Here is a 228,473-nt window from a genome sequence, read left to right as displayed (position 1 = left end):
GCTCGCCTCCGGCGACGTCAACAAGGTGGCCGAGGTGGTGCGCGACCTGTGGCGTCGTGACCAGGAACGCGGTTTGTCCGCCGGCGAGAAGCGCATGCTCGCCAAGGCTCGGCAGATTCTGGTAGGCGAGTTGGCGCTCGCTGAGAGCACCGACGACGCCAAGGCCGAGACCATCCTGGACGAGGTTCTGGCCGCCGCGTCCTGAAGAGCACCGTCGTCGCAATAGTTCCGGCCGCAGGGTCGGGTGAGCGGCTGGCTGCCGGGATTCCCAAGGCGTTCTATCAGCTCGACGGGCGCACCTTGCTCGAACGGGCCGTCGGCGGCATCCTGGATTCCGGTGTCGTCGACAACGTGGTGGTAGCCGTACCCGCCGGCCGTGTCGACGATGCGAAGCGTGTCCTCGGCGACACGGCGATTGTGGTGACCGGTGGCGCCAACCGCACCGAATCGGTCGCGCAGGCGCTCCAGGCTGTGCCGGAAAACCCGGAGTTTGTGCTGGTCCACGATGCCGCGCGGGCGTTGACCCCACCGGGGTTGATCGTGCGGGTTGTCGACGCCCTGCGGGCCGGCAATGGTGCCGTGGTGCCCGCGCTGCCGGTCTCTGACACCATCAAAGCCGTGGATGCCAACGGGGCGGTCCTCGGCACACCTGAGCGAGCCGGACTGCGCGCAGTGCAAACGCCGCAGGGGTTCGCAAGAGATCTGCTCGAGCGGGCCTATCGGCACGCAACCGGGGCTGACTTCACCGATGACGCGTCCCTGATAGAGCACGTCGGCGGCCAGGTCCAGCTGGTTGAGGGCGACCCGCTGGCGTTCAAGATCACCACCCGGCTCGATCTATTGCTGGCCCAAGCGATCGTGCGGCAGTGAACGAACTGCCACGCGTCGGTTTGGGTACGGACGTGCACCCGATTGAGCCAGGACGGCCGTGCTGGCTGGTGGGGCTGCTATTTCCCGATGCCGACGGCTGCGCCGGACATTCCGACGGCGATGTCGCGGCGCACGCGCTGTGCGATGCGCTGCTCTCGGCGGCAGGGTTGGGCGATATCGGTGGCGTGTTCGGGGTTGACGACCCGCGCTGGAAGGGTGTCACCGGGGCCGACATGCTGCGCCATGTTGCCGAGCTGCTGTCGCAGCAGGGCTTCCGGGTCGGTAACGCTGCCGTGCAGGTGATCGGCAACCGGCCGAAGATCGGCCCGCGTCGCGCCGAGGCGCAATCCGTGCTGTCGGGCCTGGTGGGGGCGCCGGTTGCGGTGTCCGCCACCACCACCGACGGACTGGGCCTCACCGGCCGCGGGGAGGGCGTCGCCGCCATCGCGACGGCGCTGGTGGTGCGGGTCACCTGACCCGTCGTTCGCGGCCCGAGCGGTCGCGGGCCGCGCCAATTGGCCAGGTAAGCTGGCACGTCGTGACCTTGCGGCTACGCGACACGGCGTCTGGGACGGTGCGTGACTTCGTCCCGCTGCGCGACGGGCACGTCTCCATCTACCAGTGCGGCGCCACCCCGGACGCGCTACCGCACATCGGGCACCTGCGCAGCGGGGTGGCCTTTGACATTCTGCGCCGCTGGTTGCTGGCCCGCGGCTACACCGTGGCTTTCATCCGCAACGTCACCGACATCGAAGACAAGATCCTGACCAAGGCCGCAGCGGCGGGCCGGCCGTGGTGGGAGTGGGTCGCCACCCACGAGCGGGCATTCACCGCGGCCTACGACGCCCTGGATGTGCTGCCGCCGTCGGCCGAACCACGCGCCACCGGTCACATCACCCAGATGATCGAATTGATGCAACGCCTGATCGAAACTGGTCACGCGTACACCGGCTGCGGCGACGTGTACTTCGATGTGCTCAGCTACCCGGATTACGGTCAGCTGTCCGGGCACCGGATCGACGATGTCCACCAGGGCGAGGGGGTGGCCACCGGCAAGCGCGATCAGCGCGATTTCACCCTGTGGAAAGCCGAAAAGCCGGGCGAGCCGTCGTGGCCGTCGCCGTGGGGCCGCGGACGTCCGGGCTGGCACATCGAATGTTCGGCGATGGCCCGTACCTACCTTGGACCGGAATTCGATATCCATTGCGGCGGAATGGATTTGATCTTCCCACACCACGAGAACGAGATTGCGCAGAGCCGCGCCGCCGGCGACGGATTCGCCCGCATCTGGCTGCACAACGGCTGGGTGACGATGGGTGGGGAGAAGATGAGCAAGTCGCTGGGGAACGTCGTTTCCATACCGGCGATGTTGCAACGGGTGCGCCCGGCCGAACTGCGCTACTACCTGGGCAGCGCGCACTACCGCTCGATGCTGGAGTACTCCGAGGCCGCTCTGCGCGACGCGGTCAACGCCTACGTCGGGGTCGAGGACTTTCTGCATCGGGTGCGCAACCGCGCCGGGGCCGTCGTGCCCGGCGAATGGACCCCCCGGTTCGCCGAGGCGCTCGACGACGATTTGTCGGTTCCGACCGCGCTGGCCGAGGTGCATCAGATGCGCGCGGAGGGCAACCGTGCCCTTGATGCCGGCGACCACGAGGGCGCCTTGAAAAGTGCCAGCGGAATTCGGGCGATGATGGGCATTTTGGGCTGCGACCCGCTTGACGAACGCTGGGAATCGCGCGACGAGACGTCGGCCGCGCTGGCCGCCGTCGACGTGCTGGTGCAAAACGAATTGGAAAACCGGCAAAAAGCCCGCGAGCAGCGCAATTGGGAGCTGGCCGACGAGATCCGGGACCGGCTCAACCAGGCTGGCATCGAGGTCACCGACACCGCCGACGGGCCGCAGTGGTCGCTGCGGTCGGACGGCAAGTAGATGGCCGGTAACTCCCGCCGCCGGGGGGCCGTGCGCAAATCCGGCACCAAGAAGGGACCCACCGTCGGCTCGGGTGGACAGCGCCGGCGCGCGCTGGAGGGCCGAGGTCCCACGCCGCCCGCGCACCTGCGGCCCAACCACCCCGCCGCCAAGCGGGCGGCTGCGCAGGCGCGTCGGCCGGCCCGTCGGACCGACGAAACCGAGACGGTGCTTGGCCGCAACCCGGTGCTGGAATGCCTGCGCGCAGGTGTTCCGGCTACCGCGCTGTACGTCGCCCTGGGCACCGAGGCCGACGAACGGCTCACCGAATCTGTCTCCCGTGCGGGGGATTTGGGCATCGCCATCCTCGAAGTGCCGCGCAGCGACCTGGACCGGATGACCGCCAACCACCTGCACCAGGGCATCGCGCTGCAGGTGCCGCCGTATGGTTACGCCCATCCCGACGACCTGGTGGCAACAGCGCTGGAGACACCGCCGGCGCTGCTCGTCGCGTTGGACAACATCTCCGATCCCCGCAACCTCGGCGCGATCGTGCGTTCGGTGGCGGCGTTCGGCGGTCATGGCGTGCTGATTCCGCAGCGTCGTTCCGCCTCGGTGACGGCGGTGGCCTGGCGCACCAGCGCTGGTGCCGCGGCCCGGATCCCCGTTGCCCGGGCCACCAATCTCACCAGGGCACTTAAGGATTGGGGCGATCGCGGGCTGCGGGTGATCGGGTTGGACGCCGATGGAGATACGCCGCTCGACGAGCTGGACGGGACTGACCCGCTGGTTCTGGTCGTCGGTTCGGAAGGCAAGGGGCTGTCCCGGTTGGTGCGGCAGAACTGCGACGAGGTGGTGTCCATCCCGATGGCCGGTCATACCGAGTCGCTGAACGCCTCGGTGGCAGCCGGGGTGGTGCTTGCCGAGATCGCACGCCAGCGACGGGGCTGACTTCATTGGGCGGGCAGACGCAAAAGCTCGCGACACGCCGCGCGTGCGCGAGCTTTTGCGTCTGCTCGCGGGCGTTGGGTGCGCTGCTGCTCGGTGTCGCGTTGCTCCATTGGCTGGGGACGGCGCACGCCCAGTCGCCCGACTTCGACGTGCAGGCGCATGCGGGCGGGCGCGGCGAAGCTACCGGGGAATCGCTGCGAGCCTTCGCCAAGGCGATCCAAATCGGTGTCAACACATTGGAATTCGACATCAACATCACGAAGGATGACCAACCTGTGGTGTGGCACGACCCGGCGATCGATCCCCGGCAGTGCTCCGACACCGGGCCAGCGTCCCCAGGCGATGCGGCATACCCCTACGTCGGCAAGCTCATACACGAGCTCACCCTCGCACAGATCCGCACCCTCGACTGCGGCCGGCCCAGCGGTGAGTTTCCGCAGGCGGAAGTGGTTCGGCACAACAAGATAGCGACCTTGCCCGAAGTCTTCGAGGCCACCGGTTACGCTGACGTCCGCTACAACATCGAGACCAAGGTGGCCGCCGACCGTCCGGAGGTCTCGGCTGACCCGCAGGAGTTCGTCGATGCGGTACTGGCCGCGGCCAGGACGGCGGGCAAGGTCGACCGGATCGAAATTGAGAGCTTCGACTGGCGGACGCTGGCGATAGTACATCAGGCCGCGCCGTCGATTCCCTTGGTGGCGTTGTGGAATGAGGAAACCTGGACACCTGGTTCGCCGTGGCTGGCCGGTATCAACCCCGCCGTGGCCGGCGATCCGATGATCGGCGCGATGATGGTGGGTGCAACTTGGCTGTCGCCCAGGTACACGCTGGTCGACAAGGCGTTCGTCGATAGGGCACACACGTTGGGGCTCAAGGTGATTCCGTGGACGGTCAACAACGCCGATGTCATGCGCGAGTTGATCGCCGACGGCGTCGACGGCCTGATCACCGACTATCCGGCGCTGCTGCGCAGCTTGCTTTAGGACCGCGAGCAGACGCAAACTCGCGTTAAATGGCGCATTTTAGGGCGATTTTGCGTCTGCTCGCGGTTACGAGCCGAGCAGTTGCACCCCGGTCCATAACGCCAACACTGCCGCAACCAAAGCGGTAGGCACGGTGCACAGCCCCAGCAACGTGTACTCGCCGACGCCTGCCTCGACGTCATGCTGTCGCAGCACTCGTCGCCATAGCAGGTTGGACAGCGAGCCGACGTAGGTCAGGTTCGGCCCGATGTTCACTCCGATCAGCACCGCCAGCACCGCCGCCGGCCCGCTGGCCGTGACCAGCGGCATCAAGGCAAGCGTCGCAGGCAAGTTGTTGACGATGTTGGCCAAAACAGCAGCCAGCGCCGCGATTCCGAGTAGCGCCGGTAACCCTGAGCCCGAAGGCAGCACCGCCGACATGTGCGTCGTCATCCCGTTGAGCATGACGGCCTGCACCACCACGCCCAGCGCCAGGACGAACACCAGAAAGGACACGTTCACCGAGCGCACGATCTCCACCACCGAGGTGCGTCGGTGGTAGAGGCTGCGCAGCGCCAACACCGACGCTCCGGCTAACGCGGCCCAGGCCGGAGCAAGCCCGACCGATTCGGCGAAAGCAAAACCGACAAGAGTCAACCCGACTACAACCAACACGAACACCGGCGGACGAGGCGGAGCGCCGAGTTGCTCAGGGTCCGGCGCAATGCGCAGATCGCGTCTGAAAAACCACCGGAAGACCACATATATCGTGCCGACCGCGGCCAGCCACGGCAGTGCCATCACAAGCGTGAACTTGGTGAACGACAGGTCGGCGACGTGGAAGGCCAGCAGGTTGGTCAGGTTGGACACCGGAAGCAGCAGCGACGCCCCGTTGGCCAGGTGTGCGGTGGCATAGGCGTAGGGCCGCACCGGAGTTCGCAACCGCCGGACCGTCGCCAGCACCACCGGAGTCAGCAACACCACCGTGGCGTCCAGGCTGAGCGCGGCGGTGATGGTCGCGGCGATGACGAACACCTCGCGCAACAGGCCCCTGGATCCCAACCGCTGCGCCATGGCCGCGCCGGCGGCCTCGAACAGCCCTTCGTCGTCGCACAGCTTGGCCAGTACCAGCACAGCGCCCAAAAAGACGACCACACCGGCCAGCCCGCTCACCTGCGCCGCCGCTTGCCTTGTCGAGATCGCGCCTGTCGCAATGAGAATGAGTGCCGCCGGAACCGCTGCCAACGCCTCCGGCCAGCCCCGGGGCCGGGCAACCGCGAACCCCAGCACGACAACAAGCAGCAGCAGAGCAAAGACCAGCGTCAAGGTGCTAGACCCAAGGGTCCTCGCGCCGCCACACGGTCGGCATGTGCAGCGCGACACCGTCGGACGCCGCCAGTTCGTCGAGGATGCGAATGGACTCATCCAGGTCGTCGGCCGCATAGGGGAAGGCGCGCAGAGGTTCTGACAGCGGCCGCATGAAATCGTCCCAATGCACGAGAACCACTCGCCGCGCTCCCACCGCCCGCACCACCTCGGTCCAGTAGTCGACGAAGTAAGACCGAGGCTGCACACCCAGCTGCCCGACCCCCAGATACACAACTTCGGCGCGATGGCCGTCCAACGCGCCCTTGACAAAACCGGCGCTGCCCTGGATCAGCAGCCTGCGCCCCGTCGGGCGATGATGGACGAGCGTTGACCACGCCTCACCACAGCGATACGCCGACGCGCGCACCGGCGGCACCACCGGCTCGCTGATCACTCCGGGAAACCGGTCCGGCAGGCAGTGATGCGACTCCACCAGCGTTACGTCGTAGGCGCCCAATTGAATTGGCTCACCCGGCACCACCACGACAATACGGTCGTCGGTCAGCCCATATCCGCGCCCCACGTTGGCCGCCGACTCGCCTCCGACCAGTTTCGCCCCAGTCCGGTCGGCCACCAGCGCGGAATCCATCGCGTGGTCGATGTGCGTGTGTACGGGTATGACGGCCTCCAGCCGCGAAATCCCCGCCCGTGCAAGGCATTCGTCGACGCGCTCGGCTGACGGCGACACCTTGCCGAAGGCCAGCTGGGGCAGGCCCGGGCGGGAGAAGTAACCGTCGGTCAGCACTGCCGATGAACCGTCGTCGAGCAGTAGTGTCGTCACACCGAGCCAGGTAACCGAAAGCGGCGCACCGGATTCGGCGACGGGCACATCGAATCGGTCCGAATACCGCCCGATATCGGGACGCCCCAGCTTCATTCGCATCAGCAGAAAGCCTTGATCTCGACGCCGGCAGCTTTCAGCCGATCGCGCACCGCGGCCGCGATCTGCACCGCACCGGGTGAATCACCATGCACACAAACCGATTCCACCACGGTGACGGGGACCGCAGTGCCGTCGACCGCGGCGACCTGGCCGGTGGCCACCATGTCCAGTACCCGCTGCGCGATCAGCGCCGGATCGTGCAGCACGGCGCCGGGCTCGCGTCGGGAAACCAGCTGGCCGTCGGCACGGTACGCGCGATCTGCGAATGCCTCGGGCACCGTGTGCAGCCCGACACGGTCCGCCTCTTCGAAGAATGCCGACCCGGTCATGCCCAGCACCGGCAGCCCGGGGTCGACCATCTGTACCGCGGCCGCCACGGCGGCGGCCTGTTCGCGATTGCGAACGATCGTGTTGTACAGCGCCCCATGGGGTTTGACATATGACACCGCCGAGCCGCAAGCCCGCGCGAGCGCCTGCAAAGCGCCGATCTGATACACCACATCGGCGAGCAGGTCGTCGGCGGCGACGTCGATGAAACGCCTGCCGAACCCGGCCAGGTCGCGATAGCTCACCTGCGCGCCGATCCGCACGCCGCGCTCGGCGGCCGACCGGCACACGCGAAGCAGGCCGGCCGGATCTCCGGCGTGAAAACCGCACGCGACGTTGGCGCTGGTGACGATCCCAAGCATGGCGTCGTCATCACCGAGACGCCAGACACCGAAACCCTCGCCCAGGTCGGCGTTGAGGTCGATGCGGGTCATCGAACCAGCTTATGGGCTGGCGCACCTCGACACCCGGGCAACTAGCTGGATGGTCTGGCGCCACGCTCTATCGCCTATTGCCTAGCGACCTTGGCCGCGATCCGCCTGGCGATGTCGCTTGCCGCCGAACCGGGTTGGGTGAAGGCGCACGTCGCGATATCGACGGCGACATTGTTGCGCACCGTCAATGCTCGCTGACAGGCCCATCCGCTGCCGCCTTCCTGGATTTCCGAGGTGCCCAGGGTGCCGTCGCGATTGGTGACCTCGGCCACCGCCCACACGGTGTCCGGCTGACCCGGAGTGGGGTCGGAGAACCGGCGATTGGAGCAAGCGGGCCAGCTTTGCGTGGAGGACATGAAGAAGGACGCGGCATCGCGGCCGGACGGGAAAGCCACCACGGCCTGGATGGCGTAGTGGTCGCGCCTCTTGGAGCCGTCCAGGCTGTCGTCGAGCCGCTGACCCCGCATAGCGGTCCAGCCCGTGTCGGCATAGACCTTGGTCTGTGCGGGTCCATCTACGGCCAGGCAATTCCGGTCGGTCACGTCGGCGCTCCAATCCCACATCTCCCGGGCGTCGAACCAGATCTTCATCGACGTCGCGCCCAACGCGGAATTGATCTGTGCCACGTCGAGCAGCAGGCCGTCAAGCGCGGACACCGGTAGCGGCGGTTCGGCAAAGGGGCCGGACTTATCGGCTGGTGACGCGGTCCCACTGACACTTTCGGTACATCCGACGGCCAGCGTGCAGGCACTCAGTAGCAAAAGCACCATAATGTGCTGACGCATGATCGCTTTCCCTACTCCGCGCATGAGCCGGGGCAACGGCCGGCTCGGCCGGTTGCGTTGGAACAGCTTAAGTGCTGGCGTACTGATGACGGCGCCCGATCAGCCAACAAAACAGGTAGATCAGAAAGGAAATAGTCGCGACGAACACCGAGACCGGAACGCCGGGCGCCAGGGACAGCAGGATGCCCCCGACGGCAGAGACTTCGGCGAACACCACGGCCGCCACGATCGCCGCGACCGGCGAGGTGACCACGCGGGCCGCCGCTGCCGCCGGGGTGATCAGCAACGACATCACCAGCAGTGCCCCGACGATCTGCACGGCCTGAGCCGCCACCACTCCGACCAGCGCGGCGAACACAATGCCCAGGGCGCGTACCGGCACGCCACGCGCGGCCGCCACCTCGGGGTCGACGGTGGCGAACAGCAAGGGGCGGTAGCAGACCGCCAGCACGGCTATGACGAGCAGGCAAACGGCTGCGAGCATCGCCAGCCCGGAATATCCCACCCCGACGATCTGGCCGGTCAGCAAAGCAAAACTGGTCGCTGTCCGACCCGGGTAGAGATGGATGAACAGCACCGCCAATCCCAGCCCGAATGCGAGCACCACCCCGGTCACCGAATCCCGCTCCCGGGCTCGCTGACCGAGCACGCCGAACAGCGCCGCTGCCAGTGCGCTGCCGATCAGCGCACCCAGGCCCACCTGGAACCCGACCAGCAAAGCGAACGCGGCGCCGGTCAAGGAAAGTTCGCTGGAACCGTGTACGGCGAACGACATCTGGCGCATCACGATAAACGGGCCGATCAGCCCGGCCACCAAGCCCAGCAGGGCCGCCGCGACCAGCGCCTGCTGTACGAAGTCGTGCCGGAGCAGGTGTGCGGTGATGTCGAAGGAGAACAGATGGTCCAATACCTCGGCGAGCCGGTAGTTCATTAGGCCCCGTCCGGCGCGCCGACGACCACATACCGTCCCTTGACCTTCACCACCTGGATATCGGCCTGGTAGAGCCGCGACAGCGTCTCGCTCGTCATCACCTGCTCGACAGCGCCGACGGTGAACCGGCCGTCGACCAGATAGAGCACCCGGTCCACATACGGCAGGATCGGGTTGACCTCGTGGGTGACGACGATGACCGTGGTCTCGGCTTCCCGGCGGCGCCGGTCGATCAGCGCCGCTATCAATTTGGCGTTGGCCGGGTCCAGCGTCAATAGCGGCTCATCGCAAAGCAGGAGCATGGGGTCGCTGGCCAGTGCCTGCGCTACGCGCACTCGCTGCAGCTCGCCGCCGGACATCACCCCGACGCGGACATCGGCCAGCCGTTCAGCGTTGACCTGACGCAGCGCCTGCCGCACGGCCTCGCGCCGTCCGGCCCGATCGGCGGGGCGCAGCGACACCCAGCCCCAGCGGCGTCCGTCGATGCCGAGTGCGACCAGGTCGCGCCCGCGCAACATCACGTCGCGGTCCATCGGCCGATGTTGCGGCACATACCCGATGTGGGCGCTGCCCGAGGTGATGCGTTTGCCTTCTACCAGCGCGAGACCGGCACTCAGCGGAAGCTGCCCCAGCAGCACCTTGAGCAATGACGTCTTGCCGGTGCCGTTGGGCCCCAATACCGCGATGAACTCTCCGCGGGACACCGATAGGTCGAGGTGATCCCACAGCACGCGATCGCCGAACGCCAGCCCGGCACCCTGAAGCGAAACGCTCTGCGCACCGCGGTCGACGACCCCGACAGCCTGGTGACTCACGCGCTCATCGACCCGACCGCAGTGCGACGAGCAGCTGGTTGACCGTATTGCGTTGCCACGTCAGGTAGTCGGTGCCCGGCGGTAGGGTTTCGGTTACTTCGGCCACCGGGACACCTGCGCGCCGGGCAGCGTCCTTGAGGCTGTTGGTCGCGGCACTGGACGTCTGCGGGTTGAGCAGTAGTGCCGCGACCTGCCGGTGGTTGATCAGGTCCAGTACGGAGGCCACGTCGGCCGGTGACGGATCGGTTTCGTTCTCATTGGCCGCGGCAAATGCGGGCGGGGCGCGATTCACCAGGCCGGAAGCGGCGATCAGGTAATGCCCGACGGGTTCGGTCGCGATGACGCCGGTAGCGGGGTAGTTGGTGGCGATGGCGTGTTCGGAGATGGCGATCGCGTCGGCGCCGCGGCAGAACTCGGCGGCGTTGGCGTGGTAGTCCGCGGCATTGCCCGGGTCGATGACCGCCAGTCGGTCGGCGATCAGCGCGGCCACCGACTTTGCGACGTTGAGGTCGTAGAAGACGTGTTCGTCGGGGGGCCCGCCGGCGGAAGTGGCGGGCTCGAGAAGTGAATACGCGTTGACCGATTTGATTCCGGGATGGCCGGTGAGCACTTGCTCGACCCACGGGTCGTACCCACCGCCGTTGTAGACCACCAGCGCGGCGTCGGCGATGGCTGCCGCGTCCGACGGGCTGGCCTGGTATGAGTGCGGATCGGTCTCGGCGCCGGACAGGAGGGATCTGACGGTGAGATGGTTCTTGGCGACGGCGCGTGCCACACTGCCCCACACATCGGTGGAGGCCACCACGGCGCCCGCGTGCGGGTGCGCGCCATGGCTGGTGCCGCAGCCGGCCAACATCGTCGAGCCGATCAAAATGGCGATGACAGCGCAGCGCCAGCCACCGTTGACTCGTGGCGATCGCAAGCGCGGCGTGGCCGGGCGCGGCGGGTCGCCACCATTGACTAAGCCCATTCGTGTCTCATTAGAGCCGTCCGCACGCCCGATTTCCTCTCGCCGGCCCTAAGCTGACCACTAATATTAATGAAAATCGTTTCCATTAGTAAAGCGGGGCCCTGCGGCGCTTAACTGAGTCGACCAACCCGCTGTAGCGTGGCCGAACGTGAGTCCCACACCGCGTCGGCGTGCGACTCTGGCGTCCTTGGCGGCCGAGCTGAAGGTCTCGCGGACCACCATCTCGAACGCTTTCAACCGACCGGATCAGCTTTCACCGGAACTGCGGGAGCGGGTGCTCGCCACGGCCAAGCGGTTGGGTTACGCCGGACCGGATCCGGTGGCGCGTTCGCTGCGTACCCGCAAAGCCGGCGCGATCGGTCTGGTGATGACCGAAGCGCTCACCTACTCCTTCAGCGACCCCGCGGCCCGGGATTTCGTTGCGGGAGTGGCGCAATCGTGCGAAGAACTGGGGCAGGGGCTGTTGCTGGTAGCGGTGGGGCCCAGCCGCAGTTTGGCCGACGGAACCGCTGCCGTGCTCTCCGCGGGAGTGGACGGTTTTGTGGTGTATTCGGTCTGCGACGACGACCCCTATCTGCAGGTGGTGCTGCAGCGGCGGCTGCCCGTTGTGGTGGTTGACCAGCCGATCGACCTGCCCGGAGTGTCGCGGGTGGGTATCGACGACCGGGCGGCGATGCGCGAAATCGCAGATTACGTAATGGGATTGGGGCATCGCGAGATCGGCCTTCTCACCATGCGTCTGGGCCGGGACCGACGCCACGGACTGGTGGACCCGCAACGGCTGAAGTCGCCGACATTCGATGTGCAGCGCGAGCGCATCATCGGGGTCTGGGAGGCGATGACGGCTCACGGCATCGACCCGGATTCGCTCACCGTGGTGGAGAGCTACGAGCACCTGCTTACCTCCGGCGGCGCCGCCGCAAAGACGGCACTGGACGCCAATCCGCGCATCACCGCGCTGATGTGCACCGCGGACATGTTGGCCTTGTCGGCCATGGATTACCTACGGGGACATGGCATTTACGTGCCCGGTCAGCTGACCGTCACGGGTTTCGACGGCGTGCCGGAGGCGATCGGCCGCGGTCTGACCACCGTGGCGCAGCCGAGCCTGCAGAAGGGACGCCGGGCGGGTGAACTTGTGCAGAAGCCGCCGCGATCCGGTCTGCCGGTTATCGAACTGTTGGCCACCGAGCTGATCCGGGGCCGCACCGCGGGTCCGCCCGCATAGCCCGTCGCGTGCCGACATACTTTGCGCCGTAGCCGCAAATTCAGCTGCGGGAGTTTTCGCCGTCGCCGATCAACAGCCGCACGGCCAGGTCGAGCCGCTTACTGACGTCGGTCGCCGAGGCTCGCCGGGTCAGCCAGGCCAGCAGGTTGTTCGTCCATACATCTGAGATCACGCGGGCGACTTGGTACTGGTGCTCGGTCGGCTCGCCGTCGGCCATCGCGCGCGCGAACATGCTGTCGATGAGCTTCTCGACATGGTCGACCTCGCTTGCGGCGGAGGCGTCGGCGAACACGTATGCGCGGGTCATCGCCTCGGTGAGCAGCGGATTGCGCTGCATCGCCCGGTTGAGCTTGTCGACCATGAATTTCAGTCGCTGAAACGGGGTGCCGCCGGCAACGGCCGAACGGTCTGTCTTGGCGTCGATCCGGCTGAATTCCCGGCCGAGCGCCGACACCAACAGATGCACCTTCGACGGGAAATACCGGTACAGCGTCCCGACCGCGACGTCAGCCCGGTCTGCCACCGCCCGCATCTGCACGGCCTCGTAACCGCCTTTGGACGCGATGGCCATCGTCGCGTCGAGGATGCGCTTGCGCCGTTCTCGCTGCGCCTCCGAACCGAGCTCGGACTCAGCCAATACCGCCACGTTCACCACCTCTCGGGGCTGCGCATATTCCGCCTGGGAGGCGGCGCGGCCCGGGTTTGTGTTCGTTGGCGACATCTGAGGGGTAGCTCCTTTTCCGGCGGTCCGTTCGCAAACGATACGCATTTCGTGTGTGAATTTCCCACCTCCCTGCCGCCGACACAACCGCGTGTCCTGCTGCAATGGCGTTCGACTTGACGGTCGACTACTGGCACTATTAGAACACGTTCTAGTCCGACGACGATGCGGCTTGCGGAGCAAGCCGAGGAGGAGTCGGACAATCGGGACCAGTCGACGACGATGCGGCTTGCGGAGCAAGCCGAGGAGGAGTCGGACAATTAGGTAGCGGCGGCATCGCCCCTCTTGTCACGTCGAACAGCACGCGGAGGACTCACACGTGGTAGCGACCGTCACCGACGAACAGTCTGCCGCGCGTGAGTTGGTGCGCGATTGGTCCCGCAACTCCGGCTCGTCCCAGGCCGTCCGCGCCATTGAGCAAGGCAACGCCGACGCCTGGCGGCCGGTATACGCGGGGCTGGCCGACCTGGGACTGTTCGGAGTCGCCGTCCCCGAAGAGCACGGCGGAGCGGGCGGCAGCACCGAAGACCTTTGCGCGATGGTCGAGGAGGCGGCCAAGGCACTGGTGCCGGGGCCGGTCGCAACCACCGCGCTGGCCACTCTCGTCGTGTCCGACCCGACGCAACCCTCAGTGCTGGGCGCGCTGGCGTCCGGCGAACGATTCGCCGGTGTCGCGCTCGAAGGTGACGTGCGATTCGACAGAGAGACTTCGCAGGCGTCAGGCACCCTGCCGTGGGTGTTGGGCGCCGCGCCCGGTGGGTTCCTGCTGTTGCCGGTCGCGGAGCATTGGTTGCTGGTCGACAGCACCGCCGACGGGGTGTCGATCGAGCCACTGCGGACCGCCGACTTTTCCCGGCCGCTGGCCCGTGTGGTGCTGACCTCGGCTGAGGCGTCGTTGCTGGGCGAGCGGCCGGTAGCCGACCTGGCCGCAACCGTGCTGGCCGCCGAGGCGGCCGGGGTGACCCGCTGGGCCCTGGACACCGCCGTCGCCTATGCCAAGGTGCGTGAACAGTTCGGCAAGCCGATCGGTAGCTTCCAGGCCGTCAAGCACCTGTGTGCAGAAATGCTGTGCCGGGCCGAGCAGGCCGAGGTGGCCGCCGCCGACGCGGCCCGGGCCGCCGGTGATTACGACGAAAGCCAGTTCGCCATCGCCGCGGCTTTGGCCGCGAGCATCTGCATCGCCACGGCGAAGGCCAACGTCAAAGACTGCATCCAAGTGCTCGGCGGGATCGGTTGCACGTGGGAACACGACGCGCACCTGTATTTGCGGCGGGCCCACAGCATCGGCCGCTTTCTCGGAGGCTCCGAGAGTTGGCTGCGGCGCGTCGCCGCCCTGACCCAGGACGGTGTCCGGCGTCGTCTCGGTATCGATCTGTCGGAGGTCGAAAGCCTGCGCCCGGAGATCGCCGCGGCCGTCGCCGAGGTTGCCGCGCTGCCGGAGGAGAAGCGCCAAGTAGCGCTGACCGATTCAGGTTTGCAGGCGCCGCACTGGCCGGCGCCGTACGGGCGCGACGCTTCACCGGCCGAGCAACTGTTGATCGATCAGGAACTGGCTGCGGCCGGCGTCGTGCGTCCCGACCTGGTGATCGGTTGGTGGGCGGCGCCGACCATCCTCGAGCACGGCACTCCGGAGCAGATAGAGCGCTTCGTGCCGGCCACCCTGCGCGGTGAATTCCTTTGGTGCCAGCTGTTTTCCGAGCCCGGAGCCGGTTCGGACCTGGCGTCGCTGCGCACCAAGGCCGTGCGGGCCGAGGGTGGCTGGCTGCTCACCGGGCAGAAGGTGTGGACTTCGGCGGCGCACAAGGCGCGGTGGGGAGTCTGCCTCGCCCGCACCGACCCGGACGCCCCGAAGCACAAAGGCATCACTTACTTCCTGGTGGACATGAAATCGCCTGGAATCGAAATCCGGCCCCTGCGGGAGATCACCGGCGACTCGCTGTTCAACGAGGTCTTCCTGGACAACGTGTTCGTTCCCGACGAGATGGTGGTCGGCACGGTGAACGACGGCTGGCGGTTGGCCCGCACCACGCTCGCCAACGAGCGCATCGCCATGGCGACCGGCACCGCCCTGGGCAATCCGATGGAAGAGCTGCTCAAGGTGCTGGCCGAGCTGGACCTCGACGCTGCCGATCAAGACCGGCTCGGACGGCTGATCGCCACCGCCGCCACCGGCGCATTACTCGACCAGCGCATCGCCCAGCTGGCGGTCGGCGGTCAGGACCCGGGTGCGCAGTCCAGCGTGCGCAAGCTCATCGGCGTGCGCTACCGCCAGGCGCTGGCCGAATACGCGATGGACGTGTCCGAGGGTGGCGGTCTCGTCGAAAATCGCGCTGTACACGACTTCCTCAACACCCGGTGTCTGACGATCGCCGGCGGCACCGAGCAGATCCTGCTCACTGTCGCCGCCGAGCGGTTGCTCGGATTGCCGCGCTAGCGGTGCTGCCGGTGCGCGCCAAGCGCCCTTGATGATCGGCTTTGAGTGTGCGCCTAGGGATTTGACTGTGAGCTCAGGGCTTTGATTGTGCATTCACGGCGGGATTTCAGCGCTCCCCACGCCCCGGGCTCACTGCCAAAGCCGTGAGCTCACAGTCAAACGCGATCGCCACTGACTCATATGCGGCGGGCCCGCAACGGGTCAACCCCTACGAGAAATTCGCTTGGGCGCAGGTGCTCGGCGAGGTGATGTTGACCCCGGGGTAGACCACCTGGATGTGGGTGCAAAGGAAGACGTTGATGTCGGTCTTGGGCTGGCCGGTCGACCAGTCGGTCGAGTCGATGCGGCCGGTTGTCTGGTATTTGTCCGGCGGTCCGTCACCGAAGTAAACGGTGGTGATCTCGTCGCTTCCCATCGACTTGTGGATCCGCTCGTATTGGCCGTTGGCGTGTGCGTCCAAGTAGGCCAGCCGGTTCGACGAGCGGACCTCCGTGGTCTGGCGTGCCCAGAGCCCGGACGGGAAGCCCGTCACACCCTCGGGGGTTTGCATGTCGGCTCCGACCGTGAAGTCGCAGCTGCCGTTCGCTTTCATGCAGTTGAGGAGGGCGTGCGTCTCCAGCTGATTCGGGCCGTCCAGCGGAAACAGGGTCGTGGCGGTGTTGCTCGCCGCATGACCGGTACCCGCGGGCGCGAAGGGGAACATCAGTCCGACGACAGCGAAGCCCATCACCAGCCGCTTCATCTTGCTTCCCTTCCCTCGCGTCGACCTCAAGGAGAACTTAACGCGTGCGACCATTTTCCGAAGGTCACTTCTGCCGAACAAGATTGCAAAAGACATCGACAGGCCATATCGGGCGGCCCCCATTGCCCTGGGCCCCCAAACGCGCGACCCTGCGGTCATGGCATCGATCCTGCGGCCAGTGCGTCGCCGAAGGCGGTTCGGCCGCCCTGGATGCAGTTTCGCTGCAGCAGCCAACTTAACGCTTGCGACTATTCGTCGTAGGTCACTTCCACCGAATCGGTTTCCGGGTGCGACTGACAGGCCAATATCAGCCCGTCGTCGAGGTCCTGCTGTTCCAGCACGTCGTTGACTTCCATGGTCACGTTGCCGCCGCGCAGCGTGCAGGCACAGGCGCCGCAGTGACCTTCCCGGCACGAGAACGGCGCGTCGAGGCCCGCGGCCAGCAACACGTCGAGCAGCTTGGCGTGGCGCGGCCATGACACGGTGTGGGTTTCACCGTCCAACTCCACGACCGCGGTGGCAGGCGCCTCGTCTCCGGTGTCTTCGACCTTCACCGCGGCAAACGGATCCGAATCCAGCGACTTGAACACCTCGATGTGCACTAGCTGGGCAGGAACGTCCAGTGCGGTCAACGCTTCCCTGGACGCCTGCATGAACGGGCCGGGCCCGCAGATGTATACCGGCCGCCCGGTGTAGGGCGCGGCCAGCTTCGCCAGCGCGGTCGCGCTCGGCAGTCCCTGCAGCGACTCCAGCCAGTGCACCACGGTGAACCGGTCGGGATACTTGGCGGCCAGTTCGCGCAGCACCTCGCGGAAGATGACCGAGCGGTCGTCGCGGTTGGCGTACAGCAGCGTCACGTGACCGCTGCCCTCGGACAGCGCGGATTTGCAGATCGCCATGATCGGGGTGATCCCGCTACCCGCAGCGAGCAGCAGAAAGTCGTCGTCCAGCGTTTTGGGCACGAAGTTGCCCGACGGCGCCAGGACGTGGATCCGCATGCCCTTGTGGGCGTTGTCGCACAGCCAGTTGGATGCGTATCCATCGGCGGTGCGTTTGACGGTGACGGTCAGCGCGTCGTCGGTGTACGGCGAGCTGCACAGCGAGTAGCAGCGGGCCACCGAGCCGGTGCGGTCGCTGGGGACGCGCAACGTCAGGAACTGGCCGGGCGCGTAGCGCAGCCGCTCCGCCGGGATACCTGGGTCGTTCGGGCCGTCCGGCACCTCGAAAACCAGTGATCGCGCCTCGTCGGTTTCGGCGACGACTTCGGCGATCTGCAGTTCAAGGACGTGGTCGCCGAGTGGCTCGTCGGGTATCGCGTCGGTCACCGCCCGTCCTCTCTCCGTCACGACCTGTGACGATCCGCTGCGCCGCTCTTGCGGTCGCAACGGATGCCACCAGTGTCGACCCGCTGCGACCGGTTGTGCCGCTCTGGCGATCGCCACGCAACTAGAACATGTTACAGAAAAGCCGATTGGTATCGCTACCAGCCGCAGGAATACCCTGCTCGACACAAATCGGAACGTGTTCTAGTCTCTGTGTAAATCCACCCGGAAGGTCTGGCCCAGGAGGCAAACGTAAGTGACGTCCATTCAACAGCGCGACGCGCAGTCGGTGTTGGCCGCCATCGATGATCTGCTTCCCAAGATTCGGGAGCGCGCCCAGGCAACGGAGGACCTGCGCCGGCTGCCCGAAGAGACGGTCCAGGAGCTCGACGAGGTGGGCTTCTTCACCCTGCTGCAGCCGGAACAATGGGGTGGCCTGCAATGCGATCCGACGCTGTTCTACGAGGCGACGCGACGTATTGCGAGCGCATGCGGATCCACCGGCTGGGTGAGCTCGATCGTCGGCGTGCACAACTGGCATCTGGCGCTGTTCGACCAGCAGGCCCAGGAGGAGGTGTGGGGCGAGGACCCCAAGACCCGCATCTCGTCGTCGTACGCCCCGATGGGTGCGGGCGTCGTGGTAGACGGCGGATACCTGGTGAACGGGTCGTGGAACTGGTCGTCGGGTTGCGACCATGCCTCCTGGACATTCGTGGGCGGCCCGGTGATCAAGGACGGCCGCCCTGTGGACTTCGGCAGCTTCCTGATCCCCCGCAGCGAATACCGCATCGACGACGTGTGGCATGTCGTCGGATTGCGCGGAACCGGTAGCAACACGCTCGTGGTCAAGGATGTCTTCGTGCCGCGGCACCGGTTCCTGTCCTACAAGGCGATGAACGACGGCACCGCCGGCGGATACCGGACGAATACCGCGCCGGTGTACAAGATGCCTTGGGGCACAATGCATCCCACCACTATCTCGGCGCCGATCGTGGGTATGGCCTACGGCGCGTACGACGCGCATGTCGAGCACCAGGGCAAGCGCGTGCGCGCGGCGTTCGCCGGCGAGAAGGCCAAGGACGACCCGTTCGCCAAGGTGCGAATTGCCGAGGCGGCCAGCGACATCGACGCCGCGTGGCGACAGCTGATCGGAAACGTCGGCGACGAGTACGCGCTGTTGGCGGCCGGCAAGGAGATTCCCTTCGACCTGCGAGCCCGTGCTCGTCGTGACCAGGTGCGGGCGACCGGGCGCGCGATCGCTTCGATCGACCGGTTGTTCGAGGCGTCCGGTGCCACCGCGCTGGCCAATGATCAACCGGTGCAGCGCTTCTGGCGCGACGCACACGCCGGCCGGGTGCACGCGGCCAACGACCCCGAACGGGCATACGTGATCTTCGGGAACCACGAGTTCGGGTTGCCGCCCGGCGACACGATGGTTTGATGCCGGTGACCGCCACGACAGAGGACCTGACGTTCGAATCCACCTCTCGCTTCGCAGAAGTGGATGTCGACGGACCGCTGAAGCTGCACTACCACGAAGCCGGCGCAGGCAACGACCAGACGATCGTCCTGCTGCACGGCGGCGGCCCCGGCGCATCGAGCTGGACGAATTTTTCCCGCAACATCGCGGTGCTGGCCCGGCGTTTCCATGTGCTGGCCGTCGACCAGCCGGGCTACGGTCACTCCGACAAGCGAGCCGAGCACGGCCAGTTCAACCGGTACGCGGCGCGGGCGCTGAAGGGGCTTTTCGACCAGCTGCAGCTGGGTCGGGTTCCGCTGGTTGGCAATTCACTGGGCGGTGGCACCGCGGTCCGGTTTGCGCTGGACTATCCGGACCGGGCCGGGCGGCTGGTGCTGATGGGCCCGGGCGGGCTGAGCGTCAACCTGTTTGCGCCCGACCCGACCGAGGGCGTGAAGCGGCTCGGCAAGTTCTCCGTCGAGCCCACCCGCGAGAATTTGGAGGCGTTCCTGCGGGTGATGGTCTACGACCAGAAGATGATCACCCCCGAACTGGTGGATCAGCGTTTCGAGTTGGCAAGCACGCCGGAATCACTGACCGCTACCCGGGCAATGGGAATGTCGTTCGGCGGGGCCGATTTCGAGCTCGGCATGATGTGGCGCGAGGTGTACAAACTGCGGCAGCCGGTGCTGCTGATCTGGGGCCGCGAGGATCGGGTCAATCCGCTGGACGGGGCGCTCGTGGCGCTGAAGACCATTCCGCGTGCGCAACTGCACGTCTTCGGGCAATGTGGACACTGGGCGCAGGTAGAGAAGTTCGACGAGTTCAACAAGCTCACCATCGATTTCCTGGGAGGTGCGTGATGAGCATTCGCTCGCTGGGCTGGCTGCGCATCGAGGCCACCGACATGTCGGCGTGGCGCGAGTACGGCCTGAAAGTTCTCGGCATGGTCGAGGGCAAGGGCGCGACCGAGGGCGCTCTCTATCTGCGGATGGATGACTTTCCGGCTCGGCTGGTGATCGTGCCCGGCAAGCAGGACCGGCTCGCGGAGGCCGGCTGGGAATGCGCGAATGCCGAAGGCCTGCAAGAGATCCGGAACCGGCTCGACGTCGAGGGGACGCCGTACAAGGAGGCCACCGCCGCCGAACTCGCCGAACGGCGAGTGGACGAGATGATTCTGTTCTCCGACCCGTCAGGCAATCCACTGGCGGTGTTTCACGGTGCGGCGCTGGAACACCGTCGGGTGGTCAGCCCCTACGGCCACAAGTTCGTCACCGGTGAGCAGGGCTTGGGGCACGTGGTGCTCACCACCCGCGACGACGCCGAGGCGCTGCACTTCTATCGGGATGTGCTGGGATTCAAGCTGCGTGACTCGATGCGGATGCCCCCGCAGATGGTGGGACGCCCCGCCGACGGCGCGCCGGCATGGCTGCGCTTCTTCGGCTGCAACCCGCGTCACCACAGCCTGGCCTTCCTGCCGCTGCCGACGCCCAGTGGGATCGTGCATTTGATGGTCGAGGTGGAGAACGCTGACGACGTGGGCCTGTGCCTGGACCGGGCACTGCGCCGAAAGGTGCCGATGTCGGCCACCCTGGGCCGCCACGTCAACGACCTGATGCTGTCGTTCTACATGAAGACACCCGGTGGCTTCGACGTCGAATTCGGTTGCGAGGGCAGGCAAGTCGAAGACCACGACTGGATCGCCCGGGAGAGCACCGCCGTCAGCCTGTGGGGCCACGACTTCACCGTCGGCGCGCGCGGCTAACCCGATAGCGAAAATGGCTGCCGCGCCGATTGACCCGCGCACGTTCCGCAGCGTGCTCGGTCAGTTCTGCACCGGAATCACGATCATCACCACGGTGCACGACGACGTCCCGATCGGCTTTGCGTGTCAGTCATTCGCGGCGCTGTCACTCGACCCGCCGCTGGTGCTGTTCTGCCCCACCAAGGTGTCGCGGTCCTGGAAGGCCATCGAGGCCAGCGGGCGGTTCTGCGTCAACGTGCTGACCGAGCAGCAGAAGGACGTTTCGGCGCGGTTTGGCTCCAAGGAACCCGACAAGTTCGCCGGAATCGATTGGCGCGCTTCGCCACTGGGTTCGCCGATCATCGATGGCTCGCTGGCGTACATCGACTGCACGGTGGCTTCCGTCCACGACGGCGGCGACCACTTCGTGGTGTTCGGCGCGGTCGCTTCGCTGTCCGAGGTTCCCAGGATCAAGCCGCGGCCGCTGCTGTTCTATCGCGGCGACTACACCGGCATCGAGCCGGACAAGACCACTCCGGCTCAGTGGCGCGACGACCTGGAAGCCTTCCTCACCACTACCACCCAGGACACCTGGCTATAGCGCGCCGCGAAGACGCACGAGGTGGGGCGGGCCTGAAGCGGGGTACCCCACCGCTCACCGGTTCGGCGCGCATTTATCACGAGTCCCATCCGTCACGGAATTTCGGACGTGTGTCTTTTGTCCAGCTCGAAGCGACAATCGGTGCGCGGCAAGTCGATTTGTCGCTTTCAGGTGGACAAAAGACCTAAGCATCTTCTCCGGTGATGAGTGACCGGTGTGACAGGCCAATTCGGTGGTGTAGCGCGCCAATTTCGAACCAGCCTGCATGCGGGGGAGAGGCGGACAATCGGGCTATCGCGCTTGAGTTTTCGCGCCACCGTCGGGCCGGCTCCGAATGTTTGGGACTCCCCGAATCGGCAATGCTTCGAGAATGCAGGCCACGCGGGCGCTTGCCGGTTACCTGAATACCCAGATCGATCAGATAATGGCCGGTGACCTAGGCCTGCGTCGTGGAGAAGACCCCATCCACGACACGCGCGTGGCGATCCGGCGGTTTCGGAGCACACTGCGGGTATTCGGCAAGGCGCTGGACAAGGCGGCCGTCGGCGACCTCGACGCCGAACTGAAGTGGTGCGCCGGGCTGCTGGGCGAAGTCCGCGATTGCCAGGTGCAGCAACGCCGGTTCGGCGATGCGCTCGACGAAATGCCCGACGAATTGATCCTGGGCCCCGTCCGGGCGCGGATCCGCAACCATCTGCAGGGCGTCGAGCTGCCGGCGCGCACTCGGGTGAGTGAGGCGATGGATTCCGAGCGCTACGCCGCTCTGGTGGCCCGGTTGCGGCAGTTACGCGTCGAACCGCCCGTTGACCAGGACATCACCGCCAAGGACCTGTGGAAGCAGGCCCGGCGTGCCCAGCGGAAGGCGGATCGTCGGCGGGCATCGGCCCTTCAGAGCCGAACCGGCGACGGTGCTCTGCTGCACCGGGCCCGGAAAGCCGCCAAACGTGCCCGCTACGCCGCCGAGCTGTATAGGCCGCTGGACAAGTCCGCGAAACGAGCGGTCAAGCGTTACAAGCACATTCAAACTGTGCTCGGCGATCATCAGGACACTGTGGTCGCCGCTGAGACGCTCCGGCAGCTCGGCATCACCGCGGGAACGGCCGGAGGCGAGAACGGCTTCACCTACGGCTTGCTGTACGCGCGCGAGCAAGAGATCGCTCGCCGGTGCCGTCAAGATGCCCGACGTTACGGCCGGGGGGCGTGACGCTACTGCGAAATATCAAAGGGGGAAATTTCGCAGTAGCGTCACGCGGACAGCTGGCTCAGGCGGATGGGGCACGATGGTCGTGCCCGCCCGTCTCCGCATCGGTTGTCGGTTCGTATGATTCGTCGCCCGACACCTCGTGGCGGCCCGGCACCGACCGATCCCGGTCTTCACGTGCGTCCTTCTTGACACCCGGGTCGATGCTGTCGGCGCGGTTCCACTGCTCGTCAAGTTGTTCACGCGAGGCGGCGGTTTCGCTTTGATGCTTGGCTGCTCGTTCCTGCAGCCTGGCGGCCTCGGCGGCCTTGACCTCGGCCTCTGCTTGCGCAGCACGCGCCTTGGCGGCTGTTTCCTCGGCCAGCGCCTCCCGACGTTCGAGCTTGGCCGTCTCGAGTCTGGCCTGTTCGCGGATTTGTTCGGCCTGCCGTTGACGGCGGCTTCTGGATGCCCGGCTGGCCGCGAAGACCAGGGCCGCGATGACCAAGATGGCCACGACCGCGGCAATCACGATCCAGACGGTATTGCTGGTACTCATGTTGAGCTCCGTTTGACAGACGGTTTGTGGTTGCTGGCTGCAGCCGTCCCTACCGAATCCCCATATTCGACATAACTAAAACAAGCGAAACCGTCGTGCACGGAAAGCTACATGAAGTCCAACGCCTCGACCGTCGCGATCGGGCCTTCATGGGATGGCCGGTTCGCTCCGCCGATGACGTAGACCGTGTTGCCGACCGTTGCGACCACCTCCGCATGACGCGAGGTGGGCATCGGAGTGAGGGTGCTCCACTTCTTGTCGGCGATGTCGTACATCTCGACCACGTTCACCACCTGCGTCGGCTCTTCCCCGCCGACCACCACGATCCGGCCGTCGATATACGCCGCGCCGTAGCTGCCGCGCGGAGTCGGCATACCCACCAGCTTCGTCCATTTCCCCGACGCCGGATCGAACTGCTCGAGCGCCGCGGTGTTCTTGGAAGCGGACAGGAACCTACCGCCAATCGCGTAGAGGTAGGTGCCGTCGGACACCGCCGCCAGGTGCTCTCGAGGGGTCGGCATGTCGGCGGCGTCCTTCCACGAACTGCCGTCGAAGACCTCGGTCTGCGGGACGAGCTGCTTGGCGCTCTGCCCGCCGACAGCCACGAGTTTGTCCCCGACCACTGCGGCGGCCGGCGCCACGCGTGCGTGCTTGAGGCTCGGCAACTCCACCCAATTGTTGCCACGCAGCGCGAACACTTTGTTGGTCCCGTTGCCGATGTTCTTTTCGCTTTCGCCCCCGAGTACCACCACCTCGCCGCGGTAGGTCGCCGCGGCGGCGTGATGCAGTGGGATCGGCAGAGGCGGTCCGGGCTGCCAGACGCCCGTCTTCGGGTCGTAGCTTTCGACCGTCTGCAGCGGTACGCCGTTGCGAAGGCCACCCATGATCCAGATCTTGTCGTTGAGCACGGCCCACGCCATCATCAGCCGGGCGGTCGGGGCGTCCGGCAGGGAACGCCATTGCGACGCGGGCTGAATCTTGCGGGCCGGCAAGTTCAGCACTTCCGCCGTGGCGACCACCTGACCGTCTCCGACTGCGGTCGACCCGCCGACCGCATATACGGCCTTGTCCACCGCGTCGACCGCCATACCGTGCCTCGGGCTGGCCATGTCCGGTAAGGCGTCCCAGGTTTTCGCCATCAGATCCAGCACCGAAACGCTCTTGAGGACTTCTCCATTTGACACGCCGCCCACAGCCACCAAGCGCCCGTCGGCGATTGCCACACCGAGGTCGCTGCGCGGCTGAGGAAGTCCGGCCAACGCCGTCCAGGATTTCGCCGCCGGGTCATACGCCTCGACCGTCGTCAGGTCCGCGTTGCCGTTCGATCCGCCGACCGCGTACATCAGCTTTCCGTCCGAGGCCCCGGCCAGCAGCTGTCGAGGCGTCGGTATCGGTGGGCCCAGGGTCCACGCGGTGCCGTCGAAGATTTCGGTGGTGTTGAGCAGTGCTCCGTTCGCACCCACACCGCCGGTCACGATGATGCGGTCTCCCACGGCCGCCGCTGCCCCCGCCGACCTTGGCTGCAACAAATGAGGCAACTCCACCCACTGACCGTTGACTACTCGCCACACCTTGTCGGTTGCGACTCTGTTGCCGCTCTCCGTCCGCTGGCCGCCGAGCACTATCGGGTTGTCCTGCCATGTCACCGCCATGGCGTGCTGAACACCGGCCGGTAGATCGGCGCCGGCCTTCCACGCGTCGACGACCGGGTCGTAGCCCTCGTGCACAGCGGTGACGGCACCGTCGGCCCGGATGCCGCCGAAGATCCAGATCGTGCCGTCGGTCTGGGTGGTCGCCGCCGCGTCGCGCGCGATGGGCGCGTTCGTAATCGCCTTCCATTGGACCGGGGCTTGGGTGCTGGGCTGACTCGCGACGTTGTGGTCGTTCTTTTTATTGCCCGTCAGCAGATAGAGACCGCCGACGACCAACAGGACGACCGCGAGGACCGCCGCGACGGCCATGGCTATCCGATTCGATTTCTTTCCCGGCTCGGCGAACCACCCCGCCAGACCCGATCTCCTGCCGCTGGGCGGGACCGGACCCGTTGGCCTTGGCGACGGTGGGCCGCTGGGCGGGCCTGAAGGCGGTCGTGTGGTGCCCGATGGCGTCGAGATGCTGGTCGGGTCGGCGTATGGCGGAACTACTTGAGTTGCGCCCGTCGGGGGCGAGACGGGCGGTGGTGGTTGTAAGCCGCGGCCACCGCGCAGGACGTCGGCGGCTTGCGAGAACTCCTCGCGACCAGCGGATCCCGCTTCCGGACCGATCGGCTGCCGGACCGAGGACGTTGAGCCGATCGGATCTGCAATATGTTGCGTCGACCCGTGAATGCTGGACTCAGCCGCAGTCGCTGATTGCATCGCTGTCTGCGCGGCGGTCTGCCCGCTGGGCGGTCGAGCGACACCTGTCGGCGTGACGACCGTGTGGCTCGAACCAGTAGCGGTGTTAGTGATTGCCATCGAATCGGGTTTGAAGCCACAGCTGCGCTGCGCGGCCTGCAGCTCGCGGCCGAACTGCTCCGCAGACACCGGCCGTGCCGCAGGATCGATCGACATCGCTTTCTCGATCGCCGAGCACACCGCATCCGGGATTCCTTCCGGACGCATATCCGGGACCCGGCTGGTACTTATCCGCAGGTACTGAGCAATGAGGTCTTCACCGCTCTTGCGCTCGTGCGCGGCACCGCCCGCAATGAGCGCATAAATGGTTGCGCCAAGTGAGTAAAGATCGGACGCGACCGTTGCCGGATTACCGGTCATCACCTCGGGCGCGGTGTAGTCAATTGTGCCGGAGAAGAACCCGGTGGCCGTCTCATATCCGCCCTCGATGTGCGCGATCCCGAAGTCACTCAATAACGGTTCGCCGTAATCGTTGACGAGCACATTCGCAGGTTTGATATCGCGGTGTAACGTTCCGGTCTTGTGCGCGGTCTCCAATGCGCCGCAAAGCTTCACGGCGATCCGCAACGCCTCGGGCCATGGGAGGGGCCCTTCATGGCGTAACCGCACCGCCAGCGAATCCGCGGCGTGGTAGGGCATCACGATGTAGGGCTTGCCGCTCGGAGTCACCCCGACGCGCAGGATATGAACGATGTTCGGATGCCCGGAGAGCCCGCCCATCGCGTAGCCCTCTCGCAGAAAACGCTCCCGGCTCTCCTCGTCGAAATGCGACGGCAGGACCTTGACAGCAACGTTTCGGCCGAGCGCCGTTTCGTAACAGCGGTAGATCACCCCGGCGCCGCCCCGAGCCACCTGTTGTGCATTCTCGAATCCGGCTTCCGCCAGCTCCTCCGCGAGCCCGCTTGACGGGCGGCCTGAGCCGGTTGTGGGTCGATCAGCCATATCTTGGCCTCACCCTCCAATGCGATGGGTCGTTCGCGAGGTCAAGACTAGCTAAACGTCAACTCAGCGGGACCGGTTTGGCGAACGTTTCAGGGCGCCCTCCGGAATATGAATATTGCTCAGGCCAGAATGGCCGTATGGCACTGGAGCTGACCCGATACTTCGACCGCGTCAACTACTGCGGCGTCGTCGTGCCGAGCCTGGAAGTATTGCAGAATCTCGTCACGGCTCACACCAAAAGCATTCCGTTCGAAAATTTGGATCCGCTGCTGGGCGTGCCGGTCGACGACCTCAGTGCCGACGCGCTGTTCGACAAGCTGGTGCGCCGGCGTCGGGGTGGCTACTGCTACGAGCAAAACGGTTTGATGGGTTACGTACTGGCGGAAATCGGCTTTGGGGTGCGCAGATTGGCCGGCCGCGTGGTGTGGATGGCGCCGCCCGGCGCCCCGTTGCCGGCGCAGACCCACACCGTGCTCGCCGTTACCTTCCCCGGTTCGCACGGGTCTTTTCTCGTCGACGTCGGCTTCGGCGGGCAGACGCCGACGTCGCCGATTCGCTTGGAAACGGGCAGCGTCCAGCAGACAACGCGCGAACCCTATCGCCTCGAGGACCGCGGCGACGGGCTGGTGTTGCAGGCGCAGCTGCGCGACGAGTGGCAGTCGCTGTATGAATTCACCACCAGGACGGCGCCGATGATCGATCTGAAGGTGGGGAGCTGGTTCGTCTCGACGCACCCGTCGTCGCAGTTCGTGACCAATCTGATGGTGGCGAGGGTCACCGACGACGCCCGGTGCAACCTCGCTGACCGCAACCTGACCGTCCACCGAAACGGCGAGACCGAGAAGATCCGGCTGGACGATTCCGCGGCGGTGATCGAGGTGCTCAGTGACCGGTTCGGGATCAACGTCGCGGATGTCGGCGAGCGCAGTGTGCTCGAAGCACGTATCGACCGGCTACTGGACGCTCAACCAGCGCCCGATTCGCCGTAAGCCTTCCTCGAGGTCGCTCGTCGGCCCGGCGAACGACAGCCGGACAAACCGATTCCCACGCGCCGGATCGAAGTCGATGCCCGGTGCGATCGCAACGCCGGTGTCACCCAACAGCTTTGAGCAGAACGACAGCGAGTCATCGGTGAAGTCCGAGACGTCGGCGTACACGTAGAACGCGCCGTCGGTGGGTGCCAACCGGTCGATCCCGATCGCGCGCAGCCCGTCGAGCACCAGCGAGCGGTTGCTCGTGTAGTGCTGTAGGTTGCCGTCTGCCTCGGCGGTGGACTCCGGGGTGAACGCGGAAACCGCGGCGAATTGCGACAGCACCGGGGGGCAGATGGTGAAGTTGCCGGTCAGGCAGTCCACTGCACGACGCAGCTCGGCCGGAACCAGCAGCCAGCCCAGCCGCCAGCCGGTCATCGCGTAATACTTGGAAAAGCTGTTGACTACCACGGCATTTCGCGAGGTCTGCCATGCGCAGCTGGTCGCTGGCGCCCCCGGGTAAACCAGGCCATGATAAACCTCATCGCTGATCAGTCGCACCCCGGAGCTGTCACACCACGACGCGATCGCGGACAACTCACCGGGCGGTATGACCGTCCCGGTGGGATTGGCCGGGCTGGCGACGATGACGCCCTGTACCGGCGGGTCGAGTTCAGCGAGTATCTGCGCAGTGGGCTGAAACCGCGTCTCGGGCCCGCATGGGATCTCTACGACCTCACACCCCAACGCCGACAGAATGTTTCGATAACAGGGATAGCCGGGGCTGGCCAGCGCCACCCTATCCCCGACGTCAAAGCAGGCCAGAAAGGCGAGCAGGAACCCACCCGACGATCCGGTGGTGACAATCACCGCGTCGGGCTCGACCTCTATTCCATACTGGCGCTGGTAATCCGTCGCTATCGCAGTCCGCAGTTCCGGAATGCCCAGTGCGACAGTATAACCCAGTTGGTTGAGATGCAGTGCGGCGGCGGCTGCGGCCCGAACCGGCTCGGGGGCACCCGCGCTGGGCTGGCCCGCCGACAGGTTCACCAGATCGCCGTGGGTGCGCTGGCGCTCCGCGGCCGCCAGCCAGACATCCATCACATAAAACGGTGGAATGCCGGCGCGCAATGCCACCCGGTCGTTCACGGGGCGGATGCCGCCGCACAGACCTGGGATTCCAGCTGAAGCAGCAACTCGCTCGGCGAGGCCAGCAGCTGCGAACTACCATGTGCGCGTTTGAAATACAGATGCATGTCGTGTTCCCAGGTGATCGCAATGCCGCCGTGTATCTGGATGCCCTCGGCGGCCACGGTGGACAGCGTCTCGCTGGCGGCCAGACGCGCAGTCGCGGCATTGGTAGCCGTGGGGTCGTTGCACGCGTCATTGACGACCGCCCTGGCCGCGGCCACCTTGACATAGAGGTCGGCCATCCGGTGCTTCAGCGCCTGAAAGCTGCCGATCGGCCGGCCGAATTGCACTCGGCTCTTGGCGTATTCGACGGTGAGTTCCAGGCACCGTTCGGCGGCGCCGATTTGTTCGGCGGCCAGCAGGATGGCCGCCGTGTCGGCCAGGCCCGGGTCGGCGGCCAGGAATTCGGTGTCGTCGGGCTGCACCTTGGCCAGCCTGCGAGTGGGGTCCATGGTGGCGACGGGTTGGGCAGTGACCCGCGTCCATCTGCTCAGCCGACCGTCCATCGCGGCGACGACGACGTCGGCGATATCACCGTTGACGACATAGTCGGGATCAATCACCAGCGCCCCGACCGAGCTTCCGCTGGCCAGCGCCTCCAACGTCTCGGCGTCTGGTTCCGGCGCGGCGAGCAGGGCCAGTTCGGCCAGCGTGGTACCCAGCAACGGGGAGGGCACCAGCGTCCGTCCCAGCTCCTGCAAAACCGTTGCGGCATCGGCTAGTTCACCGCCCGCGCCGCCCAACTCCTCGGGGACCACCAGCGCGGCTGCCCCGACCTGTTCGCAAAGCAACTGCCACAGCGACTCGTCGTAGCCGCGGTCGGACTCCATTGCCGCACGCACGGCCGACGGGTTCGCGTGCTTGGCGACCAGATTTGCAACGGTGTCCCGCAGCATCTCCCGTTCTTCCGTCAATTGCGCCGCTCCTCCTCATCACTTCGTTCTGCATCGTCGCCGGCGAAGGTCATTACAGCGCCTCCAGGACTCGTCGGCGGTGCTCCTGCGGCGTACCCCACGCCGACCGCAACGCCTGCACCCGCAGCAGCCATAGTGACAGGTCATGTTCCTGGGTGAACCCGATGGCGCCATGAGTCTGGAGGGCAGAGCGCGCGGCCAGCAGGCCCGCCTCCGCGGCGGCAACTTTGGCGGCGCTTACCGCGCGGGCGCTCGCGGCCGGTTCATCGGCCAGCGCCAAAGCGGCGCCATAGACCAGCGGACGAGCCAGCTCGATGGCGATATGCACGTCTGCGAGTTTGTGTTTGATCGCCTGATACGAGCCGATCACCCGGCCGAACTGAGAGCGCTGCTTGGCGTAGTCGACGGCCGCGTCGAGCAGCGACTGTGCTGCGCCGACGAGCTGCGCCGCGGTGGCCAGCACGCCCAACTCGTAGGCTCGCGTGACTTCTCCCTTTGAGGCCTGCCAGCTCGCGCCGGTTGCTGCGACGTCGTAGAGGCGACGGCTGGGGTCGACGGACTCATACTCTGTGCCGGCTTCGGCCTCGGCGACTGTGCTGCCGTCGGCCAGTAGCACCAGCCCGGCCGTATCGGCGTCGACGGCGCGCGGTACGTGCGGTGGCATTGCGACGGTGGCGATCAACTCACCGGAAGCCAGCTCGGCACAGCGACCGTCTTCAGCAAGCAAAACCGGTGCCACGGCAATGGATTCGGCGACCGGGCCAGGCACGCACCAGCGGCCGAGTCGTTCGAGGGCCACCACCAGGTCGACCGGATGAGCCTCGATACCGTCGAACTTCTCCGGCACCAGCAGGGCGGTGACGCCGAGGTTGGCCAACTGTTCCCAAACCTTGCGGCCGGGTGTGACGTCGCCCGCTGACCACGCACGCACCGCGCCGGGCAGGTCCGCGGCGCCGAGAGCGGCGTCGATGCTGGCGGCGAAGTCGCGTTGCTGTTCGTCGAGTGCGAATTCCATCAGCGTTTTCTACCCCTTCTTTTCTCGAGGCAGACCCAGCAGCCGTTCCGCAATGATATTGCGCTGGATTTCGTTGGTGCCGGCGTAGATGGGCCCGCCCAAGGCGAACAGCAGGCCTTCGGTCCACCGGCCGGCGAGCTCTCCGTCGGCGGCGAGGAGGTCCAGCGCGGTCTGATGCAGTTCGACGTCGAGTTCGGACCAGAACACCTTGGTCACCGACGATTCGGCGCCCAACTCTCCGCCGCTGGCCAGCCTGGTGACCGTGCCGAAGGTTTGCAGTCGGTAGGCCTGGGCCCTGATCCATCCGTCGGCAACCCGTTCGGCGAACTCCGGTGGCGAGCCGCGGTCCTTCCACAGCTGCACCAGCCGTTCTGCCACGGCGAGAAAACGGGCCGGACTGCGCAACGACATACCGCGTTCGTTGCTTGACGTGGACATGGCCGCGCGCCATCCGTCGTTCGGGGTCCCGATGACGTCCTCGTCGGGAACGAAGACGTCGTCGAGGAAGATTTCACCGAATCCGGTGTCGCCGCCCAGCTGGACGATCGGGCGCACCGTGACGCCCTTGGCCTTCAGGTCGAACATAAAATATGTCAGCCCGCTATGTCTTTCGGCCGCGGTATCGGACCGGAACAGCCCGAAGCCCATCTCGGCGAAGGGGGCTCGCGAACTCCAGATCTTCTGTCCGTTGAGCAGCCAGCCGCCGTCCGTCCGGGTAGCGGTGGACCGCAGCGACGCCAGGTCGCTGCCGGATTCGGGTTCCGACCAGGCCTGCGCCCAAATCTGTTCGCCACTGGCCATTTTGAGCAGAATGCGGTCCAGCTGGTCTTCGGTACCGTGCGTGAACAGCGTGGGGGCCAGCATCGAAGTGCCGTTGGCGCTGGCCCTTCCCGGCGCCCCGGCGCGGAAGTACTCCTCCTCGAACACCACCCAGTGCAGCAGCGGTGCGTCGCGGCCGCCGTACTTCTCCGGCCAGGTGATGACCGACAGGCCGGCGTCGAAAAGCACTCGATCCCAACGACGGTGCTGGGCAAAGCCTTCCGCGTTGTCGTAGGACTTGGTGGGGATCGACTCCCGGTTGGCGGAGAGGAAGTCCCGGACTTCGGCCTGGAAGGCCAGCGTCTCTTCGTCGAATGCGAGGTCCATTTCAGGTCCGTTTCAGTCCAGTTCTCGCAGTTGGGGTTTGACCACTTTGCCGCCGGCATTGCGGGGCAACGCGTCGACGAACCGCACCGATCGCGGTGCCTTGAAGTTCGCCAGATGCTCACGGGTGTAGGCGATCACCGACGCCTCGTCGAGGCCGGCGCCGGGCCGGGCGACCACGAACGCTCGGCCGACCTCGCCCAGTCGCTCGTCGGGAACACCGATCACCGCAGCGTCGACCACGCCGTCCATCCGGGCCAGCACCTGCTCGACCTCGGCGGGGTAGACGTTGAACCCGCCGCAGATGTACATGTCCTTTAGCCGGTCGGTGATTCGCAGGTTGCCGGCGTCGTCGACGGTTCCGATGTCGCCGGTGTGCAGCCATCCGTCGGCGTCGATGGCGGCGGCGGTTGCTTCCGGGTCGTCCAGGTAGCCCAACATCACGTTCGGTCCGCGCAGCAGGACTTCTCCTGTTGCAGAGCCGTTTTGCGCGTCGATGCGCAATTCGAAGTCGGCGAAGGGCCGTCCGCATGTGGTGGCCACGGTCACCGCGTCGTCTTCGGCGCGGCACATGGTCCCCATGCCGTTGGCCTCGGTCAGTCCGTAGGCCGTCAGCACGATGTCGATGTCGAGTTCGGACTGCATGCGTTCCACCAGCACCACGGGCACGGTGGCCGCGCCGGTGACAGCGAAGCGCAGCGAGCTCAGGTCGTAGTCGCGGCGCGCTGGGTGGTCGAGCAGCGTCTGGTAGATGGTCGGCGGCCCGGGCAGCACAGTGATGCGGTGTCGCTCGATTGCCTGCAGCGTGCGCAACGGATCGAAAGTCAGGTGCGGGATCAGCGTCGCCCCGGTTTGCAGGCAGGCCAGAATGCCGGCCTTGTAGCCGAAGTTATGGAAGAACGGATTGATGCACAGGTAGCGGTCGTCGCTGGTGATCTTGCCGTTGGCCGCCCAGGACGCCGACCCGGCCAACGACTGCCGGTGGGCGCACAGCACGCCTTTGCTGCGGCCGGTGGTGCCGGAGGTGAACAGAATGTCGCTGACGTCGTCGGGGGTGACGGCGGCGGCGCGGGTGACCACCTCGGCGGGGTCGCCACCGGCAGCCATGAAGTCGTCCCACGTGCCGTCGTTTTCCTCGATGGGAATCCGCACGATGTGCCGCAGCGCGGGCAACGCTTGAGAGTTCGGGCGGTCGAGGTTGCTCGCCCGGTCGGCGCCGAGGAACCGGCCCGCCGCGAACAGCACCGGCGCACCGGTCCGGCCCAGGATGTCGGCGGCTTCCTCGGCCGTATAACGCGTGTTCAAGGGCACCATGGCGGCGCCGGCGTGGTGGATCGCCAGGCAGGCCACCACCCAGTGCCAGGTGTTCGGCGACCAGATGGCAACCCGGTCTAACGGCTGCACACCGAGGGTGATCAGCGCAGCGGACGCACGGTAGACCTCGTCGCGCAGCGACGCGGCCGTGAAGCTGCGATCCTCGGTGATCAGCGCGTCGTGGTCGGGCAACCGGCGCGCCAAACGATCCAGCGCCGCGGGCACGGTGCGGGGATCGCTCGACATTGGTGACGCTCCTGGGCTAACAAAGCAAGTGCTTGGTAGGTTAGCCTACAGGTCATGCAGGACGTCGAGGAGTTCCGGGCGGAGGTCCGCCAGTGGCTGGCCGACAATCTCGTCGGCGAATTCGCAGCTCTCAAGGGTCTCGGCGGCCCCGGTCGGGAACACGAGGCCTTCGAGGAACGGCGGGCGTGGAACCGGCATCTGGCCAAAGCCGGACTGACCTGCCTGGGCTGGCCGGTCGAGCATGGTGGACGCGGACTGTCGACCGCGCACCGGGTGGCGTTCTACGAGGAGTACGCCCGCGCCGACGCGCCGGACAAGGTCAACCACTTCGGCGAGGAACTGCTGGGGCCGACGCTGATCGCGTTCGGCACCCCCGAACAGCAGCAGCGCTTTTTGCCGCGCATCCTCGATGTCACCGAGCTGTGGTGCCAGGGCTATTCGGAGCCCGGCGCCGGCAGCGACCTGGCCAACGTCTCTACCACCGCGGAACTCGACGGCGATCAGTGGGTGATCAACGGCCAGAAGGTGTGGACGTCGCTCGCGCACCTCTCGCAGTGGTGTTTTGTGGTCGCGCGCACGGAGAAGGGCTCCAAGCGGCATGCTGGGCTGTCGTATTTGCTGGTGCCGCTGGACCAGCCGGGTGTCCAGGTCCGGCCGATCGTCCAGATCACCGGCACCGCGGAGTTCAACGAGGTGTTCTTCGACGATGCGCGGACCGACGCCTCGTTGGTGGTCGGACAGCCCGGCGACGGGTGGCGGGTAGCGATGGGAACGCTGACGTTCGAGCGCGGCGTCTCGACCCTCGGCCAGCAGATCGTGTATGCCCGTGAGCTTTCCAATCTGGCCGAGCTGGCGCGGCGTAACGGCGCGACCGAAGATCCGTTCATCCGGCGGCGGCTGACGCGGGCGTGGACCGGGCTGCGGGCCATGCGCTCCTACGCCCTGGCGACCATGGATGTCGAGCAGCCGGGTCAGGACAATGTGTCGAAGTTGTTGTGGGCCAACTGGCATCGTGATCTGGGCGAGCTGGCGATGGACGTGGTCGGCAAACCGGGGATGAGCCTGCCCGACGGCGAATTCGACGAATGGCAACGGCTGTACCTGTTCACCCGAGCCGACACCATCTACGGCGGATCCAACGAAATCCAGCGCAACATCATTGCCGAGCGGGTGCTCGGCCTGCCGAGGGAGGTCAAGGGTTGAGTTTGTCGGAGGCGCCCAAAGAGATTGCCGGACATGGGCTTTTGGAAGGCAAGGTGGTGGTGGTAACCGCGGCCGCGGGCACCGGCATCGGTTCGGCGACCGCGCGTCGCGCCCTGACCGAGGGTGCCGACGTGGTGATCTCCGATCATCACGAACGACGGCTGGGGCAGACGGCCGAAGAACTTGCCACGCTGGGGCTGGGCCGGGTCGAAAGCGTGCTGTGCGATGTCACGTCCACCGCCCAGGTTGACGCGCTGCTGGAATCGACCACCGCTCGCATGGGCCGCCTCGACGTCCTGGTCAACAACGCCGGGCTGGGCGGGCAGACTCCGGTGACCGATATGACCGACGACGAATGGGATCGCGTCCTGGATGTGACGCTGACGTCGGTGTTTCGCGCCACGCGTGCGGCGCTGCGCTATTTCCGCGAGGCGAAGCACGGTGGTGTGATCGTCAACAATGCCAGCGTGCTGGGCTGGCGCGCACAGCACTCGCAGGCGCACTATGCGGCCGCCAAGGCGGGCGTGATGGCGCTGACCCGTTGCAGCGCAATCGAAGCCGCCGAGTACGGCGTCCGCATCAACGCGGTGTCGCCCAGCATCGCGCGGCACAAGTTCCTGGACAAAACCACGCCGGCCGAGCTGCTTGACCGGTTGGCGGCCGGCGAAGCGTTCGGCCGCGCCGCAGAGCCGTGGGAGGTTGCGGCCACCATCGCGTTTCTGGCCAGTGACTACTCCAGCTATCTCACTGGCGAGGTGATCTCGGTATCGAGCCAGCATCCATGACGCCTGCAGGTGGCCAAGCAAGCGCTTGGTTGATACTCTGATCGGATGGACCGCGTGACCGGTTCGGCCAACAGCCGGCGAGACGAGTTGCTGGAACTCGCCGCGTCGATGTTCGCCGAACGCGGATTGCGGGCCACCACCGTGCGCGACATCGCGGACGGCGCCGGCATCCTGTCGGGCAGCTTGTACCACCACTTCTCCTCGAAAGAGGAGATGGTCGACGAGTTGCTGCGCGGATTTTTGGACTGGTTGTTCGCCCGCTATCGGGAGATCGTCGACGGCGAATCCAATCCGCTCGAGCGGCTCAAGGGGCTGTTCATGGCATCGTTCGAGGCCATCGAGCATCGGCATGCGCAGGTCGTCATCTATCAGGACGAGGCCCAGCGGCTGTTGTCGCAACCTCGGTTCTCTTACATCGAGGACATGAACCGGCAGCAACGCAAGATGTGGGTCGAGGTGCTCAATCAGGGCATCGACGAGGGATACTTCCGGTCCGATCTCGACGTTGACCTCGTCTACCGTTTCATCCGGGACACCACCTGGGTGTCGGTGCGCTGGTATCAACCTGGCGGACCGCTCACCGCCGAACAGGTGGGGCAGCAATACCTCGCCATCGTGCTGGGCGGGATCACGGCGGAATCCAAAAAGATTGACGAAGGAGTCGACACAAATGACTGAGGCGTACGTCATCGACGCTGTACGTACCGCGGTTGGCAAGCGGGGTGGCGCACTGGCCGGGGTACATCCCGTCGACCTCGGTGCCCTGGCCTGGCGCGGTCTGCTCGACCGGGCCGACGTGGACCCGGCGGCCGTCGACGATGTGATCGCCGGTTGTGTCGACGCCATCGGGGGCCAGGCAGGCAACATCGCCCGGCTGTCATGGCTGGCCGCGGGATATCCCGAAGAGGTCCCAGGAGTCACCGTAGACCGGCAGTGCGGCTCCAGCCAACAGGCCATTTCCTTTGGGGCACAAGCGATCATGTCCGGCACCGCCGACGTCATCGTGGCCGGCGGCGTGCAGAACATGAGCCAGATCCCGATCTCTTCGGCGATGACGGTCGGGGAGCAGTTCGGCTTCACCTCGCCGACGAGCGAATCCAAGCAGTGGCTGCATCGCTACGGCGATCAGGAGATTTCCCAGTTCCGCGGCTCGGAGTTGATCGCAGAGAAGTGGAACCTGTCCCGCGAAGAGATGGAGCGCTACTCGCTGACCAGCCATGAGCGCGCGTTCGCGGCGATCCGCGGCGGCCACTTCGACAACGAAATCCTCACTGTCGAAACGGGTTCCGGCCCGTTCCGGGTGGACGAGGGTCCCCGTGAGTCGTCGCTGGAAAAGATGGCCGGTCTCAAGCCGCTGGTCGAGGGGGGCCGGCTGACGGCGGCGATGGCCAGTCAGATCTCCGACGGCGCCAGCGCCGTACTGCTGGCTTCCGAGCAGGCCGTCAAAACCCACGGCCTCAAGCCGCGGGCCCGTATCCACCACATCAGTGCCCGCGCCGCCGACCCGGTGTTCATGCTGACCGGGCCCATCCCCGCCACCCGCTATGCGCTGGAAAAGACAGGTCTGTCCATCGGCGACATCGACACCGTCGAGATCAACGAGGCCTTCGCGCCGGTAGTTCTGGCCTGGCTCAAGGAGATCAAGGCCGATCCGGAGAAAGTCAATCCCAACGGCGGCGCCATCGCGCTCGGGCATCCGCTGGGTGCCACCGGGGCGAAGCTGTTCACCACAATGCTCAACGAGCTCGAGCGCATCGAAGGTCGTTACGGGCTGCAGACCATGTGCGAGGGTGGCGGCACCGCCAACGTGACCATCATCGAACGCCTCTAAACTGCCCGCGCATCGCGGCCGCCCCTGGCGAGTCCGGGGATGTTTCCTTTTCGGTGCCGCGGCTATGTGTCCGGTATGACTTCACGCAGTAGGGACAAAAGCGCACCGCAGCTAGCCGGCTGGCTGCCTTCGGACCAAGAAGATCTGGAGTCCTGGCTCGAGGGCCATGGTGACCGGACCGCGCGCCGCGGCGAGGATGTCGAGCTCCATCCCGTACTCGCCGAGTTTCAACAGTTGATCGACACCGATCCGGTGGTGCGGCTGTATCTCAACGAGATGATCGCGCAGGTCCCCCAGCGCAAGCCTTACCAGAAGCGTCACCTGCATGACGTGCCACAGCTCCTGCGCATGATCAACGAGGTGCTGACCATGGCACCCGAGTTCGGCGACAATGCGGTAACCCTGCCGCTCAACGCAATTCTGGACTGGACGATGGGCACACCCGCCGGATTCGCCGCCTACCGCGATCCCCGGGTCAACGCAATATTGAAGAAGATTCTCAACGCATGGTGCGAGTTCCTCAGTAGCGCGGACTCGTTGTATGTGCTGAACGATTCGCCGTCAGGCTGGAAGTGCGAGGCCGCAAGACGCGCGGTGGGCATCGAGGAGTTCGTGCACCATCCGGCTGACGAGCACTGGGGCTTCAAGTCGTGGAATGACTTCTTCACCCGACGCTTCACCGAAGGCGCGCGCCCGGTCGCCTCTCCCGAGGACGAAAAGGTAATAGTCAGCGCCTGCGAGTCCACGCCCTACCGCATCAGCACCGGCGTGCAACGTCAGGACCGCTTCTGGATCAAAAGACAACCCTATTCACTCAACGACCTGCTGGCGAACGACGATGCGGTCGATCAGTTCGTCGACGGCACGGTGTACCAAGCGTTTTTGAGTGCCACCAACTATCACCGGTGGCATAGCCCCGTCGCCGGCACCATCGTGCGGGCTTTCGTCAAGGAAGGCACGTACTACTCCGAAGACGATTCGGAGGGCGCTGAGGCGCTAGACCCGACGACCTCGCAGTCCTATCTGGCCCACGTCGCCACCCGCGCGATCATTCTGATCGAGGCGGACGATCCCTGCATCGGGCTGCTCGCCTTCCTGGGGGTGGGCATGTCGGAGGTGTCCTCTTGCATCATCGATCCGGACGTCAAGCCCGGCTATCACGTCGCGAAGGGGGATGAACTGGGCTACTTCCAGTTCGGCGGCTCTACCGAGTGCCTCATCTTTCGTCGCGGCGCGATCGCTGACGTCAACCTGGCCGCCGTCCCCCAGCCGCAGAACCCCAACCCGCCGCTGGTTCGCGTACGATCAAGGCTCGCCGTTGCGGCTAACACCTAGGACCCTCGAGTAGACGCAAAAGCACCCAAAACCGTTGGTTTAAACAGCTTTTGCGTCTGCTCGGCCAAGCTACTCCACCAGCGCCGACGCCGCCCGGAGGTGCTTGATCGCGTCTTGCACGATCGACTCGATGAGCTCGGCGCACGACGGCAGGTCCTCGATGATGCCGGCCACTTGCCCGGATGCCAGCACTCCGGCGTCGGTATTGCCCTCGACCAGTCCGGCCTTCAGCAACATCGGAGTGTTGGCCGCCATTACCACCTGCGACCAGCTCAGATCCTTGCCGTGCCGCATGGCCAGGCCATCCTGGACCATCGATCGCCAGGTCATCTGCGACATCCGCTTGAACTTCGCGGCATTGCGCACCGCCGCCGTGAAACCCCTTGCCCGCGAACCGCTTTCCAGCTTTTCGACCAGCCCGGTGCGCAGCACCCGGTGCGGCATCCCGTCCACCCGCGTGGTGACTACGGTGCCGTCCAGTGCCGCCTCCAGATAACGTCGCTTGACCGCCTCGGGCACGGTGGAATCCGACGTCAGCAGAAATCGGGTGCCCATCGCAACCCCGGCGGCGCCGTAGGACAGCGCCGCGGCCAAGCCGCGGCCGTCGAAGAAACCACCCGCGGCAACAACCGGAATTCCAGTGCCCTGAACAGCATCCAATACCGACGGCAACAGCAGCGTCGTTGCGACGGGACCGGTGTGTCCGCCCCCTTCGCCGCCCTGCACTATCATCGCGTCGGCACCCCAGGCAGCGACCTTGCGCGCATGTTTGGCCGCGCCGATCGACGGAATCACCACCGCCCCGGCCTTTTTCAGCCTGGCTATCAATTCCTGCCTGGGCGCGAGCGCGAACGACGCCACCTTCACGCCTTCGCGGATCATCAGCTCGACGCGGTCGCCTGCATCGGCTGCGTCGGCGCGAATGTTCACCCCGAACGGCTTGTCGGTGGCCGCCTTGACCTTGCCGATAGCCGTCGCCAGCTCGTCCAGCGTCATCGTGGCCGACGCCAAAATGCCCAGCCCGCCCGCGTTGGCCGTGGCCGATACCAGGCGAGCGCCGGCCACCCAGCCCATCCCAGTCTGTACCACCGGATGCTCGATACCGACCAGCTCGGTCAGCGGTGTTCGCAGCCGCACTAGCGGATCTCTCTGTCCCGCAGTGCCTTCGGATCGATGACCTCGCGGATCAGCCGTAGCTCGTCGTCGGTCGGCAGCCTGGTTTCCTCGGCCTCGTCGAGACCATGGATATCGAACGACGTCGCTTCGCGCACCTCGTCGGGAGCCACACCTGGGTGCAGGCTGAGCGCGCGCATCGTGTGCTCCGGGCCGTCGAAGTCGAAGACCCCGAGGTTGGACACCACTCGGTAGACGTTGACGAACCGGAAAGCCGGGTTCTCCGCGTCCACCTTGTCGTAGCCGATTCCGGCGACGATGTCGACGGTGTCGGTGAACACCCGCTTCGAATGGTTGCCCACCCAATAGCTGGTCGCATGGTTGATGGTGTTACCCGGTGAGCCGCGGACCCCGAACATCTGCCGGGTCGGCTGCTGCAGTGGTCCGAACGCCGAGATGTTCTGATTGCCATGGCGGTCAACCTGATTGGCGCCCATCACCACATGCCGCCGCCCCCACGCCAGCGTTTCGAACACGCGGCCAAACGGCATCCAGCCCTCGACGGCTCCCGTCTTACCCAGGGCCGGGGTATCAGCCAGGAGTTGGGCTTCGCCGTCGGTCAACAGGATGTCAGGGGAGAAAGTCAACCGCGCCAGACGAGCGCCGACCGACGCCATGTTTGTCATCGGGCTGATCATGATCTCGCCTGCGGCCCTAAATAATTCGGCGCATGCGACCACGCACACCTCGGCCCTGGTGGCAGTCACTTCTCTCGTCATGACGAGGCCTCCTCACCGAATGCGCGCACGGCCGCTTGATAGTCGTCTTCGCTGCCTGACAAATAGGTCTGCACGAACCGCTGCCAGCCTTCTTCCGTCGAGGCGGCCTCGGCGTAATGCCGTTGGAACTTCTCGTCGCGTCCGTAATCCGGTGCCGCGGTGGTGAAGTGGGCACCACCGGGGGCTTCCACGACGGCGTCGACCATCATCCGGTTGATCAGCAACGCCTGCGGCGGCACCGCTTTGACCAGCTCCTCGGTGGAGACGATGCGCTCCACCGACAAGAAGCGCTTCTCGGCGGCCATCAGGAACAGGTCGTCGAAGTAGGGATCGATGCCGGTGTAGGCCGCATTGCCTTGGCTGTCACCAAGATTCAAGTGGGCAAACGCCGCGTCGAGGCGCAGCGCGGGCATGGCGATCAGCGTTTCGTGTCCGCCCTCGGGTGCGGGGTACGGGCTGGTGACGGTTTGCAGTTCGCCCTCCCAGAAGTCGGGCACCGAACTGCCCAGCCCGGCGCGGATCGGCAGGAAAGGCAGTCGCTGTGCGGCGGCCTGCAATCCGCAGCGCAGCATGCCTTCGTCCATCTCGCGGGCTTCGATGGCTCCGCTGGTGCGGGCCTTGGCGAACCACGGGTCGTAGAAAGGCGGCGAGTCCAGCGAGACGAACCCGTAGTACACGCGCTTCACCTTGCCCGCCGAGCACAGCAGGCCCAGATCGGGTCCGCCGTAGGTGACTACGGTCAGGTCGGTGACGTCGGTGCGCAGCAGGGCCCGCACGAACGCCATGGGCTTGCGCCGCGATCCCCAGCCGGCGATGCCGATGGTCATGCCGCTGCGCAACTGGCTGACGGCGTCGTCGAGCGTGGTCCTTTTGTCGGGCACTATGCGCCGCTCCTCCACATCGCTCTTGAACTCTGCATCGTCGTCGGCGGTCATGATTTCTTCACAAACGCGTCGCGGTGCTCGTCGGAGACACCGGCCAGGTTGAGTTCGAACGTAAAGCCTTGCTCCATGCGGTAACTCGAGTTGACCCGTTGCACGTCGATGAAGTTGAGCGCTTCCTTGGCCGCCCGGATGACGCGGGTGTCCTTGGCGGCGATGTCGCGGGCCACGCGTAATGCGGCCTCGTCGAGTTCGTCGCGCGGCACCACCTCGTGTACCGAGCCGAAATGATGCAGGGTGGCGGCGTCCACGGTGGCCGCGGTGAAGAACAGCCGTCGCATCAGGTGCTGCGGTACCAGCCGGGACAGATGGGTGGCCGCGCCGAGCGCGCCGCGTTCCACCTCCGGCAGGCCGAAGGTGGCGTCGTCGGAGGCGACGATGACGTCGGAGTTGCCCACCAGTCCGATGCCGCCGCCGACGCAGAATCCGTTCACTGCGGCGATGACGGGCACGGCGCACTCGTAGACCGCGCGGAAGGCGGCGAAGCAGCCGCGGTTCGCGTCGATAAGTGCGGTATAGCCCTGAGAAGCTTGAGTGCGCTGCATCTCCTTGATGTCCACGCCGGCGTTGAAGCCGCGGCCCTCGGCGCGCAGGATCACCGCGTGGGTTTCCGGGTTGTCGCCGGCCGCGGTTATGGCATCGGCCAGCTCGAACCACCCGCGCGACGGGATGGCGTTGACGGGCGGGTAGTCGACGGTGACCGCGACTATGCCCGGTTCGGTTTGAGCGGTTGTGATGGTCATGGCACTTCCTGTGGGACCCAGCTACCTAAGCAAGCACTTGCTTGGTACGCTAGCACAGTGACACGCGCCGAAGGAGGCCCCCTAGCTGGCGAAGCCATCAATTTGGGGCTGGCCGGGCGGGTGGTTCTGGTGACCGGCGGGGTGCGGGGCGTAGGTGCCGGCATCAGTTCGGTTTTCGCCGAACAGGGCGCGACCGTGATCACCTGTGCCCGACGAGCCGTCGAGGGTTTGCCGTATGAGTTCCATTCCTGCGACATACGCGACGAGGGCGCGGTCGCGGCGATGATCGACGCAATCTTCGACCGCCACGGACGGCTCGACGTCGTTGTCAACAACGCTGGTGGTTCGCCGTACGTGCTGACCTCGGATTCCAGCGCGAAGTTCAACAGCAAGATCATCGAGCTCAATCTCTTTGGGGCTCTGTGGGTTTCGCAGCATGCGAACAAGAGAATGCAAAGCCAGCAGCGCGGCGGGTCGATCGTCAACATCTGCAGTCTCAGCGGCCGGCGGCCATCGCCGGGTACCGCCGCATACGGGGCGGCCAAGGCGGGCCTGGAAAGTCTCACTCAAACATTGGCCGTCGAATGGGGGCCTAAGGTCCGGGTCAACGCTTGCGTGGTCGGCATGGTGGAGACCGAGCAATCCGAACTGTTCTACGGTGATGCCGACTCGATCGCTGCGATTTCGCGGAATGTGCCGCTGGGCCGGTTGGCGAAACCCGACGACGTCGGTTGGGCCGCAGCGTTTTTGGCCTCGGACGCGGCGTCCTACATCAGCGGGGCCTCGTTGGAGGTGCACGGCGGCGGTGAACCACCGCACTATCTGGCCGCAACGAACGCGAGCGCGATCAAGTAGAGGAGACAGAACTATGGGAGTGGTCGACGGCCGAGTGGCCATCGTCACCGGAGCAGGCGGCGGTATTGGGCGCGCACATGCGCTTGCCTTCGCCGCCGAGGGGGCGCGCGTCGTGGTCAACGACATCGGGGTGGGCCTGGACGGGTCGCCTGCAAGCGGCGGCAGCGCTGCACAGAGCGTCGTCGACGAGATCACCGCGGCAGGCGGCGAAGCCGTCGCCGACGGATCCGACATCTCCGACTGGAACCAGGCGGCCGGACTGATTCAGAGCGCTGTCGACACGTTCGGCGGCCTGGACGTTCTGGTCAACAACGCCGGGATCGTTCGGGACCGGATGATGGCCAACACCAGCGAAGAAGAGTTCGACGCCGTCATCGCCGTGCACCTCAAGGGCCACTTCGCCACCATGCGGCACGCCGCCTCATATTGGCGTGGACTCTCCAAAGAGGGCAAAACCGTTGACGCGAGGATCATCAACACCAGCTCCGGTGCGGGCTTGCAGGGCAGCGTCGGACAGGGCAACTACAGCGCCGCCAAGGCGGGCATCGCGGCGATGACCTTGGTGGGCGCCGCTGAAATGGGCCGTTACGGTGTCACCGTCAACGCCATCGCTCCCTCGGCGCGTACCCGCATGACCGAAACCGTCTTCGCCGAGATGATGGCAACCCAGGGCCAAGAATTCGATTCCATGGCGCCGGAGAACATCTCGCCGCTGGTGGTCTGGCTGGGCAGCGCCGAATCCCGCGACGTCACCGGGAAAGTCTTCGAAGTCGAGGGCGGCAAGATTCGGGTCGCCGAGGGCTGGGCGCACGGCCCGGAGATCGACAAGGGCGCGCGATGGGAGCCCGCCGAGTTGGGGCCGGTCGTCGCCGACCTGCTGGCCAAGGCGCGTCCGCCGGTGCCCGTCTACGGAGCCTAGTTGCTTTTCGCCGAACGTGCACTCACGGCGGCATTTTGGCGATTATTTCGCCCTGGCTGCACGTTGGACGAAGCCCATAACGTCAGGGCTCGCAGATGACGATCGGGATCTTGCGCTCAGTCCAGGACTGGTAGTCCTCGTAGGAGGAATACATCTTCACCAACTGCGGCCAGTACTTCGCGCGCTCGTCGTCGCTGGCGTCGCGCGCCTTGAGATGCAGCACCTCGTCTTTGATCTGGACCGAAACCTTGGGGTCGGCCTTGAGATTGAGATACCACATGGGGTTCTTTTCGCGTCCGCCGTGGGAGGCCACCACAATCACACGGTCGCCATCACGCATATACAGCAGCGGACTTGCCCGTGGCTGCCCGGTCTTGCGGCCGGTGGTGGTCAACAGTGCGACCGGCGCGCCCTGCAGGAACTTGCCGCCGAGCTTGCCGCCCGTCGCCTTGTACAGCCACGTGTTGATGCGCGACATCCATTTGATGATGACGCCGGTGCGTGCTGAGTTGAGCGCGCGTGGGGGATTTGCCATCAGTGACCCTTATCGCTGAATGAACGGGCGGACCTGAGCCTCTAGATCCGTTCGATGATGGTGCCGGTGGACAGCGCACCGCCCGCGCACATGGTGATCAGCGCGGTGCTCTGGTCGGTGCGCTCCAGCTCGTGCAGCGCGGTGGTGATCAGGCGGCTGCCGGTAGAGCCGACGGGGTGTCCCAGCGCGATGGCTCCGCCGTTGACGTTGACCCGGTCCATGTCGGGCTCGTGCACCCGCGCCCAGGACAGCACCACCGATGCGAATGCTTCGTTGATCTCGACGATGTCGATGTCGCCGATCTTCATGCCCGCCTTCTCCAGCACTTTCGCCGTCGACTGCACGGGCCCGTCCAGGTGGTAGTAGGGCTCGGCGCCGACCAGCGCCTGGCTGACGATCCGCGCGCGTGGCCGCAAGCCCAGCGCCTTGGCCTTGTCCTCGTCCATCCACAGCACGGCCGCCGCGCCGTCGGAGATCTGCGACGAGGTGCCCGCGGTGTGGATCCCGCCTTCGAGCACCGGCTTCAGCTGGCTCAGTCCTTCCAGGGTGGTGTCGCGCAACCCCTGGTCGCGGGAGACCATGTGGCGTTCGGCGGTTGGCTGCTTCTGCTCGTCGAGCACCGGAGCCTCGATCGGCGAGATTTCCCGGTCGAATCGATGCTCCTCCCAGGCCCGCTTGGCGCGTAGCTGGGACTGGAATCCGAAGGCGTCGATGTCTTCGCGGGTGATGCCGCGTCGCTTGGCGATCCGCTCGGCCGCGGTGAACTGGTCGGGCAGGTCGATGTCCCATGACTCGGGCCGCAAGACGCTGCGGTCGGGTCCCGCGTTGGCGCCGAGTCCGACACGGCTCATGGCCTCGATGCCGCACGCGATACCGATGTCGATGGCGCCCGCTGCGATCAGGCCGGCGACGAGGCCATTGGCCTGCTGGCCACTGCCGCACTGGCAATCCACGGTCATGGCGCCGACGTGCTCGGGCAGCCCGGCGACGAGCCAGCTCACCCGGGTGATGTTGTTGGACTGCTCGCCGAACTGCGTCACGCAGCCGCCGACGATCTGTTCGACATCGCCCGCGTCGATACCGGCCTTTTCCACCAGAGCCTTCTGCACCGCGCCAAGCAGCTCGGTGGCATGCAGCCCGGACAGCCATCCGTTGCGTTTGCCGATCGGGCTGCGAGTGGCTTCGACGATTACCGGGTTACCCATGGGGCCAGGCTAGAACACGTTTCATTACTATGACAAGCGAGGATGCTCCGGCGGCTCGACAGCTCTTTTGTCCTGCGGTTACGGCATGTTTTACTGGCAGCAGAGCGCAACTAGTACAGCTAGTGCCAACCAATTCGCGAGTCGGCGGAGCCAGCAGTAAGGAGAAGTAGCGTGCCCAGCCCTAATCTTGCACCCGGGTTCGATTTCACCGACCCGGACATCTATGCCGAGCGGATCCCGGTCGAAGAGTTTGCCGAAGTGCGCGCCACCTCGCCGATCTGGTGGAACGAGCAGGCTCCGGGCAATGGAGGCGGCTTCCACGACGGCGGGTTCTGGGCCATCACGAAGCTCAACGACGTCAAGGAGGTGTCGCGGCGCAGCGACGTCTTCTCCAGCTACGAGAACGGTGTGATCCCCCGATTCAACAACGACATCGCCCGCGAAGACATCGAGGTCCAGCGGTTCGTCATGCTCAACATGGACGCGCCACACCACACCCGGCTGCGCAAGATCATCTCCCGCGGTTTCACCCCGCGCGCCGTGGAGCGACTGCGCGACGAGCTCAGCGAACGCGCGCAGAAGATCGCCGAAACCGCCGCCGCCGCCGGCACCGGCGACTTTGTGGAGCAGGTCTCGTGCGAGCTGCCGCTGCAGGCGATCGCGGGTTTGCTGGGCGTACCCCAGGAAGACCGCGGCAAGATCTTCGAGTGGTCGAACGAGATGACCGGGAACGACGACCCTGAATACGCCCACATCGACCCGAAGATGTCGTCCGCGGAGTTGATCGGCTACGCGATGAAAATGGCCGAGGAGCGGGCCAAGAATCCAGGCGAAGACATCGTCACTCAGCTGATCCAGGCGGACATCGACGGCGAAAAGCTTTCCGACGACGAATTCGGTTTCTTCGTGGTGATGCTCGCGGTGGCGGGGAACGAGACCACCCGCAACTCGATCACGCAGGGGATGATGGCGTTCGCCGAATTCCCCGAGCAGTGGGAGCTGTACAAGAAAGAGCGTCCGGAGACCGCCGCCGACGAGATCGTCCGCTGGGCGACCCCGGTCACCTGCTTCCAGCGGACCGCGCTCGAGGACTACGAGCTGTCCGGAGTGCAGATAAAGAAGGGCCAGCGGGTGCTGATGTTCTATCGGTCTGCCAACTTCGACGAAGAGGTCTTCGAGAACCCCTACAGCTTCGACATCATGCGTAATCCCAACCCGCACGTCGGCTTCGGCGGTACCGGTGCGCACTACTGCATCGGCGCCAACCTGGCCCGGATGACGATCAACCTGATCTTCAACGCCGTGGCCGACCACATGCCGGACCTCAAGCCGATCTCGGCGCCCGAGCGGCTGCGGTCGGGCTGGCTCAACGGGATCAAGCACTGGCAAGTCGACTACACCGGAAAGTGCCCGGTGGAGCAGGGCCGGAAATAAAAACGACGATGGATTTCGCTCCCACGGCGACGCAGCAAGCCGTCGCCGACGTAGTCACGTCGGTACTGGACCGCGACAATTCGTGGCAGGCACTCATCGACGGCGGCGTAACCGCACTGCCCGTGCCCGAGCGTCTGGGCGGGGACGGTGTCGGCCTGGCTGAGGTCGCTACGGTGCTGACCGAGGTGGGGCGTCATGGCGCCATCACGGCAGCGCTGGCCACGCTTGGCCTCGGCGTGGTTCCGCTGCTGGACCTGGCCTCCGACGAACAACAGGACCGGTTCCTTGCCGCCGGCGCCAAAGGCGGAGTGCTGACCGCCGCGCTCAACGAACCCGGTGCCGCCCTGCCCGACCGCCCTGCAACCACCTTCGCCGGCGGTCGGTTGTCCGGGACCAAAGTCGCCGTGGGGTACGCCGAACAATCCGACTGGATGTTGGTGACGGCCGACAACGCGGTCGTGGTGATTTCGCCGAAAACCGATGGGGTGCAGTTGGTTCGGACGCCGACGTCGAATGGGTCCGAGGAGTACACGGTGACTTTCGGTGACGTGGCGGTGCCGGATTCCGACGTGCTGGCGGACGGGACAGCCCATCGGGTCAACCGTCTGGCGTTGTCGGCTATCGGTGCCTACGCCAACGGGCTGGTGGCCGGGGCGCTGCGGCTGACCGCTGACTACGTCGCCAACCGCAAGCAGTTCGGCAAGCCGTTGTCGACCTTCCAGACAGTCGCCGCTCAGCTCGCGGAGGTCTACATCGCTTCGCGCACGATCGATTTGGCGGCGAAGTCGGTGATCTGGAGGCTGGCCGAAGATCGGGACGCCGAAGATGACCTGGACGTGCTCGGGTACTGGGTGGCTTCCCAGGCGCCCCCGGTGATGCAGATCTGCCACCACCTGCACGGTGGCATGGGAATGGATGTCACGTATCCGATGCACCGGTACTACTCCACGATCAAAGACCTGACCCGGCTGCTGGGCGGCCCTTCACATTGTCTGGAACTCCTTGGAGCGCAATGTTCATCGACCTGACTCCGGAGCAGCGCCAGCTGCAAGCCGAGCTACGCCAATACTTTTCGAACCTGATCTCCTCGGACGAAATGAAGGCGATGGAGCAGGACCGCCACAACGCGGCTTACCGCGCGGTGATCCGACGCATGGGCCGGGACGGCAAGCTCGGGGTCGGCTGGCCAAAGGAGTTCGGCGGCCTGGGTTTTGGTCCGATCGAGCAGCAGATCTTCGTCAACGAGGCGCACCGGGCCGACGTGCCGTTGCCCGCGGTGACGCTGCAGACGGTGGGTCCTACGTTGCAGGTGTATGGCAGCGAAATGCAGAAGAAGAAGTTCCTGCCGGCCATACTCGCCGGCGAGGTGCACTTCGCGATCGGCTACACCGAGCCGGAGGCCGGCACCGACCTGGCGTCGTTGCGTACCACCGCCGTCCGCGACGGCGACCACTACATCGTCAACGGCCAGAAGATCTTCACGACCGGTGCCCACGACGCCGACTACATCTGGCTGGCCTGCCGTACCGACCCGGATGCCGTCAAACACAAAGGTATTTCGATACTGATCGTCGATACCAAGGACCCGGGCTATTCCTGGACGCCGATCATCCTGTCCGACGGCGCACACCACACCAACGCCACGTACTACAACGACGTACGGGTGCCGGCCGACATGCTGGTCGGTGAGGAGAACGGCGGCTGGCGGCTGATCACCACTCAGCTCAACAACGAGCGGGTGATGTTGGGTCCGGCGGGTCGCATCGCCGGTATCTACGACCGGCTCCATGCCTGGGCTGCCAAGCCTGGCGGCAACGGCGTAACGCCGCTCGACCACCACGACGTCAAGCGCGCGCTTGGTGAAATCCATGCCATGTGGCGGATCAACGAGTTGCTGAACTGGCAGGTCGCCGCCGCGGGCGAGGATATCAACGTGGCCGATGCCGCGTCCACGAAAGTCTTTGGCACCGAGCGGATTCAGTACATCGGACGGCTTGCCGAGGAGATTGTCGGCAAGTACGGCAACCCTGCCGAACCGGCCACCGCGGAGCTGCTCAGCTGGCTCGACTCCCAGACCAAGCGCAATCTGGTGATCACTTTCGGCGGGGGAGTGAACGAAGTGATGCGGGAAATGATCGCCGCTTCCGGCCTCAAGGTGCCGAGGGTGCCGAGATGACCGGGGTTGCAGGCATTCAGGACGCCGTCGCGGAGATTAAAGCGGCCGGTGCCGCCAAGCCGCGGGCGGCCCGGGATCCGGTGAATCAGCCGATGATCAACAACTGGGTCGAGGCGATCGGCGACCGTAACCCGATCTATGTGGACGAGGACGCCGCGCGTGCCGTCGGTCATCCGGGAATTGTGGCTCCCCCGGCGATGATTCAAGTCTGGACCATGTTCGGTCTGGGTGGTTCCCGCCCGGACCACGATCCCTTGGGTCCGATGATGAAGCTGTTCGACGATGCCGGGTATATCGGTGTGGTCGCCACCAACTGCGAGCAGACCTATCACCGGTACCTGCAGCCCGGCGAAGAGGTCAGCATCACCGCCGAGATGGGTGACGTGGTCGGGCCCAAGCAGACCGCGCTTGGCGAGGGCTATTTCATCAACCAGCACATCATCTGGCGAGTCGGCGACGAAGACGTCGCCGAGATGAACTGGCGCATCCTCAAGTTCAGGCCTGCCGAGGCTGCCACACAGAGCTCGGTTCCCGAGGATCTCGATCCCGGCGCGATGATGCGACCCTCGTCGTCGCGCGACACCGCTTTCTTCTGGGACGGGGTCAAGGCACACGAGTTGCGGATCCAGCGACTCGCGGACGGGAGCCTGCAGCACCCGCCGGTGCCTGCCGTGTGGCAGGACGCGTCCGCGCCGATCGACTACCTGGTGTCCAGTGGGCGCGGCACGGTGTTCAGCTTCGTGGTGCATCATGCGCCGAAAGTGCCGGGCCGCACTCTGCCGTTCGTTATCGCGCTGGTCGAACTGGAGGAAGGCGTCCGGATGCTTGGCGAGCTGCGCAACGTCGAACACGGTCAGGTGAAGATCGGAATGCCGGTGCGCGCAACGTATATCGACTTCCCGGCCGGTGACGGCGGGCCGGAATGGACGCTCTACGCATGGGAGCCCGACGCATGAGCGCGCCGGTTGTGGAAGTGGGCACTACGCTGCCGGAGCTGAAACTGTATGGGGACCCGACGTTCATCATCTCAACCGCGTTGGCCACCAGGGATTTTCAGGACGTCCACCATGACCGGGACAAAGCTGTGGCGAAGGGTTCAAAAGACATCTTCGTCAACATTCTCACCGACACCGGGCTGGTACAGCGTTACGTCACCGATTGGGCCGGCCCGTCGGCGTTGATCAAATCGATCGGGCTGCGGCTCGGGGTGCCGTGGTACGCCTACGACACGGTGACCTTCTCCGGCGAGGTGACCGCGGTGGACGACGGACTGATCACAGTAAAAGTACTAGGCGCCAACAGCCTTGGGAATCACGTGATTGCGACGGTAACGCTGACGATTGGGGGGGCCTAGATGTCGGCCGGTTTACTAAGTGGCCGAGCTGCCATCGTCGGTATCGGCGCCACCGACTTCTCCAAGAACTCCGGCCGCAGCGAGCTGCGACTGGCGACCGAAGCGGTGCTGGACGCCCTCGACGACGCGGGACTGAGTGCGGCCGATGTCGACGGGCTCACCACGTTCACCATGGACACCAACACCGAAATCGCCGTCGCGCGTGCAGTCGGCATCGGCGAGCTGAAATTCTTCTCCAAGATCCATTACGGCGGCGGCGCCGCGTGTGCGACAGTGCAGCACGCGGCGATGGCCGTCGCCACCGGAGTGGCCGACGTGGTGGTGGCCTACCGCGCTTTCAACGAGCGGTCCGGTATGCGCTTCGGCCAGGTCCAGACCCGTCTGGTGGGAGATGCTGGCGCCCAAGCAGATTCGACGGCGGCCGACAATTCGTTCTCCTATCCGCACGGTCTTTCCACGCCGGCGGCGCAGGTGGCAATGATCGCGCGGCGTTATATGCACCTCTCCGGTGCGACCAGCCGGGATTTCGGCGCCATCTCGGTGGCCGATCGCAAACACGCCGCGAACAACCCGAAGGCGTATTTCTACGAAAAGCCGATAACGATTGAGGACCATCAGAATTCGCGGTGGATCGCCGAACCGCTGCGACTGCTGGACTGCTGTCAGGAGACGGACGGCGCGGTGGCGATCGTGGTGACATCGGCTGAGCGTGCGCGCCACCTCAAGCAGCGTCCCGCCGTCATCGAGGCGGCAGCGCAGGGATCCAGTCCTGACCAGTACACGATGGTCAGCTACTACCGGCCTGAACTAGGTCTGCCGGAGATGGGCTTGGTCGGCCGGCAGCTGTGGGAGCAGTCCGGGCTTTCGCCGGCCGACATCCAGACCGCGGTGCTTTATGACCACTTCACGCCGTTCACGCTGATTCAGTTGGAGGAGTTGGGATTCTGCGCGCGGGGTGAGGCGAAAGACTTCATCGCCGACGGCGCCATCGAGGTGGGCGGCCGGCTTCCCATCAACACCCACGGCGGTCAGCTCGGCGAGGCGTACATCCACGGCATGAACGGCATCGCCGAAGGGGTCCGGCAATTGCGCGGCACGTCGGTGAACCCGGTGCCTGACGTCGAGCACGTTCTCGTCACCGCCGGTACCGGTGTGCCGACGTCTGGCTTGATCCTCGGCTAACCCGCCGAGCAGACGTAAAAGCCCCCGAAATCCGCTGATTTTGGGGGCTTTTACGTCTGCTCGCCCTACTTGGCGAATCTGCGCACCAACTGGTTCTCCCCGAACGTGCTGGTATGTTGCAAACCCTGGTCGTCACGGCCGAAAAACGTCCATTGCCGGGGAATCTTCTGCGGCGCGCCAATGAGCTTAACCGTATAGCGCAGCTGGCTGGGGCCCGTCGTGCCGATGACGTCACCAACTTTTATCTCCGACGGATGAATTCCGGGTGCGTCCCAGTTTTGCACGGCCATATCACAAAATCCTCACGTCGGTTACCGCCACAGTACCCTTGATTCTCAAGATCTTCCGCACGGCCTATCCGAAGCCGTGATCAGATCCACATTGCCCGGACGCTTTTCCGAGCGCCCCGACATAGTGCGTGGTGCTCGCCGCGCCGGCGCCGACAACCCGAAGTCGGTTGGCCGCCAAAACGCACGCAGCGTAGGGTGAGGTCTGAGCTGTTTCGTTGTCAGCGGTGGTCACGTGCTGTTTCTGCGAATGACACCCACGGGCAATGTGATTCCTCCGTCCGCCCCGCAGCGGGGCGTCCGATGCCAACCGCGAAGGAACCGCCCGTGAATTGTCCAGACCTGACCATGTCGCGACCACCCGACGTTTTACGTTTCGCTATTGCTCGCGACAGGCGCACCCCCGTGGTGTGCCATTGCACTCGGCACCGCCAGCGACAACGCCGGTGACCTATCTACTCGCGGGCCGGCGCCGTGCGACCGCCATCCGCCTATCGGTGGCCCATGACCTCGGCCGTGATATTGACGGCGCCTGGTGGCCACGCGTACATCGCATCTCCAACGAATTGCCCGGGCTTATCGCGGTGCTGACCCCACTCCTCGGAATCGTCAGTTCCATCAACGTCAACTGGTCAGCTATACAGGCTCCGCCCGACTTCAACTGCCCGGGGTGGGAAGGCAAACGCCAGCACGTCATGACGGTCACGGGCGCGGAGGCCGCTGTCAACCTCCTGATAATTCCGTATGCGACCTATAGCGCGCTGGCCCTGATGGTGTTGCGCTGCGCCGCCGACCTGCCCATCGATGTTGTCGACCGAAACAAGCCCGCATTCTTGACCGCTGATTGCATACTTCGAGCAGCCCACCAACAACGCGCTCTGGGTTGACCTGTTCGCGCTATGCGGGGACCAGCTCTACGCCGGACAGTACAACAGCGTTGTCGCGCGAAGGCGCGACAACGCTTGCCGCGAAACGGCCTTCGCCCTTCCAGATGTTGACCTGCAGCGTCTCGCCGGGGAACGCTACGCCCGCGAAGCGGGCGCCATAAGCCGCGACAGCGGTCGCGTCACCGTCCAACAGGGCGTCGGTGATGGCCTTGCACGTCATGCCGTAGGTACACAGGCCGTGCAAGATCGGCTGGTGAAAGCCTGCGGCAGAGGCGAATTGCGGATCAGAGTGCAATGGGTTGCGATCGCCGCACAGCCGGTACAGCAGGGCCTGCTGCGGCAGGATCGGCATCGCGACCTCCAGGTCCGGGGCCCGGTCCGGTGCGGCGTCCGCCGACCCGGACGGTCCCCGGTCGCCGCCGAATCCGCCCTCGCCGCGCGCGTAGATCGACCGCTTGTGCGTCCACAGCAAGGCGCCGTCGGGTGCGGTCACCTTGGTCTCGCTCCAGATCACCGCGGCCTTGCCTTTGTCCCAGATGTCGGTGAACCGGGTCACCGCCCGGCCCGATCCCGAAGGAGGCAGCGGCGCAGGCACTTCCACGCGCTCGCTGGCATGCAGCACCTTGCTCAGCTCGATATCGATGCCGGGAAACTGCACGGTCGGCGGCGTGGTCTGGTGAAAGGTCGCGGCGACGTTGCCGAATGTCGGCAGCACCTGCGGCGTGTCGTCCACCAGATAGCGCAACTCGCGGGGATCCATCGGATCCGAGCCGGCGCCCAATGCCAGGTGGTAGAGCTGCACATCACTACTGACCCAAGAGAATTCGATGGGTTCCAGCTCTGCGGCCAACGCGACGTCTACGTCGATCGGCATGTCAGGCCCTCCCGGCCTCGGCGATGTGCAGCGCCGCGAGGTAACCAAACGTCATCGCCGGGCCGATGGTGCCGCCCGGCCCGGGGTAGGTGTGTCCCATCACGGGCGCACTGACATTGCCTGCGGCGTAAAGGCCTTCGATGATGCTGCCGTCGTCGCGCAGCGCACGTGCGTGGACATCGGTGCGAATCCCGCCCTTGGTGCCCAGATCGCCCGGCACCATCTTGGCCGCGTAGTAAGGCGGGTGACTGATCTCGCCGAGATTGGGATTGGGCTTGTTGGTCGGGTCGCCGTAGTACCTGTCGTAGGCGCTTTCGCCGCGGTGGTAGTCCTCGTCGACCCCGGACCGGGCAAAGCCATTGAAACGCTGAACGGTCGAGGCCAGTTCAGCGGCCGGCAGGCCGGCCTTTGCCGCCAGCTCCTCCAGGGTGTCTGCCGCGACGATCACGCCGGACTCCATCCACTTGCGCGGAATGCGCTGTCCGGGTTGCAGTCCCGCGAAGATGTAGCGGTCGCGATACCGCTGGTCGAACACCAGCCAAGCGGGTATGTTCTCACCGGGGCCGGGCCCCTGGCCGTATTCCCCGCCGTACATGTGGTGGCAGGCCTCCACGTAGGGCATCGATTCGTTCATGAATCGCTTGCCGGACATATTGACGATGATCGATCCCGGCGAGTTGCGCTCCGACAGCGCGAACCACGGAGCACCCACCAGCGGCACCGTCGGCCCCCACCACGCGTCTTCCATCAGATCCAATGCAGCGCCCAGCTTTTCGCCGGCGATGATGCCGTCACCGGTGTTGGCTTTGGCCCCCACCGTCCACTCGGTAGTGATCGGAGCACGCTGGTATTTCACCCGCATCTGTTCGTTGTGCTCGAACCCGCCCGAGGCGAGGATCACCCCGCGACGCGCCCGAATCAGCTGTGGCTCAGCCGATTCAGATGCCGAGGTCGCACGGACATAAACGCCTCTGACCGCACCGTCCTCGACATAGAGGTCGGTCAGCGCGGTGTTGAGCTCCACCGGCACACCGGCCCGCTGCAGGCCGATCCGCAGCGGTCCGATCAGCGCCCGGCCCATTCCGACGAGGTTCTTGCCGGTTGCCTTGGCCCACATCGTCCGGGCGCCAACCCGCAGGCTGCGCAGCACCCCGCGTGGGTGGCGTTTCAGCTGGTTGAGTCGCATGTAATCCTGTTGCATCACAACCACATTGAGCGGCACTTTGCCGTACGCAGGTTCGAGTCCGGCCTCGTCGACGCCGAGCTTGCGGGCGTTGAACGGCTTCGGCTCGATGGAACGACCGCCCGCGCGGCCGCCCGGCGCCTCGGGGTAGTAGTCGGAGTAGCGCGGGACCCAGCACATCTTCAGCGGAGTGTGCTTGAGCACGAACGACAACATCTCGGGTCCCCGCTCGAGGTAGGTGTCGATGCGTTCCGGTTCCACCCCGCTGACCGATCGGTCGCCGATGATGCCGTGCAGGTAGGTGCGGGCGGCCTCGGGGGTGTCCTTGACGCGGTCGTGCTTGAGGACCTCGTTGTTGGGAATCCAGACGCCGCCGCCCGAGCGCGCGGTCGAGCCGCCGAAGTGGGAGGCTTTTTCGATGACCACTGTCGAGAGGCCTCGGTGCGCGGCAGTGAGGGCAGCCACCATGCCGGCGCCGCCGCTTCCGACCACGACGACGTCGTACTCCTGTGCTGTCATGTAGAACACGTTATAGAATTGCCGGGGCTGGGCGCTACTGGCCCGGTCACCATCATTCCGGTAAGACGAGGGGACTTCGGTAAATGCTCTCTGTTGCGGTTCGCGACGAGCTTGCCGCCGACCTGGCCCAAGCCGAGCGGAGTCGGGAGCCGATCGCCCCCCTGACGGCCGGCTACCCCGATATCGACGTCGTGGACGCCTACGAGATCCAGCTGATCAACATCCGGCAGCGAGTGGCCGAGGGAGCCCGGGTGGTTGGCCACAAGGTGGGGCTGTCCTCCTTGGCTATGCAGCAGATGATGGGCGTCGACGAGCCCGACTACGGGCACCTGCTCGACGAGATGGAGGTCTTCGAGGACGTCCCGGTCAAGGCCGCGCGCTATCTGTATCCGCGAGTTGAGGTGGAGGTCGGCTTCATCCTGGCCGCCGACCTGCCGGGAGCCGGATGCACCGAGGAGGACGTGCTGGCGGCGACCGAGGCCCTGGTCCCGTCGATCGAGCTGATCGACACCAGGATCACGGCCTGGAAGATCGCGCTGTGCGACACCATCGCGGACAACGCGTCGTCAGCCGGCTTCGTGCTGGGTAAAGCTCGGGTATCGCCGGCCGACATCGACGTCAAGACCATCGACGCGACCCTGACCTGCAACGGCGAGGTCGTCGCGGAGGGGCGCAGTGATGCGGTGCTGGGCAATCCGGTCACGGCGGTGGCATGGTTGTCCCGCAAGGTGGAAAGCTTCGGGGTGCGGCTGCGCAAAGGTGACATCGTGTTACCCGGATCGTGCACACGAGCGATCGACGCCCGCGCCGGCGACCAGTTCATCGCCGAGTTCGCCGGCTTGGGCGCGGTTCGTTTGTCATTTGAATAACCAGCGACGGTATGCGCGGGCAACGGGTCGCGACCATCGAGTAAGGAGCATCATGCCTGCCAAGGCGAGCGTTGCGATTGTGGGTTCGGGAAATATCAGCACCGACCTGCTCTACAAGCTGCGTCGATCGGACTGGTTGGAACCGCGCTGGATGGTGGGGATCGACCCGGAAAGCGAAGGCCTGGCACGTGCCCGCAAGCTGGGCTTGGAGACGACCCACGAAGGGGTCGACTGGCTGCTGGCTCAGCCCGAGAAGCCTGACCTGGTCTTCGAGGCCACCAGCGCTTACGTGCATAAGGATGCGGCGCCGAAGTATGCGGCCGCAGGCATCCGGGCGATCGACTTGACGCCGGCCGCGGTGGGTCCGGCGGTGATCCCGCCGGCCAACCTGCGCGAACATCTCGACGCCCCGAATGTGAACATGATCACCTGCGGTGGGCAGGCGACCATTCCGATCGTGTACGCGGTGAATCGCGCGGTCACTGACCTGGGCGGCGTTCCCTATGCCGAAATCGTCGCCTCGGTCGCTTCGGTCTCGGCCGGGCCGGGCACCCGGGCCAACATCGACGAGTTCACCAAGACGACCAGCAAGGGCGTGCAAACCATCGGCGGTGCGGCGCGGGGTAAGGCGATCATCATCCTGAACCCCGCCGACCCGCCGATGATCATGCGCGACACCATCTTCTGCGCAATCCCCGAGGACGCCGACCGTGACGCGATCGCGGCCTCCATCCATGATGTGGTGGCCGAGGTGCAGAGCTACGTTCCCGGCTATCGGCTGCTCAACGATCCGCAGTTCGACGAGCCGTCGATCAACTCCGGGGGTCGTGCGGTGGTGACCACGTTCGTCGAGGTCGAGGGCGCGGGCGACTATCTGCCTCCGTATGCGGGCAACCTGGACATCATGACCGCGGCCGCCACCAAAGTGGGCGAAGAGATCGCCAAAGAGACCTTGTCCGCGACGGCAGGAGGGGTGCAGAGATGACTCGCGCCGATGACGATGATGCCGGCGTAGCCGGGATGGAGGAGTGGCGCCAATGACTACCGACATCTTCTTCAACCCGGTGTGGGACGTCCGGATGACCGACACGTCCCTGCGGGACGGATCGCACCACAAACGTCACCAGTTCACCAAGGACGAGGTGGGCGCCATCGTGGCCGCCTTGGACACCGCGGGTGTGCCGGTTATCGAGGTCACGCACGGTGACGGCCTCGGAGGCTCGAGCTTCAACTACGGGTTCTCCAAGACTCCTGAGCAGGAGCTCATCAAGCTCGCCGCCGAAACCGCCAAAGAGGCCAAGATCGCCTTCTTGATGTTGCCCGGGGTGGGCACCAAGGAGGACATCAAGGAAGCCCAGGACAACGGCGGGTCGATCTGCCGGATCGCCACCCACTGCACCGAAGCCGACGTGTCGATCCAGCACTTCGGCTTCGCCCGCGACCTGGGCCTGGAGACGGTCGGCTTCCTGATGATGGCGCACACCATTCCGCCGGAGAAATTGGCCGCCCAGGCCCGGATCATGGCCGACGCCGGTTGCCAATGCGTCTATGTCGTCGACTCGGCCGGGGCGCTGGTGCTCGAAGGGGTGCGCGACCGGGTCGCGGCGTTGGTGGCCGAACTCGGTGACGACGCCCAGGTCGGTTTCCACGGACACGAAAACCTGGGATTGGGCGTGGCGAACTCCGTCGAGGCCGTCCGAGCGGGTGCCAAGCAGATCGACGGGTCCTGCCGACGGTTCGGCGCCGGCGCGGGGAACGCGCCCGTCGAGGCACTGATCGGAGTGTTCGACAAGATCGGCGTCAAGACCGGCATCGATTTCTTCGACATCGCCGACGCCGCCGAAGACGTGGTGCGGCCCGCCATGCCAGCCGAATGCCTGCTTGATCGCAACGCGCTGATCATGGGGTATTCCGGGGTTTACTCCAGCTTCCTCAAGCACGCCGTCCGCCAATCAGAACGGTACGGGGTGCCCGCCCATCAGCTGTTGCACCGCGCCGGCCAGCGCAAGCTCATCGGCGGCCAAGAGGACCAGCTCATCGACATCGCGCTGGAGATCAAACGAGAGCAAGAGAGCGGCGCCGCCGTCACCCCTTAGCCGGTCTGTCGCGCACAGCAGGCGCAAAGGTACCGCGGGTAACCTGGCGCGCATGAGCAAGACATCCACGACATTCGGCGCACGTCGCCGCGGACTGTACGGCCTGCTGGCCGGGGGGCTGCTCACTGCTACTGCTTCAGCGGTAATCGCGCTGCCTCTGGCGGGCACAGCCAGTGCGGATCCCCCGTGCAATCAGACTGTCGGTCATTCCATCGACCAGTACCTGCAGCGGCATCCTGACCTCCACGCGCAGCTGCAGGCCAGGTCGCGGGCCGAGGGCGGTAATGGCAATGTCATCGACTACCTGAACCGGCATCCGGATGTGCGGCAGCACCTGATCGACTTGTCCCAGCAGTGCGCGCCCTAGTGAGTCGGCCTCGTATTTGAACGCCGCTCCCGACGCGGGAGAATGTTCGCCATTGACGAAAAAGTAGAACACGTTCTAGCGTCTAGGCGTGTCCGCTACTCCCTTCTCTGGCCCGCTCACCGCCGCGATCGCGGAGGCCGAGCAATTGGTGGCCGCCGCACCGCACATCGAGACCGAAGCCGACCTGCTCGAAGGACTGCAGTACCTGGCGGGCTGCGTTGCGGCCTGTATGCATCTGGCGTTCGACTACGAACGCGACCACCCTTTCCTGCAGTCGGGCACCGGGCCGTTCACCAAGATGGGCCTGGACAACCCGGACACCCTCTACTTCGGCACTCGGGTACACGCCGACCGTGACTATGTGGTCACCGGTAGGCGCGGCACCACCACCGACCTGAGCTTCCAGTTGCTCGGCGGCGAGTACACCGACGACAACGTGCCCGCCAGTCAGGCCGCGTTCGACGACCGGGAGCTCGACATCGCCGAGGACGGCAGCTTCGAGTGGCATCTGCGTCCCGCCAGTCCCGGGCAACTGGTGATGCGCGAGGTGTACGGCGACTGGTCCGCACAGCGCGGCACCTTGACAATCTCGCGATTGGACACCGCCGGCACTGCGCCGCCGCCGCTGACCCGGGAAACCATCGAAAAGCGTTACGCCACAGCGGGAAAGCAACTCGTCAACCGGGTGAAGACATGGCTGCAGTTCCCGCAGTGGTTCTACCTCAAGATTCCGGTCAACACCATGGTCGCACCGCGGTTGACTCCCGGGGGGCTGGCCACGCAGTACTCGTCGGCCGGACATTTCGATCTGCGGCCCGATCAGGCGCTAGTCATCACGGTGCCGGTGAGCGACGCTCCTTACCTGGGTTTCCAGCTGGGCAGCATGTGGTACATCTCGCTGGACTACATCAACCATCAGACGTCGCTGAACAACACTCAGGCCCAAGCGGATCCGGACGGTAAGGTCCGCATCGTCGTGGCCGACCAGAATCCGGGCGTAACCAATTGGGTGGAAACGCTCGGTCATCGGCGCGGCTTCCTGCAGTTCCGCTGGCAGCGGGTGTCGCGCGAGCTCACCGAGGCCGACGGGCCGACCGTCGAGCTGGTCGACTTCGACGCCATTCCGGCCGCGCTGCCGTATCTCGAGCACAACAAGATTTCCGAGGACGATTGGCGGGCGCGAATCGCACTGCGCCAACAGCAAATTGCGGCCAGGATGCTGGGGTGAGGATGACCGGAATGCTCGCAAACAAAGTGGTTGTGATCAGCGGTGTCGGCCCCGGGCTGGGGACCACACTGGCGCACCGGTGCGCGCGGGATGGCGCGGACCTGGTGCTGGCGGCCCGCAGCGCGGAACGTCTCGATGACGTCGCCAAGCAGATCGTCGACACCGGCCGGAGGGCGGTGGCGGTGCCCACCGACATCACCGACGACGACCAGGTGAACAACCTCGTCGATGCCACACTGGAGGCCTACGGCAAGGCTGACGTGCTGATCAACAACGCATTCCGGGTGCCGTCGATGAAGCCGTTGGCGGGCACCACGTTTCAGCACATCCGAGATGCGATCGAGCTCAGCGCACTGGGAGCGCTGCGCCTCATTCAGGGCTTCACACCTGCTCTCGCGGAGTCGCACGGCTCGATCGTCAACGTCAACTCCATGGTGCTGCGGCACTCTCAGGCGAAATACGGCGCGTACAAGATGGCCAAGTCAGCGCTGCTGGCCATGTCGCAATCGCTGGCCACTGAGCTTGGCGATAAGGGTATCCGGGTCAATTCCGTTGCGCCCGGCTATATCTGGGGTGAGACGTTGCAGAGTTACTTCAACCATCAGGCCGGCAAGTACGGCACCACGGCGGACCAGATCTACCAGGCCACCGCCGCCAACTCCGACCTCAAGCGGCTGCCCACGGAAGACGAGGTGGCCTCGGCGATCCTGTTCATGGCCAGCGACCTGTCCAGCGGCATCACCGGGCAGACCCTGGACGTCAACTGCGGGGAGTATCACAACTGATGAGTCATCGCACCGACATCGGCACGGTCGACGAACTGCACGCCTCGGCTACCAAGCTGACCGGGCTCGACGATTTCGGTCCCGACGACGACAACTACCGCGAAGCGCTGGGAGTACTGCTGGACTCCTACCGTCGGGAAGCCGGGCTAACCCCGTTGGGCAGCAAGATGAACCGGTTCTTCCTGCGCGGCGCGCTGGTGGCCCGGCTGCTGTCCGAATCGGCGTGGAAGCAATATCCGCACTATGCCGACGTCGTCATCGAACGACCCATCTTCGTCACCGGCCTGGTGCGTACCGGTACGACTGCGCTGCACCGGCTATTCGGCGCCGACCCGGCGCACCAGGGCCTCCACATGTGGCTGGCCGAGTTCCCGCAACCGCGCCCGCCGCGCGAAACCTGGGAAACCAACCCGCTGTATCGCGAACTCGACGCGCAATTCACCCGCCATCACGCCGAGAATCCGGGATACACCGGCCTGCACTTCATGGCGGCGTACGAGCTCGAGGAATGCTGGCAGCTGCTGCGGCAGTCGCTGCATTCGGTGTCCTACGAGACGCTTGCGCACTTGCCCAGCTACGCGCAGTGGCTGTCCCGGCAGGACTGGACGCCGTCCTATCAACGGCACCGCAGGAACCTCCAGTTGATCGGGCTCAACGATGCCGAAAAGCGTTGGGTGCTCAAGAATCCCAGTCATCTGTTCGCGCTGGACGCTTTGATGGCGACTTATCCCGACGCACTGGTGGTGCAGACCCATCGGCCGGTGGAGACGATCATGGCTTCCATGTGTTCGCTGGCCGCGCATACCGCCGATGGCTGGTCGACGACGTTCGCCGGCGCTCAGATCGGTGCTGACGCAATGGAAACCTGGTCGCGTGGGTTGGAACGGTTCAATACCGCTCGCGCCAAATATGATCCGGCCCAGTTCTATGACGTCGACTATCGTGAGTTGATTTCCGATCCGCTCGGCACGGTGGCCGACATCTACCGACATTTCGGCCTGACGCTGACCGAGGAGGCCCGGCAAGCCATGGCGGACAGCCACGCTCAGAGTCAAGCCGGCGAACGCGCACCGAAGCACACGTATTCGCTGGCGGACTACGGGCTTTCGGTCGAGGCGGTCAAGGAGCGCTTCGCCGGTCTGTGACACCGCTGCGTCGCGCTGGTCACAGGGCTGCTTGATTCTCGAGGTCACTTGGGTGGCATGCTGCGCATTCAGTGTGTACTGACGGCTTTAAGTGTGTACTGGCGGCTTTCGGTGTGAATCTGGGGCGGGAATCGGCGCGAATCTACGCCCGGGATTCACCTCCAAAGCCCAGGATTCACCTGCAAAGCCCAGGATTCACACGCATGCCGAGACAACGAATGTCGCCGAGGCACTTCGAACATGAGCATCGCGGGCTACCAATTTGGCGTATTACCAGCATCAGTCGTCAATCCTGTGCGGCCCTAACCACACACCGTCGGGATCCCCGATTGCCCCGGCCCGCTCGCGTGCCGCGGCCAGCTCCGATGATGCCGCAAACTGTTGTGCGGCAACGAAGTTATCCATGTCCATGACGACGATGACGACGTTCGGATCGGTGCCGTCGACATAGGTGCCGGTCACCACCAAGCCGTGTCGTCGCCGAACGGTGTCGAGTTCGGGATCGCGGAACACGGCATTCCATCGATCGATGTTGGCGACGCGCTGTTTGACTACCATGACTCCGGTCACGGCCACCTCCCTGATCGGACTGATATGTCTACAGTCGTAGACATGACCTCCAGGCTAGCGCGCTTCATGAGACTATGTCTACAGTTGTGGACATGCGCAAGCAGAGCAGGATTGCCGCAGATGTGCCGCCGCGCCGCCGCGATGCCGCCGCCACCAGAACCCGGCTGCTGGAAGCGGCTCGCGAACTGTTTCTCCGCCATGGGTACAACGCAGTTGGTCTGCGCGAGGTGGCGGCTCAAGCCGGGGTGGACGTCACACTGGTGCGCCGCTACTTCGGCTCCAAGCAAAGTTTGTTCATCCAAGCGACTGACGTCTCCGGCACCGAGGAGGTCCGAAATGCCACCGACGATGTACTGGGCAGGCAGCTGATTGAACGTGTCCTGGCCGCCCGTCGAGACATCGATGCCCCGTTGTTCGCATTGCTACGGTCCAGTGGAGATCCGGCGGTGGTAACCCGGCTCAATGCACAACTCGATGCGGGTCTCACCCGCAACCTGGCCAAACGGATCACCGCGGACCACCGCAGGATTCGCGCCGACATGGTCACGGCGCTGCTCCTGGGCATCGGCGTGCAACGTGTGCTGCTGCAAAAGAAGCCGTTGGCCAGCGCCAGCGACAGTGACATCGCCGCAGTGTTCCTCGAGGCGTTTGAAGCGATAACCAAACTGCCCCAGGGTAGATGACTCAGCCGTCGTCCGCGGCCGCGTCCAGATAGCCTTCGGCCACCGCATGTTCGATACTGTCGCTCAGCCTGGGGCAGGAACGGGTGCGAGCGGTATCTTCGCCGCGGGCACGGATTTCGGCGAAATAGGCGCAGCGCTGCGATGCTTCGGTGTCCCATTGCACCGCGGTATGGCCCGGCCCCAACCTCTTCACGGTGACCGTTACGTGGCAAAATCGGCAATCCACCGGCCGCAGGCCGGCCTTCAGATAGCGTTCACGGTCCGCGCGGCTGGCCTCCCGAATCGCAGCGGCGCGTTGTGGATCGTCACCGAAATCCCTTGACTTGGTCCAAGAATCGCCGGCACCGCTGCGGACCGGTCGTTTCTGATGGTCCGCGTGATCTGGACCGTGGTCACCGTGCAACAGGAGCATCGACCGGGCCAGCCGATCGACGTCGGGAACCGCCGGTACGTCGGGCATATCGGTCAGTGTTGCTCGGCGGGCACTTCGTCGGCGGCCGGCTCGGCATCCCTTGCCTTCAGGTTCGCCGCGACCTCGGCGTTCCAGAACTCGTTGGCGCGCGTCGTGTCGACCTCAATTTCGAAGCGCTCCACCATTTCCGGCTTGATGTCGGCTACATCTACATAAAACTGCTCATACCAGCGACGCAGCTGATACACCGCGCCGTCCTCCTCGACCAGCAACGGGTTGTCGATCCGGGTCTTGTGCTTCCAGATCTCGACATCCTGCAGGAAGCCCTTGCTGACCCCGTCGGTGAACACCCGTGACAGCTTGTCAGTCATCTTCTCGTCCATGCCTTTCGGCTTTTCGACGATGACTCCCCACTGCAGCACGAAGGAGTTCTGGGTTACCGGGTAGTGGCAGTTGATCAGGATCGATTCGGCCTTGTAGTCACCGTACTTGTTGTGCAGCCAGTTGATCATGAACGAGGGCCCGAAGTAGGACGCCTCCGAATCCAGGTGCGCTTCGCCGTAAGAGGTGCCCAGATCGTCCACGTCGGGCCGGCCCACGTTGTGCAAATACTGCGACGCGACGTGGCCCTCGAAGACGTTCTTGAAATACGTCGGCAACCCGAAGTGGATGTAGAAGAAGTGCGCCATATCGGTGACGTTGTCGATGATGTCGCGGCAGTTGGAACCCTCGATGAGGATGCTGTTCCACCGCCAGTCGGTCCACTCGTCGCTGGCCGCCTCCGGAATCTCGGGGATCCTGACCGCCGGGTCCGGCGGGTTGCCTTCGTGGTCGTGCCAGACGAACAGCAGGCCGCTGCGCACATCGGTGGTCCACGCGCGGGTACGGGCCATTCTGGGTGTGCGCTTGGCGTACGGCACCAGCTTGCATCGTCCGTCACCGCCCCAGCGCCAGTCGTGGAACGGGCAGGCGACCTCGTCACCCTTGATGGTGCCCTCGGACAGGTCGCCGCCCATGTGCCGGCAGTAGGCGTCGAGAACCTTCAGCTCGCCCTGCGAATCCGCGAAAACCACCAGCTTGGTGCCGAACGCCTGAATCGCATGCGGTTTCCCGTCCAGGTAGTCCTTAGCTACACCCAGGCAGTGCCAGCCGCGGGCGTACCTGGTTGGCAAGGTGCCGGAATCGATCTCCCGGACGCCGACGGTGTCGGTACTCACCTGGTCACCTCCAAGTTTCTGTCTCTAACTAGAACACGTTACAGTTTTGGGACTACCAAGCGCAACGACGGCCGGTCGGACTGCATTAGCCAGGACGTATTCCCGCCTGCGGTATATCTAGACGATGCCGCTGTTTGCTTTCGAGGGTCGGGCGCCACGGATCGACCCCACCGCCTTCGTCGCCCCGACCGCTACCCTGATCGGTGACGTGACCGTCGAGGCCGGAGCGTCGGTGTGGTTCAACGCTGTGCTGCGTGGGGACTACGGACCGATCGTGGTGCGTGAAGGTGCCAATGTGCAGGACGGGTCGGTGTTGCACGCACCGCCCGGCATCCCCGTCGACATCGGTCCCGGAGCGACGGTGGCGCACATGTGCGTCATCCACGGGGTGCACGTCGGCTCGGAGGCGCTGATCGCCAACCACGCCACCGTGCTGGACGGCGCGGTGATCGGCGCCCGCAGCATGATCGCGGCACATTCGCTGGTGGTGGCCGGCACCCAGATTCCCAGCGGCGTATTGGCGATGGGAGCGCCGGCGCAGGTGAAGGGGCCGATCGCCGGTACGGGCGCCGAAATGTGGATCAACCTCAATCCGCAGGCCTACCGCGAGCTGGCACAGCGGCATCTGGCGGGGCTGGAGCCCATCTAGACGCAGGCGTGTCGCGTCGCAGGTTTCACCCTGGTCGAAGCGGTTCAGACTTTTCGCGCCGACGCTGCGGCGCGTTCCATTTCCCAGTACGCGCGCAACGCGACCAGCTGGCCCTCGTCGTTCGCCTTATAGGTGAACACGCCTTCCGCCGTGATCTGATAGTCGCCCGTCGTGATCAGGATGTGTCCGGTATTGGCTTCTTCGTTGCCGCATTCATAGGTGTCGCGGAAGACGAACTCGATCTTGTCGGTGGGCGCAATGGCTTTGTCCCAGAAGGCCGATATCGCGTCGCGCCCGCGGTGACCCTTACCTTCCGGGTCGAAGGCCGATGGCCCGATGGGATCTTCGACGATGGCGTCCTCGGCGAACACGGCCAGCCAGGCTTGTTTGTCCCTGGCCTGCACCGCCTCACGGGAACGCCGGCCCGCCTCGTGTGCGAGATGCTTGGCTTGGGTCTGCTCGGCCTGTTGGCTCATCTGACTTCCTTCGCCGGCTTGTCACTGCTCACGACCCACATCGAGTAGTACTGGGAACCGCCACCGTAGGCATGCCCCAACGCTTTTCGCGCACCCGGCACCTGATGATCTCCGGCCTTGCCCATCACCTGGATCGCCGCCTCGGCGAAACGGATCAGGCCCGATGCGCCGATCGGGTTCGAGGACAGCACCCCGCCGGACGGATTAACCGGAAGTCGTCCCCCGATCGCGGTCTCGCCCGATTCGGTGAGTTTCCAGCCTTCGCCTTCAGGGGCAAAGCCGAGGCTCTCCAACCACATTGGCTCAAACCAGGAAAACGGAACGTAGATCTCGGCGGCGTCGATCTCGTCGATCGGGCTGGTGATACCGGCCGCCTTCCAGAGCGCGGCGGCCGCGTCGCGGCTGGCTTGCGGGCTGACCTGGTCACGGCCGGAGAACTGCAGCGGCTCGGTGCGCAGTGCGGTGGCGTGGATCCATGCCACCGGATGTCCTTGCCCCAGGCGCGCTTCGGCGATCTCCTCGTTGCCGATCACCGCCGCGCAAGCGCCGTCGGACGACGGGCACGTCTCGTCGTAGCGGATCGGGTCCCACAGCATCGGCGACTCCATCACCTTCTCGAGGGTGATGTCGGGCTGGTGCAGATGCGCCAACGGGTTGCGGGCGCCATTGAGCCGATCCTTGACCGCGACCATCGCACCGATATTGGTCGGAGCGCCGGAGCGGCGGATGTACGACCGCACATGCGGGGCGAAGTACCCACCCGCGCCGGCACCGACCGGCTTGATGAACGGGATGGGAATCGACAACGCCCACATGGCATTCGACTCCGACTGCTTCTCCCAGGCCATCGCCAGCACCCGGCGGTACTTACCGGACTGCACCAGGCTGGCCGCTACCACCCCGGTGGATCCGCCGACCGAACCCGCAGTGTGTACCCGGATCAGCGGTTTGCCGCTAGCGCCCATGGCGTCGGCCATGAACAGCTCCGGCATCATGACGCCCTCGAAAAAGTCGGGCGCCTTGCCCACGACAACAGCGTCGATGTCGTCGAATGTGGAACCAGAGTCTTCCAGCGCGCGGTCGATAGCCTCGCGCACCAAGCCGTTCATCGAGACGTCTTTGCGTTTGGCCACATACTTGGTCTGTCCGGTACCTAGTACCGCGGCCAGATTTGCGCCTGCACCGGCCATCAGTTCTTCCCTTCCATGACCGCGATCAGGTTCTGTTGCAGCGCAGGACCGCTGGTCGCGTGCGCCAGCACCCGCTGCGCCGAACCATCCCAGATGTGTTGTGCGGCAAAGCCTATGCGTTCAAGGCCGGCGACAAACATCGGGTTTGCAGCCAGCGCGCCGCCCGATGGATTGATATTCGTCGCCCCCGGGATGTTGATCGCCTCCGCGAGGATCAGGTGCTGGTGGGTGAACGGCGCACAAATCTCCGCCACGTCGAGGTTGCGGGTGTTTCCTTTGGTGGCCGCCCTGGCCGCCGCTTGCGTCGACGGCGACTCGGTGAGATCGCGGACGCCCAGCGACGGGGACTCGATGCGGTGTTCGATACCGGTGATCCAGGCCGGGTTTTCGCGCAACTCGCGGGCCCGGTCGTCGGCGGCGAGCACGATCGCGGCCGCGCCGTCGGTGATCGGCGCTATGTCGTGGCGCCGTAGCGGATCGGCGAAGAACGGCCGCTCGAGCAATTCGTCGAGGCTGACCGCGGGCTCCTCGGAGTCCACCCGGCGGGCGTTTGCGAAGGATTCGAAAGCGACACGCGCCATTTGCAATTCGGTCCACTTGCCGGAGTCGAGCCCGATGCGAGCCTGCAGTCCGGCCATCGACACCGAGTCCGGCCACAGCGGCGCGACGGTGTAGGGGTCGGTCTGGCGCGACAAGATGCGCCGGAGGACTCCCGCTGAGGACTTGCCGAAGCCGTACACCAGCGCGGTGTCGACCTCCCCGGTAAGGATCTTGATGTAGGCCTCGTAAAGTGCCCAGGCCGCGTCCATCTCGACGTGCGATTCGTTGATCGGCGGCACCGCACCGATCGAATCGATCGCCGAGATGAACGAAAATGCACGTCCGGCAAGGTAATCCGAAGAGCCGGAACACCAGAAGCCGATGTCGGCCTTGGTGATGCCCAGGTCCTGGTAGAGCTGGGCGAAGCACGGCATCAACATCTCGACGCCGTTGGTGGTGCCGTCGGTGCGGCGGACATGCGGCGCGTGGGCAAAGCCGACGACCGCAACGTTGCGAGCGCTCATTGCAGATTCAGGCCTTTACAGATGGTGCTTGTAGGTGTCGTAGTCGGCGTCCGGCTCACCGGTCGGCCGGAAATACTCGATGTTGTCGATCCCGTATCCCCACTCCTCGCGCGGCTTCCACACCGCTTCGACGCGCATGCCCATCCGCACCTCGTGCGCGTCCACGTCGGCGACCAGATGCAGGAACGGGATGTCGGCGCCGTCGAGCAGCACGTAGGCCGCGACGTAAGGCGGTTTGATGCGCTGGCCCTGGAACGGGATGTTGATGATCGCGAACGTCGTCACCGTGCCCTTGTCGGGTAGTTCGACGAAGTCGGTGGTCGGCAGTCCGGTGGCCGGGTCGGCACCGTGCGGGGGGAAGTAAACCTTCCCGGTTTCTCCGGTCTTGGCGCCCAGCAGTCTGCCCTCGGCGATCGCCCGCAGGTATGCGCTCTCCTCATGGGAAGCGGTGTGCTGAATCGTCATCTCGATCGGCGTGACGATCATGGTGACCGGGTCCTGGTCGCTGGCCGATTCTGACGTGGGTTCGGGGTCAGCGCCCAACTCGAAGTACGCAATGTCGGTGATCGCCCCGACGGTCTCGTCGGCCCAGTGCACATGTACCCGGGTGCCGGTGTTGATCGCGCCCGGCTCGCCCGCATCGACCGCGTGCATCAGCAGCGTGTCGGCGCCGTCTAACTTGATCAGCGCCCAGGCGAACGGGCGGTCCAGCGGCTGACCCGCCAGCGGCTCGGGCTGCCAGGTCCACGATGCGACGGTGCCGACACTGGCGACCGGTACCATTTCGCCCAGCGGTTCGTAGGTGACCGGGTCGTATTCGGCCGGTGGCACATGCACCCGGCCATCCGACCCGCGTACCCCCAAAATGTGCCGGTCGCGCAGCGCGGTGAAGAACTTACCCAACGTGGGGCCCACCGAACGGGTGTAGTCGAAGGACAACGTAAGTGGCGCGGAGAGGGGCGGCTCATGGTGATCCATCAGGGTCGGGCCGCTCGAACTGGCTGTCACGCTTTCGAGTAGAACAGGTTCTAAGAATCGTTTCAACTTGCTCTTTTAAAGGGCGTTGGGAGGCAAGGCATGAAGCTCGGACTGCAACTGGGTTATTGGGGTGCTCAACCACCGGAGAACGCCGCTGAGCTTGTCGCCGCCGCCGAAGGCGCCGGGTTCGACGCCGTCTTCACCGCCGAGGCGTGGGGCTCCGACGCCTACACGCCGCTGGCCTGGTGGGGTTCGGCGACGCAGCGCGTGCGGCTGGGCACGTCGGTGGTCCAGCTGTCCGCACGCACCCCGACGGCCTGCGCGATGGCCGCACTCACGCTCGACCACCTCAGCGGGGGCCGGCACATCCTCGGGCTCGGCGTATCCGGTCCGCAGGTCGTGGAGGGCTGGTACGGCCAAAAGTTTCCCAAGCCGCTGGCCCGCACCCGCGAATACATCGACATCGTCCGTCAGGTGTGGGCCCGGGAAGCGCCGGTGACCAGCGACGGCCCGCACTATCCGCTGCCGCTGACGGGTTCCGGGACGACCGGTCTGGGCAAGGCACTGAAACCGATCACCCACCCACTGCGCGCCGACATCCCGATCATGCTGGGTGCCGAAGGCCCCAAGAACGTCGCGCTGGCGGCAGAGATCTGCGACGGCTGGCTGCCCATCTTCTACTCGCCACGCATGGCCGACACCTACAACGAATGGCTCGACGAGGGGTTCGCCCGGCCAGGTGCCCGGCGCACCCGTGAAGACTTCGAGATCTGCGCGACCGCGCAGATCGTCGTCACCGAGGACCGGGCGGCTGCGTTCGAGGGGATCAAGCCGTTCTTGGCGCTCTACATGGGCGGCATGGGTGCCGAGGACACCAACTTCCACGCCGACGTCTATCGCCGGATGGGCTACGCGGAGGTGGTCGACGAGGTCACCACGCTGTTCCGGTCCAACCGCAAGGACGAGGCCGCCAAGATAATCCCCGACGAGCTCGTCGACGACGCCATGATCGTCGGCGATCTGGACTACGTGCGTAAGCAGATAGCGGCCTGGGAAGCGGCCGGCGTCACCATGATGGTGGTGGCCGCCCGCAACGCCGAGCAGGTCCGCGACCTTGCCGCGCTGACCTAGCGGGTATTGCCGGACGAATAGAACGCGTTCTAGATTGGCCGGATGACAGCCTCGCAGCACACCATCGCGGGCACTGTACTGACGATGCCGGTACAGATCCGCAAGGCGACCCAGCACATGGCGATGTTCTCGGTGGACGCCGACACCGCCCAACAGATGATCGACTACAGCGGCCTGCAGGTCGCCCGCTTTCTGCCCGGCCGCGCTGCGGTGGCGCTGATACTCGCGCACTTCATCGACGGTGACCTCGGCGAGTATCACGAGTTGAGCACCAGCGTGATGGTCAACCAGCCCGGTTCCAGCGCGTCGGGTCTTCGCGCGCTTCAGTCCGCCTTCATTCACCACATGCTCGTCGACCAGAGCTTCACTCTCGAAGCGGGCCGAACAATCTGGGGATTTCCGAAAGTAATGGCGGAGTTCAACATTCGCGAGGGCCGTCACTTCGGCTTCGATCTGAGCGCCGACGGTCAACTCGTGGTCGACATGGAATTCCGTGGCGGCCTGCCGATTCCGTCGGCGCTGACGTATCGCGAGCAGCAGTTGCGCTCATATGCGCATCGCGAGGGACATACGTTGGAGACCGGATTCACGATGTCTGCCAGGGGTTCGCGTTACCGCCCGGGTGGCGTGCGGCTGCGACTCGGCGATCACCCGTATGCCAAAGAGCTTGCCTCGCTGGGGCTTCCGAAACGGGCAATGCTGTCGACTTCGGCTGACAACGTACAAATGACATTCGCCGACGCGCAGGAGATCTCATGACAGTCACTTCGACGACCAGACCAGATGTGGATCTGACCGACGGCGCCTTCTACGCCGGCGACTCCCGATCCGTCTACCGCTGGATGCGTGAGCACGAGCCGGTCTTCCGTGACCGCAACGGATTGGCCGCCGCATCGACGTATCAGGCCGTCATCGACGCCGAGCGCAACCCCGAGCTGTTCTCGAACGCCGGCGGCATCCGGCCCGACCAGGACGGCGTCGAGATGATGATCGAGATGGACGATCCGCAACATCTGTTGCGGCGCAAGCTCGTCAACTCCGGCTTCACCCGCAAGCGCGTCAAAGACCAGGAGTCCAAGATCACGGCGCTGTGCGACACGTTGATTGACGCAGTGTGCGAACGCGGGGAGTGCGACTTCGTCTGGGATCTCGCCGCGCCCCTGCCGATGGCGGTGATCGGCGACATGCTGGGCGTGCTTCCAGAAGAACGCAAGATGTTCCTCAAGTGGTCCGACGATCTCGTCAGTTTCCTGAGCAGCACTGCGGCGCAAGAGGATTTCCAGGTCACCATGGACGCCTTCGCGGCCTACAGCGAATACATGATGGGCATGATCGCAGCCCGCAAGGAGGAACCGACCGACGATCTGGTCAGCGTCCTGGTGCATGCGGAGGTGGAAGGATCCCGCCTCGAAGACCATCAGATCGTCACCGAGGTGTTGCTGCTGCTGATCGGCGGCGACGAGACCACACGTCACACGCTGTCCGGTGGAACGAGGCAGCTGCTGTTGCACCCCGACCAGCATCAGCGCCTGGTCAATGACCTGGGCCTGCTGCCCAACGCCATCGAAGAGATGCTGCGGTGGACCGCACCGGTGAAGAACATGGCCCGCACGGTCACCGCCGACAACGAGTTCCACGGGACCCAGCTGCACCAGGGCGAAAAAATCATCCTGTTGTTCGAGTCGGCGAACTTCGACGAGAAGGTGTTCGAGAACCCGGAGAGCTTCGACATCGAGCGCTACCCGAACAATCACCTCGCTTTTGGTTTCGGGACGCATTTCTGCCTGGGCAATCAGCTGGCCCGGCTGGAGTTGTCGATCATGCAGTCGCGGCTTTTGCAGCGCCTTCCCGATATGCGGCTGGCATCGGACGCCGCGTTGCCGCTTCGGCCGGCGAACTTCGTCTCCGGCTTGGAGAAAATGCCGGTGGCCTTTAGCCCGACCGCGCCGCTGAGCTAGGGCGACGCCGCCCCAGGCCCCAGGTCTGCGCCGAGCGTGTTCTCAGGGCTGCGCCGAGCGTGTTCTCAGGGCGAAGAAATCGCGGAAATCTGTGCGTGAGTTCACGTTCGGCGTGCCCAGGCTGACGCGAGTCGTGCCAAAATGCCGCCCGGCATGTGTTCAGCCGTGACTCGGATGGCGATCCAACCCAGTTCGGGCAGCGCTTCATAGCGTTCGATGTCCTTACCAAATGTCCGGCGATCGATCCGATGATGGTCGCCCTCGTATTCGAGCGCGATTTTGACGTTCTCCCAACCCATGTCGACAACCGCGACAAGCTCTCCGTATGCGCCGTAAACCGGTATCTGGGTCTGCGGCGGTGGGTAACCGGCCTCGATGACCAGCAGCCGCAGCCAGGTTTCGCGGGGTGACTCCGCGCCCGCATCGACGAGGGTCACCGCGCGTCTTGCCCGTCTGATGTTGCGGTGTCCCTTATGGCGTTCGGCCAGTAGTTCAATCTCGGCAGTCTTGAGCCTGGTAGCTCGGGCCAAGGCATCAATAGCCGCGACCGCTTTGCCGAGAGGATTACGACAGGCGAGGTCGAACGCGGTGCGGGCCGGGGTAGTCGCGGGCACGTCGCCGATCAGTTGAATCTCGTCGTCAGCGATGGTGTCCGACCAGGTGCGAATGCCGGGCGGGGGGCGACGGTGTTCGTAGAGAAGTTGTGCGGGTTGCCCAGCATTCACCCATTTGGCGCCGTGCAGTGCCGCCGCGGACTGACCCGCTACGATCCCGCGCCTTTTCGACCACAGCCATGCGGCGTAAGCGCGTTGCACGACGGTGAGGTTCGTGCCGATAGGGACATAGACGTCGGGATGGATCTTGGCGAAGCGAGTTCGGAGCTGGTACGGCGTCAACGCCCCAGACGCGAGAGCTTCGCTGCCGATGAATGGTCCAGTCACGGCAAGCAGTCTGTGGCGAGACACCGACAGCGTCGCCGAACGTGAACTGGCTGCGAAAATCGAGCCCGATTTTCGCAGTGGTTACACGCTCGGCGAGACGGGAAGGTTAGCGGTTCTTGAACTGAGGCTTGCGCTTCTCCTTGAACGCCAGCGGGCCTTCCTTGGCGTCGTCGGAGAGGAACACCTCGATACCGATTTTGGTATCGATCTTGAATGCGTCGTTCTCGTGCAGGCCCTCGGTCTCGTGGATCGTCCGCAGGATGGCCTGCACGGCGAGAGGTCCGTTGTTGTTGATCACTTCAGCGATCTCGAGGGCCTTTTCCAGCGCCGAGCCGTCCGGCACGACGTAGCCGATGAGGCCAATCTCCTTGGCCTCGGCGGCGGTGATGTGGCGTCCGGTCAGCAACAGATCGCACGCGACCGTGTAGGGAATCTGGCGCACCAGCCGCACCGCAGAGCCACCCATCGGGTACAGGCTCCACTTGGCCTCCGAGATACCGAACTTGGCACTCTCACCGGCGACGCGGATGTCGGTTCCTTGCAGGATCTCGGTGCCGCCCGCGATCGCCGGGCCCTCGACCGCGGCGATCAGCGGCTTGGTCAGCCGTCGGCCCTTGAGGAGTGCGTCGATCCGCGACGGATCGTAGCTGCCGTCCTTGAACGAGTCGCCGGGTGGCTTAGCGGACGCCGCCTTGAGGTCCATGCCCGCGCAGAAGTAGCCGCCCGCGCCGGTCAGGATGCACGACCGGATCTCCGGATCGTTGTCGACACGGTCCCAGGCCTCGACCATGATCGAGAGCATCTCGGTGGAAAGCGCGTTGCGTGCCTCGGGGCGGTTGAGCGTCAAGATCAAAGTGTGTCCGCGCTGCTCAACGATGGCGTCGGGACCATTTTTGGACTCGCTCACAGGTATCCGCCTTCCAGCGTCGAAGCCACAAACTTGTCAAGAAATGTAACACGTTCTAATTTGGTGGCCGTGGCCCTGAATATTGCCGACCTCGCAGAGCACGCCATCGACGCTGTGCCTGACCGCGTAGCCCTCATCTGCGGCGACGAAAAGCTGACCTACGCCCAATTGGAGGAGAAGGCCAATCGCCTCGCGCACTACCTGATGGATCAGGGCGTGCAGCCGGACGACAAGGTGGGGCTTTACTGCCGCAACCGCAACGAGATCGTCATCGCGATGCTGGGCATCGTCAAGGCGGGCGCCATCCTGGTCAACGTCAACTACCGCTATGTCGAGGGCGAACTGCGCTACCTCTTCGACAATTCCGACATGGTCGCCCTGGTCCACGAGCGGCAGTACTCGGACCGGGTCGCCAACGTGCTGCCGGATACTCCCAACGTCAAGACGGTCCTGGTTGTCGAGGACGGTTCGGACAGGGACTCTCAGGACTATGCGCGGTACGGCGGCATCGAATTCTACGAAGCCCTCGCCAACGGTTCACCCGAGCGGGACTTCGGAGAACGCAGCGCCGACGCGATTTACCTGCTCTACACCGGCGGCACCACCGGCTTCCCGAAGGGCGTGATGTGGCGCCACGAGGACATCTACCGCGTGCTGTTCGGCGGAACCGACTTCGCGACGGGCGAATTCGTCAAGGACGAGTACGACCTGGCGAAACAAGCCGCCGCCAATCCACCGATGGTTCGTTACCCGATCCCGCCGATGATCCACGGCGCCACCCAGTCAGCCACCTGGATGTCGATCTTCTCGGGCCAAACCACCGTTCTGGCACCGGAATTCAACGCCGACGAGGTCTGGCGCACGATTCACGAGCACAAGGTGAATCTGTTGTTCTTCACCGGTGACGCGATGGCTCGCCCCTTGCTGGACGCTCTTTTGGCGCATCAAGGGCAAGACAACGACTACGATCTGTCGTCGCTGTTCCTGCTTGCCAGCACCGCGGCGCTGTTCTCGCCGAGCATCAAGGAGAAGCTGCTCGAACTGCTGCCCAACCGCGTCATCACCGACTCGATAGGCTCGTCGGAGACCGGCTTCGGGGGCACCAGCATCGTCGCCAAAGACGCCCCGCATAGCGGCGGCCCGCGAGTCACCATCGACCACCGCACCGTCGTCCTCGACGAGGACGGCAACGAGGTGAAGCCCGGCTCAGGGGTGCGTGGCTTCATCGCCAAGAAAGGCAACATTCCGGTCGGCTACTACAAGGACGAGAAGAAGACCGCCGAGACGTTCCGCACCATCAACGGAGTGCGCTACGCGATCCCCGGTGACTACGCCCAAGTCGAGGAAGACGGCACCGTGACCATGCTCGGTCGTGGCTCGGTGTCGATCAACAGCGGTGGCGAAAAGATCTACCCCGAAGAGGTAGAAGCCGCGTTGAAGGGCCATCCCGACGTGTTCGACGCCTTGGTTGTCGGGGTGCCCGACCCTCGGTACGGGCAGCATGTGGCCGCCGTGGTGCACGCGCGGCCGGGATGTCGGCCGTCGCTGGCCGAGCTGGACAGCTTCGTCCGTTCGGAGATCGCGGGATACAAGGTGCCGCGCAGCCTTTGGCTGGTCGACGAGGTCAAGCGGTCGCCGGCGGGCAAACCCGACTACCGGTGGGCCAAGGAGCAGACCGAGGCGCGCCCCGCCGACGAGGTGCACGCCAGCCACGTCGCGAGCGGCGCCTGATCCTTACCTAGGCTGCCGCCGGGAAGGCGGCCCGGCTGAGCCGGAGTGCCCGCCTCCCCTCCCGCCGCTTCGCGGCGGGTATCGTCGGCGGGCTAGTGTCGAATCGCGATGACGATCGACGTTTGGATGCAGCACCCGACGCTGCGCTTCTTGCGCAGCGACATGCTGGCGTCGCTGCGGCGCTGGACCGGCGGGGCCATGCCGGAAACCGACATCCCGATCGACGCGACCATCGTGTCGATGGACAGCGCCGGCGTCGATTTCGGCCTGCTCAGCGCCTGGCGCGGTCCGAACGGCCAGGACCTGGTTTCCAACGATGAGGTCGCCGAATGGATCCGATTGCACCCCAACAGGTTCGGCGGCCTGGCGACCGTCGACCTCGACCGGCCGATGGCGGCCGTCCGCGAGCTGCGCCACCGGGTTAAAGACGGCTTCGTCGGCCTGCGGGTGGTGCCCTGGCTGTGGAACGCGCCGCCCACCGACCGCCGCTACTATCCGCTCTTCGCCGAATGCGTCGAGTTGGGTGTCCCGTTCTGCACCCAGGTCGGACATACCGGCCCCCTGCGGCCGTCGGAGACCGGACGACCGATTCCCTACATCGACCAGGTGGCCCTGGATTTCCCGGAGCTGGTCATCGTGTGCGGTCACGTCGGCTATCCATGGACCGAGGAGATGGTCGCCGTTGCCCGCAAACACGAGAACGTCTACATCGACACCTCCGCCTACACCGTGCGGCGGTTCCCGGACGAACTCGTGCGGTTCATGAAAACCGGTACCGGACAACGCAAAGTCCTGTTCGGCACCAACTACCCGATGATCGCCCACGCACACGCGCTGGCCGGCCTCGACGAACTCGGCCTGAGCGACGAGGCGCGCCGCGACTTTCTGCGCGGCAACGCCGAGCGGGTCTTCGGGCTCGCAAAACAGGAGGCAGACAGGTGAACGGCGCCCAGGCTCTGATCAACACCTTGGTCGACGGCGGCGTCGACGTGTGCTTCGCCAACCCCGGCACGTCGGAGATGCACTTCGTTGCGGCGCTGGACACCGTCCCGCGGATGCGCGGCGTGCTCGCCCTTTTCGAGGGTGTGGCCACGGGCGCCGCCGACGGCTACGCGCGAATCGCGGGCCGTCCTGCGGCCGTCCTGCTGCACCTCGGCCCCGGACTGGGCAACGGCCTGGCCAATCTGCACAACGCCCGGCGCGCTCGGGTCCCGATGGTGGTTGTCGTCGGCGATCACGCCACCTACCACAAGAAGTACGACGCCCCACTGGAATCCGACATCGACGCGCTCGCCGGCACCGTCTCGGGCTGGGTGCGCCGCAGCACCAGCGTCGGCGACGTCGCAACCGACGCGGCCGAAGCGATCGCGGCGAGCCAGGCAGGCTCGCAGATCTCGACGCTGATCCTGCCGGCCGACGCATCCTGGTCCGACGGCGGCGAAACCGCCTCGGTGCCAACGCCTTCCGCAGGCGCGCCGGTGGACGTAGGACCGGTGGCCGAGGTGCTGCGTTCGGGAGAGCCAACAATGATGCTGATCGGCGGCGACGCCACCCGGGCTCCGGGGTTGGCTGCGGCCGCACGGATCGCCGAGGCCACCGGGACCCGCTGGCTGTGCGAGACCTTCCCGACCCGGCTCGAGCGCGGCGCCGGTGTTCCCGCGGTCGACCGGCTCGCCTACTTCGCCGAAGCCGCAGCGGACCAGCTGAACGGGGCCAAGCACCTCATCCTGGCGGGTGCCAAGTCGCCGGTGTCCTTCTTCGCGTATCCGAACATGCCCAGCGATCTGGTGCCGGCCGGTTGCGAGGTGCACGTGCTGGCCGAAGACAACGGTGCCGCCGACGCTTTGGCCGCGTTGGCCGACGAGGTGGCGCCCGGGACGGTTGCGCCCGTCGCCGCCGCGTCACGCCCCCAGCTGCCCACCGGCGCCCTCACGTCGGCCTCGGTGGCCGATGTGGTCGGCGCGCTGCTGCCCGAACGCGCGATCGTCGTCGATGAGTCAAACACCTCCGGGATACTGCTTCCGCAGGCCACCGCCGGCGCCCCCGCCCATGACTGGCTGACATTGACCGGCGGAGCGATCGGGTACGGCATTCCCACCGCGGTCGGCGCGGCGGTGGCCGCCCCCGACCGTCCGGTGCTGTGTCTGGAATCTGACGGGTCGGCGATGTACACGATCTCAGGGTTGTGGACCCAGGCGCGGGAGAACCTGAACGTGACGACCGTCATCTACGACAACAGCGCCTACGACATCCTGCGTATCGAGCTGCAACGCGTCGGCGCCGGCTCGGCTCCCGGACCGAAAGCGCTGGACCTGCTGGACTTGTCAAGACCCACCATGGATTTCGTCAAGATCGCCGAAGGCCTGGGAGTGCCGGCGCGACGGGTGAGCACCGCCGAGGAGTTCGCCGACGCACTCCGCGCTGCCTTCGCCGAGCCCGGACCGCACCTCGTCGATGCGGTCGTGCCGTCACTGCTCGGATAGTTCGGGAAGGTTGTCGACGAGCCAATCCGTCAGCTGGTTGATCACATCGATGCCGGCTTTGAAAGTCCGCGCCTCGACCGCCAAGGCTACCCCCACGTTCCCGGATTCGGTTGCTGCTAAGCCGAATTGCCGCACCAGATAGGTGCGCGCCGTGCTGCCCGGGCCCCAACCACCTTTGGCCGGAATGCCTCTGGCGGCAAGCCCCCAGCACTGCTTGGCAGTGAGGCGGCACAGCAGTTCGATGACGGTATCGGCCTCAGCAATGCCCGGTAGCTGCAAGGCAAACCGGGCCTGCTGGTCAAGCGGCCATTGGGTTTGGCCAAAAGCGGTGAACCCGGGGCGAACTCGCTGCGACTCGACCACTGTGGCGGCGTCCAAGGATTCCTCGATGATGGCTTGCACGCGCCGCGCCGCCTGTGCCGGCTCACCCAGGCCCGCCCACAGCTTCTCCGCGGCGCCGTTGTCGGATTTGGTAATTGCCCTGACCACCAAATCGTTTGCACCCCAACGATCATTGCGCAGTGCCGCAATCGCCAACGGCACTTTGATAGTCGACCAAGCGACGCCTGTCGACCATTGTCCAAGTGAGTAGATCTCGGCGGCCCGGGCAACCGCGATGCCGACTCTTGCCGGAAAGTCGGCGGCCATCTCTTCGAAGCTCACCTCCGGAGCGAGGTGTGTCACGATCCCGGTCGACGAATCGGCCACACCGGGTCGCCACAGTCGACGCCCTCGGCGGACAACTGCCGCTTGAGCACCTTGAAGGTCACGGTACGCGGCAGTTCCGCACTGACCCGGACGTAGGAAGGCCACTGCTTAGGCCCCAAATCGGGTTGCTCGGCCAGGAAGGCCCGAAATTTGTCGGCGTCGAATTCTCTACCGGCAGCCAGCACCAGCGCGGCCATCACCTGGTCGCCGACCACCGGGTCGGGCACCGGATAAGCCGCGACCTCGATCGCGTCCGGATATCTCAACAGGACCCGCTCGATGGGCGCCGCGCCCAGGTTCTCTCCGTCGACTCGCATCCAATCGCCAAGGCGCCCGGCAAAATACGCGTAACCGTTCTCGTCACGATAGGCCAGGTCGCCGCTGTGGTAGACGCCGCCGGCCATCCGCTCGGCCGAGGCGGCCTCGTCGTTGTAGTAACCCTCGAAGCGGCCGGCGCCTGTGCTGTTCACCAGTTCGCCGACTACGCCAGGCGGGCAGGGCAGGCCGGTATCCGGGTCGACGATCTCGACGCCATCAGGCAGCGGACCCAGCGAACCGGGCGGAGTGTCTGGCGTACGAGCGATCGCCACGCCGCCCTCGGTCGAACCGAACCCGTCCTGAACAACGCATCCGAATCTGCGGGCAAAGCGTTCGATGTCGCCCGGCACGCCCTCGTTGCCGTACACCGCCCGCAACGGGTTGTCCGCGTCGTCCGGCTGCTCAGGTGTGGCAAGCACATACGACAACGGCTTGCCCACATAGTTGGCATAGGTGGCACCGTAGCGGCGTACGTCGGACAGGAAATTCGACGCAGAGAACTTGCGCCGCAATGCCATTGACCCGCGGCACGCCGCCGCAACCGACCAGCCGACCAGCACCGCGTTGGAGTGGAACAACGGCATCGACACATAGCAGACATCGTCGCGGCCCAGCCCGAACCGCTGAGTCATCGTCGCTCCGGCGATCGCAACCTTGCCGTGGCTGCACTTTACCGCCTTCGGTTCGCCGCTGGTGCCGGACGTGAAGATCAGCATGAACAGGTCGGTGGGCGCCGCGGTCCGGAAACTCAGCTCGGCATCACCATGCGCGGCCAGCTCGCCAGCCCATTCGGCCGAATCGACGTCGAGATGGTCAATATCACCCAGTGCCACCGCTGATTTCGAGTCGGCCAGCACGAATTGGCAATCAGCCCTGTCGATGTCGCGGGCCAGCGCGTCCCCGCGGCGAACCGGGTTCAGGCCGACCGGCACGATCCCCGACAGGCCGGCGGCCACCAGCATTGCCGAGAAGAACGGCGTGTTTTCCAGCAGCACACCGACATGCGGCGGCCGGTCCGGGTCGAGGCGGTCGCGCAACGCCGCTGCGATCGCGGCGCCTTGCCGGATGTGGTCGCGCCAGCTGGTGAACGAGTCCTCGAAATAGACGCCGCGGTCCTCGATTTCGGTCAGCGGCACCAGTAGCTGGGTGACCGTCAGGTCGGCAAGCCCGCTATGCAGGGGTTTCCGCCAATTCACGACCGATCCGTCGCAGCTGCCCGGTCGCACCGCCGAGCGCGAACTCCGTCTCCTTGGCGGCCAGGAAATACCGGTGCACGGGATGATCGGTGTCGACGCCGACGCCGCCGTGCACGTGCACGATGGTGTGTGCGACCCGGTGCCCGGCGTCAGCTGCCCAAAACGCCGCCGACGCCACGTCGATCTCCGCGGGAATGTCCTCGGCGACCTTCCACGCGGCCTGGGTGAGCGTCAACCGCAACCCCTTGACGTCGATGTACGCGTCGGCCAGCCGCTGACCCACCGCCTGGAAGCTGCCGATGGGGCGGTCGAATTGCTCACGGGTGCGGGCATATTCGGCCGTCATCTGTAATCCACGTTCGAGGACACCGAGCTGAAAAGCGCTGCGGCCCAGGGTGGAGATCGTGCGGAGCCAGCTCACCACTTCGCTTCCGCCGACCTTGCGGTCCGCCGCTACCGCGACGTCGTCCAGCGCCAGGTGTCCGACGCAGCCCAGGCCAGTGGTCTGCAAAGGGGTCACCGAGACGCCCGGATCATCGGAGGCAACCACGAAAACAGCCGTGCCGGAGTCGGTTTCGGCCGGCACCAGGAACGCGTCTGCCACCGGCCCGTAGCCGACCAGGGTACGGGTACCAGTCAGACGGAAGCCGTCACCGGCGGGCGTCGCCCGCACCGGGCCCTCACCCATCTCGCCGTCGGCGGCCACGGTCAGAATCTTCTCGCCGTTGACAGCCGCCACACCCCAACTTTGCTGCAGTTCTTCGGAGCCGAACCGGGCCAGCGCCCCGGCGCCCAGCACCACCGACTCCAGGTAGGGCACGGCGGCCAGCTGATGGCCCAACGCAACCAGGACCGCGGTCTGTTCGAGCACCCCGAATCCGTCGCCGCCCAGCGACGACGGGGCGGCACTGGTCAGGATGTCGCTGTCGACGAGCTTGCCCCACAGCTCTCGGTCGAACCGTTGCTCGAGGCCGTCCAGTTCGCGTTGATGCGCCGGAGTGCATACCGCGTCGACGATGGTGTCTACCAGACCACCGAGGTCGGTTGCGGCTTCGGTTGTCGTGAAATCCATGAATCCCGTCCTCTATATATAGGGTCAGCGGTTGGCCCGGGGCAGTCCGAGCGCGACCATGCCGATGATGTCGCGCTGCACCTCATTGGTGCCGCCGCCGAAGGTCAGGATCAGGCAGGCTCGGTGCATCCGCTCCACCCGGCCGCGCAGTAACGCGCCGGGAGAGTCCTGCCGCAACGTCGCGGCAGTGCCGAGCACTTCCATCAGCAGCCGGTATGCCTCGGTCGCCAGTTCGGTACCGAAGACCTTGGCGGCCGATGCGTCCGCCGGCGACGGGGACGCGTCCTGCGAAGACGCGAGCTCCCAGTTGATCAGCTTGAGTACCTCGGCCTTGGCGTGCACCCGGGCCAGGTTGAGCTGCACCCATTCGGAGTCGATGAGCCGGGCGCCGCTGGAATCCTTGGTGTGCTGCGCCCATTCGCGAACTTCGCGCAGGCACATGAAGATCGGGGCCGGCGACACCAGGGCCACCCGCTCGTGATTGAGCTGGTTGGTCACCAGCTTCCAGCCGCCGTTCTCCTCGCCGACCAGGTTGGTCACCGGAACCCGCACGTCGGAGTAGTAGGTGGCGCTCGTGTCGGGACCGGCCATGGTGTGCACCGGTGTCCAGGAGAAGCCCTCGGCGGTGGTCGGCACGATCAGCACCGAAATGCCACGATGCTTCTTGGCTTCCGGGTTGGTGCGCACCGCCAGCCACACGTAGTCCGCATAGACGATCAGGCTGGTCCACATCTTCTGCCCGTTGACGACGTAGTCGTCGCCGTCGCGGACCGCGGTGGTCCGCAGGTTGGCCAGGTCGGTACCGGCGCCCGGCTCCGAATAGCCGATCGAGAAGTGCAGCTCACCCGCCGCGATCTTGGGCAGGAAGAACTTCTTCTGCTCGTCGGTTCCGTACGCCATGATCGTCGGCGCCACACTGTTGATGGTCAGGAACGGCACCGGTGCGCCGGCAATCGCGGCCTCGTCGGTGAAGATCAACGAATCCATCGGGGAGCGGTCCTGGCCGCCGTACTCCTTGGGCCAGTTCAGGGTGAGCCACCCGTCTTTGCCCATCTGCGCGACGGTCTCTCGGTACACGTTGCCGACGCCGTACTCGCCCTGGACCGAGCTCAGCGCTTCACGGCGCTCCGGTGTCATCAGTGTGGCGAAGTACGACCGCAGCTCGCGACGCAGCTCCTCCTGTTCAGGGGTATAACTGATGCGCATTCCAGCCGTCCTTCGGTTGAGCGTTGGTAGTCCATCTCGCGGCCATCGAGCGGGCGCCGCGAACTGACCATCGGCTACCCATTCGTCTTCCCGGTTGTAACACGTTCTAGTCTGGGAATCCAGCGACCGTTTCGTCAGACGTAGCCGGGCCTTATGGTGGAGCTACTGAGAAGCCACCGAGTGATGGGCTACTCGACGGGGCGGGTGGCCAGGTTCAAGGAGGTTGTTGTGCGGGTGATCGTGGACCGTGACCGGTGCGAAGGTAATGCGGTGTGCATGGGAATCGCGCCGGATATCTTCGACCTGGATGACGAGGACTACGCCGTCGTCAAGACCGATCCGATTCCGCCCGACCGGGAACACCTGGCCGAACAGGCGATCGCTGAATGCCCCCGCGCTGCGCTGTTGCGCGGCGACTAGTCCGAGCCCAGCAGGGCTAACCCCAAACTAGAGGTATTCATAAATTGAGTAGCAGCACGAACGCGACCGATCTCTCCGGAAAGGTCGCGGTGGTTACCGGTGCGGCCGAGGGCCTGGGCCGCGCCGAGGCGCTCGGCTTGGCCAGGCTGGGTGCGACCGTCGTCGTCAACGACCTTGCCGCCGCCCTGGATGCCTCCGACGTCGTCGACGAGATTGCCCAGGCCAGTTCAGACGCGGGCAGTAAGGCGCTCGCCGTGGCGGGCGACATCAGCCAACGCGCGACGGCCGACGAGCTCATCTCCGCTGCCGACGGGCTGGGCGGGCTGGACATCGTCGTCAACAACGCCGGGATCACCCGGGACCGGATGCTGTTCAACATGTCCGACGAGGAATGGGACCTCGTCATCGCCGTGCACCTGCGCGGGCATTTTCTGCTCACCCGCAACGCCGCCACCTATTGGCGAACCCGGGCAAAAGAAGCCAAAGATGGCTCTATATACGGCCGGCTGATCAACACCTCCTCGGAGGCAGGTCTGGTGGGGCCGGTGGGCCAGGCCAACTACGGCGCCGCCAAGGCGGGCATCACGGCACTTACCCTGTCCGCGTCGCGGGCACTGGGCCGATACGGAATCTGCGCCAACGCGATCTGCCCGCGGGCGCGTACCGCGATGACCGCCGACGTCTTCGGCGCCGCGCCGGAATTGGAAGCAGGCCAGGTCGACCCTTTGTCACCGCAGCACGTGGTGACACTGGTGCAGTTCCTGGCATCCCCGGCCGCCGCAGAAGTCAACGGTCAGGTGTTCATCGTGTACGGTCCGCGCGTCACGCTGGTCTCGGCGCCCAGCGTGGAGCGTCAGTTCAGCGCGGACGGTTCGGCGTGGGAGCCCGCGCAGCTCAGCGCCACGCTGCACGACTACTTTGCCGGCCGGGATCCGAACCTGAACTTTTCGGCGACCGGACTGATGGGTGAGTGAGGGGGCGGGAGGCCTGGAGGGCCTTCTGCGAAACCCCTGGTCAGGTAGAACGTGTTTCAGATTGGTTTCCACACAATGGCCCTGACCTGCAAATATTACAGTTTGTCATCCATAAATACCGTTAACCGCCATTCGTTGACACGGCGAACATGTTCTGAGTTAATATGAGCCGGCTCACAGCGAGCACTGGGCAAACCCTGGCCGGGCCCGGAGGACGCCGTTACTTCGCCTCTAGCAGACGGGGGGGACCAAGTTGATCCAAAGGCTTGCGGTCCCGGCCAGGGCCGTCGGCGGCTTCTTCGAGATGTCGATAGAAACCTTCCGGGCGTCTTTTCGCCGGCCATTCCAATTCCGCGAGTTTCTGGACCAGACCTGGATGGTCGCGCGCGTGTCGCTGGTCCCGACGTTGCTGGTGTCCATTCCGTTCACGGTCCTGGTGGCCTTCACTCTGAACATCCTGCTGCGCGAGATCGGGGCCGCCGACCTGTCCGGCGCCGGAACCGCGTTCGGCACCATCACCCAGCTGGGCCCGGTGGTGACGGTGCTGGTGGTGGCGGGAGCCGGTGCCACGGCGATCTGTGCGGACCTGGGTGCGCGGACCATCCGCGAGGAAATCGACGCGATGCGGGTGCTGGGCATCGACCCCATCCAGCGGCTGGTGGTGCCCAGGGTTTTGGCGTCTACGTTGGTCGCGTTGTTGCTCAACGGCCTGGTTTGTGCCATCGGCTTGTCCGGCGGCTACGTGTTCTCGGTCTTGCTGCAAGGGGTCAACCCCGGCGCCTTCATCAACGGGCTGACCGTGCTCACCGGCCTCAAAGAGCTGATTCTCGCCGAGGTCAAAGCGCTGCTGTTCGGGGTGATGGCCGGACTGGTCGGGTGCTACCGCGGCCTGACCGTCAAGGGCGGGCCCAAGGGTGTCGGCAACGCCGTCAACGAAACCGTGGTCTACGCGTTCATCTGCTTGTTCGTGATCAACGTGGTGATGACCGCGATCGGCGTGCGATTGACGGCGAAGTGAGCACGCGATGAGCTACGACCTGACTTACCGGGTACGCAACCTGTTCAACAGGGTGCTGCAAGGGCCGATCGACGACTTCGGCGAACAAGCGCTGTTCTACGGCCAAACCATGCGCTACATCCCCAACGCGCTTACCCGATACCGCAAAGAGACGATCCGGCTGGTCGCCGAAATGACGCTGGGCGCAGGGGCCCTCATCATGATCGGCGGCACCGTCGGTGTTGCGGCCTTCCTGACCCTGGCATCCGGCGGCGTCATTGCGGTGCAGGGCTATTCGTCGCTGGGCAACATCGGCATCGAGGCGCTTACCGGGTTCCTGTCCGCCTTTCTGAATGTCCGCGTCGTCGCGCCCGTGATCGCGGGTATCGCCCTGGCGGCCACCATCGGTGCCGGTGCCACCGCCCAGCTGGGGGCCATGCGAGTCGCCGAAGAGATCGATGCCGTCGAAAGCATGGCGGTGCACTCGGTTTCGTATTTGGTGTCGACCCGGCTGATCGCCGGCCTCATCGCGATCATCCCGCTGTATTCGCTGTCGGTGCTGGCCGCGTTCTTCGCCGCTCGCTTCACCACCGTGTTCATCAACGGTCAGTCCGCGGGCCTCTACGACCACTACTTCAATACCTTCCTCATCCCGACCGACCTGTTGTGGTCATTTCTGCAGGCCATTGCGATGTCGATCGCGGTGATGCTGGTGCACACCTACTACGGCTACAACGCCACCGGCGGGTCGGTCGGCGTCGGCATCGCGGTCGGTCAGGCGGTGCGGACCTCGCTGATCGTCGTCGTCGTCATTACTTTGTTCATCTCGCTCGCCGTTTACGGCGCGTCCGGTAATTTCAACCTCTCTGGATAAGGAGACTGCTCAAAACCCATGGCAGGCGAAGGATCGCGACCCGGGACCGTCCGGCTGGCAGCAGCGCTGCTGGCCGGTTTGGTGCTGGCATTCGCCGTCCTGACCTACCTTTCCTACACGGCGGCTTTCACCCAGACCGACACCGTCACCGTCGCGGCCCCGCGCGCGGGGCTGGTGATGGAGAAAGGCGCCAAGGTCAAGTACCGCGGTATTCAGGTGGGCAAGGTCGAAGACGTCAGCTACAGCGGCGATCAGGCGCGGCTGAAGCTGGCCATCAACGCCGACCAGCTGGGGTTCATCCCGTCGAACGCGAGCGTGCATATCGCGGGCAACACCATTTTCGGCGCCAAGTCAGTGGAATTCCGCGTGCCGGAGAATCCGTCGAAGAAGTCGCTGCGGCCGGATTCGCTCGTGCAAGCCAAGGATGTGCAGCTCGAAGTCAACACGCTGTTCCAGTCGCTCATCGACCTGCTCCACAAGGTCGACCCGGTCGAATTGAACGGGACGCTCAGCGCGCTGTCCGAAGGCCTGCGCGGTCACGGCGACGACTTCGGCGCGCTACTGGCCGGGCTGAATACCCTTACCCAGCAATCGAACCCAAAGCTGCCCGCGCTGAAGGAAGACTTCCGCAAGGCCGGGATCGTCACCAATGTCTACGCCGACGCCGCGCCGGACCTGAACACCGTGTTCGACAGCCTGCCGACCATCAACCGGACCGTCGTGGACCAGCAGAACAATCTCAACACCACGCTGTTGGCCACCATCGGACTGGCCAACAACGCCTATGACACCCTGGCGCCGGCGGAGCAGAACTTCATCGACGCCATCAACCGGTTTCGGGCCCCGCTCAAAGTGGCCTCCGACTACTCGCCGGAGCTCGGCTGTCTTTTCGCCGGCATCGAGAGAGGCATCAAGGAGTTCGCCCCGTTGCTCGGTGTCCGCAAGGCGGGCCTGTTCACGTCGTCGAGCTTCGTGCTGGGGGCGCCGTCGTACACCTATCCGGAGAGTCTGCCGATCGTCAACGCCTCCGGTGGCCCGAACTGCCGAGGCCTGCCGGACATCCCGACCAAGCAGACCGGCGGGTCGTTCTTCAAGTCGCCGTTCCTGGTCACCGACAACGCCTACATCCCCTACGAGCCGTTCACCGAAGTGCAGGTTGACGCACCCTCCACGCTGCAGTTCTTGTTCCACGGCGCCTTCGCGGAACGGGACGACTTCTGATGGCCGAACCGAGGGGAGGCATGCCTTCGCACCGCTCGATGGTGATCAAGGTCAGCATCTTCGCGGTCGCGATGCTGCTGGTCAGCGCCGCTCTGGTAGTGGTGTTCGGCCAGTTCCGGTTCGGCCCGGAAGAGACCTATCACGCGACCTTCATCGATGCCTCGCGGTTGAAGGCGGGCCAGAAGGTCCGCATCGCCGGCGTGCCGGTCGGTGACGTCAAGGAGATCAAGCTCAACCGTGACAACACCGTCGACGTCAAGTTCGGAGTCGACAAGCACTACCAGTTGTACTCGTCCACGCGCGCGGTGGTGCGTTACGAAAACCTGGTCGGCGACCGGTACATGGAGATCACGTCCGGCCCGGGAGAACTGCGCAAACTGCCGCCGGGCGGCACCATCAACGCCCAGCACACCCAACCCGCGCTGGATCTCGATGCGTTGCTGGGCGGACTCAAGCCGGTGCTCAAGGGACTGGACGCAGACAAGGTCAACACCATCACCAGCGCCGTCATCGAGTTGCTACAGGGCCAGGGTGGAGCGTTGTCGAACGTGCTGGCCGACACCAGCGCGTTCTCCTCGGCGTTGGGTCAGCGCGATCAGCTCATCGGAGACACGATCACCAACCTCAACACCGTGCTGGGCACCATCGATGCCAAGAGCGCGCAGTTTTCCACCAGCGTCGACCAACTGCAGCAACTGATCACCGGGCTGGCCAAGAACAAGGACGTCATCGCCGACGCCATTCCGCCCCTGGCGTCGACGACGACGGATCTGACTCAGCTGCTGCGCAATTCGCGCCGGCCGCTGCAGGGCATCCTGGAAAACACCCGGCCGCTGGCCACCGAACTGGACGACCGCAAGGCCGAGGTGGCCAACGACATCGAGCAGCTCGGCGAGGACTATCTGCGCCTGTCCGCCCTCGGCGCATATGGGTCGTTCTTCAACATCTACTTCTGCTCCGTGACGATCAAGATCAACGGACCGGCCGGCGGCGACATCCTTATACCGATGGGCGGCCAGGTGGATCCCAGCCATGGGAGGTGCACTTTTGCCAAATAACCCCAAGGGCTACCGCGACCCACTGCGCACCGGCATCTTCGGTCTGGTCCTGGTGATCTGCGTGGTCTTGATCGCGTTCGGCTATGCCAGTCTGCCGTTCTGGCCGCAGGGCCAGACATACACCGCGTACTTCAGCGACGCCGCGGGCATCACACCCGGCAACAGCGTTTACGTCTCGGGTTTCAAGGTCGGCAAAGTTTCGGAAGTGGCTCTGGCCGGCGACAGCGCCAAGGTCAGCTTCACCGTCGACCGCCACGTCGTTGTCGGTGACCAGTCGCTCGCCGCGATCCGGACCGACACCATCCTCGGCGAGCGCTCGGTCTCGGTGAGCCCGGGCGGCACTGGCAAGGCGACCGTTATTCCGCTGAGCCGCACGACCACGCCGTACACGCTGGCCGGGGCGCTCGAAGACCTGGGCCGCAATTCCCGCGATCTGAACCGGCCGCAGTTCGAGCAGGCGCTGCGGGTGCTGACCGACACATTCCGCGATGCCACCCCCGAATTGCGCGGCGCCTTGGACGGCGTGACCTCGTTGTCGAGCACCCTGAACCGCCGTGACGAGGCGCTGCAAGGGCTGCTGGCGCACGCGAAGTCGGTGACAGCCGTACTGGCCGACCGCGCCAAGCAAGTCGACAAGCTGGTCAACGACGGCAACCAGTTGTTTGCCGCGCTCGACGAGCGCCGGGCGGCGCTGGGGCAGCTGATCTCGGGAATCAGTGGTCTCTCCGCACAGATTTCCGGTTTCGTCGCCGACAACCGAAGGGAATTCGGTCCGGCGCTGAGCAAGCTCAACCAGGTGCTGGACACGCTCAACGAACGTCGCGACTACATCACCGAGGCCCTCAAACGGCTGCCCACCTACGCCACCGAGCTGGGTGAGGTGGTGGGATCCGGACCGGGCTTCAACGTCAACGTGTACGGCGTGATACCGGCGCCGCTGCTGGCGACGATGTTCGACTTCGTCTATCAGCCCGGCAAACTCCCGGCCAGCCTCGCCGACTACCTGCGCGGACTGATTCAAGAACGCTGGATCATCAGGCCGAAATCACCATGATGAAGCAGAGTTTCGGCAGCCGCGGGTTGCGTACCGTCACCATCGTCGTGCTGGTCGCGGTGCTGGTGGGCGGTGCGTATGTGCTCTTCTCCGCGGGCGACAACGGCCGAAAGATTTTCGCGCACTTCACTTCTGCCGTTGGTCTGTATCCCGGAGATCAGGTACGCATCCTCGGGGTTCCGGTCGGCAAGATCGAGTCGATCGAGCCAGGGCCGTCCGACGTCAAGGTCGCCCTGTCGGTGTCCAAGGACATCAAGGTGCCCAGGGACGCCCAGGCGCTGATCATCTCCCCGAACCTGGTGTCGGCACGGTTCATTCAGCTCACCCCGGCATACCCGGCGGGGCGACGATGCCCGACGGCGCCACCATCGACCTGAAACACACCGGGGTACCGGTGGAGTGGGACGAGGTCAAGGAGTCGCTGACAAAGCTGGCTGTTCAGCTGAGTCCGGCCGCCGGGCAGATGCAAGGCCCGCTGGGCGAGGCGATCAATCAGGCCGCCGACACTCTCGACGGCAAGGGTGAGTCATTCCACAACGCGCTGCGTGAGCTTTCGCAAGTCGCTGGGCGGCTGGGCGATTCGCGGAGCGACATTTTCGGCACGGTCAAGAATTTGCAGATACTGGTCGACGCCCTGTCGTCGAGTAACGAACAGATCGTGCAGTTCGCCGGACACGTCGCGTCGGTATCGCAAGTGTTGGCGGACAGCTCGCGTCATCTGGACAACACCCTGGGCACCCTCAACCAAGCACTGTCGGACATCCGCGGGTTCCTGGGTCAGAACAATTCGACGCTGATTGATACGGTCAACAAGCTCAACGACCTGGCCCAGACATTGAGCAATCAGAGCGACAACATCGAACAGGTACTGCACGTGGCGGGCCCGGGTATCGCGAACTTCTACAACATCTACGACCCCGCCCAGGGCACGCTGAACGGTCTGTTGTCGATTCCCGAGTTCGCCAACCCCGTCCAATTCATCTGCGGTGGTTCGTTCGAAACCGCCGGCGGCGCAAGGGCACCCGAGTACTTCAGGCGCGCCGAGATCTGTCGCGAGCGATTAGGTCCGGTGCTGCGCCGGCTCACCGCAAACTACCCGCCGATCATGTTCCACCCGCTCAACACGATCACGGCATACAAGGGCCAGATCATCTACGACACCCCGGCCACCCAGGCCAAGGCGCAGACGCCGATCCCGGAACTCACCTGGATCCCCGCTCCCGGAACGCATCCCGTGCAGAATCCGGCGGATCTGCAGAGCCTGCTCGTCCCGCCCGCCCCGGGAGCCGCGCCAGCAGCGCCCGGGCCGGCACCCGCCGCAGGAACACCCCCCGGTTACGGCCCCGCGCCGGGGCCCCGGCCGGGTTCAGGGCCGGCCCCTGTCAGCCCGGCACCGGGTCCGGTTCCCGGACTGCCGCTGCCCGCCGAGCAGGGGGGCGGCGGATGAACCGAAAGTGCTTGCGCGGTGGCGTGTTGGCGGCGAGCAGTGTGCTGTTGGCTGGATGTCAGTTCGGTGGTCTGAACTCACTGCCGATGCCCGGCACCGTCGGCCACGGCAGCGGCGACTACAAGATCACCGTCGAGATGACGGATGTGGCGACCCTGCCGCAGAACTCCCCGGTGATGCTCGACGACGTCACCATCGGCAGCGTGGCCGGGATCACCGCCGAGCAGCGGCACGACGGAAGCTTCTACGCCGCAGTGACGTTGGCGCTGGACAAGAACGTCGTGTTGCCGTGCAATGCGACCGCGAAGGTGGCCCAGACATCGCTGTTGGGTTCGATGCACGTCGACCTGGCCCGTCCGGTTGGCAAACCGCCGATCGGCAAGCTGGGAGACCGCAACTGCCCGCCGATCCCCGAAGCCAGCACGGGCCGCGCTCCGACCACCGAGGAGGTGTTCTCGGCCCTCGGTGTGGTGGTCAACAAGGGCAATGTCGGTGCGCTGGAAGAGATCACCGACGAGACCTACCAAGCAGTGGCGGGCCGTCAGGCTCAGTTCCATGACCTGATACCCCGGCTCGCCGAGTTGACGTCCGGCCTCAACAAGCAAGTCAACGACATCATCGCGGCAATCGAGGGGCTGAACCGGTTCTCGGCGACCCTCGCGCGTGACAACGACAATTTGGGCCGGGCACTGGACACGCTGCCTCAGGCGCTTCAAGTCCTCAACAAGCAGCGCGACCACATCGTCGAGACATTCAGCGCGCTGGGCAGGTTGGCAAGGGTCACCTCGCACATCCTCGCCAAGACGAAAGTAGACTTCGCCGCGGACTTGAAAGACCTGTACTCAGCTGTCAAGGCTCTCAACGACAACCGGAAGAATTTCGTCACCTCTTTGCAGTTGCTGCTGACGTTCCCGTTCCCCAACTTCGGTATCAAACAGGCGGTACGGGGCGACTACCTCAATGTGTTCACCACGTTCGACCTCACCCTGCGCCGACTCGGTGAAACGTTCTTCACCACCTCCTACGCGCTTGATCCGAACATGATGCACATGAGTGAGATCCTCAACCCGCCCGACTTCCTGATCGGTGAACTGGCCAACCTGTCCGGGCAGGCGGCCGATCCGTTCAAGATTCCGCCCGGCACGGCCTCAGGACAGTAGGGGCGGCGCAGATGATAGACAGACTCACCAAAATCCAGCTGGCCATATTCGCATTGGTCACCATCGTCACGCTGACCATCATGATCATCTTCTACCTGCGGTTGCCTGCGACCTTCGGCATCGGGACCTACGGTGTGAGCGCCGACTTCGTCGCCGGTGGCGGACTGTACAAGAACGCCAACGTCACTTACCGCGGCGTCGAGGTCGGCCGGGTGGAGTCGGTGGGGCTGAACCCGAACGGGGTCACCGCCGAAATGCGGTTGAACAGCGGCACCCCCATTCCGTCGAACGTCACTGCCACCGTCAAGAGTGTGTCGGCCATCGGCGAGCAGTACATCGACCTCGTCCCGCCCGCCAACCCGTCGCCAGGCAAGTTGCGCAACGGATTTCGCATCGAGCGACAGAACACCAGGATCGGCCAGGACGTCGCCGACCTGCTGAAAAAAGCTGAGACGCTGGTCAACAGCCTTGGCAACGCCAAACTGCGGGAATTGCTGCACCAGACCTTCCTCGCGACCAACGGCTCCGGTCCCGAGCTGGCCCGGCTCGTCGAATCGGCCCGCCTGCTGGTGGACGAGGCCAACGCCGACTACCCGCAGGTTTCGCAGCTGATCGACCAGGTGGACCCGTTCCTGCAAGCCCAGATTCGAGCCGGGGGTGACATCAAGTCACTCGCCGACGGGCTGGCGCGATTCACCGCCGAGCTGCGCAGGGCCGACCCGCAGCTGCGTGACACATTGGCTACCGCCCCGGGTGCGATCGACGAGGCCAACACCGCGTTCTCCGGCATCCGGCCGTCGTTTCCCGCGCTGGCTGCCAGCCTGGCCAACCTCGGCCGGGTCGGGGTCATCTATCACAAGTCGATCGAGCAACTGCTGGTGGTGTTGCCGGCCCTGTTCGCCGCGATCACCACCGCTGCGGGTGGCGCGCCGCAAGACGAGGGCGCCAAGCTGGACTTCAAGCTCGACCTGAACGACCCGCCCCCGTGCGCTGTCGGCTTCGTGCCCCCGCCGTTGATGCGCACCCCGGCCGACGAGACGGTGCGCGAGCTCCCGAGGGACATGTACTGCAAGGTCGCCCAGAACGACCCGAGCACAGTCCGCGGCGCCCGCAACTATCCTTGCCAGGAGTTCCCCGGCAAGCGGGCGCCCACGATTCAGCTGTGCCGGGACCCGAAAGGCTATGTGCCAGTTGGTCGCAATCCCTGGCGCGGTCCACCGGTCCCGTACAACACCCCCATGACCAATGGGCTAAACGTGTTGCCGCCCAACAAGTTCCCGTATATCCCACCCGGCGCCGAGCCCGATCCGGGCACGCCCATCGTGGGGCCGCCCCCGCCGGGGGTGGTGCCTGGACCCGGGCCGCTGCCGCAGCACCAGCCGGCCTACTCACCACCGCCGCCCAACGACACCTTGCCGCCGCCGGGCAACCCTCCGTGGATGCCGCCGGGGGTTCCGCCGGTGCCGCCGATACTGCCGTACCCGAAGTGGCTGCCGCCGCCGGCACCGCCGATAGGCATCAATCCGCCACCACCGGGCCCGGGGGCCGAAAAGCCATGGGGACCGCCGCCTGGCCAGCCACCGCAGGCCAGCGGCCCGGCGTACACCACTTATGACCCGAAGACGGGCGCCTTTACCGACCTTGCGGGCGGGACTGGTATTTTCGCGCCCGGTATGAATGGCGCATCCAGCGCCGAGAGTTGGTTGGACCTTATGCGTGACCCGAGGCCACTTTAGTGGTGGACGTAGAAACTTCATCAGTAGCGACGTCGACGACGCAACGTGTGCGCAGGCGAGCATCCCGCGCGGCCGGCCCGGCGAAACCCGAGTCCGACGCCGCCACCGTTGCCGCCAAGGCCGCCGTCAAGGTGGATGCGCCTGCCGAGCCGAAGCGGCCGATCAAGAAGCTGCCAACCGTCAGGCGACCGACGCGACGGCAGCCGCACCGCGTACTGGTCGGGTGGATCTCCTTTGCCGCCGCGCTATTGGCCGTCGGCGCGCTGACCGCCTGCCTGACCATCCTGGTGATCCAGCAGCGGCATGCCGAGGCCGATCAGGCGCGCACCCAGCGGTTCATTGACACCGCCACGCAGACGGTGGTCAACATGTTCAGCTACAAGCAGGACAACATCGACGAGAGCGTGAATCGCTTCTACAACGGCACCAGCGGGCCGCTGCGCGGGATGCTCAGCGCCAACAACAACGTCGAGAACCTCAAAGGCCTGTTTCGCTCCACCAACGCGTCGTCGGAGGCGGTCGTCAACGGAGCCGCGCTGGAGGGCGTCGACGCGGTCAGCGACAACGCTTCGGTGCTGGTGTCGGTGCGTGTGACCGTCGCCGATGTGGACGGAGTGAACAAGCCGTCCATGCCCTACCGGCTGCGGGTCATCGTCCATGAGGATGAGGCCGGCCGGATGACCACGTACGACCTGAAGTATCCGGACGGGGGCAACTGATGCGGATGCGGCGATGGCTGGTGGCCATCGCCGGCTCAGTGCTGGTTGCGGCGTTTGTGGGGTTATCGGCTGCGAGCGGCTGGTTCTACTGGAACCGGGTCGAGATTCGCGGCGAGCAGACAGCGCGGGCGGTGTTGCCGCGTCAGGCCGCAAAGGACATACCGCAGGTGTTCGCCTACGAATACCAGACCATTGAGCGCAGTCTTGCCGACGCCTACTCGTTGCTGACGCCGGACTACCGCCAAGAATTCAAGAAGAGTGTCAACGCGCAGATCATCCCGGAGGCCAAGAAACGGGAAGTCGTCGTCCAGGCCAATGTCGTCGGCGTGGGCGTGATGTCCGCGAAACGGGAATCGGCGACCGTGATGGTCTATATGAACCGGACGGTCACCGACAAGTCGCGGCAGCCGGTTTTCGACGGCAGCCGGTTGCGGGTGGAGTACAAGAAGGTCGGCGAGAAATGGCTGATCGCCTTTATCACGCCGATCTGAGCGCGGTGTTTTAGACCCGATGGCGGTGACCCGCTTCGCCCGGCGCCGCCGCGCTCGCGATCACCGCTAAAAGCACATCGCTATGTCGTTGCAGCGCAAGGGATAACGCTCGATCGGGCTGGGTGGTGGACCGGTGAGCGCGAGCGAAAACGGTTGCTTGCGCATCTCTGACTGCATGCCACAGACAGCGCCGTGCAAACTGGTGTGCGTACCGGCGAGCGTCTCGTTGTCGAACGCGAAAGTTTCGGTGGACGCCGCGGTACCGCCGCCCGGGCACGAAACGCCGTCGGGCACGTCGACTTTGAAGGTCCACAGTCCACTCACCAGCCGGGCCCTGCCGCTGTAGTTCTGCAGCTTGTCCGCACGGGTGATTCGTTCGTTCGTAGAGCTCACCACATTCAGGGCACAGAAATCGGCCATGATGATCGGGTTGTCATAATCCTTGTAATAGCGGCTTCCGTTCACCTGGTCGCAGAGCGCCGTGACCGTCCACGTAACCCCGGATACGCCTGCCTGATTGAACGAATACGTGCCGTCCGCCGGGGGCGCGACCGCGCTAGCCGGAACATCCGATTCCACCGCGATACTAATCGCCACCGCTGAGGCGACGGCGGAACCAGCGGCCAGCGCGCGACGGATGTTCACGGCGTCTTCTCCTTCGTTGGCAGTTGAACGCTGTCTTCGAGTATCACAGCGATCGGACGGCTACACCACGGGTTTCGCCGGGCGAGCAGACGCAAAAGCACGATTTCCAGCTGAAAATAGGTGCTTTTGCGTCTGCTCGCCCCACTAGGGATGCGCCTCGGCCAGGGCGTCGAGAAAAGACCGTGCCCAGCGGTCCACGTCATGGGCGAGCACCTGGCGTCGCATTGACCGCATCCGGCGCCGCCCCTCCTCGACCGGCTGGTTGAGTGCGGCCTCGACGGCATCCTTGACGCGTTCGAGGTCGTGCGGGTTGACCAGATAGGCCTGCCGGAGTTCGGCTGCGGCACCGGTGAATTCACTCAGCACCAGCGCGCCGCCAAGATCGCTGCGGCAGGCGACGTACTCCTTGGCCACCAGGTTCATCCCGTCACGCAACGGGGTCACCAGCATGACATCGCTGGCCACGAAGAACGCGATGAGTTCGTCGCGGGGCACCGGACGGTGCAGGTAGTGCACCACCGGATGGCCGACCTCGCCGTATTCGCCGTTGATGTGGCCCACCTGGCGTTCAATGTCATTGCGCAGAATCTGGTAACTCTCCACACGTTCGCGGCTCGGTGTCGCAAGCTGGATCAGTACGGTGTCATCGCGTTTCACACGACCGTCGGCGAGCAGCTCAGAAAACGCCTTCAGCCGGACATTGATGCCCTTGGTGTAGTCGAGCCGGTCGACGCCGAGCAGGATCTTGCGGGGGTTGCCCAGCTCGGCGCGGATTTCACGCGCCCGGCGCCTGATGTTGCGATCGCGTGCCGCCTCGTCGAGCGCCCTGGAGTCGATGGAGATGGGGAAGGCGCCCACTTGCACTGTGCGCGAATCGAGTTGTACCTCGCCGAACCGCGACCGCACCCCGACCGCTCCGCGGGAGGTGTTCGCGCCCACCAGTCGCCGGGCCAGGAAGAGGAAATTCTGCGCCCCGCCGGCCAGATGAAATCCCACCAGATCGGCGCCGAGCAAGCCTTCGATGATCTCGGTGCGCCAAGGCAGCTGCATGAACAGCTCGACGGGCGGAAACGGTATGTGCAAGAAGAAGCCGATGGTCAAATCGGGGCGCAGCGAGCGCAGCATTTTGGGCACCAGCTGCAGTTGGTAGTCCTGGACCCACACCGTCCCGCCGGGAGCCGCCGCCCGCGACGCGGCATCGGCGAAGCGGCGGTTGACGTCGACGTAGCGGTCCCACCATTCGCGGTGGTAGAGCGGCTTGACGATGACGTCGTGGTACAGCGGCCACAGGGTGGCGTTCGAGAATCCTTCGTAGTAGTCGGCGACGTCCTTGGCGCTCAGCCGTACTGGCTGCAGCCGCAGCTCGTCCTGATCGATGGGTTCCTCGTCGCCGTCGATCTCGTCGCCGACTACACCCGGCCAGCCGACCCAGGCCCCGCGCCGCCGGCGCAACAGCGGCTCCAGCGCCGTGACCAACCCGCCGGGGCTGCGTTTCCAGGCTGTGCTGCCGTCGGGAAGCCGCTCGAGATCGACCGGTAGACGGTTGGCGACGACCACGAAATCGGAATCGCCGAAGCGCCCCGAGTTCGGGTTCTTCGAGTCCTCGCCACCCCCGGGAGCCACTTAAGTCTCTGTTTTCGCCGGCCCAATACCGAGCATGGACAAGAAGATTCGGCACTCATCGGCATCGTTCGCGTACGCCGCGACGACACGCCTGGCCTGGCTCGCGGTGCTGTCGGCCAGTGGCTCGACGTCGCCGAGTTCGCCAGGATCAGATTTGGTAGGCATGACACAACTTTAAGGGACATCATTTCGGCCTTGCAGACGTCCGTGCAGTTAGGCCTCGTTACCCAGCACTTCTTGGGCCAGCTCGCGCAGCGTGCGGCGATCCTCGGTGAGTGCCGCACGCCCGGCCGGGGTGGCCCGGTAGACGCGGCGCATGCGGCCGTCGACCACTTGCCGGCGGGACTTCAGCAGCCCGTCCACTTCGAGCCGGTGCAGGGTCGGATACAACGTTCCGGGGCTGACGCGGTAACCGTGGCGGCTCAGCTCGTCGGTCAGCCAGGCGCCATGAACCTCGTCTTCGGCGGCGTGGTGCAGGATGTGCAGCCGCACCGCCGCCCTTTGAAATGCCCGCAATTCCCGCATCGGAACCCCTTACGAACAGCGCAGCAACCGCATGAAGCCGAAGTCCATGTGTAGTTGCTGGTGGCAGTGCAACAGCGACAGACCGGGCTGGTCGGCCAGAAAGTCAACTTCCATGATCTGATAGCTGCCCAGCATGGCCACGTCCTTGCGGATACCGGCGGTCGGCGTGCCCGCGACGTGGGTGATTTCGAAAATGTGCCGGTGCAGATGCATCGGATGGATGTCGTCGCTGGCGTTGCGGAACCGCAGCCGGTAACGCTGCCCGTGGACGACGTCGAGGACCGGCTGGTTGGTCTCCATGGAGAACGGGGTGCCATTGATGGTCCAGATGTTGAACCCGTTGCTGGCGGCGTTTCGCTCCTCGATGAGCATGTCGATGACGTGATCGGCCGCTGGAGGCGTGCCGCCGTTGGTGAACAAGCGGTAATCCCATTGGAACGGCGGTGGGGGCGCCCATTGCGGTTCGCCGGTGCGGCCTGCGTATTCGACGACGATGCCCATGCCGGCCTGGCGGTCCTCGTCGGAGACGTCGCCGAGGATCCAGACGCCGGGGCTGTTCATTTCCACGATCGCTGAGACACGTTCGGCGGTTCCCAACCACAACACCGGCACCGCGGCGGGCTTGGGCACCGGGTTGCCGTCCAGTGCCACGACCGTGAAGGAGTGGCCAGGCAGGGCGAGGCTGCGGCTCTCGGTGGCGCTGCCGTTGAGCACGTGCAGCAGGACCCGCTCGCCCGTCTTCACCCGGATCGGATCGCCGTGGCCGAGGCTGTGGCCGTTGATGGCGAAGATGTCGTAGCCGACCTCGTATCCGTGCGGGCTGCCCGCGGCCAGCGAGGCGTTCATCGCGCGCTCGCCCTGCTCTCGCAGATCCGGGACCGCGTCGCCGGCCAGGAAGCTGGTAGGCATGTCGGCTTCCTGGCTCAGCTTGGCTCCGAATTCCTTGAGTGTCAGGAACACCTCGCGGTCGTAGGCGCCGGGATCGCGTTTGGGCTCGATGTAAACCGGTCCTACCAGGCCGCCGTATTGGCCGCCGGTCAAGTCGGCGCCCGGAGTGAGGTGGGTGTGGTAGAAGCGGAAGCCCGACGGGCCCGGCACAAACGTGATCCGGCGCATGCCGTGCGGCTGGATCAGCGGGGTGCCTTCTTCGGTGGAGCCGTCGACGTCGGCCGGGAGCCGCTGACCGTGCCAGTGCAGCTGCTGGGGCGTGTCGGTGTCATTGTGGACGTCCACCGAAGTCTGCCTGCCTTCGGTGAGCCGCAGCAGGGGGCCGGGGAACTGGCCGTTGTAGGTCGTGGTCTTGACGAGTTTTCCACGTGCGACTTCGAACTCCGTTTCAGCGATGTGCAACGTGTAGTCAGCCTTGGTGGTCTGCGGGCCGTGCGAGCAACCGGCCGTGACACCACCGGCGGCGAGGGCCGCCAGGCCACCCCACTTGAGGAAGTCACGCCGGTCAACGTTCATGGGAGAGCCCCGCATCCGGTAGACGCCGCCATGACATACGGGCCGAACCCCAGGGCATAAAATCGGACTCCGATATCGTGTTCCGATAGTTCGCCGCAGAGCCTACCGCAGGCCCTGAGGTTCCCGGCCGACCCGGTAGATGGAGGCGTCGTAATGGACGAAGTCCCGGTGTTCGCCTTCGTCGATGTGGTCGTCGAGCGTGACGGGGTGCGAGCGCTGGACGGGTTCACCGCCGCCATTCCGGGGCGCGGCGTGACCGCGGTGTTCGGTCCGTCGGGATCGGGCAAGTCGACCCTGCTGCGACTGTGTAATCGACTGGACGTGCCGACCAGTGGGCGGGTGTCGTTCTGCGGCAAGGACATTGCCGATATCGACCCGTTGCGGCTGCGCCGCCGGGTGGGGATGTGTTTCCAGCGTCCGACGCCGTTTCCCGGCACCGTGGCCGACAATCTGCGGGTCGCCGAGCCGGAGGCGTCCGACGCGCAGATGCGGGAAACGCTGGAGCGGGTGGCTCTGACTGGCTCGGGACATGGATCAGGGACCCAGTCATGGCTGGACCGCGACGCCACCGCCCTGTCGGGCGGGGAGGCACAGCGTGTCTGCCTGGCCCGCACGCTGATGGCGCAGCCGCAGGTGTTGCTGCTCGATGAGCCCACCTCCGCCGTGGACGCCGAAGCCGCCCGGGTGATCGAGCGCGCCGTACGCGAGCTGGCCGACGACGGGATTCCCGCGCTGTGGGTCACCCACGACAGGGCCCAGGCCGAACGGGCCGCGGACCGGGTTCTGCATATCGAGCGGGGCCGTTGCACCGGGCAGGTGCCGTCGTGAACGGAACGGTCAGCTGGATAGGTTTGGCGACGTCGCTGGTCCTCGTGTTTTTCGCGGCGGCGATATCGGTGTGGCAGCGGTTGGGTCTTCAGCGGCAGGTGCTGTGGGCGGCGGCGCGTGCTCTGGCCCAGTTGCTGCTGGTGGGAGGGGCCTTGACATTGCTGCTGGCCCCTGGCCGTTCGCTGTGGTGGTCGTGGCTGTGGACGGCGGCCATGATCGTCTACGCCGGGGACGTCGCGCGCCGACGGGCACCGGAGGTGCCTCGGCTGGCGCCACTGACCATTGTCGCGTTCACCGCCGCGTCGGCAATCACGCTGGGCGCGCTCTTCGGGCTGCGGGTGTTCCCGCTGCAGGCCCGGACCCTGGTGCCGATCGCCGGGATGATGATCGGCAACTCGATGACCGCCACGGTGCTGGTGGCCCGGCGGCTGATCGACGAGCTACGAGACAAACGCGAAGAGGTCGAAGCCCGGCTCGCCCTCGGCCAACCGTCTCGCCAGGCCGCCGCCCCCTACTTGCGGATCGCATTGCGGTCGGCGATCTCTCCGCAGATCGAAACGACCAAAGCCACCGGCCTGGTGTTCCTGCCGGGCGCCATGACCGGACTCATCCTCGCCGGTGTGCCGCCGGTGCAGGCCGTGTTGGTACAGGCGGTGGTGATGTTCCTCATCCTCGGCTCGGTCGCGGCCACCACCGTCGTGGTCGGCATCGGCATGGTGCGCTTGGCCTTTACCCGCGACCATCGGTTGCTGCCGCTCGGTCATCGATCGGTCACCAACCCGGCGGGAAATCGCTTACACACCGGCCGTAATGTGTAAACATGACACTCTCCGACAAGGCCGGCACCGAGGCTGCATCCAGCGCAGCCGGCGACAACGCTGATGGGCCGGTGGTCTACGAAACCCTCGACGACGGCCGCATCGCCCGGATCTGGCTCAACCGCCCCGACGAGCACAACGCGCAGAACCGCACCCTGCTGGTCCAGCTCGACGAGGCGTTTGCTCGCGCCGAGGCTGACGACACCGTGCGGGTGGTGATCCTCGCGGCTCGCGGCAGGAACTTCTCTGCCGGCCACGACCTCGGCTCGGAAGCGGCGTTGCTGGAGCGCAAACCTGGGCCCAATCAGCATCCGACGTTCCGGTCGCACGGGGCCACCCTCGATCCGATCATCGAAAAGCTGTATCACCAGGAGTGGCATTTCTTCTTCGAAAACACCTGCCGCTGGCGCGATCTGCGCAAGATCACCATCGCGCAGGTACAGGGCAACGCGATTTCGGCGGGCCTGATGCTGATCTGGGCTTGCGATCTGATCGTCGCGGCCGACAATGCGAAGTTCAGTGACGTGGTCGCGGTACGGCTGGGCATGCCGGGCGTCGAATACTATGCACACCCTTGGGAATTCGGCCCTCGCAAAGCCAAAGAGCTGCTGCTGACCGGTGATTCGCTGGACGCGGACGAGGCTTATCGACTTGGCATGGTGTCCAAGGTCTTCCCGGTCGACGAGCTGGAGGAAAAGACTCTGCAGTTCGCCCGGCGCATCGCCGAACGGCCCACGATGGCAGCGCTATTGGTCAAGGCCTCGGTGAACGCCGCCTCCGACGCAATGGGATTCACCGAGGCGCTACGGCACGCCTTTCATGTTCACGAGCTGGGTCACGCCCACTGGGCCGCCCACAACGAGAACAGGTTTCCGGTTGGCCTGCCGCCAGACGTCGAGGACTGGCGTACAGCCAAGCCGACCAAAGTGGCTCGCCGGGACACCCCGTAGATTTAGCACCGCGAGCAGACGCAAAAGCACCCAATTCCGGCTCGAATGTGGTGCTTTTGCGTCTGCTCGCGAGGGAGAGAGGGGCTCTAATGCAGCTTTCATTTGAAGACCGGACGTACCTGGTCACCGGCGGTGGCAGCGGAATCGGCAAAGGAGTGGCCGGCGCACTCGTCGCTGCTGGCGCGTCGGTCATGATCGTCGGCCGCAACCCGGATCGGCTGGCGGGCGCTGTCAAGGACATCGAGGCACTAGGGGCCGAGGGTTCCATTCGCTATGAGCCTGCCGACATCACGAAAGAGGAAGAGGCCGCCCGAGCGGTCGACGCCGCGACCGCGTGGCACGGGCGGCTGCACGGCGTGGTGCATTGCGCTGGCGGGTCGGAGACCATCGGGCCGATCACCCAGATCGATTCGCAGGCATGGCGACGCACCGTCGACCTCAACGTCAACGGCACCATGTACGTGCTCAAGCACGCCGCGCGTGAACTGGTGCGCGGCGGCGGCGGTTCGTTCGTCGGCATCTCGTCGATCGCGGCCAGCAACACCCACCGCTGGTTCGGCGCCTACGGTGTCACCAAGTCGGCCGTCGACCACATGATGCAATTGGCCGCCGACGAGCTCGGTGCGTCGTGGGTGCGGGTCAACAGCATCCGTCCGGGTTTGATCCGCACCGAACTCGTTGCGCCCATTACTGAGTCGCCGGAGCTGAGCTCCGACTACGCCAGCTGCACGCCGCTGCCGCGACCGGGTGAGGTGGAGGATGTTGCCAACCTGGCCATGTTCCTGCTGAGCGACGCGGCGAGCTGGATCACCGGACAATGCATCAACGTCGACGGTGGGCACATGTTGCGACGCGGCCCGGACTTTTCCGCAATGCTGGAACCCGCGTTCGGCGCCGACGGGCTGCGCGGAGTGGTCTAGCTGCTCTCATATGTTCGACGGCATGGGCCCGCGGCGGCACGTTGGCGTCGTCGCCTCCAGCGATGCGGATATCACCGTCTCGGCCCCGCCGTCGATCCTGCGTACAGATCGCCGATCCTGCGTCCAGAGCGTGGATTTCGCGCTTCGAGTAGCCGTGGCCGCAGGCTCGATACCGAGCGGCCGAGTTGCGGCCGAGCGGGTCACGATCGGCCACGCGAACATAGCGCATCCTGCAAGAAGCCGGTGACGAATGCCTTGGCTTCCCGCGACCAGATATAGCCGATATGCCCACCGTTGTACCAACGAACCGTGGATTGCGGCCACACCTGTGCCAGCGCTGCCGATTGGGTGGTCGGAATGAACCGGTCGGCGCGACCGGCGAAGACCGCCCGCCGTTGCACCACTGGTGAAACCTCTAGCGGGGACACGACCCGGAACGCGGTGGCGGCCGTGTCGTCGCGCAGTATGCCCAGGTACTCCGGCGGCGGGTGGTGGTGCGCCATCAACCCGAGCACATCGGTGAACGGGACACCCGCCACGACGCACTCAACCGGTTCTACTCCGGACAGCAGGGTCGCGAGATAGCCCCCGAGTGAAAGGCCGTACACGCCGACCGCCGTCCCGCCGATCTGATAGAGCCAGTGGACCAGACGGCGGATGTCCCAGATCGCCTGACTGATCCCGTGCAACGTCGTCACCAAATCCAACGACAGCAGCTGGCCGGAATCGGGCAATCTGCGCGGCCCGTGGAAGGGCAACGCGGGCACAGCCACATTGAAACCGCCCTTCAGGTGAAGATGATTCGCCCACAGCGGGGTCAGGTCGAACCGGGATGCATTCATCCCGAAGCCATGCAGGCATACCACCCACGGCCGGACCGTCGTGTGATGGCGTAGCAGACGCACGAATACGGTGTCGTTGCAGGTGTTCCGGGGCCACCTATCGGCGCCCGGTTCGATGCTTCGCGGTTGGAATCCGGACGGGAACGTGACCGATTCATGGGGGCGAGGCCACGAATATGTCTGCGGGGCGGTCACCTCGCCGTCAAGCAGAGCGGGCGGCCGGCGATGGTAAGTAACGGGACTGGTCGACCATCCCTGGTTGTCGAACAGGCCTGACGCCGTTGCGAGTTCGGCACGCGTTTGTCCTGCCGCGACTGGCGGCGTCTTCGGCTGGCGGCTGCGTACGAAGGCCAGCGCCGCCTCGTCGAGCAATCCACGGTTGACCGGCGCTCTTGCCGTACAAGTGGAGCGCGACGGTTCGATCTTCACCAAGCCTCCTCGACGGGCCGCCAGCCACCCGGTGGTGGATACGCCTCGATCTCCCGACGCACGCTAGAGCTTCACGCCACCGCCGGTGAAGCGATATCTCATTCATCGGGATAGCGCCGGCGACTCCTCCGGAGACGGTTATAGGGTTGGGCGCGACATCTCGATTGCTAAGGAAATTGATGTGCAGCTGACGAACACGATGATGAACGCCGCCACGCTGGTCGCCGTCGGCATGGGCGCCGATTGATCATGGCCAGCCAACTTGCCGACCTGTCAGGGAAAGTCGCGATCATCACCGGCGCCGCCCGCGGCCAGGGGGCTGCGGAAGCCCGGTTGTTTGCGTCGCTGGGCGCCCATGTGGTTGTCACCGACATACTCGAGGACGCGGGTCGAGAAGTCGCATCGTCGATCGGTGCAACGGCACGGTTCATCCGTCATGACGTCAGTAGTCCGGACCACTGGACGGAGGTAGTTGCGTTCGCGCGCAACGAGTTCGGCCGTCTCGATGTGCTGGTGAACAACGCGGCGATCTGCGCTGCGACGCCGCTTGTGGATCAGGGCGTCGACGAGTTCGAGCAAATGCTGCGCGTCAACCTGATCGGACCCTTCCTGGGTATCAAAGCCGTCACCGAGCCCATGAAGGCCGCGGGCGGAGGCTCCATTGTCAACATCTCCTCCCAGGCCGCTCTGCAGGGCCTCTCGGGCTACGGTGCCTATGGATCGTCCAAATGGGGCCTTCGCGGCCTGACCAAGGTGGCGTCTATTGAGTTGGGACAGTTCGGAATACGGGTGAACACCGTGTATCCCGGGATGATCGATACACCGATGATCGAGCACCTCAACGTCCACCGGGGACCCGGCAGCCACCCGGGGGCGCCGTTGGGCCGGGTCGGTGCGCCGGAGGAAGTCGCCGCGCTGGTCGCCTTCCTCGCCTCGGATAGTTCGTCTTATGTCACCGGCGCTGACCTCGCTGTCGACGGTGGTGCCAGCGTGGGCCGGATTCCGGTTCAGCCGCCTGTAGGTCCCCCGACCGATCACGAAAGCTCTTGAAGAAAGGGCGCTTTGGGTGATCATGCCTCTCCACGCGACCGCAGGGACATCGAAACCGTCCTGCTGAACGGGAAAACGAGTCTCACTGGCGCCTCGTCTGGGTGAAGCTGTTTAGGTCCGGAAAACGTTCCTGGACTGCTTAATTCGAACTGTCCGCATTGCGGTGAAGTGTGAGCGAAACCATGCAATATGCTCCTGTGATCGTGTTTTTCCTGATCATCCTGACCCCCTTGCTGCCCGCGCTGGTGCACGCAGCGCGCAGTGGCTACGAGCAGGTGCTCGGGCGCAGGCATCGCCGGGCGGGTGGAATGGGTCCGGAGGCTTCGGTGCCGCGATGAGCTCGACGATCGAGTGATGCTTGTGGACACCGCGATTGCCGTCACATCGAGCAACGGGAAGCCATTCGTCTGTCCCTCTCATCACTACGCGGGCCGCTCGAATACCTGTCCGGCGCAGACGGTTTCGGCTGGGACCTGTACAGTCCGGCCGGCGGTGCAATACGTTATGGGCCGGTGAGCTGATGGGAGATGACATGAAGCGGTTGGAAGGCAATCGGATCCTGGTGACCGGGGCTGGATCCGGTATCGGCCAGGCGACTTCGCTGCGCCTGCTGGACGAGGGCGCTGCAGTGGTGGCCGCCGACATCGCCGCGGACGGATTGGCCAAGACGCGGGCCCGAGCCGAGGAGACGGGGACCGGTGACCGGCTCACCACGCGCGAGATGAACGTTGCTGATGAGCAGTCGGTGATCGACGGCGTGTCCTTCGCCGTCCAAGCGCTTGGCGGGCTGGATTCGGTGGTCAATGCGGCCGGTATGTTGCGGGCGATACACACTCACCAGACCAGCATCGACGAGTGGAATCAGATCATCGCCGTCAATTTGACCGGCACCTTTCTGGTGGTGCGCGAAGCGCTGCCGACGCTATTGGGAAATCTCCGCAGCACGATTGTGAACTTCAGCTCTACGTCGGCTTCCTTCGCGCACCCGTACATGGCGGCCTACGCCGCCAGCAAGGGTGGGATCCAGTCCTTCACCCATGCGTTGGCACTCGAATACGCCCGCGATGGGTTGCGGGCGGTGTGCGTGGCGCCGGGCAGCATCAAGTCCGGCATCACCGATGCCACCGGGGGATACATTCCGAAAGACGCCGACTGGTCGCTGTTTGCCAGGCTGGCGCCGATCCTGCCCACCACGGCGACATCCAGCGGCGCCGCGATGGCCGATCCGTCGGCCGTCGCGGGCGTGATCGCCATGCTGGTGTCCGAGGACGGCGCGTTCATCACCGGGACCGAGATCCGGATAGACGGCGGAACGCACGCCTAGTTGGAATGCCGAGCAGACGCAAAATCGCCTATTTCGTGCCGAAAATGGGCGATTTTGCGTCTGCTCGGCAGAGGAAGGTGACCCGGCATCAACTAGTTGACGCAGGGCACGCCGCCACCGTCGATCGGTTTTCCTCGATCGGGCGTCGGGTAGGTGCTGGTGGTATAGCCGTAAGACCCATAGGTGCTGGTCCGGGTGGTCGTTGTGGTCGTCGTCGTGGTGGTGGTGGTCTCGTCGAGTGCGGGCAGCGAGAAGTTGGTGTCCACGACGACTTGAATGTGTCCTGGCGCGAGGGTGGGATCGGCCTGCTTGGGAGGGTCGATGCCGAGCAGCGTCGCCACATTGCGCGCGTCGGTGTCTGCGCCGGCGCCGTACGTGATCGTGGTGGCCGTCGGCTCGCCAGAATTGCGATCGCGGACCTGGCCCATGGTGTAGCCCTGCTTCTTGAGCGTGCGCGACACCTCGCTGGCCAGGCCGGTCAGGCTGCCGGAGTTGATTACGTCGACGACGGTGGACGGGTCGGGCTTGCTGACCGTGGTCGTGGTGGCGGGTACCGGCGGGGCGGCGCCGATCGCCGCGGCCACCTCCGCCTTGATCGCGGCCGGGTCGACGATGTTGACGTCCTGGCCGTCGATGTTGTCGTAGCGGACCACCGGCAGCGTCCGAAACTCCACGTTGTTGCCCCCTGCCAGGTCGCCCATTCGGCGAAAGAGGTCCTGGTCCCAGCCGCCCGACAGCACGACGTCCTTACGCGCCACCGCCATCAGGCTGTTCAGCCTGTCCAGGTTGGTGAAGGTGCCTGAGTCCTGAAGCTCCCGCATGACCGACGACAGGAACGCCTGCTGCCGGTGGGTTCGGTCCAAATCGCCGTTTTCCAGGCCGTGACGTTGCCGGACGAACGCCAGCGCCTGCGACGCGTTCAACCGTTGCCGTCCGGCGGGAAAATTGGCTCCGGAATAGGAGTCGTAGACGGCGTGGTTCAGACAGACGTCGACGCCGCCCAGCGTCTGGGCCAAATCGTAGAAACCGGCCAGATTGACCTCGGCGAAATAGTCGATCGGAACGCCGGTCAGGCTGCGCACCGCGCGCAGGGTCGCGGCCCGCCCGGCCTCGCGGCCCTTACTCTCGAGTTCCTTGCGGCTGCTGGTGCCCTGGTTGGCGAGCTTCTGTGCAACGTATTGCTTGGTGAGCCCGTAGGCCTCTTTGATCTTGATGTGGTTGTATCCGGGAACTCCGTTGAACGGCACCCAGTCGTCGCGGGGGATCGAGAAGGCGACAACTTTGCCGTCGGCGCCGACGTGCACCAATATCAGCGTGTTGGTGTTGTAGCCGCCGTCGTCGGAATCGCCCGCATGCAGCTGCCGCAGGATCGATGACGGCAGGTCGTTGCCGTCCTGGTCTTTGCGGGAGTCCAGCCCGATCAGCAGGATGTTCATCTGGTTGCCGCTGGACCGCGGATCGTCGGGCCGGAGAGCTTCGGAAATGGTGATGCCACCCAGCGCGCCATGGGCCACCCAATAGCCGGCACCGGTGACCAGCACCGCCACCAATGACACCAGCGTCATGACGCCGCGGGTAACCCCCTTGCGGAATCGCGAGGGCTGACGAACGGCACGATGGCGCTTCAGGTGGGCAGGGCGGCCCATCATAAACCTCGCCCAATTACGCAGCACGCATCACCGATTACCGCATATGCGGTTTGCGGTGATGTCGCTTGTTGCATGACGTCAAGTATGCGGCAGCTTGCTGTGAATGCCGCCATCAAGATTTTCAACCCAACCGGGCCGAGCGGGCGGATTGTGCCTGATCTCACGGCGATTTCTGGCTTCTACCAGCACATTCTTACCTTGTGGTGGCTTCCACGTAAGTGTCCGGATCGGCCGGTCACGAATGCGTCACAGTAGGCCTCCGGCGTACCGCCGGCGACAAGACTGTACGACCGTTTGGCGGTGCCGGCAATGGCTGATCGCGACCAATCAAAATTTGCGGCTACCATTCGGCGAGTTATTAGAAATATGCCGCCGGTGGGACTTGCAACGAAATATGTACGACAATTCACTGGCCCATGCATATCCAAATTATGGCGGCCCCGCCATGATCGTCGCGAAGAGGGCGCTCATTTCGTCGGCTGGTCCGCCGGGCACGGTGTAGTCCGCCTCGTCGCGGATTTCCGTGAAATGGTCGCGGACATCTTCGACGGACAACCCAGGACTGTAGAAACCTTTCGTCCTGGCGATGAAGAAGCGCCCGACGTGTCCGGCGCCGGCGGTGTAGATCTCGCCGGAGACCGGACAATCGCGGTGTGTCAGGAAAGCCACCACCGCCGCGACCCGGGCGGGGTCGAGCCTCTGCAGGTATTGGCTTACCAGCTCGTCCAATACGGCCCGCTCCGATGCGTCGTCGGGCTGACCGGCTCCCTCGATGGAGTGCGTCAACATCCGGGTGTAGGCGATCGGCGCTATCGCATTGACTTTGATGCCGTACTCGGCGCCCTCGGCGGCCAACACGCGGGTCAAGCCGATCAACCCGGTCTTGGCCGCGCCGTAGTTGCTCATGCGTTCGGCGCCAAGGATTCCCGCCGCCGAACAGGTGTTGAGTATCCGGCCGTAGCGCTGCTCGCGCATCACGTTCCAGGCCGGCCTGCTGACATGGAATGCGCCGCGCAGGTGCACATCCAAGACGGGTTCGAGCCGGTCAGCGGTCATGTCCTGGAACGGTGAGTCGCGGACGATGCCCGCGTTGTTGATCACGATGTCCACGCGTCCCCAAGTGCGGAGCGCGGCTTCGATGACCGCCTTTCCACCTTCCGGGCTGGTCACGCTGTGGGTGTCGGCAACGGCGTCACCGCCGAGTTGGCGAATCTCTGCGGCGACGACGCTCGCGGCTTCGACGTTCGAACCATCACCGGAGACTGAGCCGCCGGTGTCGTTGACGACGATGCGCGCACCGCGCGAGGCAAGTAGCAGCGCATACTGTTGCCCCAAGCCGCCGCCGGCGCCGGTGACCACGGCAACCTGCTCGTCGAACCGCAGGTGCTCGCTCGCTGTCACTGAATCTCCAAGGTGGCGTTGACTTTCCGATCCAGAGGTTTACCAGCTGACCGGCAGTTCCTTCATGCCGTAGATGTCGGCTTCCTTGAACCTCAGCTGATCCAGTTCGACGGCCAATTTCAGTCCAGGTAGTCGCCGCGCCAGCGTGGCGAATGCGATCTGCATCTCGACTCGCGCGAGGTTCTGGCCGATGCATTGGTGCACACCGTAGCCGAAACCCAAGTGCCCGCGCGGGTTTCGGTCGGCATCGAACACTTCGGGGTTCTCGACGAATTCGGCGTCCCAGTTTCCGGCGGGCAGATTCATCAAGACCCAGTCCCCGGCTCGGATCAGTTGACCGCCCAGGGTGAGGTCTTCGGTCGCGACCCGGTCGACCTGGCTGTGCACGATGGAGAGGTAGCGCATCAGCTCTTCGACGACGTTGGCGATCACGGTCGCATCGTCGGTCTGGCCGAGCCGCCGGTATACGTCCGGATGTTGCAGCAGCGCAACGGTTCCCAACGAAATCATGTTGGCAGTGGTTTCGTGGCCGGCCTGCATCATGATGACGCTCGTCATCGCTGCGGTTTCATGGTCGAGCTGGCCCGTCGCGATGTATTCGGTAGCCAGACGGCTGATGAGGTCGTCACCGGGTTCGCGCTCTTTGCGCTGCACCAACTCCTGGATATAGGCATACATCGCTCCGAAGGCGGCCGCTCTTTCCTCGTCGGTGGACCTGGTGTCCAATCCGACCGTCGTCTGGTGCTGGAAGAGCTCGAGGTCTTCAGGCGGTACGCCCAAAAGCAGCGCGATCACCATGGACGGCACCGGCAAGCCAAAGTGCCGCACCAGGTCGGCGGGCGGTCCGATGGCGATCATCTCGTCGAGATAGTGGTCGACCAATTCCTGAATCTGCGGCCGCATCCCCTCGGCACGCCGGAAGGTGAAGCTGCCGGTCACCATGCGCCGCAACCGATGATGCTCGGGGTCGTCGACGCGTGCGAACATCACCGGCGCGCGCTCGCCCGACCCCGACGGCTTGATGGCGGCAGGGATCGTGTCCGCGGACAGGCGCGGATCCACCAGCGCAGCTCGGATGTCCTGGTAGCGGCTCACCATCCAGGTCGCCTTGCCGTGGTACATCACGCGCCGAAGCCCCGCCTCGTGTCGCCAATCCGCGAATTCGGCGGGGGGTTTCAGTGGGCACTGCGCATCACGCGGGACTGGTATGACGGGCAGCTCCGGCGGTGCAGCGGAAGTCTCGGAAGTTGTTGTCATCAGCGCTGTTTCCGGTTAAGTGGCAGATAGCTGTCAATTAGTCGAGCGTAGAACCCGCCTGACGGCCCGTCAACCGTCAGTTAGCCTGGCACGGTGTCCGCCGTTGCCGACCGCCCGTTGCGCGCCGATGCTGCGCGCAATGCGCAGCGGATTTTGCGCGCGGCGCGCGCTGTCTACGCGGAGTCGGGCGCGGAGGCATCGGTAGAGGCCGTCGCCCGCCGCGCCGGTGTCGCGGAACGAACGTTGTACCGCCGGTTTCCCACCAAGGGCGACCTCGTCCGCGCTGCCCTGGATCAGAGCATCGCCGAGGATCTCACCCCGGCGATCGAGGATGCGCTGCGCAATGCAGACCCATTGCACGGTCTGGCCCAGTTGATCGAAGCCGCAATATCGCTCGGCGCCCGCGAGCACAACTTGCTGACCGCCGCGTACCGGTCCGGTTCGCTGACCCCCGACATCTCGACATCGCTGGACGATGCACTGGACGAGCTTGCCCGCCGAGCCCAGCAAGCCGGTTCGGTCCGTGCCGACCTGGTCGGCGACGACTTGCCACGTCTCATCGCGATGCTTCATAGCGTGCTCTGGACCATGGATCTGGGCAGCGAAGGGTGGCGACGCTACGTGGCCCTTATCATCGACGCGATCGCGACCGGCGAACGACGCCCACTGCCCCCGGCCGCCGCCTTTCGCTATGCGCCCGAGGGCGGCTGGCCCATGTGAGGGGGGCTTCGTCGCGGCTCTGCACCGATTTCGTCGTTCAGCTCACTTTTCGGATGCGGCGCTGACGTCGGTGACGAGGCGCTCAGCCAGTTTCTTCCGAGGACTGTGGGTTCTGTCCGGTGTAGGGGTTCCCGTCGACGACGACGTAGGGCCGCAGGGCAAGCAGTGCCTTGGAATACTCGACGCCGGCCTCTTTCAATTTGTCCTCACGCTGAATCGCTTTAGTCGAGTCCGACGAGATCGGCGGAGATTGTCCATAATTCGTCGATAAGCTCTGGATCGTGGGCTTGCCGGGCCTCGGGGCCTCGGGCGCGGTGGCGGTGGAAGTAGACGCCGTTGACAGCGGGGTCGGCGCCGCGTTCAGCCAGCGCGATCAGCGGCGCGGCTCCCTGCTCGGGGGTGATCGTTCCGAGGTGGCGCAGCGGGGTGCGATACAGCAGCCCGACGAAGCGTGAGTCTCTACCGAAGCTCGACGCGGCGGGGCCGGGATGTACTGCGGCCGAGACGATTCCGTCGTCGGACCACCGTTTGGCGATGCCGCGGGTGAATAGAATGTTCATGAGTTTGCTGGATGCGTATGCACGCGTCTCGAACGCATGGCGCCGGTGATAGTCAAGGTCGCCAAGGTCGATCCGGCCAAAGAGATTGGCGACGCTCGAGGTGTTCAGCACGAATGCGCTATCGGCCGCGGCGAGCCGGTCGTGCAGCAGGTTGGTGAGCAGGAACGGCGCCAGGTGGTTGATCTGGAAGTTGGGTTCGTGGCCGTCGGGCGTCCGTAGCTTCGGTGCGAATGTGCCGCCCGCGTTGTTCATCAGAACGTCGATCTTGCCGGCATGCTCGCGGATCTGTTCGGCGAGTGCGCGGACGTCGTCGAGGCGTGCGAAGTCGGCGGTCAGTGCAGTGGCCCCGGTGTCGGCGGCAACCGCGGCGAGTTTTTGGGCGGACCGGCCGACGACAACGAGGTCGACTGAGGGGCCCGCCAGGGCTCGTGCGGCTACGGCACCGATGCCGTCACTCGCACCGGTGATCACAATCGTTCGTGGTGAGCTAGTGGACATCTGTATCTCCGCTGATCGTGTTGTCTTCGAATTCTGCCGGGTGCTCTGGTGAACTTAGCGCTTATCCGGCGACGCCGACTTCGGGTGCGTTGACGCCTTTGCCTCTTTCGACGTGAGCCATCGTGAGTCGCTGCGCAGGGCGCGACGCTGCACACGCTGGTCGGTGATCAGCGCAAATGCCGGGCTGACACCGAGTCGCAGCTGGATTGGCATGAACAACTCAGCCGGTGCTGGACCTTTCGACATGAGAACTTCCCTTCTGGACGTTAGCAACGCTAACTCGGCGCGCTGCTAACAGTAGGAACTAAACGTAAGCACTGGCCGTAGTGCGCGCCTCGCCGCGTACGGCCGACGACCTCGCCGAAATCGCAGTCGCTTATGTCCAGTTCGCCCTGGACCGGCCGGGGCTCTTTCGAGTGATGTTCGCCGAGCCGTGCGATCCGACCAACCCCGAAGGGGTAGCGGCGGTGGCAGCGATCACCGACTACGTGAAAGCGATTTCACAGCAAGGCTTCCCGACGGCAGAAGCGGAGCCGATGGCAACGGCGTTGTGCGCGCCGTCGTGAGCTTGGCGCACAGTCACTTTCGGCGTGGATTGGCGACCGCAGTCAAACCGAGAGCCAGCGCGATCGCGCCGACGACGATCAGCGGATGCCACCACTGGGTGCCGAGCCAGTAAACGTGCGTGCCGACCAGGCCGGGATGATCCTTGTCCGCGCCGAACAGCCAGGTGCGTACCGAGTACGTTGTGAGCGCCAATACCGCACCGGCAAGCGTGAAGCACAACAATGCGAAAAGCGTTCTGCTGGAACGCTGCCAGGTCCCCAAGACGATCAGGTAGCCGCCAACCCCGGCGACGATCAACCCGACTGCCCCAACCTGTCCTGAGGATTGAATCGCGGCCGCGATGCCCAGAATCAGCAGCACCGCGCCGGCAACGATCGTCGCCTTGGCCACACCTTTGGTCAACGACACCACCCGATATCCGGCGAGTGTCAGGGTTCGCAGAGTGATCAGCGCGGGCCTCAGCACACCGGGGAGCTGTCGGATGGAGCCGGCCGCCGCCGATGCTGTTGCGGCGGCTTTGGTGACGGTTCGCGCCATCAACGGCGAGCCCTTGTCGGTCGCAAATGTCTCACTCGCAACAGGATTGGAATTCAACAGTCTGTACTTCGCAGCTCCCTCGGGCGTGGCCAGGACTTGCTCAGCCCAGCTTCGGGATTTTGTCGGGCTCCAGTCGGGCCGCTTTCCCGGCTGCGGGTCGGCGACCGCCTTGGCCAGTCCGTCGAGCTCGTCGTCGAGGATACGTCGCTGCCAGGCCTGTGCCAGCCACAGCGCGGTCAGCGGGATACTGGGCGGCAATGGATTCCCCGGAACATCCAGGAATTGCAGCTCCTTCAGCAGCGTCGCTTCAGTCAGACTGCCCGAGTCCGGAAAGTCAAGGTTCCCAAGTGCTTTGAGCTTGCTGAGAAACCAACGCGCTGCGGGTTGCGTCTCGGCGGTGTTCTGGTATTCGGCGGCACGCGCCTGTGCGATCCAATGCAACCGGCGTGGGTCGAGCACCATGTGGACCAGCCAGCCTGCCCCGTCGAGGCGACCCCACATCCAGTCGTTGGCCCGCCACGACCGTTTGTAGAAGGCGCCGAAATGGTGAAACTGCATGCCGGTGAGCTTGTCCCGTGCCGTCTTCCAGTCCGGTGCGAGCAGGCTGCGTGTATCCGCACTCACCTGGACGAGCTCCAGGGACTGCTCGACGTCCGCCTCGGCCGGAAGCATCGCCCGCTGGGTAGTGGCGAGGTCGAACAGCTTTCGCGCCACGTCCTGCGGGTCGCGGAGCGGCGCAAGGTATTTCAGGTACGTCAGCAGCGGACCGGGTTCCCTGCCGGCCAGTGTTGTCATCGTCGCGCCGGAGGTGACCAAGGCTGCGCCGAGCCCGTCCCAGGCGTCTTCTGGCACCTGGCGCTCGTCGAGATAGCGCTCAGCGAGCGTGTTGGCTGCATTCTCGAGCGACCCGTTCCGCACCTGGTCCTCGGTGCATATCTGGTGGACCAGCGCGGCGAGATCGAGCGGCGCGGGCGGCGCGCATGCCGCGTGAATATCTTCGGTGAGTTTGGCCAGCGCGCTCATGTGTTCACCGGACGTGGCGAGTTGGTATGCCGCCCGCGCGACGGCGATGGCACATGCTTTCGCGAGGTCGTACGCCGGTTGGCCGTATCGAGCAAGGTGGGCCGTAGTCTCCGGAATTGATTGCGGCCAGTGCTGCCGGATGGAGTCGGTGATCCGTCGACGACACACCCGCTCGGCGTCACCCCCGATCGCCAACTCGGATTGCCAGTGTTTTGGAATGCCTTCGCTCGTCCCGTCCGAGGTCGGCAGCCACGTGCTCAGCTGGCGCAACAACGCCGTGGTGAGGGCTTGAGCGTGCCTGGCGGCCTCCCGCTTCCGGTAGTCCGCCAGCAGCGACGCGTTCAGCAGCCGAGATCCCGCCGTCGCACCCAGCTCTGCGAGGTGCAGTTTGGTGTCAGTCCGCGCTTCCATCCGGTCCTGATGGGCCCGGATCGCGCGCAGGTCCGCAGCGATCGACTGCGTCGTGACCGCGGCCAGGTCCTTGAGCACCCCGCCGACCAGCCCGAGTGGCTCGTTGACGTCGTCCTGCGGAGCCTGCTGCTTCACGTCCGGAGCGGGTCCGGCCGACGGCACGACGAACAGCAGCACCCGTCGAACAGCCCGTCGGGCTCGACGGTCGAAGATGCGCTGGAGCAGCACGTCGATGGGTTGGTTGTCGAGCAGGCCGCCGTCGGCGGCCCAATGTGGGCGAGTGATGTTGGCGTAGGGCGCCATCGGTGGTCGAGCCGGTACGGCTCCTTTCTTGGGGGTGCCGTTCGTGAATGGGAGGAATGAAGGCTCGAAAGCCAGCGGGAACGACGCCGAGCTACGTGCCGCCAAAGCCAGGGCGGCTGAATTGTCATCGTTGGCGAGGTCGGCTTCGGTGAAGGTGAGTATCCCCCGCCGGTCCACATCCTGAACGAGCGTGCCGTAGGAGTCGGTGAACCTGCTCGTCTCGCCGGTCAGCAGCGTCGTGGTGACGTACAGAGTGGTGGAGGGCAATGCATCCGCCAGGGGTGGGAACGGTCCAGTCGCGAGTTGTGGAATCTGCTGCGCCAGTGCGGCATACATGCGCTCGTCGCCGTACAAGAGGGAGGGTGTGTTCTTGTCTGTAGGGTCGCGCAAGAGGTCGGTCAGAGCGCCGAGGTCGAGCCAAAGCTCGCGCAGGCCACCGAGATCGGAACCCGTGGCTCGTGACGAAGCGAGCAGAGCCGCGCCGATGCCGCCGGCACTCGTCCCCGACAAGACGTCGACGTCCACGACGGTGTCGAGCAGGTCGATGAGTTCGGTGTAGAGCCGCAGCGACTCGGCCGATGCCGCGGGGAGCTGGCTGTCGGCAGGGAAAGGTCCGCGCCGCCTGCGCCATTGGGACGCCTGCGCCAGCAAGTTGATCTCGCGGGCAACTCCAGCCATCCAGATGGCCAGGCTGACGCCACCCGTCATGGTCGTAGCCAGCCGGAGCTCCTGCGTCAACTCCGTCACCGGTTGCGGCTCGAACGGCATTGCGCCCCCTCGATGTAACGGGGTCCGCCGCGCGGGGGTGGGCCCTTGGCCTAGATTGCCACGATCCCGGCAAGGTGCACGGTGAAACGCCGTAGTGCACTAGGCACAATCCGCCCGCGGTTGTGACGGCGGACAGAGGTCGCTCATTTCATTGTGAACCTACGGCTCTGGGTGTGAACCCACGGCTTTGGGTGTGCAGGTAGGGCGAGAATCGTCGCGAATCTACGCCCAGGTTGCACGCGCAACGCCCAGGTTGCACACGCAAAGCCCAGGATTCACAGGGAAAAGCCCGATACCACGAATGTCGCCGCGGGCTCCTTGATGAGGCAACAGGGAATAACGTCGTGCCCGTTCTTGCACGACCAGCGATTTCGGACAGTCGGGGCGCTACGTCACTGCTGGTAGCGCGGTGGTGCTTCGTCGAGCAGAACGGTCTTCGTTTCCAGGTAGGGCAACAAACCTTCGCGGCCGCCCTCGCGTCCGATGCCCGATTGCTTGAATCCGCCGAACGCTGTCCCCATGTCCATCCGAAAGTTGTTGTGCCCCACGGTTCCTGAGCGCAGTTCAGCTGCAACCTCGCGGGCCCGGGCGGTGTCCGGGGTGAACACCGCTGCGTTGAGGCCGTAGATGGTGTCGTTGGCGATGTCGATCGCCTGGCTGTCATCGTCGGCCGGTATCACGCTGAGCACCGGGCCGAATATCTCCTCCTGCGCGATGACTTGCTTGTTGTCGACATTCGCGAACACGGTGGGCTCGATGTAGTAGCCGCGCTTCAGATGCTTCGGCCGGCCGCCGCCGGTGACCAGGGTCGCTCCTTCCTCGATGCCCTTGGCAATGTAGCCCTCGACCCGGTCCCGCTGACGTTCCATTGCCAGCGGGCCCATTTGGGTGGCCGCATCGAATGGGTCGCCCACCTGCACCGCCGAGAAGGCGGCGGCCAGCGCGTCGGCGAATTCGTCGTGGCGGCTGCGGGGCACCACAATCCTGGTCAGCGATGCGCAGACCTGGCCCGACATCAGGCACTCCGCGCCTGCGAGCGTCGCTGCTGCAGTCTCGATGTCAGCGTCGTCGAGGATCACGGCCGCCGACTTGCCACCGAGTTCCAGGGTGCATCTTGCGACCCGCTCGCCGCAGATCGATCCGATTTTGCGGCCCGCCGCGGTGGATCCGGTGAAAGCGATCTTGTCGACCCGGTGATCGCGAACCAGCAACTCGGAAACTTCGCGGTCGGCGGTCACGACATTCAGCACACCGGGCGGCAGGCCGATGTCCTCGGCGATTTCGGCCATCAGGTAACCCGCGCCGGGCGCTTCGGGCGAGACCTTGATGATCAGGGTGCATCCGGCCAACAGTGCGGGAGCGGCTTTGTTGACGATGAGTGTCAGGGGCGCATTCCACGGAACGATCGCACCGACGACGCCCACCGGCTCGCGGACGAGCAGACCGAATCCGCCGCGCGCCAATCCCGTTGCGGCCGGCTGGAATGGCTCCTCGAAGGGATAGTCGTCGGCCAGGTCGGCGTAGAACTTGAAGACGCGGGCATCGCCGACGGCGGAGTACTTCGCCATCGAGAAGAGGGTGCCGGATTCGCGCGGCCACATCTGGCCGTAGTCGGCTGTTCGCGCTTCGAGTTGTGCGGCGATAGAGCGCAGGTACCCGGCGCGCTCCGCGTGCGTCATGCGCGGCCACGGCCCGCGATCGAAGGCGTGCTTGGCGGCCGCGATGGCCGCGTCCATATCGGCGGCCTGAGCCTCGGGAACCCGGAAGTACAGTTCCTCGGTACTCGAGTCGAAGACGCGGATCGCCGTGTCCGAACTCGGCTTCACCCACTCGCCGTTGATGAAGAAACGGTCCGTGTGGCGTAGCGGTACCTGATGATCGGTGGCCAACGTCATTGTTTCGCCTCCTGCGGCATGCCTTATTGCGCTGACTATAGGCCGTCGTGAGGAGGAATGATATCCGGGTTGTCGGCCGGTTGGAGCCCCTCGACGTCGCGGCCGACCAGAACACACGGTCGCAGTCATGCACGGCGACGCTCAGCGGATCGACGACTTCCTCGGGCGCGTTGCTCTCGAATGAGATGATCACGTACGAATACGTCCGGCTGAATTGACCACGGCGATGCACGACGGCAGCAACGCCCGAGTTGCGATCAGACGCCGATAGCGACTACTGCTACGCGCGGGCGGGCAGCAATGACGCGGGGATGGCGGTGGCGAGCAGCACGATGATGACGATCGCAAAGACCCCGGCGTAGGCGTGTGGCAGATCGTTGCCATGCAACCGGCTAGTCAGGATGACCGACATCACGGCGGCGCCGACGGAGGCGGCTGTGTTGTGATTGACATTGAATAGTGTTGAGCCGTGGGCGACTTCGTCTGGATTGAGCGTGTGTACAGCCGCCCAGGAGACTGGAGTCATCAAGCAGCCGCTGCCGACTCCGAACAACACGAGTGCGCTCGAAAGCACTGTGATGTCCACGTGGTGCCGCGTTATGCCGTAGACAAACATGCTCATGCCTACGCTCATGAACGCCGTGCCGAACAACACTATGCGGCGGGGCCCTTTTCGTTCCAGCATCGCTCCAACGATCGGGATTACCGCGGCAGCACCCAATGTTTGTGGTAGGAGTAACAAGCCAGACTCGAGCGGCGTCTTTGCGAGTACCTGTTGGAAGTATCCGGGAAGCAACAGAAGACTGCCGAAGAATGCCACGACGAATAGGAATCTTGTCGCGTTGGCGGCCGCGACAGCGCGGTTTTTGAGGAGACGAAGGTCGATCAAAGCACGATTGGTTCGGCGCGCGGAATGAATTATGAACGCGCAGAGGAGAATCAAACCGACGGTTGCCGGTCGCCAGACCGAGGGTTCAGCCGGTGTGCCGTGCTCCGGCAACAGTGACACACCATAAAGAAACAGCACCAGCCCTGGGGAGAGCATCAACATGCCGACCACATCCAACGGCTCCGCGGATGACGGAACATCTTCGGGCAGCGAAAACTTCGCCAACTCAAAGGTGAGCAATCCGACTGGGATGTTGATCAGGAAAATCCACTGCCAACCGAAGGCGCCGATCAACCAGCCGCCCAGAATGGGACCACAGATCGGAGCGATCAATACCGGAACCATGCTTATTGTGAGTACCCGGCACAACCGTTCGGGCCCGGCCGCGCGGGTCAGGACGACAAGCTGCAGCGGCATGAGCATGCCGCCGCCGAGGCCCTGTACAGCCCGAAATGCCACCAGCAGAGCAACATTCGGCGCCAACGCGCACAGCACCGATCCCAAGGTGAACAGCAGCAGGGAGGCCAGGACGAGCCGCTTTGTCCCCAGCCGGTCGGCCGCCCAACCGGTCAGCGGGATCACCGCGGCCAACGACAGGGTGTAGCCGGTCAGCGTCCACGCGACGACGGCCTGCGTCGACGAGAACTCGTCGACGAACGTTCGCTGCGCCACGTTGACGACTGTGGTGTCCAGGGTGACCATCGTCAGGAGCAACATGCCCGTGACGGTGGTCATCACCAGCTTGGAGTCCAGCCGGCGTTGCGCTACCGCGAGATCAGGCATTCACGCTCGCATCCCGGCGATCACCTGATCGATGTCATCTGCTGACAGCCACGGACCATCAATGCTTTTCGAGATCTCCCGGATGACTCGTGACACCGAAAGGCCGGCGTTTTCCGCCGACGTACGCAAATGGGCGACCTGCGTCGAATCCAGCCCATGCAAGCCGAAACTGACCTCCCACGGGTCGATGCCGTAGCTTTCCCGGGTCCTTCCCAGCATCCTCGAGCGTGCCGCGTCGAGAATCCGATCTAGATCGATGCTCGGCAGATGCCCGCGTCGCTGAAGTGCCGCGATCAGGCATTCGGTCTGGCAGTTGCCTGCGCCCCGGCCGAAGGCCATCAGGGTTCCGTCCAGGAAGTCGGCGCCTGCGTCGAATGCCTCGAGCGTATTCGCGACCGCCATGCCGAGATTGTTGTGCCCGTGGTAGCCAACGGTGACATCGCTTGCGGCGCGGATGGTCTCGACGTATCGCCGCACGTCCTCCGGTAGAAATGTTCCGGTGGTATCCACCACGTAGACGATTCCGACGCCGGCGTCGTACGCCTGCCCGGCAACCTTCGCCAGCACATCCGGGTCGAAGAGATGCGACTTGACCAGCTGAATCGAAACCTCGAGACCCTTCGCCCGGGCACGCTCGACGAATGGCGTCACGTTGTCGAATTCGTCGGCGAGTACGCACATACGGAGGAAATCGAGATGATCACCGGCCAAGTCGACGGTCTCGATCGGCGCCAGGGCCGGCACGATCACGGCGCCGAGTTTGGCGTTACGAACCACCGAGCGGCCGATGCGGAGGTATTCCTCGTCGGTCTGAGCTGCCCGACCTTGCGCGGCGTTGGCGCCGATGGTGACGCCATGCCCGATTTCGATGTAGGGAATGCCCGCCACGTCGAGGTCCACGATGATGTTGCGCAGGTCCTCGCCGGTGTACTGGAAGTTCACGGCATAACTGCCGTCACGGATGGTCGTGTCTAGGATTACTGGCTGTCGTTTCATTTTCCTACTCCTATGTCAGGTTGGTTGATTTCCGGATCGATCGCGATATCGAGCACACAGGGGCCCGTCGCAACCAACGCTTTTTCCAGTCCGGCGCGCAGGTCGGCACGGCTGGCGACTCGAATTCCTTCCGCTCCGAGCGCAGAAGCCATGGTTGCCAAGTCGGTGGCGCCGATCGTGGCCACCGGTGACGGGTCCATCCGTCCGCGGACGGGGCCGGTGGTGGCACTGAGTTGCCCGTCGTTCAAGATGACCCATGTCACCGCAAGTCCTTGGGCGACCGCGGTGGAAACCTCGGTGCCATGCATCAAGAAAGCCCCGTCACCGGCGATGCAGACTATCCGATCATCAGGCCGGGCAAGGGCAATGCCGATCGCCCCGGCAATGCCGCATCCCATGGGCGAGAAGTCGATGGTGGCGAAGAACCCGCCCGGCCTTCGCACCGGAATTCCTTGGAACGCCCAGAAGATGCAGGTTCCGACGTCGGTGCAAATGGTCGCATTAGGTGGCAGCAACACGTCCATTTCCCGCATGACCTCGAGCGGATGAATGACGTCCTCGCGGGCTTGCGGTGTCGCGGGCGATGCCGGTTGCGGCAGAGCGGTATTGCGTGGCCGCTGCGGTGCCCGGGCTGAATTCAGAGATTGCGCGAAGGCACGGCTGGTCATGGTGATGCCGAGGGAGGTCGCGACGAATCGGCCGAATGCCGTTGGGTCGGGATCGACGTGGACCACTTCGGCTTTCAGGTTGGCCCAACGAGGTGAGAACGAGCGGGTGACCAGCCCGTCAAACGACACGCCGACCGCGATCATGAGATCGCACGGCGTTTCGAACACGTATTGTTCGGCTCTGCCGTCACCGAACAAGCCGAGCACGCCCAGCGACAGTGGATGCGTTTCGGCGATGACCCCCCGGCCATTGGGGGTGGTGGCGAAGGGCAGCTCGGCCTTCTCGCAGAAGGCGATGATCTCCTCGTGGACGCCGTCCATCCGGCATCCGTTGCCCAGCAGCAGCATTGGGGAGTGGGATCGTTCCAGCATGGCGATCACTTCGTGGGTTGTCTCAGCACCGCGCGCCGCCAGGATTTTGGGGACCGCGGTAGGCGTCGCAAGCTGATGCTCCGGCAGTACTTCATCGATCAGATCGCGCGGCAGCGAGATGTGCACGGGTCCGTGCGGTGCGCTCTGCAAGGTGCGGAACGCCCGGTCGATCTTGCTCCGCGCGTTTGCGACAGATTCGATCGACACCGAAACACGGCACAGGCGCTGGAAAACTGACGGCAAGCCAATCCCGTCTGCGCTCGTGTCCTGCTGCGAATGCAAGCCGAATTCCGGTACTGACACCTCGCCGGTCAGGACAAGCATCGGGACATGGTTCACCGACGCATTCGCCACGGCGGTAATGACATTTGTCGCCCCAGGACCTGCCGCGAAGACTGCCGCCGGCCTGCCGGACGCCCGGGCAAAGCCGTCGGCGAGGTAGCCGGCACCGCCCTCGTGCCGTGCCAGGACAATCCGAAAACCGGGGTCGCGGGAGATACGCACCAGCAGCGAATCAAGCCGGGAAGTCGGCAGCCCGCTAACGACCGAGATTCCCGCCTCGCGCATCCTGTTGACCAGGTGGTCGCCGACCGTAGTCACGGTCGGGCTTTCGATAAAGTGACTACTTCGGCCGGCCGGTCGGATTCCGGAAGGTAGGCCGGGCCGCACGCACACAAGAATGCCAACGGAATTGGGCCCAGATTCTGGATTCTCTGCGGCGTGCCGGCCGGTATCCAGACGCTGTCGCCGGCCACCACCTCTTGGGATTCGTCGGCCACCCAAACGAGACCGCGGCCCGAGAGAATGAAGTAGATCTCGTCGGTGTGTTCGAGTCGATGCCAGATCGTCTCCGCGCCGGGCGCGACGGTCGCGTGGGCCAGGCTGACCGACCCTATGCCACTGTTGGTCCGGTCCACCAGAAGACGGATCTCAGACAAGTCGGCCGCGAGGAACGGCAGCGCTGCGCTGACGTTGGTTACGAACATGGTGGCGTCGCCCTCCTTTCCGGTGTGGTCTGCGTCATGGGGTTTGGAGAAGGGTGGGCGCGCGCGCTTGGCGGATCCTTGGCGAATTCTTGTGCGCAGTTGGGGACCATGCGCCACACGCGGAATACGTTTGGCCGTTTCGAGAATCCCTCAAGAATCTGGGGAGGAGGCGTGCAGATCCTCGACCCAGCAACTGATACGGCAGAAGGGCACAACATGCTCACCAGAAGAATTCACGCTGGCGTGCGACCTCCGCAGCTGTCCCGGCTGGCAGGCACTCCGAAAACGGCCGGCTCGGCGCTGCGACGAATTCGCGCGCTGGTCACCGGCAGCTCCGGTCACCTCGGGGAGGCGTTGGTGCGAGCCCTGCGTGCGCACGGCGCTGAGGTGGCCGGCCTGGACTTCCGGCCTTCCCCATACACGGATGTGATTGGTTCCGTTAATGATCCAGACTTGATGCGCGAGGTGATGGTCGGTGTGGAGTGGGTGTTCCACACTGCTGCCCTGCACAAGCCGCAACTGGCCTTCCTGCCGGGCAGGGTGTTCGTGGAAACCAATATCAGTGGTACTCATACCGTATTGGACGCCGCCGTCGCTGCGAAGGTCCGCGCCTTCGTAATGACTTCCTCGACAACGGTTTACGGGGACGCACTAATTCCGCCGCCGGGACGTCCCGCGGCATGGATCGACGAGTCCGTCACCCCGGTACCCAAGAACATCTACGGGGTAACCAAGGTCGGGGCAGAAGACCTCTGCCAGTTGGCGCATCGCAACGAGGGCCTGTCGTGTGTCGTCCTGCGCGCCTCGCGTTTCTTCGCCGAGGGCGATGACATGCCCCACCAATACGACGGGCGTAGCGATGACAACGTCAAGGCGAACGAATACGCGTATCGCAGGGTCGCGCTCGAAGATGTCGTCGACGCGCACCTGAAAGCGGCGGAGCGCGCGCCCCGCCTCGGGTTTGGGCGCTACGTTGTTTCGGCCACCACGCCGTTCACTCGCGAGGACCTGGCCCTCCTGCGCACCGACGCCGCAACGCTGTTCGCGGCCCGCGCACCCCACGCAGCCGCCGTGTGGGAGGAGCGGGGGTGGCGATTTCCCGATCGCCTGGACCGCGTTTACGTGAATACGCGGGCTCGGCGGGCCCTGGGCTGGCGTCCGCGGTTCGACTTGGACGCCATTGCCGCCAGAGTCGCCGGCGGGCAGCAGGTTCGGACGCCCCTGTCACAGTTGGTCGGCGCCAAAGAATACGTCGGCAGTTCGTATCACCTCGGCGTGTTTCATCCGGGCGACGAAGTTCGGCTCCGGGAACCTCTTGCCTTGTCGCCGAGGTAGGTCTTCGCCCGCTCTCATGACTTCGCCGCGGCGCGGCGTAATCGCGATGAGCCGAGCATGAAATGCGGCCGGGCCAGCAAACCGGTCTGTGGGCTGCACTCCCACCCGATGGTCTAGCCGTGGTCCGCCTCGATGGAAACTAGTTCACCGCTATTGCCGCGGCCACCAGGAAATAAATAGAGTAACGAGACCTAGCGACACGAAGGAGAGCAGTGGTGAAGCGTGGCATCGTCATCGGCATAACCGCCGCAGCCGTCGTGGTTGCGGGTTGCGCCGGCTGTTCGAGCAAGAAGTCCGAGACGGGCGCGTCGACCTCGTCGGCACCCCCCGCGGCGGCCGGGCCGACGGTCATCGTCGACGGTCAGCGTCAGAACATCACCGGTGAGGTGACCTGCACGCCGGATGGCGACAACATCAAGATCGGTATCGGTGATCCGTCCAGCGGCGTCGGCGCCGTGGTCAGCAACGCGGATCCGCCGATCGTCCACGCCGTCGGGCTGGGCAACATCAACGGCGTCACGCTCGGTTTCTCGGACGCCGCGCCAGGCCAGAACGACAAAGCGGGGGCCGAACGCAAGGGCAAGGCCTACGCGATCAAGGGCACCGCAAGCGGCAGCGATATCACTAACCCACAGGACCCGAAGCCGGTGTCCAAGCCATTCGAAATGACCGTGACCTGCCCGTAGCGCGGGCTAAAGAGGGGACGAGCTATGTCAAGGAAACGTGTCGCCGCCGCTGCGGCGGTTGCGGTGGGTGTCGGCTTCTCCGCCGTGATGGTCGACGCAGGGTTCGCCTATTCCGACCCGACGCCGACGCAACCACCTGCACCTACCAAGCCGCCGAGCGGCCCAGCTTCGACGCCGTCGAAGGCGCCGGCCTCGACGCCTTCGCAGCCTGCTTCGACACCGCCCAGCAAGCCGGCCTCGACACCGTCAAGTGCGCCGGCCTCGACACCATCGAGCGCGCCCGCGTCGACACCGTCGAGCGCTCCGGCCTCGACCCCGTCGTCCACGCCGGCATCCACCCCGTCGTCCACGCCGGCTGCGAGTTCGTCGACCACGCCGTCATCGACGCCGTCGTCCACGCCCGCTGCGAGTTCGTCGACTACGCCGTCCTCGACACCGTCGACCGGACAAACCACACCGGCGGGCTCGTCGTCGACGACACCGTCTCCGGGCATAACCGTGGTCCTCAATCCGCCGAGCACTCAACCTCCGCATCAGCCCTGGATCCCGCGCGCAACGACGAGAGCCAGTGCCCAAGTCGGCGGCCCGATCAACATCACCTTCAACCTCGTAGGCCAGGGAGCGCCGCCTCCGCCGCCGCAGCGAGTCTGGTACTGGAACGACGGCCCGGCTCCCGGTCGCCCGCCGTCCTTCTGGCAAGGCCCACCGCCTCCAGGCGGGTGGGATGGCCCGCCGCCTCCCGGCGGCTGGAACCGCCCGTGGAGCGGGCCGCCACGCGACGTGGACTACGGGCGACGCTATTTCTCGCCGTTCAACTACAACAACTTCACCGTCCTACCGGTCTTCAACTGGCAGTACGGGGGTTGGGGTTACTGGCTCTTCGGCGTCTGGGTCCCCCTGTACTGAGCGGGTAGCTCACCCATGCCCATCCCGGTTCCCGCTGTGGATCTCGGCGACGGGCTGCACGTCAGCGCCATCGGGTTCGGCGCGATGGCGCTGACGACGATCTACGGGGCTGTCGACGACTCCGAATCCCTTGCGACCCTTAACCATTGCCTCGATGTCGGCATCAGCTTCATCGATACGGCCGACATCTACGGCGGCGGCGAAAACGAACGGCTCATTGCCAAGCTGCTGCGGGATCGCCGCGACGAGGTGACGCTGGCGACGAAGTTCGGCATCGCGGGCGACCCGAGAAGCCGCGCGGCCGGCGGGACCCCGGTGCGCGGGGATGCCTCCTACGTCCGGCAGTGCATCGACGAAAGCCTGCGCCGGCTGAACACCGATGTGGTCGATCTGTATTACCTGCACCGCCGCGACCCGAAGGTGCCGATTGAGGAGACCGTGGGCGCGATGGCCGAACTGGTGGCGGCCGGCAAGGTGCGCCATCTGGGTCTGTCCGAGGTGACCGCCGACGAGTTGCGGGCCGCCGTCGCCGTGCACCCGATCTCTGCCGTGCAAAGCGAGTGGTCGATCTGGAGTCGCGACGTGGAACGCAAGGTGGTGCCGACGGCGGCGGAACTGGGTGTGGGATTCGTGCCGTACTCGCCGCTGGGACGGGGCTTTCTGACCGGGACCGTCCGCTCGGCGGCCGACCTGTCGTCGCCGACCGATTTCCGGCGCACCATGCCGCGCTTCGCCGAAGGCGCGCTGGACGCCAATCTCGCTGTCGTGGATGTGGTCAGGTCGGTTGCGGAGCAGCAGGGAGCGACGGCCGCACAGGTCGCGCTGGCTTGGCTGCGGCAGCGTGGCGAAACGTTCGGCGTGCGCTGCGTGCCCATCCCAGGGACCCGGCGCGCGACACGGGTCGACGAGAACATCGGTTCGCTCCAGTTGAGCCTTTCCGCAGAGCAGTTGGCCGCGCTGGACGAGGCGGGCTCGGCGGTCGCCGGTGATCGTTTTGCGGACCTCAGCTGGGTGTCGGCAGGGCGCGAGTAACCTACCGGGGCTGGTTCGGCACGCCTGGGAAGTGTTGGGTGGTGGGGCCGGAGGTCACCCACCCGCCCAGCTTCGTCACCAGATGCGGCGCGAAAACCGCGCCATAGAGCGCGTTTCCGATGACCACCACCGCGACGATGGACAGGATTGCTGACTGCAGACGGCCGTTGGCTTTCTTGTCGGCCCACATCTCGATGACGTTTCGGCCTTCGGCATCGGTCCGGCCCAGCAGATAGGTGAAGACCATCATCTGCACCCCCATGGCGAGCGAGTCGTAGAGGGGATATTGGTGCGGGGTCCCCTCGAATATCGCCAAGCCGGGAATCACGTAGCCGTAGTGGAAAATGCCGAGCTGTGCTCCGAGCACCGCGTTGAAGAACAGGGCCCAGCAGAAGCCGACGACTAGCCCCACCGTGAGCAGGGTGATCGGCCTGCGCCAGTGGAACTTCGCGCTCAGCCACCGCCCCAGGCTGGCGCCGATGATGGCCGGCAACACGAAGTAGGCGATGTAGCCGACGGGCACCGACGACGGCAGCCCACCCCACGTCATGTTCAACGGCCACCACGACGGCATGCGGGGGAGCGCGGGCGGGAACTGCGCGTACATCGCCCAGTCGTACGGCGCCTCGATCCACGAGAACGAGATTGCCGAGATACAGAGCAGCAGCAACGGGTGCAGGCGGCGCTGGCGATAGCTCAGATACACGCCGATCGCGATGAACGAGATGCCGCCGACGTAGGCGAAGGCAACGCCCGCCTTCAGCAGGGGCGTCATGCGTCGTGTTCCTGGCTCGGGGCGCGGCGCGCTTCTGGGTCGTAGCGCAAAACCAAGCCGAACACCAGGACGATCAGTCCGAACAGCGTGCCAAGCATGATCACAGCGCCCACGTCCGCCGCCCTTTCGATGCGAGTTTTTCCGTTAGGATAGTGCATACTATCCTAAAGTGGTCAACCGCCGAATGCGGTTCGAGGAGTGGACACGGTGACCCAGCGACCCAGGCAGACGCCGAGCACGGCCGAGCCGTCGGCGCCGGCCATGCGACGACCACGTGGCGAGCCGCGCAGACTTCTGCTGGATGCCGCGCGCAGCCTGTTCGCCCGCCAGGACTACCGCAGCACCACGACGCGTGAAATCGCGCAGGCCGCCGGGGTCACCGAGCATCTGCTCTTCCGCAACTTCGGCTCGAAGGCGGCGTTGTTCCGCGAGGCCCTCGTTTTGCCCTTCACCGACTTTGTCGACGAATTCGGGCGGACGTGGCAGTCGGTGGTTCCGGACGAGACCGGCGAGGAGGAATTGGCCCGGCACTTCGTCGGGCAGCTCTACGACGTGCTTGTCCAGCATCAGGGCCTGCTGCTGACGCTCATGGCGTCGGCGGCTCTCAGCGAAGAGGAAATGGCCGACGCCGGCATCGCAGACATCAGGAGTGCGCTCACGGTGCTCGGCCAGATCAGCGCCGAAGGCATGAAGATGCGCGGATTGCAGTCGGGGCAACCGGATCTTCCGGCTCACTCGACGGTGGCGATGATCGCCGGCATGGCGGCGCTGCGCTCGACGTTCTTCGGGCCCGAGCAACCATCGAGGGAAGCGATCGTCGACGAGCTCGTCCAGGCGACCCTGCACGGCTTCCTGCACCGCAACGAGTGAGAGGACGTGAGATTGACCGAGACCAGCGCGATCGACTTGTATTACGACCCATTCGATTTCGACATCGACGACAACCCGTACCCGGTGTGGAAACGAATGCGTGAAGAAGCGCCGCTGTATTACAACGAGAAATTCAACTTCTATGCCCTGAGTCGCTACGAGGACGTGGCGCGCGAGCTGCCGAACTGGGAAACCTACCGATCCGGTCGCGGAACCACCGCTGACATCCTGTTCAACAACATCGAAGTGCCGCCGGGCATTCTGCTGTTCGAGGATCCGCCGCTGCACGATCTGCACCGCCGGCTGCTGTCCCGTGTCTTCACGCCGCGGCGAATGCTGGCCGTCGAATCTCTGGTGCGTGGATTCTGTGTGCGCGAGCTGGATCCGCTCATCGGTGCCGGCGGCTTCGACTTCATCGCGGACTTGGGAGCGATGATGCCGATGCGCACCATCGGCTATCTACTGGGCATCCCGGAAGCGGATCAGGCGAACATCCGAGACCGCAACGGGGCCTTCATCGAAATGGACAAGGCGCGCCAGCCCGGCGAGGTCAACCCAAATGCGTTTCAGGACACCATACTTATGTTCGCCGAGTACATCGAATGGCGAGCCAATCATCCGTCTGACGATCTGATGACCGATCTGCTGCAGGCCGAGATCGAAGAACCCGACGGCACGCGACGCCCCCTGTCCCGCACCGAGGTGCTGGCCTACACCGCCATGATCGCCGGTGCCGGCAACGAGACCACCGCCCGGCTGATCGGTTTCATGGGGCAACTGCTGTCGGATCATCCGGACCAGCGGCGCCAACTCGTCGCCGACCCGTCCCTGATTTCCGGCGCGGTCGAGGAGACATTGCGCTACGAACCGCCTTCGCCGGTACAGGCCCGTTACGTCGCCCGGGCTGCCGAGCACTACGGCAGCGTCGTTCCGGAAGGCTCGTTCATGTTGCTGCTCAACGGATCTGCCAATCGCGACCACCGGCGGTTCCCCGATCCCGACCGCTTCGACATCCACCGGCAAGGCAGCCACCTCAGCTTCGGGCAGGGTTTGCACTTCTGCCTCGGTTCGGCGCTGGCCCGAATGGAAGCTCGGGTGGCCTTCGAGGAGGTCCTCAAGCGCTGGCCAGAGTGGGACGTCGACTACGACAACGCCGAACGGGCACATACCTCGAGCGTGCGCGGGTGGGCGCGGTTGCCCGTCATCACCAGATGAGCCGCGGACGCCGTCCCGTCAGGACCCGGTTGCCGTCGAAAATCCCAGGAACCTGCTGCTAAGTTGGTGAAACTCATATGCGTGCCGTCTGGGGGGATGGTTGTGACTTCAGCTGAGAATGACGCTGGCGGCCGGTCGCTGCAGATTATCCCGGAACGGGTCGATTCACTGGCCGGGGAGATCGGGGCGGCAACGGCGCAGTTCGGCAATGCGCTGCGCGGCGTGGACGACGAGGTGCGCAACCTATTGGGCACCGGCTGGCAAGGTACGCCCGGCAGCCAATTCCATGACGCTTTCGTCGAGTGGCACAACGGCGCTTCGAAAGTCGTCAGCGGCATGACCGAGCTCGTCGAGGCATTGCGCACGGCGGCGCAAAGTTTCCACAATGCCGATCAACCCCGGTAAACGGTCAGGAACACGACAATGGGCACGTCTGGTGGAACCGCTTTCCATGTCGATCTCGTCGCGCTGAATTCGGCGGCCGAGTTGTTCGACTCCTTCGAAAAGTCCGCTGAGCAGTTCCTCGCCGATGTCGAGCGGAAGGTCAAAAGCCTGCACATCGACTGGCAAGGCGAGACCGCGGCGGCTCACTTGGAGGCTCAGCGGCGCTGGACGGCCGGCGCGCAGGAGATGCACACGGCGGTCGGCCAACTCCGGGCAATCCTGACTGCGGCGCACAGCAACTACGGTTCGGCGGCCGCGGCCAACACCGCAATGTGGCGGCGATCGTAGCCCGGCAGCAGTTGACGCGATGACGATCACGGTCGACACCGCGGTGCTCGACGGCGCCGGGTCTGACGTCATCGGAGCCTTCAATACCTTTACTGCCACCGTCGGCGCCGCACTGGCGGGACTCGGCGGAACCGGCGGGATGACCGGCACAGACCCGGCGGGCCTGGTCGTGGGTGAGTCCTACGACAACGCCGCTCAGGGTGGCCTGGAAGCGCTCGTCGACGCCGCCAACGGGTGTGCGCGCATCGGTGACCTGCTCAAGATGAGCGCCTTCAACTACGCCATCGCCAACCACTATTCGGCGATCAAACCGGGCGGCGGCCCGCCAACCAAACCCACTGCCACTAAACCGTTTTCGGCACACGTGCCACCCAGAGGCGAGGGCAGCCTGTCGAGCGCGCCGTTCGGGTGGGGGTTGATCCAGTCGATCATCGGCATGGTCTGGCCCAACGGCCATCCGGAAACGATGCGCGCTGCCGCCACGATCTGGAATTCGATCGGCAATGCGGCTCACACGTTCGATGCGGCGCTGGTGACGCCCGAGAGCAACGCGGCCAGCCAGGACATTCCAGAAAAAGGTCAGATAGCGACCGCGTTCGGCGACGCCACCGGCGCACTGAACGAACTCGGCACGATCACCGGCGGGATCGCCAAGCAGCTCGACGGCTACGCCCAGCACGTCGACGATGCCCACACCCATCTGCGCCGCCTGATCGATGAGGCGCTGCACTTGGCTACGCCCTCGGGGCTGTTCGACGAATTCGTCAGCATCGTCAGCGGTAAAGAAGACCAGCTCCGCGAGATCGCGCACGAGGCTCTCCAAGTTCTCAACGACCTCAAGGTGGAAGCCGAGGCCGTCCGCACCCTGCTTGAACCGTTGGCGGCTGCCGCCCGAGACGCCGCCAAGACCATGGCTGCGTGGGCAAACGTCGCGCTCCATTACGCCGCCGATGTGACGCAAGCGGTGGCCGCCGACGCGGTCAACGCCATGGCCTCGCTGGGTGACGCCGCTTTGCACAACCCGTGGGACGCCCTGGCGATGGTCGGTGGGGTGGAACTCATGGCCGGCGGTGCCGGACTGGAGGTGCCCGGCGTGATCCTCGATGCGACGGGAGTCGGGGCCGTCGTCGGCGTGCCGGTCAATGTCGCCGGAGCCGCCATGATCGCCAGCGGCGCCGCCTTGGCGGGCGGCGGCGCGCTCGACCTGTCCCACGAAGCCGCGCAGCACCCCGTCACCGTCTTTCACGCCCACACGGGCCGACCCGGTGAAGGCATAAACCGCGGCGACGGCCGAGACATCTACGGCAACTTCACCGGCCGCGGCGAGGGATACGGCAAGCTGCGCGAGTCCGAAGGCATCAAGAAATACCAAGCCGACAACGAAGGCCGGTGGGTCACCAGAGAACAACGCAAAGCCACCGTCAACGGCGCCGAGAACGGCCGCTTCTACGATGGGCTGGCCAGAAAACCCGACGGCACGTATGAAGGGATTGAGGTCAAGTCGGGGGGCGCCTCGCTGAGCCAACCGCAGAGAGCCTTCGACGGGAACGTCAGCTACGACAACCCGGCCCACGTCACCATCACCAACGAACGAGGAGAGGTCGAAACCGTGGAAGTCACCAGCGTGCACGTCGAAACGGTGCCGGGCGAATGAGGCTTTCCCGCCCGACCCACGTCCGTAAATCGAATCGCTCGTCCGGGTGGATGAGCGAGTTCACCGAGGAGATTCCTGGCCAGATCGCGGCTGGAATCAAACGGCTCGGGGACGGCGAGTACACGTTCTATTCGATTTATCCGTTGCCCCCGGACGCCGCGTACGACGAGACCGTCTACCCCGACGAGTGGATCCAGACCACCGGGACCGCTCCTGACCGTCTCACCGTAGAGATCCGCCGTCTCGACCCCGACGGCAGCTACCGCGTCTATACCGTCGGGCACTCCGAGGCCGCCGATGAGACAGCCGAAACCGAACCCATTCACAACGGCGACAACACCTACCACGTCAGGCCGGCCGAAGTCCTCACCGCCGCTGAGGCCATCGATCTCTTTCGGCACTACTACGAGCACCACGCCCTGCCCGCCGGCTGGCACCTCCGGCAACAGGCTGAGTTCACCACGCCCGCCGACGGCCCTGCTCCGGCGGGCAAATCGGCGGCAGGAACCGCGGACACTGCGTCGGGTTCCCCGGCCGCCGCCAGGACCCAGGACGCGGCCCACAAAGATGTCTCGGCCGGCAAACCGCAGCAACAGCGCGGCACCAATTGACCCGTTGATGTCGTACGACCTGTTGGCCTTCGATCCGGGCGCAGCACCCGGCGATGACGAGCTGCTCGCGTGGTACCAGAAGCAAGCCGAGTGGTCAGAACCGCATTCGTACGACGACCCTGCAGTCACCACTCCCGGATTGCGGGCGTTCTACCGCGACCTCGTCAAGATCTTTCGGCCGCTGAACGGTCCCGACGCACCCGTGGACGATGACAGCGCCGATACCACCTATGCCATTGGCAGCAGCATCGTCTACGTCGCGTTCAGATGGTCCAAAGAAGAACATGCCCGTGAGGTGTTTCTTCGGCTGGCCCGAGTACATGGCGTCGGGGTATGCGAGGTCAGCGAAACCCCCGCTGCCATCCACCGACCGGCCGGCAAGGCCACCGCAGTTTCCCCGGCGGCGGCCGTGTCGACCGACGCCCAATCGGTGCCCGGACTTGCCACCGGGAGAGTGGACGCAATCCCGGCCACTGAGAGCACTGACGAAAAGGGCGAGGGCCGCCTGTACCTGTGATGTGTCAAAGGTTTTCGACGGCCACGGGCTCGATGTCTTCGCCGTCGGGCAAGGTGAAGCCCAGCACCCGTGCATAGAAGGAAAGCTCGGCGTCGAGCGCCCTGCGGATGTTCTCCGCGCGCCGGAAGCCGTGCTGTTCGCCCTCGAAGAGCAGGTAGGCGACGGGAACTCGCCGCTGGCGCAGGGCGTCGACAATGGTTTCGCTCTGCGCAGGTGGAACGATCGCGTCCTCGCTGCCCTGCAACACGATCAGCGGGCGGGTGAGCCGATCGACATGGTGGATCGGCGACCGCTCGAGGTAGCGGTCGCGGGCGGCCGGCAAGGGGCCGACGAGCCCGTCGAGGTATCGGCTTTCAAACTTGTGGGTGTCGCGGGCCAGCGCTTCGAGATCCGCGACGCCGAAATGGTCGGCGCCCGCCGCGAACGGTGTGTCATCCCGGGCCAGCGCCGCGAGAGTGGTGAAGCCGCCCGCCGAGCCGCCCCGGATGGTCAGCCGCTCCGCATCGACGCGTCCGGTGCTCGCGAGGTGCCGGGCCGCGGCGAGGCAGTCTGCGACGTCGACGATCCCCCAGTTTCCGGCGAGCTCCTCACGGAAGGCGCGGCCGTACCCCGTCGAGCCGCCGTAGTTGACGTCGACGACGGCGAACCCCCGACTCGTCCAGTACTGGACGGCGGTCGAGAACACCGGCGACGCCGAGCCTGTCGGGCCGCCGTGGATCTCCACGATCAACGGCGGCGACTCGCCGTCCGGTCCCGTGAACTCGGGATGCGCGGGCGGGTAGAACAGCGCGTGCGCTGTGCGGCCGCCTTCGGTCGGGAAGGTGATGTGCTCGGGCACGGAGACCCCGCGGGGGTCGACGCCAAGCTCGCGTGGTGCCCGCAGCGTCTCGACGAGGTTGCCGTCAGGGTCGAGGCGGTGCACGCCGGGCTCCTCGGTCGGCGACCCCGCGACGACGAACAGGGTGTCATCGGCGGCCACGCGCAGCGCAGTGAACCGTGAGAACGGCGTGTCCAGATCGGTGATCGTGCCGTCGGGAGCGCGGCGCGCGAGGCCGTCGTATCCTTGGCGCGTCCGCGCGAAAACCACCGACCCGCAGGGGAGCATCGAATAGCGCGCCGAACCGAATTGCCATGGTGGAACGCCGATTTCGGCGTCGATACACACGACGGCCCCGACATCTGCGCCGGGCGTGTAGCGGTACAAATTCCACCAGTTGCTGCGGTCGGACACGAACCACAGTGCATTGTCGACACCCCAGCGGGGCTCCAGCACCGACTCGTCCGGGCCGCCCGCGACCACCCGCTCCCTACCGGTATCGAGTTCGCGGATGACGAGCTCGGTCGAATCCCACGGCATCGACGGGTGATTCCAGCGCAGCCAGGCCAACGTGGCGCCGTCCGGCGACAAGCGCGGCGCCGCGACGAAGTCGGAGCCGGCGACCAGCACCTCGGGTTCGGAGGGGATCTGCGCGTCGAGCCGGACGATCTGGTTGTCGACCTCGGTGGGGGACGGCCCACGGTGGCGCTCGCGTACGCAGACGATCGAACCGCCGTCGTCCGGGGCGAGGTCACCGTCGGCGAAACGGTCGGCCCGAGGAATCGAAGGTTCGGGGGTGAGGGGCAGCGGGTCGGCGCCGGGTGCGAGCCGATAGAGCCGTTGATCAGCCCAGTTGGCGAACCATACGATGCCCGCGCGGGACCACCACGCGCCCCCGCCGTACTCGTGAACGGCCGTGCGCGCGTTGTAGCCGTCGGGAAGCAGATCGGTACAGCAGCCGTCAGGGCTACGGCGTACGAGTTGGGTGCGACCACCCTCGGCGGGCCGCCCTTCTGACCACAGGACGTCGGACCCGTCGAGAACCAGCTCTCCCAGCCGTACGGCGTCCGCGACCACCGACGCAGAAGTGAATGGCGTAGGCCAAGACCCGTACGGCGCGGTCGTCACGTCTGCGTACGCTAGTCGCCCGCACCCCGGTGGCCGGTGGAGACGTCGCGCATCACCGGCTTGGTCGCCTGCGCCAGGGGAGTGGAAACACCCAGCGCCGCTCCGAGATCGGCTGCGGCGGCGAGATCTTTGTCGGCCAACGCGGCAACTCTATCGGCTTAGTCGGGCGGAACGGCGGCCTTCTGATGATCTTCTGATGACACTGTGTCTTTTCGATGCGGCACGCCTCAGGTGGGCAGTAGCGCAGCACTCGACTACTACGCGAAGGCCATTCAGCTTCTCGTCGATGGACCCGTCGATGGTGGCGGCCGCCCGGTAACCAGCACTTGTCACAATGTCGCGACACCCGCAGACTGACTGATATGCGCGATCGGGAGACGATCGACTCGGAACTGCGGCTCATAGCTCTGCGCCGCCGTGAGCAGGGCGGTCAACTTTCGTCCCAAGAGGTCGACGCACTGCTCGACGAGCGCCTGGGCCATCTGGTGGAGCCGTCCGAAACCGAGGCGGTTGCGACGGGGAAGACCCGCCGCTTCACCCCGAAGAAGCCTAAGAGTGTGCTGCGCCGCTTCGTCGCCCTCGGGGCGTTGCCGCTGTCTTTCCTCGCCGTCGCCGCCGCGTTAATGGTTATGTTCTGGGTGCACAAAGCAGCTCCAAACCAGCCCGCAGAAGCGCAGCCGGCCGAGGCGTCGCCGCCGTCAGCTGCGCCACCCGGTCCGGCTGCGCCGTCCGGCTCGGCCGACGCCGCCGCGCGCCCTGCACCGTCTTACATCGTCGACACGGCATTCATCAGCGTGTTGAAACAGGACGGCGTGCCAGTTCCCAGCCAGGAATACGTCACCAGCCACGGTCACGCGGTCTGCGATTTCCTCGCGCACCAACCCAATTTCGCGGACGCCGTCCACTTCGTGCAGGGATCGTCGATTTGGGACGCCGATCAAAGCGCCAGGTTCGCGGCTGCAGCCGTCGTCTCCTATTGCCCTGAGTACGGATCGGCAAGTCTGAAACCGACACAGCCGGGCCTACAAGCTGCTCTCCCGGATCTGGAAGCCATCGAACGTGATCTGCAACGGATCCAAGGTGATCTGAAGGGCATCCGAGATGGTCTGCCACCCATACTCGGCCAGCAGTAGCCGATCTGGCATTGACTCTGCACGGAGGGCGTGCCCAACTCGCACTTTTGCGCCGTGGACGCAATGTCAACGCTGTCAGAAGCGGCGGCGCATCCCAAATGAGGATGCCGACGGCGGCGGCCAGGATCGCGATGGCAACGATGCCGCCAGCTGACGGGAGCGCTGCTGTCGTCCGCGCGGCGCGGTGCGTCAACTGCGAGTGTGGTGGCAACAAAAAAAGATCGGCGAGCAGGCTCGCCTTCGTCGTGGCGTCGCCTACGGCAGCATCGTATTCCGGTTAGCTCCCCGTGGATGCGGATCGTGGGAGGAGACTGGTCCTTATCTACTTGGTAGATAGAAGTGCGACACTTGTTGGGTAACGGCAAAGCAGCCTTACCGTTCGTAGCACTCTCGGTGGTCGCAGCTCGTCCAGCCAGTGCGGTTCCCGAAAGGTCAGGAGATGAAAGCACTCCGGATTGCCGCCGCAGCCGTCCTGGCCTTCGCACCGTTCTCGGTGTTAGCGACCACAACCGGCGTGGCGCAGGCGGCTCCATGCGCCGGTGCCGGGTCAAACCCCGCGTCCTGCCAGGATTGCCTGAATTATATTGCGATTTATGGCATTCCGACGCCGCGCTCGTGCTATGAAGCCGCGCCGTCCCGCCCGTCCCAGCCGTCCCCGAGTAGCGTGCCACTGCCCCCGGTTCCGGAGTTTCCGCCGGTGCCTGTGCCGAGCGTGACGCCGGCGCGGACCCCAGAAGTCCTTCCGCCAAGTCCCGCGCCCCCGAGCGCGATTCCGGTGCAGGGCCCGACGATCAATCCGTTGGCCCCCGGGACGCCGAGAAACGCCTCGGTGGTCAAACCGCCGAAAGGGGTGGATGCATCACTGGAGGCGGTAGCGGCTGCGAAGTCTGCGCCGGCGACGCGCGTTAATCCCGCGATTCAACAGATGCTTCAGCTGGTGGACTTCAAGCATCAGCTGCACGATGCTGCCCAATCCGGCCACGTTGACGTCGTAAAGGCCGACAACCAGCAGCTGACGCGCCCTCGTCATTGGGACTACATCGACTACGACGCCTACCACCGCCCGATTCTGTATAACCCGCTGGATCAGGCGATGACCTTCCGCTTCTTCTACAACGGCGCCTACCGAGAGGTGTACGTGCCGGCCGGTGGCCGGGTCGTGCTCGATGCGGCCGCGGTTGGCCTGTACCCGTTCACCGCGGTCGGGGACAGCTATGTGGCGTCGGGCAGCTTCCACGGCGGGGCCTGGGTACCGCCCCCGGATGGGAACGGCTCACCGCCGCCGGACTACATCCCGCCGGCTCCCCCACAGCTGTACCAGGACGTCCTGGTCAACGTCCCCGCCGGTGACCAGATCGTGCAAGTCGGCCGCGTGGAGGTGGTGGGGCACGACGATAAACAACCTAAGGGCAGCCAGGACATCTTCCTGCTCGACGACTCCACCCTGGCTTGGGGTCAGGTCAACGATCCCGGCAGCAGCAGCCAGATCAAGGTGACCAAGACACAGTCGTTACCAGGCGTCGGACCGACCGACAACGGCAGTTTTTTGGTGGCGCTGGCCGCTTTCAAGGAGCCCACCCCCTCCCGTCCCTGGTGGCCGTCGGTGCTGGGCTACGGAGGGTTGGCGATAGGAGTTTGCCTGGTCGCCTGGATGATCAGTCGCGGAAACCGCGAAGAGACCTGAAGCGCCAGCGATCGGCACGGCGAATTTCACAATTCCTGACCTGAATAACTGACCTTGCGCATACGCTCGCTTCGACGAGTCGGGCGACGTCACCAACCCCGAGAATCACCAAACGGGGAGGTTTGGGTGAGTCATTCCTCATGATTGTCCGCTCGCTGAGTCAGCACCGCCAGCTGGGTTCTAGGCGGTGACGTCGTGGATACGCCGGTCTTCCTTTACGTTCTATTTCTCGTTTTCTTCATCGCTATCGGCGGAATGGTGTTCGGGGCATGGGTCGCTCAGGTGCGGGCCGCAAAGACGAGGGCCCAAGCCGCAAGGGCTAGAAAAGCAGCCGCAAGGAATCGCGATGCTCACCCCGCCAGGCCCGAGATCGAGGTGGTCCAGACCGACCACTCCACACCTGCACCAAATTCCGATTTGGTCACGCAGCCAAGCAACTTGCGGAAGCAAGTCAAGACCGGCACCGGAGCACTGACCGAGCGCTCCAAGCTCTACTGGGATTTCTGGGAACAGTTCCTTGACCGCGTTGGCACAGAACACCCCGGCTGGACAAAGCGGAAAACATCGACACGCGCGTCGCGGTTGAACCTGCCCACCGGCACGAGCGCGGTTGCCTACTCGACCGCCTTCACGCAGCAGGGTCTCAGCGTCCAGCTCTACTTCAGCAGTCCCGATGCCCGCCTCAATTCAGGCCGTTTCGACGCACTCCGCGAGGTAAAAGAAGAATTCGAGCGAGCCCTTGGACGAAGCGCCGACTGGGACGACAAGCCCGGCAGGAAGACCGCCGCAATATGCGTCACATCGCAGTTCGGCAATGTTGCGGATGTGGATCTGTGGCCTGCGATGCTCGACTGGGCGCTGGATCAGCATGTGCGGTTCAGGCTAGCGGTTGAAGCGGTCGATGGGCTTGGGAGACTCAAAGAACCCAGACCGCGCATGGGTTATGCGGAAGCTGGCTGAAAGGCGCGGATCGTTTGGCGTCGATAGGCGTGGCGGTGCTCGCTGGATGACGCTGCGATTGACCGGATAATCCGGCTTTTCCTTCAAGACTCCGCCCTGGCACCGAACTCCGACGCGTACAGAGCCTCAAAGGGTCCGGGCGTCGTCTCTGGTCCCGCGATCCCCCGAGGGTGTCGAGCCGTCAAGACTGCACCCTCTGACCTGCACAAATCGGGGCCGCGACTAGGCTTCACGGCGTGCGTACGTACTTCTCGCGGTGGAAGCAGCCGACCAGGAGGGACATCGCCGCTCTCATCCTGTTCGCTGCCCTGGTGGTGCTCGGCGTCGTCTGGACATTCAACGAAGTGCAGAAACATTCGCAAGAGGCCAAGAAGGCCAAGTACGAAACCTGCATTCATGAAGCCGAAGCGAAGCACGTCCTGCCTCTGCCCAGCCTCGACGAGATAGCGGCGTGTAAGCAGCAGGCGGGCGTCAAGTAGCGTTTGCCATCCGCTGTTTGCGTGCCTCGATAGAGGCCATGACGGCCTGACGTTCAGCGTCGGTGCAGCGGTTGTTCCGGTTTCATCCGTGGTTTCGCCGGTAGCGGCGGACGGGCACATGGCCCCGGATTTTGACTTCTACTTCAGCTCCCGCCCCGACCTCTTTCACGGTGAATTTGTAAAGATCGCCCAATGGGCTGCCAAGCATAGAGTCCACCAGCTCCTCGACGTACCACACCACGCCCGGCTGGTTGCAAGGGGGCTTCGATGCCCTGCCCTCTTCGACGTACCATTTCACGTCCGGGTGGTTGGAAGGGAACTCGATGCTGTCACCCCGCTGGATCTCCTCAGCGCGAATGGCGTCGTAGTCCTTATCCATGTTCTATAAATCTAGAATTTCGCCGCCATGCGCGTCTCAAATCTCCCTCACGCCGTGGTGATTAGCCCGTGCCACCATCCGTACAAGCTCGCCATGTCGGGTCCTGAGGCGTTGGCCTTTATCCGATCTGGGGTGTTCGTCCATTCGACGTGGGCCATGTTGTCGTTCGTGGTGTAGCAGATGACCGACCCGTTGGCCGGCGGGGGATTCGTCGCATTCCAGGTTGCCGGTGCGGAATCGTTAGAACCGGGGCACGGCTGCAGCGCCGCGCTGCGAACGTCGGTTTGGAACGCGTCGTTTAGCGCGGCTTGATTCGCGAACTCTTCATAGCGCGCGACGGGCGGTCCGCCGGGAAGGGTGTTGTTGAAACAGTCCGACGCTGCCACCGCGCTAGGTGAGGGCGGTGGATTGGCACTAGGCCGGCACGCGCCTTCGGGATAGCCGGGCGGTTTCAGTTCGGTTCGGGGGATATCGCGCTCAGGTGCAGGCATGCATCGCCCATCGGGCAGGCTTATGGTTTGCGGCGGGCAGGAAGGGTCTGCGTTCGCCACGCTCGCGCTGAGCACGGTGGTGGCCAAGCTTACGCCAGCGGCGGCCACCGCTGCGGCGGCCAATTTCTTCACCGGAGCCATGCGATGCCTGGCGGTGCGGTTGCCGGTCACGAGTAGCACGCTACGCGCATCGAGCACCCCACCTGCTCGAATCGCGAAATCGTCAGGGCCGCCGTCTCATAGCCCTCGTCAGGTCTTACGCAACGCCGGACTATTGGTGACTCGCTCAACCCACCGCGAGCGTTCCCACTCCGCCGCAACGCTTTCCGGAACGGTGACGGTTTCGCCTTTGACGTATGGCTTGTCGTCATAGACCACGCGCCAGGGGTCGATCACCTTGACCTTGACCTACTTGTCAGTCATGTTGTTCTCCAAAATCATGGTCAGCCAGGGGCAATCCGGACACCAAGTTGATGACCGCCCGTATCACCCCGACACGCTCAGCGACTTTTGGCGAACTGTGTAATGAGGCCGAGGTGAGGCAGATTCGGCTGCACGACGCACGGCACTCCTGCGCCAGCATCATGCCCGCGCAAGCGGTGCCTATCGTGTTGCGGAGCCCCCTGTCAGGATTGAACTGACGACCGCTCGCTTACAAGGCGAGTGCTCTACCACTGAGCTAAGGAGGCCGGTAAGACCGGTGCAAGCCTAACCGCTCAATCGTCGCTGTCGACGATGCGTTGGGAGCGCACCGGCCGCGCCGACGAGCGCCGCGGTGGGCGCCGGGGGAGCGGGATGCGTTCGGCGATATTGCTCAACGGATTGACCACCAGCGTGAGCGCCGTGACGGCGTCTTGCAGCGTGGCGATGGCGGGCTCCAGCGCCTCCATCCCGGGTGCTAGCCGGGCGAGGGTATCGGCGAGGTCGGTCAGCTGTTCCAGCGGTCCGTCCTTGGAAGTGATCTGGTCGATCAGTCCGCCTTCGGCCAGCAACCGCTCGGCCACCCCGTCCTCTGCCATCAAGCGCTCGATCATCCCGTCCTCGGCGAGCAGCCGGTCGGCCAGCCCGCCGGGCTGCAGTGCGCGCTGCAAACTGCCGCCTTCGGCGGTCAAGCGGTCGAGCAAACCGCCGGGCGATGTCACCAGGTCGACCAGGCCGCCCGGGCGCAGCAACCGGTCCATCGGCCCGTCGGGAGCCACGGCGCGCCCTAGGGGCATGTCGTCGTCGAGCAATCTGGCCAGCCGGTTGGCCCGCGCCAACGCGTCGTCGATCCCGAGCATGTTGGCCATCGCGTTCGAGCTGGCGGTGCCGCTGTCACCCAGCGCCTGCTTCGCCAATCCCAGGCCCGCGCGGGCGATGTTCAAACTCGCCTCGGTGGCGGCGATCCCGATACGCGCGGGAGCGGTCGCAAGAGCCACGATGCTTTTGCCCAGATCCATGTGCGAAGTGTATTCGCGCGACGCCTGAATAGCGCAGCAAGCACTAAGCGGACACAATGAGCACTGGCAGAATACCTTCAGACCCTTGGTACCGACCTCACAGGAATTGCACAACCATTGTGAAGGTACCGTTCAACTAAGTGCGAGAGAACTGACTTCATGACAGCAGTAACCCAACGCGAATCCACGCCGGAGGCTCGGGTCCTCGTCGTTGACGACGAGGACAACATCGTCGAACTTCTCTCAGTAAGCCTCAAGTTCCAAGGATTCGAGGTCTACACAGCGACCAACGGGGCCCAGGCGCTGGATCGTGCCCGCGAGGCCCGCCCGGACGCGGTGATTCTCGACGTGATGATGCCCGGGATGGACGGCTTCGGGGTGCTGCGCCGGCTACGCGCCGACGGTATCGACGCCCCGGCGTTGTTTCTGACCGCTCGCGATTCTCTGCAGGACAAGATTGCCGGCCTGACACTGGGCGGCGACGACTATGTGACCAAGCCGTTCAGCCTCGAAGAGGTCGTTGCCCGGCTGCGGGTCATCCTGCGGCGCGCCGGCAAGGGCAGCACCGAACCACGCAACGCCCGCCTGACGTTCGCCGACATCGAACTCGACGAAGAAACCCACGAGGTCTGGAAGGCCGGCGAACCAGTCTCGTTGTCACCCACCGAGTTCACGCTGTTGCGCTACTTCGTGATCAACGCCGGCACCGTGCTGAGCAAACCCAAGATCCTCGACCATGTGTGGCGTTACGACTTCGGCGGTGACGTCAACGTCGTCGAGTCCTACGTCTCATATCTGCGCCGCAAGATCGATACCGGGGAGAAGCGGCTGCTGCACACGTTGCGTGGAGTCGGTTATGTATTGCGCGAGCCGCGCTGAGCAACCGGGAACTCACGCGGCGAGATAGGCGGATATGGCAGAACAGCGTCGACGCGGATTGCCGCTGCGGGTCGGCCTGGTGGCCGGCACCCTTGTGCTGGTGGCGTGCGGACTGGCGACGTCGGGAATCGCAGTCACCTCGATCCTGCGCCACAGCCTGGTCAGCCGTATCGACTCGACGCTGCTCGAGGCTTCGCGCAGCTGGGCGCAGGCCCCGCGGCGGCAGCTGGCGCCACCCTACGAGGGCCCCGACCCGGGCCGTCCGCCGTCGAAGTTCTACGTGCGCGGCATCGGCGTCGACGGCACCACCTTCACCGCCATCAACGACCGCAACGCCGAACCGGCCCTCCCGCCCAGCAATGACGTCGGCCCCTCTCCGACGACGCTGCCGTCGGTCAACGGCTCGAATATTCAGTGGCGGGCCGTCTCGGTGCGCGGTCCGCACGGGCTTACCACCGTGGCCATCGACCTGTCCGACGTCCAGCACACGGTCCGGTCCCTGGTCTGGCTGCAGTTCGGCATCGGTGTGGCGGTGCTGATCGTGGTGGGGCTCGCCGGCTACGCGGTGGTACACCGCAGTCTGCGGCCGCTGGCCGAAGTCGAGAAGACCGCGGCGGCGATCGCTGCGGGCCAGTTGGATCGACGGGTTCCGGAGCGTGACCCCCGGACCGAGGTGGGCCGACTTTCGTTGGCGCTCAACGGGATGCTCGCGCAGATCCAGCAAGCGCTGGCGTCCTCGGAGTCGTCGGCCGAAAAGGCCCGTGGCTCCGAGGAGCGGATGCGACGGTTCATCACCGACGCCAGCCACGAGCTGCGCACCCCATTGACGACCATCCGCGGGTTCGCGGAGTTGTATCGGCAGGGCGCCGCGCGAGATGTGGCCATGCTGCTGTCGCGAATCGAAAGCGAAGCCAGCCGAATGGGTCTACTGGTCGACGATTTACTGCTGCTGGCCCGGCTGGACGTGCAGCGGCCGCTCGAACACCACCGGGTGGATCTGCTGGCGCTGGCCAGTGACGCCGTGCACGACGCGGAGGCGATGGACCCCAAGCGCGGCATCACCATGCAGGTTTTGGATGGCCCGGGAACCCCCGAGGTGCTGGGCGACGAGGCGCGGTTGCGTCAGGTGCTGAGCAACCTTATCGCCAACGCCATCCAGCACACCCCGGAGACAGCCGACATCACTGTGCGGGTGGGCACCGACGGCGACGACGCCGTACTCGAGGTCGCCGACAAAGGTCCCGGCATGACCGAAGAGGACGCCGGACGGGTGTTCGAGAGGTTCTACCGCACCGACTCGTCACGGGCCCGTGCCAGCGGCGGTACCGGGCTGGGACTTTCGATCGTCGACTCGCTGGTGCGCGCGCACGGTGGCGTCGTCACCGTGACCACTGCGCCGGGCGAAGGCTGTTGCTTCCGGGTCAGCATGCCGCGTGTCAGCGACGTCGCCGCGCACGTGTAAGCCCGTCGTTCCGCATATCGCCGTGGCCGACCAAGCTGGTTGGTCATGTCGCCGGCAAGGGTACTTATTTAGGTCTCTGGTAGACCTTAATTAAGGTCTACACTGTTGATATGCGGATTCTGCCGATCTCACAGCTGAAAAGCAAGATCAATGAGTATGTTGACGCCGTCTCCGAGACGCGTGACCAAATCACCATCACCAAGAACGGCGCGCCGGCCGCGGTGTTGATCGGCGTCGATGAATGGGAGTCCATCCAGGAGACCCTGTATTGGCTGTCGCAGCCAGGCATCGTCGAATCGGTCAGCGAGTCTGAGGCCGACGTCACCGCCGGACGAACCTACGGCGAGGACGAGATTCGTGCCGCCTACCAAGTACCTCGGCGCTCGCGCTGAAATGAGCCCCGCCGATGGCTACACGACACGGTTCACCGCCACGGCCCGACGAGACCTCGACAAACTGCCGCCGCGAATCTTGGCCGCGGTTCTTGAGTTTGCGTTCGGCGACCTGGCACGCCATCCCCGCAGCGTCGGCAAACCGCTGCGCGGCGACCTCGATGGCCAACATAGCGCACGCCGAGGCCCCTACCGCCTCCTCTATCGCATCGACGACAACGAACACAGCGTCTGGGTCCACCGTGTTGACCACCGCGCGGACGTCTATCGACGGCCTTGATGCGTCGCCGTGACGGTTTCTATATGTAACACCGGCCGCTCGACGACCGGCCGGGGCCTCAAGTCAGCTCAGCCAGGGCCGCCTTGATCTTGGCCTGCGCTTCGTCCAGCGACTCCGGCGACGGATTGCGGTCGACGTTGGCGAATCCGAAGTCGCTCAGGCTGCGAGTGGGGAATACGTGAACGTGCAGATGGGGCACCTCCAGCCCGGCGATGATCACGCCGGCACGCTCGGCCCGGAATGCCCGGCAGACGGCCTTGCCGATCAGCTGGCTCACCGCCATGACGCGGTTGAACGTTGCGCTGTCGACGTCTTGCCACTGGTCGATCTCGGCGCGGGGCACCACCAGAGTGTGCCCCTGCGTCATGGGTTCGATCGTCAAGAAGGCGACGATGTCGTCGTCCTCGTACACGAAGCGGCCGGGCAGTTCACGGTTGATGATCTTGGTGAAGATCGACGGCATGCGCTCAAGCATAGGTGCGGCCTGATTGCCGCCGGCGCTGGCCGTTAGGTCTGCGACTTTTCCTTGCTGAACTTCATCATCTCCAGGTTCCAATACCCGCGCAGATTGGTTATCAGCCCGGCATCGTTGACGCGGTAGGTGAACACGCCACGGACCTCGCTGGTGAAGCCGCCCTCAAACCTGCTGTGCAGCAACAGAATATGAGCGATCTCATTCGGCGAGCTCGACGGGAAGGTCTCTTCGCAGGTGATCGTCAGTTGGTTGGGGGCGATGGTCTTGTCGTAGAAGCCGGCGACGGCTTCTTTGCCTCGGACGCCGGTGCCGTCGGGATTGGTGACGGACTTGCCGATCGGATCCTCGACGACGACATCGTCGGCCATCAGTGCCAGCCAGCCCTCCCGATCGTGGGCCTGGACGCACCGCCACGAGGATTGGGACGCCGTCACTGCCGGAGATTGGACGGTTTGGGTCATGGTCTCTCGGCGCTCTAGCGGTCAGCGTCCGTGTATCGGATGACGCCTCGAATGTTCTTGCCGTCCAGCATGTCCTGGTAGCCCTCGTTGATCTGCTCCAGCCGGTACTGGGTGGTGACCATGTCGTCGAGGTTGAGCTTGCCGGCTTTGTACATTGCCAGCAGCTGCGGGATGTCGTACTGCGGATTACCGCCGCCGAAGATGGTGCCCTGCAAGTTCTTCTGCATCAGGGTCAACATCGCCAGGTTCAGGGTGACGTTGGTGTCCAGCAGGCTGCCGATGGCGGTCGCCACGCAGGTGCCGCCCTTGGCGGTGATGTTCAGGTAGCTGTCGATGTCGGCGCCGTGCAGTTCCCCGACGGTCACGATCACCTTGTGGGCCATCAGGCCGTAGGTGACTTCCATGATTCCCATCAGCGCGGCGTTGATGTCGGGGTAGACGTGCGTGGCACCGAACTTCAGGGCTTGATCGCGTTTCCACTCGACCGGGTCGATCGCGAAGATGTAGCGGGCGCCGGCGGCCACGGCGCCCTGCAGCGCTGCCATGCCTACTCCGCCGACACCGACGATCGCCACGTCCTGGCCGGGCCGGATGTCTGCGGTGCGGACCGCCGAACCGTAGCCGGTGGTGACACCGCAACCGACCAGGGCGGCCACCTCGAACGGAACGGACGGGTCGATCTTCACCACCGAGCTGCGGTGCACGACCATGTACGGCGAGAACGTCCCCAGCAGCGTCATGGGGAACACGTTCTGGCCGCGGGCCTGGATGCGGAATGTACCGTCACTCACCGCCGCGCCGGCCAGCAGCCCGGCACCGAGGTCGCACAGATTGCGCATGCCCGCCTGACAGGTCGGACACTGCCCGCACGAGGGGATGAACGACAGCACCACGTGGTCACCGGGCGCAAGATCCTCCACGCCTGGCCCGACTTCGGTGACAATGCCCGCACCCTCGTGACCGCCGAGCACCGGGAAGCCCGCCATCGGGATGCCACCGGTGACCAGGTGGTGGTCGGAGTGGCACATGCCCGCCGCTTCCATCTGGATCTTGACCTCGTCTTTGACGGGGTCGCCGATCTCGATTTCTTCGATGGACCAGGGCTGGTTGAACTCCCAGATCAGTGCGCCTTTTGTCTTCACGTTGGACCTGACCCCATTTCGCCTTTGAAAGAGTGCCTGGCCCCATCATGCCTGGCACGGTAGTGACGAGTGCCACAGGGCACTCTTGCCGGTAGCATAGCCGTCCAACAAAACAAATGCTTGGTTGGGCCGGGCTAACCGTTCGGTTCACCAAATCGGGACGGGTGCCTGTCCCAACGGGTAGTAGCCGGGCAGCTTCTCTCCGGCCAGGCTGCGCTCGATGCGCTTCTGCATGCCGTTGGAAAGCTTCCCGGCCTTCATCAGCTCTAAGTACAGCGCCTGCACGTGACCGAAGTCGAAGAAGTCGCGTTGCCATTCGATCTTGGCGTCGGAGTTGAGCCGGAACCAGCTGCCGCCGATGCCGTAGATCTCGGACTGCGAGCCGTCGGAGTCCGTCGCAACCTGCTTCCAGAAACCGACGATCTCGCCCTGCTTGTCGTCGATGATGACCTTCTGGTAGGGGTACTGCCAGTTCTCCAGTCCCTCCATCTCGAGGCCCAGTGCGATGTCGCGGATCTCGTCGATGCCGACGCACATCACGTCTTCCTTCGGGCCGATGTTCCACCCGTAGGTCGCGTCGGAAGCGTAGAAATCCGCCAGCGGCTTCCAGTCGCCCGACCGTTCGGCCGCCCGGTTGGCCTCAAGCCAGCGCTCGACCCAGTCTTCGAGCGCCTCACGGGAGTGTGATGACATGAGTCAGTCTTCTTTCTCTTGGATGAATAGTGCTTGAGTAGGGCATGATTCGACCGCCCGCTCGACTTCGTCGCGGGCGTCTTCCGGCGGTTCGGGGTCGACGATCTCGACCTTGCCCCGCTTGGGCACGTGGAAGAAGTCCGGTGCCTCCAATTCACACATGGCGTGTCCTTGGCACAAATCCAGATCCGCTTTGATCCGAAAACCATTTGAGCCCATAGCATTAATCCTTACGAGCCGCGCTTGCGGTAGCGGACCTTGGCCGGCTTGGCAAGCTGCACGACCATCTTGGAGTGGTCGTTGTGATAGCTGTCGGCGGGCTGCGCCATCTCGAACTCGTACTCGCGCAACAGCACTGAGAAGATGGCTTTGATCTGCATTTGGGCGAAGGCGGCTCCGACGCACCGATGCCGCCCCGCCCCGAACGGGATCCAGGTCCACCGGTTCACCAGATCCTCTTGGCGGGGTTTCTCGTAGCGGTCCGGGTCGAATGAATCGGGATTCGGGAAATCGTCGGGGATGCGGTTCGAAATCGCCGGGGATGCGGCCACGTAGTCGCCGTCGTGTATTGGGAAGCCCTCGACCTCGAACTCGCCCTTCGCCACCCGCATCAGGATGATCAGCGGCGGATGCAGTCGCAGCGTCTCCTTGAGCACGTTCTCCAGCTTCGGAATCTGGCGCAGCGCATGGAAACTCACCTCTTGGCCGTCGGCGTAGAGCTCGTCGAGCTCCTTGACCACCTCGATGTAGACATCGGGGTGGCGGATCAGCTCGATCAGCGTCCACGCCGAGGTGCCCGAGCTGGTGTGGTGCCCGGCGAACATCAGCGAGATGAACATGCCGGTGATCTCATCCGCGGAGAACCGAAGGTTGCCTTCCTCGTCCTTGATGGACACCAGCACGTCCAGCATGTCGCGGTCGCCCTTGTCCTTGGGCGGGTTGGCAATACGTTGGTCCATGATCTCCTGGACCAGCGCCACCAGGTCTTTGCGGGCTTGGTCGCGGCGGCGGAAACTCTCGATCGGCAGGTAGGGGTCGACGTAGCACAGTGGGTCGGTACCGCGCTCCAGTTCGTGGTAGTAGTGCGCGAACCGGGCGTCGAGCTGATTGCGGAATTTCAGCCCGATCAGGCAAGCGGTCGAGGTGTAGATGGTCAATTCGGCGAAGAAGTCCAGCAATTCGATCTCGCCCTCGTCGCCCCAATCGGCGATCATCTTCTTCACTTCGCCCTCGATGGTCGTGGCGTGACCCTTCATATGCTCACCGCGCAACGCCGAGTTGTGCAGCATCTCCTTGCGCCGCTCCGGGCTGGCGTCGAACACCACGCCCTTGCCGAAGATGGGTGTCATGAACGGGTACGCCTCGGCCTGGTCCAGTTCCTCGTCGGCGGAACGGAAGAAGAACTCGTTGGCTCCTGCGCCGGAGAGCAGGATGACGTGCTTGTCCGCCAGCTGGAACCAGCCCACATCCCCGCACTCCTCGCGGGTGCGCTTCATCAGTCCGATGGGGTCGGTGCGGAACTCCTCGAGATGCCCGTGCTCTTCCTCACCGCCGGAAACCCGTGGTACCACGGCTGTTGTCGTCATGAGTTCAGCTCTTTCTCATCGACTTTCAGTTGTTGACGTTCTTTCGTTTCGGTCAACGGCGCCTCGGGTTGAAGCTCCATGTTGACCACGAAACCGCCTCGCGGCGTCTCGGCGACGAACGTGATTGCGCGGGCGAGATCAGATGCACGCAGGAAGTAGTTGTGCCGCGCCTGGCCCCACTTGGCCCAGTCCTCCAGCGCGGGACCGATCGACTCCAGGGGCAGGCTCCATCCCATCCCCGTCTTCGTCGGTCCCGGGTGCACGATCGAGGCGCGAACGCCGGTGCCCTCCAGCTCCATCTGCAGGTTGGTGACCATCGCTACCAGTGCGGCTTTCGCCGCACCGTAGGCCCCCATGTGCGGGCGCTGGCGCAGGGCAACATCGGAACCGACGAAGATGAGGTCGCCGCGCCGGCGCTCGATCATGCCCGGAAGTACGGCGGTGGCCAATCGATTTGCCCCGATGAGGTGAATCTGGACCTGCGATTCGAAAGTCTCGGTGTCGATTTCGTGCAGCCTGCCGAAGAAGGTGTCGCCGGCGCCGGTGACGAGTACCTCGATCTCGCCGAGCTGCTCGGCTGCTTGGTGTACGAACGCTTTGACCGAGTCCGCGTCGGTGACGTCGAGTGGCAACGCGATGGCCGCACCGCCATCCGCGCGGATCTTTTCGGCAATCTCCCGGCACTTCTCCAGGCGCCGGGCTCCCAGCGCCACCGGAAAGCCATGCGCCGCAAGTTGAACGGCGGTAGCCTCTCCAATTCCTGACGACGCGCCGGCGACGATCGCGGGTCTGCGCGCCGGATGTGGTTCGAAACGCGGCATCTCAGGAAACCTCCACGGTGATGGGTAGGTGGGCGAACCCGCGGACATTGCTGGAGTGGACGCGGACGGCGTTGGCCTCGTCGACCTGATACCCGCGGATTCGCTTGAAGAGCTCGGTGAGCGCGACCCGGGCTTCCATCCGGGCCAGATGGGCACCCAGGCAGAAGTGCGCGCCGCTGCCGAAACTCATGAGTTTGGACCCGATTTCGCGTCCGATCAGATAGTCGTCGGGATTGTCGAACACCCGCTCGTCGCGGTGGGCCGAACCCGGCAGCAGCAGCAGGACGTCCCCCTCGGGAACCGTCGTGCCGTGGATTGTGAGTTCCCCGGAGACGGTGCGGGCCAGGATCTGGCTCGATGTGTCATAGCGCAGCGTTTCCTCGACCCACAGCGGCACCCTCGACAGGTCGGCGTAGATCGGGGTGAGCTGATCCGGGTTCTTGTGGCCCCAGAATGCGGCGTTGGCAAGGAGTTTGGTGGTCGTCTCGTTGCCGGCGATCACCATCAAGAACATGAACCCGAGGACTTCTTCGTCGGTGAGCCGGTCGCCGTTGATCTCGGCCTCCAGCAACGCCGACGTGAGATCGTCCGTCGGCTTCTTGCGGCGCTCTGCGATCATCGCCTGGTAGTAGACGATCAGGTTTATCGACGCCTCGATGGCGGAAGCCGGAACGTCGGTGACGCCGTCCTCCCGGTGCATCACGCCGTCGGCCCAGGCACGGATGCGGTCGCGGTCTGCCACCGGAACACCCATCAGCTCCGAGATCACGTCCATCGGCAGCTTGCCGGCGAATTCCGCCACATAGTCGACGGTTTCGGAACTGCCCGCCTTTTCCAGCATGGTGTCGAGGTGTTGCACGGCCAGCTCGGTGACTCGTGGCTCGAGTTCGCGAATCCGGCGCGGCGTGAAGCCTTTTGACACCAGCGTGCGCAACCGCAGATGGTCAGGGTCGTCCATGGCCAGGAACGACATCGTCTTGGACGCGTGCGGGCCGCGGGACACCGGATCCAGGGAGACGCCGTCGCGGTTGGACAGTGTGGTGCTGTTGCGGAAGCCTTGCAGCACATCGCTATGCCGCGACAACGCCCAGAAGCCGAGCGTCTCGTTGTGGTACAGCGGGGCCTCGTCGCGCAGCCGCTTGTAATACGGGTACGGATCCTCGTGGAAGTCGTAGTCGTAGGGATCGAGCACCAGCTCCGGGCCGCCAATTTGAACCGTCATTGCTCGCTCCCGGTCGTTTCTTGGGTCTGCTCGGCTCCGGCCAGGATGAGCCGCACCACGTCGGCCAGCCGGTCCGCGATCTTGTGATAGGTGGACTCACCGCTGCCGGCCTGCACCAGTGCGCCGAAGAAGGCCATCTCGAGTGCCGACACCGTGCCGGGGTCCGCGCCGGGCCCGATGGCCGAGGTGATGCGGCGGTGGATCTCCGCGCCGATCCGGTCGCGGGCGTCGCGCACAGCAGGGTCGTTGCCGCCGCCGAGCAACGCCGCCGTACACGCCGCGCCGACCTCGGGTTCGTCAGCGACCACCAGCGCCAAGTGGCGCAGGACCTGATGTACCCGGGTGGGCATGGGGTCGTTGACATCGGTGAAGTACGGAACCTGCCGCACCAGGTCGAGGTAGACCTCGGCGATCAGGTGGTTTTTTGACGAGAAGTAGGTGTAGGCCGTCGCCGGGGCCACTTTGGCTCGCGCCGCGACCATGCGCACGGTCAGGTCGGCATAGGAGTTCTCGCGCAGCGTCTCCATTCCGGCGACCAGCACCTTGCGGAAGGTTTCCTCTTGGCGGCGGTTGCGGGGCGCTCCGCCGGACGGGTGCTGCGGTTGCGCGGTAACCAGTGCATCGCTGGACACATGTCCAAGCTAGAGGATAGTTGCCTCGTGAAGCAACCCCGACCACTGAAAACGCTGATCAACAGGCTCAACAGGTCATCTGAGATGCTACCCAGGAGATCGGCGCTTGCACCGCAGACAACCCGAACGCTATGGTGCCAAGGAGCGATATCGGACAAGTGTCCATTCGATTGGAGCGAGACATGGCGTTGATCGCCGACGGCGTTAGTGCACTGTTCATCGACGGCAAGCCGTGTCCGGGCAGCGCGGGTACCTTCCCGACGATCAACCCGGCCACCGAGGAGGTGCTGGGTGTCGCCGCCGACGCCGACGCCGACGACATGGGCCGCGCCATCGATGCCGCGCGGCGCGCGTTCGACGAGACCGACTGGTCGCGCAACACCGAACTGCGGGTCCGGTGCGTACGCCAGCTCCGCGACGCGATGCAGCAACACGCTGAGGAATTGCGCGAGATCACCATCGCAGAAGTAGGTGCGCCGCGAATGCTCACCGCCGCCGCTCAGTTGGAAGGTCCGGTCAACGACCTGGCGTTCTCGGCGGACACGGCCGAATCCTATGCGTGGAAACAGGATCTGGGTGACGCGGCGCCGATGGGAATCCCCACCCGCCGTACCATCGCGCGGGAATCCGTCGGCGTCGTCGGCGCGATCACCCCGTGGAACTTTCCGCACCAGATCAATCTCGCCAAGCTGGGCCCTGCGCTGGCCGCGGGCAACACCATCGTCCTGAAGCCGGCGCCCGACACTCCCTGGTGTGCAGCGGTACTCGGCGAGCTCATCGCCGACCACACGGACTTTCCACCCGGCGTGGTCAACATCGTCACTTCCAGTGACCACGGTGTGGGCGCGTTGTTGGCGAAAGACCCTCGGGTAGACATGATTTCGTTCACCGGGTCGACGGCCACCGGCCGCAGCGTGATGGCTGATGCCGCAGCCACCATCAAGAAGGTGTTTCTGGAACTGGGTGGAAAGTCGGCCTTCCTCGTGCTCGACGACGCCGACCTGGCGGGAGCTTGCGCCGTTTCGGCGTTCACCGCGTCGATGCATGCCGGACAAGGTTGCGCGATCACAACCCGGCTGGTGGTGCCGCGGGCTCGCTATGACGAGGCAGTGGCGATCGCGGCGGGCACTATGGGGTCGATCAAACCCGGTGATCCCAAAGACCCCAAAACCGTTTGTGGGCCGCTTATTTCGGCGCGACAGCGCGACCGGGTACAGGACTACCTCGACTCGGCGATCGCCGAAGGTGGGACGTTCGCGTGTGGTGGTGGCCGGCCGGCGGGCAAGGATGTCGGTTTCTTCATCGAGCCGACCGTCATCGCGGGCCTGGGCAACGACGCCCGGGTCGCACGGGAGGAGATCTTCGGCCCCGTCCTCACGGTGATCGCCCACGACGGCGACGACGACGCGGTGCGGATTGCCAACGACTCGCCATATGGCTTGTCGGGCACCGTGTTCAGCGCCGACCCTGATCGTGCAGGGGGGGTGGCAGCGCGGCTGCGGGTCGGGACCGTCAATGTCAACGGCGGCGTCTGGTATTCCGCGGATGCGCCGTTCGGCGGTTACAAGCAGTCCGGCAACGGCCGCGAGATGGGCCTTCTTGGCTTCGAGGAGTACTTGGAAGCCAAACTGATCGCGACGGCGATCTAACGCCGAGTGTGTGCTTAACGCACGCGCCGGCGCGAAATGCGTGCCATAACCCCACATTCGGCAGGAAGGGAAGCCATGTTCGAGAACAAGGTGGCCATCGTCACCGGGGCCGCACAGGGCATCGGGCAGGCGTACGCCGAAGCCCTGGCCCGCGAGGGTGCCGCTGTGGTGGTCGCCGACATCAACGCCGACGCCGCGGAGAGAACGGCCAAGCAGATTGTCGCCGATGGTGGCACGGCAATCCATGTGCCCGTTGACGTTTCCGACGAAGAGTCGGCAAAGGCGATGGCCGACCGCACAGTCAGCGAATTCGGTGGCATCGACTACCTGGTGAACAATGCGGCGATCTACGGCGGCATGAAGCTCGACCTGCTGCTGACCGTGCCGCTGGACTACTACAAGAAGTTCATGAGCGTCAACCACGACGGAGTGCTGGTGTGTACGCGCGCGGTGTACAAGCACATGGCCAACAGGGGCGGTGGCGCGATCGTCAACCAGTCGTCGACCGCGGCGTGGCTGTATTCAAACTTCTACGGCCTGGCCAAAGTTGGCGTCAACGGGCTGACCCAGCAGCTTTCCCGGGAGTTGGGCGGAATGAAGATCAGGATCAACGCCATAGCGCCCGGACCGATCGACACCGAAGCCACCAAGACCGTCACCCCGGGCGAGTTGGTCAAGACCATGGTGCAGCAGATACCGCTGAGCCGGATGGGGACGCCGGCGGATCTGGTGGGAATGTGTTTGTTCCTGTTGAGCGACCAGGCCTCCTGGATCACCGGGCAGATCTTCAATGTTGACGGCGGGCAGATAATCCGGTCATAGCCGCCGGCCAAATGAGAGGAGCGGCGCATCGTGTCAGATCACGTGAGGCTCGGTTACATCGGGCTGGGCAACATGGGCACGCCGATGGCCAAGAAGATGGTCGAATGGCCAGGCGGTCTGACGGTGTACGACATCAGGCCCGAGGCTATGACGCCGTTGGCAGAACGCGGTGCCAGCCTGGCCGACAATGTCGCGGACGTCGCCAGCGCTGACATCATCAGCATCACCGTGCTCAACGACGAGCAGGTGCGCAACGTGGTGGGTGAGCTGGCGAACAGCGCCAAGCCCGGCACCATCATTGCGATTCACTCGACGATCAGCGACACCACCGCCGTGGAGCTCGCCCGCGAGCTGGAACCCCAGGACATTCATGTCATCGACGCGCCGATCAGCGGCGGCGGGCGCGCCGCGCGTTTCGGTCAACTGGCCACCATGGTGGGCGCCAGCGACGAAATCTTCGCTCGCGTCAAAGAGCCCTTTTCACACTGGGCGGAGTTGGTTGTGCACGCCGGCCCGCCCGGCGCCGGCACCCGGATGAAGCTGGCGCGCAACATGCTGACCTACACCACGTGGGCGGCGGTGGGTGAGGCGTGGAAGCTGGCGGAGGCCGCCGGACTGAACCTGCAGGACCTCGGAAACGTCGTGCGTCACACCGACAAGCTGACCGGTGGCGCCGGAGCGATCATGTTCCGCGACGACACGAAAGACCTTGAGCCGGGCCACTTCCTCTACGACGGGTTCATGCACACGCGGAGCCTCGGCGAGAAGGACCTCAGTCTGGCACTGGCGTTGGCCGACGAGGTCTCGGTCGACCTGCCGCTGGCTAGGCTGGCGCTCGAACGCCTCGGACCCGCTCTCGGGGTACCGCACACAGAGAAAGAGACGTGATGGACGAACTGCGCCGCAAGGGCCTGGAGAAGATGAACGAGGTCTACGGCTGGGAGATGCCCAACATCGAGGGCGACGCTTACTTCGATCTGACCGTCGATCACCTGTTCGGCAGCATCTGGACGCGACCAGGGTTGTCGATGCGCGACAAGCGCATCATGACGTTGACGGCGGTGACGGCGGCCGGGAATCGAGACCTGGCCGAGATCCAGATCAACGCCGCCCTGCTCAACGGAGAACTCACCGAGACCGAACTGAAGGAGATGGCCGTCTTCCTGACGCACTATCTGGGTTTTCCGCGGGGTTCGGGCCTCAATGGCGCTGTCGACACCGTCGTGGCAAAGCGCAAGAAGGCCGCGGCCAAGGGTGCCGGCGAGGACAAAAAGGCGAACGTCGGCAACGCGTTGAGGATGCACTCGGGTACCAAGTCGGACTGAGTTTCCGTCGGCGAGCACCCGGCGAAGGCGGCCGAGGGCCGTTGATGCATCCAACGGCGCCGAATTGCTTGCCAGAAAAGTTTTACAATTCAGCAAGTCGTGCCCGGCGGGCCGAGAGGGGGCGGCCCGCCGGAGCAACCGGGCGCATTCAGGAAGACCGGTCGTCCCGATAGAGTGACCTGTCGTGCGCGTCCTGGTGATCGGCTCCGGTGCCCGTGAACATGCCCTGCTGCTGGCGCTCGCCAGAGACCCGCAGGTTACCGGTCTCATCATCGCTCCGGGCAACGCCGGCACCGCGCGAGTGGCCGAGCAACACGACGTCGACGTCACCTCCGCCGACGACGTCGTCGCGTTGGCACGCAAGGTCCGTGCCGACATGGTGGTCATCGGACCCGAGGTGCCGCTGGTGCTGGGGGTGGCCGACGCCGTGCGTGCTGCCGGCATCGCCTGCTTCGGGCCCAGCAAGGACGCCGCCCGCATCGAGGGCTCCAAGGCATTCGCCAAGGAAGTCATGGCGGCCGCCGGCGTGCGCACCGCGAGGAGCGAAATAGTGGACAGCCCAGCGCATTTGGACGCTGCCCTGGACCGGTTCGGGGTGGCCGCCGGTGATCTGGCCTGGGTGGTGAAGGACGATCACCTGGCTGCGGGCAAGGGAGTGGTGGTGACGCCCGATCGCGACACGGCCCGTGCGCATGCTGCCACACTGCTGGAGGCGGGCCACCCCGTACTGCTGGAGTCTTACCTCGAGGGACCGGAGGTGTCGCTGTTCTGCGTCGTCGATGGCGAAACCGTGGTGCCACTGTTGCCCGCTCAGGACTTCAAGCGGGTCGGTGAGGGTGACAGCGGGCCGAACACCGGCGGCATGGGCGCATACGCACCGCTGCCGTGGCTGCCCGACGAGGTCTATCGCGAGATGGTAGCCCGGATCGCCGAACCGGTTGCGGCCGAGATGGTTCGGCGGGGAAGCCCCTTCAGCGGATTGCTCTACGTGGGCCTCGCGATCACTGCCGACGGCCCGGCTGTGGTCGAATTCAACTGTCGCTTCGGGGATCCCGAGACGCAGAGCGTGCTGGCGCTGCTGGAGTCACCGCTCGGACAGCTACTGTATGCCGCGGCCACCGGTATGCTGGCCGACTTCGAACCGCTGCGCTGGCGCCACGGCGCTGCCGTGACCGTCGTCCTGGCGGCCGAAAATTATCCGGGACGGCCCCGCGTCGGAGACGTCGTAGCCGGCTCCGAAGCCGAAGGAGTGCTGCACGCGGGGACGGTACGGCGCGACGACGGCACGATCGTCTCGTCGGGTGGCCGCGTGCTGTCGGTGGTGGGCACCGGCGCCGACCTGACCGCCGCCCGCGCACATGCCTACGACATTCTCGATTCGATCCGGTTGCCGGGCAGCCATTTCCGCAGCGATATCGGCCTCAAGGCGGCCGAGGGGAGAATCGGCGTCTAGACCTCCTATCAAAAACCCGCGGCCTGGCCGTCCCGACGCGGATCGCTCGCCGCGAAATATCCGGCGTCGAGCCGCCAGATCGCCTGGCAGCTGCCGAACTGGTTGTAGTCGTCCACGGCGATCAAGTCGTGACCGCGCCGGCGTAATTCATCCAAAGTTGAAGCGGCAAAACCCTTTTCATAGGTCACCTGAAGGCCCTGTATCCAGCGGAACCGGGGGCCGTCGCACGCTGCCTGCGGATTTTGCCCGTGGTCGGCGATGCGGGCCAACACCTGCACATGGCCCTGAGGTTGCATCGGTCCGCCCATCACGCCGAAGCTCATCACCGGTGCGCCGTCCTTGGTCACAAAGCCCGGGATGATGGTGTGGTATGGACGCTTGCCCGGCCCGACCTGATTCGGATGCCCCTGCACCGCAACGAAGTCCGCGCCGCGATTCTGGAGTGCAATGCCGGTGCCCGGCACCACCACGCCGGAGCCGAAACCCATATAGTTCGATTGGATCATCGACACCATGATCCCCGACGCGTCGGCGGCCGTCAGATATACGGTGCCCCCTTTCGGGGTGCCGGCAGCCGCCGGCTGGGCTTGGTTCAAATCGATCAGCGCAGCTCGTTGCTTGAGGTATTCCTTGTCCAGCAAGCGTTTTGGGTGCAGGGGCATGTGATCGCTGTCGGCCACGTACGCCTGTGCGTCGGCGAAGGCGAGCTTAATTGCTTCGATCTGCAGGTGTACGCTGTCTGCGGAATCGACTGGATACGAAGACATGTCGAACTGCTCGAGAAGTCCCAGCGCTATCAGGGCCACGATTCCCTGGCCGTTGGGCGGGATCTCGTGGACGGTGTATCCACGATAGTTCGTGTCGATGGTGCCGACCCAGTTGGCGCGATGGGCAGCCAGGTCGCTGAGGCGCATTGCGCCGCCGTGGGCACTGGCGTGGGCTTCGAGTTTCGCAGCGAGCTCCCCGCGATAGAACGCCTCGCCGCCACTGGCGGCGATCTTTTCGAGGCTGTCCGCATGGTCGGGGGATCTGAACAGCTCACCGGGTTTCGGTGCTCGTCCGCCCGGCATGAACGCCTCGGCGAACCCTGGCTGCCCCGCGAACAGCGGAACCTGCTCCGACCACTGCGACGCGACAGTGGGCGAGACAAGAAAGCCGTTGCGACCGTAGAAGATAGCGGGCTCGAAGAGCCTTTCGAACGGAAGCTTGCCGAATTTGGCGTGCAGCTCCACCCACGCCGACACCGCTCCCGGTACGGTAACCGAGTTCCACCCGAACATCGGAACGGCGTTGCCGCCGAAGTACTCTGGCGTCCAAGCTGCCGGGGATCGGCCGGATGCGTTCAGGCCGTGCAATTGCCGGCCGTCCCACACGATCGCGAAGGCGTCCGAGCCGATGCCGTTGGACACCGGTTCCACCACGGTCAGCGTGATGGCGGCGGCAACCGCCGCGTCCACGGCGCTACCATCGTCGGCGAGCATGCGAAGCCCCGCTTGAGCGGCAAGGGGTTGTGATGTGCAGACAACGTTGGCCGCCAGAACGGGTTTGCGTGGCCACGCGTACGGCAGTCGCCAGTCGAACTGGGTGGCGCGAGCAGACGCAAAAGCACCCGACACGCCGGGCGTGCGGGTGCTTTTGCGTCTGCTCGGCATAGGGCTCACGCCGTCAGCAGCGGCGCCATCCAGGTCAGCTCGGCCGGCAGCTGTGAACTCCAGAAGCCAGGGTTGTGGCCGCCGGGGGAGAAGCCGCCCGCGGGCGGGTTGGGCAGCTGCGCCACGAATTGCTTTGTCGCGGCGTAGAACGGGTCACTGTCGCCGCAATCGACCCGGATCGGGATGGACGCCAGCGCGGGCAATCCGAACACCGAGTTCGCCGACCAGTCGTCGGCGCCGTCAAACGCACCGGGTGCCGTCGCGCCGGGGGACAGCCACAGCGCCGGGCTCACCGCGCAGATTGCCGCGGTGCGGCCCGCGCCCAGCCGGCTGCCCAACAGCAAGGCGCCGTAGCCGCCCATCGACCAGCCCAAGAACGCCACCCGTGAAGTGTCTAGATTCTGGCCGCCCAGCATCGGGATCAGCTCGTCGAGCACCATGGCTCCGGAATCCTCACCGGAAGCCCTTTTGTGCCAATAACTTCCGCCACCGTCGACGGCTACCACAGCGAACGGCGGTAGGCCCGCGTTGACCGCCTGGGCCAGGCCCTGCTCAACGCCCCCGGCCATCACGGTGGACGCGTCGCTGCCCTTCCCGTGCAGCGCGATGACCGGCCGCAACGGCTTGGTCTGGCCCGGGGGACGCGCGATCGCCCAGTTGGTGGATATCCCGCCACGGGCGGCCGACACGAAGGACCCAGTCACCATGGTCGGCGCGGCCTGAGTAGCGGGAGCCGGCTCGAGTGGTGGCGGGGGCGCCAACGGTGCTTGGGGTCTGGTCCACGACACCGGCGCGGCGTGCGACGTTCGCGGCTGCACCAACACGTTAAGCGCATAAGCACTCACCGCGCCGACGGCGGCGCTGGCGCCGAGACCGAGCACCGCGCGGCGGCTCAAGTCGGGCATCCGGATATCATGCCATGGCCGTTTGGCCGAAATGGCAATGCGGTACCACTTTCACTGGCACGATAACTAGGCGTGACCGCAGCAGTTACTCCGAAAGGAGAACGTCGGCGTTACGCGCTCGTGAGCGCGGCCGCCGAGCTGCTTGGTGAAGGCGGGTTCGAGGCGGTACGGCACCGCGCGGTTGCCCGGCGGGCCGGCCTGCCGTTGGCGTCCACCACTTACTACTTCTCGTCACTTGACGATTTGATTGCCCGCGCCGTCGAACATGTCGGCATGCTCGAGGTGGCCCAGCTGCGTGCTCGGGTCAATGCGCTGTCCCGGCGGCGCCGGGGTCCTGAGACGACCGCCGAGGTGCTGGTTGAACTGCTCGTCGGGGACGTGTCCGGTCCGGGCCTCGCCGAGCAGCTGATATCGCGATATGAACGCCACATCGCCTGCACGCGTCTGCCCGCGCTGCGGGAGAGTATGCGGCGTAGTTTGCGACAGCGGGCCGAGGCGGTGGCCGAGGCCATCGAACGTTCGGGCCGGTCGGTTCGCATCGAGCTGGTGTGCACGCTGATCTGCGCTGTCGACGGTTCGGTGGTTTCGGCCCTCGTCGAAGGCCGGGACCCACGGGATGCGGCGCTGGCGACGGTGGTCGACCTCATCGACGTGCTGGCACCCGTCGACCAGCGACCGGTGCGAATCTAGGACGTCAGGCGGGTAGCGACGGCGTCACGATGTAGCCGGTGGCCAGGTTGCCGTAAATGGTGACCTTGGCCGGGCAGCGTTCGGCATACAACGCCACATAGGCGCACACGACGGCGTCGATCGGATCCTCGGCCCGGCGCAGCTCAAACTTCCGCTGCGCGGTTTCCACCGTCCGGCGCAACTCGGCCCAGCCCTCGTGACAGGTGACGTGCAACGGCACAGCGGCGCCTGCCAGGCCTTCCAGACCGTCCATGAGCAATAGCAGCTGCGACTTGAGCTGGCCGACGTCACGGCCGGGCTTGGCCTTGTATTTCAGCGTCCGGGACAGCCGGAACAGGGCCACCGTCGCGGCGTGCGGGTAGACCTCGATACCGCGCCGGGTGGCCTTCGACCGTGGATCCAGGTCCAGCTCCAGCGCGCGAGCCAAGCGTCCTCCGCGAGGACCGTCGGCGAATTCCGGTTTACCGGTGTTGGCCGGGTGCGCGCCCGCTTCGAACCTGCGGAAATCGCGGTTGAGCGCGGTTTCGGCGGGCCGCTGGCCGGTTGGGTTGATCACCACCAGCGGCGCGTCAAAGCCGACGAGACAAGGGCCTTGGACATACGGGCTCAACGCGGCCAGCACGTCGGCGTCGTCACGGGCGGCGCCGACGTCCACCAACCGGCCGTCCGCGTCGACCACGGCGACACCCGTCGGATTGCGCACACCCCAGGCGAGGTCCACGCCGGCGAAATACACCGGCCAACAGTACGGCCGCGACAGTGCAACCAGCGACGGCGCTACTCGGGGAATGCGTTGCCAGTCGCACTTTCGCGGTGCCAGGAGCCCTGCCGACCGTAAGCTGTTTGTCTGTGAGCATTCCGAACGTGCTGGCCAGCCGGTACGCCAGCGCCGAGATGGTCGCGATCTGGTCGCCGGAGGCCAAGGTTGTCGCCGAGCGGCGACTGTGGCTGGCCGTTTTGAAGGCGCAGGCCGAACTGGGCGTTCCCGTGCCGGACGAAGCGGTCGCGGACTACGAGCGGGTGCTCGAGGACGTCGACCTGGAGTCGATTGCCGCCCGGGAACGGCTGCTGCGCCACGACGTCAAGGCCCGCATCGAGGAGTACAACGCACTGGCCGGCCATGAGCACGTGCACAAGGGCATGACCAGTCGCGATCTCACCGAGAACGTGGAACAGCTGCAGATCCGGCGATCGATGGAATTGGTCTTCTCCCACTCGGTTGCGGTGGTGGCGCGGCTTGCCGAGCGGGCGGTGTCGTATCGCGATCTGGTGATGGCCGGTCGTAGCCACAACGTCGCCGCCCAGGCGACGACGTTGGGCAAGCGGTTCGCCTCCGCGGCTCAGGAGACGCTGATCGCGTTGACCAGGTTGCGGGAGCTGATCGACCGCTATCCGCTGCGCGGCATCAAGGGCCCGATGGGCACCGCCCAGGACATGCTCGACCTGCTGGGCGGTGATGCGGCAAAGCTGACCCAGCTCGAGCGCCGAGTCGCTGAATTCCTGGGCTTTCCAACGATTTTGACCAGCGTCGGGCAGGTATATCCACGTTCGCTGGACTATGACGTGCTCTCGGCGCTGGTACAGGTGGGCGCGGGCCCGTCGTCGCTGGCACACACCATCCGGCTGATGGCCGGCCACGAGCTGGTCACCGAGGGCTTCGCACCGGGCCAGGTCGGATCGTCGGCGATGCCGCACAAGATGAACACCCGCAGCTGTGAACGGGTCAACGGGCTGCAGGTGGTGTTGCGCGGCTATGCCGCGATGGCGGCCGAGCTGGCCGGCGCACAGTGGAACGAGGGCGACGTTTTCTGCTCGGTGGTACGACGGGTTGCGTTGCCGGACAGCTTCTTTGCCGTAGACGGTCAAATCGAGACCTTCCTGACGGTGCTCGACGAGTTCGGCGCGTACCCGGCGGTGATCCAGCGTGAGCTGGACCGCTATCTGCCGTTCCTGGCCACCACCAAGGTGCTGATGGCTGCGGTGCGCGCGGGTATGGGTCGTGAGTCCGCCCATCACGTGATACGCGAACACGCGGTGGCGACCGCACTGGCCATGCGCGAGCAAGGCGCCGAGCCCGATCTACTCAACAGGCTGGCCGCCGATCCGCGGCTGCCGCTGGGCCGCGACGCGCTGGACGCGGCGCTGGCCGACAAAAACGCGTTCACCGGCGCCGCGGCGGACCAGGTCGACGAGGTGGCCGCAATGGTGGACACCCTGGTGGGCCGCTACCCGGAGGCCGCCAAATACACGCCGGGTGCGATCCTGTGACGCTCGCCGGGGCTCTTTCGCGGATCGACTTCACCGATCTGGACAACTTCGCCAACGGATTCCCGCACGAGTTGTTCGCCGTCCATCGACGCGAGGCGCCGGTGTACTGGCACGAGCCGACCGACAATACACCTGATGCCGAAGGGTTCTGGTCCGTCGCGACATACGCGGAAACGCTTGCGGTGCTGAAGGATCCGGTGACGTACTCGTCGGTATCCGGAGGCTCGCGACCGTTTGGCGGCACGCTGCTACAAGACCTGGCCATTGCGGGCCAGGTGCTCAACATGATGGACGACCCGCGACACGCGCAGATTCGGCGTCTGGTCAGCTCCGGGCTGACGCCGCGGATGATCCGTCGCGTCGAGGACGATCTGCGGGCCCGCGCGCGACGGCTGCTGGACGCGGTGGTGCCGGGGGAACCTTTCGATTTCGTGGTGGAGATCGCGGCTGAGCTGCCGATGCAGATGATCTGCATTTTGTTGGGAGTGCCGGAATCCGAACGGCATTGGCTATTCGAGGCGATCGAGCCGCAGTTCGACTTCGGCTGCTCGCGCAAGGCTTCCCTCTCCCAGTTGTCGGTCGAAGAGGCCGGGTCGCGGATGTACTCCTATGGTCAGGAGCTGATCGCGTCGAAGCGTGCGCAGCCCACGGACGACATGCTGTCGGTGGTCGCCAACGCCATGGTCGACGATGCCTTCGAAACCGCGGCGGCGCTTTCCGATCTCGAGGTGTACCTGTTCTTCAGCCTGCTGTTCAGCGCCGGTGCGGAGACGACGCGCAACGCGGTCGCCGGCGGGCTGCTGGCGCTGGCCGAGCATCCGTCGCAGTTACAGGCGCTGCGCGCGAATTTCGAATTGTTGCCGACGGCGATCGAAGAGATTGTTCGATGGACGTCGCCGTCGCCGTCGAAGCGGCGAACGGCCACCCGCGACGTGACACTTGGTGGGCAGTCCATCGAGGCGGGGCAGAAGGTGCAGATCTGGGAGGGTTCGGCCAACCGCGACGCCGACGTGTTCGACGACGCCGATCAGTTCGATGTTGCCCGAAAGCCCAACCCGCACCTGGGCTTTGGCCAGGGTGTGCACTACTGCCTGGGCGCCAACCTGGCCCGGCTGGAGTTGCGGGTGCTTTACGAGGAGATGTTGTCGCGGTTCGGTTCGGTCCGTGTCGTCGCGCCCGTCGAATGGACACGCAGCAACCGGCACACCGGTATTCGGCACCTGGTCGTGGAATTGCAGTGAGCATCGGGCTCGCGGACGTCGAGCCGTCACCCGATGTGTTCGCCGCGGTGATGGCGACAGGAATCTTGTCGATTGCCGCGCGCAACCACCACTATCGCGTGATCAGCGACGCGCTGGGGGTTTTGGCGACGGTTGGCCTCGTGGTGCTCGTCGTCGCGGTGATCGTCGCCGGAGTCGTCAGGCGCACCTTATGGGACCTAAACGATCCCGATGTGACGCTGCGCTTGTTCACCTTTGTTGCGGCGTGCGCGGTGCTGGACAGCCGGCTGGCGTCGCATCGCGTGGTGTTGGAGGTTCTCGGTGTGGTGTCAGTCTGCTCGTGGCTGGTGTTGAGCGCGCTCACGGTGCGCAATATGTGGGCACGTTCGTGGTCGGCGCTGCGCGACGGTGCCCACGGCGCGTGGGAGCTGGCCAGCGTTGGCACGTCTGGACTTTCGATTGTGACGGCGACGGTCGCCCGGCATGTGCACTGGTGGCTGTGGGTAGCGGTGCCCGTCTGGGCCTTCGCGTTGTGCATCTATTGCCTGATGACGTGGCTGATCCTGTGGCGAGCCGTCACCGAGCGACAGGATCGAGACGGATTTGAGCCCGACACGTGGATCCTGATGGGAGGCTTGGCGATCGGCACACTTGCCGGCGACGTCATCCACGCCCTGGCTCCCGGTTGGCTGGCTCCCACCGTCCGTGTCGTGACAATGGCGACCTGGTTGGCAGCCACGCTGTGGATACCACCCTTGATCTACTTCGGCCTGCACCGCATCGGCAGGCGGCCCGAGATGCTGCACTTCGCCGGCGTGTGGTGGGCCTTCGTGTTCCCGTTGGGTATGTATTCGGCAGCCAGCTACGCCATGTCGGCCGAGATCAATCAGCGCTCGTTGGCGACCGTTTCGCTGGTATTTTTCTGGGATGCGTTGGCGGCGTGGGGGATTGTGGTTGTCGCGGGGCTGATGCGCGCGCTGGGCCGGATCGCGGGTAAGCGTTAGAGGATCAGCACAATCCGTTTGCCCGATCCGCGAAAGTGCATCTGACGACGTCGGTTCTCGACGAACTTGTCGGTAGTTGCACTCTCGACGCTGCCGCGGATAGCGAGTGACCGGTGTGACGGACGGTTGTCCCTGCGTCGACGAATCAGGGCATGCGGATCCTGATTCCGGCCGCTTTCAGTTCCAGCGCCGCCAGCCCGCGTATGACGACGGGATCCTCGCGGCGCCACCCGCCGATCGGATCCTCACTGACCCCGGCCAGCTTGCCCGGCGCCCGGTTCGCCAACGCCCGCAACGCCAGCAGTTGCTGCCCGGCCGCGGTGGCGGCCAACGCAGTCACCGCCAGCTTGCGCCGGAAGAACCGTACCCTCAGGAACAGCCACGGCATGGTCACCGCCAGGATCGGAGTCGCCGCGACCGCGAGCGCCAGCACCACCGCCAGCCAGCTCGCCGTGGTGTCCAGGTCGTGACCGGCGCTCGCGATGTCGAGGGCGGCCTGGCTGGCCGCGGTGAGCGGCTTGCTCACCGCGTCGCCCACCAGCGGAATGTGCTGGGCGCCATGGCCTGCCGACGCCAGGTTGCCGGCAACTCCCTTCGAGCCGCTCTCGACCTGCCGGCCGGCGACGGCGATCGTCGCGATGGCGCTGTGTACGGCGAGGCCAACGAACACCCAAACCGTCGTCCACAACGAGACGGTGATATCGCTCATCAGCTGGACGAACAGCCGAAGGGGCTTGGTGGAATAGGGCAAAAACCTCATAGCACTGATACCAGCACACTTTGCGGTCCAGTAGCTGAGACGCGGCTTTGATCATTGCTGGGTTCACGACACCCACGGCACGTTCGGACTGTAGAGGCATGGCGTCGATTAGCCACTCCGAGACCATTCCGCCTTCGGTCAGCGCGTTAGGCTGGCCCGATGCGCCCCGCACTGTCCGACTACCAGCATCTGGCCAGCGGCAAGGTTCGTGAGCTCTACCGGGTCGATGACGAGCATCTGCTCCTGGTCGCCTCCGACCGGATTTCGGCGTACGACTATGTCCTGGACAGCACCATTCCGGACAAGGGCCGCATCCTGACCGCGATGAGCGTGTTCTTCTTCGGCCTCGTCGGCGCCCCCAACCACCTGGCCGGGCCGCCCGACGACCCGCGAATACCCGACGAGGTGCTGGGCCGCGCGCTGGTGGTTCGACAGCTCGAGATGTTCCCGGTGGAATGCGTGGCTCGGGGCTATCTCACCGGCTCGGGGTTGCTGGACTATCAGGCGACCGGGAAAGTATGTGGCATCGCTTTGCCACCGGGACTGGTCGAGGCCAGCAAGTTCGACACGCCGTTGTTCACGCCGGCAACCAAAGCGGCCCTGGGAAACCACGATGAGAACATCTCCTTCGCCAGGGTGATCGAGATGGTCGGCGCTGTCCGCGCCAATCAGTTGCGCGACCGCACGTTACAGATTTACGTGCAGGCCGCCGATCACGCCCTGAAAAAGGGAATCATCATCGCCGACACCAAGTTCGAATTCGGTGTCGACCGGGCCGGCAACGTGCTGCTGGCCGACGAAATCTTCACGCCGGACTCGTCACGCTACTGGCCGGCCGAAGATTACCGGCCCGGCATCGTGCAGGTCAGCTTCGACAAACAGTTCGTCCGCAACTGGCTCACCAGCCCCGCATCGGGGTGGGACCGCAACGGCACGCAGCCACCACCCCCGCTTCCGGATGACATCATCGATGCCACCCGTGACCGTTATATCAATGCCTACGAACGGATTTCCGGCTTGAGCTTCGACGACTGGATCGGCCCGCACGCATGAGCGAAGGACTCGAGCCGCCCGTCGCCAAGCGGGTCGACACCCGGCGCGAGCACCACGGTGATGTCTTCGTCGACCCGTACGAATGGCTGCGTGACAAGTCCGACCCGGAAGTCATCGCCTACCTCGAGGCTGAGAACGCGTATGCCGACCAGACGACGGCTCATCTCGAATCGTTGCGGCAAACAATCTTCGACGAAATCAAGGCACGCACCAAGGAGACCGACCTTTCGGTGCCGGTTCGGCAAGGCGACTGGTGGTACTACGGCCGCACCTTCGAGGGAAAGCAGTACCGCGTCCAGTGTCGTTGTCCGGTAGGGGATTCCAATGGTTGGAGTCCGCCGGTCCTGGACGAGGAAACGGAAATCCCCGGCGAACAGATCCTGCTCGACTCGAACATCGAGGCCGAAGGCCACGAATTCTTCGCCCTGGGCGCCTGCCTGGTCAGCTTGGACGGCAACCTGCTCGCATACTCCGTCGATGTCGTCGGCGACGAGCGATACACGATGCGGTTCAAGGACTTACGTACCGGAGAACTGTTCCCCGACGAGATCACCCCGGTCGGCGCCGGCGTGACCTGGGCCGCCGACAATCGCACCGTGTACTACACGACCCTGGATGAGGCCCGCCGTCCGGACAAAGTGTGGCGCTATCGGCTCGGCTCCGGTGAGCCATCGGAGCAGGTGTACCACGAAGCCGATGAACGCTTCTGGGTTGGGGTGGGCCTCACCCGAAGTGAGGCCTACGTGATCATCGCCTCGGGATCGGCGATCACCTCCGAGATCCGCTACGCGGACGCGGACGATCCCGCCGCGGGATTCACCGTAGTGCTGCCGCGGCGCGACGGCGTCGAGTATTCGCTGGAGCACGCCGTTATCGGCGGCGAAGACCGGTTCTTGATACTGCACAACGACGGGGCGGTGAACTTCACGCTCGTCGAAGCCCCGGTGCGCGATCCGGCTCAACAGCGCATCCTGATTCCGCACCGCGACGACGTGCGCCTCGACTATGTGGACGCCTTCGCCCGTCATCTGGTGATCAGCTATCGCCGTGAGGCGTTACCCCGCATCCAGCTGTGGCCCATCGGGTCGGACGGCAACTATCTAGAGCCAGAAGAGATTTCGTTCGACTCCGAGCTGACGGCGTCGGGCCTGGGTGCCAATCCGAACTGGGACTCACCCAAACTGCGGATCAGAGCGGGTTCTTTCATCATCCCGCCCCGCATCTATGACGTGGACCTGGAAACCGGGGAACGCACGTTGCTGCGCGAACAACCCGTTCTCGGTGACTACCGGCCTTCGGACTATGTCGAGCGGCGCGATTGGGCGCGCGCCGACGACGGCGCGCGAATCCCGGTGTCGATCGTGCACCGCGTCGACACCGAATTCCCGGCGCCCGCACTGCTTTACGGATACGGCGCCTACGAAATCTGCACAGACCCCAGCTTCTCCATCGCCCGGTTGTCGCTGCTGGACCGCGGCATGGTGTTCGTCGTTGCACACGTCCGGGGCGGCGGTGAGATGGGCCGGCTGTGGTACGAGCACGGCAAGCTGCTGGAAAAGAAGAACACCTTCACCGACTTCATCGCGGTGGCAAGGCATCTGGTGGACTCGGGGCTGACCCGACCGGAGCAGCTGGTGGCCTTGGGCGGCAGCGCCGGCGGTCTGCTGGTGGGTGCGGTGGCCAACATGGCCCCTGAGCTGTTCGCCGGAATCCTCGCGCAGGTGCCCTTCGTCGACCCGCTGACCACCATCCTGGATCCGTCATTGCCATTGACCGTGACTGAGTGGGACGAATGGGGTAACCCGTTGAGCGACAGGGATGTCTACGCTTATATGAAGTCGTATTCGCCCTATGAGAACGTCGAGGGCAAGCACTACCCGGCCATCCTGGCCATGACGTCATTGAACGACACCAGGGTCTACTACGTGGAGCCGGCGAAATGGGTTGCGGCACTTCGTCACGCCAAGACGGACGGCAATCCGGTGCTGCTCAAGACTCAGATGGCGGCGGGCCATGGCGGGGTCAGTGGTCGCTACCGGGCCTGGAAGGAAACGGCGTACCAGTACGCCTGGCTGCTGGCCGCGGCCGATGGCGACCGCTACGCGTGAGGGCTCGCGCTATTCTGCGGCCGGCGTTTTCGGCAGTAGCGCTGCCGGGACGATGGTGCACAGCACTAAGACCATGGCCACGACGAATACCGCTGTGTAAGCGTGCGAAAGGTCGTGCAGCAGGTTGGCCGCAAAGCCGGGAGTAAGTGTTTGGCGCGGTATTGCCGACTGCTCAACCGGCACCCCGCTGGTAGCGGCCTGCTGCTGTAGTGCCGCGAGTTTCTTCGCCGCGGTGATGTTTTCGCTTCGGTTGAACTGACTGGTCAGGATCATCGACATCAGCGCGGTGCCCATCGAGCCGCCCACCTGCTGGCTGACGCTGATCAGGGTGGTACCGCGGGCGATCTGATGCGGCGCCAGTGACTGCACCGACGCCACCGAGAGAGGCATCATGGTGCAGCCCATCCCCAGGCCCATGATCGCCAGGCCCACCAGCAGGGTGGGTAGGTAGTGCGCCTGCCTGACGACACCGAAGGCGAAGGTGCCCAGACCCGCGGTGATCAGTGCGATACCGACCAGCACGACCTTGCCCGGTCCCTGCCTGTCTACCAGCGGTCCGGTCAGCCGCATGGTCAGCATGGCGCCAAGTCCCTGGGGGATCATGTGCACGCCCGCCTGCATCGGTGTCTGGTGCAGCACCTGCTGGAAGTAGCTCGGCAGCACCAGGCAGGCGCCGAAGAAGGCGACGGCGAAAACGACCATCGTCACATTGGCGTTGGTCAGCACTCGATTGCTGAACAGTCGCAGGTCTATCAGCGGGTGGTCGGTACGGCGCCGCGCGTGCACCACGAACGCGGCGACCAGCGCCAGGCCGACGGCCGCTGGTATCAGTACGTGGCGATCTGCCACGGTCCCGCGGGCCGGAATGGAGGACACCGCGAACAGGAATGTCGCCAGGCCGGGGGAGAGCAACAGCACGCCGATGACGTCGAAGGTCTCCGCGCGCGCCGCGTGGTCCTTGGGGAAGACGATGGCCGCGAGGGCGACGGTGGCGAGCCCGAAAGGCAGGTTGATCAGGAAGATCCACCGCCAGCTGGAGGTGTCGATGAGCCAGCCGCCCAGGATCGGTCCGCCGATCGGGGCGAGCAGCATGGGAATGCTCAGGATCGACATCAGGCGACCCAGCCGCCGCGGGCCGGCCTCGCGGGTCAGGATCATGAATCCCAGCGGCAGCAAGCTGCCGCCACCGATGCCCTGGACCACTCGAAAGAGGATGAGCTGCGGGATGTTTGCCGCCACCGCGCACAGCAACGAGCCCAGTGTGAAGGCGAGCACCGAGCCCATGAAGAGCCGTTTGGTGCCGAACCGGTCGGCTGCCCAGCCGGTTATCGGGATAACGGTTGCCAGGGCGAGCGTGTAGCCGGTCATCGTCCAGCCGACCACGGCCTGGGTCGAGCCGAACTGGTCGATGAACGTGCGTTGCGCGACGCTGACGACCGTGACATCCAGGATCGCCATGACCGTGGCCAGAATGCACACCCCGGAGATCCGCAACAGCCTGGCATCCAGTCTGTCGGGATAGACCTGATGACCCGCGCCTGACTGCAGGGTGGGGATGGTGGGCGGCGGGGCATCGGCCGCGGTGGGATGGGCCTTCTCCATGGCGTTGCTTAGCATATCGAACTGATTAGCCTGGCCGGCGCTGGTTCCCGCTTCGCGAAGCCGGTCGCTATGTGCGCCGCTCGGAGCTGCAGTGACTGGAGTCAGCCGTGCCGTAGCTGCAACGCGATCGGATATATGCCTCCCGTCTGCATGTACTTCACCGTCCCGACATGTGGGATCGGCAAACTACAGATGTGTCTGGAAAACTGATGGTCTCGGTCTCGGGAATAGGGGATCGCACCCTGGCCGACGTCGAGGCGTTTTGCGCACAGATGGATTCCCGCTCGGTGCCGGTGTCGTTGCTGGTGGCTCCTCGCCTGTCGGGTGACTACCGGCTGAGCGACGACCCGCGCACCGTCGAGTGGCTGACGGCTCGGCGCGCAGGCGGCGACGCTATCGTCCTGCACGGCTATGACGACGCGGCCACCAAAAAGCGGCGCGGTGAATTCGCCCTGCTGCCCGCGCACGAGGCCAACCTGCGGCTGATGGCCGCCGACCGGGTGCTCGAGCACCTCGGGCTACGCACCCGCCTGTTCGCAGCACCGGGCTGGGTGGTGTCGCCTGGCGTCGTCAAAGCATTGCCCCGCAACGGCTTTCGGCTGCTGGCCGATTTGCACGGGATCACCGACCTGGTGCGGCATACCACCGCACGTGCCCGCGTGCTGGGCATCGGAGAAGGTTTCCTGACGGAGCCGTGGTGGTGCCGGATGGTGGTGTTGTCCGCCGAGCGAATCGCCCGTCGCGGCGGCATCGTGCGGGTCGCCGTCGCTGCCCGTCACCTGCGCAAGCCCGGCCCGTTGCAGGCGATGCTGGATGCCGTCGACCTCGCCTGCATGCACGGTTGCGCTCCCTCGGTCTACGAGTGGCGGGCCGATAAGGCGATTCTCGACGCTGCCTGATCGCTGCTAGTCCAAGGGGTGGCTACCCTGTACCGACATGGGCGGTTCTTCGGCCGGGCCGGCGGGGTTCGGCGCTGACCTCATCGTCGTCGGGGCCGGCCTAGCGGGTCTGGTGGCTGCGTGCGAATTGGTCGATAGCGGGTTGCGGGTGCTTGTCGTCGATCAAGAAAACAGCGCCAATCTCGGTGGGCAGGCATTCTGGTCGTTCGGCGGTCTGTTCTTCGTCGACAGCCCCGAGCAACGGCGCCTCGGCATTCGAGACAGCCACGAACTCGCCTTGCAGGACTGGTTGGGGACGGCAGGGTTTGACCGTCCCGAAGACCATTGGCCGCGGCAATGGGCGCACGCCTACGTCGAATTCGCGGCCGGGGAGAAGCGCCGTTGGCTGCATGACCGCGGGCTGAAGATTTTTCCCCTCGTGGGCTGGGCCGAACGTGGGGGCTACGGCGCTCGAGGACATGGCAACTCGGTGCCGCGCTTCCACATCACATGGGGTACCGGGCCGGCGCTGGTCGAGATCTTCGCCCGCCAGCTCGGGGACCGTTCGACAGTGCGTTTCGCGCACCGGCATCGGGTCGACGAGTTAATCGTGGACGGCGGCGTGGTGACGGGTGTTCGCGGCACCGTACTGGAACCGTCGGCTGGGCCACGAGGAGTGGCGTCGTCACGAAAAGCTATGGGCCAGTTCGAATTCCGCGCATCAGCGGTGATAGTGACCAGCGGCGGCATCGGCGGTAACCATGATCTGGTGCGCAAGAACTGGCCGGAACGGATGGGCCGCGTCCCCGAGCAATTGCTCTGCGGGGTACCCGCCCATGTCGACGGCCGGATGATTGACATTTCCAGGCGGGCCGGGGCACGGGTGATCAACCCCGACCGGATGTGGCACTACACCGAAGGGATCACCAACTACGACCCGGTGTGGCCGAACCACGGCATTCGGATCATTCCCGGACCGTCGTCGCTGTGGTTGGACGCCGCCGGCAAGCGGTTGCCGGTTCCGTTGTACCCCGGGTTCGACACGCTGGGAACCTTGGAGTACATCACCAAGTCCGGCTACGACTACACCTGGTTCTTGTTGAACGCCAAGATCATTGAGAAGGAATTCGCGCTCTCCGGTCAAGAGCAGAACCCGGACCTGACCGGGCAGAGCATCGTTCGGCTGGCGCGGTCCCGCGTCGGGGGCGGCCCGCCGGGGCCGGTGCAGGCGTTCGTCGACCGGGGTGTGGACTTCGTCAGCGCAAACTCGTTGCGCGAGTTGGTGACCGGGATGAACAAACTGCCTGATGTGGTGCCGCTGGATTACGCGACGGTGGAAGCCGAGGTCACCGCCCGCGATCGCGAGGTGGCCAACCGGTTCACCAAGGACGGTCAGATAACCGCGATCCGTGCGGCTCGCGGTTATCTGGGTGACAGGTACACCCGCGTAGTGGCCCCGCACCGGTTGACCGACCCGAAGGCCGGGCCGTTGATCGCGGTCAAGTTGCATATTCTCACTCGAAAGACGTTGGGCGGCATCGAAACCGACTTGGACTCGCGGGTGCTCAAGAGCGACGGCACGCCACTTGGCGGCTTGTACGCGGCCGGTGAGGTCGCCGGGTTCGGAGGCGGCGGCGTACACGGGTACCGCGCCTTGGAGGGAACGTTCCTGGGTGGGTGCATCTTCTCCGGTCGGGCCGCCGGCCGCGGCGCCGCCGCCGATATCAAGTAGCTCAAGTAGCGCGAGCAGACGCAGAATCGCACGATTGGAGCCCGAATTGTGCGACTCTGCGTCTGCTCGCGGTGAAAGTGCTCGCGGTCAAAAGGTGACCGCGCTCTCCTCGGGCAGGACCTGGAAGTCGGTGGAGGTCATCTCGGCGAGCCGGCCGTAGTAGATGCCGCGCGCGTCAGGAGCGATGATTCCCTGATGAATGGGCACCGCGCGGGCAGGGCCCACCGCACGCAGATAATCGACGGCCTCGGCGATCTTCATCCACGGCGCCGCCGCCGGGGTGGCCAGGACGTCGACGGGCTCTTCGGGCACGAACAGCGCATCACCGGGATGCATCAGCCTGACGGGATGCTCGCCGTCGCCGACAAGGTACGAGATGTTCTCTATCACTGGGATTTCGGGATGGATCACGGCGTGCCGGCCGCCGACGGCCCGGATGGTCAATGCCCCGACCGGCAGTGTGTCGCCGACGCGCACCGTCTGGCACGGTGCGCCCAGTTGCTCGGCGGTCTGCGGATCGGCGTACAGCGCGACACCGGGGTTGCCCTCGAGCAACGCCGGCAATCGCGTGACGTCGATGTGATCGGGGTGCTGGTGGGTGATCACGATCGCGGACAGGCCGGTGAGCCCCTCGAAGCCGTGCGCGAACGTACCCGGATCGAAGAGCAGGCTGGTGTCGCCGAACTCGGCAAGCAGGCAGGAGTGGCCGAAATGCGTCAGTTGCATATCCCGATTGTGCCCTGATCGGACGGCGCGGCACCGTTCGCCGGTAGAGTTGGCGCCGACCCTCCGCCCGGCTCCTTAACGCCATATCGGTGCACGTTGGGCGGAGCAATCCGATCTCGAGGAGGAGCGCCGGTGGCCCGGGTGGTCGTGCATGTGATGCCCAAGGCGGAGATTCTCGACCCGCAGGGCCAGGCGATTGTCGGCGCGCTGGGTCGACTCGGGCATTCCGGTATCTCAGATGTGCGTCAGGGCAAGAGATTCGAGTTAGAGGTCGATGACGCAGTCGACGATTCCGAGCTGGCCGAAATTGCCGAATCACTGCTGGCGAACACGGTGATCGAGGACTGGACGATAAGCCGGGACGCGCAGTGACGGCCCGGATCGGCGTCATCACCTTCCCCGGCAGCCTTGACGACGTGGATGCCGTGCGCGCGGCGCAGCATGTGGGAGCCGAGGCGGTCAATCTCTGGCATGCCGACGCCGACCTCAAGGGTGTCGACGCCGTGGTGGTGCCCGGGGGGTTCTCCTACGGCGACTACCTACGAGCCGGCGCGATCGCCAGATTCGCGCCGGTGATGGGTGAGGTGGTGGCCGCCGCCGGCCGCGGTATGCCGGTGTTGGGCATTTGCAACGGCTTTCAGGTGCTGTGCGAGGCGGGCCTGTTGCCGGGCGCCCTGACCCGCAACGCCGGTCTGCACTTCGTCTGCCGCGACGTGTGGCTGCGCGTGACATCGACGTCGACGGCGTGGACGTCGCGCTTCGAGCCGGATGCCGACCTGCTGGTGCCGCTGAAGTCGGGCGAAGGACGCTATGTCGCCCCGAAAAATGTCCTCGACGAGCTGGAGGGCGAAGGCCGAGTGGTGTTCCGCTATCACGACAACGTCAACGGCTCGCTGCACGACATCGCCGGCATCAGCTCAGCCAACGGCCGTGTCGTCGGGTTGATGCCGCATCCCGAGCACGCCATCGAAGCACTGACCGGCCCCTCCGACGACGGATTGGGTCTGTTCTACTCAGCTCTTGACGCCGTTTTCGCCGCTTGAGGCGGAGCATCGGAGCCGATCAACCGGTAAACCCCAGCGGCACTACGTAATTCCGCGAATGCAGACCGCAAAGCGTCCGTGGCTTCATGAGGGTCGTTAAAGGTTTGGTCGTCGGTGAGCACGGCGACGCCGAGCTGGTCGACGTAGCTCCACACCGTGATATTGACGGGCGCTCCGGGCGAGAGCACTCCGGTGGAGTAGATCTCGCTGACCGGTGCCCCCGCGACGTGGCCGCGTTCACGCGGTCCCATGACGCTGGACACCGCCACATTCATGATCTTGTTGGGTGCGTCGCGACGGCCCAACCAGCGAAACGCAGCCGGCGCAATCGCGGGCGGCAGGTAGGCCATCAGCCGCCCGTAGAGGGTCGGGCCGAGAATTTCGTGGTCCTCCTTGGCCGTCCGGGTCGCCAGCGCGACCAGCCGGGCCCGCCGCACCGGGTCGGCGATGTGCACCGGCAACGACACGGACAGCCCGCTTATCTCGTTGCCAGTGACGCGGTCCGACTTGTCGGTCGCTGTCGGCACCGAGGCGATGATCGGCCGGTCGGCCTTGCCGTCATAGGACAGCAAGAGCTTTCGCAATCCGCCGGCCGCGATTGTCAGGATCGCGTCGTTGAGCGTGATGCCCAGCGCCTTGGCGGTCACTTTGACCTCGGCCAGCGGCAGCGTCGTCGTGGCGAACCGGCGCTGCGGCGACACCACATGGTTGAGAAATGTCGGGGGCGCGTCGAACGAGGCGGCCAGATCGGGGTGCTCGCCGCGTTGCCTGGCCCGACGGCGTACCCGCGTCATCCCCACCGCGGCATCTCGCACCAACCGGGGCAGTTCGGCCAGCTGGCGGGCGTGGTCGCGACCGGCGGCCCGCACCAGATCGGCCGCAGACTCGGCATGGTCCGCATCGCGCCCGTCGCCGACGCCGTCGGTGAAATCGGACAGGTCCATCGCGCGTTCCAGCAAGTTCACCGATGCGACGCCGTCGGCCAGGGCGTGGTGCACCTTGCCGATCACCGCGAACCGATGGTCGGCCAGCCCCTCGGCGAAGTGGAACTCCCACAGTGGGTGGCTGCGGTCCAGCGGGGTGGAGGCTACTCGCCCGATGACCTCGTCGAGCTCCCGGCGACCGCCCGGCGCCGGCACCTGCACGCGCCGCAGGTGGTAGTCCAGGTCGACCTTGCAGTCCGGTCGCCACACCGGGTGGTGCAGCCGCCACGGGGTGTTGACGAGCTTGTAGCGCAACGGTTCCAGCAGGTGCAACCGGCTGCGCACATGCTCGCGAAACGCCTCGAAACCGAACTCGGGGGATTCCGCAGCGTCGATGACCACCACCTTCAACGTGTGCGTGTGCAGGTTGGGCGTCTCGCTGTAGATCAGCATGGCGTCCATGCCGTTGAGCCGTTTCAATGCCACCTCAGGAGCTCAGCCCAGGAACGGGAAGCGGCGCTGACTGGCCAGCCGGTCGAGTGCGCGCTGCATCACGGACCGTACGTACGCGTCGACTTCGTCGATGTCGGGGTTTTCGCCGAACAACTCGGCGATGTCGATCGGCTCGAGTATCTCGGTGACGATCTTGGCGGGCAGCGGGAAATTCGCCGGCAGGATCGGCGTGAGGCCGAAGGGAAAGCCGAAGCTCAATGGCAACACGTTCAGCCGCAGCTTGGTCAGGCCCAGCCGACGAGCCAGCTCGGTGCCCCGCGTCAAGAACAGCTGGGTTTCCTGTCCGCCGATTGACACCATCGGCACGATCGGCACACCGGCTTCGACGGCGGTGTTGACATAGCCGGTGTGGCCGTTGAAGTCGACCTTGTTGGCGCTCAGCGTGGGCCGGAAGGAGTCGTACTCGCCGCCTGGGAACACCAGCACCAGAGCATCCGAATTCAATGCGGCCGCTGCGTTTTCGCGGGTCGCATCGACGACTCCGAGCCGTAGCAGGTATCTGCGCAGCGGACCGGTGAGCTTCAGCAGCCCGTAGTGTGCGAGGACGTAGACGGGGCGGTGATACCCGAACTTGTCGTAGAGCGGCGGCACGAAGATAAACCCGTCGGGTGTGGTCATGCCGCCCGAGTGATTGGAAACCAACAACGCGCCACCGACTGGCGGGACGTTTTCGACGTTTCGGACCTCAGCGCGAAACCAGCGCTTGATTACCGAACCGGCCGTGTTCGCGACTTGGCTGACGAACGTCGGATCCCATTTGGCGATCTCGTGGTTGCCGGGCGGGTCACCGCTCATGGTCTTCTCCGGTGTGTCTTGGTGCCTGTGCGCAAGTGATGAACATTACCCTGTCGAGTCTCTCTACATCCGTAGAGGATACGGTACTCTCTAATTAAGAGAATGCCATATCCACTCTTGTGGAATAGCCCACAGTCAGGGGAAACATGACCGAGAAGATTCTTGTCACGGGCGGCTTCGGGCTGGTCGGGTCGCAAACGGTGCGCCGGCTCGCTGCCGAGGGTCATCGGGTGATCGCTTCTGACCTCGGTACCGAGGAGCAGCGCGAAGCGCCTCTGCCGGACGGCGCCGAGGCGCGATGGGCCGATCTGACCGACGCTGATGAAGTAGATCGTCTGCTCGCCGAGACGGCGCCGACGGTCATCATTCACCTGGCCGCCGTCATACCGCCGGTGATTTATCGTCAGCCCGAACTCGCGCGCCGGGTGAACGTCGACGCCACCGTGGCGTTGTTGCGCGCCGCGGAGGCATGCCCGCGACCGCCACGTTTCATCCAGGCGTCCAGCAACGCCGTGCATGGCGCCCGCAACCCGCACCGGCACCATGAGCTGCTGCGCGACGACACCCCGGTGCGGCCGTCGGACCTTTACGGGGCGCACAAAGCCGAAGCCGAGGAGCATGTGCGGTCCTCCGGCCTGCCGTGGGTGATCTTGCGGCTGGGCGGGGTCATGAGCGTCGAACCCGGCGCCATGCCCTTCAGCCTCGACGCGCTGTTCTTCGAGAGCGCGCTGCCGGCCGATGGGCGCATGCACAGCGTCGACGTACGCGATGTAGCGGCCGCGTTCGCCGCTGCGACGACGGCCGATGTGCTCGGTGAAACCTTGTTGATCGGCGGCGACGAGACGCACCTGCTCAGGCAGGGAGACGTCGGTAAGGCGCTGGCCGCAGCCCGGGGTCTGGTCGACGTGTTGCCCGAGGGCAGGCCGGGTGACCCTGACAGCGACGACGACTGGTTCATCACCGACTGGATGGACACCACCCGCGCGCAGCAAGCCTTGTCTTTCCAGCATCACTCCTGGCCGGACATGCTCGACGAGATGCGCGCCGCCGCCGGCTGGCGGCGCTACCCGATGCAGTTTGTCGCACCGCTCGCCCGGCTCATGCTCAAGCGCCGTGCCGCGTATCGAAATGTGCCGGGGCGCTACGCCGATCCCTGGACTGCCATCGGAGCGCGGATGGGCAACCCGCGCCCGGACGTCAGGAAGCACCTGGCGGTCGTGTGAGATCGGCTCAGCCGGCCTGGCGCAGCAACGACAGTTGCGTCGACGGCAGGTCGGTGAGCACCGCCAGCTCGCCGAACAGTTCGGTTCCGGCGGCGATGGTTTGGTTGACGAACGAGGCGAAGTCCTCGAAGGGGATGCTATTTCTGATCCGCCGGGAGCTCGTCACATAGACACCGACGCGTTGCGGGTCGGAGGATGCGTGCACCACGGCCATGAGTTCAGGGTTCTGCTGGTTCCACGCGTCGGTGAGTTGCGCCAGTCGAGCGTCTTCGGCGGCAGGGAAGAAGTAGGCGGGCGCGATGCGAATTGTGAACACGTCAGAATGCCAGCGAGAGACCCCGAGGTGGACATACAGGCGGCGGGGAAGCGCGTCGGCGATGAAGAAGTATTCGCCGTCGTGCTGGCCGGAAAAGTAGCGGCGCCCGCGTCGGCGCACGTAGCGCTCGATCAGGTCGGTAAGCAGGAGCTGTGGCTCGGTCATGAGAGCTATGGTGTGGGCCCTGCCTTGATGAATCCTTGGAGCCGAGCCGGCTGGGATCGAAGAATCTGTTGAGAACTTGCTGAGTACCGCCCCTTGCCCGACATACACCCGAGATTCTGTGACGGATGGGACGCGGCCTGCGGCTAATTTGTGCGGCTGCTCGCCGTCATAGCGGATACAGGCCCGGCAGATTGACCACGATCGCTTCTTGGGTGCTGCGCGCGATCACCACCTCCGCTGGGTTGTCCGGGTCGGGATTCTCTTCGCGGTGCGGCAAATACGGCGGGACGAAGATGTAGTCCCCGGGCTGTGTCGAGATCCGCACCTCGCTGGTGCCGTCGTGAAACACGAACTGTGGATTGCCGCGCCTGATGTAAATCGCCGTCTCCGACTCGCCGTGATGGTGGTTGGCAGAAGCTGTTGCGGGGGCGACGTGGGTCTCACCCATCCACAGCTTCTCGGCGCCGACGGATCGGCCGCTGAGCGCCGCGAAGCGTCGCAGACCGTCGGTTTGGGCGGTGTCGGAGCTGATTTCCGACGCCTTGATGTGGTGCACGCGATTGCGTGTCACGTGTCGGTTCGTCTCGTCTTGGTTTGTCTGGTCAAAGTCTGGATGGAATCCGTCAGAGGTTGCCACGGGTCCTCTTCTCCTAGGGCGAGCAGACGCAAAAGCACCTGAAAAACGTGGTTTTGGCGTGCTTTTGCGTCTGCTCGTCGGTTTTCATTGTGGGCCTGCGATGAGTTTTCCGGCGAGTTCGCGCAAATCGCTTGCCACCAACGTCGGTTGGGGTAGTGCGTCGACTGGCAGCGGCGCGTTGCCGGACCGGGTGATGAGTGCGGAGCTGAACCCGACGGCTTGCGCGCCAAGGGTGTCCCACACATGGGCGGCCACCATCATGCACTCGGTGGGCGCAACGTCGAGGGCCAGGCAGGCATGGCGATACACCGCTGGCGACGGCTTGAAGCTGCGACAGTCATCCACGCTCAACTGGTGTTCGAAATAGCCTGCCAGCCCGGCATTCTCGAGTGCCGTCGGCACGCCGGGACGGCGCGGTGAGTTTGTCAGTGTGGCTAGGCGAAAACCGTTGTCGCGCAGTGCTTTGAGACCGTCGACGACGTCGGGGTGTGCCGGCATGGTGCGCATCAGCTCGCCCAGGCGTGCCACGTCGTCGTCGTCGATCTCCACCTGATGGATCGAGCCCAACATGCGCAACACCCCTTCGCCGAGCGTGAAGAAGTCCGCATAGTGTTCGACCAGGGTGGCGGTCATCGAGTACGTGACCAGCTGGCCGAACCATTCCCGCAGCACGCGCTCGTCGCCAAAAAGCTCGCCGAAAAGCGGTGCTATCCAAAGGATGTCGACGAGGGTCTCGTTCACGTCGAACACCAGCACGGAGGGACGAGCTCGCACTGTGTCCACCTTGCTGGCTATCCGTGAGCGTTCTTCGGCGCGGGGATATCCGGCCGCAAGTACCCGATCAGGCATACACAGATCAATACCATTCCTATCGCCGGCCATTTGAGAGCGACGAGCGCGGCAGCCAGAAACACGCCGATGGTGATGAACGACCTCATCCGCAACAGTCTGCGGACCCGCTGCGGCATGTCCTCGCGCGAGGGCCTGTCCACGGCCTCCCAGCAAAGCGCGAGATACGTGATGTTCACCAGGACGAAGACCGATGCGTACAACGTCACCGGTGCGGCAGCCAGCCTGCTGGCCGCGATCCATTCGGTGGTGAACGGGATCAGCGATACCGAGAAAAGGTGCGCGAAATTCGACCACACCAGCCGCGGCGTCGCATCATCCGCATAGTTGAACAGGTGATGATGGTTGACCCAGACGATCGCGATGAACAGGTAGCTGATCACATAGCTCAGGCCGGTGGGCCACAGCGGCAGCAATGCGCGGAAGGTATCTGGGTGCGGCGGATTCAGCTTGAGAACCAGAATTGTGATGAGTACAGCGAAGACACCGTCGGAGAACGCTCTCACTCGGTCCGGACTGGCTTTTCGCGCAGCCATTGCTACTCCCGCTGGGTTCAGGCCGGTCGGTGATTGCGTTCTTGCAGCACCCAGGCGTTGCCGTCCGGATCGCGAAAATCGGCGAAGCTGGCGTAATCGGCGCGGTCACGGTCTACGCCGGGAAGAAATTCTCCCCGCCAACCGCCCTCGGTGTTCTTATGGCGGATCTCGCTGACAGCCACCCCGCGTCCGGCCAATTGCGCCTGGTAACCCTCGATGTCGTTGACCACCAAATACAGACCCTGTACCGAGCCTGGGGGTGCGTCGGTCAACCCGACTCCGAACTGGATGGACGCGGCCGACCCTTCGGGCGTCAGCTGAATGACCCGGAAGTCAGGCCCCGGTGCGTAGTCGACGTCGAGGCCAAACCCGACCTGGTCGCGGTAAAACCGCAAGGACCGGTCGGGATCGGAGACCGGGAGAACGATAACCTCGAGCAGTGCGTTCATCGCGCATTCCCGGAAACGGCTCGCCCGAGCACTTCATCGGTGTCGAGTCCGCGGTCGACGCCATGGGGGATCACGGTTTGGCCAGGCTCGAGCTGTAGCTGCTTGCCGTCGAGGTAGACGTCGATCTTGTCCGGTTCGAAGGACACCAGATTGCTCACCCGTCCCACCTCGGTCCATGCGTTTACGTATGACCAGGCGGCGCGCTTGTGGCCGCCGATGTCGTAGTAGGAGGCCAGTCCTTTGTATGGACAGAACGTTTGCCCCTCAACGGGTTTCAGCGCCGATTCATCGATATCCTCCCGCGCCACGTACCACCGTGGCGCGAAACCCGACTCGTACAGCGCCAGGGGGTGTTGGGTGTCGGCAATGACCTTCTCGCCGTCGCGGACTACGAGATGCCTTGAGGTGGAGCGGATGTCAATACGGTGGTAGGCATCGGCGGCATGTCCCACAATGCGCTCGTCTTCCTCGTAGAAGGCGTCCATCGAGCGCCAGGCGAATGCCAGCCGGCCATCGAGGACGCTCGCATGCCGCGGCAGCTGCGTGTGTTGCCACGCGCTGTGGTTCATTTCCCGCTCCGGGGTTTTGACGGTGTACCACTGCGTCTCACCGAGATCGCGGTGCTGAGTCACTCGGTCCTCGACGATCAAAATTCCCTGTTCGATGTCGCCGCGCGGGAAGTAGGCGACCGGGTACCGGCCCGGCTCGTGGAACAGCACAACATCTTCGCTGTCTGCGATCCACCGGTCGGCGAAACGTATTCGCATGCGGCGCCGTAACGGCTCAGCGTACAGCAGTCGCGGCGGCAGCGGCTGCTCCGTGAGAAAATGCCCCACCGACCCGCCTGCCAGCGGACCCTGCTGCCATGCCAAACCCATCGTCGTGTCCTTTCTTGACCGAAATCTATTACTCGAGGCCGTATTCAGTCCAAGACGACGACCATCTTTCCGCCGGCTTCTCCGGCCTCCATCACTCGATGTGCTTCGTGGATCTCGTCGAACGAGAAGACCCGCGTCGGCTTGGCATCGAGCCTGCCCTCGGCCGCTTGCAGAGCGATGTCCTGTAGCGGGACGTCGGAGAGTGGAAAGCCCGGTGTCCCAAACACGAAGCTGCCGAAGAAGTTCAGGTTGACGCCACTGGGCATGCGTAGCAGCGGGTTGAAATCGCCGATCGGGTCAAGCCCACCCAGCCATCCCGCCAGGCAGGCCGTTCCGCCTCGCCGCAACATATCGAGGGAGTCGAGGATCGTGCTGTTACCCACGAGATCGAGGACGGCGTCGATTCGCTTTGCTTCGGCGATGTGCGCGGCCAGGTCGTGCCTTTCCAGCTCGACGCGCGAAGCGCCCAGTTGCTCGAGCATCGGAAAACGTTTTTCGCTGCGAGCGCTGGCGATTACGTGTGCGCCGGCAGCAACCGCCAGCTTGAGTGCGGCCTGACCGAACGACGACGTCGCGCCGCGAAGCACCAGCGTCTGTCCGGCCTGCAGGTTCAGATTGCGGAAGAGGCATGTCCAAGCCACGGCATAGGTTTCCGGCAGTGCCGCCAAATGTGACCAGGGCAAGTCGGATTCGATGAGGGCGACGTTGGCCGCACGCACGCGGGTGTACTCGGCGTAGCTGCCGTTGATCGTTCGCCCCAGACCGCCCATCAGCGCCGCCACCTTGGCGCCGACCGGAAATTCCCCGCCCGGACACGAGTCGACGATGCCGACACATTCGATGCCGCTGACTTCCGCGGCTTCTGCCCATTCCCCTCGGCGCATGTGCATCTCGGCGTGATTTATACCGAATCCTTTGACCGCAATCACCACTTCGCCGTCCTTCGGGAGCGGCTTCGGGATGGCGGTGTACACCAGTTTGTCCAGCCCGCCGAACCCATCCAGAATGATCGCGCGCATGGTCTCTCCGCCCGGCCGTTCCCGAACTACCGCGGGCGCAGTAGGTAGCGCGCTGCCGGTTGCGGGGTTATTGGGCATTGCCTGCCTCGTTCCGAATAGTTAGCAGGCCTTCGGATATCGACGGTCGGACCGAACGGTTCACCGCAGCTGATTGGGCCAACTAACCCATTATTATGGGCGGACGAACCCAAAATTGTCCAGCGTGTGGGCAACCTCGGAGGATCAGGATTTATCGCGGAGGCGTGTTCGCCCGCGGTGGGGCTCCGTTCGGGCCGCAAAGGAGCGCACGTAGTCGACAGCCGCGTTGACGGCGGCCCGCAATGGTTCCGGGTCGCCGGTGGCGTACGTGATCATCGCGCCGCCTTGGTGCGCGGCGACCAGTGCGGCTGCCAGGTGACGCGGGTCGGAATCGGGGCGCAGATCGCCACGGCGTCGCATTTCGGTGAGACCGCTGCGAAACAGTTCGAGCCACGCGTCGTACCCGGCGGAAAGCTCGTCGTGCAGTTCGTCGTCGCCGTCGATCAGTTCGCCGGCCAGCGAACCATAGACGCATCCGCCACGGCGGTAGACGGTGTCGATGTCGCTGATGCAGGCTGCCGCCCATGCCCTCAGCGCGTCGAAATTGTCCAGTGCACCGAATCGCGACTGGGTGTGAAAGGCGACGACGTCGTCGCGTCGTCTCGCGATGACCTGACGGATCAGATCCCGCTTGTCACGGAAGTAGTGCGAGATCTGCGATCCGCCCACCTGAGCGGTATTGCGCACTTCGTCGATGCTGGTATTGGCGACGCCCCGTTGGAACATCAGTTTGGCCGCGACGTCGACGATGCGAGCCCGGGTTGCCATGCCCTTGCGGGTGAACCGCGATGCGCTGCGGTCAGACACATTGCCGCCTTTGCCGTTAGGTCAGGACGCTTGCGCCGTTCGCCGAGCGCGGGAACGCCGTGGTGGGCGCGCCGTCCGTTGCTCGGGATCGGTGGCGAACATGCGCAGGTAGTTGACCGCGAAGCGAGTAGCGTCGGCGTGCGGCCATTCCGCCCGATAGGTATAGGCCAACGTGCCACCGCCCTGGTGGGCGCTGACGATGACCAACGCCAGCCGGTGTGGGTCGGCGTCGGGGACCAGAATTCCGCCTTCCTTCATCCGAGAGATCGATTGTTCGAGCAAGTCGATCCATTGCCAGTAGCCCGCTCCCAACGTGGCGCGTGTCGCTTCATCCGACTTCGCCAGCTGTGCCGTCAGGGCGTGGTACGTAGGTGTGCCGGAGAATCCAATGCGTCTGAGGTAGCGCATGTTGAGGTCGAGCCATCGCTCGAAATCGTCGAATGAATCCAGCGCACCCAGCTTGGGTTGCCGGTGGAAGTCCAGCACCACCCCGATCTGGTGGGTTACCACCGCGCGCACCAGCGCGCTCTTGTCGGTGAAATAGTGAGCGAGCTGCGAGCCGCTCACCCCGGCGGCTTTGCGTACGCGGTCCATGTTGAACGCCGCGACGCCTTCGGTGACGATCAGCCTCGCGGTCGCCTGCACGATTCGATCGCGGGTGGCACGCCCTTTGGCGGTCAACCGCTTTTCGGTCCGGACGTCGGGATGGGCCATCGCGTCAGGCTAGCTTGCGGGGGATTCGGTTTATGGGATATTCAGCCCACTGGCTGAGTCGCACCACAAGTGTCTGTCATGCGGCCGCGCGGGCTTTGGCGAGGAAGTCGCGGATCAGCGCAGTCGCCTGGTCGCACGCCGACTCCAGCAGGAAGTGTCCTCCGTCGAGGAGATGAATCTCGGCGTTGGGCAAATCGTCGGCGAACGCCTTCGCGCCCGCCGGTCCGAAGATCTCGTCGCCGCGACCCCAGACCGCCAATAGGGGCACTTCGGTTGCGCGAAAGTACTCGTGCAGGTGCGGGTACAACGGTGAATTCGTGGCGTAATCGCGGAACAGCCTCAACTGGACCTCGTCATTGCCGGGTCGCGAGATCAGTGCGTAGTCGTGATACCAGCACTCGGGGTCCACCAGCGTCTCGTCGGAGACGCCGGTGAGGTACTGCCATCGGGTGGCGTCCAAAGTGAGGAACTGCCGGACTGCTCCCTCGGTTTCGGGAGTCTGCTCACTTTGGTAGGCCCACACCACTTTCCAGAAGCTCTCGACGAACCCGGCATCGTAACCGTTGCCGTTTTGGGTGATGATCGCGGTAATCGCGGTCGGATCACGCAGGGCCAGTCGCCATCCGATAGGGGCGCCGTAGTCCTGCACGTAGATCGCGTACCGATCGATGCTCAGCGTGCGCAGTAAGCCCGCGGTCAGGTCGGTCAGCGCATCGAAGGTGTAGTCGAACTCTCCGACGGGCGGTGAGTCGGAGAGGCCAAAGCCCAGATGGTCCGGTGCCACCACGTAGTAGCTGTCGGCGAGCGCCGGAATCAGCTGCCGGAACATGTGTGAGCTGGTGGGGAATCCATGCAGCAGGATCACCGCGGGCGCGTCCGGATCGCCGGCTTCGCGAAAGAACAGCCGGTGACCGTCGATGGTGGCGTAGCGATGATGAACAGCCGGCATGGGATCCTCCTGAACAGTTCCAGAGCCGCGGCGAAGGGTATGCAAGCCGCGCCGTGATACGAGTTCGCCGGCTGACTTTTCTGGGATGTGCAACCCAGTATGCACCAAAACCGGCGCCGCGCAATAGCCTCGCTGAGGGTGTTGACCCGGTTAGGGCCGCAAGCATATTCTGGGTCAGCCAGCCCAATCCGATCGTTGAGCGCGGCGTTGACCCCACGAGGAGGCGTACGTGGGCCGGTTGGTGTCCGTGAATGTGGGCAAGCCCAAGCGTGTTCACTGGCGGGACAAGATTGTCTACACCGGGATCTGGAAAGCGCCGGTCGACGGACCGGTCATGGTGCGCCGCCTCAACATCGATGGTGACGGACAAGGCGACCTAGCCGGACACGGGGGCGAACAACGCGCTGTGATGGTGTATCAGACGGAGTCGTACGACTTCTGGAAGAACTACTTGCACCGTGACGACCTCGCGCCCGGTAACTTCGGTGAGAACTTCACCGTGACCGGTCTCGCCGATGACGATGTATGCATCGGGGACCGCTACCGCATCGGCGACGCTGAATTCGAGGTCACTCAACCCCGCGTTACATGCTTCCGGGTCGGCATGCGGCTGAACGAGCCAGAGATGCCCAATCTGCTGGTCTCGCAGCGGCGTCCGGGCTTCTACTTCCGGGTGATCACCGAGGGAAAGGTTCGCGCCGGAGACGACATCGTGCGAATCCGTCGTGGCCGCCACGAACTCAGCGTTGCCGATATCGATGCGTTGCTGTATCTGCCGAACCGCAACATCGACCAACTCCGTAAAGCTGTCGACGTTTCCGCGCTCAGTCCTGGTTGGCAACAGTCATTTCAGGAGCTGGTGGCGACGCACGATGCGGCGGGCGCCAAGTCGGCAGGACCGATCGAAAGAAAACCGGCGTGGAACGGATTCCGCCAGTTGCGGGTCAGCGCGATATGTCGGGAAAGCCCGCAAGTGCTGTCGATCCGCCTGGAAGCCGACGACCATGCATCGCTTCCTCTACCGCTTTCCGGCCAGTATCTGACACTGAGGGTTCCGGGTGCCGGGAACCCGCCTCCAATGCGTAGCTACTCGCTTTCCGGTGAGCTCGGCTCTGACAGCTACCGCATCAGTGTCAAACGCGAGGGACAGGGCTTGGTGAGCCGATGGCTGCACGACCACATCCAACCGGGATCGGTAGTTGAGGCCGCCGCCCCACGCGGCGACTTCTACTTGATCGAAGCCGACAACCCGGTAGTGCTGATTTCCGCGGGCATCGGTGTGACTCCGGTCCTGGCCATGTTGCATGCCCTATCGGCGGCTCACAGTAGCCGGGAGATCTGGTGGCTGCACACCACCCGCAACCGTGAAACCCAAGTATTTGCAACCGAAGTCGCGACGCTGATTGAGTCGTTGCCGAACGCCCGCCAGCAAGTGTTCTATACGCAGGAACACAACCGCCTGGACCGATCGGCGATCGCAGCAATGGGCCTCCCGGTCGACGCCGATGCCTACCTTTGCGGCCCAACTCAATTCATGACCGACATGCGCGGCGCACTCACCGCAGCCGGACTCGATCCCGTGCGCATTCACAGCGAATTGTTCGGCGTCCTACCGCCAATCAACCCGGGCATCGTCGACGGGTCTCCATGCAACCGACCGCACCCGCCGGCCGGAAAACCCGGGACCGGTCCGTCGATCACTTTCTCCCGCAGCGGGCTTACCGTCAATTGGTCGAGCCATTACCGCAATATCCTCGACCTCGCCGAAGCGTGCGATGTGCCGACCCGGTTCTCGTGCCGCAGTGGGGTATGTCACGTATGCGTCACCGGAGTCGTCGCCGGGACCACGACCTACGTCCAGCAACCGCTGGAGCCGCCCGCCACGGGAGAAGTGCTCATCTGCTCAGCCGCTCCGCAAAGCGATCTGGTGTTAGACCTTTAGCTACCAATGACGGAGCGTCTTACTTCCTCGTCCATAATTCACGACGGAAGCGTCAGGTCGGCTACGACCGGATACCCGGAATTGCCAATCGAATTGCTTGACTGCCGAGGTAGCCGGAATTGCAACTTGGCGCTGTAACCGTGAACGGTCGGGGTATAGCCACACGAAGCTCGGTCAAACCGAGGATCAGGGAAACGCTGTGCAAGCGAGCGAGCAAGCGATGCTCAACCTACCGCCGTACGGCGACCGACGGACCAGGTCGTCTGCCACGTGAAAATCGCGCACCACTTAACGACTCTCCTAGTGTCCAAAGCGCCACCCCGATCAGCACGAGATCCTTGAGCAGGAACTGACCCGGCTGGGCTGACAACACGGGTAAGCCGACGGCGTGGGTCTTGACTACCCCTGGCGTGGTGAACAGGAAGCTCAGCGTGCCTAGGAAGAGCACTACCGCAAGCGCACTGCCTATCGCCGACACACGGGGCCATAGTGGCCCCACCGCAATCAAAAGGGCGGCAATTATCTCCATGGTTCCCAGCCCGCGTGCCACCGTGCTGGTGCTGAACACGTGGTAGATCCAGCTCATCAGCGGGCTGTGTTCGATCAGCACGCGGGCTTCCATTTTGACGAACTTGCCGAAGCCGATCCAGGCAAGCACGACTACCAGGCCATAGCGGCTGATCAGCTGCCCCCATCGGCTCACTGACTGTGGCGGATAGTGTTGGACGTCGTCGGTCACAAGTAGGAATCCTCTCGCAGAATTGGTCCCTGGCGTTCGGTCGCTGCACGATGTCGGCGGCCACTTCACAGTCGTGCGGGACAGCAGCTCAACACTTTTCGGCCGCCGACGGGTGAGACCGACGCTTTCAGCGTTCTGCCTCAAAAATGGAGTGTCAACTCCAAAATGGGTAGATTGTGAATGTCTGACACACAGGAGAGGCTTATGGCGCCCGCCCCTTACGACCGGCTCACCGCAAAAGGACGCGCAACCCGAGAACGCATCGTTGCTGCGGCGTCGGAATTGATGTTGCAACGCGGCGTAGCACGCACCACCATCGAGGACATCCAGGAAGCTGCGGCTATCAGTACCTCGCAGATGTACCACTACTTCGCCGACAAGAACGATCTCGTCGCTGCGGTCATCGAATTTCAGACCGAGAATGTGCTCGGCACACAGCATCTCGGGCTCGACCGAATCGACAGCGTCGAGGACTTGTACCGGTGGCGCGACATCATGGTCGAGCTGGTGCGCGGCCTGGGCTGCGTGGGTGGTTGCCCGCTCGGATCGATGGCTAACGAGCTTTCCGAGACGGATCCGCTGGCACGTGCCCGGCTCGCACAGTCATTTGCCCAGTGGGAGAGTGTAATCCACGACAGCCTTACGGCCATTGCCGCGCGCGGCGAGTTGCCCGACGGAACGGACGTTGGACGTGCCGCGTTGGCGTTGCTCGCGGGGATACAGGGTGGCTTGTTGCTCAGCCAAATCCGCCGCGATACTGCTCCGCTTGAAGCCGCGATGGACACGATGATCGAACACCTCTGCCGGCACATCCGCCCCACCCGGCAACGTTGAGCCGCAACCCGGTTGCGAGCTCATGGCGCCTTACAGTCTATGTCTCCGAACAAGAGAGAGATTAGAAGGTGGCTGCGACACAACCTACCTTTGCGGGTTCTGAGTCCTGCCAGGATTCGGAAACGATGGGTTGGTGTAGGCCGGTGTCTGTGGCTCACCGCCGGGATTGGGATTCACTACAGGTGGTGGTCCAGACTCTGGCTCAGCCGGTGGAGTCGGGGGCGCCCGATGTTCAGGCGGTGGCGGCTTAGGCACCAAAAAGTTCTTCCACGCGCCCGGTGGATTCGGTGCAGGGCCAATGGTGTTATCCGGCCAGCGCCATGAGCAAGTACCGCTAGCGCCCCCGAAATCGCCTGCAGGAAGGGTTAACCCGAAACCCATAAAACTTCCACCGATGGGGCCGTTGCCGGCTGGACCACCCAGGTTCCATCCGCCATATTCGCAGTGCCAATGGGTGCTGTTCTCTTCGATAGGAAAATCGCAGTAGTACGTCGAAGCGCCCGCCTCGAAAGTACTTCCGCCGACACCGGGATAGTCGCACACGCCGGGGCCTGGAACGTTGCCGCCCGGCGCGCCCCAAGCCACGGGGGAATCGAGGATTACCCACGACGTAACCCCTAGTGCCACAAGTAATCTAATTCCCTTGCTCACCGACTCTTTCACCGTAAGTGCCTTCTGGCTTCGCAAATGGCAACGCGTGCCTTCGAGCGGGGGACCGCCACCCAAGTTCTACACCGTCCGAGACAATCCCGCAGTGGATTCACGATTTGTCGTCTCGACATGCGATCTCCGTAAGGTGCGCCCCGCGCTCGCGTGGCGTTGGTATCGCCCGGCGGGTGAAAACCATCGCCGCCACTCCACTGGCGCGACACGCATATCCCCTCGACTACGAGCCCAGCGCGACCGAAGCTTCCGCGGTGTAGCACAGGAATGTCAGCGTCTCCTGCATGTACAGCTCTACGGTTTCGGCGTCGTGACTGGTGTAACCGATCGCGACGTCGGTGCCCAGCTGCAGGTCGAAGTCACCACCGCGAGTGGTCAGAACAAACGCCCCGTCGATGGCAGGCGCCCAGATGATGTCCCCGTCGACCAGCCGGTTCAGGTGCTCACGGATCGGATATCCGTGTGCGGTGGTCTCGCTGACCTTGGTGTAGACATCGGCGGACAGCAGTACCGAGTAGGGGCCATCGACGCCGGCCAGGCGAAGCTCGGACAACGCCTGCGAGATGACGTCCGGCATGTCCTTCGGATCCTCGGGCAGTGTCAGTTTCGGGTTCGAGCTGGCGCTGCGGATTCCCTCGATCGACGCGGCACTGTAGCCCTCGAAGATGGTGCGGTCCTCCACGAACGCCAGCTTCTTGGCGGCCTTCTTGACCGGGTCCCAGTCGGCGTCCTGCGCACCACGTTCGACGTCGTCGATCTCGTTGCGCGACAAGGTGAACGGAACCCGCAGCCGGACCAGGGGTTTGCTGGCTCGCAGGTGCGCCACCACACCATCGGTGGGTGCCTGCACGTCGATCAGCCGCCCTGTGCCGACCGCCGCGGTGACGGGGCCCCCGGGACCGCTCACGTCAACAACCCGCCGCCCGGCGATATGGCGTTTGAATGTCCGGGTCGCCTCCTCTTCGATTTCCGCCCAGGCAGCTTCGGTGACCGGTGCCAGATCGCGATAGAGATTGTTCATCGGGAGGTTCCTTTCAGGCTGCCGATCGAGAGTGAGCCGTCCGCGGACTCGGACGCGGCTGTCGTTGTGGGCGAGGGTGATTGAGGCAGGGGCGGTGGATCGTCAAGGAAGTCGACGGTGGGGGAGAAGAACATTCCGCCCGTCAGCGCGGTGGAGAAATCCAGAATGCGGTCGGTGTTGCCCGGCGGGTCGCCCAGGAACATGTTGCGCAACATCCGCTCGGTGACCCGTGGCGTGCGCGAATAGCCGATGTAGTAGGTGCCGAACTCGCCGGCGCCAAGCTCGCCAAATGGCATGTTGTGCCGCACAATCTTCAACTCGGTGCCGTCGTCGTCGGTGATCACGTTGAGCGCCAGGTGCGAGTTGGCGGGTTTCACGGCATCGTCCATCTCGATGTCTTCGAGTTTGCTCCGGCCGAACGCGCGTTCTTGCTCGGTGACCGACAAGGATTCCCAGGACGCCATGTCGTGCACATACTTCTGCACGTGCACATAGCAGGAGCCCGCGAAGTCGGGGTCCTCGTCGCCGATCGTGGTGGCGCTGACCGCAATTGGGCCGTCGGGGTTCTCGGTTCCGTCGACAAAGCCCAGTAGGTCGCGGTTGTCGAAGTAGCGGAAACCATGCACCTCGTCCACAACGGTTACCGCACCGGCCATCGCTTTGAGGATGCGCCCGGCCAGCTCGAAGCAGACGTCCAGGGACTCCGCGCGGATGTGCAACAAGATGTCGCCGGGCGTGGCCGGAGCTGTGTGCCGCGGTCCGGTCAGCGCGACGAACGGGTGTAGCTCGGCGGGCCGTGGACCGGAAAACAGACGGTCCCAGGCATCGGAACCGATCGAGAGGATCGCTGACAAGCGCTTCGTCGGATCGCGGAAACCGATTGCGCGGACAAGACCGGATACGTCGCCCAATGCGTCGTGCACGGTCGCCTCGCCGCCTTCGTCGATCGTGAGAACAAGGAAGATCGCTGCGGGCGTCAAGGGCGCGAGAATGGGTTGCGGCTGAACCGGAGGCACTCTGCAGACCTTAGCGTGGCGACGGCGAGCGCCGGAAGCGGCGCGAGTGCGGAGCCGCGCAATCGGATCGAGCGTGGCGACGGCGAGCGCCGGAAGCGGCGCGAGTGCGGAGCCGCGCAATCGAGCCCGGCGTGGACCTCGCCGCCCGCGGCCAGCCATGATGTTGGACATGCCGGCCAGCGCCGCAGGCCTCTGCGAGTTCATCGACGCTTCTCCGTCGCCGTTTCATGTCTGCGCCACGGTCGCCGCCCAGCTCGAGGAGGCCGGCTACACCGAACTCAGCGAGGCTGCCCGCTGGCCTGACCAACCAGGCCGGTATTTCACCATCCGCGCCGGGTCGCTGGTGGCTTGGAACAGCGACCGTCCGGACGGCTCCTTCCGGATCGTCGGTGCGCACACCGACAGCCCCAACCTGCGGGTGAAGCAGCATCCGGATCGGCTGATCGCCGGCTGGCGAGTGGTGGCACTGCAGCCCTACGGAGGTGCGTGGCTGAACTCCTGGCTGGACCGCGACCTGGGCATCAGCGGACGCCTATCCCTGCGGGACGCGCGTTCGGACCATGGCGTCGCTCACCGGCTGGTCAGAATCGACGATCCGATCCTGCGGGTGCCGCAGCTGGCCATCCATCTGGCCGAAGACCGCAAGTCGCTGACATTGGACCCGCAGCGGCACGTCAATGCGGTGTGGGGCGTGGGCGGCGACACCGAGTCCTTCGTCGCGTACGTCGCGAAGCGGGCCGGCGTGACACCGGGCGAAGTGCTGGCCGCCGACCTGATGACGCACGACCCGACGCCGTCGCGAGTGGTGGGTGCCGACGCCAGCCTGCTCAGTGCTCCGCGGCTGGACAACCTTGCCAGCTGCTACGCCGGGATGGAGGCGCTGCTGGCCGCCGAACCGCGGGCTGAGCTGCCGGTGCTGGCGTTGTTCGACCACGAGGAGGTTGGCTCGTCGTCAGACCACGGCGCGCAGTCGGATCTGCTGGGCACCGTGCTGGAACGCATAGTGCTGGCGGCCGGCGGCACCCGGGAAGATTTCCTGCGACGGGCGCCGGCTTCGCTGCTGGCCTCGGCCGACATGGCGCACGCGACGCACCCCAACTACCCGGAGCGGCACGAGCCCGGTCACCTGATCGAGGTCAATGCCGGGCCGGTGCTAAAGGTGCACCCGAACCTGCGATACGCCACCGACGCACGCACCGCGGCTGCCTTTGAGCTGGCCTGCCGGCAGGCCGGAGTCCCGTTACAGCGCTACGAACACCGCGCCGACTTGCCGTGTGGCACAACCATCGGCCCGTTGGCCGCGGCGCGGACCGGAATCCCGACCGTCGACGTCGGCGCCGCGCAACTGGCGATGCATTCCGCGCGTGAGGTTATGGGAGCACACGATGTGGCGGCCTACTCGGCGGCGATGCGCGCGTTCCTTTCTCCCGGATAGCCCTCCGCCGCGAGCGTGCGCAAAATGACGGTCCGAAACGGTGTGTCGTTGTACAAACGCGCACCCTCGCGGCCATCTACGATCCGGATATGGCGCTCAAGGTGGAGATGATCACGTTCGACAGCACTGACCCTGCGACGCTGGCCGGCTGGTGGGCCGCAAACTTCGACGGCGAGACCCGTGAGTTGATCCCCGGGGAATTCTTCGCGGTCACCCGGTCGGCTGGACCGCGTATCGGATTCCAGAAGGTGCCCGATCCAACACCGGGGAAAAACCGCGTGCATCTCGATTTCGGCGCCGACGATGTGGACGCCGAAGTGTCGCGACTGACGGGGGCCGGAGCCACGGAGGTCGACCGGCACCGCATCGGTGACAACTTCCGTTGGGTGGTGCTGGCGGACCCGGAGGGCAACCGGTTCTGCGTGGCCGGGCAGTAGCGCGCTCACCGCGGCGGCCCGACCTAGACTGTCGGGCGTGACGAGCGCGTGGCACCTAGGTGCACCGAGATGACTGACACCGTCGAGCACGCCGCGGCCACTCCAGATCACCCCCAGCCGTTTCACGAGCTGGGCCTCAAGGACGACGAGTACGAGCGCGTCCGGGAGATCCTGGGCCGGCGACCCACCGACACCGAGCTGGCGATGTACTCGGTGATGTGGAGCGAACACTGCTCCTACAAGTCCTCGAAGGTGCACCTGCGCTACTTCGGCGAGACCACCACCGACGAGATGCGTGCCGGCATGCTGGCCGGCATCGGCGAGAACGCGGGTGTCGTCGACATCGGCGACGGCTGGGCCGTCACTTTCAAGGTGGAGTCGCACAACCACCCGTCCTACGTCGAGCCCTACCAGGGTGCGGCCACCGGCGTCGGCGGCATCGTCCGCGACATCATGGCCATGGGCGCGCGCCCGGTTGCGGTGATGGACCAGCTTCGGTTCGGCGCCGCCGACGCGCCTGATACCCGCCGGGTGGTCGACGGCGTGGTGCGCGGTATCGGCGGCTACGGCAATTCGCTGGGCCTGCCCAACATCGGCGGCGAGACCGTCTTCGACGCGTGCTATGCGGGCAACCCGTTGGTCAACGCGATGTGTGTGGGGGTATTGCGCCAGGAGGACCTGCATTTGGCGTTCGCCTCCGGCGCCGGGAACAAGATCATCCTGTTCGGCGCGCGCACCGGGCTGGACGGCATCGGCGGGGTGTCGGTGCTGGCGTCGGACACCTTCGATGCGGAAGGCTCCCGTAAGAAGCTGCCCTCGGTTCAAGTCGGCGACCCGTTCATGGAGAAGGTGCTCATCGAATGCTGCCTGGAGCTGTACGCGGGCGGATTGGTGATCGGCATCCAGGATCTGGGCGGAGCCGGGTTAGCTTGCGCCACATCGGAATTGGCATCCGCCGGCGACGGCGGGATGGCCATCGAACTCGACGCGGTTCCGCTGCGGGCCAAGGAGATGGCGCCCGCCGAGGTGCTCTGCAGTGAATCGCAGGAGCGGATGTGCGCGGTGGTCGCGCCCGAGAACGTCGATGCCTTCCTTGCGGTCTGCCGCAAATGGGAGGTGCTGGCCACCGTGATCGGTGAGGTGACCGGCGGTGACCGGTTGCGGATCACCTGGCACGGCGACACGGTAGTCGACGTGCCGCCGCGCACCGTGGCGCACGAAGGTCCGGTGTACCAGCGGCCGGTCGCCCGTCCCGAATCACAGGACGCGTTGAACGCCGACTCCTCGAAAGCGCTGCCACGGCCGGCCACGGGCGACGAGTTGCGCGCGACATTGCTTGCGCTGCTGGGCAGTCCGCACCTGTGCAGCCGTGCATTCATCACCGAGCAGTACGACCGGTATGTGCGCGGCAACACCGTGCTGGCCGAGCACGCCGACGGCGGCGTGCTGCGCATCGACGAGGCCACGGGCCGGGGAATCGCATTGTCGACCGACGCTTCGGGTCGCTATACGCTGCTGGATCCCTACGCCGGCGCGCAATTGGCCCTGGCCGAGGCGTACCGCAACGTCGCCGTCACCGGCGCCACCCCGGTCGCGGTGACCAACTGCCTCAACTTCGGTTCGCCCGAAGACCCCGGTGTGATGTGGCAGTTCGCGCAGGCCGTACGCGGTCTCGCGGATGGCTGTGCGGCCCTTGGGATTCCGGTGACCGGCGGCAACGTCAGCTTCTACAACCAAACCGGATCGGCGGCGATCCACCCGACCCCCGTGGTCGGCGTAGTCGGCGTCATCGACAACGTGCAACGCCGCATCCCAACGGCATTCGGCAGCGAAGCCGGAGAAACCCTGATACTGCTGGGCGACACGCGTGACGAGTTCGACGGCTCCATCTGGGCACAGGTGACCGCCGACCATCTCGGCGGGCTACCTCCTGTCGTCGACCTTCAGCGAGAGAAGTTGTTGGCCGACGTGCTGCATTCGGGGTCACGCGACGGGTTGGTGTCCGCAGCGCACGATCTGTCCGAAGGCGGACTTGCGCAGGCCATCGTCGAATCGGCGCTGGCGGGTGAAACAGGTTGCCGCATAGTGCTTCCCGAAGATGCGGATCCTTTCGTAATGCTCTTCTCCGAATCGGCAGGCCGGGTACTGGTCGCCGTCCCGCGCACCGAGGAGAGCCGGTTCCGGTCGATGTGTGAGGCGCGCGGACTGCCCGCCGTGCGGATCGGCGTCGTCGATCAGGCGTCGGACGCGCTCGAGGTTCAAGGACTGTTCACGGTGTCCCTGGCGGAACTGCGGGCGACCTTCGAGGCGGTACTGCCGCGACTCTTCGGTTGAGCCGGCTTCGTGCGGTCTGTTTGGCCGCCACTCTGGTTGGCTGGAGTTTCGTCGGTCCACGGCTTCCGGCCTCGTGTCGCGTGATTTCGCAAACCGGCATGGGTGTGCTGTTGGTGCTGGTGACCCGCGCACCGCTGGGCCTGGCCGCGCCGCGACTGTGGGCTGGGGTTCGGCTGGGCTCGGGTGCCGGCGCGGTGGCGGCAACCGCAATCGCGGCGACGACAGCGGTCCCGATCGTGCGGCTGTCCATGGCCGCGCGTGAGCTGCCCGCGTCGGCGCCCGGCTGGCTGGCATTGCGGATTCCCGTCGGCACGGTTTGGGCCGAAGAGGCGGCGTTCCGAGCGGCGCTTGCCACCGTGGCCACCGCGGGTTTCGGCCGGTCCGGTGGAAGGCTGTTGCAGGCCACCGCATTTGGCCTGTCGCACATCGCCGACGCACTCGAGACAGGTGAGCCGCCGGTGGCCACCGTCCTGGTCACCGGTGTCGCGGGCTGGGTGTTCGGGTGGTTGGCCGACCGTTCCGGCAGCCTCGCCGCGCCGATGCTGGCACACCTGGCGATCAATGAGGCCGGTGCGGTGGCCGCGCTGGCAGTACAGCGACGTCATGCGCGCCAAGCCACACCTTAGGATTTCTCTCCTATGGCCGCCCGAGATCATGTCGATCCGACAAAGACTCGAGAGGCCGTCCTGGCGGTCGCGGATTGGCTGCGCGACGAGACCCGCCCGACGCCCGAGCGGGCCGCGTTGGCGGCCGCGGTTCGGCTCACCGCCCGTACCCTTGCTGCGCTGGCTCCCGGCGCCAGCGTCGAGGTCCGCGTACCGCCGTTCGTCGCCGTGCAGTGCGTCTCCGGTCCCAGGCACACCCGGGGGACTCCGCCCAACGTCGTCGAAACCGACCCTCGGACCTGGCTGCTGCTGGCAACCGGGCTGTCATCACTGGCAGCGGCAAAGGCCACCGGAACGCTCACGCTTTCCGGCTCTCGGGCTGGTGAAATCGAACACTGGTTGCCGCTGTTCGATGTGGGCAGAATATAACCCTGAACTGCAGGTTTAGGGTCGCGGAAGTGAATTTCGGGTGTCCAACACGCGTGCCTGATTCGGCGGTGGACGGGTCGTGGCCGTAGACTCCGTTACGTCACTAACCGCGCCCCAGGGAGCCGCCAAGCCGTGACCGTCCCGCAACCCGAGCAAGACCTGAACTCGCCTCGTGAAGAATGTGGTGTATTCGGGGTCTGGGCCCCCGGTGAAGAAGTCGCCAAACTCACCTATTACGGCCTCTACGCGTTGCAGCATCGCGGCCAGGAGGCCGCGGGCATTGCCGTCGCCGATGGGTCGCAGGTGCTGGTCTTCAAAGACCTCGGCCTGGTCAGCCAGGTGTTCGACGAGCAGACTTTGGCTGCCATGGAGGGCCACGTTGCCATCGGACACTGTCGCTATTCGACCACCGGGGACACCACCTGGGAAAACGCTCAGCCCGTTTTCCGCAACACGGCGGCCGGGACCGGTGTTGCGTTGGGGCACAACGGGAATCTGGTCAACACCGCCGAGCTCGCCGCACGTGCCCGCGACGCGGGGCTGATCGCCAGGCGCTGCCCGGCCCCGGCGACGACGGACTCTGACATCCTCGGCGCGTTGCTGGCCCACGGCGCCGCCGATTCCTCGCTGGAACAGGCGGCGCTGGAGTTACTTCCGACCGTGCGCGGCGCGTTCTGCCTGACGTTCATGGACGAAAACACGCTGTATGCCTGCCGGGATCCGCATGGGGTACGCCCGCTGTCGCTCGGACGGCTGGACCGCGGCTGGGTGGTGGCTTCCGAAACCGCGGCCCTCGACATCGTCGGCGCCTCCTTCGTCCGCGACATCGAGCCGGGCGAGCTGCTGGCGATCGACGCCGACGGTGTGCGTTCCACACGCTTTGCCAACCCGACACCCAAGGGCTGCGTCTTCGAATACGTCTATCTGGCCCGTCCCGACAGCACGCTGGCCGGGCGGTCGGTGCACGCCGCCCGGCTGGAGATCGGCCGCCGTCTCGCCCGCGAATGCCCGGTCGACGCGGACCTGGTCATCGGTGTGCCGGAATCCGGCACCCCCGCCGCGGTGGGATACGCGCAGGGGTCCGGCATCCCTTACGGGCAGGGCCTGATGAAGAACGCCTACGTCGGTCGCACCTTCATCCAGCCGTCCCAAACCATCCGCCAGCTCGGTATCCGGCTGAAGCTCAACCCGTTGCGCGAGGTGATCCGCGGCAAGCGGCTCATCGTCGTCGACGACTCGATCGTCCGCGGGAATACCCAGCGGGCGCTGGTGCGAATGCTGCGCGAAGCCGGTGCCGTCGAGGTGCACGTGCGCATCGCGTCGCCGCCGGTGAAGTGGCCCTGCTTCTACGGCATCGACTTCCCGTCACCCGCTGAGCTGATCGCCAACGCCGTCGAAGACAAGGGCGAGATGCTCGAAGCGGTACGCCATGCCATCAACGCCGACACGTTGGGCTACATCTCCCTGCGCGGTCTGATCGCGGCCACCGAACAACCCGCCTCGCGACTGTGCTGCGCGTGCTTCGACGGCACATATCCCATCGAGTTGCCGAGTGAGACTGCGCTGGGCAAGAACGTCATCGAACACATGCTGGCCAATGCCGCGCGCGGGGCGGGCCTGGACGACTTGGCGCCCGACGATGTGCCGGTCAGTCGCTGACAAGAACTCTTGGTGCTGAAAGTGGTTTGCTCCCGGCGGATGCGTGCCGCCCGGTAGCCTTTATCGCGATGACGGATCCCGCAAAAAGCTCCGGAAGAGGCCAGGGCATCACCTACGCGTCGGCGGGGGTGGATATCGAAGCCGGTGACCGCGCCGTCGAGTTGTTCAAGCCGCTGGCGGGAAGGGCGACCAGACCCGAGGTACGTGGCGGGCTGGGCGGATTCGCCGGCCTGTTCGCACTGCGCGGCGACTACCGCGAACCGGTGCTGGCCGCCTCCACCGACGGTGTCGGTACCAAGCTGGCCGTCGCGCAGGCGATGGACAAACACGACACCGTCGGCCTCGACCTGGTCGCGATGGTGGTCGACGATCTGGTGGTCTGCGGCGCCGAGCCGCTTTTCCTGCAGGACTACATCGCGGTCGGCCGAACGGTGCCAGAACGACTGAGCGCCATCGTCAGTGGCATCGCCGAAGGGTGTGTGCGCGCGGGCTGTGCGCTGCTGGGTGGCGAGACGGCCGAACACCCCGGCCTGATGGAACCCGACCACTACGACATCTCGGCCACCGGCGTCGGCGTGGTGGAGGCCGACGACGTCCTGGGCCCCGACCGGGTCAAACCCGGCGACGTCATCATCGCGATGGGCTCGTCCGGACTGCATTCCAACGGGTATTCGCTGGCCCGCTCGGTTCTGCTGGAGATCGACCGGATGAACCTCGCCGGCTACGTGGAGGAGTTCGGTCGCACGCTGGGCGAGGAGTTGCTGGAGCCCACCCGCATCTATGCCAAAGACTGCCTGGCGCTGGCCGCCGAAACCCATGTCCGCACGTTCTGCCACGTCACCGGTGGGGGAGTGGCCGGCAACCTGCAACGCGTCATCCCGCACGGGTTGGTCGCAGAGATCGACCGTGGCACGTGGACGCCCGCACCCGTGTTCGCCATGATCGCCCAGCGTGGCCGGGTCAGGCGTGAGGAGATGGAGAAGACGTTCAACATGGGCGTCGGGATGATCGCCGTCGTCGCACCCGAGGACACCGATCGCGCCCTGGCGATCCTGACCGCACGACACCTGGACTGCTGGGTGCTGGGGACCGTGGCCAAGGGCGGGAAAGAAGGCCCGCGCGCCAAGTTGGTGGGACAACACCCGAGGTTCTAAGCGCTGGTTGCCTGAGACCTAACGGAAATTCACGGCGCCCTATGCGTCTCGCATCGGCATGGTCAAGCGCGGAGGGTTAGCGGCGCCAGTCGGGTTCGTCGTCCCACGCGTCGTCTGGACCGTCGCCGTCCAGATCGTTGGGCTCGTCGGCGCCCCCTCCTGACAACTCTCGCTGGAGCCGCTGGAAGTCGGTTTGCGGGGTGCTGTACTTGAGTTCTCGAGCAACCTTGGTCTGCTTTGCCTTAGCCCGGCCGCGGCCCATGGGGGAACCCCCTCGCGCAATAACGGAGCGGCCTAAAGTAGGCGGCTCCGATCTCTGGTGTCGTTTATTGTCCTGCCGACAGTTTACCGTGCCTCACGGTTAGACGTCGGTGACCCCTGTCCGCCGTGTGGTGGACCTTGTAGTCAATCATCGCTTACCACTCCGCAAACGTTCAACAGCCAGTCGCCCCGCACCGACCCCGTCCGCGGGCGGCAGAGAGTCCGCGTCGATCGCAGCGGCGACGAATTCGTTTTCCTGGCCTACCGGCCCGATTGCCAGCTCAGTGTCGGCGGGTATCCCGCGCTTGACGAGTGCGAGTGCCACCGGGCCGAGATCCACGTGCTCGACGACTGTGCCCAGGCGGCCGACGGCGCGACCGCCGGCCAGTACCGGGTCACCCGTGGATGGCCGCTCCACAGAGCCGTCAAGGTGCAGCAATACCAGCATGCGAGGCGGTTTGCCGAGGTTGTGCACCCGTGCGACGGTCTCCTGCCCGCGGTAGCAGCCCTTGTCGAGGTGGACCGCCGCACCGATCCAACCCGCTTCGTGGGGAATGGTGCGCTCGTCGGTGTCGACGCCAAGGCGCGGACGCAGCGCCGCGACCCTATGCGCCTCGTAGGCCCACACGCCCGCAGGACGAACTCCCGCCCGCGTCAAACGTTGCTTCCAGTCGGCGCATTGGTCACGCGCGACCAGCAGGTCCAGTTCGAGTTGGTCGGTGGGGGAACCTGGTGTCCGGCGGATGAATCCACCGGCGGGCAGCGGAACGGCAGTCGGTTCGGTGGGCAGCTCGTCGAGCCCCAACGCCTCGAGCACGGCCGGGTCCGCCAATCGCGGTCCCAGCAGCGACAGCACCGCCATGTCCGCGGCGTTCGCGGTGACGTCGGCCCAGAACACCATCTTGCGCAGGTAGGCCAGCAACGGTTCGCCGCGCCAGGGCTCGGTGTCGAGATACGTGATGCCGCCCAGTTCGGTCTGGATCCAGTGATCCTCCACGCGGCCTTGGCCGTCCAGGCTGAGATTCTGTGTGCTGGCGCCTTCGGAAAGGTCGGAGACGTGCTGTGTCGAGATGTTGTGCAGCCAGGTCTGCCGGTCACCCCCGGCCAGCGTGAGCACCGCGCGGTGTGAGCGGTCCACCAGCACGGCGGCGGTTTCCGCCGCACGCTGCTCGCCCAGCGGATCGCCGTAGTGCCAGATTGCGCCGGCGTCGGGTCCGGATTCCGGTGCGGGGACGGCATTCACGTCTCAACTCTACGGATTGCTGTGGGGCTAGGCTGCTTCTCGATGACTAAGCAAGGCGTCGTTGTCACGCTCGCGGGCGAGATCGTCGCTCCCGGAACGCCGTTGTTGTCCGCCGACGACCTCGCAGCCGTGCGTGGCGACGGAGTGTTCGAGACACTGCTGGTCCGTGGTGGCCGGGCGTGTCTGATCGAACCGCATCTGCAGCGGCTGACCCAATCGGCCAGATACATGGACCTGCCCGAACCCGACCTGCCGCAGTGGCGGCATGCCATCGAGACGGCTACGCAGCGGTGGGCAGCAAGCACCGCTGACGAGGGCGCGCTGCGGTTGATCTACAGCCGCGGCCGCGAGAGCGGTTCAGCGCCGACCGCCTACGTGATGGTCAACCCAGTCCCGGACCGGGTGGCCGCCGTGCGGCGCAACGGCGTGTCGGCTGTGACGCTGGACCGCGGGCTCCCGGCCGTCGGCGCCGACGCGATGCCCTGGCTGCTGGCCGGGGCCAAGACGTTGTCCTATGCGGTGAACATGGCCGCCTTGCGGCACGCCGCTCGACAGGGCGCCGGCGACGTCATCTTCGTCAGTTCGGACGGTTACATCCTGGAAGGTCCGCGGTCGACGGTGGTGATCGCCACCGGCGAAAGCGATACTCCGTGCCTGCTGACGCCGCCGCCCTGGTATCCGATCCTGCGCGGCACCACGCAGCAGGCGCTCTTCGAGGTGGCCCGCGCCAAGGGGTACGACTGCGACTACCGCGCCCTGCGGAAATCCGACCTCCTTGCCGCGCAAGGCATCTGGCTGATCTCTAGCATGACCCTGGCCGCCCGCGTGCATACCCTCGACGGTCGGCTTCTGCCCCCTTCTCAGATGGCCGCAGAATTCAGCGAACTGATCGACACCGCGATCGTCAGCGACCGCTGACGCCGAATCCTGTTGAGACATAGCAGGAGAACAGGTACGGTCGGCCGTACACAAGGAAGGAGGTGGTCCGCGAATTGTTAGCTTCATGGACATGTGAGGTGGCTGCGCGCTAGCAGCACTGGCTCGGAGAAGCTAGCGGCCAACGCGCGCTGGCGAATTCCCCGCAGCCACCCGGCCCCCGAGCTTCCGGTCTTGTCCAACCAGGAGCTTCGCTCGGGGGCCGCTCCATGTCTGGACGGCCGCGCTACCCGGCGAATCGGGACAACCGCGCCGAGAGGTGCGGCACCAGCCCGCCGTCCGCGTCCACGCGTTCCTCGACGTAAGCCAGATCACCGCCCTCGACGATGCCGTAGAGCCGCTTGGCGCCACCCACGAGCACGCCGGACCGGCTGCGCGCCAGCGCATCGGTGACCAGCTCCCAAGAAGATTGGTTACGGGGACGCCCGTAGAACAACTCGACGTATCCGGCGGAGTGCGCCAGCAGCAGCTCGATCGCCTGCGACTCGTCGCGGTCATTAGGGTCATCGGGGTCGACGACGAACCGCCAGAACCCCGTCTCGCGAAGGCCCGGTTCCTGGTACTCGCCAGTGTCATCGAGCCGCCAGGATCGAGATTCCCAAATCAGATAGTCGCCGCCATCGTGTGAGACCACGATCTGCTGGCCGAATCGATAGTCGCCGTCGGGCGCGCGGCCCTCGCCTTCGCCGCGCCATACGCCGACCAGCGGCAGCAGCGCCAGCAGCGCGTCGCTCAGATTCGCGCCCTTGCGCAGGTTCGCGGTGTCGGCGGGCACCGGCAGATCATCGAAGGCTGGGATATTGCGGGCGGCGGTCACCTTGGCGCGCTCGGCCGCGGCCTGAACCGCATCACTGCTGACCGCAGGACCAACCGGTGCGTCGGGGCCCTCGTCGGCGGTCACGACTCGTCGGTGATCAGCCGGTACAGCGTGTACAGCGCGAACCAAGTGATGACGAGGGTCGCCGCCACCAGCATGATCTCGAAGAAGAGCACCACGGGGACGAGTCTATTCGGCTCCTCCGTTTTCCAGGAGCCCGGCCGGGTTTGACCGGCCGTCAGGCGATCTTGACGTCCACCTCGTGGATGCCCGCCCCGGACGGCGCCACCACGGCGTCGCCGTTGCCGATCGCCGACAAGGCGCGCAGCGTCCAGGAACCGGGGGCGGCAAAGAACCGGAAGTCACCCGTGGCCGACGCGACCACCTCGGCCGTGAACTCGTCGGACGAGTCCAGCAGGCGGACGAACGCGCCGCCGACGGCCTGGCCGTCGCGGTCCACCACACGGCCGGTGATCACCGTTTCCTTCTCCAGGTCGACGCTCGCGGGCAGCGTCAGTCCTTGCTTGGGTCCAGAGCACATATCAGCTTCCCAACTCGATCGGGGCGCCCACCAGGGAGCCGTATTCCGTCCAACTGCCGTCGTAGTTCTTGACATTCCGATGCCCGAGCAATTCCTGCAGAACGAACCAGGTGTGCGAGGACCGCTCCCCGATTCGGCAGTACGCAATCGTTTCCTTGTTGCCGTCCAGTCCGGCGTCGGCGTAGATCTTGGCCAGCTCCTCGTCCGACTTGAAGGTGCCGTCCTCGTTGGCGGCCTTGCTCCACGGCACGTTGATGGCGCCCGGGATGTGCCCGGGCCGCTGGCTCTGTTCCTGTGGCAGGTGCGCCGGCGCCAGGATCTTGCCGGAGAACTCGTCGGGCGACCGCACGTCGACCAGGTTCTTGACGTTGATGGCCGCGATGACCTCGTCGCGGAACGCTCGGATCGAGTTGTCCGGGGCCGACGCGGTGTAGGAGGTCGCGGGCCTGCTGACGGGGTCGCTGGACAGCGGGCGGCCGTCGAGCTCCCACTTCTTGCGGCCACCGTCGAGCAGCTTGACCTTCTCGTGCCCGTACAACTTGAAGTACCAGTACGCGTAGGCCGCGAACCAGTTGTTGTTGCCTCCGTAGAGAATCACCGTGTCCTCGTTGGAGATGCCGCGGTCGGACAGCAGCTTGGAGAATTGCTCAGCGTCGACGAAGTCGCGCTTGACCGGGTCCTGCAAGTCGGCGCGCCAGTCCAGCTTGACCGCGCCGGCGATGTGGCCGCCGTCGTAGGCGCTGGTGTCTTCGTCCACTTCGACAAAGACGACGTGGGCGGCGTCAAGATTGCTCTCAGCCCAGTCGGCAGAGACCAGGACGTCGGAGCGTGCCATGGGGTATTCCTTTCGATTTCTTTCTAAGCAGCCTGGTTAGGCGGGATGGGGCGCGTCGCGGATTCAAAGCGGACAAAAGCAGGACGAGCTGGTCTACTGCCCAACCTGGCGGGGGCGTTACTGCTCGACACGGTGTACTCCTAGGTCTCCTATGGCACGGAACATGGGCGAGGCAGGGGGAGACGGGGCCACGGCAGGACTCCGAGGCTGCTCCGAGTGCGGCGCTGAACGGCGCGGCTACTCAGCAGCTACAGCAACAACAACATCCCGCGATGCGGCACAGATCAACTGCGCGACGCCTGGTGAGCATGGGCTCGATGCGGGATGACACGACGGACAGCTTACCCAATGACATAGTGATCAAGCCAACAGCGGTACCAGGGCCGATGGCGGACCGGCAGCGGTGTGGTAGCGACCGATACCCACAGCCAGCGCGGACTTGGGCACGCAACTCGGCCTGTGGCGTATAAGCGGTCGTCGGGGCCCAGTGTCTGGTATTGCCATCCGAGCGTTCGGGCTTGCGTGTGAATCCTTGGTTTTGCGCGTGTAGCCAGGGCGGAAATCCGCGCCGAATCCCGCCATAGGCTCACACCGAAAGCCGTGACTTCACACCGAAAGCCGTGACTTCACACCGAAAGCCGTGAATTCACACCGAAAGCCGTGAATTCACACGGAAAGCCCCGGCGGCGCGCCGAGTTGCACGGTAGCGCCAACCTCGGCGGCCCAGGTCACGACTGCTTGAACCCGTCCAGCGTCACCGTCACTCCGCGGGTGATGCCCTCGATGATGACGTCAGACCCGCGTGCTCCCACAGCGGTCGGCGCCACTCCGAACGGCAGCCGCTGGCCCGGCAACCTGGCGTCGAATGCGTGCAGCACCGCGTCTCGCTTGTCCTCCGGAACCGGTTCGTCGGCGGTGTTCGGTCCGGTCAAAACGCCTGTGGGGGTGAACACGAGCGTTGCCGCGTCGTCCGGTGCGATGGACAGATCGACCGAGACGCTGACCCGGTGGCCGAAGTTGGCGGACTTCGGTGTGCCGCTGAACACCAGCCCGTGGTTGCCCGATATTCCCGACTCGGTGGTCCCGCCGGTGGCGTCATTGGTCTCCTGGGGTGGGGCCTCGACCATCAGATCGGCGATGCCCAGATAGCGGCCCAGATGCGTCGAGCTGATGATGATTCGGGTCTCCAGCTTGCCGACCGGGAGCTTCGCCTCGGCCCGGATCAACCAGGACGCGTCGGTCAGGTCAATCGAGTGCATCGTGGCCTCCAGCGTCGCCTTGCCGACTAAAGCGTGATCGACGGCGTTGGCCTTGATCTCAAGCTCGTTGTAGTGGCGACGTATCGCCTGCGGAATGAACGGGAACGCCAGGATGGCGACAAACGGATCAGACCCCAGGTTGGCCGCTTTTCGGACGCTGGACGACAGCCGGTATTCGGCGTAGATGCTCGCTCCGTAGTCGACGGCGATTGCACCACCGACGACGACGGCCACGGCGACCGCCACCGAGGTCACAGCGACCACCATCCTGCGCATCCCAATATTGTGGCTCACCGGCCCGCGGCCCGTTGCGCGAGAGCGCGGCCGCATCGTCGTCAGGCGAAACAGCAGGTGGCAAGTTATCGTTAGATGACCTGGCCATTACGATCATGCAGGGCCATATGTCCTGATGAACTCGGGAGATGCCTTCCCCACAAGCGCTGGAGGGGCTCGTTGGAGCTACTGCTGCTGACTTCGGAGCTGCATCCTGACCCGGTGCTGCCGGCGTTGTCGCTGCTCCCTCACGCGGTGCGGACGGCGCCGCCGGAGCCGTCGTCGTTGCTGGAGGCGGGAACGGCGGACGCGGTCATCGTCGACGCGCGTCAGGACCTGTCAGCGGGACGCGGTCTGTGCAGGTTGTTGAGCACGGCGGGCCGATCGGTCGCCGTGCTGGCCGTCGTCAGCGAAGGCGGTCTGGTAGCCGTCAGCACCGACTGGGGCCTCGACGACATCCTGTTGCCCAGCACTGGTCCGGCCGAGATCGATGCCCGGCTGCGCCTGGTGATCGGCCGCCGCGGTGGGCTCGCCGACCAGGAAAGCGCCGGCAAGGTGACGCTCGGTGAGTTGGTGATCGACGAAGGCACCTACACCGCGCGGCTGCGTGGACGTCCGCTTGACCTCACCTATAAAGAGTTCGAACTGCTGAAGTACCTGGCACAGCATGCCGGCCGGGTGTTCACTCGCGCGCAGCTGCTGCACGAGGTGTGGGGATATGACTTCTTCGGCGGCACGCGGACGGTCGACGTGCACGTGCGCCGCCTGCGTGCCAAGTTGGGAGCCGAGCACGAAGCCCTGATCGGCACGGTACGCAACGTTGGTTACAAGGCAGTCCGGCCCGCGCGCGGGCGCACGCCGATCGCACAGTCCGACGAGGGCGAGGATGCCGAGCCTGCGCGAGACGGCGCCGAGGAGCCACTGGTCGACCCCTTGCACACTCAGTGAGCGCACCTGACTGGAGACCGGCGCTGACCCCCGAAGAGCAGCAGCAAATACGTGAACTCGTCAGCGCGGCAACAGAATTCGATGGTGTTGCGCCCGTGGGCGAGCAAGTTCTCCGAGAACTCGGCCAACAGCGCACCAGGCATCTGGTCACCAGATCGGGCGAGACGATCAGCGGCTACCTCAATCTCAGCTCGCCGCGCGACGGCGAGGTCGCGATGGCCGAGTTGGTGGTGCACCCGAAGGCCCGTCGTCGCGGTATCGGCACGGCGATGGCGCGCGCGGCACTGGACAGAACTGGCGGGCGCAACCACTTCTGGGCCCACGGCACGCTCGAGCCGGCACGGGCGACGGCCGCGGCTCTGGGCTTGGTCACGGTTCGCGAACTGGTCCAGATGCGTCGCTCGCTGACCGATACGCCTGAACCGGTGATCCCGGCCGGACTGCGGGTGCGGACCTATGCCGGCACCGCCGACGACGCCGAGCTGCTGCGGGTCAACAACGCCGCATTCGCCTACCACCCGGAGCAGGGCGGGTGGAGTATTGCGCAGCTCGACGAACGTCGCACCGAACCCTGGTTCGACCCGCAGGGTCTGTTTCTGGCGTTCTCGAGCGACGACGCGCACCGGCTACTTGGCTTCCACTGGACGAAGATCCACGCCGATCAACCGGGCCTGGGCGAGGTCTACGTGCTGGGCGTCGACCCGGCCGCGCAGGGCCGCGGCCTGGGGAAGGTGTTGACCGCGGTAGGTCTCGACTCGCTGGCGCAGCGACTGTCGGGCTCAACCGAACCCACCGTGATGCTCTACGTGGAGTCGGACAACGTTGCGGCGGTGCGCACCTACCAGCGCCTGGGCTTCACCACCTACAGCGTCGATACCGCCTATGCGGGCCGCGCCTCGTCAGCTGAATAACACGCATACTTTCGGGGCGACTTGGCAAGCTCCTCTCAGGGGAACGGCCGCCGGCCGCGGGCGCGCCCAAGCTGATGTGCAGCGAAAAGTGCGGGGGAAAGCGAAATTTGGAAGGCTCGACAGGGTGCGGAGGATGGTGGCGCTGGCGGTCGCCGTGTGCGTCGTCACCGGTTTACTGTTGACTGGCTGCAGCGGCGGCAACCGTCGCGGTGCTTCGACGTCAGCCAACTCGGGCGGACACGCCGCCACGGTGGACTGTGGCGGCAAGACTGCACTCTCTGCCGAGGGGTCGAGCGCCCAACTGAGCGCGATCGAGTTGTTCAACCAAGCCTGGAGCCAGCTGTGCCCGGGCAAGAAGGTGACTTATACAGCCAGTGGGTCGGGTTCGGGCCGCGAGCAGTTCATCGCCGGCCACGTCGATTTCGCGGGTGCGGACTCGCCGCTGGTCTCACAGCAGATCGCTCCGGCCGCCAAACGATGCAACGGACACCCCGCGTGGGACCTGCCGCTGCTGTTCGGTCCGGTGGCCTTGGTCTACAACCTGCCCGGCGTTGCGGCGCTGGTCGTCAACGGCGACGCACTGGCCAAGATCTTCAGCGGCCTGATCACGAGCTGGAACGACCCGACGCTGGCGGCTCTCAACCGTGGCCTTCCGCTGCCTGACGGCAGGATCACGCCGATTTATCGGACGGATCCCTCCGGGACCACCGACAACTTGCAGAGGTATCTGACCGTCGCCGCACCACAGAGCTGGACCCAGGGGGTCGGCACCAAATTCCAGGGTGGTGCCGGCCAAGGAGTCGCCAGCTCGGAGGGCGTGATCCAGGCGGTGCGGGCCACACCGGGGACTATCGGCTATGTCGAGAAGGGGTTCGCCGATCAAGCCGGCTTGCCGTACGCCCAGATCGACAACGGCAGCGGCGCGGTCCCGCTCACCAACGACACCGCCCGCAACGGCGCCAATGCCGCGAAGTTCGTGGCGAGCGGCAACGATCTGGTGCTCGACCTGTACTCGGTCTACGGCATTCACGAGCCGAACGCATATCCATTTCTGCTCGCCACTTACCAGATCGTGTGCTCGGGGGGATACGACGCGGACACCGCGGTGGCGATGAAATCGTTCCTCACCGCGGCCGCCAACGACGGTCAGAGCGGCCTTTCGTCACGCGGCTATGTTCCGCTGCCCGATAAGGTCAAGGAGCGTCTGGTCACCGCGATCAACGCAATGCAATAACCAGATGATGCTGCGCGGCCTCCTCGGCGGGGGCGGTGCGGACACGGGCAGGAGTAGTTAGTGGCAAAGCGGCTGGACCTCAAGCAGGTCAACATCTACTACGGGGCGTTTCACGCGGTCTCGGATGTGTCGCTGTCGATCCTGCCGCGTAGCGTGACGGCCTTCATCGGCGCCTCGGGCTGTGGCAAGACGACCGTGCTGCGCACGCTCAACCGCATGCACGAGGTCATCCCCGGCGCTCGGGTCGAAGGCTCGGTGCTGCTCGACGACGAAGACATCTATGCCCCGGGAATCGACCCGGTCGGTGTGCGCAGGGCGATCGGGATGGTGTTCCAGCGGCCGAACCCGTTCCCGGCCATGTCAATTCGAGACAACGTGGTAGCGGGCCTGAAGCTGCAGGGTGTTCGCAACCGCAAGGTACTCGACGAGACGGCCGAGAACTCCCTGCGCGGCGCGAACCTCTGGGACGAGGTCAAGGACCGGTTGCACAAGCCGGGCGGCGGATTGTCCGGGGGGCAGCAGCAGCGATTGTGTATCGCACGGGCGATCGCGGTGCAGCCCGACGTGCTGCTGATGGACGAGCCGTGCTCCGCACTCGACCCAATCTCGACGATGGCCATCGAAGATCTGATCGGTGATCTCAAGCAGAACTACACGATCGTCATCGTCACACACAACATGCAGCAGGCCGCGCGGGTGAGCGACCACACGGCGTTCTTCAACCTCGAAGCGGTGGGCAGGCCCGGTCGGTTGGTAGAGATCGACGAGACCGAGAAAATCTTCTCCAACCCGAGCGAGAAGGCCACCGAGGACTACATCTCCGGCCGCTTCGGTTAAATTCGGCCTGGGCTAGCCGCTGCTTTCCTCCGGAAACTTGCCGGTCGCCTGGAAGATGACGCGCCGCGCGACTTCGACTGCGTGGTCGGCGAATCGTTCGTAGAACCGGCCCAACAGCGTCACGTCGACGGCGGCGGCCACACCGTGGCGCCATTCGCGGTCCATCAGCACGCTGAACAAATGCCGGTGCAGATCGTCCATCGCATCGTCTTCTTCGCGGATACGGGCGGCCTTCTCCGGATCCCGCGACAACAGCACCTCTTGCGCGCTATTGCCCAATTCGACTGCCACCCTGCCCATTTCGGCAAAATACCCATTGACCTCTTCGGGCAACGCGTGCTGGGGATGGCGGCGTCGGGCGATCTTGGCGACATGCAGGGCCAATGCGCCCATCCGGTCGATGTCGGCGACCATCTGGATGGCGCTGACAATGGATCTCAGGTCACCGGCGACCGGCGCCTGCAAAGCCAGTAGCACGAAGGCGCTTTCCTCGGCGCGGGCGCTCATCGCGGCGATCTTCTCGTGGTCGGTGATCACCTGCTCGGCCAGCACCAAATCGGCCTGCAGCAAGGCTTGGGTGGCCCGCTCCATGGCGATTCCTGCCAGGCCGCACATTTCGCCGAGCCGCTCGGATAATTCCGAGAGTTGCTCATGGTACGCGGTCCGCATGTGGTCAAGCCTACGTTCTCGATGTCGAAAAGTGCTGTCAGGCGGCTCTGAAACGCTTTGAAACGCCTACTCGCAAGTGGTGTCGGCAGCGTTCGTCACCGCAAGGTCCACGGGCAGCTTGGTCGGCGGACTGCTCGAGTTGCGCTCGATCTGGACGGTGACCGACGAGCCGCTGGGCGGGGGTGCGGTCACCGAGCTGAAGTCCGGCCCGAGGACTACCTGAACGACTGGCCCGATGCCGGTGACTCGCTCGACCTTCGAGGTGGCGAACGCCGAAGCCACGGTGGCGGCCGCCTGTTCGTTGCCGGGAGAGAAGAAGACCGTGGTGGTCCGCAGCGAACTCGGATAGTCGTCCGGGGTCATGACGTTGAAGCCGTTGCGCCTGAGCTGGCTACTGGCGATGGCGGCCAGCCCGGCCTGCGCGGTCGAGTTGGATACCTGAACGGTGACCTCGTGTGGCGAGGTCGTCATGATCTGCTCGCGGCGGCCTTCGGGCGTCGCGCTGGGTGGGGGCGCCTTCTTGGTGCTGGGTGCGGTCGTCGGCGTCCGCCCCAGACTCTGGGCGTTGTGATCGTTTTCCAGCGGTAGGGGCTCGTCGCTGATGATGGCCGCAAACAGCGCTTTCATGTCGGCCGTGCGCGGTGGCTCGTCGCCGTTCTGGTCGGTCACGCCGGTCGGCACGGTGACGAACGTGACGTGTCCGGCCGCGATGTGCTGCAGCGATTGACCAAGCTGGACCAGGTCTCTGGTCCTGACGTTGTCGACGTAGCTGTTGCTGATGAATATGTTGACGACGTTGTTGAGTTTGTTGAGGTTGAGCAGCGTGTTCGAGGAGATCAGCGTTCGCAACAGCGACGACACGAACAACTGCTGGCGCTTGATGCGGCCGTAGTCACCGTTGCTTTCGGTGGTGACCTGGCGGGCCCGCACATAGTTCAATGCGGTTGCCCCGTTGATCACCTGTCGTCCGGCATGGTCGAGCACCGTGCCCAGTTCGTAGTCCTTCAGCGCGGTGGTGCTGCATACCTCTACGCCACCTAGCGCCTCGACCATTCGCGCGAAACCGACGAAGTCGACGGCGATGAACCGGTTGATGCTCAATCCCGACAGCTTCTGGATTTCCTTCACCAGGCATTTGGGACCGCCGAACGAGAACGTCGAGTTCAGCTTGGTTTCGGTGTACACCATTCGCGGTCCGGTTTTGCCGGTCTTCGGGTCATAGATGGGCCCGTACTTGCCGTTTTCTGGGTTCCACGCTTCGCATTGCATGGGCGTGATCGCCAAGTCGCGGGGAAACGAGACGACGACCACCCGTTGGCGGTTGGCGGGAATGTTGACCAGCATCACCGTGTCCGACCGGGCACCTCCGGCGTCATCCGCGTCACCGGCGCCGATATTAGCGTTTTCCCCGGCGCGGGAGTCCATTCCGACGATCAGGAAGTTCTCGTCGCCGTACTGCCCGTCCGGGTCGACGATGTCGGACGAATGCGGGTCGAGCGCGCTGACGGCTTTGAGGCGGCCGTTCTTCGAGTTGCTCCAATGCCATGCCGAGCCGGTCATGATCAGCGCCAGCACGGCGAACACCGCCGCCAGCGAGCGCCCGGCCAGCAACATCGGGCGACGAGATTTGGGCTTGTCGGCGGCGGCCTTCGGTGCCTCGCCCGCCGTCCTGCCGATCCCCTTCAGCTTTGCTGGACGTTCGGCGATCGGAGCCTGCGCGGGTGCGCAGTCGGCTTCGAAGTCGTCGTCGTCGTTCGGGTAGTTGGCCGTGCCGAGGTCGGGAAGTTCGGAGGTGAACTCGAGCGAATACGCCGGGGTATCGATGACCTGCGTATTCAGCAGTTCGTCGCGGTCGGCGACGTCATCGGAGAAGGAACCCTCGTCGTCGGTGGAGTCGGAGGAGTCGGAGGAGTCGGTATCCGGGGCGACGTGACGGCTTGGCCGGTCAGGCAGCGGTGCGCCGACCTTGGCGATGAGGTCCGCAACGCTTATTGCGCCGTTGGCATGCGCAGCGGTTCTTTCCGTATGCGGCGCCGGCTCCGGCCGTGGCTCCACGGCGTCCTCGATGGGTAACTCTGCGGCACGCTCGCCGACCGGCTCCACGCCACGATCGGCAGGCGGCTCAGCCTGCCAAAGGTGCGCGCCGGCGTCGGGCTCCCAGCTGGAAGAGGCAGAAAATCGCTCCCACGGCGCGGCGCCCAGCGCCCGTCGCGGATGGGGCGTAATCCGTTGGCCATTGTTGCCGGCGCCGGATGCGCGCCGGCGGCCAGGAGTGGCGTCGTACTCGCCGTCACCCATGTCCAGCCGGCCTCCGAAACTTTGATGCGGACGTCAGTGGTATCAACTGCTGCGGTTCACCTGTAGTGCCGGCCCCGGACTGGGTCAACGTCGCCGCCTGCACTACCGCAACCGAAACGCAATGCAGCAAGGCTCACATCGTACTGAGTTATCGGCCCATACGCGATTTCGAGTGTGTTTCGGTTCAACCACCCGAGTGCATGACGTCCGCCGCGGCGGGCACCGTGCAGTCGTCGGGATCGTCGAGCCAACCCTCGGGCAGCGCCACGCGGGCCGGTGAACCCTGCCGGCCACGGGGTCCGTTCGCGGCGCTGGGGAACGGGATGCTGCGGTCCAGCCGGTCCAGCAGCGCGTCGAGTTCACTCAGCGTCTTTACCAGCGCCAGTGCTTGTCGCAGGTCGGATCCGGCCGGAAAGCCGTGCAGGTACCAGCCGATGTGCTTGCGGATGTCGCGCATGCCTTTTTCTTCGCCGAAATGCTCCGACAGCAAGATGCCGTGCCGGCGGATGATGTCGGCGATCTCACCAAGCGTCGGGGGGGTAGGTGGCGGGCCGCCGGTGAACGCGGCCGACAGCTCGGCGAACAACCACGGCCGGCCCAGGCAGCCACGCCCGATGACCACGCCGTCGCATCCGGTGGCGGCCATCATGGTCAGCGCGTCGCTGGCGTCGTAGATATCCCCGTTGCCGAGCACCGGAATCGTTCGCACATGTTGCTTGAGCGCGGCGATCTGGTCCCAGTCGGCGTTGCCGGAGTAACGCTGTGCCGCGGTCCGGGCGTGCAGCGCCACCGCGGCGGCGCCTTCGGCTTCGGCGATGCGCCCGGCGTCCAAGTGGGTGTGGTGGTGGTCGTCGATGCCGATGCGGAACTTCACTGTCACCGGGACATCGGTGCCTTCGGCGGCGCGCACGGCGGCGGCGACGATCTGACCGAACAACCGCCGCTTGTACGGCAGCGCCGCCCCGCCGCCGCGCTTGGTCACCTTGGGCACCGGGCAGCCGAAATTCATGTCGATGTGATCGGCCAGGCCTTCCTGGGCGACCATCCTGGCGGCCGCGTACGTGGTGGCCGGGTCCACGGCATAAAGCTGCAGTGAGCGGGGTGATTCGTCCGGGGAGAAGGTCGTCATGTGCATGGTCACCGGGTGCCGCTCGACGAGCGCGCGCGCCGTGACCATCTCGCAGACGTAGAGCCCGCTCACGGTACCGGCCTTCGACTGCTCCAGCTCACGGCACAGGGTCCGGAATGCGACGTTCGTCACGCCGGCCATGGGAGCCAGCACCACCGGGCTGGCAAGTGTGATCGGACCGATGCGCAAGATTCTTCGGCGGTTTTCGGGGCCGACTACCGACGGCTCATCGCCAGCTTGCCCGCAGTCTTGTGCAGCTCCATTGCGGTGGTCTTCTTGCCGGTACGAGCTTCGCGGTCGAGCTGGCGCTGCTTGGACACCTCGAACTTGTCGCAGGCCATCTCGAGGTCCTTGATCAGCACGGCGAGATCGTCGCGCAACGCGGCTGCCTCACCGGTGAAGTCCTCACGCTCGAAGATGCGCCACTTCTTCAGTATCGGCATCACGACCTCGTCGAGGTGGATCCGCGGGTCGTACACCCCCCCGACGGCGATGAAGACGGCTTTGCGCCGGAACTCGGGCACTTGGAAGCCGGGCATCTGGAAGTTCCGCAGAATCAGATGCAGTGATTTCATCGCCTGGTTGGGCACGAGGTCGAACGCGGCCTCGCTGACGTCGCGGTAGAAGATCATGTGCAGGTTCTCGTCGGCCGAGATCTTGGCCATCAGCTGGTCGGCGACAGGATCGTTGCAGGCCTTGCCGGTGTTGCGGTGGGAAATCCGGGTGGCCAGTTCTTGAAAGCTCACGTACAGGACGGAGTGGGTGACGCTCTCGGCGAACAAGTTGCCCTGGTGGTTCTGGCCCGGGCTGAAACCACGGTTGACCACCTCGATGCGCAGCTTCTCCAGCTCGACGGGGTCGACCGCCCGGGTCACCACCAGGTAGTCGCGCAGCGCGATGCCGTGCCGATTCTCCTCGGCGGTCCAGCGGTTGACCCACTGCCCCCAGGCGCCGTCCATGCCCATGTTCATCGCGATCTCGCGGTGATACGACGGCAGGTTGTCCTCAGTCACCAAGTTCTGCACCATCGCCACCTGCGCGACGTCGGACAGCTTGCTCTGCTCAGGGTCCCAGTCCTGCCCGCCCAGCGCGTAGTAGTTCTTCCCGTCTGACCACGGGATGTAGTCGTGCGGGTTCCAGGGCTTGTGCACGCTCAGGTGCCGGTTCAGGTATTTCTCGACGACCGGTTCAAGTTCATGCAACAGCTGCAGGTCGGTCAGCTGGGCTGACATGGCGCCCTCCAGTTATCTGTGTCTGATGGTTGCAGTCAATATATCTGTGTATCCCAGTAGCATCAAGTTTCCCGGACCCGGCGTGGCGAACATCAAAATCGCCGGCCGTGGCGGTTGTTTGGTCGATGTCAGTCGCGCCGCGCGGACTGCACCGGTTGGTCGAGTTCTCGCAGCTCACGGCGGGGAACGTAGGCAGCGGCCGTGCTCATCAGCATGTCCACGCAATAGTCGATGAATCGTTCGCGGCTGACCTCCAGTTGCCCATTCAGGTAAGCCGTGAACAGACCCGTCAGGCCGCCGATCAGGCTGGTGGCGACCAATTTCTGCAGCGCCGGATCGCCGATCCGGGACAGCTTGCGTTGCAGCAACTCGATGAAGTTGGGCATCCACTCGGCGCCCGAACGGGTGAGTATCGGCTCTACCGCCGGTGCCAGCAGCAGCACACGTCCGCGGACCGGATCGTCGACCATCAGCGCGACGAATTGCTCGACAGCTTCCCGGGGCGTCTTCGCCGAGGTCAGGGCAGCCATCGCGCGTGCGCACACGTCGTCGTAGACGGCCCGGACGAATTCGTCGCGGTCGGAGAAGCTTTCGTAGAAGTAGCGTTCGGTCAGCGCGGCCTTGCGGCACACCGCCCGAACTGTCAGGGCGGGCCCTCCGTCACCGCCGAGCAGTTGGACGCCGGCGGCCAGGAGATCGTCGCGGCGAAGTGCCAGGCGACTCTCCAGCGGGACGCCGGACCAACGGCCCCGTCGTTGACCGGATTGCACATTGCTCCTAAGCTCAAAAGTGACAACGCATGTAGTCAGAATTACCGACATCCACGGGAATTGACCAGTGACTCAAGATACGTCCGCAGCCTGCCCGCTGACCAGCGCCAGAGCTGGTGCAGACAGCCCCGAGGGGGGCGAAGTGGCGGGGGGCTGTCCGGTATCGCCCCTCGGTTATGACGCACCGCCGGTCCCGCTCGGGCCGGATTCTTTGACCTGGCGCTACTTCGGCGACTGGCGCGGCATGTTGCAGGGGCCGTGGGCGGGATCCATGCAGAACATGCACCCGCAGCTGGGTGCGGCGGTGATCGATCACTCGACGTTCTTCCGCGAACGCTGGCCCCGGCTGATGCGGTCGCTGTATCCGATCGGCGGAGTGGTATTCGATGGTGACCGCGCTCCGACTACCGGCGCCGAGGTCCGTGACTACCACACCGCCATCAAGGGCGTCGACGAACAGGGCCGCCGCTACCACGCGTTGAACCCCGACGTCTTCTACTGGGCGCACGCCACCTTCTTTGTCGGCACTATCCATGTGGCCGAGCGGTTCTGCGGCGGACTGACCGAAGCGCAGAAGCGCCAGCTGTTCGACGAACACGTCGAGTGGTATCGCATGTACGGCATGAGCATGCGGCCGGTGCCCGCGTCCTGGGAGGAATTTCAGGTCTATTGGGATCACATGTGCCGCAACGTGTTAGAGGACAACTTCGCGGCCCGCGCGGTGCTCGACCTCACGGAACTGGCCAAACCTCCGTTCGCCCAATGGATTCCGGAGAAGCTGTGGGCCGCTCAGCGTAGGTTGCTGGCACCGTTCTTCGTCTGGCTGACCGTCGGTCTCTACGATCCGCCGGTTCGCGAGCTGATGGGTTACCAGTGGTCGCGCCGCGACGAATGGTTACACCGGCGATTCGGCGACGTCGTGCGCTGGATTTTTGCCTGCGTGCCCTTCCGGTACCGAAAGCACCCACGGGCCCGCGCCGGCTTCGATCGTGCGACGGGTCGAATTCCGGCCGACGAACCACTGGTGCAGACGCCTGCACGCAATCTGCCGCCGCTCGACGAGCGCGACAACCCGAAGCACTACTGCCCGAAGGTCTGATCCGCCCGCGTCAGCTGTGGGGGTGGCTGTGGATGTCTTCGAGGCCGGCCTGATGCACGTGCTGGTGCGTGTGCTCGGTCCCGTCCTCGTGTGAGTGCGAATGCTCGTGCGCGACGTGGTCGTGGTCATGCGTGGTATGGGCGTGCGTGTGCGCCTCGTCGCCGTGGTGGTGTTCGTGCGCGTGCGGGGCATCGTGGGTGTGCTGCTCGGCCATGTTGTTTCCTTTCTGCGAAATATGTTGTGCGAGTACAAGATCGTCCGTCGAGCATGGCCGTCGATCTTTATTACCTGCATGCATACGCAGATAATAGCTAAAGGCGCGCGGTATCGCCAGCTTTCAGCCGGGCGGGACCACGGTGGATCGGCGTTCGCCGCCATTGCGCTCGTTCCACAACCGGTAGACGTCCACCGCGGCGTCCTTGGCCTCGTAGCGCATCGGCAATCGCCGTTGGTCCCAGTTCTTGGCGAATTCGTCGTAGAAGGTGGCGACTTCGAAGTACTTGCGGTCGTCGAGGTAGTACTGCTCGTAGGACTCGCGCATAACCAGGAAGACGACCTCATCGGGCGAGCAGTAGTACAACGAGCCCAGGCACATCGGACACGGGTGCGCCATCACATAGATAGTGGCGCCTACCAGGTGTTCGGTGCCCAACTTGGTGCAGGCCTCCCGGATGGCCAGGATCTCTGCATGAGCGGTCGGATCGTGCGACTGAGCGCTTTGTTGGCGCTCTCGGCGAGGACTTCGCCGTCCCTGACGATCACCGTCGCAAACGGTCGACCACCCTCGCCGACGTTCTGGCGGGCAAGGTCGATGGTCCGCTGAGCAAAGTCCACCAGGGTCCTCCGGGCTTAAGAAACGGAATACCTCGAACGCTAGTCCCGTGGTGGGTGCGGTGTGCTATTAACTAGATTGTCTATCTTTTCGTGACGTGAACGGGAGCAGGCATGGCGCGCACCGATCGTGACCGCTGGGATCTCGCGACGAGCGTCGGAGCGACGGCGACCATGGTCGCCGCTCAGCGTGCGCTGGCCACCGACCACGCCTTCATCGAAGACCCGTACGCGGCGCCGCTGGTGCGTGCCGTGGGTATCGACGTCTATACCCGGCTGGTCAACGGGGAGATCCCGCGCGGGGAGGGCTCGGAGTTCGATCCAGAACGCATGGCGCGCGGGATGGCGTGCCGGACGCGGTTTTACGATCAGCATTTCCTGGACGCTGCGCAAAGCGGTATCACTCAGGTGGTGATCCTCGCGTCGGGTCTGGACGCGCGCGCCTACCGGTTGCCCTGGCCGCAAGGCACCGTCGTCTACGAAGTCGACATGCCGGAAGTGATCGAATTCAAGACGCAGACCCTGCGTGATCTCGGTGCCGAGCCGACAACGGAGCGGCGGACGGTGGCCATCGACCTGCGCGACGACTGGGCCACGGCACTGCGGTCAGCGGGATTCGATCCGCAAGCGCGTTCGGTGTGGAGTGCGGAAGGTTTGCTGGTCTATCTGCCCGACGAGGCCCTAGATGCCTTGTTCGACAACATCACCGAGCTCAGCGCACCCGGTAGCCGGCTTGCCTTCGAATTCGTGCCCGACACCAGCGTTTTCACGCAAGACCTGTGGCGCGACCATTACGATCGGATGGTCGAACTCGGGTTCCAGGTCGATTTCAACGATCTGGTCTACCACGGCCACCGCGGCCACGTCATCGAATATCTGAACGAGCGTGGCTGGCAGACGTCGTCGCGTACGACGGCAGAGTTGCACGCGGCCAACGGTTTTACCTATCCCGAGGACGGGATCGCATCGGTCTTCGCCGATCAAACCTTTAGCAGCGCACTGCTAGGCGATACGTGAAAGGCCTACTGCTGTAACAGGCCATCTTTCAGGCGGCCGGTGATCATCTCGTGAAACGCGCTGCGAGCCGGGACGTACAAGTCTTGCAGGATCGCTATCAGCGCATCCCGGTTGAATTCGGGAATCGCGCCGACGGGCGTCCAGAAGCTGTCGATGTCGATGTGGAAATACGGTCCGGGCTGAACGTGTGTGGCGCGGCGTAGGTGGTAATTCGGGTCGAGCGCCTGACCGACACCCGGGCCGTAGCGCACGATGACGGCCTTGTTGGGTTGCGGGTCGCGAAAGACCGCGGCGCCCTGCCACTCGGTGAGCAGCATGCCGACCGGGGCGATGGCCTGCGGTCCTAGCAGCGACGCGTTGATCCAGTTACCCCACGCGATGCGGCCATCATCGCTTGGCGGGATTCGGATCTCGAGCACATAGCGCAATCCGATGCGTTCCATGCCGACGATCGAGGAGACTTGTGCACGGGCGTCAACCACCCGCATCACAGTCTCGAGGAACGTCTCGAAGCTGTTGTAGGCGGTGGTCTCGACGACGATGGCCTGACCTCTCAGCGAAGCGGCGACCGTGTTATCGCGGTTGACATAACGGATGAAGCGCTCCGCTGTGGGCTGTGGGGCACTACCGGGGGCCGCGACTCCCCAACTGACGTCCTGGGCCTGACGTTCGATCGGCAGTTGATCGACCAGCAGACGTTTGACCTCGGAGCGCGACGACTCGGTGAGCGAATCCGTTACTGGGTGACGGATTTCCATCGTGACCAGGGCGATGGGCGCGGTTGGGCTTACCTCATCGGGATGCATTTCGGGAAGCATAGCCGCCACCCGGCTGATTCGATCAGGCGCTGTTGACCAGGATTGCGTACTGGGCAGCGGCACGTTGGCGGGCGTCTTTTTCCTCGTTGCTCCACACCGAGGCGACGTAGCGCCCGAACGACACGAAACACACGAAGCGAGAATTGGCGTTGTCAGCCCAGATTGCTTCCTTCTGCTCGACGCATCGGGCGTCCTGCAGAGCGTCCGGCGCCGTTACATCGCGGTCGATGAACTCCTGCCTGGCGGCCTCGACCAGCTTGGGGAGAAGGCTTTTCGCCGAAGCTTCGTCTTTGGCCCGAATCAGTTGACCGTCGGTGCTGAAGGCGCACCGGTCGATCCCTGCCTGGTCGAACAGTCCGTCTTTACGGGCCTGGCTGTCCGCACACAGGCCGGCCGCGCGAGGGCCGATGCTTCCGAAGTTCACCGACACTTTCGGCTGCTCGCCGGCGACGAAAGTCCGGCTGAGCATGTTGTCCGGATCAAGTGGTAGCGAAGTGAGCCCGACTTCGACGCCCGGAATCAGCTTGGCCATGAGCGGTGTTTGCAGGTCCAACGTGCGTTTCACCCGCTGGATCAGATAGTCCAAGTTGGGCGACGAGTCGCTGCGAGCGGCGATCGACGCGACCACCCTGCCCGAGGCCATGGTCGCCGCGATCGACGGGGAGGCGGGCCGGTAGTGGGACTTGGCCTTGGGATACCCGGGGATGGTGGCGGGTCGGTTTTCCGGGTTGACCGCGAAGTCGACGGCTTCCATCTCTGCGGCGGCGCGCGCCGCCGAGTCTTCGTTGGGGAAGCTGGTCAACATGACCATCAGGAAGTCGCCGGACTTCTCGCGCGAAAAGTTGACGAGGCGCTTTGAAATCCCCTCGACCAGATAGCCGGTGATCATGCCGTACTTTTCCAGCACCGGTTGCACCAGCGGGGTTCCGGTGCCGGCGATCGAGGTGGCGGCGGTCTTCGGATCGACGACCGCATTTCCGTAGACGTGATCCAGCAACGGGTCGACATCGTAGGGATTCGCGATGCCCTCGACGAGGCGGAACGATTCCAGAAACAGGCCTTCCTCTTTCGTCGTGGGGCCCGGTACGGGCCGTGGCTTCGTCCCGTAACGCCCCACGTCGAGTTTGCTCAGATCGACACTCTGCGCGTGCGGGGATTTGCTGGTCAGCTTCCAGATACCGAGTCCGGCCACCACCGCGACGACGAGGACGACTGCCGCCGCGACGAGAATCCAGCGTCCCCGCTTCCGGCGCGGGGCTGGCGGTGGTGGCCACGGAGGCCCGGTCGGTGGGCCGAAAGGACCGGTGCTTGGGCCGTACTGGGTAGGAGCTGAGGGCTGCCCCCAGTGGGGTGGAGGGGGCGGCGTGTGCTGCAGCTGCGGATTGTGTTGCGGTGGCGGCGTGTGTTGCGGCGGCCGTGTGTGTTGCGGCGGAGTCGGCGGCGCAACGGTGGTCTGCGGCACCGTGAAGCTGGCCGTCGGGGAGCCCAGGGCCGCGACGGCAGCTTCCGCCGCTCGGGCGAACTCGCCGCTCGTTGCGTATCGCTCTTCGGGCCGCTTGGCCATGGCGCGCGCAATCACGTCGTCCAGTTGCGGCGGAAGCCCGACACGCTGACTCGCGCGTGGAACGGGCTGGGTCAGGTGCGCTGCCACGAGACTTGCGCGGTCGCCGGAAAATGGCGGCGATCCCGTGAGAGCTTCGAACAACACGCAGGCCAGCGCGTAGGTGTCGGCGCTGGGCGTCACCCGGGTTTCGTCGCCGCTAAACCTTTCCGGAGCCATGTAGGTCCAGGTTCCGAGCGTGTCGCCCACCTGGGTCAACTTCTGTTCGGTTGCGGCGTTGGCGATCCCGAAGTCCACCAGGTAGGCGAAGTCGTCGGCGGTGATCAGGATGTTGCCCGGCTTCACGTCGCGGTGCAGCGCCCCGGCCGCGTGGGCGGCATCCAGTGCCGAGGCGACCTGGCGCACGACGGATACCGCCTTTGCCGGCGGCAGCGGCCCTGATTGCCTCAAGAGGGTGTCCAGGTCGGTGCCGTTGATCAGCCGCATATCGACGTAGAGCTGCCCGTCGATCTCGCCGGTGGAGTGAATCGGCACCACGTGCGGGTCCTGCAGCCGTCCGGCGATTCGGGCTTCGCGCTGCAGGCGCTGCCGGTAGTCCGGATCCTGCGCGTAGGTCCGCGCGATCAGCTTCAATGCGACGACCCGGTCCATGACGGTGTCTTGGGCCTCGTACACGGTTCCCATGCCGCCGCTGCCGATCAGCCGCCTGAGTAGGTAGGGCCCGAATTGCGTCCCAATTTCCGGCCCCGCATCGCTCATTGCCGCTCTCCTGTGTCCGGGCACCCACTCATCAGCCACCGTCCGGGGGCCTGTCGATGGCGATTTGTGCGCCCGGACGATGTAGGGGCATCCTAAACCGGCGCGTGCCTGGTGTGCTGGGTGCGCTTTTCGCGAATAGTTGGCGTTTGCCACAGACTGATCCGGTGCGCTTTAGTACCTCTGGGTGCCCCCACCAGGACTCGAACCTGGGACCTGCGGATTAAAAGTCCGTAGCTCTACCAACTGAGCTATAGGGGCGCGGAGACTCAAGGATACTGGGTTGCCCAGCGACGCTCGTTTGAGGATTGGGGCTGCGGTAACCTAAGCTGACGTGGCTCCCAACGGTGACCACGTTGCGAGTGCCCCGGAGAGATTCGGTTCTGGCCCCCTTCGTCTAGACGGCCTAGGACGCCGCCCTTTCAAGGCGGTAACGCGGGTTCGAATCCCGTAGGGGGTACCCGTGACGCGGGAACGTGGAGCGGAACGACAGCAAGGCCCTGTGGCGCAGTTGGTTAGCGCGCCGCCCTGTCACGGCGGAGGTCGCGGGTTCGAGTCCCGTCAGGGTCGCCAGCACGGCGAGGCACACGCTGCCTTCCGGCCAGGTAGCTCAGTCGGTATGAGCGTCCGCCTGAAAAGCGGAAGGTCGGCGGTTCGATCCCGCCCCTGGCCACCAGGTCTGATCTGCACGGACGCGGTGACAGCACTCTATGGTTTGTTGGTGTTGTCCGGTTCCTGTCCGTTCGCCTTAGTTTTGGCGACGTCGTGGAGCCGGTCGAGATTCGTGGCGACGTGGTCGAGTTCGTCGGAATAGAGGTCGCTGTAGATGTTGGCGGTGACGGTCGGCGTCGAGTGCCCCATGGTCTTCTGGACGTAGCGGAGGTCGGCTCCGGATGCCCGGGCCAGGCTGGCGTAGGTGTGGCGTAGGTCGTGGATGGTCAGCGGCGCCAGGTCGGTTTCTTTGAGGGCTTTGGTCCAGTCGGTGCGCCGGCGCCAGTTGTTTGATCTGAGGAAGCCGCCGTTCGGCGATGTGATCGCTTGTTCCCCAGCTGCGCGGCCGGCAATTCGTGTCTTGAGTGCGTCGATGACGATTAGGGGAAGCGGGACGGTACGGACGGCAGCACGAGTTTTCGGCGGCCCCAGGATGATCCGGCCTTCTACGTCCGGCGCGGCCTGGCGGACGTAGAGGCGACGTGCTGCCAAGTCGATATCGCCGACCCGCAGGCCGACGAGTTCGGACCAGCGTAGTCCTGTGAAGGCCAGGATCGTGACGACATCACCCTGGCCGCCGCATGCTCGTGCGAGGTCGGCTACTTCGGTGGCAGTGAGGTAGCGGTGCCGTTCTCGGGTGGGTATCCGCCCAGCAGATACGCCGTGAGCCGGGTTGATGTGGATTCGGCCGTCTTCGCGCGCCATCTCTAGAATCGACCGCAGGAGACGAAGCGTGGCGAGTTTGGCCCACGGGCCGACGGTGAGGCGATCGACAAACTGCTGTACATCCTTTCGGCTGATCTCATCGAGCGGAATGTGGCCGAAGCGCGGCCTGATGCGAAGTTCCCAATGTTGGGTGTAGCCGCTCCATGTCTTGGGTGATACGGCCGGACGTTTCGTGGCGCTGTAGTGCGTCCAGACTGCGGAGAGGCTGACGCGGCCAAGCCGAGGGTCGAAGCGCCTAGCACCGATCGCCGCTTCGCCATCGCGGTCGGCTTTGAAAGCCCGCGCTTCCCGCAAGGAGGCGAACGTCGATGACGTTTCGACCCATCCCGAGGGTGCGTCTGGATCCCGGACCAGGTAGCGCACTTGGTAGCGCGGTTGGCCGGCGGAGTTGATCCGCTTTCGGATGCCGCGAGGTACTGATCCGGCCACTTATCGGCGCACCTGGCGAAGCCACGCGCGGACTTCCGCTGCGTCCCAACGTCGTACGCGATCAGACAGCGTGTAGCAGGGCGGACCCACGTTGCCGCCGTGTTCGCGCAATGCGCCCCAGCGGCTCACGGTCGCAGCCGACACGCCGAGCAGTTCGGCTACCTGCTCTGCTGTCAGCAGTTCGGGGAAGGCCGCTATCGCAGTTGCCGCGGTGTTGCTGGAGAGAGTCGCCATGCCGATGTCCCTAGTTCTCCGCGGCACCCAGGCGCCTAGGACTCGCAAGTCCGTATTCTTTTGCAACAGAACGGATTAGCGAGTCGGGCCAGTAGTCTGCGCGTACCTGCACCGTTGATCCGTCTTCGTCGACGACGTATCCGGTCCCAGGCTCATCTGGGTTGATGCGGTGTGCGGGCGCGGCATCGGCGATGCCTTCACCCAGGACCATCGAAACCTCAGCGCGTGAGCGCAGCCGGAGTGCAACAGTCTGGGTGAATAACCCGCGCATGGGCAAAATCTCCTTGCGAGGGTCCTGCATGAAGGCAGCGACCACGATGCCTACCGCCCTGCCCTTTGTCAGGATGCGCGAGAGGGAGGCCGCGACTTGCTTCTTGAGGGCAGCGTCTGTCATATAAGCGGTCAAGCCCGCCAATTCATCGACGAGCAGCACCACGAGCGGTTCAGCGGTGCTCGGTGCATGCGAGCGCGCTCGGCCGGCCATCCTGCGGCCACGGCTATCCAGTAGTTCCTCCAACTTGGTCAACAACCTGGCGGCCTCAGCCTCAGTCGTAGCAATTTTGCTGAATAACGCGGAGCCGACTGACACTTCGATCCCATACTTGAGATCTACCGCGAACAGCCGCACGGTTCCTGACTTGACGGCTGGGCCTAATCCGCCGGCGATACCCCAGAATATCGAGCCCTTGCCGGCCCCTGAGCATCCAACAGTCAGGGTGTGGAGGTCAGCGACACGGAGAATCCATGCCGACCCGTTCTCGCGTCTGCCGATCTCAACGGCCGTCGCCTCGGCACTAGTTGGCGGTCTAGCAGTCTCCACGACCGATAGCTGTTGCTGCATAACGAAATCCATGCGAACGGTGCCTGGGGCAACCACCTTCGATCGCGCGGAATGCGCTCCGATGGCGTCACGGATTGCGAGGACCGCGCTTTCGAGGTCGTCGACCGTCTGGCCGGTCCGGGTCCGGACGCTCATGCGGAGACTGTGGCCGGACCTGCTCACTTCCAGAATGCGAGGATGAGTCCAGACGGTCTTCGTAGTGCTCTTGCCCTGCATGTCTTTACGAGTGACGCGCTCCGAGGTCGACAAGCCGCAAGCCTTGGCGACTCGTGGCCAGGTGGTCACGCTCCAGAGCATCCACCGGACCTGCCGTGCGTGTGCGGAAAAATAGCGCTCGTAGGTGGCTGGTGACCGGAGCCTCCAGACGATGAGCGCTGCGGCAACGACGACGACCGTTCCGACGAGCCAAGTGGTGCCGACCGTCAGCACGTGCGTGATGTGGTCAAAGTCGATCCCACCGTCGGGATCCGGAATCGAATACGGGTCGCTGGGTATCCCGGGGTCAGGGTCGTAGGGACTCATGCGGTCGCCCGGCCTGTCGCTGATGGTCCCGCTTTGCCGATGTCGGCCGTCATGGCCGAGGCCCGAAATGACCATGCGATACGGCCGGATTCGGTCGAACGGTCGACGTACGGCAACACGGACAGGTCTTCGAAAACCACCGGAGTGAAGGGCATACCGCTAGTATTCGGCGGGCACTCTGGCTGTGCCGGAGTGGCGAACTTGACCGTGAGGGTACGCGCTCGCTTGCTCGCTGCCGGGTCGCCGTCGAGGACTTCGACCTGCCACAGCGGAAGGCCTGATTCGCGATCGGCCGCCTGGACCTTGTTGTCCTTCGTTGACCGCTCGTAATCGATCACTGCGGTTACGTCGGACACTACGAACGCTCGGTGGGGGAAAACCTGCTGGTGGGATACCTTGAGCCACTTCGGCATGGACATTTTGTCGCCTTTCGTCAGAACTGCTCTAGACAAGTGGATTGTGACATAGTCGTCTAGAGGAGTTCTACGGTCGAGCCGTATTTGTCCAAGATTTTTGGTTCAGCGAGCCGGAAACTCGTATTCGAGCAGGTAGGCCGACGCCACCTTCACCGTGTCGCAGACCTCAAGTGCCACGTCACTGGTGTCGTACGCTGTTCGCAGCACAGTCAGCACCGGAACTCCCGGTTCAAGCTCCAGCTGCCGCCGTTCCTCAGGAGTGGGCATTCGAGCAGCGACTTCCTCGGTGAAGCGAGCAAGTGCATGACCGTTTTCCTCTAGGCGAGCGTAGATGCCACCTGGGCCGGTATCGATCTGCTCAATCTGCGTGCCGGCGGCAAAGACCGCAGGGATGTAGGAGACTGCGGTCTCAACGGGTCGGCTATTCGCCACATAGCGTCGTGATCGCACGACGATTTCATCGTCTTCCGATACTCGAAGTCGCTCCGCTACAGTCGGATTCGGCTTCTCGCGGCTCACGACGATATTGTCGACTTGTGGTGCGTAGCCGGACTTCTCAGCTTCGATTGTAAATGCCGCTTTGCCGTCGGCGCGATGCTGTCGCGCAAATCGATCTGATGCCAGTCTGCGGATTGGTGGAGCCGGACGGACGAAAACCCCGCGACCGTGTTGTGCGATAACGAGTCCCTCGGAACGGAGCTCTTGCACCGCTTGTCTTACGGTCATGCGTGCGACGCCGAAATGCTCAATCAGCTCCGTCTCAGACGGCAGTCGTTCCCCGGGAGCTAGCCAATTCGAGCGGATAGCATCGCGCAACATGCCCGCGATCTGCCTGTATGGCGGCTTGTCCTCCGCTCGGTCGATCTGTCCCAGTTGGAGCACCTGATGACCTTCCATTACACGTCTAGACGACTAGTCTAGGAAGCCAGTCAACCGTGTGTCACTTCTGCCAACATCGAACAAGCGGAGACCAACGATGGCCATTCCTAAACACTCGGTCAGTGTCGCTGGCATCGTGATACGAGACGATGATCGCGTTCTCGTGATCAGGCGAGACGACAACGGGCATTGGGAAGCTCCCGGTGGAGTACTCGAGCTAGACGAATCCTTCGAGGACGGTGTTCGTCGGGAAGTGCTCGAAGAAACGGGATTGAAGGTGACTGTGCAACGTCTCACGGGCGTCTACAAGAACCTCACCCAAGGGATTGTTGCTCTGGTTTACCACTGCTGTCCGTCCGACGGGGACGCTCACCCGACTCTCGAAGCGCGCGAAGTTCGTTGGATGACAAGGGAAGAAGTTAGGTCAGCGATGAATGCTGCCTTCGCCATTCGTGTTCTGGATGCGTTCGACGGGGGTGCCCATTCTCGGTCCCACGACGGAACCAACCTCGTATCCGGTTACTAGCGCGATTTAATGCGCGTGCGCATCGTTCACCATGCTCAAGGACGGGGCGATGCGGTCGCGGTTGCCGAACGAGATGATGTTCGAGTGCTAGCCGTCCGTGTGCGGTCCGTGCGAGCTACGCCCTGTGAGGCGACGTTGGTCCAGGTGGATGTCGGGGTGGGTCTTCCGCGCAGGGTATAGGCGTTGTGGGGGCGCCAGTGTTGGCGTTCCTCCGGGGTTGCGGCCTGGATGAGAGCGTCGCTGGCGAGGATCCTGCCGGGCATGTGTTTGGCGAGGTCTGATAGGCGCGCCGCTTGGTTGACGGTGTCGCCGATAACGGTGTATTCGAGTCTTTGTTCGGTACCTAGGTTGCCGGCGAAGACAATTCCTTTGTCTAGGCCGATGCCGATGTCGAGTTCGGCATGGTGGAGTGTGTCGTCACGGATTTTCCGGGCAGTTTGCAGGGCCGCGGTTGCGTCGTCGGCAAGATCGCGCGGTGCGCCAAAGATGCAGAGCGCGGCGTCGCCCTGAAATTTATTGACCAGCCCACCGTGGCGTTCGGTGGCGGTGATCACGTCTGAGAAGAGCCGGTTGAGTTTGGCGACAACGTCGTGTGCAGAGTGAACGTTCGCCATGGTTGTGGAGTCGCGGACGTCGACGAAAAGTGCTGTGACGTTGCGGGACTCCTCGTCAACTGGATCCCCGGTGGCGACGGCTCGCGCGGCGACATGTCTTCCGACATGGCGAGCGAATAGTTCGTGGAGCCGGTGGCGTTCGTCGAGAGCTCGCGACATTTCGTTGACTGTGCTTTGCAGGAGCCCAATTTCGCTGCTGTCGTCAACGGGGATGTCGATGTCAGCCGATCCCATCTTCTCCAGTGCTACGCGGAGATGACGCAGTGGCAGCGCGACCGCACGCGCGAGCACGAATTCGACTATGACACCGGCTAGTAGCGCCACCGCAGCCAGCCAGGTGGCTGCCCGTATTCGATCGGTAGGTTGGGCGGCGGCGTCATTGAGCAGGATCAGGGCGGCCAGTAGCGGCAGGGCAGTGGATAGCAACCAGCTCACCGTTAGGCGCGTCATGACCGAGCTGTGCGGGATGTGAGTTCGCGGTGCGGCAAGCAGCGTTTGGGCCATGGCTGGCCGGATCGCACGGTCCACGAATAGGTAGTTGTATCCCACTGATGCCAGTGCTGCCAGTGTGCTTAGCACGGCACCTCGTATCGCCTCGGTAAGTGGGGCGAGCAGCAGCGCGGACGTGGTCATGGTGGCGATACCGGCTAGCCACAGGGCGGCCACAACGAGGCTGGTGTGAAGAGGAAGCCGCAGAATAT

General features: G+C 65.0%; 230 protein-coding genes, 5 tRNA genes and 2 pseudogenes (1 of these 237 running past the window's edge). 120 read left to right on the top strand and 117 right to left on the bottom strand.

The genetic code is table 11. The annotated features are described in order from the left end of the window. From carD to A5791_RS07520, 6 genes are all read left to right on the top strand, one after another. On the top strand, positions 1–205 hold the 3' end of the coding sequence (gene carD, locus A5791_RS07545; RefSeq protein ID WP_003419482.1) for an RNA polymerase-binding transcription factor CarD. It extends 284 nt beyond the left edge of the window; the window shows 205 of its 489 coding nt (coding positions 285–489); its start codon lies off the left edge, out of view; the stop codon is at positions 203–205. Beyond that, positions 202–870, top strand: a complete 669-nt coding sequence (gene ispD, locus A5791_RS07540; protein WP_067233453.1) for a 2-C-methyl-D-erythritol 4-phosphate cytidylyltransferase — start codon at positions 202–204, stop codon at positions 868–870. The genes carD and ispD overlap by 4 nt, the downstream gene beginning before the upstream one ends. After that, the gene (gene ispF / locus A5791_RS07535; RefSeq protein WP_067233450.1) at positions 867–1,346 is read left to right on the top strand and encodes a 2-C-methyl-D-erythritol 2,4-cyclodiphosphate synthase; all 480 of its coding nucleotides are present in this window, start codon (positions 867–869) and stop codon (positions 1,344–1,346) included. Before ispD ends, ispF begins: the two co-directional genes overlap by 4 nt. Positions 1,347–1,384: 38 nt before the next feature. Further along, the gene (gene cysS, locus A5791_RS07530) at positions 1,385–2,803 is read left to right on the top strand and encodes a cysteine--tRNA ligase (RefSeq protein WP_369828026.1); all 1,419 of its coding nucleotides are present in this window, start codon (positions 1,385–1,387) and stop codon (positions 2,801–2,803) included. Beyond that, on the top strand, positions 2,804–3,733 hold the full coding sequence (gene rlmB, locus A5791_RS07525; RefSeq protein WP_067233445.1) for a 23S rRNA (guanosine(2251)-2'-O)-methyltransferase RlmB: 930 nt from the start codon (positions 2,804–2,806) through the stop codon (positions 3,731–3,733). A gap of 74 nt (positions 3,734–3,807) precedes the next feature. Continuing rightward, positions 3,808–4,716: a glycerophosphodiester phosphodiesterase family protein gene (locus A5791_RS07520; protein ID WP_156661052.1), complete on the top strand. Its 909-nt coding sequence runs from the start codon at positions 3,808–3,810 to the stop codon at positions 4,714–4,716. Positions 4,717–4,782: 66 nt separating this feature from the next. Here A5791_RS07520 and A5791_RS07515 read toward each other — a convergent pair whose 3' ends face one another. The 7 genes from A5791_RS07515 to A5791_RS07485 form a co-directional block, all read right to left on the bottom strand. Then, positions 4,783–6,021 (bottom strand): SLC13 family permease, encoded by a 1,239-nt coding sequence (locus A5791_RS07515; RefSeq protein ID WP_067233442.1) that lies wholly within the window; start codon positions 6,019–6,021, stop codon positions 4,783–4,785. A 4-nt stretch (positions 6,022–6,025) separates the two neighbouring features. Next, positions 6,026–6,946, bottom strand: coding sequence for an MBL fold metallo-hydrolase (locus A5791_RS07510; RefSeq protein ID WP_067233439.1), 921 nt, complete (start codon positions 6,944–6,946; stop codon positions 6,026–6,028). Beyond that, positions 6,946–7,707, bottom strand: a complete 762-nt coding sequence (locus A5791_RS07505; protein WP_067233437.1) for a LamB/YcsF family protein — start codon at positions 7,705–7,707, stop codon at positions 6,946–6,948. The genes A5791_RS07510 and A5791_RS07505 overlap by 1 nt, the downstream gene beginning before the upstream one ends. A gap of 74 nt (positions 7,708–7,781) precedes the next feature. Beyond that, positions 7,782–8,492, bottom strand: a complete 711-nt coding sequence (locus A5791_RS07500; protein ID WP_067233434.1) for a sensor domain-containing protein — start codon at positions 8,490–8,492, stop codon at positions 7,782–7,784. Between the two features lie 67 nt (positions 8,493–8,559). After that, positions 8,560–9,423, bottom strand: coding sequence for a metal ABC transporter permease (locus A5791_RS07495; protein ID WP_067233431.1), 864 nt, complete (start codon positions 9,421–9,423; stop codon positions 8,560–8,562). Continuing rightward, positions 9,423–10,238 (bottom strand): metal ABC transporter ATP-binding protein, encoded by an 816-nt coding sequence (locus A5791_RS07490; protein ID WP_067233428.1) that lies wholly within the window; start codon positions 10,236–10,238, stop codon positions 9,423–9,425. Before A5791_RS07490 ends, A5791_RS07495 begins: the two co-directional genes overlap by 1 nt. Before the next feature lie 4 nt (positions 10,239–10,242). Next, entirely contained in the window at positions 10,243–11,094 is an 852-nt protein-coding gene (locus A5791_RS07485; RefSeq protein ID WP_067233530.1) for a metal ABC transporter solute-binding protein, Zn/Mn family, read from the bottom strand. A gap of 262 nt (positions 11,095–11,356) precedes the next feature. On the opposite strand from A5791_RS07485, the gene A5791_RS07480 reads away from it, so the two are divergent. Further along, positions 11,357–12,436, top strand: coding sequence for a LacI family DNA-binding transcriptional regulator (locus A5791_RS07480; protein WP_067233425.1), 1,080 nt, complete (start codon positions 11,357–11,359; stop codon positions 12,434–12,436). Positions 12,437–12,476: 40 nt separating this feature from the next. On the opposite strand, the gene kstR is transcribed toward A5791_RS07480, so the two are convergent. After that, the gene (gene kstR, locus A5791_RS07475) at positions 12,477–13,082 is read right to left on the bottom strand and encodes a cholesterol catabolism transcriptional regulator KstR (RefSeq protein ID WP_197504625.1); all 606 of its coding nucleotides are present in this window, start codon (positions 13,080–13,082) and stop codon (positions 12,477–12,479) included. 394 nt (positions 13,083–13,476) lie between these two features. Between kstR and A5791_RS07470 the strand changes: the two genes are divergently transcribed. Then, positions 13,477–15,591 carry an acyl-CoA dehydrogenase gene (locus A5791_RS07470; RefSeq protein ID WP_067233419.1) on the top strand — a complete coding sequence of 705 codons (2,115 nt, stop codon included), beginning with the start codon at positions 13,477–13,479 and terminating at the stop codon, positions 15,589–15,591. A gap of 208 nt (positions 15,592–15,799) precedes the next feature. Here the strand turns inward: A5791_RS07470 and A5791_RS07465 are convergent, their stop codons facing one another. After that, on the bottom strand, positions 15,800–16,333 hold the full coding sequence (locus tag A5791_RS07465; RefSeq protein ID WP_067233417.1) for a hypothetical protein: 534 nt from the start codon (positions 16,331–16,333) through the stop codon (positions 15,800–15,802). Between the two features lie 248 nt (positions 16,334–16,581). Further along, positions 16,582–17,658 carry a ferredoxin--NADP reductase gene (locus tag A5791_RS07460; protein ID WP_156661051.1) on the bottom strand — a complete coding sequence of 359 codons (1,077 nt, stop codon included), beginning with the start codon at positions 17,656–17,658 and terminating at the stop codon, positions 16,582–16,584. Positions 17,659–17,911: 253 nt separating this feature from the next. Here A5791_RS07460 and hsaA point away from each other — a divergent pair, with 253 nt between their 5' ends. From hsaA to A5791_RS07435, 5 genes are all read left to right on the top strand, one after another. Beyond that, positions 17,912–19,096: a 3-hydroxy-9,10-secoandrosta-1,3,5(10)-triene-9,17-dione monooxygenase oxygenase subunit gene (gene hsaA, locus A5791_RS07455; protein WP_067233415.1), complete on the top strand. Its 1,185-nt coding sequence runs from the start codon at positions 17,912–17,914 to the stop codon at positions 19,094–19,096. Then, positions 19,096–19,977: a 4,5:9,10-diseco-3-hydroxy-5,9,17-trioxoandrosta-1(10),2-diene-4-oate hydrolase gene (hsaD, locus tag A5791_RS07450; protein WP_067233413.1), complete on the top strand. Its 882-nt coding sequence runs from the start codon at positions 19,096–19,098 to the stop codon at positions 19,975–19,977. Before hsaA ends, hsaD begins: the two co-directional genes overlap by 1 nt. Continuing rightward, positions 19,977–20,879: an iron-dependent extradiol dioxygenase HsaC gene (gene hsaC, locus A5791_RS07445; RefSeq protein ID WP_067233411.1), complete on the top strand. Its 903-nt coding sequence runs from the start codon at positions 19,977–19,979 to the stop codon at positions 20,877–20,879. Before hsaD ends, hsaC begins: the two co-directional genes overlap by 1 nt. A gap of 13 nt (positions 20,880–20,892) precedes the next feature. Beyond that, a complete protein-coding gene (hsaB, locus tag A5791_RS07440; RefSeq protein ID WP_067233410.1) occupies positions 20,893–21,459 on the top strand; it encodes a 3-hydroxy-9,10-secoandrosta-1,3,5(10)-triene-9,17-dione monooxygenase reductase subunit in 567 nt (188 codons plus the stop codon). Between the two features lie 370 nt (positions 21,460–21,829). Next, positions 21,830–22,663, top strand: coding sequence for a CHAD domain-containing protein (locus A5791_RS07435; protein ID WP_067233407.1), 834 nt, complete (start codon positions 21,830–21,832; stop codon positions 22,661–22,663). A 58-nt stretch (positions 22,664–22,721) separates the two neighbouring features. On the opposite strand, the gene A5791_RS07430 is transcribed toward A5791_RS07435, so the two are convergent. Next, positions 22,722–23,198 (bottom strand): hypothetical protein, encoded by a 477-nt coding sequence (locus tag A5791_RS07430; protein WP_067233406.1) that lies wholly within the window; start codon positions 23,196–23,198, stop codon positions 22,722–22,724. A gap of 107 nt (positions 23,199–23,305) precedes the next feature. Next, positions 23,306–26,536: a serine/threonine-protein kinase gene (locus tag A5791_RS07425; protein WP_067233405.1), complete on the bottom strand. Its 3,231-nt coding sequence runs from the start codon at positions 26,534–26,536 to the stop codon at positions 23,306–23,308. A gap of 137 nt (positions 26,537–26,673) precedes the next feature. Here A5791_RS07425 and A5791_RS07420 point away from each other — a divergent pair, with 137 nt between their 5' ends. Further along, a complete protein-coding gene (locus tag A5791_RS07420) occupies positions 26,674–27,525 on the top strand; it encodes an arylamine N-acetyltransferase (RefSeq protein ID WP_067233403.1) in 852 nt (283 codons plus the stop codon). On the opposite strand, the gene A5791_RS07415 is transcribed toward A5791_RS07420, so the two are convergent. The 5 genes from A5791_RS07415 to fadD3 are packed head-to-tail and all read right to left on the bottom strand — an operon-like array spanning position 27,490 to position 33,330. Next, a complete protein-coding gene (locus tag A5791_RS07415) occupies positions 27,490–28,656 on the bottom strand; it encodes a pyridoxal phosphate-dependent aminotransferase (RefSeq protein ID WP_067233400.1) in 1,167 nt (388 codons plus the stop codon). The genes A5791_RS07420 and A5791_RS07415 overlap by 36 nt on opposite strands. Next, complete coding sequence (locus A5791_RS07410; protein ID WP_067233398.1) at positions 28,653–29,612, bottom strand: acyl-CoA dehydrogenase family protein; 960 nt, start codon at positions 29,610–29,612, stop codon at positions 28,653–28,655. Before A5791_RS07410 ends, A5791_RS07415 begins: the two co-directional genes overlap by 4 nt. A 52-nt stretch (positions 29,613–29,664) precedes the next feature. Continuing rightward, positions 29,665–30,627, bottom strand: coding sequence for an acyl-CoA dehydrogenase family protein (locus A5791_RS07405; protein ID WP_067233395.1), 963 nt, complete (start codon positions 30,625–30,627; stop codon positions 29,665–29,667). Positions 30,628–30,636: 9 nt separating this feature from the next. After that, positions 30,637–31,773: an acyl-CoA dehydrogenase family protein gene (locus tag A5791_RS07400; protein ID WP_067233393.1), complete on the bottom strand. Its 1,137-nt coding sequence runs from the start codon at positions 31,771–31,773 to the stop codon at positions 30,637–30,639. A 12-nt stretch (positions 31,774–31,785) separates the two neighbouring features. Further along, positions 31,786–33,330 carry a 3-((3aS,4S,7aS)-7a-methyl-1,5-dioxo-octahydro-1H-inden-4-yl)propanoate--CoA ligase FadD3 gene (fadD3, locus tag A5791_RS07395; RefSeq protein WP_067233390.1) on the bottom strand — a complete coding sequence of 515 codons (1,545 nt, stop codon included), beginning with the start codon at positions 33,328–33,330 and terminating at the stop codon, positions 31,786–31,788. A 54-nt stretch (positions 33,331–33,384) separates the two neighbouring features. Between fadD3 and ipdE1 the strand changes: the two genes are divergently transcribed. The 5 genes from ipdE1 to A5791_RS07370 all read left to right on the top strand — a co-directional run bounded on the left by ipdE1 (position 33,385) and on the right by A5791_RS07370 (position 38,484). Further along, positions 33,385–34,533, top strand: a complete 1,149-nt coding sequence (gene ipdE1 / locus A5791_RS07390) for an acyl-CoA dehydrogenase IpdE1 (RefSeq protein WP_067233387.1) — start codon at positions 33,385–33,387, stop codon at positions 34,531–34,533. After that, positions 34,530–35,318, top strand: coding sequence for a (5R,7aS)-5-hydroxy-7a-methyl-1-oxo-2,3,5,6,7,7a-hexahydro-1H-indene-carboxyl-CoA reductase (gene ipdF, locus A5791_RS07385; protein WP_067233385.1), 789 nt, complete (start codon positions 34,530–34,532; stop codon positions 35,316–35,318). Before ipdE1 ends, ipdF begins: the two co-directional genes overlap by 4 nt. A gap of 45 nt (positions 35,319–35,363) precedes the next feature. Next, the gene (kstR2, locus tag A5791_RS07380) at positions 35,364–35,996 is read left to right on the top strand and encodes a TetR family transcriptional regulator KstR2 (RefSeq protein ID WP_067233382.1); all 633 of its coding nucleotides are present in this window, start codon (positions 35,364–35,366) and stop codon (positions 35,994–35,996) included. Further along, positions 35,989–37,149, top strand: a complete 1,161-nt coding sequence (fadA6, locus tag A5791_RS07375) for a steroid 3-ketoacyl-CoA thiolase FadA6 (RefSeq protein ID WP_067233379.1) — start codon at positions 35,989–35,991, stop codon at positions 37,147–37,149. The genes kstR2 and fadA6 overlap by 8 nt, the downstream gene beginning before the upstream one ends. Before the next feature lie 75 nt (positions 37,150–37,224). Further along, positions 37,225–38,484 carry a phosphatidylserine decarboxylase family protein gene (locus tag A5791_RS07370; RefSeq protein ID WP_082966797.1) on the top strand — a complete coding sequence of 420 codons (1,260 nt, stop codon included), beginning with the start codon at positions 37,225–37,227 and terminating at the stop codon, positions 38,482–38,484. Between the two features lie 69 nt (positions 38,485–38,553). On the opposite strand, the gene ipdC is transcribed toward A5791_RS07370, so the two are convergent. The 4 genes from ipdC to echA20 are packed head-to-tail and all read right to left on the bottom strand — an operon-like array spanning position 38,554 to position 42,060. Next, positions 38,554–39,621: a (3aS,4S,5R,7aS)-5-hydroxy-7a-methyl-1-oxo-octahydro-1H-indene-4-carboxyl-CoA dehydrogenase gene (gene ipdC, locus A5791_RS07365; RefSeq protein WP_067233373.1), complete on the bottom strand. Its 1,068-nt coding sequence runs from the start codon at positions 39,619–39,621 to the stop codon at positions 38,554–38,556. Beyond that, positions 39,621–40,376 carry a cholesterol ring-cleaving hydrolase subunit IpdB gene (gene ipdB, locus A5791_RS07360; RefSeq protein ID WP_156661050.1) on the bottom strand — a complete coding sequence of 252 codons (756 nt, stop codon included), beginning with the start codon at positions 40,374–40,376 and terminating at the stop codon, positions 39,621–39,623. Before ipdB ends, ipdC begins: the two co-directional genes overlap by 1 nt. Continuing rightward, positions 40,373–41,257 carry a cholesterol ring-cleaving hydrolase subunit IpdA gene (ipdA, locus tag A5791_RS07355; protein WP_067233526.1) on the bottom strand — a complete coding sequence of 295 codons (885 nt, stop codon included), beginning with the start codon at positions 41,255–41,257 and terminating at the stop codon, positions 40,373–40,375. Before ipdA ends, ipdB begins: the two co-directional genes overlap by 4 nt. A 50-nt stretch (positions 41,258–41,307) precedes the next feature. Further along, positions 41,308–42,060 carry a (7aS)-7a-methyl-1,5-dioxo-2,3,5,6,7,7a-hexahydro-1H-indene-carboxyl-CoA hydrolase gene (gene echA20, locus A5791_RS07350; protein WP_067233368.1) on the bottom strand — a complete coding sequence of 251 codons (753 nt, stop codon included), beginning with the start codon at positions 42,058–42,060 and terminating at the stop codon, positions 41,308–41,310. Positions 42,061–42,117: 57 nt separating this feature from the next. On the opposite strand from echA20, the gene A5791_RS07345 reads away from it, so the two are divergent. Both A5791_RS07345 and A5791_RS07340 read left to right on the top strand, forming a co-directional pair. After that, on the top strand, positions 42,118–42,915 hold the full coding sequence (locus A5791_RS07345) for an SDR family oxidoreductase (protein ID WP_197504621.1): 798 nt from the start codon (positions 42,118–42,120) through the stop codon (positions 42,913–42,915). A 13-nt stretch (positions 42,916–42,928) separates the two neighbouring features. After that, positions 42,929–43,834: an SDR family oxidoreductase gene (locus A5791_RS07340; protein WP_067233366.1), complete on the top strand. Its 906-nt coding sequence runs from the start codon at positions 42,929–42,931 to the stop codon at positions 43,832–43,834. Positions 43,835–43,916: 82 nt separating this feature from the next. On the opposite strand, the gene A5791_RS07335 is transcribed toward A5791_RS07340, so the two are convergent. Beyond that, positions 43,917–44,372, bottom strand: a complete 456-nt coding sequence (locus A5791_RS07335) for a nitroreductase family deazaflavin-dependent oxidoreductase (RefSeq protein ID WP_156661049.1) — start codon at positions 44,370–44,372, stop codon at positions 43,917–43,919. A gap of 38 nt (positions 44,373–44,410) precedes the next feature. Further along, positions 44,411–45,574, bottom strand: a complete 1,164-nt coding sequence (locus A5791_RS07330; protein ID WP_067233362.1) for a steroid 3-ketoacyl-CoA thiolase — start codon at positions 45,572–45,574, stop codon at positions 44,411–44,413. 171 nt (positions 45,575–45,745) lie between these two features. On the opposite strand from A5791_RS07330, the gene A5791_RS07325 reads away from it, so the two are divergent. The 6 genes from A5791_RS07325 to A5791_RS07300 are packed head-to-tail and all read left to right on the top strand — an operon-like array spanning position 45,746 to position 51,720. Next, positions 45,746–47,008, top strand: coding sequence for a cytochrome P450 (locus A5791_RS07325; RefSeq protein ID WP_067233360.1), 1,263 nt, complete (start codon positions 45,746–45,748; stop codon positions 47,006–47,008). Positions 47,009–47,016: 8 nt separating this feature from the next. Beyond that, positions 47,017–48,036, top strand: a complete 1,020-nt coding sequence (locus A5791_RS07320) for an acyl-CoA dehydrogenase family protein (RefSeq protein ID WP_067233358.1) — start codon at positions 47,017–47,019, stop codon at positions 48,034–48,036. Next, positions 48,021–49,184, top strand: coding sequence for an acyl-CoA dehydrogenase FadE29 (fadE29, locus tag A5791_RS07315; protein ID WP_067233355.1), 1,164 nt, complete (start codon positions 48,021–48,023; stop codon positions 49,182–49,184). The genes A5791_RS07320 and fadE29 overlap by 16 nt, the downstream gene beginning before the upstream one ends. Beyond that, positions 49,181–50,140, top strand: coding sequence for a bifunctional MaoC family dehydratase N-terminal/OB-fold nucleic acid binding domain-containing protein (locus A5791_RS07310; RefSeq protein WP_067233353.1), 960 nt, complete (start codon positions 49,181–49,183; stop codon positions 50,138–50,140). Before fadE29 ends, A5791_RS07310 begins: the two co-directional genes overlap by 4 nt. Then, positions 50,137–50,538: a MaoC family dehydratase gene (locus A5791_RS07305; RefSeq protein ID WP_067233350.1), complete on the top strand. Its 402-nt coding sequence runs from the start codon at positions 50,137–50,139 to the stop codon at positions 50,536–50,538. Before A5791_RS07310 ends, A5791_RS07305 begins: the two co-directional genes overlap by 4 nt. Next, the gene (locus A5791_RS07300; RefSeq protein ID WP_067233348.1) at positions 50,539–51,720 is read left to right on the top strand and encodes a lipid-transfer protein; all 1,182 of its coding nucleotides are present in this window, start codon (positions 50,539–50,541) and stop codon (positions 51,718–51,720) included. 65 nt (positions 51,721–51,785) lie between these two features. On the opposite strand, the gene A5791_RS07295 is transcribed toward A5791_RS07300, so the two are convergent. Next, positions 51,786–52,010: a hypothetical protein gene (locus tag A5791_RS07295; protein ID WP_067233346.1), complete on the bottom strand. Its 225-nt coding sequence runs from the start codon at positions 52,008–52,010 to the stop codon at positions 51,786–51,788. 443 nt (positions 52,011–52,453) lie between these two features. Between A5791_RS07295 and A5791_RS07290 the strand changes: the two genes are divergently transcribed. After that, entirely contained in the window at positions 52,454–52,894 is a 441-nt protein-coding gene (locus A5791_RS07290; protein WP_082966796.1) for a DUF5994 family protein, read from the top strand. A 10-nt stretch (positions 52,895–52,904) separates the two neighbouring features. Here A5791_RS07290 and A5791_RS07285 read toward each other — a convergent pair whose 3' ends face one another. Both A5791_RS07285 and kstD read right to left on the bottom strand, forming a co-directional pair. After that, a complete protein-coding gene (locus A5791_RS07285) occupies positions 52,905–53,768 on the bottom strand; it encodes a MaoC family dehydratase (protein WP_067233344.1) in 864 nt (287 codons plus the stop codon). A 1-nt stretch (position 53,769) separates the two neighbouring features. Further along, complete coding sequence (gene kstD, locus A5791_RS07280) at positions 53,770–55,470, bottom strand: 3-oxosteroid 1-dehydrogenase (protein WP_067233514.1); 1,701 nt, start codon at positions 55,468–55,470, stop codon at positions 53,770–53,772. A gap of 83 nt (positions 55,471–55,553) precedes the next feature. Here kstD and A5791_RS07275 point away from each other — a divergent pair, with 83 nt between their 5' ends. The 7 genes from A5791_RS07275 to A5791_RS07245 all read left to right on the top strand — a co-directional run bounded on the left by A5791_RS07275 (position 55,554) and on the right by A5791_RS07245 (position 61,960). Next, on the top strand, positions 55,554–56,339 hold the full coding sequence (locus A5791_RS07275; protein ID WP_067233342.1) for a 2-keto-4-pentenoate hydratase: 786 nt from the start codon (positions 55,554–55,556) through the stop codon (positions 56,337–56,339). A 52-nt stretch (positions 56,340–56,391) separates the two neighbouring features. Then, positions 56,392–57,324 (top strand): acetaldehyde dehydrogenase (acetylating), encoded by a 933-nt coding sequence (locus A5791_RS07270; protein WP_067233339.1) that lies wholly within the window; start codon positions 56,392–56,394, stop codon positions 57,322–57,324. A gap of 52 nt (positions 57,325–57,376) precedes the next feature. After that, positions 57,377–58,435 (top strand): 4-hydroxy-2-oxovalerate aldolase, encoded by a 1,059-nt coding sequence (gene dmpG / locus A5791_RS07265; protein ID WP_067233337.1) that lies wholly within the window; start codon positions 57,377–57,379, stop codon positions 58,433–58,435. A gap of 52 nt (positions 58,436–58,487) precedes the next feature. Continuing rightward, a complete protein-coding gene (locus A5791_RS25875) occupies positions 58,488–58,802 on the top strand; it encodes a hypothetical protein (protein WP_082966795.1) in 315 nt (104 codons plus the stop codon). An 88-nt stretch (positions 58,803–58,890) separates the two neighbouring features. After that, positions 58,891–60,030, top strand: coding sequence for a hypothetical protein (locus tag A5791_RS07255; RefSeq protein ID WP_067233331.1), 1,140 nt, complete (start codon positions 58,891–58,893; stop codon positions 60,028–60,030). 2 nt (positions 60,031–60,032) lie between these two features. Then, on the top strand, positions 60,033–60,815 hold the full coding sequence (locus tag A5791_RS07250; protein ID WP_067233328.1) for an SDR family oxidoreductase: 783 nt from the start codon (positions 60,033–60,035) through the stop codon (positions 60,813–60,815). After that, positions 60,815–61,960 (top strand): sulfotransferase, encoded by a 1,146-nt coding sequence (locus tag A5791_RS07245; RefSeq protein WP_067233325.1) that lies wholly within the window; start codon positions 60,815–60,817, stop codon positions 61,958–61,960. The genes A5791_RS07250 and A5791_RS07245 overlap by 1 nt, the downstream gene beginning before the upstream one ends. A gap of 279 nt (positions 61,961–62,239) precedes the next feature. Here the strand turns inward: A5791_RS07245 and A5791_RS07240 are convergent, their stop codons facing one another. Further along, the gene (locus A5791_RS07240) at positions 62,240–62,530 is read right to left on the bottom strand and encodes a hypothetical protein (protein ID WP_231995823.1); all 291 of its coding nucleotides are present in this window, start codon (positions 62,528–62,530) and stop codon (positions 62,240–62,242) included. Positions 62,531–62,622: 92 nt separating this feature from the next. Here A5791_RS07240 and A5791_RS07235 point away from each other — a divergent pair, with 92 nt between their 5' ends. Then, a complete protein-coding gene (locus tag A5791_RS07235) occupies positions 62,623–63,213 on the top strand; it encodes a TetR/AcrR family transcriptional regulator (protein ID WP_067233323.1) in 591 nt (196 codons plus the stop codon). A 1-nt stretch (position 63,214) separates the two neighbouring features. Here the strand turns inward: A5791_RS07235 and A5791_RS07230 are convergent, their stop codons facing one another. After that, entirely contained in the window at positions 63,215–63,673 is a 459-nt protein-coding gene (locus tag A5791_RS07230; protein ID WP_067233321.1) for a hypothetical protein, read from the bottom strand. 5 nt (positions 63,674–63,678) lie between these two features. Beyond that, positions 63,679–64,842: a Rieske 2Fe-2S domain-containing protein gene (locus tag A5791_RS07225; protein ID WP_067233319.1), complete on the bottom strand. Its 1,164-nt coding sequence runs from the start codon at positions 64,840–64,842 to the stop codon at positions 63,679–63,681. A 124-nt stretch (positions 64,843–64,966) separates the two neighbouring features. Between A5791_RS07225 and A5791_RS07220 the strand changes: the two genes are divergently transcribed. Beyond that, positions 64,967–65,491 (top strand): gamma carbonic anhydrase family protein, encoded by a 525-nt coding sequence (locus A5791_RS07220; protein ID WP_067233316.1) that lies wholly within the window; start codon positions 64,967–64,969, stop codon positions 65,489–65,491. Positions 65,492–65,535: 44 nt separating this feature from the next. Here A5791_RS07220 and A5791_RS07215 read toward each other — a convergent pair whose 3' ends face one another. The 4 genes from A5791_RS07215 to A5791_RS07200 are packed head-to-tail and all read right to left on the bottom strand — an operon-like array spanning position 65,536 to position 69,229. Continuing rightward, positions 65,536–65,967 carry a nuclear transport factor 2 family protein gene (locus A5791_RS07215; protein ID WP_067233314.1) on the bottom strand — a complete coding sequence of 144 codons (432 nt, stop codon included), beginning with the start codon at positions 65,965–65,967 and terminating at the stop codon, positions 65,536–65,538. Continuing rightward, a complete protein-coding gene (locus tag A5791_RS07210) occupies positions 65,964–67,157 on the bottom strand; it encodes a thiolase domain-containing protein (RefSeq protein WP_067233312.1) in 1,194 nt (397 codons plus the stop codon). The genes A5791_RS07215 and A5791_RS07210 overlap by 4 nt, the downstream gene beginning before the upstream one ends. After that, complete coding sequence (locus tag A5791_RS07205) at positions 67,157–68,221, bottom strand: thiolase domain-containing protein (protein WP_067233310.1); 1,065 nt, start codon at positions 68,219–68,221, stop codon at positions 67,157–67,159. The genes A5791_RS07210 and A5791_RS07205 overlap by 1 nt, the downstream gene beginning before the upstream one ends. Positions 68,222–68,236: 15 nt before the next feature. Then, on the bottom strand, positions 68,237–69,229 hold the full coding sequence (locus A5791_RS07200; protein ID WP_197504620.1) for a Zn-ribbon domain-containing OB-fold protein: 993 nt from the start codon (positions 69,227–69,229) through the stop codon (positions 68,237–68,239). Between the two features lie 69 nt (positions 69,230–69,298). Between A5791_RS07200 and A5791_RS07195 the strand changes: the two genes are divergently transcribed. From A5791_RS07195 to A5791_RS07185, 3 genes are read left to right on the top strand one after another with little or no spacing between them, the layout of a single operon-like run. Beyond that, positions 69,299–70,330, top strand: a complete 1,032-nt coding sequence (locus tag A5791_RS07195; protein ID WP_067233306.1) for an LLM class F420-dependent oxidoreductase — start codon at positions 69,299–69,301, stop codon at positions 70,328–70,330. Between the two features lie 42 nt (positions 70,331–70,372). Next, complete coding sequence (locus A5791_RS07190) at positions 70,373–71,089, top strand: acetoacetate decarboxylase family protein (protein ID WP_067233304.1); 717 nt, start codon at positions 70,373–70,375, stop codon at positions 71,087–71,089. Next, positions 71,086–72,288, top strand: coding sequence for a cytochrome P450 (locus A5791_RS07185; RefSeq protein ID WP_067233301.1), 1,203 nt, complete (start codon positions 71,086–71,088; stop codon positions 72,286–72,288). The genes A5791_RS07190 and A5791_RS07185 overlap by 4 nt, the downstream gene beginning before the upstream one ends. A gap of 101 nt (positions 72,289–72,389) precedes the next feature. Here A5791_RS07185 and A5791_RS07180 read toward each other — a convergent pair whose 3' ends face one another. Together A5791_RS07180 and A5791_RS07175 are read right to left on the bottom strand one after the other, a co-directional pair. Further along, positions 72,390–73,229, bottom strand: a complete 840-nt coding sequence (locus A5791_RS07180) for a hypothetical protein (protein WP_067233299.1) — start codon at positions 73,227–73,229, stop codon at positions 72,390–72,392. 106 nt (positions 73,230–73,335) lie between these two features. Next, positions 73,336–74,136, bottom strand: coding sequence for a crotonase/enoyl-CoA hydratase family protein (locus A5791_RS07175; RefSeq protein WP_067233296.1), 801 nt, complete (start codon positions 74,134–74,136; stop codon positions 73,336–73,338). 63 nt (positions 74,137–74,199) lie between these two features. On the opposite strand from A5791_RS07175, the gene A5791_RS07170 reads away from it, so the two are divergent. From A5791_RS07170 to A5791_RS07160, 3 genes are all read left to right on the top strand, one after another. After that, positions 74,200–75,867 carry an acyl-CoA synthetase gene (locus A5791_RS07170; protein ID WP_067233293.1) on the top strand — a complete coding sequence of 556 codons (1,668 nt, stop codon included), beginning with the start codon at positions 74,200–74,202 and terminating at the stop codon, positions 75,865–75,867. Positions 75,868–75,975: 108 nt separating this feature from the next. Next, positions 75,976–76,809 (top strand): amidohydrolase family protein, encoded by an 834-nt coding sequence (locus A5791_RS07165; RefSeq protein WP_067233291.1) that lies wholly within the window; start codon positions 75,976–75,978, stop codon positions 76,807–76,809. After that, complete coding sequence (locus A5791_RS07160; protein ID WP_067233288.1) at positions 76,806–78,350, top strand: acetolactate synthase large subunit; 1,545 nt, start codon at positions 76,806–76,808, stop codon at positions 78,348–78,350. Before A5791_RS07165 ends, A5791_RS07160 begins: the two co-directional genes overlap by 4 nt. On the opposite strand, the gene A5791_RS07155 is transcribed toward A5791_RS07160, so the two are convergent. From A5791_RS07155 to A5791_RS07140, 4 genes are read right to left on the bottom strand one after another with little or no spacing between them, the layout of a single operon-like run. Next, on the bottom strand, positions 78,336–78,998 hold the full coding sequence (locus A5791_RS07155) for a hypothetical protein (RefSeq protein WP_067233510.1): 663 nt from the start codon (positions 78,996–78,998) through the stop codon (positions 78,336–78,338). The genes A5791_RS07160 and A5791_RS07155 overlap by 15 nt on opposite strands. A 32-nt stretch (positions 78,999–79,030) precedes the next feature. Continuing rightward, the gene (gene fadD17, locus A5791_RS07150; RefSeq protein WP_067233507.1) at positions 79,031–80,554 is read right to left on the bottom strand and encodes a long-chain-fatty-acid--CoA ligase FadD17; all 1,524 of its coding nucleotides are present in this window, start codon (positions 80,552–80,554) and stop codon (positions 79,031–79,033) included. Further along, positions 80,547–81,644 carry an acyl-CoA dehydrogenase family protein gene (locus A5791_RS07145; protein WP_067233286.1) on the bottom strand — a complete coding sequence of 366 codons (1,098 nt, stop codon included), beginning with the start codon at positions 81,642–81,644 and terminating at the stop codon, positions 80,547–80,549. Before A5791_RS07145 ends, fadD17 begins: the two co-directional genes overlap by 8 nt. Positions 81,645–81,668: 24 nt before the next feature. Continuing rightward, positions 81,669–82,850 carry an acyl-CoA dehydrogenase gene (locus A5791_RS07140; protein ID WP_067233284.1) on the bottom strand — a complete coding sequence of 394 codons (1,182 nt, stop codon included), beginning with the start codon at positions 82,848–82,850 and terminating at the stop codon, positions 81,669–81,671. Between the two features lie 228 nt (positions 82,851–83,078). Between A5791_RS07140 and A5791_RS07135 the strand changes: the two genes are divergently transcribed. The 12 genes and pseudogenes from A5791_RS07135 to A5791_RS07080 all read left to right on the top strand — a co-directional run bounded on the left by A5791_RS07135 (position 83,079) and on the right by A5791_RS07080 (position 95,001). Beyond that, positions 83,079–83,270 carry a ferredoxin gene (locus A5791_RS07135; protein WP_067233504.1) on the top strand — a complete coding sequence of 64 codons (192 nt, stop codon included), beginning with the start codon at positions 83,079–83,081 and terminating at the stop codon, positions 83,268–83,270. 44 nt (positions 83,271–83,314) lie between these two features. Then, complete coding sequence (locus tag A5791_RS07130) at positions 83,315–84,244, top strand: 3-oxoacyl-ACP reductase (RefSeq protein ID WP_067233282.1); 930 nt, start codon at positions 83,315–83,317, stop codon at positions 84,242–84,244. A gap of 253 nt (positions 84,245–84,497) precedes the next feature. Beyond that, a complete protein-coding gene (locus A5791_RS07125) occupies positions 84,498–85,262 on the top strand; it encodes an ABC transporter permease (protein ID WP_067233280.1) in 765 nt (254 codons plus the stop codon). 7 nt (positions 85,263–85,269) lie between these two features. After that, complete coding sequence (locus tag A5791_RS07120) at positions 85,270–86,115, top strand: ABC transporter permease (protein ID WP_067233278.1); 846 nt, start codon at positions 85,270–85,272, stop codon at positions 86,113–86,115. A gap of 18 nt (positions 86,116–86,133) precedes the next feature. Further along, on the top strand, positions 86,134–87,336 hold the full coding sequence (locus A5791_RS07115; protein WP_067233275.1) for an MCE family protein: 1,203 nt from the start codon (positions 86,134–86,136) through the stop codon (positions 87,334–87,336). Continuing rightward, positions 87,336–88,394, top strand: coding sequence for a virulence factor Mce family protein (locus tag A5791_RS07110; protein WP_067233273.1), 1,059 nt, complete (start codon positions 87,336–87,338; stop codon positions 88,392–88,394). The genes A5791_RS07115 and A5791_RS07110 overlap by 1 nt, the downstream gene beginning before the upstream one ends. Beyond that, complete coding sequence (locus A5791_RS07105; protein ID WP_082966793.1) at positions 88,369–89,448, top strand: virulence factor Mce family protein; 1,080 nt, start codon at positions 88,369–88,371, stop codon at positions 89,446–89,448. The genes A5791_RS07110 and A5791_RS07105 overlap by 26 nt, the downstream gene beginning before the upstream one ends. Next, a pseudogene (locus tag A5791_RS07100) lies at positions 89,445–90,895 on the top strand (virulence factor Mce family protein). The gene A5791_RS07105 and the pseudogene A5791_RS07100 overlap by 4 nt, the downstream one beginning before the upstream one ends. Then, a complete protein-coding gene (locus tag A5791_RS07095; protein WP_067233270.1) occupies positions 90,892–92,055 on the top strand; it encodes an MCE family protein in 1,164 nt (387 codons plus the stop codon). Before A5791_RS07100 ends, A5791_RS07095 begins: the two are co-directional and overlap by 4 nt. 11 nt (positions 92,056–92,066) lie before the next feature. Continuing rightward, positions 92,067–93,791 (top strand): virulence factor Mce family protein, encoded by a 1,725-nt coding sequence (locus A5791_RS07090; RefSeq protein ID WP_067233268.1) that lies wholly within the window; start codon positions 92,067–92,069, stop codon positions 93,789–93,791. A gap of 47 nt (positions 93,792–93,838) precedes the next feature. Continuing rightward, on the top strand, positions 93,839–94,510 hold the full coding sequence (locus A5791_RS07085; protein ID WP_369828024.1) for a mammalian cell entry protein: 672 nt from the start codon (positions 93,839–93,841) through the stop codon (positions 94,508–94,510). Beyond that, complete coding sequence (locus tag A5791_RS07080; RefSeq protein WP_067233266.1) at positions 94,510–95,001, top strand: mammalian cell entry protein; 492 nt, start codon at positions 94,510–94,512, stop codon at positions 94,999–95,001. The genes A5791_RS07085 and A5791_RS07080 overlap by 1 nt, the downstream gene beginning before the upstream one ends. Positions 95,002–95,067: 66 nt before the next feature. On the opposite strand, the gene A5791_RS07075 is transcribed toward A5791_RS07080, so the two are convergent. The 5 genes from A5791_RS07075 to A5791_RS07060 all read right to left on the bottom strand — a co-directional run bounded on the left by A5791_RS07075 (position 95,068) and on the right by A5791_RS07060 (position 99,258). Next, positions 95,068–95,646: a hypothetical protein gene (locus tag A5791_RS07075; RefSeq protein WP_067233265.1), complete on the bottom strand. Its 579-nt coding sequence runs from the start codon at positions 95,644–95,646 to the stop codon at positions 95,068–95,070. A gap of 144 nt (positions 95,647–95,790) precedes the next feature. After that, on the bottom strand, positions 95,791–97,269 hold the full coding sequence (locus A5791_RS07070; RefSeq protein WP_067233262.1) for a trehalose-6-phosphate synthase: 1,479 nt from the start codon (positions 97,267–97,269) through the stop codon (positions 95,791–95,793). Then, the gene (locus A5791_RS26410) at positions 97,270–97,434 is read right to left on the bottom strand and encodes a hypothetical protein (protein WP_156661047.1); all 165 of its coding nucleotides are present in this window, start codon (positions 97,432–97,434) and stop codon (positions 97,270–97,272) included. A 48-nt stretch (positions 97,435–97,482) separates the two neighbouring features. Continuing rightward, entirely contained in the window at positions 97,483–97,785 is a 303-nt protein-coding gene (locus A5791_RS07065; RefSeq protein WP_067233498.1) for a PadR family transcriptional regulator, read from the bottom strand. An 18-nt stretch (positions 97,786–97,803) separates the two neighbouring features. Beyond that, entirely contained in the window at positions 97,804–99,258 is a 1,455-nt protein-coding gene (locus tag A5791_RS07060; RefSeq protein WP_067233495.1) for a multicopper oxidase family protein, read from the bottom strand. Positions 99,259–99,411: 153 nt separating this feature from the next. Between A5791_RS07060 and A5791_RS07055 the strand changes: the two genes are divergently transcribed. The 4 genes from A5791_RS07055 (at position 99,412) to A5791_RS07040 (ending at position 102,774) form a co-directional block, all read left to right on the top strand. Next, positions 99,412–100,086, top strand: a complete 675-nt coding sequence (locus A5791_RS07055) for a phosphate ABC transporter ATP-binding protein (RefSeq protein WP_067233260.1) — start codon at positions 99,412–99,414, stop codon at positions 100,084–100,086. Next, the gene (fetB, locus tag A5791_RS07050; protein WP_067233258.1) at positions 100,083–100,904 is read left to right on the top strand and encodes an iron export ABC transporter permease subunit FetB; all 822 of its coding nucleotides are present in this window, start codon (positions 100,083–100,085) and stop codon (positions 100,902–100,904) included. The genes A5791_RS07055 and fetB overlap by 4 nt, the downstream gene beginning before the upstream one ends. A 2-nt stretch (positions 100,905–100,906) precedes the next feature. After that, the gene (locus A5791_RS07045; protein WP_067233256.1) at positions 100,907–101,854 is read left to right on the top strand and encodes an enoyl-CoA hydratase; all 948 of its coding nucleotides are present in this window, start codon (positions 100,907–100,909) and stop codon (positions 101,852–101,854) included. 89 nt (positions 101,855–101,943) lie between these two features. After that, positions 101,944–102,774 (top strand): SDR family oxidoreductase, encoded by an 831-nt coding sequence (locus A5791_RS07040; RefSeq protein ID WP_067233254.1) that lies wholly within the window; start codon positions 101,944–101,946, stop codon positions 102,772–102,774. 200 nt (positions 102,775–102,974) lie between these two features. On the opposite strand, the gene A5791_RS07035 is transcribed toward A5791_RS07040, so the two are convergent. Continuing rightward, the gene (locus A5791_RS07035; protein ID WP_231995822.1) at positions 102,975–104,045 is read right to left on the bottom strand and encodes an alpha/beta hydrolase; all 1,071 of its coding nucleotides are present in this window, start codon (positions 104,043–104,045) and stop codon (positions 102,975–102,977) included. 85 nt (positions 104,046–104,130) lie between these two features. Here A5791_RS07035 and A5791_RS26405 point away from each other — a divergent pair, with 85 nt between their 5' ends. The 4 genes from A5791_RS26405 (at position 104,131) to A5791_RS07025 (ending at position 106,419) form a co-directional block, all read left to right on the top strand. Next, entirely contained in the window at positions 104,131–104,292 is a 162-nt protein-coding gene (locus tag A5791_RS26405; RefSeq protein WP_156661046.1) for a hypothetical protein, read from the top strand. Between the two features lie 2 nt (positions 104,293–104,294). Continuing rightward, a complete protein-coding gene (locus A5791_RS07030) occupies positions 104,295–105,095 on the top strand; it encodes a glucose 1-dehydrogenase (protein WP_067233252.1) in 801 nt (266 codons plus the stop codon). Between the two features lie 197 nt (positions 105,096–105,292). Beyond that, positions 105,293–105,433, top strand: a complete 141-nt coding sequence (locus tag A5791_RS26400; RefSeq protein WP_156661045.1) for a hypothetical protein — start codon at positions 105,293–105,295, stop codon at positions 105,431–105,433. A gap of 194 nt (positions 105,434–105,627) precedes the next feature. Next, positions 105,628–106,419: an SDR family NAD(P)-dependent oxidoreductase gene (locus A5791_RS07025; protein ID WP_067233490.1), complete on the top strand. Its 792-nt coding sequence runs from the start codon at positions 105,628–105,630 to the stop codon at positions 106,417–106,419. A gap of 92 nt (positions 106,420–106,511) precedes the next feature. Here the strand turns inward: A5791_RS07025 and A5791_RS07020 are convergent, their stop codons facing one another. The 3 genes from A5791_RS07020 to A5791_RS07010 form a co-directional block, all read right to left on the bottom strand. Next, complete coding sequence (locus tag A5791_RS07020; RefSeq protein WP_067233249.1) at positions 106,512–108,068, bottom strand: LCP family protein; 1,557 nt, start codon at positions 108,066–108,068, stop codon at positions 106,512–106,514. Positions 108,069–108,497: 429 nt separating this feature from the next. Further along, positions 108,498–109,469 carry an SDR family NAD(P)-dependent oxidoreductase gene (locus A5791_RS07015; RefSeq protein ID WP_067233247.1) on the bottom strand — a complete coding sequence of 324 codons (972 nt, stop codon included), beginning with the start codon at positions 109,467–109,469 and terminating at the stop codon, positions 108,498–108,500. Between the two features lie 39 nt (positions 109,470–109,508). Then, positions 109,509–110,726, bottom strand: a complete 1,218-nt coding sequence (locus A5791_RS07010; RefSeq protein ID WP_082966792.1) for a cytochrome P450 — start codon at positions 110,724–110,726, stop codon at positions 109,509–109,511. A gap of 93 nt (positions 110,727–110,819) precedes the next feature. Here A5791_RS07010 and A5791_RS07005 point away from each other — a divergent pair, with 93 nt between their 5' ends. Next, a complete protein-coding gene (locus A5791_RS07005; protein ID WP_067233241.1) occupies positions 110,820–111,446 on the top strand; it encodes a TetR/AcrR family transcriptional regulator in 627 nt (208 codons plus the stop codon). 221 nt (positions 111,447–111,667) lie between these two features. Here the strand turns inward: A5791_RS07005 and A5791_RS07000 are convergent, their stop codons facing one another. Together A5791_RS07000 and A5791_RS06995 are read right to left on the bottom strand one after the other, a co-directional pair. Next, positions 111,668–112,504 (bottom strand): SDR family NAD(P)-dependent oxidoreductase, encoded by an 837-nt coding sequence (locus A5791_RS07000; RefSeq protein ID WP_067233238.1) that lies wholly within the window; start codon positions 112,502–112,504, stop codon positions 111,668–111,670. A 54-nt stretch (positions 112,505–112,558) separates the two neighbouring features. Next, positions 112,559–112,750: a hypothetical protein gene (locus A5791_RS06995; RefSeq protein WP_067233236.1), complete on the bottom strand. Its 192-nt coding sequence runs from the start codon at positions 112,748–112,750 to the stop codon at positions 112,559–112,561. Positions 112,751–112,830: 80 nt separating this feature from the next. On the opposite strand from A5791_RS06995, the gene A5791_RS06990 reads away from it, so the two are divergent. Then, entirely contained in the window at positions 112,831–113,070 is a 240-nt protein-coding gene (locus A5791_RS06990; RefSeq protein ID WP_369828023.1) for a TetR-like C-terminal domain-containing protein, read from the top strand. Between the two features lie 13 nt (positions 113,071–113,083). Here the strand turns inward: A5791_RS06990 and A5791_RS06985 are convergent, their stop codons facing one another. The 6 genes from A5791_RS06985 to A5791_RS06960 all read right to left on the bottom strand — a co-directional run bounded on the left by A5791_RS06985 (position 113,084) and on the right by A5791_RS06960 (position 122,702). Then, entirely contained in the window at positions 113,084–116,113 is a 3,030-nt protein-coding gene (locus A5791_RS06985; protein WP_082966790.1) for a patatin-like protein, read from the bottom strand. 392 nt (positions 116,114–116,505) lie between these two features. Then, complete coding sequence (locus A5791_RS06980) at positions 116,506–118,008, bottom strand: aldehyde dehydrogenase (RefSeq protein ID WP_067233233.1); 1,503 nt, start codon at positions 118,006–118,008, stop codon at positions 116,506–116,508. 280 nt (positions 118,009–118,288) lie between these two features. Then, complete coding sequence (locus A5791_RS06975; RefSeq protein WP_067233231.1) at positions 118,289–119,680, bottom strand: DHA2 family efflux MFS transporter permease subunit; 1,392 nt, start codon at positions 119,678–119,680, stop codon at positions 118,289–118,291. Continuing rightward, positions 119,681–120,676 carry a 4-hyroxy-2-oxovalerate aldolase gene (locus A5791_RS06970; RefSeq protein ID WP_067233229.1) on the bottom strand — a complete coding sequence of 332 codons (996 nt, stop codon included), beginning with the start codon at positions 120,674–120,676 and terminating at the stop codon, positions 119,681–119,683. It abuts the gene before it with no gap. Then, a complete protein-coding gene (locus A5791_RS06965) occupies positions 120,673–122,316 on the bottom strand; it encodes a thiamine pyrophosphate-binding protein (RefSeq protein WP_255397632.1) in 1,644 nt (547 codons plus the stop codon). Before A5791_RS06965 ends, A5791_RS06970 begins: the two co-directional genes overlap by 4 nt. Then, a complete protein-coding gene (locus A5791_RS06960) occupies positions 122,313–122,702 on the bottom strand; it encodes a cupin domain-containing protein (protein ID WP_067233227.1) in 390 nt (129 codons plus the stop codon). Before A5791_RS06960 ends, A5791_RS06965 begins: the two co-directional genes overlap by 4 nt. Positions 122,703–123,002: 300 nt before the next feature. On the opposite strand from A5791_RS06960, the gene A5791_RS06955 reads away from it, so the two are divergent. From A5791_RS06955 to A5791_RS06940, 4 genes are all read left to right on the top strand, one after another. Beyond that, a complete protein-coding gene (locus A5791_RS06955) occupies positions 123,003–124,037 on the top strand; it encodes an NAD(P)-dependent oxidoreductase (RefSeq protein ID WP_197504624.1) in 1,035 nt (344 codons plus the stop codon). A 215-nt stretch (positions 124,038–124,252) separates the two neighbouring features. Then, positions 124,253–124,723 carry a lipoprotein LpqH gene (locus A5791_RS06950; protein ID WP_067233483.1) on the top strand — a complete coding sequence of 157 codons (471 nt, stop codon included), beginning with the start codon at positions 124,253–124,255 and terminating at the stop codon, positions 124,721–124,723. A gap of 24 nt (positions 124,724–124,747) precedes the next feature. Next, positions 124,748–125,629: an MAP_0585 family protein gene (locus A5791_RS27660; protein WP_067233224.1), complete on the top strand. Its 882-nt coding sequence runs from the start codon at positions 124,748–124,750 to the stop codon at positions 125,627–125,629. 15 nt (positions 125,630–125,644) lie between these two features. Further along, complete coding sequence (locus A5791_RS06940; RefSeq protein WP_067233222.1) at positions 125,645–126,661, top strand: aldo/keto reductase; 1,017 nt, start codon at positions 125,645–125,647, stop codon at positions 126,659–126,661. Position 126,662: 1 nt separating this feature from the next. Here A5791_RS06940 and A5791_RS06935 read toward each other — a convergent pair whose 3' ends face one another. Next, positions 126,663–127,436 (bottom strand): spirocyclase AveC family protein, encoded by a 774-nt coding sequence (locus A5791_RS06935; RefSeq protein ID WP_067233220.1) that lies wholly within the window; start codon positions 127,434–127,436, stop codon positions 126,663–126,665. Positions 127,437–127,697: 261 nt separating this feature from the next. On the opposite strand from A5791_RS06935, the gene A5791_RS06930 reads away from it, so the two are divergent. The 7 genes from A5791_RS06930 (at position 127,698) to A5791_RS27100 (ending at position 133,035) form a co-directional block, all read left to right on the top strand. Further along, positions 127,698–128,306: a TetR/AcrR family transcriptional regulator gene (locus A5791_RS06930; protein ID WP_067233481.1), complete on the top strand. Its 609-nt coding sequence runs from the start codon at positions 127,698–127,700 to the stop codon at positions 128,304–128,306. A gap of 12 nt (positions 128,307–128,318) precedes the next feature. Continuing rightward, positions 128,319–129,521: a cytochrome P450 gene (locus A5791_RS06925; protein WP_067233478.1), complete on the top strand. Its 1,203-nt coding sequence runs from the start codon at positions 128,319–128,321 to the stop codon at positions 129,519–129,521. Between the two features lie 102 nt (positions 129,522–129,623). Next, entirely contained in the window at positions 129,624–129,926 is a 303-nt protein-coding gene (locus tag A5791_RS06920) for a WXG100 family type VII secretion target (protein WP_197504618.1), read from the top strand. Positions 129,927–129,944: 18 nt separating this feature from the next. Then, complete coding sequence (locus A5791_RS06915) at positions 129,945–130,253, top strand: WXG100 family type VII secretion target (protein WP_067233215.1); 309 nt, start codon at positions 129,945–129,947, stop codon at positions 130,251–130,253. Positions 130,254–130,272: 19 nt separating this feature from the next. After that, positions 130,273–131,907: a hypothetical protein gene (locus A5791_RS06910; RefSeq protein ID WP_067233213.1), complete on the top strand. Its 1,635-nt coding sequence runs from the start codon at positions 130,273–130,275 to the stop codon at positions 131,905–131,907. A gap of 50 nt (positions 131,908–131,957) precedes the next feature. Then, entirely contained in the window at positions 131,958–132,518 is a 561-nt protein-coding gene (locus A5791_RS06905; RefSeq protein ID WP_067233211.1) for a hypothetical protein, read from the top strand. A 7-nt stretch (positions 132,519–132,525) separates the two neighbouring features. Next, positions 132,526–133,035: a hypothetical protein gene (locus A5791_RS27100; RefSeq protein WP_067233209.1), complete on the top strand. Its 510-nt coding sequence runs from the start codon at positions 132,526–132,528 to the stop codon at positions 133,033–133,035. Positions 133,036–133,039: 4 nt separating this feature from the next. Here A5791_RS27100 and A5791_RS06895 read toward each other — a convergent pair whose 3' ends face one another. Further along, a complete protein-coding gene (locus A5791_RS06895) occupies positions 133,040–134,980 on the bottom strand; it encodes a S9 family peptidase (protein ID WP_067233206.1) in 1,941 nt (646 codons plus the stop codon). A gap of 11 nt (positions 134,981–134,991) precedes the next feature. Then, positions 134,992–135,120 (bottom strand): hypothetical protein, encoded by a 129-nt coding sequence (locus A5791_RS27455; RefSeq protein ID WP_255397631.1) that lies wholly within the window; start codon positions 135,118–135,120, stop codon positions 134,992–134,994. A 222-nt stretch (positions 135,121–135,342) separates the two neighbouring features. On the opposite strand from A5791_RS27455, the gene A5791_RS06890 reads away from it, so the two are divergent. The 4 genes from A5791_RS06890 (at position 135,343) to A5791_RS06875 (ending at position 139,236) form a co-directional block, all read left to right on the top strand. After that, entirely contained in the window at positions 135,343–136,113 is a 771-nt protein-coding gene (locus A5791_RS06890; RefSeq protein WP_067233204.1) for a DUF732 domain-containing protein, read from the top strand. Between the two features lie 439 nt (positions 136,114–136,552). Further along, positions 136,553–137,797: a hypothetical protein gene (locus tag A5791_RS27655; RefSeq protein WP_067233476.1), complete on the top strand. Its 1,245-nt coding sequence runs from the start codon at positions 136,553–136,555 to the stop codon at positions 137,795–137,797. 195 nt (positions 137,798–137,992) lie between these two features. Beyond that, positions 137,993–138,757, top strand: coding sequence for a DUF4268 domain-containing protein (locus A5791_RS06880; protein WP_082966788.1), 765 nt, complete (start codon positions 137,993–137,995; stop codon positions 138,755–138,757). A 236-nt stretch (positions 138,758–138,993) separates the two neighbouring features. Further along, positions 138,994–139,236 (top strand): hypothetical protein, encoded by a 243-nt coding sequence (locus A5791_RS06875; RefSeq protein WP_067233199.1) that lies wholly within the window; start codon positions 138,994–138,996, stop codon positions 139,234–139,236. 82 nt (positions 139,237–139,318) lie between these two features. Here A5791_RS06875 and A5791_RS06870 read toward each other — a convergent pair whose 3' ends face one another. The 5 genes from A5791_RS06870 to A5791_RS06855 form a co-directional block, all read right to left on the bottom strand. Continuing rightward, positions 139,319–139,615, bottom strand: a complete 297-nt coding sequence (locus tag A5791_RS06870; protein WP_067233196.1) for a hypothetical protein — start codon at positions 139,613–139,615, stop codon at positions 139,319–139,321. 47 nt (positions 139,616–139,662) lie between these two features. Further along, complete coding sequence (locus A5791_RS27090; protein ID WP_067233194.1) at positions 139,663–140,001, bottom strand: hypothetical protein; 339 nt, start codon at positions 139,999–140,001, stop codon at positions 139,663–139,665. Positions 140,002–140,355: 354 nt separating this feature from the next. Then, entirely contained in the window at positions 140,356–140,502 is a 147-nt protein-coding gene (locus A5791_RS26390; protein WP_156661044.1) for a hypothetical protein, read from the bottom strand. A 221-nt stretch (positions 140,503–140,723) separates the two neighbouring features. Continuing rightward, positions 140,724–140,795, bottom strand: a tRNA-Thr gene (locus A5791_RS06860). A 27-nt stretch (positions 140,796–140,822) separates the two neighbouring features. Beyond that, on the bottom strand, positions 140,823–141,545 hold the full coding sequence (locus A5791_RS06855) for a hypothetical protein (RefSeq protein ID WP_067233191.1): 723 nt from the start codon (positions 141,543–141,545) through the stop codon (positions 140,823–140,825). 159 nt (positions 141,546–141,704) lie between these two features. Between A5791_RS06855 and phoP the strand changes: the two genes are divergently transcribed. The 4 genes from phoP (at position 141,705) to A5791_RS06835 (ending at position 144,558) form a co-directional block, all read left to right on the top strand. Then, positions 141,705–142,424 (top strand): two-component system response regulator PhoP, encoded by a 720-nt coding sequence (phoP, locus tag A5791_RS06850; RefSeq protein WP_067233188.1) that lies wholly within the window; start codon positions 141,705–141,707, stop codon positions 142,422–142,424. Between the two features lie 34 nt (positions 142,425–142,458). Further along, on the top strand, positions 142,459–143,886 hold the full coding sequence (locus tag A5791_RS06845; protein WP_067233185.1) for a cell wall metabolism sensor histidine kinase WalK: 1,428 nt from the start codon (positions 142,459–142,461) through the stop codon (positions 143,884–143,886). Positions 143,887–143,996: 110 nt separating this feature from the next. Next, positions 143,997–144,278, top strand: coding sequence for a type II toxin-antitoxin system Phd/YefM family antitoxin (locus A5791_RS06840; RefSeq protein WP_067233182.1), 282 nt, complete (start codon positions 143,997–143,999; stop codon positions 144,276–144,278). A 1-nt stretch (position 144,279) separates the two neighbouring features. Beyond that, positions 144,280–144,558: a type II toxin-antitoxin system RelE/ParE family toxin gene (locus tag A5791_RS06835; protein ID WP_067233180.1), complete on the top strand. Its 279-nt coding sequence runs from the start codon at positions 144,280–144,282 to the stop codon at positions 144,556–144,558. A 58-nt stretch (positions 144,559–144,616) separates the two neighbouring features. Here A5791_RS06835 and A5791_RS06830 read toward each other — a convergent pair whose 3' ends face one another. From A5791_RS06830 to A5791_RS06790, 9 genes are all read right to left on the bottom strand, one after another. After that, positions 144,617–145,021 (bottom strand): HIT family protein, encoded by a 405-nt coding sequence (locus A5791_RS06830; protein WP_067233474.1) that lies wholly within the window; start codon positions 145,019–145,021, stop codon positions 144,617–144,619. A gap of 44 nt (positions 145,022–145,065) precedes the next feature. After that, positions 145,066–145,494: a ketosteroid isomerase family protein gene (locus A5791_RS06825; RefSeq protein ID WP_067233177.1), complete on the bottom strand. Its 429-nt coding sequence runs from the start codon at positions 145,492–145,494 to the stop codon at positions 145,066–145,068. Between the two features lie 14 nt (positions 145,495–145,508). Next, positions 145,509–146,636, bottom strand: coding sequence for an NDMA-dependent alcohol dehydrogenase (locus tag A5791_RS06820; protein ID WP_067233175.1), 1,128 nt, complete (start codon positions 146,634–146,636; stop codon positions 145,509–145,511). Between the two features lie 147 nt (positions 146,637–146,783). After that, entirely contained in the window at positions 146,784–147,329 is a 546-nt protein-coding gene (locus tag A5791_RS06815; RefSeq protein ID WP_067233173.1) for a hypothetical protein, read from the bottom strand. 3 nt (positions 147,330–147,332) lie between these two features. After that, on the bottom strand, positions 147,333–147,548 hold the full coding sequence (locus tag A5791_RS06810; protein WP_067233170.1) for a ferredoxin: 216 nt from the start codon (positions 147,546–147,548) through the stop codon (positions 147,333–147,335). Positions 147,549–147,559: 11 nt separating this feature from the next. Beyond that, on the bottom strand, positions 147,560–148,915 hold the full coding sequence (locus tag A5791_RS06805; protein WP_067233168.1) for a cytochrome P450: 1,356 nt from the start codon (positions 148,913–148,915) through the stop codon (positions 147,560–147,562). After that, the gene (locus tag A5791_RS06800) at positions 148,912–149,736 is read right to left on the bottom strand and encodes an SDR family oxidoreductase (protein WP_067233166.1); all 825 of its coding nucleotides are present in this window, start codon (positions 149,734–149,736) and stop codon (positions 148,912–148,914) included. The genes A5791_RS06805 and A5791_RS06800 overlap by 4 nt, the downstream gene beginning before the upstream one ends. 1 nt (position 149,737) lies before the next feature. Continuing rightward, complete coding sequence (locus tag A5791_RS06795; protein WP_067233163.1) at positions 149,738–150,958, bottom strand: cytochrome P450; 1,221 nt, start codon at positions 150,956–150,958, stop codon at positions 149,738–149,740. Continuing rightward, positions 150,955–151,590 carry a TetR/AcrR family transcriptional regulator gene (locus tag A5791_RS06790; RefSeq protein ID WP_067233160.1) on the bottom strand — a complete coding sequence of 212 codons (636 nt, stop codon included), beginning with the start codon at positions 151,588–151,590 and terminating at the stop codon, positions 150,955–150,957. Before A5791_RS06790 ends, A5791_RS06795 begins: the two co-directional genes overlap by 4 nt. A 182-nt stretch (positions 151,591–151,772) precedes the next feature. Between A5791_RS06790 and A5791_RS06785 the strand changes: the two genes are divergently transcribed. The 5 genes from A5791_RS06785 (at position 151,773) to purD (ending at position 156,839) form a co-directional block, all read left to right on the top strand. Next, positions 151,773–153,239 carry an aldehyde dehydrogenase gene (locus tag A5791_RS06785; protein ID WP_067233157.1) on the top strand — a complete coding sequence of 489 codons (1,467 nt, stop codon included), beginning with the start codon at positions 151,773–151,775 and terminating at the stop codon, positions 153,237–153,239. Positions 153,240–153,314: 75 nt separating this feature from the next. Beyond that, positions 153,315–154,061, top strand: coding sequence for an SDR family oxidoreductase (locus A5791_RS06780; RefSeq protein ID WP_067233154.1), 747 nt, complete (start codon positions 153,315–153,317; stop codon positions 154,059–154,061). Positions 154,062–154,091: 30 nt separating this feature from the next. Beyond that, entirely contained in the window at positions 154,092–154,949 is an 858-nt protein-coding gene (locus A5791_RS06775; protein ID WP_067233151.1) for an NAD(P)-dependent oxidoreductase, read from the top strand. Continuing rightward, positions 154,949–155,386: a carboxymuconolactone decarboxylase family protein gene (locus A5791_RS06770; protein ID WP_067233149.1), complete on the top strand. Its 438-nt coding sequence runs from the start codon at positions 154,949–154,951 to the stop codon at positions 155,384–155,386. Before A5791_RS06775 ends, A5791_RS06770 begins: the two co-directional genes overlap by 1 nt. A 184-nt stretch (positions 155,387–155,570) precedes the next feature. After that, positions 155,571–156,839, top strand: coding sequence for a phosphoribosylamine--glycine ligase (gene purD / locus A5791_RS06765; protein WP_067233146.1), 1,269 nt, complete (start codon positions 155,571–155,573; stop codon positions 156,837–156,839). Positions 156,840–156,847: 8 nt separating this feature from the next. Here the strand turns inward: purD and A5791_RS06760 are convergent, their stop codons facing one another. Further along, a complete protein-coding gene (locus A5791_RS06760) occupies positions 156,848–158,455 on the bottom strand; it encodes a gamma-glutamyltransferase family protein (RefSeq protein ID WP_304441689.1) in 1,608 nt (535 codons plus the stop codon). 41 nt (positions 158,456–158,496) lie between these two features. After that, positions 158,497–159,396: an alpha/beta hydrolase family protein gene (locus A5791_RS06755; protein WP_067233144.1), complete on the bottom strand. Its 900-nt coding sequence runs from the start codon at positions 159,394–159,396 to the stop codon at positions 158,497–158,499. A gap of 72 nt (positions 159,397–159,468) precedes the next feature. Here A5791_RS06755 and A5791_RS06750 point away from each other — a divergent pair, with 72 nt between their 5' ends. Beyond that, positions 159,469–160,086, top strand: coding sequence for a TetR/AcrR family transcriptional regulator (locus A5791_RS06750; protein WP_067233141.1), 618 nt, complete (start codon positions 159,469–159,471; stop codon positions 160,084–160,086). Positions 160,087–160,090: 4 nt separating this feature from the next. Here A5791_RS06750 and A5791_RS06745 read toward each other — a convergent pair whose 3' ends face one another. Further along, positions 160,091–160,822: a DUF429 domain-containing protein gene (locus tag A5791_RS06745; protein WP_067233138.1), complete on the bottom strand. Its 732-nt coding sequence runs from the start codon at positions 160,820–160,822 to the stop codon at positions 160,091–160,093. Positions 160,823–160,935: 113 nt separating this feature from the next. Here A5791_RS06745 and purB point away from each other — a divergent pair, with 113 nt between their 5' ends. Genes purB through A5791_RS06730 form a run of 3 tightly spaced genes read left to right on the top strand, consistent with a single transcriptional unit; the run spans position 160,936 to position 164,578 of the window. After that, positions 160,936–162,354 (top strand): adenylosuccinate lyase, encoded by a 1,419-nt coding sequence (gene purB / locus A5791_RS06740; protein ID WP_067233135.1) that lies wholly within the window; start codon positions 160,936–160,938, stop codon positions 162,352–162,354. Beyond that, positions 162,351–163,595: a cytochrome P450 gene (locus tag A5791_RS06735; protein WP_067233132.1), complete on the top strand. Its 1,245-nt coding sequence runs from the start codon at positions 162,351–162,353 to the stop codon at positions 163,593–163,595. Before purB ends, A5791_RS06735 begins: the two co-directional genes overlap by 4 nt. Beyond that, on the top strand, positions 163,592–164,578 hold the full coding sequence (locus A5791_RS06730; RefSeq protein WP_067233129.1) for a tellurite resistance/C4-dicarboxylate transporter family protein: 987 nt from the start codon (positions 163,592–163,594) through the stop codon (positions 164,576–164,578). Before A5791_RS06735 ends, A5791_RS06730 begins: the two co-directional genes overlap by 4 nt. A 145-nt stretch (positions 164,579–164,723) precedes the next feature. Here A5791_RS06730 and A5791_RS06725 read toward each other — a convergent pair whose 3' ends face one another. Further along, on the bottom strand, positions 164,724–165,338 hold the full coding sequence (locus A5791_RS06725) for a hypothetical protein (RefSeq protein ID WP_067233126.1): 615 nt from the start codon (positions 165,336–165,338) through the stop codon (positions 164,724–164,726). A 159-nt stretch (positions 165,339–165,497) separates the two neighbouring features. On the opposite strand from A5791_RS06725, the gene A5791_RS06720 reads away from it, so the two are divergent. Beyond that, the gene (locus tag A5791_RS06720) at positions 165,498–166,391 is read left to right on the top strand and encodes a phosphoribosylaminoimidazolesuccinocarboxamide synthase (RefSeq protein ID WP_067233124.1); all 894 of its coding nucleotides are present in this window, start codon (positions 165,498–165,500) and stop codon (positions 166,389–166,391) included. Beyond that, a complete protein-coding gene (locus A5791_RS06715; RefSeq protein ID WP_067233122.1) occupies positions 166,388–168,499 on the top strand; it encodes a S9 family peptidase in 2,112 nt (703 codons plus the stop codon). Before A5791_RS06720 ends, A5791_RS06715 begins: the two co-directional genes overlap by 4 nt. 9 nt (positions 168,500–168,508) lie before the next feature. Here the strand turns inward: A5791_RS06715 and A5791_RS06710 are convergent, their stop codons facing one another. Continuing rightward, positions 168,509–170,116, bottom strand: a complete 1,608-nt coding sequence (locus tag A5791_RS06710) for a DHA2 family efflux MFS transporter permease subunit (RefSeq protein ID WP_067233119.1) — start codon at positions 170,114–170,116, stop codon at positions 168,509–168,511. Positions 170,117–170,295: 179 nt separating this feature from the next. Here A5791_RS06710 and A5791_RS06705 point away from each other — a divergent pair, with 179 nt between their 5' ends. Then, on the top strand, positions 170,296–171,000 hold the full coding sequence (locus tag A5791_RS06705) for a DUF2334 domain-containing protein (protein WP_067233117.1): 705 nt from the start codon (positions 170,296–170,298) through the stop codon (positions 170,998–171,000). 37 nt (positions 171,001–171,037) lie between these two features. Then, positions 171,038–172,711, top strand: a complete 1,674-nt coding sequence (locus tag A5791_RS06700; protein WP_067233115.1) for an FAD-binding dehydrogenase — start codon at positions 171,038–171,040, stop codon at positions 172,709–172,711. 87 nt (positions 172,712–172,798) lie between these two features. Here A5791_RS06700 and A5791_RS06695 read toward each other — a convergent pair whose 3' ends face one another. Next, positions 172,799–173,437 carry an MBL fold metallo-hydrolase gene (locus A5791_RS06695; RefSeq protein WP_067233113.1) on the bottom strand — a complete coding sequence of 213 codons (639 nt, stop codon included), beginning with the start codon at positions 173,435–173,437 and terminating at the stop codon, positions 172,799–172,801. Positions 173,438–173,569: 132 nt separating this feature from the next. Here A5791_RS06695 and purS point away from each other — a divergent pair, with 132 nt between their 5' ends. Both purS and purQ read left to right on the top strand, forming a co-directional pair. Continuing rightward, positions 173,570–173,809 (top strand): phosphoribosylformylglycinamidine synthase subunit PurS, encoded by a 240-nt coding sequence (purS, locus tag A5791_RS06690; RefSeq protein ID WP_067233111.1) that lies wholly within the window; start codon positions 173,570–173,572, stop codon positions 173,807–173,809. After that, a complete protein-coding gene (gene purQ / locus A5791_RS06685) occupies positions 173,806–174,480 on the top strand; it encodes a phosphoribosylformylglycinamidine synthase subunit PurQ (RefSeq protein WP_067233107.1) in 675 nt (224 codons plus the stop codon). The genes purS and purQ overlap by 4 nt, the downstream gene beginning before the upstream one ends. Here purQ and A5791_RS06680 read toward each other — a convergent pair. Together A5791_RS06680 and A5791_RS06675 are read right to left on the bottom strand one after the other, a co-directional pair. Next, on the bottom strand, positions 174,447–175,883 hold the full coding sequence (locus A5791_RS06680) for a wax ester/triacylglycerol synthase family O-acyltransferase (protein WP_197504623.1): 1,437 nt from the start codon (positions 175,881–175,883) through the stop codon (positions 174,447–174,449). The genes purQ and A5791_RS06680 overlap by 34 nt on opposite strands. 15 nt (positions 175,884–175,898) lie before the next feature. Then, positions 175,899–176,711, bottom strand: coding sequence for a lysophospholipid acyltransferase family protein (locus tag A5791_RS06675; RefSeq protein ID WP_067233102.1), 813 nt, complete (start codon positions 176,709–176,711; stop codon positions 175,899–175,901). 146 nt (positions 176,712–176,857) lie between these two features. On the opposite strand from A5791_RS06675, the gene A5791_RS06670 reads away from it, so the two are divergent. After that, positions 176,858–177,934, top strand: a complete 1,077-nt coding sequence (locus A5791_RS06670) for an NAD(P)-dependent oxidoreductase (RefSeq protein ID WP_067233100.1) — start codon at positions 176,858–176,860, stop codon at positions 177,932–177,934. 7 nt (positions 177,935–177,941) lie between these two features. Here A5791_RS06670 and A5791_RS06665 read toward each other — a convergent pair whose 3' ends face one another. From A5791_RS06665 to A5791_RS06620, 10 genes are all read right to left on the bottom strand, one after another. Then, complete coding sequence (locus A5791_RS06665; protein WP_067233098.1) at positions 177,942–178,415, bottom strand: hypothetical protein; 474 nt, start codon at positions 178,413–178,415, stop codon at positions 177,942–177,944. 166 nt (positions 178,416–178,581) lie between these two features. Further along, a complete protein-coding gene (locus tag A5791_RS06660; RefSeq protein ID WP_067233095.1) occupies positions 178,582–179,052 on the bottom strand; it encodes a cupin domain-containing protein in 471 nt (156 codons plus the stop codon). A gap of 84 nt (positions 179,053–179,136) precedes the next feature. Then, a complete protein-coding gene (locus tag A5791_RS06655; RefSeq protein ID WP_067233469.1) occupies positions 179,137–179,826 on the bottom strand; it encodes a haloacid dehalogenase type II in 690 nt (229 codons plus the stop codon). A gap of 17 nt (positions 179,827–179,843) precedes the next feature. Then, complete coding sequence (locus A5791_RS06650) at positions 179,844–180,437, bottom strand: TMEM175 family protein (RefSeq protein WP_067233091.1); 594 nt, start codon at positions 180,435–180,437, stop codon at positions 179,844–179,846. Between the two features lie 17 nt (positions 180,438–180,454). Then, on the bottom strand, positions 180,455–180,886 hold the full coding sequence (locus A5791_RS06645; RefSeq protein WP_067233089.1) for a VOC family protein: 432 nt from the start codon (positions 180,884–180,886) through the stop codon (positions 180,455–180,457). After that, positions 180,883–181,764 (bottom strand): DUF427 domain-containing protein, encoded by an 882-nt coding sequence (locus tag A5791_RS06640; RefSeq protein ID WP_067233086.1) that lies wholly within the window; start codon positions 181,762–181,764, stop codon positions 180,883–180,885. The genes A5791_RS06645 and A5791_RS06640 overlap by 4 nt, the downstream gene beginning before the upstream one ends. 44 nt (positions 181,765–181,808) lie before the next feature. Then, complete coding sequence (locus A5791_RS06635) at positions 181,809–182,861, bottom strand: zinc-binding alcohol dehydrogenase family protein (RefSeq protein ID WP_082966784.1); 1,053 nt, start codon at positions 182,859–182,861, stop codon at positions 181,809–181,811. A 144-nt stretch (positions 182,862–183,005) separates the two neighbouring features. Next, positions 183,006–183,668, bottom strand: coding sequence for a TetR/AcrR family transcriptional regulator (locus A5791_RS06630; RefSeq protein ID WP_231995819.1), 663 nt, complete (start codon positions 183,666–183,668; stop codon positions 183,006–183,008). Positions 183,669–183,689: 21 nt separating this feature from the next. Continuing rightward, positions 183,690–184,382, bottom strand: a complete 693-nt coding sequence (locus A5791_RS06625) for a TetR/AcrR family transcriptional regulator (protein WP_067233078.1) — start codon at positions 184,380–184,382, stop codon at positions 183,690–183,692. Between the two features lie 76 nt (positions 184,383–184,458). Continuing rightward, a complete protein-coding gene (locus A5791_RS06620) occupies positions 184,459–185,331 on the bottom strand; it encodes an alpha/beta fold hydrolase (protein WP_067233075.1) in 873 nt (290 codons plus the stop codon). A 229-nt stretch (positions 185,332–185,560) separates the two neighbouring features. Between A5791_RS06620 and A5791_RS06615 the strand changes: the two genes are divergently transcribed. Further along, positions 185,561–187,273 carry an MOSC and FAD-binding oxidoreductase domain-containing protein gene (locus A5791_RS06615; protein ID WP_067233072.1) on the top strand — a complete coding sequence of 571 codons (1,713 nt, stop codon included), beginning with the start codon at positions 185,561–185,563 and terminating at the stop codon, positions 187,271–187,273. A 229-nt stretch (positions 187,274–187,502) separates the two neighbouring features. Here A5791_RS06615 and A5791_RS06610 read toward each other — a convergent pair whose 3' ends face one another. Beyond that, the gene (locus A5791_RS06610) at positions 187,503–188,012 is read right to left on the bottom strand and encodes a YkgB family protein (protein ID WP_067233070.1); all 510 of its coding nucleotides are present in this window, start codon (positions 188,010–188,012) and stop codon (positions 187,503–187,505) included. Positions 188,013–188,216: 204 nt separating this feature from the next. Between A5791_RS06610 and A5791_RS06605 the strand changes: the two genes are divergently transcribed. Further along, positions 188,217–188,846, top strand: coding sequence for a TetR/AcrR family transcriptional regulator (locus A5791_RS06605; RefSeq protein WP_067233067.1), 630 nt, complete (start codon positions 188,217–188,219; stop codon positions 188,844–188,846). 886 nt (positions 188,847–189,732) lie between these two features. Here the strand turns inward: A5791_RS06605 and A5791_RS06600 are convergent. Together A5791_RS06600 and A5791_RS06595 are read right to left on the bottom strand one after the other, a co-directional pair. Further along, complete coding sequence (locus A5791_RS06600; protein WP_067233064.1) at positions 189,733–190,530, bottom strand: family 1 encapsulin nanocompartment shell protein; 798 nt, start codon at positions 190,528–190,530, stop codon at positions 189,733–189,735. Further along, a complete protein-coding gene (locus tag A5791_RS06595) occupies positions 190,527–191,546 on the bottom strand; it encodes a Dyp-type peroxidase (RefSeq protein ID WP_067233061.1) in 1,020 nt (339 codons plus the stop codon). The genes A5791_RS06600 and A5791_RS06595 overlap by 4 nt, the downstream gene beginning before the upstream one ends. A gap of 169 nt (positions 191,547–191,715) precedes the next feature. Between A5791_RS06595 and A5791_RS06590 the strand changes: the two genes are divergently transcribed. The 7 genes from A5791_RS06590 (at position 191,716) to purM (ending at position 199,599) form a co-directional block, all read left to right on the top strand. After that, positions 191,716–192,981, top strand: coding sequence for a M18 family aminopeptidase (locus A5791_RS06590; RefSeq protein ID WP_197504616.1), 1,266 nt, complete (start codon positions 191,716–191,718; stop codon positions 192,979–192,981). Positions 192,982–193,070: 89 nt separating this feature from the next. After that, entirely contained in the window at positions 193,071–193,418 is a 348-nt protein-coding gene (locus A5791_RS06585) for a VOC family protein (RefSeq protein WP_067233056.1), read from the top strand. A 69-nt stretch (positions 193,419–193,487) separates the two neighbouring features. After that, positions 193,488–195,752 carry a phosphoribosylformylglycinamidine synthase subunit PurL gene (gene purL, locus A5791_RS06580; RefSeq protein WP_067233053.1) on the top strand — a complete coding sequence of 755 codons (2,265 nt, stop codon included), beginning with the start codon at positions 193,488–193,490 and terminating at the stop codon, positions 195,750–195,752. Then, entirely contained in the window at positions 195,749–196,378 is a 630-nt protein-coding gene (locus A5791_RS06575; RefSeq protein ID WP_156661043.1) for a CPBP family intramembrane glutamic endopeptidase, read from the top strand. The genes purL and A5791_RS06575 overlap by 4 nt, the downstream gene beginning before the upstream one ends. A gap of 12 nt (positions 196,379–196,390) precedes the next feature. Then, positions 196,391–196,786, top strand: coding sequence for a sterol carrier family protein (locus tag A5791_RS06570; protein WP_067233048.1), 396 nt, complete (start codon positions 196,391–196,393; stop codon positions 196,784–196,786). A gap of 132 nt (positions 196,787–196,918) precedes the next feature. Further along, complete coding sequence (gene purF, locus A5791_RS06565; RefSeq protein WP_067233045.1) at positions 196,919–198,445, top strand: amidophosphoribosyltransferase; 1,527 nt, start codon at positions 196,919–196,921, stop codon at positions 198,443–198,445. 68 nt (positions 198,446–198,513) lie between these two features. Continuing rightward, positions 198,514–199,599 carry a phosphoribosylformylglycinamidine cyclo-ligase gene (gene purM, locus A5791_RS06560; protein WP_067233043.1) on the top strand — a complete coding sequence of 362 codons (1,086 nt, stop codon included), beginning with the start codon at positions 198,514–198,516 and terminating at the stop codon, positions 199,597–199,599. Between the two features lie 76 nt (positions 199,600–199,675). Here the strand turns inward: purM and A5791_RS06555 are convergent, their stop codons facing one another. Beyond that, positions 199,676–199,861: a DUF3073 domain-containing protein gene (locus tag A5791_RS06555; protein WP_067233041.1), complete on the bottom strand. Its 186-nt coding sequence runs from the start codon at positions 199,859–199,861 to the stop codon at positions 199,676–199,678. Positions 199,862–200,008: 147 nt separating this feature from the next. Beyond that, positions 200,009–201,103, bottom strand: a complete 1,095-nt coding sequence (locus tag A5791_RS06550; RefSeq protein ID WP_067233039.1) for a folate-binding protein YgfZ — start codon at positions 201,101–201,103, stop codon at positions 200,009–200,011. Positions 201,104–201,145: 42 nt separating this feature from the next. Between A5791_RS06550 and A5791_RS06545 the strand changes: the two genes are divergently transcribed. After that, positions 201,146–202,021 carry an aminodeoxychorismate lyase gene (locus A5791_RS06545; RefSeq protein WP_067233037.1) on the top strand — a complete coding sequence of 292 codons (876 nt, stop codon included), beginning with the start codon at positions 201,146–201,148 and terminating at the stop codon, positions 202,019–202,021. A gap of 244 nt (positions 202,022–202,265) precedes the next feature. On the opposite strand, the gene A5791_RS06540 is transcribed toward A5791_RS06545, so the two are convergent. The 5 genes from A5791_RS06540 to lmeA all read right to left on the bottom strand — a co-directional run bounded on the left by A5791_RS06540 (position 202,266) and on the right by lmeA (position 205,767). Next, a complete protein-coding gene (locus A5791_RS06540) occupies positions 202,266–202,940 on the bottom strand; it encodes an FABP family protein (protein ID WP_067233034.1) in 675 nt (224 codons plus the stop codon). A gap of 154 nt (positions 202,941–203,094) precedes the next feature. Continuing rightward, positions 203,095–203,397: a DUF1416 domain-containing protein gene (locus A5791_RS06535; protein WP_067233032.1), complete on the bottom strand. Its 303-nt coding sequence runs from the start codon at positions 203,395–203,397 to the stop codon at positions 203,095–203,097. A 1-nt stretch (position 203,398) separates the two neighbouring features. After that, positions 203,399–204,232 carry a sulfurtransferase gene (locus tag A5791_RS06530; RefSeq protein WP_067233029.1) on the bottom strand — a complete coding sequence of 278 codons (834 nt, stop codon included), beginning with the start codon at positions 204,230–204,232 and terminating at the stop codon, positions 203,399–203,401. A 241-nt stretch (positions 204,233–204,473) separates the two neighbouring features. Continuing rightward, positions 204,474–204,587: an Ms5788A family Cys-rich leader peptide gene (locus A5791_RS27650; protein WP_369828022.1), complete on the bottom strand. Its 114-nt coding sequence runs from the start codon at positions 204,585–204,587 to the stop codon at positions 204,474–204,476. Positions 204,588–204,960: 373 nt separating this feature from the next. After that, positions 204,961–205,767: a mannan chain length control protein LmeA gene (gene lmeA / locus A5791_RS06525; RefSeq protein ID WP_369828021.1), complete on the bottom strand. Its 807-nt coding sequence runs from the start codon at positions 205,765–205,767 to the stop codon at positions 204,961–204,963. 177 nt (positions 205,768–205,944) lie between these two features. Between lmeA and A5791_RS06520 the strand changes: the two genes are divergently transcribed. From A5791_RS06520 to pstB, 4 genes are all read left to right on the top strand, one after another. After that, the gene (locus A5791_RS06520) at positions 205,945–206,712 is read left to right on the top strand and encodes a response regulator transcription factor (protein WP_067233027.1); all 768 of its coding nucleotides are present in this window, start codon (positions 205,945–205,947) and stop codon (positions 206,710–206,712) included. Further along, positions 206,709–207,623, top strand: coding sequence for a mycothiol synthase (mshD, locus tag A5791_RS06515; protein WP_067233025.1), 915 nt, complete (start codon positions 206,709–206,711; stop codon positions 207,621–207,623). Before A5791_RS06520 ends, mshD begins: the two co-directional genes overlap by 4 nt. A 133-nt stretch (positions 207,624–207,756) precedes the next feature. Beyond that, positions 207,757–208,857: a phosphate ABC transporter substrate-binding protein PstS gene (gene pstS / locus A5791_RS06510; protein ID WP_067233023.1), complete on the top strand. Its 1,101-nt coding sequence runs from the start codon at positions 207,757–207,759 to the stop codon at positions 208,855–208,857. Positions 208,858–208,917: 60 nt separating this feature from the next. Continuing rightward, positions 208,918–209,694: a phosphate ABC transporter ATP-binding protein PstB gene (pstB, locus tag A5791_RS06505; protein WP_067233020.1), complete on the top strand. Its 777-nt coding sequence runs from the start codon at positions 208,918–208,920 to the stop codon at positions 209,692–209,694. A 12-nt stretch (positions 209,695–209,706) separates the two neighbouring features. On the opposite strand, the gene phoU is transcribed toward pstB, so the two are convergent. The 5 genes from phoU to A5791_RS06480 all read right to left on the bottom strand — a co-directional run bounded on the left by phoU (position 209,707) and on the right by A5791_RS06480 (position 215,792). After that, positions 209,707–210,363, bottom strand: a complete 657-nt coding sequence (gene phoU / locus A5791_RS06500) for a phosphate signaling complex protein PhoU (protein WP_067233018.1) — start codon at positions 210,361–210,363, stop codon at positions 209,707–209,709. A 66-nt stretch (positions 210,364–210,429) separates the two neighbouring features. Continuing rightward, positions 210,430–212,661 (bottom strand): LCP family protein, encoded by a 2,232-nt coding sequence (locus A5791_RS06495; RefSeq protein WP_067233016.1) that lies wholly within the window; start codon positions 212,659–212,661, stop codon positions 210,430–210,432. Positions 212,662–212,845: 184 nt separating this feature from the next. Beyond that, a complete protein-coding gene (gene dusB / locus A5791_RS06490; RefSeq protein ID WP_067233014.1) occupies positions 212,846–213,979 on the bottom strand; it encodes a tRNA dihydrouridine synthase DusB in 1,134 nt (377 codons plus the stop codon). Between the two features lie 26 nt (positions 213,980–214,005). Then, the gene (locus A5791_RS06485; RefSeq protein WP_067233010.1) at positions 214,006–215,022 is read right to left on the bottom strand and encodes an acyl-ACP desaturase; all 1,017 of its coding nucleotides are present in this window, start codon (positions 215,020–215,022) and stop codon (positions 214,006–214,008) included. A gap of 128 nt (positions 215,023–215,150) precedes the next feature. Then, entirely contained in the window at positions 215,151–215,792 is a 642-nt protein-coding gene (locus tag A5791_RS06480) for a TetR/AcrR family transcriptional regulator (protein ID WP_067233007.1), read from the bottom strand. Between the two features lie 67 nt (positions 215,793–215,859). Between A5791_RS06480 and A5791_RS06475 the strand changes: the two genes are divergently transcribed. After that, positions 215,860–216,891: an oxygenase MpaB family protein gene (locus tag A5791_RS06475; protein WP_067233002.1), complete on the top strand. Its 1,032-nt coding sequence runs from the start codon at positions 215,860–215,862 to the stop codon at positions 216,889–216,891. A 10-nt stretch (positions 216,892–216,901) separates the two neighbouring features. Here A5791_RS06475 and A5791_RS06470 read toward each other — a convergent pair whose 3' ends face one another. Both A5791_RS06470 and A5791_RS06465 read right to left on the bottom strand, forming a co-directional pair. Continuing rightward, positions 216,902–217,105, bottom strand: a complete 204-nt coding sequence (locus A5791_RS06470; protein WP_067232998.1) for a zinc transporter Slc39a7 — start codon at positions 217,103–217,105, stop codon at positions 216,902–216,904. Positions 217,106–217,228: 123 nt separating this feature from the next. Then, positions 217,229–217,725, bottom strand: a pseudogene (locus A5791_RS06465) (nucleoside deaminase). 111 nt (positions 217,726–217,836) lie between these two features. On the opposite strand from A5791_RS06465, the gene A5791_RS06460 reads away from it, so the two are divergent. Then, complete coding sequence (locus tag A5791_RS06460) at positions 217,837–218,739, top strand: class I SAM-dependent methyltransferase (protein ID WP_067232994.1); 903 nt, start codon at positions 217,837–217,839, stop codon at positions 218,737–218,739. A gap of 5 nt (positions 218,740–218,744) precedes the next feature. Here A5791_RS06460 and A5791_RS06455 read toward each other — a convergent pair whose 3' ends face one another. The 3 genes from A5791_RS06455 to A5791_RS06445 all read right to left on the bottom strand — a co-directional run bounded on the left by A5791_RS06455 (position 218,745) and on the right by A5791_RS06445 (position 222,135). Then, positions 218,745–219,557 carry a TIGR04255 family protein gene (locus A5791_RS06455; RefSeq protein WP_067232989.1) on the bottom strand — a complete coding sequence of 271 codons (813 nt, stop codon included), beginning with the start codon at positions 219,555–219,557 and terminating at the stop codon, positions 218,745–218,747. Positions 219,558–219,579: 22 nt separating this feature from the next. After that, entirely contained in the window at positions 219,580–221,877 is a 2,298-nt protein-coding gene (locus A5791_RS06450) for a serine/threonine-protein kinase (RefSeq protein WP_067232986.1), read from the bottom strand. A 185-nt stretch (positions 221,878–222,062) separates the two neighbouring features. Further along, positions 222,063–222,135, bottom strand: a tRNA-Lys gene (locus A5791_RS06445). Positions 222,136–222,260: 125 nt separating this feature from the next. Between A5791_RS06445 and A5791_RS06440 the strand changes: the two genes are divergently transcribed. The 3 genes from A5791_RS06440 to A5791_RS06430 all read left to right on the top strand — a co-directional run bounded on the left by A5791_RS06440 (position 222,261) and on the right by A5791_RS06430 (position 222,550). Then, a tRNA-Glu gene (locus A5791_RS06440) sits at positions 222,261–222,334 on the top strand. Between the two features lie 36 nt (positions 222,335–222,370). After that, positions 222,371–222,447: transfer RNA gene (locus A5791_RS06435), tRNA-Asp, on the top strand. Positions 222,448–222,473: 26 nt separating this feature from the next. Continuing rightward, positions 222,474–222,550: transfer RNA gene (locus A5791_RS06430), tRNA-Phe, on the top strand. A 32-nt stretch (positions 222,551–222,582) separates the two neighbouring features. Here A5791_RS06430 and xerC read toward each other — a convergent pair. From xerC to A5791_RS06405, 5 genes are all read right to left on the bottom strand, one after another. After that, a complete protein-coding gene (xerC, locus tag A5791_RS06425) occupies positions 222,583–223,740 on the bottom strand; it encodes a tyrosine recombinase XerC (RefSeq protein WP_067232982.1) in 1,158 nt (385 codons plus the stop codon). After that, the gene (locus A5791_RS06420; RefSeq protein ID WP_067232979.1) at positions 223,741–223,974 is read right to left on the bottom strand and encodes an AlpA family transcriptional regulator; all 234 of its coding nucleotides are present in this window, start codon (positions 223,972–223,974) and stop codon (positions 223,741–223,743) included. 10 nt (positions 223,975–223,984) lie between these two features. Continuing rightward, a complete protein-coding gene (locus tag A5791_RS06415) occupies positions 223,985–225,337 on the bottom strand; it encodes a cell division protein FtsK (RefSeq protein WP_067232976.1) in 1,353 nt (450 codons plus the stop codon). Further along, entirely contained in the window at positions 225,334–225,756 is a 423-nt protein-coding gene (locus A5791_RS06410) for a plasmid replication, integration and excision activator (RefSeq protein WP_067232972.1), read from the bottom strand. The genes A5791_RS06415 and A5791_RS06410 overlap by 4 nt, the downstream gene beginning before the upstream one ends. Positions 225,757–225,855: 99 nt before the next feature. Further along, positions 225,856–226,650, bottom strand: coding sequence for a GntR family transcriptional regulator (locus A5791_RS06405; protein WP_067232968.1), 795 nt, complete (start codon positions 226,648–226,650; stop codon positions 225,856–225,858). A gap of 79 nt (positions 226,651–226,729) precedes the next feature. Between A5791_RS06405 and A5791_RS06400 the strand changes: the two genes are divergently transcribed. Beyond that, on the top strand, positions 226,730–227,158 hold the full coding sequence (locus tag A5791_RS06400; RefSeq protein WP_067232963.1) for an NUDIX hydrolase: 429 nt from the start codon (positions 226,730–226,732) through the stop codon (positions 227,156–227,158). A gap of 35 nt (positions 227,159–227,193) precedes the next feature. On the opposite strand, the gene A5791_RS06395 is transcribed toward A5791_RS06400, so the two are convergent. Then, on the bottom strand, positions 227,194–228,473 hold a 1,280-nt coding region (locus tag A5791_RS06395), incomplete at its 5' end, for an adenylate/guanylate cyclase domain-containing protein (RefSeq protein ID WP_067232960.1).

Origin of the sequence: Mycobacterium sp. 852002-51163_SCH5372311, assembly GCF_001667115.1 — a bacterium.
GTDB lineage: Bacteria > Actinomycetota > Actinomycetes > Mycobacteriales > Mycobacteriaceae > Mycobacterium.
The sequence above is the reverse complement of the archived record's forward strand: the minus strand, read 5'-3'. Positions and strand labels throughout refer to the sequence as shown.

Coding starts and splice junctions, on each gene's coding strand:
- A5791_RS06545 (WP_067233037.1), top strand. CDS start 201,146: ATGACTAAGCAAGGCGTCGTTGTCACGCTCGCGGGCGAGATCGTCGCT.
- A5791_RS07055 (WP_067233260.1), top strand. CDS start 99,412: ATGGACGAAGTCCCGGTGTTCGCCTTCGTCGATGTGGTCGTCGAGCGT.
- A5791_RS06855 (WP_067233191.1), bottom strand. CDS start 141,545: ATGGATCTGGGCAAAAGCATCGTGGCTCTTGCGACCGCTCCCGCGCGT.
- fadA6 (WP_067233379.1), top strand. CDS start 35,989: ATGACTGAGGCGTACGTCATCGACGCTGTACGTACCGCGGTTGGCAAG.
- A5791_RS07220 (WP_067233316.1), top strand. CDS start 64,967: ATGCCGCTGTTTGCTTTCGAGGGTCGGGCGCCACGGATCGACCCCACC.
- A5791_RS06930 (WP_067233481.1), top strand. CDS start 127,698: ATGCGACGACCACGTGGCGAGCCGCGCAGACTTCTGCTGGATGCCGCG.
- A5791_RS07120 (WP_067233278.1), top strand. CDS start 85,270: ATGAGCTACGACCTGACTTACCGGGTACGCAACCTGTTCAACAGGGTG.
- A5791_RS06400 (WP_067232963.1), top strand. CDS start 226,730: ATGGCCATTCCTAAACACTCGGTCAGTGTCGCTGGCATCGTGATACGA.
- A5791_RS07090 (WP_067233268.1), top strand. CDS start 92,067: ATGATAGACAGACTCACCAAAATCCAGCTGGCCATATTCGCATTGGTC.
- A5791_RS06770 (WP_067233149.1), top strand. CDS start 154,949: ATGGACGAACTGCGCCGCAAGGGCCTGGAGAAGATGAACGAGGTCTAC.
- A5791_RS07165 (WP_067233291.1), top strand. CDS start 75,976: ATGACGATCGACGTTTGGATGCAGCACCCGACGCTGCGCTTCTTGCGC.
- A5791_RS06670 (WP_067233100.1), top strand. CDS start 176,858: ATGACCGAGAAGATTCTTGTCACGGGCGGCTTCGGGCTGGTCGGGTCG.
- A5791_RS06800 (WP_067233166.1), bottom strand. CDS start 149,736: ATGCCGCGTTTCGAACCACATCCGGCGCGCAGACCCGCGATCGTCGCC.
- A5791_RS06835 (WP_067233180.1), top strand. CDS start 144,280: ATGAGCCCCGCCGATGGCTACACGACACGGTTCACCGCCACGGCCCGA.
- A5791_RS07505 (WP_067233437.1), bottom strand. CDS start 7,707: ATGACCCGCATCGACCTCAACGCCGACCTGGGCGAGGGTTTCGGTGTC.
- A5791_RS07230 (WP_067233321.1), bottom strand. CDS start 63,673: ATGCCCGACGTACCGGCGGTTCCCGACGTCGATCGGCTGGCCCGGTCG.
- hsaB (WP_067233410.1), top strand. CDS start 20,893: ATGGCTGCCGCGCCGATTGACCCGCGCACGTTCCGCAGCGTGCTCGGT.
- A5791_RS06620 (WP_067233075.1), bottom strand. CDS start 185,331: ATGCCGGCTGTTCATCATCGCTACGCCACCATCGACGGTCACCGGCTG.
- A5791_RS07195 (WP_067233306.1), top strand. CDS start 69,299: ATGAAGCTCGGACTGCAACTGGGTTATTGGGGTGCTCAACCACCGGAG.
- A5791_RS06415 (WP_067232976.1), bottom strand. CDS start 225,337: ATGAGTCCCTACGACCCTGACCCCGGGATACCCAGCGACCCGTATTCG.
- A5791_RS06635 (WP_082966784.1), bottom strand. CDS start 182,861: ATGCCCAATAACCCCGCAACCGGCAGCGCGCTACCTACTGCGCCCGCG.
- A5791_RS07340 (WP_067233366.1), top strand. CDS start 42,929: ATGGGAGTGGTCGACGGCCGAGTGGCCATCGTCACCGGAGCAGGCGGC.
- lmeA (WP_369828021.1), bottom strand. CDS start 205,767: ATGCGCAGGATGGTGGTCGCTGTGACCTCGGTGGCGGTCGCCGTGGCC.
- A5791_RS06420 (WP_067232979.1), bottom strand. CDS start 223,974: ATGGCGACTCTCTCCAGCAACACCGCGGCAACTGCGATAGCGGCCTTC.
- A5791_RS06985 (WP_082966790.1), bottom strand. CDS start 116,113: ATGCCGTTCGAGCCGCAACCGGTGACGGAGTTGACGCAGGAGCTCCGG.
- phoU (WP_067233018.1), bottom strand. CDS start 210,363: ATGCGGACCGCGTACCATGAGCAACTCTCGGAATTATCCGAGCGGCTC.
- A5791_RS07000 (WP_067233238.1), bottom strand. CDS start 112,504: ATGTCCACTAGCTCACCACGAACGATTGTGATCACCGGTGCGAGTGAC.
- A5791_RS06980 (WP_067233233.1), bottom strand. CDS start 118,008: ATGACGTTGGCCACCGATCATCAGGTACCGCTACGCCACACGGACCGT.
- A5791_RS06715 (WP_067233122.1), top strand. CDS start 166,388: ATGAGCGAAGGACTCGAGCCGCCCGTCGCCAAGCGGGTCGACACCCGG.
- A5791_RS06590 (WP_197504616.1), top strand. CDS start 191,716: ATGCCGGCCAGCGCCGCAGGCCTCTGCGAGTTCATCGACGCTTCTCCG.
- A5791_RS06785 (WP_067233157.1), top strand. CDS start 151,773: ATGGCGTTGATCGCCGACGGCGTTAGTGCACTGTTCATCGACGGCAAG.
- A5791_RS07040 (WP_067233254.1), top strand. CDS start 101,944: ATGCAGCTTTCATTTGAAGACCGGACGTACCTGGTCACCGGCGGTGGC.
- A5791_RS07080 (WP_067233266.1), top strand. CDS start 94,510: ATGCGGATGCGGCGATGGCTGGTGGCCATCGCCGGCTCAGTGCTGGTT.
- pstS (WP_067233023.1), top strand. CDS start 207,757: ATGGTGGCGCTGGCGGTCGCCGTGTGCGTCGTCACCGGTTTACTGTTG.
- A5791_RS07235 (WP_067233323.1), top strand. CDS start 62,623: ATGCGCAAGCAGAGCAGGATTGCCGCAGATGTGCCGCCGCGCCGCCGC.
- A5791_RS07110 (WP_067233273.1), top strand. CDS start 87,336: ATGGCCGAACCGAGGGGAGGCATGCCTTCGCACCGCTCGATGGTGATC.
- A5791_RS06535 (WP_067233032.1), bottom strand. CDS start 203,397: ATGTGCTCTGGACCCAAGCAAGGACTGACGCTGCCCGCGAGCGTCGAC.
- A5791_RS07305 (WP_067233350.1), top strand. CDS start 50,137: ATGAGCGCGCCGGTTGTGGAAGTGGGCACTACGCTGCCGGAGCTGAAA.
- A5791_RS07190 (WP_067233304.1), top strand. CDS start 70,373: ATGACAGCCTCGCAGCACACCATCGCGGGCACTGTACTGACGATGCCG.
- A5791_RS06600 (WP_067233064.1), bottom strand. CDS start 190,530: ATGAACAATCTCTATCGCGATCTGGCACCGGTCACCGAAGCTGCCTGG.
- A5791_RS06870 (WP_067233196.1), bottom strand. CDS start 139,615: ATGGATAAGGACTACGACGCCATTCGCGCTGAGGAGATCCAGCGGGGT.
- A5791_RS06570 (WP_067233048.1), top strand. CDS start 196,391: ATGGCCGCCCGAGATCATGTCGATCCGACAAAGACTCGAGAGGCCGTC.
- A5791_RS27100 (WP_067233209.1), top strand. CDS start 132,526: ATGTCGTACGACCTGTTGGCCTTCGATCCGGGCGCAGCACCCGGCGAT.
- ipdB (WP_156661050.1), bottom strand. CDS start 40,376: ATGACGAGAGAAGTGACTGCCACCAGGGCCGAGGTGTGCGTGGTCGCA.
- A5791_RS06405 (WP_067232968.1), bottom strand. CDS start 226,650: ATGGAAGGTCATCAGGTGCTCCAACTGGGACAGATCGACCGAGCGGAG.
- A5791_RS06720 (WP_067233124.1), top strand. CDS start 165,498: ATGCGCCCCGCACTGTCCGACTACCAGCATCTGGCCAGCGGCAAGGTT.
- A5791_RS06755 (WP_067233144.1), bottom strand. CDS start 159,396: ATGCCCGACTTGAGCCGCCGCGCGGTGCTCGGTCTCGGCGCCAGCGCC.
- A5791_RS06805 (WP_067233168.1), bottom strand. CDS start 148,915: ATGACGACAACAGCCGTGGTACCACGGGTTTCCGGCGGTGAGGAAGAG.
- A5791_RS06780 (WP_067233154.1), top strand. CDS start 153,315: ATGTTCGAGAACAAGGTGGCCATCGTCACCGGGGCCGCACAGGGCATC.
- A5791_RS06830 (WP_067233474.1), bottom strand. CDS start 145,021: ATGCCGTCGATCTTCACCAAGATCATCAACCGTGAACTGCCCGGCCGC.
- fadE29 (WP_067233355.1), top strand. CDS start 48,021: ATGTTCATCGACCTGACTCCGGAGCAGCGCCAGCTGCAAGCCGAGCTA.
- A5791_RS07510 (WP_067233439.1), bottom strand. CDS start 6,946: ATGCGAATGAAGCTGGGGCGTCCCGATATCGGGCGGTATTCGGACCGA.
- A5791_RS06645 (WP_067233089.1), bottom strand. CDS start 180,886: ATGAACGCACTGCTCGAGGTTATCGTTCTCCCGGTCTCCGATCCCGAC.
- A5791_RS07030 (WP_067233252.1), top strand. CDS start 104,295: ATGGCCAGCCAACTTGCCGACCTGTCAGGGAAAGTCGCGATCATCACC.
- A5791_RS06710 (WP_067233119.1), bottom strand. CDS start 170,116: ATGCTAAGCAACGCCATGGAGAAGGCCCATCCCACCGCGGCCGATGCC.
- A5791_RS06935 (WP_067233220.1), bottom strand. CDS start 127,436: ATGACGCCCCTGCTGAAGGCGGGCGTTGCCTTCGCCTACGTCGGCGGC.
- A5791_RS06810 (WP_067233170.1), bottom strand. CDS start 147,548: ATGGGCTCAAATGGTTTTCGGATCAAAGCGGATCTGGATTTGTGCCAA.
- A5791_RS07010 (WP_082966792.1), bottom strand. CDS start 110,726: ATGACAACAACTTCCGAGACTTCCGCTGCACCGCCGGAGCTGCCCGTC.
- A5791_RS06585 (WP_067233056.1), top strand. CDS start 193,071: ATGGCGCTCAAGGTGGAGATGATCACGTTCGACAGCACTGACCCTGCG.
- A5791_RS06530 (WP_067233029.1), bottom strand. CDS start 204,232: ATGGCACGCTCCGACGTCCTGGTCTCTGCCGACTGGGCTGAGAGCAAT.
- A5791_RS07425 (WP_067233405.1), bottom strand. CDS start 26,536: ATGGCTGATCGACCCACAACCGGCTCAGGCCGCCCGTCAAGCGGGCTC.
- echA20 (WP_067233368.1), bottom strand. CDS start 42,060: ATGACCATCACAACCGCTCAAACCGAACCGGGCATAGTCGCGGTCACC.
- A5791_RS07500 (WP_067233434.1), bottom strand. CDS start 8,492: ATGCGTCAGCACATTATGGTGCTTTTGCTACTGAGTGCCTGCACGCTG.
- A5791_RS07320 (WP_067233358.1), top strand. CDS start 47,017: ATGGATTTCGCTCCCACGGCGACGCAGCAAGCCGTCGCCGACGTAGTC.
- A5791_RS07495 (WP_067233431.1), bottom strand. CDS start 9,423: ATGAACTACCGGCTCGCCGAGGTATTGGACCATCTGTTCTCCTTCGAC.
- A5791_RS07245 (WP_067233325.1), top strand. CDS start 60,815: ATGAGTCATCGCACCGACATCGGCACGGTCGACGAACTGCACGCCTCG.
- A5791_RS27660 (WP_067233224.1), top strand. CDS start 124,748: ATGTCAAGGAAACGTGTCGCCGCCGCTGCGGCGGTTGCGGTGGGTGTC.
- A5791_RS27655 (WP_067233476.1), top strand. CDS start 136,553: ATGAAAGCACTCCGGATTGCCGCCGCAGCCGTCCTGGCCTTCGCACCG.
- A5791_RS07140 (WP_067233284.1), bottom strand. CDS start 82,850: ATGCGCATCAGTTATACCCCTGAACAGGAGGAGCTGCGTCGCGAGCTG.
- A5791_RS07400 (WP_067233393.1), bottom strand. CDS start 31,773: ATGGACCTCGCATTCGACGAAGAGACGCTGGCCTTCCAGGCCGAAGTC.
- A5791_RS07285 (WP_067233344.1), bottom strand. CDS start 53,768: ATGCCGATCGACGTAGACGTCGCGTTGGCCGCAGAGCTGGAACCCATC.
- A5791_RS07430 (WP_067233406.1), bottom strand. CDS start 23,198: ATGAGTACCAGCAATACCGTCTGGATCGTGATTGCCGCGGTCGTGGCC.
- A5791_RS07215 (WP_067233314.1), bottom strand. CDS start 65,967: ATGAGCCAACAGGCCGAGCAGACCCAAGCCAAGCATCTCGCACACGAG.
- A5791_RS06910 (WP_067233213.1), top strand. CDS start 130,273: ATGACGATCACGGTCGACACCGCGGTGCTCGACGGCGCCGGGTCTGAC.
- A5791_RS06725 (WP_067233126.1), bottom strand. CDS start 165,338: ATGAGGTTTTTGCCCTATTCCACCAAGCCCCTTCGGCTGTTCGTCCAG.
- A5791_RS07295 (WP_067233346.1), bottom strand. CDS start 52,010: ATGGCCGTGCAAAACTGGGACGCACCCGGAATTCATCCGTCGGAGATA.
- kstD (WP_067233514.1), bottom strand. CDS start 55,470: ATGACAGCACAGGAGTACGACGTCGTCGTGGTCGGAAGCGGCGGCGCC.
- A5791_RS06840 (WP_067233182.1), top strand. CDS start 143,997: ATGCGGATTCTGCCGATCTCACAGCTGAAAAGCAAGATCAATGAGTAT.
- A5791_RS07465 (WP_067233417.1), bottom strand. CDS start 16,333: ATGAAGCGGCTGGTGATGGGCTTCGCTGTCGTCGGACTGATGTTCCCC.
- A5791_RS06905 (WP_067233211.1), top strand. CDS start 131,958: ATGAGCGAGTTCACCGAGGAGATTCCTGGCCAGATCGCGGCTGGAATC.
- A5791_RS07020 (WP_067233249.1), bottom strand. CDS start 108,068: ATGATGGGCCGCCCTGCCCACCTGAAGCGCCATCGTGCCGTTCGTCAG.
- A5791_RS06555 (WP_067233041.1), bottom strand. CDS start 199,861: ATGGGCCGCGGCCGGGCTAAGGCAAAGCAGACCAAGGTTGCTCGAGAA.
- kstR2 (WP_067233382.1), top strand. CDS start 35,364: ATGGACCGCGTGACCGGTTCGGCCAACAGCCGGCGAGACGAGTTGCTG.
- A5791_RS06675 (WP_067233102.1), bottom strand. CDS start 176,711: ATGAGCGGTGACCCGCCCGGCAACCACGAGATCGCCAAATGGGATCCG.
- A5791_RS07045 (WP_067233256.1), top strand. CDS start 100,907: ATGACACTCTCCGACAAGGCCGGCACCGAGGCTGCATCCAGCGCAGCC.
- A5791_RS06450 (WP_067232986.1), bottom strand. CDS start 221,877: ATGAGCGATGCGGGGCCGGAAATTGGGACGCAATTCGGGCCCTACCTA.
- hsaD (WP_067233413.1), top strand. CDS start 19,096: ATGCCGGTGACCGCCACGACAGAGGACCTGACGTTCGAATCCACCTCT.
- A5791_RS06470 (WP_067232998.1), bottom strand. CDS start 217,105: ATGGCCGAGCAGCACACCCACGATGCCCCGCACGCGCACGAACACCAC.
- hsaC (WP_067233411.1), top strand. CDS start 19,977: ATGAGCATTCGCTCGCTGGGCTGGCTGCGCATCGAGGCCACCGACATG.
- A5791_RS06825 (WP_067233177.1), bottom strand. CDS start 145,494: ATGACCCAAACCGTCCAATCTCCGGCAGTGACGGCGTCCCAATCCTCG.
- A5791_RS06890 (WP_067233204.1), top strand. CDS start 135,343: ATGCGCGATCGGGAGACGATCGACTCGGAACTGCGGCTCATAGCTCTG.
- A5791_RS07155 (WP_067233510.1), bottom strand. CDS start 78,998: ATGGCCGCCGACTTTCCGGCAAGAGTCGGCATCGCGGTTGCCCGGGCC.
- A5791_RS07095 (WP_067233270.1), top strand. CDS start 90,892: ATGAACCGAAAGTGCTTGCGCGGTGGCGTGTTGGCGGCGAGCAGTGTG.
- A5791_RS06695 (WP_067233113.1), bottom strand. CDS start 173,437: ATGCAACTGACGCATTTCGGCCACTCCTGCCTGCTTGCCGAGTTCGGC.
- A5791_RS07250 (WP_067233328.1), top strand. CDS start 60,033: ATGACCGGAATGCTCGCAAACAAAGTGGTTGTGATCAGCGGTGTCGGC.
- A5791_RS07330 (WP_067233362.1), bottom strand. CDS start 45,574: ATGGGTAACCCGGTAATCGTCGAAGCCACTCGCAGCCCGATCGGCAAA.
- A5791_RS07370 (WP_082966797.1), top strand. CDS start 37,225: ATGACTTCACGCAGTAGGGACAAAAGCGCACCGCAGCTAGCCGGCTGG.
- A5791_RS06915 (WP_067233215.1), top strand. CDS start 129,945: ATGGGCACGTCTGGTGGAACCGCTTTCCATGTCGATCTCGTCGCGCTG.
- A5791_RS06940 (WP_067233222.1), top strand. CDS start 125,645: ATGCCCATCCCGGTTCCCGCTGTGGATCTCGGCGACGGGCTGCACGTC.
- A5791_RS07485 (WP_067233530.1), bottom strand. CDS start 11,094: ATGTTGGCCGGCTGCGGCACCAGCCATGGCGCGCACCCGCACGCGGGC.
- purM (WP_067233043.1), top strand. CDS start 198,514: ATGACGGATCCCGCAAAAAGCTCCGGAAGAGGCCAGGGCATCACCTAC.
- A5791_RS06845 (WP_067233185.1), top strand. CDS start 142,459: ATGGCAGAACAGCGTCGACGCGGATTGCCGCTGCGGGTCGGCCTGGTG.
- A5791_RS06650 (WP_067233091.1), bottom strand. CDS start 180,437: ATGGCTGCGCGAAAAGCCAGTCCGGACCGAGTGAGAGCGTTCTCCGAC.
- A5791_RS06815 (WP_067233173.1), bottom strand. CDS start 147,329: ATGTCATCACACTCCCGTGAGGCGCTCGAAGACTGGGTCGAGCGCTGG.
- A5791_RS07185 (WP_067233301.1), top strand. CDS start 71,086: ATGACAGTCACTTCGACGACCAGACCAGATGTGGATCTGACCGACGGC.
- A5791_RS06460 (WP_067232994.1), top strand. CDS start 217,837: ATGGCGCGCACCGATCGTGACCGCTGGGATCTCGCGACGAGCGTCGGA.
- A5791_RS06495 (WP_067233016.1), bottom strand. CDS start 212,661: ATGGGTGACGGCGAGTACGACGCCACTCCTGGCCGCCGGCGCGCATCC.
- purL (WP_067233053.1), top strand. CDS start 193,488: ATGACTGACACCGTCGAGCACGCCGCGGCCACTCCAGATCACCCCCAG.
- fadD3 (WP_067233390.1), bottom strand. CDS start 33,330: ATGTCGAGCGATCCCCGCACCGTGCCCGCGGCGCTGGATCGTTTGGCG.
- rlmB (WP_067233445.1), top strand. CDS start 2,804: ATGGCCGGTAACTCCCGCCGCCGGGGGGCCGTGCGCAAATCCGGCACC.
- A5791_RS06795 (WP_067233163.1), bottom strand. CDS start 150,958: ATGACGGTTCAAATTGGCGGCCCGGAGCTGGTGCTCGATCCCTACGAC.
- A5791_RS06485 (WP_067233010.1), bottom strand. CDS start 215,022: ATGTCAGCCCAGCTGACCGACCTGCAGCTGTTGCATGAACTTGAACCG.
- A5791_RS07210 (WP_067233312.1), bottom strand. CDS start 67,157: ATGGCCGGTGCAGGCGCAAATCTGGCCGCGGTACTAGGTACCGGACAG.
- A5791_RS07405 (WP_067233395.1), bottom strand. CDS start 30,627: ATGGAATTCGCACTCGACGAACAGCAACGCGACTTCGCCGCCAGCATC.
- A5791_RS06625 (WP_067233078.1), bottom strand. CDS start 184,382: ATGGCCCATCCCGACGTCCGGACCGAAAAGCGGTTGACCGCCAAAGGG.
- A5791_RS07270 (WP_067233339.1), top strand. CDS start 56,392: ATGCCTGCCAAGGCGAGCGTTGCGATTGTGGGTTCGGGAAATATCAGC.
- A5791_RS06605 (WP_067233067.1), top strand. CDS start 188,217: ATGGCGCCCGCCCCTTACGACCGGCTCACCGCAAAAGGACGCGCAACC.
- dmpG (WP_067233337.1), top strand. CDS start 57,377: ATGACTACCGACATCTTCTTCAACCCGGTGTGGGACGTCCGGATGACC.
- A5791_RS07275 (WP_067233342.1), top strand. CDS start 55,554: ATGCTCTCTGTTGCGGTTCGCGACGAGCTTGCCGCCGACCTGGCCCAA.
- A5791_RS27650 (WP_369828022.1), bottom strand. CDS start 204,587: ATGTCATTGGGTAAGCTGTCCGTCGTGTCATCCCGCATCGAGCCCATG.
- A5791_RS06665 (WP_067233098.1), bottom strand. CDS start 178,415: ATGACCGAGCCACAGCTCCTGCTTACCGACCTGATCGAGCGCTACGTG.
- A5791_RS06410 (WP_067232972.1), bottom strand. CDS start 225,756: ATGTCCATGCCGAAGTGGCTCAAGGTATCCCACCAGCAGGTTTTCCCC.
- A5791_RS06700 (WP_067233115.1), top strand. CDS start 171,038: ATGGGCGGTTCTTCGGCCGGGCCGGCGGGGTTCGGCGCTGACCTCATC.
- A5791_RS25875 (WP_082966795.1), top strand. CDS start 58,488: ATGAGCAAGACATCCACGACATTCGGCGCACGTCGCCGCGGACTGTAC.
- A5791_RS07115 (WP_067233275.1), top strand. CDS start 86,134: ATGGCAGGCGAAGGATCGCGACCCGGGACCGTCCGGCTGGCAGCAGCG.
- A5791_RS06975 (WP_067233231.1), bottom strand. CDS start 119,680: ATGCCTGATCTCGCGGTAGCGCAACGCCGGCTGGACTCCAAGCTGGTG.
- phoP (WP_067233188.1), top strand. CDS start 141,705: ATGACAGCAGTAACCCAACGCGAATCCACGCCGGAGGCTCGGGTCCTC.
- A5791_RS26410 (WP_156661047.1), bottom strand. CDS start 97,434: ATGCCTACCAAATCTGATCCTGGCGAACTCGGCGACGTCGAGCCACTG.
- ipdE1 (WP_067233387.1), top strand. CDS start 33,385: ATGCAGGACGTCGAGGAGTTCCGGGCGGAGGTCCGCCAGTGGCTGGCC.
- A5791_RS06455 (WP_067232989.1), bottom strand. CDS start 219,557: ATGCTTCCCGAAATGCATCCCGATGAGGTAAGCCCAACCGCGCCCATC.
- A5791_RS07060 (WP_067233495.1), bottom strand. CDS start 99,258: ATGAACGTTGACCGGCGTGACTTCCTCAAGTGGGGTGGCCTGGCGGCC.
- A5791_RS07145 (WP_067233286.1), bottom strand. CDS start 81,644: ATGGATTTCACGACAACCGAAGCCGCAACCGACCTCGGTGGTCTGGTA.
- A5791_RS07300 (WP_067233348.1), top strand. CDS start 50,539: ATGTCGGCCGGTTTACTAAGTGGCCGAGCTGCCATCGTCGGTATCGGC.
- A5791_RS06640 (WP_067233086.1), bottom strand. CDS start 181,764: ATGGGTTTGGCATGGCAGCAGGGTCCGCTGGCAGGCGGGTCGGTGGGG.
- A5791_RS07420 (WP_067233403.1), top strand. CDS start 26,674: ATGGCACTGGAGCTGACCCGATACTTCGACCGCGTCAACTACTGCGGC.
- A5791_RS07025 (WP_067233490.1), top strand. CDS start 105,628: ATGAAGCGGTTGGAAGGCAATCGGATCCTGGTGACCGGGGCTGGATCC.
- A5791_RS06995 (WP_067233236.1), bottom strand. CDS start 112,750: ATGTCGAAAGGTCCAGCACCGGCTGAGTTGTTCATGCCAATCCAGCTG.
- A5791_RS07205 (WP_067233310.1), bottom strand. CDS start 68,221: ATGAGCGCTCGCAACGTTGCGGTCGTCGGCTTTGCCCACGCGCCGCAT.
- A5791_RS07435 (WP_067233407.1), top strand. CDS start 21,830: ATGCAGGCCACGCGGGCGCTTGCCGGTTACCTGAATACCCAGATCGAT.
- A5791_RS06970 (WP_067233229.1), bottom strand. CDS start 120,676: ATGAAACGACAGCCAGTAATCCTAGACACGACCATCCGTGACGGCAGT.
- A5791_RS06960 (WP_067233227.1), bottom strand. CDS start 122,702: ATGTTCGTAACCAACGTCAGCGCAGCGCTGCCGTTCCTCGCGGCCGAC.
- A5791_RS07310 (WP_067233353.1), top strand. CDS start 49,181: ATGACCGGGGTTGCAGGCATTCAGGACGCCGTCGCGGAGATTAAAGCG.
- A5791_RS07105 (WP_082966793.1), top strand. CDS start 88,369: ATGGGAGGTGCACTTTTGCCAAATAACCCCAAGGGCTACCGCGACCCA.